General features: G+C 56.4%; 219 protein-coding genes, 6 tRNA genes and 2 pseudogenes (2 of these 227 cut by a window edge). 90 read left to right on the forward strand and 137 right to left on the reverse strand.

Annotated features, from left to right (window positions below):
- The 6 genes in view from ABVF61_RS01065 to ABVF61_RS01090 are tightly spaced (at most 51 nt apart) and all read left to right on the forward strand, a layout consistent with a single transcriptional unit that may run on beyond the window.
- On the forward strand, window positions 1–271 hold the 3' portion of the coding sequence (locus tag ABVF61_RS01065) for a DUF3540 domain-containing protein (RefSeq protein ID WP_353991696.1). It extends 434 nt beyond the left edge of the window; the window shows 271 of its 705 coding nt (coding positions 435–705); its start codon lies beyond the left edge, outside the window; the stop codon is at window positions 269–271.
- Window positions 272–322: 51 nt separating this feature from the next.
- Window positions 323–3,295 (forward strand): DUF2169 family type VI secretion system accessory protein, encoded by a 2,973-nt coding sequence (locus tag ABVF61_RS01070; protein WP_353991697.1) that lies wholly within the window; start codon window positions 323–325, stop codon window positions 3,293–3,295.
- Window positions 3,292–4,353: a pentapeptide repeat-containing protein gene (locus tag ABVF61_RS01075; protein ID WP_353991698.1), complete on the forward strand. Its 1,062-nt coding sequence runs from the start codon at window positions 3,292–3,294 to the stop codon at window positions 4,351–4,353. Before ABVF61_RS01070 ends, ABVF61_RS01075 begins: the two co-directional genes overlap by 4 nt.
- A gap of 16 nt (window positions 4,354–4,369) precedes the next feature.
- Window positions 4,370–4,762, forward strand: coding sequence for a DUF4150 domain-containing protein (locus ABVF61_RS01080; protein WP_353991699.1), 393 nt, complete (start codon window positions 4,370–4,372; stop codon window positions 4,760–4,762).
- Between the two features lie 39 nt (window positions 4,763–4,801).
- Window positions 4,802–5,758 carry a hypothetical protein gene (locus ABVF61_RS01085; protein WP_353991700.1) on the forward strand — a complete coding sequence of 319 codons (957 nt, stop codon included), beginning with the start codon at window positions 4,802–4,804 and terminating at the stop codon, window positions 5,756–5,758.
- 21 nt (window positions 5,759–5,779) lie between these two features.
- Entirely contained in the window at window positions 5,780–7,573 is a 1,794-nt protein-coding gene (locus ABVF61_RS01090) for a tetratricopeptide repeat protein (RefSeq protein ID WP_353991701.1), read from the forward strand.
- Between the two features lie 100 nt (window positions 7,574–7,673).
- Here ABVF61_RS01090 and ABVF61_RS01095 read toward each other — a convergent pair whose 3' ends face one another.
- The 3 genes from ABVF61_RS01095 to ABVF61_RS01105 form a co-directional block, all read right to left on the reverse strand.
- A complete protein-coding gene (locus ABVF61_RS01095; RefSeq protein WP_353991702.1) occupies window positions 7,674–10,409 on the reverse strand; it encodes a DEAD/DEAH box helicase family protein in 2,736 nt (911 codons plus the stop codon).
- A 702-nt stretch (window positions 10,410–11,111) separates the two neighbouring features.
- Window positions 11,112–11,198 (reverse strand) — tRNA-Leu (locus tag ABVF61_RS01100).
- Between the two features lie 121 nt (window positions 11,199–11,319).
- Entirely contained in the window at window positions 11,320–11,586 is a 267-nt protein-coding gene (locus ABVF61_RS01105; RefSeq protein WP_353991703.1) for a FliM/FliN family flagellar motor switch protein, read from the reverse strand.
- Window positions 11,587–11,682: 96 nt separating this feature from the next.
- Between ABVF61_RS01105 and lipB the strand changes: the two genes are divergently transcribed.
- Entirely contained in the window at window positions 11,683–12,396 is a 714-nt protein-coding gene (gene lipB / locus ABVF61_RS01110; RefSeq protein WP_353991704.1) for a lipoyl(octanoyl) transferase LipB, read from the forward strand.
- A 12-nt stretch (window positions 12,397–12,408) separates the two neighbouring features.
- Here the strand turns inward: lipB and ABVF61_RS01115 are convergent, their stop codons facing one another.
- From ABVF61_RS01115 to ABVF61_RS01150, 8 genes are all read right to left on the reverse strand, one after another.
- Window positions 12,409–13,296, reverse strand: coding sequence for an NAD-dependent epimerase/dehydratase family protein (locus tag ABVF61_RS01115; RefSeq protein WP_353991705.1), 888 nt, complete (start codon window positions 13,294–13,296; stop codon window positions 12,409–12,411).
- Entirely contained in the window at window positions 13,272–14,138 is an 867-nt protein-coding gene (locus ABVF61_RS01120; RefSeq protein WP_353991706.1) for a glycosyltransferase, read from the reverse strand. The genes ABVF61_RS01115 and ABVF61_RS01120 overlap by 25 nt, the downstream gene beginning before the upstream one ends.
- An 8-nt stretch (window positions 14,139–14,146) precedes the next feature.
- Window positions 14,147–15,367, reverse strand: a complete 1,221-nt coding sequence (locus ABVF61_RS01125) for an NAD-dependent epimerase/dehydratase family protein (RefSeq protein ID WP_353991707.1) — start codon at window positions 15,365–15,367, stop codon at window positions 14,147–14,149.
- A gap of 138 nt (window positions 15,368–15,505) precedes the next feature.
- Complete coding sequence (locus ABVF61_RS01130; protein WP_353991708.1) at window positions 15,506–15,790, reverse strand: acylphosphatase; 285 nt, start codon at window positions 15,788–15,790, stop codon at window positions 15,506–15,508.
- A 99-nt stretch (window positions 15,791–15,889) separates the two neighbouring features.
- Window positions 15,890–17,044 carry an AAA family ATPase gene (locus ABVF61_RS01135; RefSeq protein ID WP_353991709.1) on the reverse strand — a complete coding sequence of 385 codons (1,155 nt, stop codon included), beginning with the start codon at window positions 17,042–17,044 and terminating at the stop codon, window positions 15,890–15,892.
- Entirely contained in the window at window positions 17,034–17,849 is an 816-nt protein-coding gene (locus ABVF61_RS01140; protein WP_353991710.1) for an RNA ligase family protein, read from the reverse strand. The genes ABVF61_RS01135 and ABVF61_RS01140 overlap by 11 nt, the downstream gene beginning before the upstream one ends.
- A gap of 331 nt (window positions 17,850–18,180) precedes the next feature.
- The gene (locus ABVF61_RS01145) at window positions 18,181–18,831 is read right to left on the reverse strand and encodes an HAD family hydrolase (RefSeq protein WP_353991711.1); all 651 of its coding nucleotides are present in this window, start codon (window positions 18,829–18,831) and stop codon (window positions 18,181–18,183) included.
- Between the two features lie 89 nt (window positions 18,832–18,920).
- Window positions 18,921–20,933: an acetyl-CoA carboxylase biotin carboxylase subunit gene (locus ABVF61_RS01150; RefSeq protein WP_353991712.1), complete on the reverse strand. Its 2,013-nt coding sequence runs from the start codon at window positions 20,931–20,933 to the stop codon at window positions 18,921–18,923.
- A gap of 211 nt (window positions 20,934–21,144) precedes the next feature.
- Between ABVF61_RS01150 and ABVF61_RS01155 the strand changes: the two genes are divergently transcribed.
- Window positions 21,145–21,618: a YfjT/YkfB family phage-associated protein gene (locus tag ABVF61_RS01155; protein WP_353991713.1), complete on the forward strand. Its 474-nt coding sequence runs from the start codon at window positions 21,145–21,147 to the stop codon at window positions 21,616–21,618.
- A gap of 224 nt (window positions 21,619–21,842) precedes the next feature.
- Window positions 21,843–22,157, forward strand: coding sequence for a hypothetical protein (locus ABVF61_RS01160; RefSeq protein WP_353991714.1), 315 nt, complete (start codon window positions 21,843–21,845; stop codon window positions 22,155–22,157).
- 56 nt (window positions 22,158–22,213) lie between these two features.
- On the opposite strand, the gene ABVF61_RS01165 is transcribed toward ABVF61_RS01160, so the two are convergent.
- On the reverse strand, window positions 22,214–23,746 hold the full coding sequence (locus tag ABVF61_RS01165) for an acyl-CoA carboxylase subunit beta (protein ID WP_353991715.1): 1,533 nt from the start codon (window positions 23,744–23,746) through the stop codon (window positions 22,214–22,216).
- Between the two features lie 260 nt (window positions 23,747–24,006).
- On the opposite strand from ABVF61_RS01165, the gene ABVF61_RS01170 reads away from it, so the two are divergent.
- The 5 genes from ABVF61_RS01170 (at window position 24,007) to mgtE (ending at window position 29,538) form a co-directional block, all read left to right on the forward strand.
- A complete protein-coding gene (locus tag ABVF61_RS01170; RefSeq protein ID WP_353991716.1) occupies window positions 24,007–25,431 on the forward strand; it encodes a circularly permuted type 2 ATP-grasp protein in 1,425 nt (474 codons plus the stop codon).
- Window positions 25,432–25,437: 6 nt separating this feature from the next.
- On the forward strand, window positions 25,438–26,388 hold the full coding sequence (locus tag ABVF61_RS01175) for an alpha-E domain-containing protein (protein WP_353991717.1): 951 nt from the start codon (window positions 25,438–25,440) through the stop codon (window positions 26,386–26,388).
- Between the two features lie 27 nt (window positions 26,389–26,415).
- Window positions 26,416–27,234, forward strand: coding sequence for a transglutaminase family protein (locus ABVF61_RS01180; protein WP_353991718.1), 819 nt, complete (start codon window positions 26,416–26,418; stop codon window positions 27,232–27,234).
- A gap of 74 nt (window positions 27,235–27,308) precedes the next feature.
- Entirely contained in the window at window positions 27,309–28,040 is a 732-nt protein-coding gene (locus ABVF61_RS01185) for a proteasome-type protease (RefSeq protein ID WP_353991719.1), read from the forward strand.
- Window positions 28,041–28,116: 76 nt separating this feature from the next.
- Window positions 28,117–29,538 (forward strand): magnesium transporter, encoded by a 1,422-nt coding sequence (gene mgtE / locus ABVF61_RS01190; RefSeq protein WP_353991720.1) that lies wholly within the window; start codon window positions 28,117–28,119, stop codon window positions 29,536–29,538.
- 42 nt (window positions 29,539–29,580) lie between these two features.
- Here mgtE and ABVF61_RS01195 read toward each other — a convergent pair whose 3' ends face one another.
- Both ABVF61_RS01195 and ABVF61_RS01200 read right to left on the reverse strand, forming a co-directional pair.
- Window positions 29,581–30,354 (reverse strand): ATP12 family chaperone protein, encoded by a 774-nt coding sequence (locus tag ABVF61_RS01195; protein ID WP_353991721.1) that lies wholly within the window; start codon window positions 30,352–30,354, stop codon window positions 29,581–29,583.
- Window positions 30,354–31,034, reverse strand: coding sequence for an HAD-IA family hydrolase (locus ABVF61_RS01200; protein ID WP_353991722.1), 681 nt, complete (start codon window positions 31,032–31,034; stop codon window positions 30,354–30,356). The genes ABVF61_RS01195 and ABVF61_RS01200 overlap by 1 nt, the downstream gene beginning before the upstream one ends.
- 399 nt (window positions 31,035–31,433) lie before the next feature.
- Between ABVF61_RS01200 and ABVF61_RS01205 the strand changes: the two genes are divergently transcribed.
- The 3 genes from ABVF61_RS01205 to ABVF61_RS01215 all read left to right on the forward strand — a co-directional run bounded on the left by ABVF61_RS01205 (window position 31,434) and on the right by ABVF61_RS01215 (window position 33,546).
- Window positions 31,434–32,735 carry a DUF2778 domain-containing protein gene (locus tag ABVF61_RS01205; RefSeq protein WP_353991723.1) on the forward strand — a complete coding sequence of 434 codons (1,302 nt, stop codon included), beginning with the start codon at window positions 31,434–31,436 and terminating at the stop codon, window positions 32,733–32,735.
- A 66-nt stretch (window positions 32,736–32,801) separates the two neighbouring features.
- The gene (locus ABVF61_RS01210; RefSeq protein ID WP_353991724.1) at window positions 32,802–32,972 is read left to right on the forward strand and encodes a hypothetical protein; all 171 of its coding nucleotides are present in this window, start codon (window positions 32,802–32,804) and stop codon (window positions 32,970–32,972) included.
- Window positions 32,973–33,033: 61 nt separating this feature from the next.
- Window positions 33,034–33,546 (forward strand): P-loop nucleotide/nucleoside kinase family protein, encoded by a 513-nt coding sequence (locus ABVF61_RS01215; RefSeq protein ID WP_353991725.1) that lies wholly within the window; start codon window positions 33,034–33,036, stop codon window positions 33,544–33,546.
- 2 nt (window positions 33,547–33,548) lie between these two features.
- Here ABVF61_RS01215 and ABVF61_RS01220 read toward each other — a convergent pair whose 3' ends face one another.
- Window positions 33,549–34,568 carry an RluA family pseudouridine synthase gene (locus ABVF61_RS01220; RefSeq protein WP_353991726.1) on the reverse strand — a complete coding sequence of 340 codons (1,020 nt, stop codon included), beginning with the start codon at window positions 34,566–34,568 and terminating at the stop codon, window positions 33,549–33,551.
- Between the two features lie 124 nt (window positions 34,569–34,692).
- On the reverse strand, window positions 34,693–35,076 hold the full coding sequence (gene crcB / locus ABVF61_RS01225; RefSeq protein ID WP_353991727.1) for a fluoride efflux transporter CrcB: 384 nt from the start codon (window positions 35,074–35,076) through the stop codon (window positions 34,693–34,695).
- 495 nt (window positions 35,077–35,571) lie between these two features.
- Here crcB and ABVF61_RS01230 point away from each other — a divergent pair, with 495 nt between their 5' ends.
- Window positions 35,572–36,348 (forward strand): hypothetical protein, encoded by a 777-nt coding sequence (locus ABVF61_RS01230; protein ID WP_353991728.1) that lies wholly within the window; start codon window positions 35,572–35,574, stop codon window positions 36,346–36,348.
- Window positions 36,349–36,420: 72 nt separating this feature from the next.
- Here the strand turns inward: ABVF61_RS01230 and ABVF61_RS01235 are convergent, their stop codons facing one another.
- Entirely contained in the window at window positions 36,421–36,903 is a 483-nt protein-coding gene (locus ABVF61_RS01235) for a hypothetical protein (protein ID WP_353991729.1), read from the reverse strand.
- A 344-nt stretch (window positions 36,904–37,247) separates the two neighbouring features.
- Between ABVF61_RS01235 and ABVF61_RS01240 the strand changes: the two genes are divergently transcribed.
- Window positions 37,248–38,003, forward strand: coding sequence for a PEP-CTERM sorting domain-containing protein (locus ABVF61_RS01240; RefSeq protein WP_353991730.1), 756 nt, complete (start codon window positions 37,248–37,250; stop codon window positions 38,001–38,003).
- Window positions 38,004–38,054: 51 nt separating this feature from the next.
- On the opposite strand, the gene ABVF61_RS01245 is transcribed toward ABVF61_RS01240, so the two are convergent.
- The 4 genes from ABVF61_RS01245 to ABVF61_RS01260 all read right to left on the reverse strand — a co-directional run bounded on the left by ABVF61_RS01245 (window position 38,055) and on the right by ABVF61_RS01260 (window position 43,195).
- Window positions 38,055–38,330, reverse strand: coding sequence for a hypothetical protein (locus ABVF61_RS01245; RefSeq protein WP_353991731.1), 276 nt, complete (start codon window positions 38,328–38,330; stop codon window positions 38,055–38,057).
- 595 nt (window positions 38,331–38,925) lie between these two features.
- Complete coding sequence (locus tag ABVF61_RS01250; RefSeq protein WP_353991732.1) at window positions 38,926–39,642, reverse strand: hypothetical protein; 717 nt, start codon at window positions 39,640–39,642, stop codon at window positions 38,926–38,928.
- Window positions 39,643–40,062: 420 nt separating this feature from the next.
- Window positions 40,063–40,623 (reverse strand): hypothetical protein, encoded by a 561-nt coding sequence (locus ABVF61_RS01255; protein ID WP_353991733.1) that lies wholly within the window; start codon window positions 40,621–40,623, stop codon window positions 40,063–40,065.
- A 181-nt stretch (window positions 40,624–40,804) separates the two neighbouring features.
- Window positions 40,805–43,195 carry a patatin-like protein gene (locus ABVF61_RS01260; RefSeq protein WP_353991734.1) on the reverse strand — a complete coding sequence of 797 codons (2,391 nt, stop codon included), beginning with the start codon at window positions 43,193–43,195 and terminating at the stop codon, window positions 40,805–40,807.
- A gap of 467 nt (window positions 43,196–43,662) precedes the next feature.
- On the opposite strand from ABVF61_RS01260, the pseudogene ABVF61_RS01265 reads away from it, so the two are divergent.
- Window positions 43,663–44,344, forward strand: a pseudogene (locus ABVF61_RS01265) (adenylate/guanylate cyclase domain-containing protein); the annotation flags it as partial.
- Window positions 44,345–44,541: 197 nt separating this feature from the next.
- Here the strand turns inward: ABVF61_RS01265 and ABVF61_RS01270 are convergent.
- The 47 genes from ABVF61_RS01270 to ABVF61_RS01500 form a co-directional block, all read right to left on the reverse strand.
- Window positions 44,542–45,846, reverse strand: a complete 1,305-nt coding sequence (locus ABVF61_RS01270; protein WP_353991735.1) for a replication-associated recombination protein A — start codon at window positions 45,844–45,846, stop codon at window positions 44,542–44,544.
- An 8-nt stretch (window positions 45,847–45,854) separates the two neighbouring features.
- Window positions 45,855–47,312: a DegQ family serine endoprotease gene (locus ABVF61_RS01275; RefSeq protein WP_353991736.1), complete on the reverse strand. Its 1,458-nt coding sequence runs from the start codon at window positions 47,310–47,312 to the stop codon at window positions 45,855–45,857.
- Between the two features lie 131 nt (window positions 47,313–47,443).
- On the reverse strand, window positions 47,444–49,546 hold the full coding sequence (locus tag ABVF61_RS01280) for a methyl-accepting chemotaxis protein (RefSeq protein ID WP_353991737.1): 2,103 nt from the start codon (window positions 49,544–49,546) through the stop codon (window positions 47,444–47,446).
- A 261-nt stretch (window positions 49,547–49,807) separates the two neighbouring features.
- On the reverse strand, window positions 49,808–50,233 hold the full coding sequence (gene rplQ, locus ABVF61_RS01285; RefSeq protein WP_353991738.1) for a 50S ribosomal protein L17: 426 nt from the start codon (window positions 50,231–50,233) through the stop codon (window positions 49,808–49,810).
- Window positions 50,234–50,316: 83 nt separating this feature from the next.
- Window positions 50,317–51,339, reverse strand: coding sequence for a DNA-directed RNA polymerase subunit alpha (locus ABVF61_RS01290; RefSeq protein ID WP_353991739.1), 1,023 nt, complete (start codon window positions 51,337–51,339; stop codon window positions 50,317–50,319).
- A gap of 90 nt (window positions 51,340–51,429) precedes the next feature.
- Window positions 51,430–51,819 carry a 30S ribosomal protein S11 gene (gene rpsK / locus ABVF61_RS01295; RefSeq protein WP_006936427.1) on the reverse strand — a complete coding sequence of 130 codons (390 nt, stop codon included), beginning with the start codon at window positions 51,817–51,819 and terminating at the stop codon, window positions 51,430–51,432.
- Window positions 51,820–51,890: 71 nt separating this feature from the next.
- Window positions 51,891–52,259: a 30S ribosomal protein S13 gene (rpsM, locus tag ABVF61_RS01300; RefSeq protein WP_353991740.1), complete on the reverse strand. Its 369-nt coding sequence runs from the start codon at window positions 52,257–52,259 to the stop codon at window positions 51,891–51,893.
- Window positions 52,260–52,439: 180 nt separating this feature from the next.
- A complete protein-coding gene (locus tag ABVF61_RS01305; RefSeq protein WP_353991741.1) occupies window positions 52,440–53,036 on the reverse strand; it encodes an adenylate kinase in 597 nt (198 codons plus the stop codon).
- Complete coding sequence (gene secY, locus ABVF61_RS01310; RefSeq protein ID WP_353991742.1) at window positions 53,033–54,361, reverse strand: preprotein translocase subunit SecY; 1,329 nt, start codon at window positions 54,359–54,361, stop codon at window positions 53,033–53,035. Before secY ends, ABVF61_RS01305 begins: the two co-directional genes overlap by 4 nt.
- A gap of 49 nt (window positions 54,362–54,410) precedes the next feature.
- Window positions 54,411–54,878, reverse strand: a complete 468-nt coding sequence (gene rplO, locus ABVF61_RS01315; RefSeq protein ID WP_353991743.1) for a 50S ribosomal protein L15 — start codon at window positions 54,876–54,878, stop codon at window positions 54,411–54,413.
- Window positions 54,879–54,900: 22 nt separating this feature from the next.
- A complete protein-coding gene (gene rpmD, locus ABVF61_RS01320; RefSeq protein WP_299481581.1) occupies window positions 54,901–55,098 on the reverse strand; it encodes a 50S ribosomal protein L30 in 198 nt (65 codons plus the stop codon).
- A 41-nt stretch (window positions 55,099–55,139) separates the two neighbouring features.
- Window positions 55,140–55,706, reverse strand: a complete 567-nt coding sequence (rpsE, locus tag ABVF61_RS01325; RefSeq protein WP_353991744.1) for a 30S ribosomal protein S5 — start codon at window positions 55,704–55,706, stop codon at window positions 55,140–55,142.
- A gap of 41 nt (window positions 55,707–55,747) precedes the next feature.
- A complete protein-coding gene (gene rplR / locus ABVF61_RS01330) occupies window positions 55,748–56,110 on the reverse strand; it encodes a 50S ribosomal protein L18 (protein WP_353991745.1) in 363 nt (120 codons plus the stop codon).
- Between the two features lie 12 nt (window positions 56,111–56,122).
- A complete protein-coding gene (gene rplF / locus ABVF61_RS01335; RefSeq protein WP_353991746.1) occupies window positions 56,123–56,656 on the reverse strand; it encodes a 50S ribosomal protein L6 in 534 nt (177 codons plus the stop codon).
- A gap of 40 nt (window positions 56,657–56,696) precedes the next feature.
- The gene (gene rpsH, locus ABVF61_RS01340) at window positions 56,697–57,095 is read right to left on the reverse strand and encodes a 30S ribosomal protein S8 (RefSeq protein ID WP_297586241.1); all 399 of its coding nucleotides are present in this window, start codon (window positions 57,093–57,095) and stop codon (window positions 56,697–56,699) included.
- A 12-nt stretch (window positions 57,096–57,107) separates the two neighbouring features.
- Entirely contained in the window at window positions 57,108–57,413 is a 306-nt protein-coding gene (gene rpsN / locus ABVF61_RS01345) for a 30S ribosomal protein S14 (protein WP_055115929.1), read from the reverse strand.
- A gap of 21 nt (window positions 57,414–57,434) precedes the next feature.
- Window positions 57,435–57,992 carry a 50S ribosomal protein L5 gene (gene rplE / locus ABVF61_RS01350; protein WP_353991747.1) on the reverse strand — a complete coding sequence of 186 codons (558 nt, stop codon included), beginning with the start codon at window positions 57,990–57,992 and terminating at the stop codon, window positions 57,435–57,437.
- Window positions 57,985–58,302, reverse strand: a complete 318-nt coding sequence (gene rplX, locus ABVF61_RS01355) for a 50S ribosomal protein L24 (protein WP_299481565.1) — start codon at window positions 58,300–58,302, stop codon at window positions 57,985–57,987. Before rplX ends, rplE begins: the two co-directional genes overlap by 8 nt.
- Window positions 58,302–58,670 (reverse strand): 50S ribosomal protein L14, encoded by a 369-nt coding sequence (gene rplN, locus ABVF61_RS01360; RefSeq protein ID WP_008191626.1) that lies wholly within the window; start codon window positions 58,668–58,670, stop codon window positions 58,302–58,304. Before rplN ends, rplX begins: the two co-directional genes overlap by 1 nt.
- A gap of 69 nt (window positions 58,671–58,739) precedes the next feature.
- Entirely contained in the window at window positions 58,740–58,970 is a 231-nt protein-coding gene (rpsQ, locus tag ABVF61_RS01365; RefSeq protein WP_353991748.1) for a 30S ribosomal protein S17, read from the reverse strand.
- A 10-nt stretch (window positions 58,971–58,980) separates the two neighbouring features.
- Window positions 58,981–59,181 (reverse strand): 50S ribosomal protein L29, encoded by a 201-nt coding sequence (rpmC, locus tag ABVF61_RS01370; protein ID WP_353991749.1) that lies wholly within the window; start codon window positions 59,179–59,181, stop codon window positions 58,981–58,983.
- Window positions 59,182–59,201: 20 nt separating this feature from the next.
- Window positions 59,202–59,615 carry a 50S ribosomal protein L16 gene (gene rplP, locus ABVF61_RS01375; protein ID WP_299481556.1) on the reverse strand — a complete coding sequence of 138 codons (414 nt, stop codon included), beginning with the start codon at window positions 59,613–59,615 and terminating at the stop codon, window positions 59,202–59,204.
- A gap of 47 nt (window positions 59,616–59,662) precedes the next feature.
- Window positions 59,663–60,391: a 30S ribosomal protein S3 gene (gene rpsC / locus ABVF61_RS01380; RefSeq protein ID WP_299481553.1), complete on the reverse strand. Its 729-nt coding sequence runs from the start codon at window positions 60,389–60,391 to the stop codon at window positions 59,663–59,665.
- On the reverse strand, window positions 60,391–60,771 hold the full coding sequence (rplV, locus tag ABVF61_RS01385; protein ID WP_155189790.1) for a 50S ribosomal protein L22: 381 nt from the start codon (window positions 60,769–60,771) through the stop codon (window positions 60,391–60,393). Before rplV ends, rpsC begins: the two co-directional genes overlap by 1 nt.
- A 2-nt stretch (window positions 60,772–60,773) precedes the next feature.
- Window positions 60,774–61,052, reverse strand: coding sequence for a 30S ribosomal protein S19 (rpsS, locus tag ABVF61_RS01390; RefSeq protein ID WP_022998243.1), 279 nt, complete (start codon window positions 61,050–61,052; stop codon window positions 60,774–60,776).
- A gap of 12 nt (window positions 61,053–61,064) precedes the next feature.
- Complete coding sequence (gene rplB / locus ABVF61_RS01395) at window positions 61,065–61,898, reverse strand: 50S ribosomal protein L2 (RefSeq protein WP_299481546.1); 834 nt, start codon at window positions 61,896–61,898, stop codon at window positions 61,065–61,067.
- Between the two features lie 16 nt (window positions 61,899–61,914).
- Window positions 61,915–62,208, reverse strand: coding sequence for a 50S ribosomal protein L23 (locus tag ABVF61_RS01400; protein ID WP_152501370.1), 294 nt, complete (start codon window positions 62,206–62,208; stop codon window positions 61,915–61,917).
- On the reverse strand, window positions 62,205–62,825 hold the full coding sequence (rplD, locus tag ABVF61_RS01405; RefSeq protein WP_353991750.1) for a 50S ribosomal protein L4: 621 nt from the start codon (window positions 62,823–62,825) through the stop codon (window positions 62,205–62,207). The genes ABVF61_RS01400 and rplD overlap by 4 nt, the downstream gene beginning before the upstream one ends.
- The gene (gene rplC, locus ABVF61_RS01410; RefSeq protein WP_353991751.1) at window positions 62,825–63,535 is read right to left on the reverse strand and encodes a 50S ribosomal protein L3; all 711 of its coding nucleotides are present in this window, start codon (window positions 63,533–63,535) and stop codon (window positions 62,825–62,827) included. Before rplC ends, rplD begins: the two co-directional genes overlap by 1 nt.
- Window positions 63,536–63,557: 22 nt before the next feature.
- Window positions 63,558–63,866 (reverse strand): 30S ribosomal protein S10, encoded by a 309-nt coding sequence (rpsJ, locus tag ABVF61_RS01415; protein ID WP_006936455.1) that lies wholly within the window; start codon window positions 63,864–63,866, stop codon window positions 63,558–63,560.
- A 72-nt stretch (window positions 63,867–63,938) separates the two neighbouring features.
- Window positions 63,939–65,129 (reverse strand): elongation factor Tu, encoded by a 1,191-nt coding sequence (gene tuf / locus ABVF61_RS01420; protein WP_353991752.1) that lies wholly within the window; start codon window positions 65,127–65,129, stop codon window positions 63,939–63,941.
- Between the two features lie 47 nt (window positions 65,130–65,176).
- Entirely contained in the window at window positions 65,177–67,252 is a 2,076-nt protein-coding gene (gene fusA, locus ABVF61_RS01425; RefSeq protein WP_353991753.1) for an elongation factor G, read from the reverse strand.
- Window positions 67,253–67,276: 24 nt separating this feature from the next.
- Window positions 67,277–67,747, reverse strand: coding sequence for a 30S ribosomal protein S7 (rpsG, locus tag ABVF61_RS01430; protein ID WP_319382507.1), 471 nt, complete (start codon window positions 67,745–67,747; stop codon window positions 67,277–67,279).
- 12 nt (window positions 67,748–67,759) lie between these two features.
- The gene (gene rpsL / locus ABVF61_RS01435) at window positions 67,760–68,131 is read right to left on the reverse strand and encodes a 30S ribosomal protein S12 (protein WP_006936459.1); all 372 of its coding nucleotides are present in this window, start codon (window positions 68,129–68,131) and stop codon (window positions 67,760–67,762) included.
- A gap of 670 nt (window positions 68,132–68,801) precedes the next feature.
- Window positions 68,802–69,095, reverse strand: a complete 294-nt coding sequence (locus ABVF61_RS01440; protein WP_353991754.1) for a regulator — start codon at window positions 69,093–69,095, stop codon at window positions 68,802–68,804.
- Window positions 69,096–69,170: 75 nt separating this feature from the next.
- On the reverse strand, window positions 69,171–73,370 hold the full coding sequence (gene rpoC / locus ABVF61_RS01445; protein WP_353991755.1) for a DNA-directed RNA polymerase subunit beta': 4,200 nt from the start codon (window positions 73,368–73,370) through the stop codon (window positions 69,171–69,173).
- A 91-nt stretch (window positions 73,371–73,461) separates the two neighbouring features.
- On the reverse strand, window positions 73,462–77,598 hold the full coding sequence (rpoB, locus tag ABVF61_RS01450; RefSeq protein ID WP_353991756.1) for a DNA-directed RNA polymerase subunit beta: 4,137 nt from the start codon (window positions 77,596–77,598) through the stop codon (window positions 73,462–73,464).
- 265 nt (window positions 77,599–77,863) lie between these two features.
- The gene (rplL, locus tag ABVF61_RS01455) at window positions 77,864–78,244 is read right to left on the reverse strand and encodes a 50S ribosomal protein L7/L12 (protein ID WP_353991757.1); all 381 of its coding nucleotides are present in this window, start codon (window positions 78,242–78,244) and stop codon (window positions 77,864–77,866) included.
- Between the two features lie 59 nt (window positions 78,245–78,303).
- On the reverse strand, window positions 78,304–78,822 hold the full coding sequence (gene rplJ, locus ABVF61_RS01460) for a 50S ribosomal protein L10 (RefSeq protein WP_353991758.1): 519 nt from the start codon (window positions 78,820–78,822) through the stop codon (window positions 78,304–78,306).
- A 314-nt stretch (window positions 78,823–79,136) separates the two neighbouring features.
- On the reverse strand, window positions 79,137–79,835 hold the full coding sequence (gene rplA, locus ABVF61_RS01465) for a 50S ribosomal protein L1 (RefSeq protein ID WP_353991759.1): 699 nt from the start codon (window positions 79,833–79,835) through the stop codon (window positions 79,137–79,139).
- Between the two features lie 4 nt (window positions 79,836–79,839).
- Entirely contained in the window at window positions 79,840–80,268 is a 429-nt protein-coding gene (rplK, locus tag ABVF61_RS01470; RefSeq protein ID WP_299481516.1) for a 50S ribosomal protein L11, read from the reverse strand.
- A 175-nt stretch (window positions 80,269–80,443) separates the two neighbouring features.
- A complete protein-coding gene (gene nusG / locus ABVF61_RS01475) occupies window positions 80,444–80,974 on the reverse strand; it encodes a transcription termination/antitermination protein NusG (RefSeq protein ID WP_029060809.1) in 531 nt (176 codons plus the stop codon).
- Window positions 80,975–81,027: 53 nt separating this feature from the next.
- The gene (gene secE / locus ABVF61_RS01480; protein WP_299481507.1) at window positions 81,028–81,225 is read right to left on the reverse strand and encodes a preprotein translocase subunit SecE; all 198 of its coding nucleotides are present in this window, start codon (window positions 81,223–81,225) and stop codon (window positions 81,028–81,030) included.
- A 104-nt stretch (window positions 81,226–81,329) separates the two neighbouring features.
- A tRNA-Trp gene (locus ABVF61_RS01485) sits at window positions 81,330–81,405 on the reverse strand.
- A gap of 108 nt (window positions 81,406–81,513) precedes the next feature.
- A complete protein-coding gene (tuf, locus tag ABVF61_RS01490; RefSeq protein ID WP_353991752.1) occupies window positions 81,514–82,704 on the reverse strand; it encodes an elongation factor Tu in 1,191 nt (396 codons plus the stop codon).
- A gap of 169 nt (window positions 82,705–82,873) precedes the next feature.
- Window positions 82,874–82,947: transfer RNA gene (locus tag ABVF61_RS01495), tRNA-Gly, on the reverse strand.
- 22 nt (window positions 82,948–82,969) lie between these two features.
- Window positions 82,970–83,054 (reverse strand) — tRNA-Tyr (locus ABVF61_RS01500).
- 389 nt (window positions 83,055–83,443) lie between these two features.
- On the opposite strand from ABVF61_RS01500, the gene ABVF61_RS01505 reads away from it, so the two are divergent.
- From ABVF61_RS01505 to ABVF61_RS01525, 5 genes are all read left to right on the forward strand, one after another.
- The gene (locus ABVF61_RS01505) at window positions 83,444–83,950 is read left to right on the forward strand and encodes a MarR family winged helix-turn-helix transcriptional regulator (RefSeq protein WP_353991760.1); all 507 of its coding nucleotides are present in this window, start codon (window positions 83,444–83,446) and stop codon (window positions 83,948–83,950) included.
- Between the two features lie 24 nt (window positions 83,951–83,974).
- A complete protein-coding gene (locus ABVF61_RS01510) occupies window positions 83,975–84,478 on the forward strand; it encodes a PaaI family thioesterase (protein WP_353991761.1) in 504 nt (167 codons plus the stop codon).
- Between the two features lie 247 nt (window positions 84,479–84,725).
- Complete coding sequence (locus tag ABVF61_RS01515; RefSeq protein ID WP_353991762.1) at window positions 84,726–85,547, forward strand: TrmH family RNA methyltransferase; 822 nt, start codon at window positions 84,726–84,728, stop codon at window positions 85,545–85,547.
- A 200-nt stretch (window positions 85,548–85,747) separates the two neighbouring features.
- Window positions 85,748–86,578, forward strand: a complete 831-nt coding sequence (locus ABVF61_RS01520; protein ID WP_353991763.1) for a hypothetical protein — start codon at window positions 85,748–85,750, stop codon at window positions 86,576–86,578.
- Between the two features lie 376 nt (window positions 86,579–86,954).
- A tRNA-Thr gene (locus ABVF61_RS01525) sits at window positions 86,955–87,030 on the forward strand.
- Between the two features lie 161 nt (window positions 87,031–87,191).
- On the opposite strand, the gene ABVF61_RS01530 is transcribed toward ABVF61_RS01525, so the two are convergent.
- From ABVF61_RS01530 to ABVF61_RS01555, 6 genes are read right to left on the reverse strand one after another with little or no spacing between them, the layout of a single operon-like run.
- A complete protein-coding gene (locus ABVF61_RS01530; RefSeq protein ID WP_353991764.1) occupies window positions 87,192–87,878 on the reverse strand; it encodes a hypothetical protein in 687 nt (228 codons plus the stop codon).
- On the reverse strand, window positions 87,875–88,786 hold the full coding sequence (locus tag ABVF61_RS01535) for a hypothetical protein (protein ID WP_353991765.1): 912 nt from the start codon (window positions 88,784–88,786) through the stop codon (window positions 87,875–87,877). The genes ABVF61_RS01530 and ABVF61_RS01535 overlap by 4 nt, the downstream gene beginning before the upstream one ends.
- Window positions 88,783–89,934, reverse strand: a complete 1,152-nt coding sequence (locus ABVF61_RS01540; protein WP_353991766.1) for a glycosyltransferase — start codon at window positions 89,932–89,934, stop codon at window positions 88,783–88,785. Before ABVF61_RS01540 ends, ABVF61_RS01535 begins: the two co-directional genes overlap by 4 nt.
- 14 nt (window positions 89,935–89,948) lie before the next feature.
- Window positions 89,949–90,929: a phosphotransferase gene (locus tag ABVF61_RS01545; RefSeq protein WP_353991767.1), complete on the reverse strand. Its 981-nt coding sequence runs from the start codon at window positions 90,927–90,929 to the stop codon at window positions 89,949–89,951.
- Between the two features lie 3 nt (window positions 90,930–90,932).
- Entirely contained in the window at window positions 90,933–91,838 is a 906-nt protein-coding gene (locus ABVF61_RS01550) for a hypothetical protein (protein WP_353991768.1), read from the reverse strand.
- Window positions 91,835–92,851 carry a radical SAM/SPASM domain-containing protein gene (locus ABVF61_RS01555; protein WP_353991769.1) on the reverse strand — a complete coding sequence of 339 codons (1,017 nt, stop codon included), beginning with the start codon at window positions 92,849–92,851 and terminating at the stop codon, window positions 91,835–91,837. The genes ABVF61_RS01550 and ABVF61_RS01555 overlap by 4 nt, the downstream gene beginning before the upstream one ends.
- Window positions 92,852–93,354: 503 nt before the next feature.
- On the opposite strand from ABVF61_RS01555, the gene ABVF61_RS01560 reads away from it, so the two are divergent.
- From ABVF61_RS01560 to ABVF61_RS01590, 7 genes are all read left to right on the forward strand, one after another.
- On the forward strand, window positions 93,355–93,696 hold the full coding sequence (locus ABVF61_RS01560; protein WP_353991770.1) for a hypothetical protein: 342 nt from the start codon (window positions 93,355–93,357) through the stop codon (window positions 93,694–93,696).
- Window positions 93,697–93,755: 59 nt separating this feature from the next.
- The gene (locus tag ABVF61_RS01565; RefSeq protein WP_353991771.1) at window positions 93,756–94,649 is read left to right on the forward strand and encodes a hypothetical protein; all 894 of its coding nucleotides are present in this window, start codon (window positions 93,756–93,758) and stop codon (window positions 94,647–94,649) included.
- On the forward strand, window positions 94,636–95,556 hold the full coding sequence (locus ABVF61_RS01570) for a hypothetical protein (RefSeq protein ID WP_353991772.1): 921 nt from the start codon (window positions 94,636–94,638) through the stop codon (window positions 95,554–95,556). Before ABVF61_RS01565 ends, ABVF61_RS01570 begins: the two co-directional genes overlap by 14 nt.
- A gap of 8 nt (window positions 95,557–95,564) precedes the next feature.
- Window positions 95,565–97,667, forward strand: a complete 2,103-nt coding sequence (locus tag ABVF61_RS01575) for a peptidase domain-containing ABC transporter (RefSeq protein WP_353991773.1) — start codon at window positions 95,565–95,567, stop codon at window positions 97,665–97,667.
- A 62-nt stretch (window positions 97,668–97,729) separates the two neighbouring features.
- On the forward strand, window positions 97,730–99,007 hold the full coding sequence (locus ABVF61_RS01580; protein ID WP_353991774.1) for an HlyD family type I secretion periplasmic adaptor subunit: 1,278 nt from the start codon (window positions 97,730–97,732) through the stop codon (window positions 99,005–99,007).
- Between the two features lie 2 nt (window positions 99,008–99,009).
- On the forward strand, window positions 99,010–99,936 hold the full coding sequence (locus ABVF61_RS01585) for a M23 family metallopeptidase (RefSeq protein WP_353991775.1): 927 nt from the start codon (window positions 99,010–99,012) through the stop codon (window positions 99,934–99,936).
- A complete protein-coding gene (locus tag ABVF61_RS01590) occupies window positions 99,933–100,589 on the forward strand; it encodes a hypothetical protein (RefSeq protein ID WP_353991776.1) in 657 nt (218 codons plus the stop codon). The genes ABVF61_RS01585 and ABVF61_RS01590 overlap by 4 nt, the downstream gene beginning before the upstream one ends.
- Window positions 100,590–100,667: 78 nt before the next feature.
- On the opposite strand, the gene ABVF61_RS01595 is transcribed toward ABVF61_RS01590, so the two are convergent.
- The 4 genes from ABVF61_RS01595 to ABVF61_RS01610 form a co-directional block, all read right to left on the reverse strand.
- Window positions 100,668–101,309: an aspartyl/asparaginyl beta-hydroxylase domain-containing protein gene (locus tag ABVF61_RS01595; RefSeq protein ID WP_353991777.1), complete on the reverse strand. Its 642-nt coding sequence runs from the start codon at window positions 101,307–101,309 to the stop codon at window positions 100,668–100,670.
- A gap of 372 nt (window positions 101,310–101,681) precedes the next feature.
- Window positions 101,682–102,206: a ricin-type beta-trefoil lectin domain protein gene (locus ABVF61_RS01600; protein ID WP_353991778.1), complete on the reverse strand. Its 525-nt coding sequence runs from the start codon at window positions 102,204–102,206 to the stop codon at window positions 101,682–101,684.
- A 38-nt stretch (window positions 102,207–102,244) separates the two neighbouring features.
- Window positions 102,245–102,499 (reverse strand): hypothetical protein, encoded by a 255-nt coding sequence (locus tag ABVF61_RS01605; protein WP_353991779.1) that lies wholly within the window; start codon window positions 102,497–102,499, stop codon window positions 102,245–102,247.
- A gap of 170 nt (window positions 102,500–102,669) precedes the next feature.
- Window positions 102,670–103,050, reverse strand: a complete 381-nt coding sequence (locus ABVF61_RS01610; RefSeq protein ID WP_353991780.1) for a tautomerase family protein — start codon at window positions 103,048–103,050, stop codon at window positions 102,670–102,672.
- Between the two features lie 95 nt (window positions 103,051–103,145).
- On the opposite strand from ABVF61_RS01610, the gene ABVF61_RS01615 reads away from it, so the two are divergent.
- Together ABVF61_RS01615 and mscL are read left to right on the forward strand one after the other, a co-directional pair.
- A complete protein-coding gene (locus tag ABVF61_RS01615) occupies window positions 103,146–104,003 on the forward strand; it encodes a LysR family transcriptional regulator (protein ID WP_353991781.1) in 858 nt (285 codons plus the stop codon).
- 188 nt (window positions 104,004–104,191) lie between these two features.
- The gene (gene mscL, locus ABVF61_RS01620) at window positions 104,192–104,626 is read left to right on the forward strand and encodes a large conductance mechanosensitive channel protein MscL (RefSeq protein WP_353991782.1); all 435 of its coding nucleotides are present in this window, start codon (window positions 104,192–104,194) and stop codon (window positions 104,624–104,626) included.
- 67 nt (window positions 104,627–104,693) lie between these two features.
- Here mscL and ABVF61_RS01625 read toward each other — a convergent pair.
- The 5 genes and pseudogenes from ABVF61_RS01625 to cyoA all read right to left on the reverse strand — a co-directional run.
- Window positions 104,694–104,888 (reverse strand): annotated as a pseudogene (locus tag ABVF61_RS01625) (zinc-dependent alcohol dehydrogenase); the annotation flags it as partial.
- A 147-nt stretch (window positions 104,889–105,035) separates the two neighbouring features.
- Entirely contained in the window at window positions 105,036–105,341 is a 306-nt protein-coding gene (gene cyoD / locus ABVF61_RS01630; RefSeq protein WP_353991783.1) for a cytochrome o ubiquinol oxidase subunit IV, read from the reverse strand.
- Between the two features lie 10 nt (window positions 105,342–105,351).
- Window positions 105,352–105,957 (reverse strand): cytochrome o ubiquinol oxidase subunit III, encoded by a 606-nt coding sequence (gene cyoC / locus ABVF61_RS01635; protein WP_353991784.1) that lies wholly within the window; start codon window positions 105,955–105,957, stop codon window positions 105,352–105,354.
- A complete protein-coding gene (locus tag ABVF61_RS01640) occupies window positions 105,957–107,996 on the reverse strand; it encodes a cbb3-type cytochrome c oxidase subunit I (protein ID WP_353993651.1) in 2,040 nt (679 codons plus the stop codon). The genes cyoC and ABVF61_RS01640 overlap by 1 nt, the downstream gene beginning before the upstream one ends.
- Window positions 107,996–108,916, reverse strand: a complete 921-nt coding sequence (gene cyoA, locus ABVF61_RS01645) for a ubiquinol oxidase subunit II (RefSeq protein ID WP_353991785.1) — start codon at window positions 108,914–108,916, stop codon at window positions 107,996–107,998. The genes ABVF61_RS01640 and cyoA overlap by 1 nt, the downstream gene beginning before the upstream one ends.
- Before the next feature lie 469 nt (window positions 108,917–109,385).
- Here cyoA and phnX point away from each other — a divergent pair, with 469 nt between their 5' ends.
- From phnX to ABVF61_RS01665, 4 genes are all read left to right on the forward strand, one after another.
- Complete coding sequence (phnX, locus tag ABVF61_RS01650) at window positions 109,386–110,168, forward strand: phosphonoacetaldehyde hydrolase (protein WP_353991786.1); 783 nt, start codon at window positions 109,386–109,388, stop codon at window positions 110,166–110,168.
- Window positions 110,169–110,355: 187 nt separating this feature from the next.
- Complete coding sequence (locus ABVF61_RS01655; protein ID WP_353991787.1) at window positions 110,356–111,189, forward strand: trypsin-like serine peptidase; 834 nt, start codon at window positions 110,356–110,358, stop codon at window positions 111,187–111,189.
- 135 nt (window positions 111,190–111,324) lie between these two features.
- The gene (locus ABVF61_RS01660; protein ID WP_353991788.1) at window positions 111,325–112,137 is read left to right on the forward strand and encodes an NAD kinase; all 813 of its coding nucleotides are present in this window, start codon (window positions 111,325–111,327) and stop codon (window positions 112,135–112,137) included.
- 105 nt (window positions 112,138–112,242) lie between these two features.
- The gene (locus ABVF61_RS01665; RefSeq protein WP_353991789.1) at window positions 112,243–112,773 is read left to right on the forward strand and encodes an Hpt domain-containing protein; all 531 of its coding nucleotides are present in this window, start codon (window positions 112,243–112,245) and stop codon (window positions 112,771–112,773) included.
- 2 nt (window positions 112,774–112,775) lie between these two features.
- Here the strand turns inward: ABVF61_RS01665 and ABVF61_RS01670 are convergent, their stop codons facing one another.
- From ABVF61_RS01670 to ABVF61_RS01695, 6 genes are all read right to left on the reverse strand, one after another.
- Window positions 112,776–113,669 carry a DMT family transporter gene (locus ABVF61_RS01670; protein ID WP_353991790.1) on the reverse strand — a complete coding sequence of 298 codons (894 nt, stop codon included), beginning with the start codon at window positions 113,667–113,669 and terminating at the stop codon, window positions 112,776–112,778.
- Window positions 113,670–113,807: 138 nt separating this feature from the next.
- Window positions 113,808–114,962, reverse strand: coding sequence for a DUF2336 domain-containing protein (locus ABVF61_RS01675; RefSeq protein WP_353991791.1), 1,155 nt, complete (start codon window positions 114,960–114,962; stop codon window positions 113,808–113,810).
- 102 nt (window positions 114,963–115,064) lie between these two features.
- Window positions 115,065–116,366, reverse strand: a complete 1,302-nt coding sequence (locus tag ABVF61_RS01680) for a transglycosylase SLT domain-containing protein (protein ID WP_353991792.1) — start codon at window positions 116,364–116,366, stop codon at window positions 115,065–115,067.
- Between the two features lie 94 nt (window positions 116,367–116,460).
- Window positions 116,461–116,586, reverse strand: a complete 126-nt coding sequence (locus ABVF61_RS01685; protein WP_353991793.1) for a hypothetical protein — start codon at window positions 116,584–116,586, stop codon at window positions 116,461–116,463.
- Between the two features lie 79 nt (window positions 116,587–116,665).
- Window positions 116,666–117,268 (reverse strand): flavin reductase family protein, encoded by a 603-nt coding sequence (locus tag ABVF61_RS01690; protein ID WP_353991794.1) that lies wholly within the window; start codon window positions 117,266–117,268, stop codon window positions 116,666–116,668.
- 1 nt (window position 117,269) lies between these two features.
- Window positions 117,270–117,866 (reverse strand): nitroreductase family protein, encoded by a 597-nt coding sequence (locus ABVF61_RS01695; RefSeq protein WP_353991795.1) that lies wholly within the window; start codon window positions 117,864–117,866, stop codon window positions 117,270–117,272.
- 316 nt (window positions 117,867–118,182) lie between these two features.
- Here ABVF61_RS01695 and ABVF61_RS01700 point away from each other — a divergent pair, with 316 nt between their 5' ends.
- Window positions 118,183–119,283 (forward strand): RgsD C-terminal domain-containing protein, encoded by a 1,101-nt coding sequence (locus ABVF61_RS01700; protein WP_353991796.1) that lies wholly within the window; start codon window positions 118,183–118,185, stop codon window positions 119,281–119,283.
- A 56-nt stretch (window positions 119,284–119,339) separates the two neighbouring features.
- Here the strand turns inward: ABVF61_RS01700 and ABVF61_RS01705 are convergent, their stop codons facing one another.
- The 3 genes from ABVF61_RS01705 to ABVF61_RS01715 form a co-directional block, all read right to left on the reverse strand.
- Complete coding sequence (locus tag ABVF61_RS01705) at window positions 119,340–120,188, reverse strand: lysophospholipid acyltransferase family protein (RefSeq protein ID WP_502949923.1); 849 nt, start codon at window positions 120,186–120,188, stop codon at window positions 119,340–119,342.
- Window positions 120,189–120,336: 148 nt separating this feature from the next.
- Window positions 120,337–122,307, reverse strand: coding sequence for a threonine--tRNA ligase (gene thrS / locus ABVF61_RS01710; RefSeq protein ID WP_353991798.1), 1,971 nt, complete (start codon window positions 122,305–122,307; stop codon window positions 120,337–120,339).
- 152 nt (window positions 122,308–122,459) lie between these two features.
- Window positions 122,460–122,912, reverse strand: coding sequence for an Lrp/AsnC family transcriptional regulator (locus ABVF61_RS01715; protein WP_353991799.1), 453 nt, complete (start codon window positions 122,910–122,912; stop codon window positions 122,460–122,462).
- Window positions 122,913–123,042: 130 nt separating this feature from the next.
- Here ABVF61_RS01715 and ABVF61_RS01720 point away from each other — a divergent pair, with 130 nt between their 5' ends.
- The gene (locus ABVF61_RS01720) at window positions 123,043–123,942 is read left to right on the forward strand and encodes a DMT family transporter (RefSeq protein WP_353991800.1); all 900 of its coding nucleotides are present in this window, start codon (window positions 123,043–123,045) and stop codon (window positions 123,940–123,942) included.
- Here ABVF61_RS01720 and ABVF61_RS01725 read toward each other — a convergent pair.
- From ABVF61_RS01725 to ABVF61_RS01735, 3 genes are all read right to left on the reverse strand, one after another.
- Window positions 123,937–125,718 carry a B12-binding domain-containing radical SAM protein gene (locus ABVF61_RS01725; RefSeq protein WP_353991801.1) on the reverse strand — a complete coding sequence of 594 codons (1,782 nt, stop codon included), beginning with the start codon at window positions 125,716–125,718 and terminating at the stop codon, window positions 123,937–123,939. The two genes, ABVF61_RS01720 and ABVF61_RS01725, sit on opposite strands and share 6 nt — an antisense overlap.
- Window positions 125,719–125,817: 99 nt before the next feature.
- Window positions 125,818–126,129 carry a membrane protein insertion efficiency factor YidD gene (gene yidD, locus ABVF61_RS01730; protein ID WP_353991802.1) on the reverse strand — a complete coding sequence of 104 codons (312 nt, stop codon included), beginning with the start codon at window positions 126,127–126,129 and terminating at the stop codon, window positions 125,818–125,820.
- Between the two features lie 69 nt (window positions 126,130–126,198).
- Window positions 126,199–126,651 (reverse strand): iron-sulfur cluster assembly scaffold protein, encoded by a 453-nt coding sequence (locus ABVF61_RS01735; protein WP_353991803.1) that lies wholly within the window; start codon window positions 126,649–126,651, stop codon window positions 126,199–126,201.
- A gap of 287 nt (window positions 126,652–126,938) precedes the next feature.
- Between ABVF61_RS01735 and folE the strand changes: the two genes are divergently transcribed.
- From folE to ABVF61_RS01785, 10 genes are all read left to right on the forward strand, one after another.
- A complete protein-coding gene (gene folE, locus ABVF61_RS01740) occupies window positions 126,939–127,574 on the forward strand; it encodes a GTP cyclohydrolase I FolE (RefSeq protein ID WP_353991804.1) in 636 nt (211 codons plus the stop codon).
- A gap of 45 nt (window positions 127,575–127,619) precedes the next feature.
- Window positions 127,620–128,075 carry a phosphoribosyl-AMP cyclohydrolase gene (gene hisI, locus ABVF61_RS01745; RefSeq protein ID WP_353991805.1) on the forward strand — a complete coding sequence of 152 codons (456 nt, stop codon included), beginning with the start codon at window positions 127,620–127,622 and terminating at the stop codon, window positions 128,073–128,075.
- A 374-nt stretch (window positions 128,076–128,449) separates the two neighbouring features.
- On the forward strand, window positions 128,450–128,971 hold the full coding sequence (gene napF / locus ABVF61_RS01750) for a ferredoxin-type protein NapF (protein ID WP_353991806.1): 522 nt from the start codon (window positions 128,450–128,452) through the stop codon (window positions 128,969–128,971).
- Window positions 128,968–129,252, forward strand: a complete 285-nt coding sequence (locus tag ABVF61_RS01755) for a chaperone NapD (protein WP_353991807.1) — start codon at window positions 128,968–128,970, stop codon at window positions 129,250–129,252. The genes napF and ABVF61_RS01755 overlap by 4 nt, the downstream gene beginning before the upstream one ends.
- A 3-nt stretch (window positions 129,253–129,255) precedes the next feature.
- A complete protein-coding gene (gene napA, locus ABVF61_RS01760) occupies window positions 129,256–131,748 on the forward strand; it encodes a nitrate reductase catalytic subunit NapA (RefSeq protein WP_353991808.1) in 2,493 nt (830 codons plus the stop codon).
- A gap of 24 nt (window positions 131,749–131,772) precedes the next feature.
- A complete protein-coding gene (gene napG / locus ABVF61_RS01765) occupies window positions 131,773–132,585 on the forward strand; it encodes a ferredoxin-type protein NapG (protein WP_353991809.1) in 813 nt (270 codons plus the stop codon).
- Window positions 132,582–133,505, forward strand: a complete 924-nt coding sequence (napH, locus tag ABVF61_RS01770) for a quinol dehydrogenase ferredoxin subunit NapH (protein WP_353991810.1) — start codon at window positions 132,582–132,584, stop codon at window positions 133,503–133,505. The genes napG and napH overlap by 4 nt, the downstream gene beginning before the upstream one ends.
- Before the next feature lie 5 nt (window positions 133,506–133,510).
- Window positions 133,511–133,963, forward strand: a complete 453-nt coding sequence (locus ABVF61_RS01775; protein WP_353991811.1) for a nitrate reductase cytochrome c-type subunit — start codon at window positions 133,511–133,513, stop codon at window positions 133,961–133,963.
- A gap of 31 nt (window positions 133,964–133,994) precedes the next feature.
- Complete coding sequence (locus ABVF61_RS01780) at window positions 133,995–134,702, forward strand: NapC/NirT family cytochrome c (protein WP_353991812.1); 708 nt, start codon at window positions 133,995–133,997, stop codon at window positions 134,700–134,702.
- Between the two features lie 68 nt (window positions 134,703–134,770).
- Window positions 134,771–135,037 (forward strand): hypothetical protein, encoded by a 267-nt coding sequence (locus ABVF61_RS01785; protein WP_353991813.1) that lies wholly within the window; start codon window positions 134,771–134,773, stop codon window positions 135,035–135,037.
- Between the two features lie 188 nt (window positions 135,038–135,225).
- On the opposite strand, the gene ABVF61_RS01790 is transcribed toward ABVF61_RS01785, so the two are convergent.
- Together ABVF61_RS01790 and ABVF61_RS01795 are read right to left on the reverse strand one after the other, a co-directional pair.
- Window positions 135,226–135,657 carry a CBS domain-containing protein gene (locus tag ABVF61_RS01790; protein ID WP_353991814.1) on the reverse strand — a complete coding sequence of 144 codons (432 nt, stop codon included), beginning with the start codon at window positions 135,655–135,657 and terminating at the stop codon, window positions 135,226–135,228.
- Between the two features lie 111 nt (window positions 135,658–135,768).
- Window positions 135,769–136,554, reverse strand: coding sequence for a rhomboid family intramembrane serine protease (locus tag ABVF61_RS01795; protein WP_353991815.1), 786 nt, complete (start codon window positions 136,552–136,554; stop codon window positions 135,769–135,771).
- 539 nt (window positions 136,555–137,093) lie between these two features.
- On the opposite strand from ABVF61_RS01795, the gene ABVF61_RS01800 reads away from it, so the two are divergent.
- The 4 genes from ABVF61_RS01800 (at window position 137,094) to ABVF61_RS01815 (ending at window position 142,183) form a co-directional block, all read left to right on the forward strand.
- On the forward strand, window positions 137,094–137,738 hold the full coding sequence (locus tag ABVF61_RS01800) for a PAS domain-containing protein (protein ID WP_353991816.1): 645 nt from the start codon (window positions 137,094–137,096) through the stop codon (window positions 137,736–137,738).
- Window positions 137,739–138,089: 351 nt separating this feature from the next.
- A complete protein-coding gene (locus tag ABVF61_RS01805; protein ID WP_353991817.1) occupies window positions 138,090–138,719 on the forward strand; it encodes a PilZ domain-containing protein in 630 nt (209 codons plus the stop codon).
- A gap of 584 nt (window positions 138,720–139,303) precedes the next feature.
- Window positions 139,304–140,365: a hypothetical protein gene (locus tag ABVF61_RS01810; protein ID WP_353991818.1), complete on the forward strand. Its 1,062-nt coding sequence runs from the start codon at window positions 139,304–139,306 to the stop codon at window positions 140,363–140,365.
- 1,203 nt (window positions 140,366–141,568) lie between these two features.
- Window positions 141,569–142,183: a transglutaminase-like cysteine peptidase gene (locus ABVF61_RS01815; protein WP_353991819.1), complete on the forward strand. Its 615-nt coding sequence runs from the start codon at window positions 141,569–141,571 to the stop codon at window positions 142,181–142,183.
- 149 nt (window positions 142,184–142,332) lie between these two features.
- Here the strand turns inward: ABVF61_RS01815 and ABVF61_RS01820 are convergent, their stop codons facing one another.
- Together ABVF61_RS01820 and ABVF61_RS01825 are read right to left on the reverse strand one after the other, a co-directional pair.
- Window positions 142,333–142,860, reverse strand: coding sequence for a gamma carbonic anhydrase family protein (locus ABVF61_RS01820; protein ID WP_353991820.1), 528 nt, complete (start codon window positions 142,858–142,860; stop codon window positions 142,333–142,335).
- Between the two features lie 6 nt (window positions 142,861–142,866).
- Complete coding sequence (locus ABVF61_RS01825; protein ID WP_353991821.1) at window positions 142,867–143,193, reverse strand: DUF6949 family protein; 327 nt, start codon at window positions 143,191–143,193, stop codon at window positions 142,867–142,869.
- A 212-nt stretch (window positions 143,194–143,405) separates the two neighbouring features.
- Here ABVF61_RS01825 and ABVF61_RS01830 point away from each other — a divergent pair, with 212 nt between their 5' ends.
- Entirely contained in the window at window positions 143,406–144,116 is a 711-nt protein-coding gene (locus ABVF61_RS01830) for a hypothetical protein (RefSeq protein ID WP_353991822.1), read from the forward strand.
- A gap of 67 nt (window positions 144,117–144,183) precedes the next feature.
- On the opposite strand, the gene ABVF61_RS01835 is transcribed toward ABVF61_RS01830, so the two are convergent.
- Both ABVF61_RS01835 and cysE read right to left on the reverse strand, forming a co-directional pair.
- On the reverse strand, window positions 144,184–144,399 hold the full coding sequence (locus ABVF61_RS01835) for a DUF3126 family protein (RefSeq protein WP_306145349.1): 216 nt from the start codon (window positions 144,397–144,399) through the stop codon (window positions 144,184–144,186).
- 117 nt (window positions 144,400–144,516) lie between these two features.
- Complete coding sequence (gene cysE / locus ABVF61_RS01840) at window positions 144,517–145,338, reverse strand: serine O-acetyltransferase (protein WP_353991823.1); 822 nt, start codon at window positions 145,336–145,338, stop codon at window positions 144,517–144,519.
- A 165-nt stretch (window positions 145,339–145,503) separates the two neighbouring features.
- Here cysE and ABVF61_RS01845 point away from each other — a divergent pair, with 165 nt between their 5' ends.
- A complete protein-coding gene (locus ABVF61_RS01845) occupies window positions 145,504–146,316 on the forward strand; it encodes an enoyl-CoA hydratase (RefSeq protein ID WP_353991824.1) in 813 nt (270 codons plus the stop codon).
- A 98-nt stretch (window positions 146,317–146,414) separates the two neighbouring features.
- Here ABVF61_RS01845 and ABVF61_RS01850 read toward each other — a convergent pair whose 3' ends face one another.
- Both ABVF61_RS01850 and ABVF61_RS01855 read right to left on the reverse strand, forming a co-directional pair.
- The gene (locus tag ABVF61_RS01850) at window positions 146,415–147,299 is read right to left on the reverse strand and encodes an alpha/beta fold hydrolase (RefSeq protein ID WP_353991825.1); all 885 of its coding nucleotides are present in this window, start codon (window positions 147,297–147,299) and stop codon (window positions 146,415–146,417) included.
- A gap of 53 nt (window positions 147,300–147,352) precedes the next feature.
- Complete coding sequence (locus ABVF61_RS01855; RefSeq protein ID WP_353991826.1) at window positions 147,353–148,108, reverse strand: alpha/beta fold hydrolase; 756 nt, start codon at window positions 148,106–148,108, stop codon at window positions 147,353–147,355.
- Window positions 148,109–148,309: 201 nt separating this feature from the next.
- On the opposite strand from ABVF61_RS01855, the gene ABVF61_RS01860 reads away from it, so the two are divergent.
- The 5 genes from ABVF61_RS01860 (at window position 148,310) to ABVF61_RS01880 (ending at window position 151,961) form a co-directional block, all read left to right on the forward strand.
- Entirely contained in the window at window positions 148,310–148,555 is a 246-nt protein-coding gene (locus tag ABVF61_RS01860) for a zinc-finger domain-containing protein (protein ID WP_353991827.1), read from the forward strand.
- Between the two features lie 14 nt (window positions 148,556–148,569).
- Window positions 148,570–149,769, forward strand: coding sequence for an FAD-dependent monooxygenase (locus tag ABVF61_RS01865; protein WP_353991828.1), 1,200 nt, complete (start codon window positions 148,570–148,572; stop codon window positions 149,767–149,769).
- Between the two features lie 73 nt (window positions 149,770–149,842).
- A complete protein-coding gene (locus ABVF61_RS01870; RefSeq protein WP_353991829.1) occupies window positions 149,843–150,589 on the forward strand; it encodes a competence/damage-inducible protein A in 747 nt (248 codons plus the stop codon).
- Between the two features lie 14 nt (window positions 150,590–150,603).
- Window positions 150,604–151,113, forward strand: a complete 510-nt coding sequence (gpt, locus tag ABVF61_RS01875) for a xanthine phosphoribosyltransferase (protein ID WP_299481278.1) — start codon at window positions 150,604–150,606, stop codon at window positions 151,111–151,113.
- A gap of 158 nt (window positions 151,114–151,271) precedes the next feature.
- A complete protein-coding gene (locus ABVF61_RS01880) occupies window positions 151,272–151,961 on the forward strand; it encodes a L,D-transpeptidase (RefSeq protein WP_353991830.1) in 690 nt (229 codons plus the stop codon).
- Between the two features lie 98 nt (window positions 151,962–152,059).
- Here the strand turns inward: ABVF61_RS01880 and ABVF61_RS01885 are convergent, their stop codons facing one another.
- The 7 genes from ABVF61_RS01885 to ABVF61_RS01915 all read right to left on the reverse strand — a co-directional run bounded on the left by ABVF61_RS01885 (window position 152,060) and on the right by ABVF61_RS01915 (window position 158,110).
- On the reverse strand, window positions 152,060–152,326 hold the full coding sequence (locus ABVF61_RS01885) for a hypothetical protein (protein ID WP_353991831.1): 267 nt from the start codon (window positions 152,324–152,326) through the stop codon (window positions 152,060–152,062).
- 186 nt (window positions 152,327–152,512) lie between these two features.
- Window positions 152,513–153,217, reverse strand: coding sequence for a DNA/RNA nuclease SfsA (gene sfsA / locus ABVF61_RS01890; RefSeq protein ID WP_353991832.1), 705 nt, complete (start codon window positions 153,215–153,217; stop codon window positions 152,513–152,515).
- 38 nt (window positions 153,218–153,255) lie between these two features.
- Complete coding sequence (locus ABVF61_RS01895; protein WP_353993652.1) at window positions 153,256–154,680, reverse strand: TrkH family potassium uptake protein; 1,425 nt, start codon at window positions 154,678–154,680, stop codon at window positions 153,256–153,258.
- Between the two features lie 242 nt (window positions 154,681–154,922).
- A complete protein-coding gene (locus ABVF61_RS01900; protein WP_353991833.1) occupies window positions 154,923–155,600 on the reverse strand; it encodes a class I SAM-dependent methyltransferase in 678 nt (225 codons plus the stop codon).
- Window positions 155,597–156,430 (reverse strand): phosphonate ABC transporter, permease protein PhnE, encoded by an 834-nt coding sequence (gene phnE / locus ABVF61_RS01905; RefSeq protein ID WP_353991834.1) that lies wholly within the window; start codon window positions 156,428–156,430, stop codon window positions 155,597–155,599. Before phnE (ABVF61_RS01905) ends, ABVF61_RS01900 begins: the two co-directional genes overlap by 4 nt.
- A complete protein-coding gene (gene phnC / locus ABVF61_RS01910) occupies window positions 156,423–157,238 on the reverse strand; it encodes a phosphonate ABC transporter ATP-binding protein (RefSeq protein WP_353991835.1) in 816 nt (271 codons plus the stop codon). Before phnC (ABVF61_RS01910) ends, phnE (ABVF61_RS01905) begins: the two co-directional genes overlap by 8 nt.
- A complete protein-coding gene (locus ABVF61_RS01915) occupies window positions 157,238–158,110 on the reverse strand; it encodes a phosphate/phosphite/phosphonate ABC transporter substrate-binding protein (RefSeq protein ID WP_353991836.1) in 873 nt (290 codons plus the stop codon). The genes phnC (ABVF61_RS01910) and ABVF61_RS01915 overlap by 1 nt, the downstream gene beginning before the upstream one ends.
- Before the next feature lie 299 nt (window positions 158,111–158,409).
- On the opposite strand from ABVF61_RS01915, the gene phnC (ABVF61_RS01920) reads away from it, so the two are divergent.
- From phnC (ABVF61_RS01920) to phnE (ABVF61_RS01935), 4 genes are all read left to right on the forward strand, one after another.
- Window positions 158,410–159,231, forward strand: coding sequence for a phosphonate ABC transporter ATP-binding protein (phnC, locus tag ABVF61_RS01920; RefSeq protein ID WP_353991837.1), 822 nt, complete (start codon window positions 158,410–158,412; stop codon window positions 159,229–159,231).
- A gap of 88 nt (window positions 159,232–159,319) precedes the next feature.
- Window positions 159,320–160,228 (forward strand): phosphonate ABC transporter substrate-binding protein, encoded by a 909-nt coding sequence (phnD, locus tag ABVF61_RS01925; protein WP_353991838.1) that lies wholly within the window; start codon window positions 159,320–159,322, stop codon window positions 160,226–160,228.
- Window positions 160,229–160,292: 64 nt separating this feature from the next.
- Window positions 160,293–161,207 carry a phosphonate ABC transporter, permease protein PhnE gene (gene phnE, locus ABVF61_RS01930; RefSeq protein ID WP_353991839.1) on the forward strand — a complete coding sequence of 305 codons (915 nt, stop codon included), beginning with the start codon at window positions 160,293–160,295 and terminating at the stop codon, window positions 161,205–161,207.
- A 2-nt stretch (window positions 161,208–161,209) separates the two neighbouring features.
- Window positions 161,210–162,067 carry a phosphonate ABC transporter, permease protein PhnE gene (phnE, locus tag ABVF61_RS01935; RefSeq protein WP_353991840.1) on the forward strand — a complete coding sequence of 286 codons (858 nt, stop codon included), beginning with the start codon at window positions 161,210–161,212 and terminating at the stop codon, window positions 162,065–162,067.
- Between the two features lie 17 nt (window positions 162,068–162,084).
- Here the strand turns inward: phnE (ABVF61_RS01935) and ABVF61_RS01940 are convergent, their stop codons facing one another.
- The 7 genes from ABVF61_RS01940 to ABVF61_RS01970 all read right to left on the reverse strand — a co-directional run bounded on the left by ABVF61_RS01940 (window position 162,085) and on the right by ABVF61_RS01970 (window position 169,522).
- Window positions 162,085–162,681: an NAD(P)H-dependent oxidoreductase gene (locus ABVF61_RS01940; RefSeq protein ID WP_353991841.1), complete on the reverse strand. Its 597-nt coding sequence runs from the start codon at window positions 162,679–162,681 to the stop codon at window positions 162,085–162,087.
- Window positions 162,682–162,873: 192 nt separating this feature from the next.
- Complete coding sequence (locus ABVF61_RS01945; RefSeq protein ID WP_353991842.1) at window positions 162,874–164,064, reverse strand: alpha-D-ribose 1-methylphosphonate 5-triphosphate diphosphatase; 1,191 nt, start codon at window positions 164,062–164,064, stop codon at window positions 162,874–162,876.
- Window positions 164,065–164,226: 162 nt separating this feature from the next.
- Window positions 164,227–165,051: a phosphodiesterase gene (locus ABVF61_RS01950; protein WP_353991843.1), complete on the reverse strand. Its 825-nt coding sequence runs from the start codon at window positions 165,049–165,051 to the stop codon at window positions 164,227–164,229.
- Window positions 165,052–165,131: 80 nt separating this feature from the next.
- The gene (locus ABVF61_RS01955) at window positions 165,132–166,391 is read right to left on the reverse strand and encodes an extracellular solute-binding protein (RefSeq protein ID WP_353991844.1); all 1,260 of its coding nucleotides are present in this window, start codon (window positions 166,389–166,391) and stop codon (window positions 165,132–165,134) included.
- 121 nt (window positions 166,392–166,512) lie between these two features.
- Window positions 166,513–167,448, reverse strand: a complete 936-nt coding sequence (locus ABVF61_RS01960; RefSeq protein WP_353991845.1) for a carbohydrate ABC transporter permease — start codon at window positions 167,446–167,448, stop codon at window positions 166,513–166,515.
- Window positions 167,445–168,365 carry a carbohydrate ABC transporter permease gene (locus ABVF61_RS01965; RefSeq protein WP_353991846.1) on the reverse strand — a complete coding sequence of 307 codons (921 nt, stop codon included), beginning with the start codon at window positions 168,363–168,365 and terminating at the stop codon, window positions 167,445–167,447. Before ABVF61_RS01965 ends, ABVF61_RS01960 begins: the two co-directional genes overlap by 4 nt.
- Entirely contained in the window at window positions 168,365–169,522 is a 1,158-nt protein-coding gene (locus tag ABVF61_RS01970; protein WP_353991847.1) for an ABC transporter ATP-binding protein, read from the reverse strand. Before ABVF61_RS01970 ends, ABVF61_RS01965 begins: the two co-directional genes overlap by 1 nt.
- Before the next feature lie 115 nt (window positions 169,523–169,637).
- Between ABVF61_RS01970 and ABVF61_RS01975 the strand changes: the two genes are divergently transcribed.
- The 6 genes from ABVF61_RS01975 (at window position 169,638) to ABVF61_RS02000 (ending at window position 177,757) form a co-directional block, all read left to right on the forward strand.
- On the forward strand, window positions 169,638–170,528 hold the full coding sequence (locus tag ABVF61_RS01975) for a LysR family transcriptional regulator (RefSeq protein WP_353991848.1): 891 nt from the start codon (window positions 169,638–169,640) through the stop codon (window positions 170,526–170,528).
- 330 nt (window positions 170,529–170,858) lie between these two features.
- A complete protein-coding gene (locus ABVF61_RS01980; RefSeq protein ID WP_353991849.1) occupies window positions 170,859–172,223 on the forward strand; it encodes a TolC family outer membrane protein in 1,365 nt (454 codons plus the stop codon).
- Window positions 172,224–172,415: 192 nt separating this feature from the next.
- Window positions 172,416–174,620 carry a type I secretion system permease/ATPase gene (locus tag ABVF61_RS01985; protein WP_353991850.1) on the forward strand — a complete coding sequence of 735 codons (2,205 nt, stop codon included), beginning with the start codon at window positions 172,416–172,418 and terminating at the stop codon, window positions 174,618–174,620.
- Window positions 174,617–175,930 (forward strand): HlyD family type I secretion periplasmic adaptor subunit, encoded by a 1,314-nt coding sequence (locus tag ABVF61_RS01990; protein ID WP_353991851.1) that lies wholly within the window; start codon window positions 174,617–174,619, stop codon window positions 175,928–175,930. The genes ABVF61_RS01985 and ABVF61_RS01990 overlap by 4 nt, the downstream gene beginning before the upstream one ends.
- A 30-nt stretch (window positions 175,931–175,960) precedes the next feature.
- On the forward strand, window positions 175,961–176,917 hold the full coding sequence (locus tag ABVF61_RS01995; protein ID WP_353991852.1) for a transglutaminase-like cysteine peptidase: 957 nt from the start codon (window positions 175,961–175,963) through the stop codon (window positions 176,915–176,917).
- 138 nt (window positions 176,918–177,055) lie between these two features.
- Window positions 177,056–177,757 (forward strand): hypothetical protein, encoded by a 702-nt coding sequence (locus tag ABVF61_RS02000; RefSeq protein WP_353991853.1) that lies wholly within the window; start codon window positions 177,056–177,058, stop codon window positions 177,755–177,757.
- A 102-nt stretch (window positions 177,758–177,859) separates the two neighbouring features.
- On the opposite strand, the gene ABVF61_RS02005 is transcribed toward ABVF61_RS02000, so the two are convergent.
- From ABVF61_RS02005 to ABVF61_RS02020, 4 genes are all read right to left on the reverse strand, one after another.
- Window positions 177,860–187,219, reverse strand: a complete 9,360-nt coding sequence (locus tag ABVF61_RS02005) for a T1SS-143 repeat domain-containing protein (protein WP_353991854.1) — start codon at window positions 187,217–187,219, stop codon at window positions 177,860–177,862.
- Window positions 187,220–188,082: 863 nt separating this feature from the next.
- Window positions 188,083–188,886, reverse strand: coding sequence for an ABC transporter ATP-binding protein (locus ABVF61_RS02010; protein ID WP_353991855.1), 804 nt, complete (start codon window positions 188,884–188,886; stop codon window positions 188,083–188,085).
- Window positions 188,887–189,153: 267 nt separating this feature from the next.
- Complete coding sequence (locus ABVF61_RS02015) at window positions 189,154–189,759, reverse strand: VPLPA-CTERM sorting domain-containing protein (RefSeq protein ID WP_353991856.1); 606 nt, start codon at window positions 189,757–189,759, stop codon at window positions 189,154–189,156.
- Window positions 189,760–190,111: 352 nt separating this feature from the next.
- Window positions 190,112–190,197 (reverse strand) — tRNA-Leu (locus tag ABVF61_RS02020).
- Between the two features lie 223 nt (window positions 190,198–190,420).
- Between ABVF61_RS02020 and map the strand changes: the two genes are divergently transcribed.
- From map to ABVF61_RS02035, 3 genes are all read left to right on the forward strand, one after another.
- Window positions 190,421–191,251 (forward strand): type I methionyl aminopeptidase, encoded by an 831-nt coding sequence (map, locus tag ABVF61_RS02025; RefSeq protein ID WP_353991857.1) that lies wholly within the window; start codon window positions 190,421–190,423, stop codon window positions 191,249–191,251.
- A 20-nt stretch (window positions 191,252–191,271) separates the two neighbouring features.
- On the forward strand, window positions 191,272–191,973 hold the full coding sequence (gene radC / locus ABVF61_RS02030) for a RadC family protein (RefSeq protein ID WP_353991858.1): 702 nt from the start codon (window positions 191,272–191,274) through the stop codon (window positions 191,971–191,973).
- A 173-nt stretch (window positions 191,974–192,146) separates the two neighbouring features.
- On the forward strand, window positions 192,147–194,426 hold the full coding sequence (locus tag ABVF61_RS02035) for a bifunctional diguanylate cyclase/phosphodiesterase (RefSeq protein WP_353991859.1): 2,280 nt from the start codon (window positions 192,147–192,149) through the stop codon (window positions 194,424–194,426).
- 4 nt (window positions 194,427–194,430) lie between these two features.
- Here the strand turns inward: ABVF61_RS02035 and meaB are convergent, their stop codons facing one another.
- Together meaB and ppdK are read right to left on the reverse strand one after the other, a co-directional pair.
- Entirely contained in the window at window positions 194,431–195,375 is a 945-nt protein-coding gene (meaB, locus tag ABVF61_RS02040; RefSeq protein ID WP_353991860.1) for a methylmalonyl Co-A mutase-associated GTPase MeaB, read from the reverse strand.
- A gap of 36 nt (window positions 195,376–195,411) precedes the next feature.
- Window positions 195,412–198,084: a pyruvate, phosphate dikinase gene (gene ppdK / locus ABVF61_RS02045; protein ID WP_353991861.1), complete on the reverse strand. Its 2,673-nt coding sequence runs from the start codon at window positions 198,082–198,084 to the stop codon at window positions 195,412–195,414.
- 276 nt (window positions 198,085–198,360) lie between these two features.
- On the opposite strand from ppdK, the gene ABVF61_RS02050 reads away from it, so the two are divergent.
- Both ABVF61_RS02050 and ABVF61_RS02055 read left to right on the forward strand, forming a co-directional pair.
- Entirely contained in the window at window positions 198,361–200,145 is a 1,785-nt protein-coding gene (locus tag ABVF61_RS02050; RefSeq protein WP_353991862.1) for a tetratricopeptide repeat protein, read from the forward strand.
- A gap of 11 nt (window positions 200,146–200,156) precedes the next feature.
- Window positions 200,157–201,038, forward strand: a complete 882-nt coding sequence (locus tag ABVF61_RS02055; protein ID WP_353991863.1) for a 4-(cytidine 5'-diphospho)-2-C-methyl-D-erythritol kinase — start codon at window positions 200,157–200,159, stop codon at window positions 201,036–201,038.
- 83 nt (window positions 201,039–201,121) lie between these two features.
- Here ABVF61_RS02055 and ABVF61_RS02060 read toward each other — a convergent pair whose 3' ends face one another.
- Entirely contained in the window at window positions 201,122–202,138 is a 1,017-nt protein-coding gene (locus ABVF61_RS02060; RefSeq protein ID WP_502949924.1) for a polyprenyl synthetase family protein, read from the reverse strand.
- Window positions 202,139–202,313: 175 nt separating this feature from the next.
- On the opposite strand from ABVF61_RS02060, the gene ABVF61_RS02065 reads away from it, so the two are divergent.
- Entirely contained in the window at window positions 202,314–202,550 is a 237-nt protein-coding gene (locus ABVF61_RS02065) for a putative signal transducing protein (protein ID WP_353991864.1), read from the forward strand.
- A gap of 1 nt (window position 202,551) precedes the next feature.
- Window positions 202,552–203,352 (forward strand): tRNA1(Val) (adenine(37)-N6)-methyltransferase, encoded by an 801-nt coding sequence (locus ABVF61_RS02070; RefSeq protein ID WP_353991865.1) that lies wholly within the window; start codon window positions 202,552–202,554, stop codon window positions 203,350–203,352.
- 12 nt (window positions 203,353–203,364) lie between these two features.
- Here ABVF61_RS02070 and ABVF61_RS02075 read toward each other — a convergent pair whose 3' ends face one another.
- Window positions 203,365–203,637 carry an usg protein gene (locus tag ABVF61_RS02075; protein WP_353991866.1) on the reverse strand — a complete coding sequence of 91 codons (273 nt, stop codon included), beginning with the start codon at window positions 203,635–203,637 and terminating at the stop codon, window positions 203,365–203,367.
- Between the two features lie 147 nt (window positions 203,638–203,784).
- Window positions 203,785–204,132, reverse strand: a complete 348-nt coding sequence (locus ABVF61_RS02080) for a c-type cytochrome (RefSeq protein ID WP_353991867.1) — start codon at window positions 204,130–204,132, stop codon at window positions 203,785–203,787.
- Between the two features lie 166 nt (window positions 204,133–204,298).
- Between ABVF61_RS02080 and ABVF61_RS02085 the strand changes: the two genes are divergently transcribed.
- Window positions 204,299–205,237 carry an AAA family ATPase gene (locus ABVF61_RS02085; RefSeq protein WP_353991868.1) on the forward strand — a complete coding sequence of 313 codons (939 nt, stop codon included), beginning with the start codon at window positions 204,299–204,301 and terminating at the stop codon, window positions 205,235–205,237.
- Between the two features lie 158 nt (window positions 205,238–205,395).
- The gene (locus tag ABVF61_RS02090; protein WP_353991869.1) at window positions 205,396–206,604 is read left to right on the forward strand and encodes a vWA domain-containing protein; all 1,209 of its coding nucleotides are present in this window, start codon (window positions 205,396–205,398) and stop codon (window positions 206,602–206,604) included.
- A 7-nt stretch (window positions 206,605–206,611) separates the two neighbouring features.
- On the opposite strand, the gene ABVF61_RS02095 is transcribed toward ABVF61_RS02090, so the two are convergent.
- The 3 genes from ABVF61_RS02095 to ABVF61_RS02105 form a co-directional block, all read right to left on the reverse strand.
- The gene (locus tag ABVF61_RS02095; RefSeq protein ID WP_353991870.1) at window positions 206,612–206,917 is read right to left on the reverse strand and encodes a PepSY domain-containing protein; all 306 of its coding nucleotides are present in this window, start codon (window positions 206,915–206,917) and stop codon (window positions 206,612–206,614) included.
- A gap of 32 nt (window positions 206,918–206,949) precedes the next feature.
- Window positions 206,950–207,564 (reverse strand): protein-methionine-sulfoxide reductase heme-binding subunit MsrQ, encoded by a 615-nt coding sequence (locus ABVF61_RS02100; protein WP_353991871.1) that lies wholly within the window; start codon window positions 207,562–207,564, stop codon window positions 206,950–206,952.
- 267 nt (window positions 207,565–207,831) lie between these two features.
- A complete protein-coding gene (locus tag ABVF61_RS02105) occupies window positions 207,832–208,353 on the reverse strand; it encodes a L,D-transpeptidase (RefSeq protein ID WP_353991872.1) in 522 nt (173 codons plus the stop codon).
- 321 nt (window positions 208,354–208,674) lie between these two features.
- Here ABVF61_RS02105 and ABVF61_RS02110 point away from each other — a divergent pair, with 321 nt between their 5' ends.
- Complete coding sequence (locus ABVF61_RS02110) at window positions 208,675–209,268, forward strand: YceI family protein (protein ID WP_353991873.1); 594 nt, start codon at window positions 208,675–208,677, stop codon at window positions 209,266–209,268.
- An 86-nt stretch (window positions 209,269–209,354) separates the two neighbouring features.
- Here ABVF61_RS02110 and ABVF61_RS02115 read toward each other — a convergent pair whose 3' ends face one another.
- Window positions 209,355–210,458 (reverse strand): branched-chain amino acid ABC transporter substrate-binding protein, encoded by a 1,104-nt coding sequence (locus tag ABVF61_RS02115; protein WP_353991874.1) that lies wholly within the window; start codon window positions 210,456–210,458, stop codon window positions 209,355–209,357.
- A 211-nt stretch (window positions 210,459–210,669) separates the two neighbouring features.
- Between ABVF61_RS02115 and ABVF61_RS02120 the strand changes: the two genes are divergently transcribed.
- From ABVF61_RS02120 to ABVF61_RS02135, 4 genes are all read left to right on the forward strand, one after another.
- The gene (locus ABVF61_RS02120; protein ID WP_353991875.1) at window positions 210,670–211,188 is read left to right on the forward strand and encodes a flavin reductase; all 519 of its coding nucleotides are present in this window, start codon (window positions 210,670–210,672) and stop codon (window positions 211,186–211,188) included.
- Between the two features lie 50 nt (window positions 211,189–211,238).
- The gene (locus tag ABVF61_RS02125; protein WP_353991876.1) at window positions 211,239–212,243 is read left to right on the forward strand and encodes a P1 family peptidase; all 1,005 of its coding nucleotides are present in this window, start codon (window positions 211,239–211,241) and stop codon (window positions 212,241–212,243) included.
- A gap of 64 nt (window positions 212,244–212,307) precedes the next feature.
- Window positions 212,308–212,823, forward strand: a complete 516-nt coding sequence (locus tag ABVF61_RS02130) for a DUF3833 family protein (RefSeq protein WP_353991877.1) — start codon at window positions 212,308–212,310, stop codon at window positions 212,821–212,823.
- Window positions 212,824–212,914: 91 nt separating this feature from the next.
- Complete coding sequence (locus ABVF61_RS02135; protein WP_353991878.1) at window positions 212,915–214,402, forward strand: MltF family protein; 1,488 nt, start codon at window positions 212,915–212,917, stop codon at window positions 214,400–214,402.
- A gap of 9 nt (window positions 214,403–214,411) precedes the next feature.
- Here the strand turns inward: ABVF61_RS02135 and ABVF61_RS02140 are convergent, their stop codons facing one another.
- The gene (locus ABVF61_RS02140) at window positions 214,412–214,993 is read right to left on the reverse strand and encodes an NAD(P)H-dependent oxidoreductase (protein WP_353991879.1); all 582 of its coding nucleotides are present in this window, start codon (window positions 214,991–214,993) and stop codon (window positions 214,412–214,414) included.
- 118 nt (window positions 214,994–215,111) lie between these two features.
- On the opposite strand from ABVF61_RS02140, the gene ABVF61_RS02145 reads away from it, so the two are divergent.
- Complete coding sequence (locus ABVF61_RS02145; RefSeq protein WP_353991880.1) at window positions 215,112–215,744, forward strand: TetR/AcrR family transcriptional regulator; 633 nt, start codon at window positions 215,112–215,114, stop codon at window positions 215,742–215,744.
- Here ABVF61_RS02145 and ABVF61_RS02150 read toward each other — a convergent pair.
- Complete coding sequence (locus ABVF61_RS02150) at window positions 215,741–216,202, reverse strand: YcgN family cysteine cluster protein (RefSeq protein ID WP_353991881.1); 462 nt, start codon at window positions 216,200–216,202, stop codon at window positions 215,741–215,743. The two genes, ABVF61_RS02145 and ABVF61_RS02150, sit on opposite strands and share 4 nt — an antisense overlap.
- A gap of 233 nt (window positions 216,203–216,435) precedes the next feature.
- On the opposite strand from ABVF61_RS02150, the gene ABVF61_RS02155 reads away from it, so the two are divergent.
- The 3 genes from ABVF61_RS02155 to ABVF61_RS02165 are packed head-to-tail and all read left to right on the forward strand — an operon-like array spanning window position 216,436 to window position 219,880.
- Window positions 216,436–218,637 (forward strand): transglycosylase domain-containing protein, encoded by a 2,202-nt coding sequence (locus ABVF61_RS02155; protein ID WP_353991882.1) that lies wholly within the window; start codon window positions 216,436–216,438, stop codon window positions 218,635–218,637.
- The gene (locus ABVF61_RS02160; RefSeq protein WP_353991883.1) at window positions 218,634–219,323 is read left to right on the forward strand and encodes a DUF1214 domain-containing protein; all 690 of its coding nucleotides are present in this window, start codon (window positions 218,634–218,636) and stop codon (window positions 219,321–219,323) included. The genes ABVF61_RS02155 and ABVF61_RS02160 overlap by 4 nt, the downstream gene beginning before the upstream one ends.
- Window positions 219,320–219,880 carry a DUF1254 domain-containing protein gene (locus tag ABVF61_RS02165; protein WP_353991884.1) on the forward strand — a complete coding sequence of 187 codons (561 nt, stop codon included), beginning with the start codon at window positions 219,320–219,322 and terminating at the stop codon, window positions 219,878–219,880. Before ABVF61_RS02160 ends, ABVF61_RS02165 begins: the two co-directional genes overlap by 4 nt.
- 31 nt (window positions 219,881–219,911) lie before the next feature.
- Here the strand turns inward: ABVF61_RS02165 and ABVF61_RS02170 are convergent, their stop codons facing one another.
- Both ABVF61_RS02170 and ABVF61_RS02175 read right to left on the reverse strand, forming a co-directional pair.
- Entirely contained in the window at window positions 219,912–221,483 is a 1,572-nt protein-coding gene (locus ABVF61_RS02170) for a tetratricopeptide repeat-containing sulfotransferase family protein (protein ID WP_353991885.1), read from the reverse strand.
- A 171-nt stretch (window positions 221,484–221,654) separates the two neighbouring features.
- Window positions 221,655–222,518: a hypothetical protein gene (locus ABVF61_RS02175; RefSeq protein WP_353991886.1), complete on the reverse strand. Its 864-nt coding sequence runs from the start codon at window positions 222,516–222,518 to the stop codon at window positions 221,655–221,657.
- 569 nt (window positions 222,519–223,087) lie between these two features.
- Between ABVF61_RS02175 and ABVF61_RS02180 the strand changes: the two genes are divergently transcribed.
- Window positions 223,088–224,149, forward strand: coding sequence for a DUF2336 domain-containing protein (locus ABVF61_RS02180; RefSeq protein ID WP_353991887.1), 1,062 nt, complete (start codon window positions 223,088–223,090; stop codon window positions 224,147–224,149).
- 19 nt (window positions 224,150–224,168) lie between these two features.
- Here the strand turns inward: ABVF61_RS02180 and ABVF61_RS02185 are convergent, their stop codons facing one another.
- The 3 genes from ABVF61_RS02185 to ABVF61_RS02195 form a co-directional block, all read right to left on the reverse strand.
- A complete protein-coding gene (locus ABVF61_RS02185) occupies window positions 224,169–224,546 on the reverse strand; it encodes a DUF1491 family protein (protein ID WP_353991888.1) in 378 nt (125 codons plus the stop codon).
- Window positions 224,547–224,631: 85 nt separating this feature from the next.
- Window positions 224,632–225,381, reverse strand: a complete 750-nt coding sequence (locus tag ABVF61_RS02190) for a peptidoglycan-binding domain-containing protein (protein ID WP_353991889.1) — start codon at window positions 225,379–225,381, stop codon at window positions 224,632–224,634.
- Between the two features lie 8 nt (window positions 225,382–225,389).
- On the reverse strand, window positions 225,390–227,020 hold the 3' portion of the coding sequence (locus tag ABVF61_RS02195; RefSeq protein ID WP_353991890.1) for an ATP-binding protein. It continues 40 nt past the right edge of the window; only the last 1,631 of its 1,671 coding nucleotides appear in the window; its start codon lies beyond the right edge, outside the window; its stop codon occupies window positions 225,390–225,392.

Genomic DNA, 227,020 nt, shown 5'->3' on the forward strand with positions numbered 1-227,020 from the left:
TATGACGGCGAACCAGGTCGCGATGGTCGGCAGGAAGCTCATGACCTCCATGCAAGACATCGTCACCAGCGCCAGGAAGCAAATGGCAAGCTTCGATACAAGCTCGTTCCGTGCCCGAAACCGGATCGACCGGATCGAAGAAACGGACCAGTTGCGAGCGGGCAACATTCAAACGCAGGCGGAGAAGGTTGTGCTCACCAAGGCAGGATCCGCGTTGACTGTCGCTAAAGAAGACGTGCGGTTGGATGGCAAACGCATTTCCATGGGCTAACGCCATCACGTAATTCCCACCGGTTTTTTGCCGGATTTCGAGGTTTCGAGCATGCGCGTTTTCAAGCCTTTGCGACTTGGCCTACTGACCAAAACCGTTCCGCACAACGGCGCCGGGCTTTTTGTCATCTCGACCCTGACAACGTTTGATCTTCTCGACCCGGGCGACATCCTCGCTGAAGCCGCACTCTGGCCCATCGTGGCCAAGGAACTGCCCAAAGGCGCGATCTTCGACGCAGCCTATCCCAAGCCGGCCGGAGAATTCTTCATTGCGGGCAAAGCGATGTCGGCGGAGCCGGTGCAGGCAATGAACGTGGCTGTATCCGTGGGAAACCTGCAAAGGAAGTTGTCGGTGTTCGGCGACCGGACCTGGCAAGCAGGTCCGGACAGCCCGGTGTTTTCCCAACCTGTCCCTTTCAATGAGATGCCTCTAACACCTGAGCGCGCATTCGGCGGCGAAAGCTTCGCTGGCAATCCGGTGGGGCGCGGATCTGTTTCCGCCGATATCGTCGCGCATATCGGTGGTGCGCCGCTGCCGAATGTCGAACTGTCAGGTTTGGAAATCAAAGCCATTACCGATCGGCCAGAGCCCGCTCTGGTTGGACCGATCGCGATGGACGATCCTGCCCGCATGAAATTGACAGGCACGTTCGACAAGACCTGGACATCGCTCAAGATGCCAGAATGGCCGGACGACTTTGATCCGCGTTATTACATGTCCGCGCCGCAGTCGCAGCGGTTCGGTCATTTCCTCAACGGAGATGAGCCGGTGCGGGTTGTGGGCATGTCCGCACAAGCACCGGATGTTCAAAGCCGGCTTCCGGGCGTTCGGGCCCGTGCCTTTGTTGCAAAGGCGGGTTCCCAGGGACGCCTCATCGAGGTGCCGCTGCGAACGGATACGGTATGGATCTTTGGCTCGGAGCTCAAAGGGTCGGTCGTAAACCGGGGATTTCTGGAAGTATCAGACCGGGACGGAACTGAAATCAGCGATGTGATGATCGCGTATGAATGGCTGGGCGACAGCCCGCGTTCGGCTGATCACTACCAACACGTCTACGATCTCCGAAGCGACCCGGACGAAGGCTACAAATACCTGCTGGCGGACAGCCAGTTGTCGCCTGAAGAGGACCCGGAAGAAACCGCCCGCCGCGAACAGGTTCGGCTTGCCGAGACAAAGGCGCGGCAAGAGAAATGGCTCGAAGGCAGGCAATGGTGGCTGGAGCGCCAGTTTGCCGAAAACGGCGTGCCGGTATCTCTGGTACCGGCAGTCGGCGACCCGGACGTTCAACCCTTGCTCCTGCCTAGCAGAGAAGACATCGAACGCGGCGACATCGATTTCGCACGGATCGTGTCTGATGCGCAGGAGATACAGCGGGAAGCGGAACTCAAAACCAATGCGGTCCTCGCTGAATTGGACGGATTGACAACGCGGCTCGGACTTCCGGCAAACAACATTCCCAAAGCAAATCACAAAATACTGGAACAACTCGGGGGTTCGATGCAGACAGCGAAAGGCTTCCTTCCCGGCGTTGACGAAATTCTGGCTCAAAGCGAACTCAATGAACTCCTTGAGGGTTTTGAGCAAATTGCACCTTCTGATCGGCCGATACCCGAAGAACCAGATCCTGAAAGCGCCTTCAAGACAGCAAGAGACCGGTTCCTTGAATCTCTCTCGTCTGAACTCTTGGGGCCTGCCAGAACACTCGTTGAGGACATTCCGCAGACGATCGGTGCTGAGAGGATCGAGGTGGGGACCGACGCCGCAGAGGAAATGGAACTCGACGCAGACGGTGCTCTCGATGCATTTCTCACCAAGAGCTTCCCGGCAACAGTTGGCAAAGACGGTCCCTCACCTCTTGCAACGATCAGATCCGCTCTTTCTCCTTCATCTGGAGATCCGGCCGCTGCCGGATCAGGCGCTGATCAGGCAAAGGCAAAACTTGCTGAAGCAGAAGAGAACCTGGATGACGCCCTGCTTTTCGCACGGCGAAATGCAGCGGAGCAGATCGCGCCCCTGACGCCCTTGGGAGAACAGGCAGCAGCGCGGTTTGGCGAATATGTCCGCGACCACCTGGCCAATGGCGGCACGCTGACAGGACGAGACATGGCCGGTGCATCCTTGGCTGCGCTTGAACACGACGGGGCGGATCTGACGGGAAGTTTTCTGGAAGCATGCAATCTTTCAGGCGCGCGTCTGCGCCGGGCCAGGGCCGTGGACGCCGTTTTAACCGGCGCCAATCTATCGCAGGCTGATTTCTCCGGCGCTGACATGACTCGGGTGAACCTTTCGAAAACCGGCGCAGCGCAGTGTAGTTTTCGCGAGGCCCAATTCAGTGGATCGACAATAGTCGGCGCAGATTTCTCCGGCAGTGATTTTTCCGGCACCGTGTTCGAAGACTGCACTTTTGTGGAGTGCGTGCTACCCGACACAAGCCTGAGCGGCGCCACCCTGAAAGACTGTTCCTTTGTGAACTGTGATCTGACAGGGCTCAAAGCCGACCGGCTACGTCTTGAAAAGACCGTGTTCCTGTCCTGCGCCCTGGATACGTCGGACTGGTCGGACGCGACACTCCAAAAGGCAAGTTTTGCGGACACGAGCTTTCGCGCCGCTGTCTTTTCCCGGGCCGCGTTAGACGAGTGCGGCTGGTTCGGCCCGACCGACATGACTTCTGTGAAGTTCACCGATGTTCGGGCAGAGAAATGTGGCTTTCAGGACGCCCGGATGCCCGAATCCGATTTCTTGCGCGCTGTCTTTCACGGCTGTAATCTGTCCTCGGTCAATCTGGAAGCGGCGGATATGCGCCTCGCCTCCTTCAAGGAGAGCCTGTTCGCGTTCGCACGAGTTCGTGGCGCTGACATGTTCGGTGCCAATCTCCTCGGCGCAAGCTTCCACGGCGCCGACCTGCGGCAAAGCAGTTTCCGGTCAGCGAATTTCTTCCGCACCGATTTGTCCGATGCCAAACTCGCCTATGCCGACTTCACCCGTTCCAACCTGGAGCTGACCAACATGGAGGCACGGGTATGATCACGCCTGAAGATCTTGCCGACTTCATCCGCTATGATGAGCCTGTGCTGGAAGCCGATTTGTCCGGCTGCGACCTGAGCGGGATGAAGATCGCAAAAGGGAACTTCGTGGAGTGCAACTTCACGGGGGCCAATCTCACCGGCGCTGACCTCAGCGGCAGCGTTTTCAGCGAGTGTATTCTGGGATCGGTCATCCTTGACAACACGAACCTGGACGACGCGGTTTTTGTCAAATCCGCCCTCAGCCGGACAAAACTTGCGGGAGCACATCTGGACAGTGTTTCGTTTCTCGAAACAGACCTTGCCGCCGGCGATCTTAGCGGTGCCAGCCTCATCGGCTGCCAGTTCCTGAAGACAGATCTCAGTGATCTCGATTTCAATGGTGCAGCGTTCCAAAAATGCGCTTTTGTCGACTGCCCCAGCGCACAGGTCAATCTGAATGATGCGCTGCTCGATACGGTTTCCTTTGTTGACATCGACCTGTCGAAAGCAGCCTTCGAGAAAGTGATCTGCCAATCCGTAATGTTCCTGAGGTGCAACCTGACCGGGATCGACTTTTCGGACACGCCGGTCATGCAGTGCACATTCATGGAAAGCGACATGAACGGATGCCGTTTCGAACGCGCCGACTTGAGCGGCAGTCTGCTGGTTGGGAGCGAACTGGCGGGCAGCTCCTTTGCCGGCGCAATTGCCGAAATGACTTTGTTTTGCAACGCGAACCTGAAAGAAGCAGTCTTTTCAGGCGCACGCCTTGAGATGGCAAACTTTAGCGGCAGCGATTTGCGTATGGCGAACCTTTCCGCCAGTTCCTGCGAAAAGGCGCAATTCGACAAGGCCGATTGCCGGGGCACCGAGTTTGCGGGCAGCGATCTTCGATTGGCAAACCTGGCGAATTGCAATCTGGAGGGCGCGAACCTGTCGCGTGCAGCGCTGAACCTCGCTGATTTTCATAATGCGAGCCTGACTTCGGCGTTGACCGACGGTGCACACGGTTCAGTCCGTCAAACCGATCAGCAGCGGCTGATCTGCGAGATTTACGATCCACGGGCCATCGGCTAGCGGGAGGAGAAAGAACGTGTTTTGCAACAACCAGAACGGCACGACCAGCTTGGGAATACCGGACGTGTGCAACGTCACGACCCCGGCAGGACCGGTTCCGACGCCTTTCGTGAATATCGCGCTATCCTCAACGGCGGTTCCCAACGTTTTCAATGTGCTCTTGAGCGGCGGTCTGGCGCATAACATGCTGACATCGACGACGATCACAAGCGGCGATGAAGCGGGCGTTGCAATGGGTGTGGCTTCGGGCACAATCGTCGGACCGTCCCGGTATCTGATCGGTTCTGTAGCGGTTTTCTACGGAACCGCCCCGGCAACCAGGCTGACTGGAACAACGCTTCAGAACTCAACGAATGCACCCGGTACAACGCTGGTTCCGAGCCAGTTTTCCGTTATGGCCCTGAGCTGAATCCGGAAACTGCACCCGAAAGTCTGACAGGAGAACGGCATGACAGATCCAACAACCGTCGACGACGCCGACTATCGCGCCGGACAGACCAATCCGAACGAACTCCTCAACACCACGCTTCTTCTGCCCGATACCGGTAGCAAGGACGCAGCGACGAGCGCGCTGACAATCGACAACAGCAGTTTCCTGAGGCTGGGTGAATATGACGCGGCCGAGGAAGGCGCACGCTCGCCAAGCCACCTGGAAAATCCGGCCAGCGGTGTGCTGGTACAAACCACCGGCGGTCTCTTTTTCACGATCAACCAGGATGCGTATCAGCAGTACAAAGCGAACCTCGACCTCCACGTTGGTGGGAATGTCACGGAAAAGATTGAAGGCAACAACTCAACCACGATTTCGGGTACCAACGATGTCCACACGTCCGGGTTGAGTCGGCATTCCGGGCAGAGCTTTGTAATCTCAACCGGCAGCTACACCGATATACAGCCCGCTACGGCACAGGACATTCGTCTTAAGTCGGACAACCAGATCAACCTGAACAGCGATACAGGTGTCGAGTTGACCGTTGGCAGCGCTTATCACGCCAAGCTCAACTCTTCCGGACAATGGAAAACGCAGTTGAAGGACGAAATCGCGGTCACGACCGGAACGACCCACAGCCGCTTCGGTGGGGCGACGATGTCCGAACACTATGGTGGGACGTTCTCATTCCTGATAGGGGGAACCCTTACAATCACGTTCTCCATCAGCATCACGATAAACGTAGTGCTCGGGATAACCGTGTCGGGCCTGACCGTTTCAGCAACAGGACTGTCCGTATCGGCGACAGGTATGTCCATTGGTGCGACCAATATCGGTGTAAGCATCACAAACCTTGCGGTGCAGAGAACGGTAACCCAGGTGAAAACAAAGGATGCGGAGGTCAAGCAGGCCAGCGCCATTCTTAATAAGTCCGGCATCAAGCTCGCTTCGGGAATGAACATTCTGACCTCCTAAAATTCCGATCAGCAGCGGATCATGCCGGAAATGAACCTGACGTCGTCTGAAAAATGCGCTGCGGCTGAAACGCTGATGGGCAAGGGCCAGTTCGAGGATGCCGAATACCTGTTGGACCAGGTATTGGACAGCCACCCCCAGGACGTTACTGCCCTCAACGCCAAAAGCGGACTGCTCGCGCGGACCGGCAAGATAGCGGATGCGAAACATCTGCTGAAGGTCGCCTATGAAATCGATCCAGAGAGCCCGGCTGTCCTGACCAACTTGGCCAATCTGGCCTTGCTTGAAAACCGGACGTCCGACGCATTGGATTTTCTGAAGCAGGCCAACGACGCGGACCCTGACTATCTGGCCGCAGTCCTCTTGCGTGGCCAGGTTCACAACTTTATCGGTGAACGCGGCCCGGCAGCGGAGTGGCTGACAAAAGCCTCGGAACTGGCACCGGGTGATGCCGAAGTGCTTGCTGCTTGCGGGAAATTCGAACTGGAGCAGCAGAAGTTCGCAGAGGCGCTCGCAATGTTCGAAAAGGCGCTCGAACTGCGGCCTGACAACGTGGCGGCGCTCACCGGAATGGCTCGCCTACGCTGTATGACAGGTGAATTCAGCCTGGCGGGAGAACTCGCGAAGAAGGCCCACTTGCAGGCTCCCCAGAATGTGGATGTTACCGCCGGCCTGGCGCAGATCTATCTACTGAGCGGCGCGCTTTCCGAAGCGCAGAAACTGACCGACAGGATCAAAAAGCGATACGCCGACTATGCGCCGGTGGTTATGCTGGATGCGGAAATCGCTATTGCGCGCGGCGAGACCGCGCGCGCGCTCGCCGATTGCGCCGCCTGGCTGCGCAAGGCACCTCAGGACCAATCCCGCCTGCTTGCCTTCCTCAAACTCCTGAAAAGCGCCGGCAACTGGGAACAATTGCTCGCCATGTGCGAAAAACTCCCCGGTGATCTGCAAGCGTCCGATCCCGTCACCAGCTTGCGCGAAGAAGCGCTGCTGGCGCTCGGCCGCGTCGAAGAGAGCTGGCGGTCCTGGTCAACGCGGCGAGCGTTGCCGGTTGAGCGACCCGACTCGCCGGTGAAAGCCGCACTGCCGCCCTATGCATCGCTCCCGGACGAACTGGTCCTGATGCGGTTCGCCAACGCCTGGGCACGCTCCGGCCCGGTGGAGCTGGGCGGAAAGACGCCACTTGCAAGCGTCTGGGAACGGCTTGAATGCGCTGAAAAAGTTCAGTGGCAGACGGAGGTGCCGAAAGATCAGCGGGACCTTCTGGCGGATCTTTGCGCCCGCACCATTCTCCACGTGCCTGAAAAAGCAGCTTTCAACCCTTATCTCGCCCCGGCCCCGGTCCGGCGGGCCGCATGGGATGGCGCGCTGCCGAAAGACAGAGGACCGCGCATCGGCGTCTTTTGGCAGGGACGCCCGCCCGGCCTTTTGATCGACCATATGCAAGACTTTCTTTCGGACCTGAATATTGTTCCGGTGAGCCTGCAATTCGATGACAGCCGCCACCAGCTGCGCACCTGGCCAGGAGTCCTTGACGCCGGCAAGGCCCTGGAAAGCCTGGGCGACCTTGTAAATCTTATCGATTGTCTCGATATGGTCGTTGGCCCGGATGGGCTGCCGCTGCATATCGCGGGAGCGCTTGGCCGCCCGGGTATCGCCCTGCTTCAGGAAAATCACGAATGGTACTGGGCTGGAGACGGGACCAGCAGCCTTTGGTACCCATCCGTAAAACGTATTGTCACACCGGTCGGACCTGACTGGGCAGCAGCCAAACCAGCCTTGCGCGCGGCACTCGAATTCCAGGATGCCTGACCCCTTAGGCCGGTCCAACAATCGCTGAGGAGTTTCGCCCAAGGCGCCTTTTTCAAGATCACGGCCCGTCTGGAGTGGATGGCCCATTTTCCTGTTCAATTCACTCCCACCGGCCCAACAGCTCTGCCTGGGGCACAAAGTGCGAGGCGAATGCATCAGCCCGCGCCTGAAGAAGAACTCTGCGCCCTTCTCTCGACCTGACGGAGACGAGATCGGCATCCGAGACAAGAGCCGTCCAGCGCTTCAGGAACACCTCGGCATCTGCCTTCTTTCGCGCGATCCTGTCGGGAACCGGATGATAATCGACCATTTTCTTGCCGAAGAGGCCGACGCGGCGGACGATCATGTATTTCGGGTTCTCAATCGGCCCCAGCAATTGCTTCATCGCATCGAGAAACAGGGCGCATTCCTTTGCTTCAGCGCCTTCCAGCGTGCAGAAACTGTCGCCAGCATAGGTATTGACAGTGAGTGTCAGTTTTTCCAGAGGCGTCTTGATGTCGCCGGTGTGGATCATCGTTTGCAACACCGCCTGCCCCAGTTGCGACAGGTTCCCGCGCAGCGTTCTGTTTTGAATGGCAAGACGGATCGTGCGCAGCGGATTTCCGCCCTCCTTGAGCGCAAGGAGAAACACCACCACGACGGCCAGGCCCATGAACGCGAGAAGTGCGGGCGGAAGATCCTTCTGAGACAGGATCACGAGAATTGCCGTTATCAGAACAGAGCCCAGACCAAGCGAACTCATCTGGTTCCGGTAGACCCAGGTCTGCGACGGTCTGCGGGTGGTCACCATACGCCGCAACAGGGCTTTCTCGCCAAAAGTCTCCAAGGCCCCACGCCAACGCGTGAACAGTAAATCCCTGTTCGCACATCTGGTAAATGCCTTCGCATTCTCACCGTCCAGGGTTTCATGGGTCCAGCTGGTCGCGGGAAACCCCATACGGCCAATACCCGTCTCGATATAGGGCGGGTCGGCAACACTCAGTCCTTCAAATGCCCGAAACCGGCGACTGAGATCGTCCCAGTCATCGCCAAGCAGACCGTTCAGGCGAACAGGGTTGGTCTTCACCGGAGAGATCGGGTTCAGCGACTGGACTTTGTTGCGGACACTTTCGAGGGAAACCTGCTTTTCCAGGCTGTTCACGCAGGCTAAATGCCAGATATTTGCAGTCTTGTTCGGCTTGTCCGCATCAATCCGAATTGCCCGTCCGCGCATCTGGTTGGACAGCATGAAAGATCCGACAGTGCTGGCCAACAAGAGCGTGTTGATGCAGGGCGCGTCCCATCCCTCCCCTAAAAGCGCTTGCGTTCCAACGAGGATCGTGACGCCGCCCTGCTCGAACACGGAGGTCACAAGGTGAACGGTTTCGTGCCGGAAACGCGATTTCAGTTCAATCTCGGCGTAATCAGCGTCATGCGGCAAAAGACGCATGTTGAAATCCTGCTTGCCAATTCCCTTTTGTGCAGCAGCGCTCTCAAACAAGGCAATGGCGTCGACCGGCAGGATGACCAGGGAGCCCGTCAGCAGGCCGACTTTATAAAGATACTCGCCCTTGTGCCGAAGCGTTTCGAAAAGCGGAACAGCTCCAATCTTGACCGGCTCATAGTGTTGCTGGCCCGACGACGGTGCCAGGTCGCGGTAAATGTAGTCCGTCAGCACCACCATGCGCAGGGCTGGTCCGAGGCTGGAGCTTTCTGCCGCGACAATGGTTTTGATGCTCTGGACCTTGCCGAGACTGTTTCTGAGGCGCCGGTCGATCTCATCTACCTCAGCCAGCATGGGCTTGCCGCGCCGCAGCGCGCCAAAGGATCTTAGTTCTTTCAGGATTTCCTGCCTTAACCCGTTGTCCTCAAACCACTTTGATGCATCTCCAGTGGTCACGCCGGTGACCAGTGTTTCCAGAAACGTACGATCTAGCGCTGGCAGGTGCTCCAGCTCCACGGCGAAGAGCGCGAGCGCATCTTTGGGCACCGGTCTTCCGGCCGCCTTCAAAAACACCAGCGCTGCGACAACAAATGCGGAGTTTGAAAAGATCTCCTCTTCGTATTTGAAAGGCGCTGTAAACCAGGAAATGGTCTCAAGGCAGGAAAGAAACGCATTATCATTCAAAAGCCCATGCGCGAAGACGTTCACGCTTTGCCAGAACGCGTCGATGAATTCAGTTTCCGAGGCGGTCGGCGACGACAGGCAGATGAGATCCTGGTGCGGACACAGATCACCGGCCCTGACCAGTTCGGGAACCGAAATCTCGCAATCGATCGGCCCACACAGATCCTCGTAATTTGCCCATTCCGACGCGCTGACGTCGTAGGGAGGCGTGGCCGTCAACGCAACCGTCGTCACATCGCTCGGCAGCGCGTTCTTCAAGTCGACAAGCGATCTTTGCCAGTCCTTGCGCAGGTGATGCGCTTCATCGAAGATCAGGGTGCCAACGCCAATCTCTTTGAACCGTCGCACCAGATCCAACCCCGCCGCATCTGCGAGCTCCCCGGTTTCTTCGTCTGCCGCCCCTTTAAGCGCCGCATGAAAGCCCTGATAGGTCGTGATGGTCAGCAGCGCCGGCCGCCGGATATCCATCGAAATCCAGTCCTCATCCGCACCTTCTGCAAGGAACAGATCAACAAGCCGGTGCTTCCACTGGTTCCGGATCGCAAGCGAAGGCGCAAAGACAATCGCGGGTCTAGCCAGCCCGCGCATTACCTCCAACCCGAGCACGGTTTTGCCGGACCCGGGCGCGGCAACAACATGAAGCTGCGCATCATCAAGATGGGACGTCAGCTCATCCAGAACACGTTGCTGATAGGCCCGCCAGGGATACTTGAACTGAAGGTTTTCCAATACTTATCCGGCAACTTTCAAATTTGAAATCTCTGAAATTCTGAATACCTCGCAAGGGACCGATCTGGGAAGACCGATAAATGCATGGCTATGCGGCACAGGTGCACATATGTCTTTCGTTGGCGCAAATTGCGGGTGATCAAAAGCGCACGTACTGCAAAACCGCTCACGCTCACGCACCGGCGAATATCATCAAGATTGAGGCAAGTACAACCAATATAGCTATTGCTACAGGCGCGAGAATGACAATCAGCAATATCTTGATCAGGGAATTCATTTCACAATCCAAGTTACGGAACTGGAAAATACGGTATTACCAGAGCACCTCTAGGCAGAAGCAAAAGCGCTAGATTGAACACCGTTCTCGACTGTCTCCCCCGTTCAATCTCTGCTACTCCAACATTGAGCTCAAAAAAAGGATGAGTATTCCCGTTTTGATGCGAGACATGGAACACGGCGAACCAGCTTTGAAACTTCCTGCTGCGGCCTGGAAATCGATCGTAATCTGCTACAGCAAGAGAAGGCGATTACCTTTTAAACCGTTCAAGGCGCCGCGATTTATCTTCGGCGGTCTCGACTGCAAAACTCACCCGAGCTCTCGATCCGGTCGTCCGGCAGCTCAATTCAGGAACAACAATCGGCACGGGAAAACCAAAAAGGCCGCTCGAAAGCGGCCATTTGAAATAAATTCCAACCATCGAATGGTGCGGTCGAGAAGACTCGAACTTCCACGGGTTTTACCCCACAGCGACCTCAACGCTGCGCGTCTACCAATTCCGCCACGACCGCATATTCGATTGTTTTCGGCGCTGTTCAGCGTCGAGGCGCCCCGTGTAGCAAAAGGGCTTTGGGGGCGCAAGGGCCGAAAATACAATAATTCACAAGGACGCTGTTTTTCTTTTCCGGAACTTCAGAGCGGCCCGTCGGTGCGCATCGGGCGCACTTCCGGCGGACGCATCAGTATTTCGGTGATCGAGATCCCGATCCGCTCGCCCAGCAGAACCACCTGCCCGCGCGCGACCAGCGTATTGTTCGCGTAGATTTTGACGTCATCGTCTTCGGAAACATCCAGATCGATCACCGCGCCACGGCCCATGCGCAGAAGCTGATGAACCGGCATTTCGCTCTCGCCAAGCACGACGGAAATATCGACTTTGATTTCGTCAAAGGTGGTCATCGGACGTCAAGATCCTTAAATAGGGCGATACCCGCCAGCGCCTCACCATATCACGGCCCGGCCAGCCAGCTCAAAAAACAAAGAAGTGTCATCCACATGTCACCTGTCGAAAGAGACACGATTTCCTTCAGTTTTCTGCCGATTTCAGGGACTGAGCCTGTTGAGTGGCGGATTTCGGACGACCTCGTCGATTATGAGACGGCGCTTCTTGAAATGGATGAACGGGTGAAGAGAATCATTTCAGGCGAGGCAAGCGAACTCGTCTGGCTGCTTGAGCATCCGCCTCTTTACACCGCCGGCACAAGCTCGAACGACACCGATCTCGTCGCGCCGGACCGTTTCCCAGTCTACCGGACTGGCCGTGGTGGACAGCATACCTATCACGGGCCGGGTCAGCGCGTTGCCTATGTCCTGCTGGACCTGAAGAAGCGCCAGCAGGACGTCAGGGCCTTTGTCTCCGCGCTCGAAGCCTGGCTCATCAACACGCTCTGGCACTATCACATCCGGGGTGAACGCCGCGAGGACCGCGTCGGCGTCTGGGTCCGGCGCCCGGATCGCGGCCACGACGTTGAGGACAAGATCGCCGCAATCGGCATCCGGCTGCGCAAATGGGTCTCGTTTCACGGGATCAGCTTCAACGTGGAACCGGAGCTGGAGCACTTTTCCGGCATCGTGCCCTGCGGTGTGACGGAGCACGGCGTCACCAGTCTGGTCGATCTCGGCATCCCCGTGACCATGGCCGAAAATGACAGTGTTCTGCGCGCCGAATTTGAGAAAATTTTCGGGCCGGTCACGCAAGCGCAAGACTGACAAGTCTCAGGATTACGCGCAGCAATCTTCCAGAAACGAGTTCAGTTTTGCCATCCCGCCGGGGGCCCATCCGAGCCGCCGGAGTTTGTCCGTATCCATGACACCTGGCAGGGAGGCTGACTTGGCCGGAAGGCTACCATCCGTTCCGCTGGCGTCAACGAAAAGCTGCAGGAGTTCGGCCCGGTCAAGAACAAGATCGGAGACGTTGAAGGCTTCAAACCCCCGCGCTGCTTCAAGGTGCTTCAGGACGAGCAACAGCGCGGATGCCAGATCCTCGCCGTGCACTTCCGTTGCGCAACGAGGCGCAATTTCCGCGCCGGACAAAAAGCTTGCAAAGAGATCGGTCCACTTGTGCCGCCCCATCCCTGGCGGGATGCCGTAGACGCCGGTTGCTCTCATTGCAGCCCCGGAGAAGCCAGCGTCACAGAGGCCTTCGAGGTGCTTTTCTCCGGCAAGCTTCACCTTGCCATAGAGCGTATCCGGCGCTGGTGGGTCGGTTTCCAGGAGGGTCTCGCCCCGCCGCTGATCGCCATAGACCGCTCGGCTGGAGAGAAAAACGGCCGACCGGCAGCCGGACCGCTTTGCAGCCTGGAAAAGGGCGGCCGTTCCCTCCACATTCAAGCGCCAGAACCGCTCCGGATCATGCCCCTCGCCGCCGCGAAACTTTCCGGGTTCATGATAAAGCGCGCAATGGATGAGCGCATCAGCCGTCGGCAGCTGGGGTTCGCGATCAGTGAGATCAAAAGGGGCGAATCCAACCGGCAAATCTTCAATCGGCTTACGGCCGAGAGACGTTACGCGGTGGTCGTCAAACAGCATCCGCTCCGTCAAAAACCGCCCGACCGTGCCGCCTGCCCCCGTGATCAGAACATGCATCAGGATGCCTTCTGATCCGCCCATTCCGAGGGCCCCGGCAACAGGGTCGTGTCCACCGGGATCCCCTCACCGGTCGCAAAGGCCTGCCAGAGATCAATCAAAGGCTTGAGCCGGTCGGTCTTTTCGTGGCCCACCTGCCAGGGTTTCTCGTACTGATAATGCAGGATATGGATCTGCTGCCAGCTCCAAAGGTTAGGCAGGTTGAACCAGACATATTGAAGCATGTTGTAAAAGACCGGCAGTCCATGCCAGCCGGGAAAATAGTGCTCCAGAAAGGTCTGGTCCGTTCGGCGCCAGAAGCTGTCCGGCTGGTCGAGCGCTTCCAGCATCTTGCCATACGTTACCTTGTTCGGCCGCGCCGTGAAGACACCGCTGTTCATCCGATGAAAGTCGCCGAGGCTCTCGTAGACATTCGGAGCCGCGCAGAATTCGGGGAAGTCAAACAGCTTGTCGCAGTTTTGGAGCGCCAGGGCATCCGCATCAATGAAGATGACGCGTTCATACTCTTCAAGCTGCCACAAACGAAGCTTGGCGAAATTGTCGAGCGGCGTATGGAAGGATGGTTTTCCGCCCTTGGTGAAGGGTGCCGCCTTATGAAGCCTGCCCCTTTCGTGCCTTTCGTTGAACGCTTGCGATGTCGGCAGGCGCTCACAACGGCCCAGACGCGGGGAAAATGGCGAAAGGGCTGCGAGATCGTCGTCGTCGACGCCGGGCGTGCACAGCACCACAAGATCGGCTTCGGTCTCCGTCCGCTGCAAGGACCGCAACAGAGCCGTCGCGCCGAGCACATAGTCTCTGTTGGTGACCAGGGTCACGTAGGCAGCGCGCGACACTGGGGCGCGGTAAAAGCTGGCACCGTCAGTCATCGCGGACCTCAGGAGACCGACTTCAGTCTGGGATGCTCCGGATCGTGTTCGATTTCCGTTGCGATCTCTCTGGTCCAGGCAGAAACGGCAGGCACCCGGCTTCGGTCCACCCGATAGGCAAAAGCCTTCGCAACATCGACGACTTCAGATAGCAGCCCGTCCTCCAGCTTGATCGGGTCGAGACCCAGCTCCAGGAACTGCTTGTTTTCAACGACGAGATCGTTTTCAGGCGCTTCCTTGCGCGGATTGGGCAGATAGGCGACGCGTGCGCCGGTCAGCCCGGAGATCATTTCGGCAAGATCCCTTACACGGTGGGTTTCCGTCATCTGGTTGAAGACCTTTACGCGATCGCCGCTCTGAGGAGAGTTCTTCAGGGCAAGCTCGATACAGCGAACCGAATCCTGGATATGGATGAAGGCGCGTGTCTGCCCGCCCGTTCCATGCACGGTCAGCGGATAGCCGATGGCCGCCTGGATCAAAAACCGGTTCAAAACGGTTCCATAGTCCCCGTCATAGTCGAAGCGGTTGATCAGCTGCTTGTGGCGCCGGGTCTGGTCCGTATGCGTGCCCCAGACGATCCCCTGGTGCAGGTCCGTGATCCTGAGGCCGTCGTTCTTGGCGTAGAACTGGAACAGAAGCTGATCGAGGCACTTTGTCATGTGATAGATCGAGCCCGGATTGGCCGGATAGAGAATCTCCTGCCGCGCCGCGCCGCCTGCAAGCGTTTCAACGTCGACGTTCAGATAGCCTTCGGGAATGGCCGCGCCGACATTCGAATAGCCATAAACGCCCATCGTGCCGAGATGAATGAGGTGCGCATCGAGCTCCAGCTCCACCATGGCGTTCAGGAGATGATGGGTTGCATTCACGTTGTTATTGACCGTGTAGTTCTTGTGCTGGTCGGACTTCATGGAATAAGGCGCAGCCCGCTGCTCGGCGAAATGAATGATCGCGTCCGGACGATTGTCCGCCAGCCAGCTTTTGAAGACTTCGTAGGTCTCTGCGATATCAATCAGGTGAAACTGGATGGTGTTGCCAGTTTCCTGCTTCCAAATGCGCGTGCGTTCCTGGATGGAATCCATCGGTGTCAGCGACTGAACACCCAGTTCCGCATCGATCCAGCGCCGGCTCAGATTGTCGATGACATCAACGTCGTGCCCAAGAGCGGACAGATGCAATGACGTGGGCCAGCCGACAAAGCCATCTCCACCGAGTATCGCAATTTTCACGTGATTTCTCCCTGGCTGCGCAGCTCGGAATCTGGTTCCGATTGATACATACGAGAAATCAGATGATTGCGATATTTACGTGACAGATCAATCTTGATCTTCAGGATTGATATACATTTTTCAATTTCCGCCGGATTGCTACGCAGTTTCCCTGATCTCAAAACGACCACCTGGGGCCTCGACCGGTTCAAGATCCGTGACCGCATTCACCCGGGAAAATCTCGGTCCCTTCCGGACCACGTCCAGCATATCGGCAACAAGGGCTGGCGCGCCTGAAAAAACCGCTTCAACAGCGCCGGATTTGCGATTACGAACCCATCCGGCAAGGCCTCTGCGGAGTGCCTCATCCGCGCACCAGGCCCGAAACCCGACTCCTTGCACCCGGCCTTCGATGAGTATGTGAACGGTCTGAAGCTCTGACATGACGAATGACCCTGACATAAAACACGACAAGGCTAGTGCAAGCCGACTGGCGGTGAAAGACAAGCGGGATAGCCCCTCACCGCCAAAAGCGGAATTGCATCACGTACCAACGATCCGCGTAACCCTGTGCGCCTCCCAATCGCCCGGAGGCTCAAGTTTCTTCACAAGATTGTCCAACACCGCCTCAGGAACCGCGTCGGGCCTGTTCCTGTTCTGGCTCACGAGCCCCTGTGCGGTGGGCTCCAGATAAACGATTTCGATAAAGGCTCCGTAGTCCCGGAACAAACGCAGAGGCTTGGCTCTCAGCTGTTCGGAGATGTTCGTAGCGTTCCAGACGAAATCCTCTCCCTTGCGCAAATAGCCTCGCGCCATTTCGTAAGCCGCCTGAACCACGCGGCCCTGGTTCCCAGTTGCCGGTTCTCCAAGGTTCTCGCGGACCGTGTCGAGACTTACGACCGGAAGTTCGCTGCGATTCGCGGCTATCCAGGTGTCCTTGCCAGCGCCTGGCAATCCGGACATCAGCGTCACGTTGGACCTGAACGCCTCATGTGCCGCGAAGTGCGGATCCCGGTCGGCCTTTTCGAAGTAGCTGACCCGGCTTTCATCATTTGCAAAATGAAAGGGCTCAAGAAGGCAGGAATTGTCCTCAAAAAGCTGACGGGCCAAGGCAACATTGTCCAGTACGGACTGTTGATCGGCACACTCCCGGCCCAGCGCATCGGCTTCCGCATGTGTGCACAGGCGATAAGGCTGACACTTCAGCGATGTCTTGATCACCTGCCGTTGGTTGTCGTCCCGTTCGATCAGCCAGAAGGGCAACTGGTGGCAATTGATCAAGCCACAGACTTCTTCCCGCCAGTCAAAGGGGGCACCCGCGTCCCACAAGATCCGCCGCGCCAGAAACGCACCAAGGCGGGAGTGGCCTCGAGATGTTATGCGGCCATCTTCCTCGTGTTTGGTCGTGCCCGGCTTCCCGATATCATGCAGAACCGCCGCCCAGAAAAGGCATGAACGATGCCAATCGCTGCCCGTGCGCCATGCGTTCAGTCCCACAAGTGCTTCGACAACCATGCGGGTATGGGTTCCGACATCACCTTCACGATGGTGAACCGGGTCCTGAGGGCACGTGTCCAAAGCGCCTAGTTGCGGCCAGAGGGGCCAGATCCGGGACCAGTCCACCTGCCAGTCAGGAGCCGAAGGAACCAGATCCGAAAGCAAAGCAAACGAAGGCTTTGATGTGGTCTCAGCACGCATCGTAGGCTCCTTTCACACCCAGGACCGGCGCAAAAATGTCCACGCCGTCCGCCAGTTGATTGGGCAGGATGGGGCGCGAATGCCAATGACTGTCTGAATCCGTCAGGGTTTGGATGAAACCATCACGCACGAACTTGAAACGCTCCTGAACGCACTCGGCGTCCTCCAGCTTCACATAAAGCCCTTCCGCAAGATCCGTCGCCTCGGTTTGCCGTTCGACAAACTCCATCCGGTTGCCCGAAGCCTTGGCGGTTTCCTCCATATGTTCACGCCACTGGGCCGACTTGTACAAAGACGGCTTTATGAGCGCATTCATCTCGTCGACAGACCCCACTTCGCCTTTATGAAGAACAGGCACCGGCATGATCGGAAGCCCGGACAGCAATTTCTTGCGCCGGTCCGTGCTCAGGAACTGACTTGTCTGCCGATCGAAAAGATCAAACTCGAGGAAGAAATGCGGAAGCGCATCATAGTAGCTCGTATGTTTGGCATATAACCACTCACCGAACATGACGTACCGTGCCCCGAAAACGCTGCGAAACGTGTTCGAGTGAACAGATGCCCAGGTTTTCAGCAGGTCGAAATGCCTCTCGCGATAGCCGCCTGTCAGATAGTGACCGCGGCTTTGCAACTGCAGTTCGCCTTGTTTATTGAAGGAAACAGCACAATTGGCACCGTCAAGTTTTTCCTCGACGATGAGTGTCTTTCCAAAGAGCTCTGCGAGCGGCTTGTCGTCCCCCAGATCCCCCTTCTGAAGGCGGGAACCTTCCAGGTGCCGCGTGCGCGGGTATTTTGTAAGTTTCATGATGTTGCTCGAAAGTCATCGGACAAGCATATGCCGCTGCCATAGCACAAGGCATCAGCCACCCAAGGATGACTGCTATGGATCGGGATACAGCTATGTGTCCGCAATTACAGAATGCGCCATTTCCACTTCATGGGATGCGGCGTTTTTTCAGTAATCAATTCGAGCGTGTTACATCGTGATGCTCTGGACATTCGGGGTGTGCGGAGATGCGTTCTTACACCAAACGCCACTTTACTTGAAGCGCTCAGGACGCCGGCACCGCAGTTTCGCAAAGACTGATGAAGATAGGCAACAGCCCGGATACCGCTTTGGGACGGAACTCTTCCTGTCACCGGGACAAAGCAGTCAGAATATCCTGCGGTTTTTCGGCAACGAGGATCGGGTCTTCAGCTTCCAGCTCTTCCCGGCTGCCGTATCCCCATAGCACACCAATGGCCGCCACGTGGTTTGCGTTTGCACCTATGAGGTCGTGCTTCCGGTCGCCGATCATTACCGTTTCCGACGTCTTGAGACCTTCCTCTTCCAGAATATGAGCGATGAGCTCGGCTTTTGCCGAGCGTTCACCGCTCAGTTCGGAGCCGTAGACTTTTCCGAAGTGATGCGTGAGCTCGAAATGCTCAACGATTTTTCCAGCATAGGCGTGAGGCTTGGACGTACAGACGTGCAAATCAAGCCCCGCGTCGCGAAGCGACACCAACGTCTGCGGGATGCCGTTTATGAGTGTGTTCTCAAACAGCCCCGTAACGGTATAGCGTTCCCGGTAGTGCGCGACGGCACGATCAAGCTCGGGTCTGTGGGACGTGTTTAAGAGAACCTCGAAACTGTCCCAAAGCGGCGGTCCGATGCACCAGTGAAGTTCTTTTGCATCCGGAACCGGTGCTGCCATCTTGTCGAGCGCATACTGGATGGAGCGGGTGATGCCATCGAACGGGTCAGTGAGAGTCCCGTCGAGATCGAACAAAACAGTTGTGTAAGTCATGACATCCCGCGAATCCGTTCAAAGCCGCCCGAAAGGTTTCATTCGAACGGCTTCAATAGATTTGGAGCGCGCGCGAAGTCAATCGGGGATCAGGAAAACTCCATGATGACGGCGTCGACTGCCAGACTGTCACCCGGCGCTGCCTTGATCGCAGAGACGACACAATCGCGTTCCGCCCGCAACACATTTTCCATCTTCATGGCTTCCACAACGGCAAGCTGCTCACCCGCCTTGACTTCCTGACCTTCGTCAACAGCAATGGAAACCACGAGCCCGGGCATTGGGCACAGGAGCATCTTGGAGGTGTCCGGCGGGACTTTCTCGGGCATGAGCTGGTCGAGTTCGGCAATACGCGGCGTCATGACGCTTGCAACAACCGAGTACCCCTGCCAGTCGAGACGATAGCCACCCGTGGTCGACCGGATCTGAACCGTAGCCTCCACACTGCCGACCTTGCCCGACCACAGGACATCGCCCGGGCTCCAATCCGATTCCACATTCAGGATCGGTCCGTCGCCAATGGCAATATCCAGTTCCACCGGCGTTCCGGGATAGCCTGCCGCTATTCTGATCGGAACATAGGTCTTGTCGAGTTTGACAACCCAGTCCTCCCGCATCGCGCCCGAATGCGGTCTAAGTCGCCCAGGCAGATGATCGAGGCGTTCGCGTTCCAGAGCGCCCATCGACAGCGCGACCGCAGCAAGTACGGAATAGGCATTGTCATCGGGCACTGCAGGCGAGAAACCCTCAGGATATTCGTCCTGAATGAAACTTGTCGCCAGTTCGCCAGACCGCCAGCGCGGGTGGTTCATCAAGGCCGTGAGAAACGGAACGTTGTGCTGGATCCCATCGACGTAAAAGGCATCGAGTGCTGTGCTCATGGCATCAATTGCCTGGTCCCGCGTTGGGGCGTGCGTAATCAACTTGGCGATCATCGGGTCATAGAACATCGAGATCTCGGACCCTTCCACGACCCCGGTGTCGTTGCGTACGGTCACTTCATCGCCAGAAATCTCCTCCGGCGGCTGATAGCGCACCAGGCGGCCGATCGACGGCAGGAAATTGCGGTAAGGATCTTCGGCGTAAATCCGGCTTTCAACTGACCAGCCGTTCAGTTTGACTTCGTCTTGTCCAATCGAAAGCTCTTCGCCGGCTGCAACGCGGATCATCTGTTCGACCAGATCGACACCGGTGATCAGTTCGGTCACAGGATGTTCCACCTGCAAGCGCGTGTTCATCTCCAGAAAGAAGAAGCTTTTGTCCTGTCCGGCAACAAACTCGACGGTTCCGGCGCTGTCATAGTCGACCGCCTTTGCCAGCGCGACGGCCTGTTCACCCATCTTGCGCCGTGTTTCCTCATCGAGAAGCGGTGAAGGCGCCTCCTCGATAACCTTCTGGTTCCGGCGCTGGATCGAGCACTCGCGTTCGCCGAGATAAATGGCATTGCCGTGTTTGTCGCCAAGAACCTGGATCTCGATATGGCGCGGGTTTTCGATGAATTTTTCGACGAATACCCGATCGTCGCCAAAGGATGAGGCCGCTTCGGATTTTGAGCGGTCATAGCCGTCCCGCACCTCTTCGGCGTTCCAGGCAATGCGCATGCCCTTTCCGCCGCCGCCCGCCGACGCCTTGATCATGACCGGATACCCGATGTCTTCGGCGATCTCCACGGCCTGGTCCGGCGTTTCTATCACGCCGAGATAGCCGGGTACGGTGCTGACCTTGGCATCATTGGCAAACTTCTTGGATTCGATCTTGTCGCCCATCGCCTCGATCGCCCGAGGATTTGGCCCGATCCAGACAATGCCTTCCTTCTTCAGCGCTTCGGGAAAACTGGCGCGCTCCGACAAAAACCCGTAGCCGGGATGAACCGCTTCTGCACCGGTCTGTTTACACGCGTCGATGATTTTCTCTGCGATCAGATAACTCTCGGCGGCAGCAGCAGGCCCGATATGAACGGCCTCGTCTGCCATTTCCACGTGCAGCGCATCCCGATCCGCGTCCGAATAGACCGCAACGGTTTTGATCCCCATGCGGCGCGCGGTTTTCATGACCCTGCACGCGATCTCGCCCCTGTTGGCGACAAGAATTTTTGAGAACATCTAATCCCACCCGACTGGCTTGTTTTCACGTTTGTAGGCCGCAGTCCTCAGCCGTGCAACTTAGCCAAAGGGCGAGAGGCGTTTCGGCGGGGTCGCACATCAGTCAACCGCATCGTGTGCAGGGTTAAAGCTATATCCTCGAAACGGAGCGCAAACCTTACGTTAAATTAACGCGTCTACCTGATAATTTGACGGATATCCGGGAGATAACATGAAAAACCTTTTCGCCGTTGCCGTCTTGTTGTGCTCGTTTGGCGGCACAGCCTTTGGTGAAACCGTTGGCAAATGGAGCCGCGGGGAAGCGGAAGGATTCACGAGATACTGGACAACCAACAATGTCGGCTCGAATTTCGTTATCTGGTGTCATCCAAAACGCCCCGTGAACGGCACCATGTTGCATGTCGAAATCGAAGGTAAATTGCCTCCGGCCGGCAGCAGAATAAAGCTCATCCTGGATGCGGACATTCTGGAACTGCCGGTCAATGAGCATGGACTTATCGGCAGCGGCTGTGCGACGTGCTCTGACAGTTTCGGCTATGTGTGGCACAAACTGCGTTCCGCCAACACTATGGCGGTCAAGTTTCATGACAACAGTTATGCAGGGTTCTCCCTGAAGGGCGCTCAGAAGGTTTTGCCCGGCGCCGTTTGTCCGACAGACTGGCAAAAAAGCAACGCCCGCTCCTGACATGCCGTCTTCCACAGGCCGCGCCATTAGCCGTTGAAAGAAGAGGCTACAGTTTTCCGCAGGCTAACTCTGGTGCACTCTTTCTTTAAATGGCATTTTATGTGGCGTCGATCACACTGCGTATCCAGTCCTTGAAGCACACTCGAAGGTGTGTAGCGCTCTCTATGGGCGCATAAAGGTTTAACTCTGGGTCAATTTGCAGTTAGACACCGACGGAGGCAGATATGAAAAATTGCCGGCTCGCATTTGCCGCACTCACGCTCAGCGGCGTCTTGATGACAACCGCGGCAGAGGCAAGACCAGACTTGCGACAGATGTCCTGCAGTCAGGCGCAGAACATGGTCAGGCAGCATGGCGCTGTCGTCTTTACGACGGGTCAGTATACATACTCGATGTTTGTCTCAAACCGCAGCTATTGCGACTGGAACCAGGAACTCTTTGTTCAGTACGGCCCGACACGTGACAACCGCAAATGTCCGGTCGCATATGAGTGCAAGGAACCTTTGTTCCCACGCGGTGGTTTCAACCGCTGGAATTAATGCAATCGGGCCGGTTTCTCGGTCCATATTCCGCAATTTACATCAAATTAGCCGCCTTAAAGCGGAATGTTGTCGTGCTTTTTCCACGGCAACTCGACCTGTTTTGACCGAAGCAACGCAAGCGCCCTTGCCACACGCCTGCGCGTGGAGTGCGGTCGGATTACGTCGTCGATGTAACCGCGCTCGGCAGCTACGAAGGGATTGGCAAACCGGTCCTCGTAGTCCTTGGTGCGCTTGGCGATTTTGTCCGGATCGCTCAACTCGGAGCGATAGAGAATTTCAACGGCCCCTTTTGCACCCATCACTGCGATCTCAGCGCTCGGCCAGGCATAATTGATGTCGCCGCGAATGTGTTTCGAACTCATCACATCGTATGCGCCGCCATAGGCCTTTCGCGTGATAACGGTGATTTTCGGAACCGTGGCCTCTGTGAAGGCAAACAGCAGTTTTGCGCCGTGCTTGATAAGCCCGCCATATTCCTGCGAGGTTCCCGGCAGAAAGCCCGGAACATCAACAAATGTGACAATCGGGATATTGAAGCAATCGCAGAAACGCACAAACCTGGCGGCTTTTCTGCTGGCGTCAGAGTCCAGAACACCGGCCAGAACCATGGGCTGGTTTGCGACGATACCGACTGAGCGGCCTTCAATACGCCCGAAGCCCGTGATGATATTGCCTGCAAAGCTTTTCTGAATTTCGAAGAAGTCACCCTCGTCAACAGTCTTCAGAACAAGCTCTCTCATGTCGTATGGCTTGTTCGGGTTGTCTGGCACAAGCGTATCAAGGCTCGTGTCGATCCTGTCCGGGTCGTCGTAATTGGTCAGTTCCGGCAATTCCGCCCGGTTGTTCATGGGAAGAAAGTCGATCAGCCGCCGCATTTCCAGCAAGGCTTCAACATCATTGTCGAATGCCCCGTCGGCGATTGAAGACTTGGTGGTATGGATAGACGCACCGCCCAGTTCTTCAGCCGTGACGGTTTCGTTCGTGACCGTTTTGACGACGTCGGGCCCCGTCACAAACATGTAGGATGTGTCACGAACCATGAAGATAAAATCGGTCATCGCGGGCGAGTAGACGTCTCCACCCGCGCAAGGTCCCATAATGAGCGAAATCTGCGGAATGACACCGGATGCCAGCACATTTCTCTGGAATACCTCGCCATAGCCTCCGAGCGCAGCAACACCTTCCTGAATACGCGCACCGCCGGCATCAAACAGACCGATAACCGGCGCCCGGTTCTGAAGTGCGATATCCTGCAACTTGGTTATTTTTTCAGCGTGCGCCTCGGAAAGCGAACCGCCGAAGACCGTGAAGTCCTTGGAAAACACATACACCGTGCGGCCGTTGACTGTGCCCCAACCGGTCACAACACCATCGCCGGGAATGTGCTGCTGTTCCATACCGAAATCCGTGCAGCGATGTTGCTTGAACATGTCGAACTCTTCGAAAGAGCCCTCATCGAGCAGCACTTCAATACGTTCACGGGCGGTCAACTTGCCCTTGGCATGCTGGGAATCGATCCGACGTTGGCCGCCACCGAGCCGTGCCGTTTCCCGGCGCTTTTCCAATTCGGCCAGAACTTCTTTCATCGGATCCTCCCAATACGCAGTTCATGAGGCCGTAACACGTTCCTGGATCAAGGCAAAGTCAGCACATGGGCTTAAGCGCTTCGAAACGCGTGCGCATGCGTCCCTTCATGCCTGGCTGTCTCATGGAGGGCTCGATGCTCGGGTGAACGGGCAATCGTTCCTGCTCAAATACTAGGCAATCGCGCCGCGATATTGTTCTTTGACACACTTCAGAATTTTGTCATGATTGCGCAACAAGCAAAATAGCCGAAGGGGAGGCAATGGCGGACGATCGGACTTTCTTCAACGAAATGCTCGACGATGCCGGTGGCGCGAGATCACCCTATTCGAGGCTCGCAGCCTGGCTCGAAGACAAACCCGCTAATTTCCTGACCAAAAAGAGCCGCGACGCTGAGACAATCTTCCGCAGGCTCGGCATCACTTTCGCTGTTTACGGCGCCGAGGAGGCGACAGAACGGCTGATACCCTTCGATCCCATTCCCCGCATTATCTCAGCTGCCGAATGGCGCAGACTGTCCGCCGGTATCGACCAGAGAGTGCGGGCGCTGAACGCGTTTATGCATGATATTTATCATCGCCAGGAGATTCTTCGCGCCGGCATCATCCCGGCTGACCTTATCCTGCAGAACGAGGCCTTCCTTCCCGAAATGGCGGGCTTCACCCCGGCCCGCAAGGTTTATGCTCATATCATCGGGACGGATCTCGTCAGGGTGTCGGAGAATGAATTCTACGTTCTGGAGGACAATACCCGTACGCCGAGCGGTGTTTCCTACATGATGGAAAACCGCGAGACTATGATGCGGTTGTTTCCCGAACTCTTTCAAACGCACGCCGTAGCACCCGTCGAACAATATCCCGAACTTTTGCGCAGGACGCTTGAAAGCGTTGCTCCGGATCCGGCGAAATCCACGCAGACCATCGTTGTTCTGACGCCCGGGATCTACAATTCCGCCTATTTCGAACACGCGTTCCTGGCGGACTCAATGGGTGTGGAACTGGTTGAAGGCCGGGACCTCTTTGTTGATGCCGGTAAGGTGTTCATGCGCACAACGCGTCAGCCCGAACAAGTCGATGTTATCTACCGGCGGATTGATGATGCGTTTCTGGATCCCCTCACCTTCAACGCTGACAGCATGCTCGGCGTTCCCGGGCTGTTTGATGCCTACAGAGCCGGCAATGTCACAATCTGCAACGCGCCGGGAACCGGGATTGCGGATGACAAGGCAATCTATGCTTATGTTCCTGACATCATTGAGTTTTACACAGGTCAAAAGCCCATCTTGAACAATGTGCCGACCTGGAACTGCTCGCGCCCCGACGACCTTGCCTATGTGCTCGATAACCTGGCAGACATCGTGGTGAAGGAGGTTCACGGATCTGGCGGATACGGCATGCTGATCGGCCCGACGGCTTCCAAACGTGAGATTGCGGAGTTCAGGAAAGTCCTCGAGGCGACACCTACCAACTACATCGCTCAACCCACGCTCGCCCTGTCTGCTTGCCCCACGCACGTCGCGTCCGGTGTTGCGCCCAGGCATGTCGACTTGCGGCCCTTCGTCCTGATTGGCGATCAGGTCAGGATCACGCCGGGTGGTCTAACACGTGTTGCGTTGAAAAAAGGATCTCTGGTCGTGAATTCGAGCCAGGGCGGCGGCACCAAGGATACCTGGGTACTTGAGGACTGACGTTTAATGCTCGGAAGAACCGCTTCTTCGCTGTTTTGGATGTCCCGCTATCATGAGCGGGCCCAAAACGTAGCTCGCCTTCTGGAGGTTGCCTATCGCGGGGCTATCATGTCCCACCGCGGACAGGAACATGGTACTCATTGGGCATTTGCGCTTGCGTGCTCAGGCTGCGAGCCCGAATTCAAGGAAAAATACGACGAGTTGCATATCCGCAGCGTCGCCGTTTTCCTTCTTTTTTCAAAAGAAAACCCGGTCAGCGTTCGCAACAGCCTGGAACTGGCGCGCAATAATGCACGCGCGGTTCGAACCGGTATCACCGCTGAACTCTGGGAAGCCATCAACACGACCTGGATCGAATTCACCGAGGTCAATCCGCAAACAATTACCCAGGAGAGGTTGCCCGACTTTTTGGCCTGGGTGAACCAGCGGGCTCATCTGTTCCGTGGCGCATTGCTCAACACTGTGCTGCGAAATGACGGCTATTTCTTCTCGCAGATGGGCAATTTCGTCGAACGCGCTGACAACACTGCACGGATCCTGAACACACAATACTGGTCTTTGCTGCCGGACAGCGACATTGTCGATGACGGGTCCATGGAAAAGTACCAGTGGTCGGCAATTCTCAGGGCACTGTCAGGACGTAGAAGCTACAGGTTCGCTTACCCGAACGCGCGGCTCCGGGCGTTCAACATTGCCGAATTTCTGATCTTGCGAAAGGAGATGCCGCGTTCCCTGGCGCATTGCTACAATTGGATCGCGGACACGGCGGAAGACCTTGCCCAATTCTATAGTGCGCGCGAGCCCAGCCTTGATCTGGCAAAGGACATCGCACTCAGCTTGTCGGAAAAACAGATGCGGGAAATCTATCAGGACGGCCTGCACGACTATCTCACCGAATTCATCGGCAGGAACAATCAATTCGCGTTTGAGCTATCCAAAGACTACAATTTTTCCTGACCGACACAACCTTCTCCCAGGTGCCGCATGCAACTGACAGTCCGACATTCCACCCGTTATCGCTATGACGCGCCACTGGCAAATGCGATGCAGCAACTGCGCCTGACACCGGAAAACGGTCCGGCGCAAAGGGTACTGGAATGGTCGATCGACGCGCCCGGCATTTCGAGGGCAACGACTTACAAGGATGCTTTCGGCAACCGTGTCCATATGGTTTCACGCGGTGAACCTGTGGAAGACGTTGAAATTGTCGCAACAGGCATCGTTGAAACCCGGGATACGAACGGCGTTTTGGGGCAAGAGGCAGATGCGCTGGTGCCGCCGCGTATCTATACGCGCGTGACGCCGCTGACCCAATCCAATCAGGCGATTCGCAGGCTCGCGGCCCACGCGGAAACCGATGATCGCATCTCGGGCTTTCACGCGCTAATGCATGCCATCAGAGACAAGGTTGACTACAAGATCGGTGTTACCGAAACGCACGCCCCGGCCTCGGCTGCTTTGGCGGCTGGTGAAGGCGTCTGTCAGGATCACGCACACATCTTCATTGCGGCCGCCAGGTCCCTGGGCGTGCCGGCGCGCTACGTTTCCGGTTATCTGCTGCTGGAAGAAGAGCAGGCATCCGAAGCGCACCACGCCTGGGCCGAGGTTCTCATAGAAGGTCTGGGCTGGACCGGTTTCGACGTGTCCAACGCTGTGTGTCCGACCGATCGATACATTCGCCTGACGGCCGGGCTGGATTCGCGGTCCGCAGCCCCTATCCGCGGCATCAGGTTCGGTGGTCTGGAAGAAAATCTGCTGGTTGAAGTCGACGTTACGCAGGCAGTTTTTCAACAGCAGCAATGAAAGTCGTTTTTCAGGCCCCCAATCCCTCCACGCTGTGTTAACAGTTCAAGGGGAAACGTCTGAGGGGCTCAGGGATGACGTATTGTGTCGGCTTGAAACTGGATCGCGGCCTGGTGTTTGCTGCGGACACGCGCACCAACGCCGGTGTCGACAACATAGCCACATACAAGAAGCTTCATGTCTGGGAAGAGCCCGGCGAGCGCGTCATCACACTCCTGTCCGCCGGCAATCTCGCAGTCACGCAGGCCGTGGTGTCACTCCTGAGCGAACACATAACCTCTGCGGACAATGACCGCGCAACTTTAATGACTGCAAAGACCATGTTTCAGGTCGCCAGGCTTGTTGGCAGTGCGGTCAGGGAAGTGAAATCCATCGATGGCGAAGCGCTTGCAACAAGCGCAGAGAACTTTTTCGTTACGTTCATTCTCGGTGGCCAGATCGAAGGCGAAGAGCCGCGAATGTTCCAGATCTATGCCGCGGGAAACTTCATTGAAGTTGGCGAGGACACACCGTTCCTGCAGATCGGCGAGCATAAATACGGAAAGCCCATTCTCGACCGCGTCACACGGGCGGACATGCGACTTGGCGAAGCTGCGAAGCTGGTTCTTCTGTCCTTTGATTCCACAATACGCTCGAACCTTTCGGTCGGCATGCCCATCGATATGTTGCTCTACAACAAGGATACGTTTTCAACAGACCGGCAGGTCCGCATCGAACAGGACGATCCCTATTTTCAAAAACTGTCCCATGGATGGTCTGAAAAATTGCGCGCGGCCTTTGGCGACATAGACGAATTTGACGTCTGATCAGACTTATCGGCCTGTCAGGAAGCCGTCATAAAGCGTCTTTAGAAGCGGATGGGCCGACCCGGAGTGTGTCCATATGAACAGCAGCGCAATGAGCGAGATTGAACCTGTCGGATGGACGCGGGAGATATCGCAGAAGCCGCTGGAAGCAAACGACGCAACGCTCAAAGCCATCAGGGACATGATCAAGGCGGGTAAGCGTACACAGCTCGTCGAATTGCTGAAACGCTGGGACCCCATCGATGTCATGCAGTTGCTGACAAGGTTGCGGCTCAAGCATGCACGTAAGCTGTTCCAGTGGCTGCCTGCAAATCCGTCGATCAAGGTGGTCGCCGAACTGCGGCCGGAGTTCCGCTCGATCCTGATGGAAGAATCTACGCTTGAGCAGTTTCGCGACATTCTGGCAGGCATCGATCCTGAAGATGCGATCGAGATCCTCAACGAGTTTCCGGACGACGTTGCCGACGAGCTGATTGCGCGCCTTCCCGATGTGGAAGACATCGCGACCCGAGGCTCTTACGCGGACGATACGGCCGGGCGGGTCATGGCGAGTAAGTTCGTCGCGTTGCGTGAGGATTGCACGGCTGATGAGGCCGTGGAGCAGATGCGCGAAGAGGCAGGACGCATCCGGAAGGTTTTTACGGTTTACGTCACAGATGCGAACGGAAAGCTGACCGGAACTGTTGAAGTCGGCAAGCTTCTGCTGGCCCAGGGTGACGTTCCCCTCAGAAAGATCATGAACCGGGACGTGATCGCTGTTTCGGCGGATACCGATCAGGAAGAAGTTCTCAGACTAGCCCGCAAAAGAGACATGCGCACGGTTCCCGTCGTCAGCGGCAACGGACATCTGGTGGGCAGGATAACGCCGAAGCAGCTGACGCGCATCGCCGCCGATGAGGCGAATGAGGACATGCTGCTCATGAGTGGCGTCTCCGGTGAAGCGCGTTCCGATGACACGATCTTCAGGATCGTGCGCGGCCGCCTCCCCTGGCTGTTGGCCGGCCTTGTTGGAGCCAGTGTTGCGGCAACCGTGGTCGGCTCTTATGAGGATCAGCTTGCCGAGGCGGCGATTCTGGCCGCCTTCATTCCGGTGACCATGTCGATGGCCGGAAACGCCGGGCTTCAGGCGTCCGCCGTTGCGGTCCAGGGTATTGCCACCGGCGCTCTCTGGTCCGGTGACATTGTCTTTCGGCTCATGAAGGAATTTGTCGCCGCTCTTTTCAACGGAGCGATTGCGGGCATTATCCTGGGCGCACTGGTTCTGAGCGCGTCGCTGATCGTACCGCTTGAAGCCCCTGGGAACCTGGCACTCGCCACTTCGTTGTCCCTGCTATGCGTTACGACGCTTGCCGCCATGGTCGGCGCAACCGTTCCGATCATACTCGATAAGATCGGCATCGACCCCGCCATGGCGATCGGCGTCTTCATAACCTCGTCAAACGACGTGCTCGGCGTGCTCATCTTCTTTTTGATGGCAACGACGTTCTACATGGCTTGAAGGAGAAGAGACGAACGCGGCTCTATTGCGCATGACACGTCGTCAGGCCTGCATAAGAATCAGGACAGCCGCGTCGAACTCAGTTCGCTTGTACGCACGGATGTGAGCTGCTTCCGCGTCTTCTCCCCAGCGCTCAATGTTGAAGTCCTCTTCCACATGCGCCGCAGTCCAGGCCGCGTCCGCATCCAGATGGCCTTCGCGCATGGCGAGCGCCAGAAGGGCCGAACCTGTCAAGCTCGTCGCCGTGTGAAGTGCTGCCAGGCGCAACGGTGTTTCACCCGAAATGCGCTTCTTGTAAGCGGCAAGTACAGCTGCGGGCTGCGCTGCATGAATAACGCCTTCAATCAACGTAAACCGTCCACCCAGAAGATCTCCGGCCCAGGCAACAACCGGATCCCAGAGTCGGCGCTGGGTGTCGACGAGGCTTTCCGGATCATCAGCACGATAGCAAAGCGCATCATTGCCGGCGAACCCGACAACATCGTCGGCCACTTCATCGAAGCGATTTGACACCGCATCCTGTGCGGAATTGGCAATCCGGGTCAAAGGCATCGTCGCCGGGTTGATGACCGTTTCCTGCGCAGCCCATTCAGCCGCTACCGCAGCTGCAACAATTTCATTGGGTAAGGTGAGCGTGGTTTTGCCCGGCGTCTTCACCATTCGGCCGTCCAGCGCAATTGCGAAGCCGTCGTCAGCAGCAACATGGGATGCTTCCTTGTAGAAGCGTTTCGGCAATTCACGCCTGGAAAGCTCGCGCGCGCGCCGCTCCGGATCTTTGGCGGCATCCTCATGCAACGTTTCAAGAAAATCGCGCATCAGACTGTTTCCTCGTCATATTTTAAAACATCCTGCAGAGCTTCATCCAGATGTTCGAATCCGCCAATGATGCGGTTCGCTCCTTCTTCGGCGAGCCTCGTGTGATCATGGTATCCCCAGGTGACGCCGATCGCGTGAATGCCAGCAGCCTTTGCCATTTTAATGTCGAAACTCGTATCGCCGATCATCACAGCTCTGTCACGCTCCACTCCCGTTTCGGAAAGCGCGCGCTCGACCATGTCCGGATGCGGCTTCGAAGGCGACGTATCTGCTGTCTGGATTGTGACAAACTTGCCGTGCAAGTCGTGTGTTTCCTGCATGTGCCGGACACCGCGCAACGCTTTTCCCGTTGCAATCCCGAGCAGAAAATCCTCTCGTGCATGAAGTCTTTCGATCGCGTTTTTCGCTCCGGGATAAAGTGGATCGATCTCAAAACCCAGCTTGCGTCTTGATATCTTTGATTGCCGATAAGCTTCCGCCATGGCTGGAACTTTCTCCAGATGCTGTGCGCCGACAAGATCTGCGAAAGCTTCTTCAAGCGACCTTCCCACGATGGACAAGGCAGTCTTACGGTCGGGCATGGGAAGATCCACTGCTTCAAATCCGACTTGAAGGCCATGGAAAATCGTGTCCTGACTGTCGACCAGCGTGCCGTCGACGTCAAAAATGATCAAATACATCGGCACCCTTTTGCCCAATCAGCTGATGGCTCGCATGTGACTTGTTTTAGACCCCGGGTCAAGAGCTCACGCTTATTCATGCCTCTTTCCCAGCCTCAAAGGCCGTGAGATACAAGTTGCCTTGCATGTCCGCGCATCTTCCACAGGCCGCCTTCGCATGCGGCTCATTCTTTGGATAACCGGCGTTCGGCGCGAACGCCCGAAAATTGCCTCTTTATGGTGTTTTGGACCATTTCACGCGCAAGGTTTTGTTAACCATGTTCGTAAACCGGCCAGTTACCATAACGCCGGATACTTGTGTGCGGGTGGGCGCGGACAATTGGGACTGTTTGTCGCCAAGCTGAAAGAAACTGGGACCGGAGCTATGCCTGCTGCGGTCAGTAGGGTGGTTGTGCCTTGATGCAATTGAATAGACAGGCAAACAGCCTGAAGAAACGCGCCAGGACGTTCAAAGACGAGCGTGCGTTTGCCATTGTTATCGCTGTCCTTGCCATCGGGCTTGCCGCAGCAGCGACTTCCGTGACCCTGTTTGGTCAGAATTTGGTCTCCGCCCATCTATCTGCGCCCCTTAGCGATCAGCAAGACATTGGGCTGGTGCACAGTGTGAACGAAGGGCTGGCCCTGCCTGCATCGAGGTCAGACCCGCACAGTACGGCATCAACACCCACTGGACTGGAAACTGATGCAATTTCAACTTCTCCTGCGTCCTTACCTTCGAGAACGGCGTCCAATGCAGGAGATGTCTTCCAGCAGGCCGCGCGCGCGCATTCGCACGCTCAGGCAAAGAGCGTTGCCCGGATCAAGCTCACCGCAAAACTCACGCATTTGAATTTTGCGCGATACATTGACGCCGCGCGCAAGGAAAACGCGGCAGCAAAACTGCTTGCGGCCAATCCCGCCGGGACGCACGATGCGTCTTCGCCGCAAAGCGAAGAAACGATAGAGGTTGCCGCTCTGGGTGAAACGATGGTGCCGGAAGCCGATAGCGTCCCGGAAACCGCTGTTGCTGCATCACTACCAGGTGCAATAGCGCTTGAAAGCGTAGCCGAGGACTTTACTCCGCAGGACGCGGTCGTAGCGCCAGTGCCGGGCACGAAGCCTGCCGCGCCGGTCCGGACAGCCTCTCTGACGCAGGACGGGAACGAAGCTCCGGTTAGAACAGCCCAGCCCGTGCTTGCCTACGCAACGCCAGGGAATCCCGACGAAGACAAAGACGGCGCGTTCAAGGGCATTGGCAAACTCTTCAGCGGCCTGAAAGGCGGGTTGCCCGGTCGTGGCAGCGGCATCGCCGTCTATGACATCAGCGCCGCAACTGTGCACATGCCTGACGGAACCAAGCTAGAGGCTCATTCAGGCATCGGCCACCGGAAGGACAATCCAAAGTACTCGCACGTGCGGAACCTCGGACCGACTCCGCCGAATATCTACGACCTGAGAATGCGTGAACGACGCTTCCACGGTGTCGAAGCCATCAGAATGCTGCCGCGCGATCTGGCAGCCATGAAGGGCAGAGACGGCATGCTCGCCCACTCGCCTCTCCTGCGCCGTACGAACGGTTCACATGGGTGCGTCGCTTTCAAGAACTACAACAAGTTTCTGAAGGCGTTCAAAGCTGGCAAGGTCAAGAAAATCATCGTTGTCCCTTCCATGGACAAACTTCCGAAATACATGGCAGCGCTCAATCGCAGCACCGGAACCTAGACTGCTTGCGGTCAGGCGGCAGATTGTTTAGAGCGGATACAGAACCGTTCTGTCCGGAGCCCTTCCTTGACCAAGATTCTGGCTTTTTTTCTGATCCTGATTGCCGCGATCCAGGTGATCAAACCGCTTGGTTGGCCAGGTCTCAAAAAGCGTTCAGATGCCTGGAAGCTTGTTGCCGGTGTGGTGGTTATCACGTTTTTGTCCGTGATCCTGAGCGCGCTCTTTCAAGGGTTTTGACAGCCGCTCGTCTGCACACCCGTATTTCCCTGTTTCACCGGTCTGACAAACAGGTAGACTTATGAGCAAAGAAGCAACGCTGTATCTGGTCTGCGGCAAGGTGGCGTCAGGAAAGTCAACACTGGCCCGATCGCTAGCAGCCGGTCCGGGTACTGTTCTCCTGTCGGAAGATGTCTGGCTGAAAGGCCTTTACGCGGATCGCCTCGAAACGCTTTCCGACTATGTAAAATACTCTGAAAGACTAAAGGTCACGCTGGAACCCCATATCGTCTGCCTTTTGCGCGCCGGGCTGTCGGTGGTGCTCGACTTTGCGGCCAACACGGTCGAAATGAGAAAGTGGATGCGCCGCCTCTTCGAAGCGGCCGGCTGTCCACACGAACTGCATCTGATCGATGTGCCGGACGAAGTCTGCAAACAGAGGCTTCGGGCACGCAATGCCGCAGGCACGCACGAGTTCCGTGTCTCCGATGAGCAGTTCGACAGGATCACAAGCCACTTTCAGCCGCCGACCGACACTGAAGGCTTCAATGTTCACCGGCATAGAGCTGAACAGAGGGACCCGACGTACGGCTGAACTCAGCGTTTGATCAGCGTCTCGTCCGGATCGTCAGCTTCCGGGTCGTAGTCGCTTGCATCAAAGCCGAGGAGATTCCAGGTCTGCTGCATATGTGGCGGCAACGGCGCTGAAACATCGATCATCCCGTGTCCGGACGGGTGCGGAATGACGATTCGGCGCGCAAGCAGATGCAGCCGGTTCTGGATACCGCCCGGCAGCTCCCAGTTCTCGATATTGAAATACTTGTCATCCCCGATGATCGGATGACCGATATGGGCGGCATGGGCCCTCAGCTGGTGCGTTCTGCCGGTCACCGGCTTCATCGTGACCCACGAGAGTTTCTGCGCCGATTGCTCAAAGACTGAGTAAAGCGAGACCGCGTGTTGGGCGTCATCTTCACCCTGCCGGGTGACACGCATCCGCTCTTCACCCTCGCTTCGTGCCAGGAATGTCGAGATGCGGCCCTGCCTCGGTTTGGGAACGCCAGCCAGCATGGTCCAATATATTTTCCGGGTGTTGCGGTGCCGGAACGCCTTCGTCAATTCCTGGGCGGCCTGCCGCGTGCGCGCCACCAGGATGATGCCCGATGTCTCGCGGTCGAGGCGGTGGACAAGGCGTGGCTTGTTGCCCTTCCGGTCTGTAAAGGCTTCCAGCATACCATCAAGATGGCGCTTGAGCCCCGACCCGCCCTGGACGGCGAGCCCGGCAGGCTTGTTCAAAACCATGACCTGATTGTCCTCGAAGAGTAACATCTCTTCGATCGCCTTGCGGTCATCGGCAATCAGTTTGGTGGATTTGGGCCGGGCGTTTTTCTTGTCATCCGCAGGCAGTTCAACACCAAGTGGCGGGATCCGGATCATCTGTCCTTTGGCAATGCGTGTGTTGGCCTCAGCACGCTTGCCGTCGACCCGCACCTGCCCGGTACGCAGCAGCTTCTGCAGCCGTCCAAATCCGAGGCCCGGGTAATGCGTCTTGAACCAACGGTCCAGGCGCATGCCCGCTTCATCGGCGCTGACATGTTTTTGTTCAATCGCGGACATAGTGTTCTCAAATCGGGCTGCGGACCGGAAAGGACCGCTGACAACCGGACGCCCGGGCGTAAACACCGGACGGATATTCGTTCCGGAGCGTATAGGCTCAATCAGTTCGAATTGGAAGGGAAACTTAAGTGACCACCTGCCGTGCAATCATCAACCCGGCAAAGACCGCCCCAATCGACAGAAGAACGGACGCGATAACATAAATCAGCGCAAGATGGGTATCGCCGCGCTCCCACAGCACAGATGTGTCCAACGAGAAGGCGGAAAACGTCGTGAACCCGCCAAGTATGCCGGTCGCGATGAAATAGCGCACGGTCTGGACATGTTGAAAATCGGATTTGACCAGCCATCCGATCAAGAGACCCATCGCCAGCGACCCGACCACATTAACTGTCAGCGTCCCGACCGGGAAACCGGTCCCGAAGAGCCTCAGGGTCAACAGCGCCACAAGATGACGTGCCCCTGCCCCAATACCACCACCCAGCATGACCAGAAGAAGATGTTTCAAGCTGTCTCCGTTTTTTTCAAACGCCGGATTTTAAATCTGAGTTGCATGGATGAGATGTCGTAACTCTTTTAACGCCAACTATAGGAAGCGACGCCAAAAAAAATCCATCGCAGCATTCAAATTTGGGAATCAATGGAAGATCGGCGATGAATTCGGCTTATTGTGCCGCACAACAAGCGTTGCATTTATTCAGCTCGAAAGCCCTAAACCTTAAACAAAAATACCCACCTGCTTTAGACTGCCCGACCGCGTCAACGCATTCAAACGCTGTACCGGATTTTTTTGGCCTCTAAATCGTGATGCGTCAGCGCGTCTTTATTCTAAAAAAGCAATTGAATTCCCTCAACGGTTAATATACTGTTAATTTGAGGTTTTGCCTCGCATCATCTGCGTTAGCTGTTTGCTGTTTTGGAATAGAGACTAAGTTTATTTATTTAACTATTTGAATTTCTGAGATAGCAAAGAGCGGACCCAACAAGGTTTTTTGGGGGTATTATGCTTAGACTTAACAAAATCTTGCTAACTGGCGTGGTTGCAGCTTCGCTGTACGCAACCGCTGCAACTGCCTCGGTAACGCGCGTTACCGAAGCGAATTTTGAAGCCAGTGCCGGTTTGATCACCTTCAGCGAATTCTCGCTGAATACAATTAATCCCACGTATGCTCCGGCAAACTACGGTGGTGGAGCTGGAAGTCCAACGGTAACTTTCGGCGGTTTCTTTCAGGGGCAGTCCCTGAGTGCCACTCCAGGAGTTGACTGTCCTGGCGCAGCAGCGTCTGCCTGTGTGGTCGGGACCCCAACGGGTGCATTGTCTTTGGACGCAAGTTCTCCGGACACATTCATCACAACGGACGGCTCCAACCCAACGTCTCCGGTGCTAAGTGGTAACCCAAGGTTCAATGGCCCGATTGCCGTTCTGTTCTCGGAAGATCAGTTTGGCGTGGGCTTCGACGGCGGCTTCTTCAATGCAGCCAACTCAACTGCAATTACCGCATTTGCGCGCGATGGCAGCTTGATCGGTAGCGTCGAGAATATCGGGCTTGGTATTGAATTCTTGGGTTTGGTATCTGCGACTGAAAATATTGCTGGTGTGTTCTTGGACCTTGTTGGAGCAGAGCCTTTCGGCTTCGCAATCGACAACATCCGCTTCGGGCGCCGTGGCGACATTAATCCACCAACAAGCATTATTCCGCTACCTGCTGCCTTGCCGATGTTTGTCGCAGGGCTTGGTGTACTGGGAATTGCCGGGTATCGCCGTCGCAAAAAAAGCTGATTTGAACCACAGTCAGCTCAGAGAACTGGAAAGCGGCTTTCGAGCCGCTTTTTTTGTTCTTTCCGTTAAGCGTCACATTTTCCCAACAGACGCCGCTCGACGCGCCAACCATCCTTCGATGCGCTTTGCAACATTGGGCATTGTCTGGCCATTGGATTCGTAAACTGTCAGAGGGACAGGGTCTGCAATATCATCGAAATACATCATTATGCGTTGAGTCCCACCGGTACTGTCTGGCATCCCGTCGAGACCTATTTTTGACAGTTTATCCAGTTCGTATTGTTTGCTTTCGCGACGGAACAGGCGTCGTCGATTGATATTTATGCGACCAGTTCGTGTGTCGAAAACAACTTTGATACTCTCAAAGTAAAATATGGTCGCGCCCAGAACTAAGGGCGGCAAGAGCAAAAACAGCCACGGAAACCTGCCGTCCGGAAGCATACCGGTCCAAACTGCGTAGCCAAATAGCGCACAGAGACAAAACGCGACAAACACCGGCAACCAAGGAGTGTCCGTTAGTACAAGTAACTCGTTGTTTTCTTGTCTTATTTTCATGCAGTTTTCTCAGTCTGTACGTTGACTCTCGCGCTCTGAAATCAATTGGTCCGGTTCAATTGATAGGACCCTTAGGATGGCCCAAATCCAAGCGGCCCTGGCGGCTCAATGAGCGCTCCAATCCGCATGAACTGGTCAAATTTGGGCCATCGGCACCTACAAGGACATGTCCGAACCAGTATCGTCTCCAGTTCTCGATTCTTGTTTTCCATGCTCCCTGATTGGTGTCTCCATAAGAGTATTGAAGCGTTTCCTTCTCATTAATTGGTCAACAGTCTCGCTAAACCTATCAGTCCCGGATGAGAGGCATCTCAGACACACGCTATGAACACTATGTGTGGATTATGCTCTTTATGCGTGTTAACGATAATCAGAGGCTTCAAATCGGGGTGGGCATTATGAACTTCTCGAAATCTGTTTTCTGGATGACGTCACTCGTCGGGCTGGCACTCATCAGCTCGCAATCTCTTCAAGCCGCAACCATCTTCACAAAAGGGGCCGGATCGGCGGTTTCAAGCGTTGATCTGATGGCAGATTTTGAGAGCAAGCTGGCGCTGACTGACAACCCGTATCTCGAAGGCGGGATGGCTTTTTCCCGTTCCAATCTCAGCTTCAATAATAACGGATGCGGATTTGCAGGATGTAGCAGTCACCCGGGCATTTCCGCCGGACCGACGCCATTTACCGGGAACTATATGTATGGCACGGGTGTACAAGGTAAATTCACCATCCGCACGTCGTCAGCGGACTTGTTTTACGGCCTCGAATTGATCTTGGGAACCGGCAACGTCGTCGGCGGAAATCCATACACGGTTGCCTGGAGCACGCGGCTTGGAGGCTCCCTGGTCTCAAGCGGTTCGGAAAACATTGGTTTGATGCTGCCTGCAATTTATGGGTGGCGCGATGCTGATGGCTTTGACGAACTTGTGTTCCGCGTTTTCAGAGAAGCAAGTAACGCACCTGCCTTTGACTCTGTGCGCGCGCAAACCACAAAAATTGCAACTCCTATCCCCTTGCCGACGACACTCTCGGTGCTTTTGGCAGGGATTGGTGTTTTGGGCTTGGCCGCATGGCGAAGACAAAGATCAAACCGGGTTTGAAGCCACGTGTTTTAAACTGCGGTCTTTTTGTCTAAGAGGCGTTCGGCTTGATCAGAAATTGAAGACGGTAAAGCGCGAACATTGGAACGACGCCCAGTTTGACCAAATACGCGTTTCCACCCACCTGAGACATAACGCATTGATCAGTGAATTGGTCAGTCGTTGGCGAGGTCGAAGGTGTGCCGCACCCGTCAGCAGAAACACCTTACGACCGATCACTTCGAGGCGCCGAATGTCCCGCATCCATGCAAGAACACCTCGTTCTGCTTTTTCGCGGCTCCGGTAGTCGCGGCTTAACGACAATTCTTTGGTTGGTGCAGCGAACACGAAACGCTCCAAGATCTTGCGGAACGCTGCCTAAAGGCAATCATACCAATCAATCCCGTAAGCAAAAGCTTGAACCCTTCGGGCAACAGGACCACCGTCATTGGTGGGAACCGATGCTTTTTGTTGTCTATGCCTGTCGTATCGCCACGGTTGAAGGCATGCGTGGGGAACTCGAAAAGCGTGACCTTCGATAGATTGGTTGTCCAATCAGAAGACGAAACCTCGCTTGAGGCGCATTCTAACAAGGTGGAATAGCTCCGCCAGGAATGCCGCCGATTTGTCCGGTTCTTCTTCCAGAATGGCCTGAAAGATGAGCGCACGTGCCAGATGCTCTGCTGCTGCGACGAGGTTCCACCTCCGGTAACTGACAGGACAATGCTGACCACCTTGTCGGCCATCCGACGCGTGTTTGATCAATATATCAAGGACTTTCGGTTTGGCTTTGATAATTGCCGCTATACGAAAGCAAAACCGAAAAATTTGAAACGATGACTTTCAACCACTCACACTAGGCCCGAGGTAATACACTACGGAAGCTGTATCGATGGTCATATGAACCAATGCTGAGCTAAATTTGAAGCCGCTAACGATCGCTTTACAATGCAGCGCGCTTTCCGCGGCGCCAGCCTGCTAAACCCAGCAACCCCAGGGCACAGCCGAGAAGCGGTAGTGCTGCCGGTAATGGTACAGGCGTGGGGCTTTTCAGTGTCGCATTTATCTCGACTTGATAGTCATAGAAAATAACGCTCGAAAACTTGAAATCGCCGCTGCCGTCACCTCTCAAGAACAAATTGAAATCCAATGGCAAACCGAGGTTTTGGGCGTTTGAAAGCGCTGCACCGACAGGAAGCTCGAACGTCGCAGGAAGATCTATGGGAATGCCGGAGTTGTAGTAGTACCCCGGCGCCGGTGTCAAAAGATCGAACCGCATCTGCTCTTCATCACCGCTCTCGACTGATTGAACGTGAGCCCGTCCCCAGCCTTCCTTGACAAAGCCGGCTTGCCGTATCGCCGAGACCGTTATGAAAGCCGAATTGATTACCGTGTCCGGCGCAGCAGAGAAATTGATCGTGTCATGGTCGATATCAACTTCACCGCTCAGATAGCGCCACATGCCGGCTGTTCCACTGATGGTGTTCAAGCCATCGGAAAGCGGCAAGGAAAGTGAATAAAGTGCATCCAGATCCCCCTGAAGCTTTTCAGAATAAGTAATCGCGTGCGCTGTCGCTGATGACAAAAGGCAAACGAGCGCAGCAATAGCACCAACCCAAAGTTTCCTAAGTGAAAGATTTCCAGAAATGGTCCGTCTCATCTGCCTGACCTTCGCTAGTCGATTCACAAACATGCTCGAACTTGAGCGCTTGGAAACACTCATCCGCTACGGAAACCGCGAAATTCCCGCTACCTGACATTTGGATTTGAGATCTGATGAAATCGCAGCACAAATTCCTCAAAACGCTCGAATCTTGAATGCGACGGAATGTCGAAATCAAAACTACGAAGATGTGGAATAAGTCGATTTCAGGTTACTCTTTTGTATTTCCTTCATACTTGCAGGAGCATTCAAATGCAATTAAAAAGTTAACATGTGAATTTTACAACTATTTTTGATTGAAATTAGAAGTGACAGCGCTTTTCATCTTGGAAAAAGCCTATGCTTCCATTCCTGTCGCTTGGATGCGCGGCAAGTAAGCTGTCCAAGCCCAAGCATCGTTCCATCTGCACAACATTCTCAAAAATAGCCTCTGAGCGCCGGATTAGCCTGATATAGCGGCGCAACAAGACGGTCTTCTGAATCCAGTACGGCCACATCGTGCATATGTTTCAGATCGCTATGCGGTGAGACAAAATCAGGCATTGACCACTTTTGACCGGCAACGTTTGACAGGACTTTGAAAAGATCAGGTGAAACAAGAAGCTTGAACTCTTCGTCTGACCTGCCCTCCAGCTTGCTGTTCAAGTGCGGAAATTCCGGGCTCACAAGTTGATATCCGGATCCGAAATACGGGATTAGAAAATGCTCCGATACGTGAGCAGGTTCTTTGTAATAGTCCCAAAACACTTTTGGCACGACGACAAAAACAGCGTTGCTCCAGTATGAAAAGGTGGATCGGTTCGACAGGTATTCGACATAGAACCGGCTGCTTTGACAATAAAGCGGCAGAAACTCCCGTCGCTCAGCTTCGCGGAAAACATTGCCGTAGCCCCTGTCCTTCCACGTCCACTCCACTTCATCAAGAAGTTGGTCACCGAGATAGACCGGAAACATCACGTGGTCGATTGTCAGCAACATTTCAAACATCCCTCAGCTTCGTCTCGCGCTGTTCATGCAGCGCATCCCAATGGCACCATTCTCAAGGAAGCAAACCCGACTTGTTCGGGCAAGGGCCAAGCCATCGGAAAGGCTCTTGTCGAGATCTCCTGAGCCAGCTGCAAATACGCCTGTTGGCAACACAATGCCCCCGGCAAAAACGTTAGACTTCCTCCGCCACATGGGCAAAATCCGGATAAATCGTCCGTATCAGAGTGTCGACGCGCTCAAGTTCTTCCGGGATTTCCTCGAGCTTGTCCCGTTCCTCTTCCAGAATTGCCAGGAAGATACGGGCCCGGGCCTGGTTGATTTGTTGCTGCGGCAACGTTCCCTCCCCGGCAGATGACAGGACGATACTGACCAGCCTGTCGGCTGCGTTGAGGCGTCCCCAAAGGTAGTCGTGTTCGCGCCAGCTTCTGTTGAAAAACGCACCGAAAGAGTTGAGCGCTTTCCCTTTCAGCTCGAAGCCCTCGGTGTAAAGGCTGGCAGCATCCCTGGGGCTGATCCGGTCGACAAGAATTTCCGTGACTTCTGAAAAGTCGTTTCTCTGCAGGACAGGAAACGTGATCAGGTCATAAAACCCGAAACCGACATAAGACCGTAACAAGGAGAGATGGCGTTCCCGGTCAAGAAGATCACGGGCCGTTTCGGCGAAGAGCTCATCATGCAAGCGGTCAAGATCAACCAGACCCATCATTTTGGAAAGGCCCGCCAGGAATGGTTCGACGTGTTCTTCTCTCCCGCAGCTGCCTGAGGCAGTGACTGCAAGTAGACCTTCCGACAGCTCACGGCTCTTGCCGCCGAAAAATCTTTCTGTCCAGCGCCAGCCGAGATGGTCGATCTGCTCGTAGAGTAGCCCCTTGAGGTGATCAAGGGCATTCGCATCCGGCGCGGGGAGCGATGTCCCCTTCCCCTGCTGATAAAATCCGTTGAGCTTACGGATCGCAAACCTCAGGCGCCGAATGCGGTAATCGACATCGAGACCACGCAGCAGCGAAATAATGTGCGGATCCGTTCGCCCAAGGCCGTCCTTGCTTTCAGCAGCAAGTGTATTGAAATGACCGGAAAACAGCGACAGGACTGCCTCTTCGCGCACGGGCAGATCGGCAGTATGGCCAAGTTTATGGGTCAATCCGGCCAGCCGCTCCGCAAGCGCGTGCAGCTTAAGCGACTGATAGTTCAAAAACGCAAAACCGGCCTGCTCGAATGCGGTATTGGTGGCATCTCGCCGGCATTTGGAAAGAACCTCCGCGGTGATCGACTTGCGCCTTGGCAACAAGGGCATGACGGCCTGTTCAACAACCGGGCCGGTCGCATCGATGAGTTGTGCGAGCCAGCGGCTACGCCGGTTGTTCTGCTCCAGCTCCTTCAGATCATCGCCAATTGGCTCGTTTCGGGGAATATGTGCAAGAGATGCCAGGATAACCCTGAAGAAGCCTGGAAGTTCCAGTGGCCCGCTTTTGTTTTCGCTCATATCAACCGGTGCCGGGTCAACGTAGATCAGGCGTCTCGCGACTTCGCGCGCAGCCGGCCTTTCCTCAATGACTTCGATCACGGGCGCAAACGGCTTGTTCATGACAACACTGCCATCGACAAAACAGTGCTGGGCGGTCGTTTCGGGAGTGAGGCAGAGTTCGCGACCAAGAAACGCCTCACGCCCGGGCCATGCATGTCCTGCCTTTGAAAGCGCGCGCTCCATTTCGGCAACGGTCGCCGGCGGGAACGCGCCGGGGAAAGACGATGTCGCCCGTGCAGTGAAGACCAGTTCGGGAATGTTGGCAGCGTCAAACTGGCTCTCCACAAACCCCGGCGTGCGATGAACGGCATGAAATTTCAGGATACGCCGATGATCCCATTCTTCTACGAAGGCCGGATCATCCAGAAGTATGCGTCGCTTGACCCCGTTATAGTCGGTGATTGTGACGAACAGGTCCAGCGTCTGCCCGCGCGGTATAAGCGTTCGCTCAGAACCGTTTCCGGTCTCCATCTTCAGGCATGCATCCAACATCCACCCGATGAAGCGTTCTCCGGAAAACGGCGGGGAAAACCATCTCGCCTGCATGAATTGGCGAAGCTTTTCTCGGGTTTCCACACTTTTGATCTGCTTGTCGAGGCGGCTGGAAATAAGCTGATCGAGGACGGGCGAAATCGACAGCTTCAGATAGCGGGAGAGACCCGATTGAGGCCGCGACAACCGCGTAACGTCAGCGTTTTCAAGCCACATCTCGCTGTGGCTTTCCAGCGGCAGATCGTGCGCGATCGCACGCGCGAGCATGATACCATTGACGCCGCCCGCTGAGGCACCTGCAATTGCGTCAACCACAACACGGATATCGGCGACGCCGGACAAGAGATCAAGCAAGTCCTGGTAAGCTCTTTGAACGGGCTGTAGCGCTGGCGTTTCAGTGCTTTGAGAACTGCCAGCGTTTCTGTCCAGCCGGTAGCTGGAAGCCCGGACAAGGTTCAGGATCTCGCGGCTGACGCCATGCATGTATATGGCGAGTGAAACACCGCCATAAAGCACAAGCGCAAGTCTGAGTTCGATTTCCTTCATGAAACTGCCAGCCGGACTGATGAGAATGGTCTATCAGAAAAGAATTGTCATATTCCTTAAATGGCGATGAACGTGCGGATACAAAGAAACAGGCACACGCGCACGCAATCATATCTGATCACGCTTTCGAAGGGAAAATGTGTGGCGCAAACGTGCGTGCGAGACTGAAGCGACACGTGGCGTTACACTTTTTCACGCAGTGGCCGGTGTCTTTCCGCTAAAGTGTTTCACGCTGTTCTTTCTGATTCCGTACGGAACCGGCAGCCAGGCAATTGGCAATGCACATACTCAAGACCAGATAACGCGAGATGACAAAGACCCAGAAAAAAGGCGCTACGAAAAATACGTCGGAATCATCGAGGCCCACGCCGGCCCGCGTTCTAAGGGAAGAAAACAAGTCCCTTCGCGCTGAACTGGAAGACCTGCGTCTTCTTTATGAAGCGACCATCGAACACGGTGAAGCGGTGGAAGACCAGCTCGCCGAGCAGTCCGCGCGCATGGAAGCGCTGTCAAAACAATTGGCGAAGTATCTCTCCCCTCAGGTCTACAAGTCGATCTTTGAAGGTCGGCAGGAAGTCAAAATCGCCTCGACGCGCAAGAAACTCACCGTCTTCTTTTCAGACGTGGCCGACTTTACCGAAATTGCCGACCGGCTTGAATCGGAAGACCTCACAAACATTCTCAATCAGTATCTGACGGAAATGTCTGACATCGCGCTGAAGCACGGCGCGACGATCGACAAATATGTCGGTGATGCGATCGTCATTTTCTTCGGAGACCCGGAGACAAGAGGTGTTACCGAAGACGCGCTCGCCTGTGTCCGGATGGCCATTGAGATGCAGAACCGGATGCGCGAACTCGAGGATGTGTGGCGCGCTGCGGGCATCGCCAAGCCGCTGAAGTGCCGCATGGGCATCCATACGGATTACTGCACAGTTGGTAACTTCGGCAGCAACGACAGGCTGGATTACACGATCATCGGCGGAGGCGTGAATACGGCATCCCGGCTGGAGACCCTGGCAAAGCCAGGATCAATCCTGATCTCCTTCGAGACATTTTCCCAAGTGAAAGACCAGATTACCTGTGCGTCGAATGGCGAAGTCAACGTCAAGGGCATCGCTTATCCGGTTTCGACATATGAGGTCATCGGCCTGAAATCGGAAGAGCCGAAATCGCCTCCACCAGTGAATGTCACGTTGATTGCCCGGGACCTCATTGCCATCTCGGATGGACTTCACGAGACATTCAGTATCGAGGAAAAGACGCTGTTGGTGTCATCCTTGAGAAACGCACTGGATCGGCTGCACACGGGCGATTAATGCGCCTTGTTAGGCCCAGGAACGGTCTCAGCCTCTTTCCTTGCGCAGCTTGCTCCAGTACTCGAGCCGTTTTCGCAGGTCCCGTTCATAACCTCGTTCCGGCGGATCATAGTAGGACTTCCTCTCCACGCCATCCGGAAAGTAGTTCTGGCCGGAAAAGCCGTCCGGCGCATCATGATCATACTGATAGCCGGCACCGTATCCCTCCTGCTTCATAAGCTTGGTCGGCGCATTGAGGATGTGTTTGGGCGGCAGCAACGAGCCACTGGACTTGGCATCACGCATAGCCGCCTTGTAGGCGACATAAGCACCGTTGGACTTGGGCGCGGTGGCCAGATAGATGACCGCCTGGGCAAGCGCAAGCTCGCCTTCCGGAGAACCGAGCATCTGGTAGGCATCTCGTGCAGCATTCGCCTGGACAAGGGCATTGGGATCCGCGAGACCGATATCCTCAACGGCCATCCTTATCAAACGCCTTGCCAGATACATCGGGTCCTCGCCGCCATCCAGCATGCGGCAGAACCAGTAAAGCGACGCATCCGCATCAGACCCGCGCACCGACTTGTGCAAGGCAGAGATGAGATTGTAGTGCCCATCCGCGCTCTTGTCGTAGATCGGTGCGCGGCGTTGCACGATTTCCTGCAGACGGTTTGCGTCGAAGACTTCGTCTTTTTCAGAGGCACGCCAGACGTCCTCTGCCAGCGTCAGTGCGGAGCGGCCGTCACCGTCAGCCATCCGGACCAGGACCTGCCGCGCTTCGGGGTCGAGCGGCAACGGCCTCTCTTCAACTTCCTCCGCGCGGTCGAGCAACTGGTTGATGGCTTCGATCGAGAGCGCGTGAAACGTCATGACATGAGAACGGGACAGCAGAGCAGCGTTGAGTTCAAAAGACGGGTTCTCGGTTGTCGCTCCGACAAGTGTTATCGTGCCGTCTTCCATAACGGGGAGAAAACTGTCCTGTTGAGCGCGATTGAAGCGATGGATTTCGTCTACGAACAATAGCGTTGCCGTGCCCCCCATGCGTCTCGCTCTTGCGGTCTCAAACACTTTCTTCAGATCCGCAACGCCGGAAAAGATCGCCGATATCTGTTCAAAGGCGAGGTCGGTTTCATTCGCAAGCAGCCGCGCGATCGTCGTTTTTCCGGTTCCCGGAGGGCCCCAGAAAATCAGGGAGCCGAGTGTTCGCGTTTTCAGCATGCGTGACAGCGTGCCCTCAGGCCCCAGAAGGTGATCCTGACCGACGACGTCATCAAGCCTGGCAGGACGCATACGGTCCGCAAGCGGGCGTGGCCCGCTCTGCGCAAGTCCCGAGGCTTCGAACAGATCGCTCACGGCAGTCCTTATCTCACCTCGAGCTTCGAAACCTTGCCGTCCCGTTCGATCTCGAGCCGCCAGACACGTGGCGGCGTCTTGGTGATTGCCTCCAGCATTCGTGTCGATTCCACCTTCTTGCTGTTGACCACACGAATGATGTCACCCGGACGCATGCCAACCTGATTTGCGGCACCGCCACGGCTTACCGCCGCAATCACAACGCCCTCAAACACACCTTCCAGGCCGATTTCCTCCGCGACAGCCGGCGACAGGTTCATAATCGTTGTTCCTTCGAACGGCGAGTACTCGCGCAACTGCCGCGTATCGCGCGGGACCGTCTCCGGCGCGGGCACCAGCGGAACCGAAAGGGAGACTTCCTGCCCTTCCCGAACGATCCGAAACTCGGATGTCTCGCCGATCATCTTCGTGGCAAAGCGGTACCCGAAGGAGTTGGGATCGACGACCTCCTTGCCCTCGATCGCAATGACCAGATCGCTAACCTCCAGTCCGGCCTCATGTGCAGGCGAACCATCGAACACGGCCGTTACCAGAACACCCTGCGGCCGGTCCAAGGACAAAGCTTCGGCGATTTCGGCGTTGACCATCTGGACCGTCGCGCCCAGCCATGGGCGGCGCACCTTGCCACCCTGATCAGCAGCCTGCGCGACGAAACGCGCCATATGCGCCGGAATGGCGAAGCCAATGCCGTTTGAACCACCGGAGCGGGAAAAAATTGCGGTGTTGATGCCGACCAGATTACCGGTCATGTCGACCAGCGCACCGCCGGAATTGCCGGGATTGATGGCAGCATCCGTCTGAATGAAAAACTGGAAATCCGTGACGCCGACCTGGGTTCTGGCAAGCGCCGACACGATTCCTTGCGTAACCGTTTGCCCCACACCGAACGGATTGCCGATCGCGAGCACGATATCGCCAACCTCAAGACTGTCGGAACTTGCAAAACTCACATGTTCAAAAGGACCTTCCTCACGGATCTTGAGCACCGCCAGGTCCGTCCGTTCATCCATGAGCACGATATCAGCATCGAACTCCCTGCGGTCGCTGAGCGCCACTCTGACCTCGTCAGCGCCTTTGATGACGTGGTGGTTGGTTATGACGGTACCGTCTGCGGAAATGATTACGCCTGAGCCAAGAGAGGATTCCACGCGTTCACGCGGCTGGCTTGGGCGCCCGCCAGGTTGCCCAAAAAACCTGCGAAAGAAGGGATCTTCCATAAAGGGCGAGACACGCTGGCGCCTGACAACCTTTCGGCTCGCATAGACATTCACCACTGCAGGCGCGACCTGCTTCACGACCGGTGCAAAGGACAGCTTGATTTGAGCTTCATTTTGCGGAACCAGTCTCAGATCTGCGGGCGACGGTTCAACCGACTGCGCGAAGGTCGCGGTTGCCAGGAGCCCGGTCAGAGCTGTGAGCAGAATACGGCACAAAGGGCGAAATCTGTTTGAATTGGTAAGGCGCATTGCCGGGCCCCTCTCTCGAATCTTCTTCCGTAACGGCGATACATGGCAGATAGGGTGTAAGAGAGGCAAACACAAAAACAAAAGAGCCGCCAGAACACCGGCGGCTCTTCACTTTATCGTTCAGCAAGCGGTCAGGCGGAGCGAACCTGATCCAGGAAACTGCGAACTTCCTGATCCAGTTGCTCTGCATCCGAAGCCATGTCTGCAGCTTCCTGAGAGAAACTCTGCGCCGCAACATTCGTGTCGTTTGACAAGGTTGAGACGTTACGGATGTCTTCTGTCACCTTGGAAGTTCCGCCAGCAGCCCTCTGCGTGTTTTCCGCAATCCCCTGGGTCGCATAGCTCTGCTCGGTGACGGCGGCCGCAACTTCGCTCACCGATTGCGTAATGTCGTCGATGGTCTTCTGAATATCCCCGATCGCGCCGACGGCAGCATCGGTCGCATTTCGGATGGCATCAATCTGCTGCTGGATCTCACCGGTTGCCTTGCCGGTCTGGGACGCAAGATCCTTGACCTCTGAAGCCACGACCGCAAAGCCTTTGCCCGCCTCGCCGGCACGTGCCGCTTCGATCGTCGCGTTCAGCGCAAGCAGATTTGTCTGATCCGCGATGTCGCTGATCAAGGTGACAACTTCACCGATCCGGTTGGCGGCTTCCGCAAGCGACTTGACGGTATCGTTTGTTGTTTCCGCCCGCTTGGTCGCCGCTGCAGCAACATTTGAGGACCTTTCAATCAGGCTGGAAATTTCCTGGATGGAACCGGAGAGCTGATCCGATGCGGCTGCAATCGACTCGACCTCGCGGAGGGCCTCTTCGGACATCGTCGCCGCATTGGCCGAGGTTTCACCCGCCGTATCCGTCATATCGCGCATCTTGTCGGCAGACTGCCGCAGTGATGCGGCTGACTGCGCGACCTTGTCGACAACCGTTCCGACGGTCGACTCGAATTCGCCTGCAAGGTTGGAGAGCATCTCCTGTCTCTGTTCGGCCTGCAGTCTGGCAGCGTCCGCTTCCTCCGCGGCACGACGTTCGTTTTCATCTGTCGCATTCTGACGGATCTGCAGCACAGCACGGCCGATATCCCCGATTTCGTCTTTCCGGCTCGCCGCCTTGATCTCCGCGCCAAGATCGCCGGAGGCAATGGCGTTAAGCGCGCCGACAAGGTTCGACAATGGCCCGGTGATCGAGCGGGAAAAGAACAAGGCGATGACGGTTGCGATCGCGATCGTCGCCAGCGACCAGATGAACATCTGGTTTTTCATGTTTGTGACGGCTGCAAGCGTTTCGTCCACGCTCTTTTCGGCGGCAATTGCCCAGGTCTGATCCTGGAAGTTCAATGCGCGAGCCACGACAAGGTCTGCAACACCATCTTCGCCTGTAACGATTTCGGCAGAATCAATGCCGCCCGTCGCGGCGAGAACCGGCGCTGCGGTCGAAGCGGCTTTGAGGGAGGTCGGTTCACTTGCCAGCGGCATGTCGCTCAGGATCGTTCCGTCCTGTCCGACGACATAAACCTGACCGGTTTCACCAAGGTCTTCCCGGTTGGCAACAATGTTGTTCAGGAAAGACGTGTTGAGCCGTACAATTGCCACACCATTGAGGCTGACAGTGCCAAAGGTGTTGAGATAGACGGGAGACGCGAGAAACAGCGAGCCTTCACCACCGGCTGGCTGGTATTGCGCGAAGGACGTAACGGCGACCTCCCCTTCCTGCAATTCGATCGCAGATTTGAAGACCTCATCAAGCCCGGTTCCATCAATTGCGCTGCCATCACCCAGCTTCAGCAGAAACTCATCTCCCTTGGTGACGGAATACAGCACGACACCAGCCGGATCGATCAGGTAAATATCGGCGTAACCGCCGTTCTTCCAGACATTGTAGATTGCCGGATGCGCCTCGGAATGGCGCCATGCATACATGGTTTTCTGTTCCGCGCCGAGCAGGGCTGCGCGTTCTTCGGGTGTCGCAGGCGACTGGAACAGGCCGACAATCTCCTCACGCTCCTTTTCCAGGTTCATCGACGCCTGGCCGAGCGTATTGAGGGCATCCGCAACGCTTGAGGCGAGAGTGACAACTTCACCTTGGGCAGAGTCCAGCTTGCTCTCAAGAAGTGCGGACCGGGCTTTGATGACCATGGCGAGTTCGGCTTCCGCGGCTTTTTGCAAGCCATCCTTGCCCGTGACGTATCCGATGACCCCAACCGCTGCACAGGCCGCAACGGTTATCACGATCATCAACGCGGGAATCACAAAGGAAAGACGAACTGAAGACGACTTCTTCCCATGAGAAGACGATTTGGTGAACACAATTTTTCTCCCAACCCAACCTCAATCACCCGAAGGTGCAGAAGCGAATCTAGGATTTGTTCCTTAATTGATCGATAATCAAAGTCTCATTGTTTGGAATAGAGTGCTTGATACACACAAGCAAAACGCCTGAAAAACAAAAAGGCGGACTGATGCCCGCCTTTAAGAATGCTTCAACTGAAGGGTATTTTACGCTGCGTTTTCTGCAGCTTCTTCCACTTCAGCACGTGCACGGTCGTCTGCACCGCGTGCATCCGGGTCACGGTCAACAAGCTCGATGACTGCCATCGGAGCATTGTCGCCATAGCGGAAGCCAGCCTTCAGAACGCGTGAATAACCGCCACTGCGATCCTTGTAGCGCTCACCAAGCGTGTCGAAAAGCTTGGCAACCATGGCTGTGTCGCGAATCTGCGAAATTGCCTGGCGGCGTGCATGGAGATCACCGCGCTTGCCCAGGGTAATGAGCTTGTCGATGATCGGTTTCATTTCCTTAGCCTTCGGCAACGTCGTCACGATCTGTTCGTGCTTGATCAGCGACGCTGCCATATTCGCGAACATAGCCTTGCGGTGGCTAGAGGTCCGGTTGAGCTTGCGGCCGGATTTACCGTGGCGCATGGCCCTCTCCTTTTTCTTTCAGGCAGTCTGCTCGATTTTCTGAAGCACTTGCCCGGTTGAACCCTTAGGGACGCGTACGCCCCTTAATACTGATGATCTTCGTAACGCTTGGCGAGATCGTCGATGTTCTCAGGCGGCCAGTTGGCGACTTCCATGCCGAGATGGAGACCCATCTGGGCGAGAACTTCCTTGATCTCGTTGAGCGACTTGCGGCCGAAATTCGGTGTCCGCAGCATTTCCGCTTCGGTCTTTTGAATGAGATCGCCAATATACACGATATTGTCGTTCTTCAGACAGTTTGCAGACCGGACAGACAGTTCCAGTTCGTCGACTTTCTTGAGAAGCGCCGGATTGAACGCAAGTTCCGGAACAGTGTCCTCGGCGACTTCGCGCTGTGGCTCTTCGAAATTGACGAAGATGGAGAGCTGATCCTGCAGAATGCGTGCGGCAAACGCCACGGCATCATCCGGCTTGACGGAACCATCGGTTTCGACAGTCAGGGTCAGCTTGTCATAGTCAAGAACCTGGCCTTCACGGGTGTTTTCCACCTTGTAGGAGACCTTCTTGACCGGAGAGTAAAGGCTGTCGACCGGGATCAGGCCGATCGGCGCATCTTCCGGACGGTTGCGGTCCGAGGAATGGTAGCCTTTGCCCGTATTGACGGTGAATTCCATGCGGATTTCAGCGCCTTCGTCGAGTGTACACAGAACAAGGTCAGGGTTGAGAACTTCAACATCGCCGACGGTCTGAATGTCGCCGGCTGTCACAACACCTGGACCCTGCTTGCGCACGACCATGCGCTTGGGGCCTTCGCCTTCCATACGGATGGCGATTTCCTTGATGTTCAGGACAATGTCGGTAACGTCTTCGCGGACGCCCGGAATTGACGAGAACTCGTGCAGAACACCATCGATCTGCACAGCCGTTACAGCTGCACCCTGCAGGGAAGACAGCAGAATACGGCGCAATGCATTGCCCAAAGTAAGGCCATAACCGCGCTCAAGAGGCTCAGCAACAACCGTTGCCAGAAAACGCGGATCGTGACCCGGTTTAATCTCGAGCTTCGTCGGCTTGATCAGTTCTTGCCAGTTTTTCTGAATGGTCACGTTTTCGTCCCTTCGGCTATCCCGCCCGGTTCTTCAAGACCGGGCCATTCTTTGCCATTTGGAGAAACAGGTACCTAAAGCCTCAAAGCCTTAGACGCGGCGGCGCTTGCGCGGACGGCAGCCATTGTGCGGAATCGGCGTCACGTCGCGAATGGACGTGATGAGGAAACCGGCAGCCTGCAGAGCACGCAATGCGGATTCACGACCTGAACCCGGACCACGGACTTCAACTTCCAGCGTACGCATGCCGTGCTCGGCAGCTTTCTTGGCCGCGTCTTCAGCAGCAACCTGAGCTGCATAAGGCGTGGACTTACGGGAGCCCTTGAAGCCGAGTGCTCCAGCAGACGACCAGGAGATCGCGTTGCCCTGAGCATCGGTAATCGTAATCATGGTGTTGTTGAACGTTGAGTTCACATGCGCAACGCCAGAAGAGATGTTCTTGCGTTCGCGGCGACGCACGCGCGTCGTGTCTTTAGCCATTCTGTAATCCTTGTTTCGATCTCGTCACTGCCGTAATTCCGGCAGCTCCACCACCGATCGCCGTGTGATGATTATTTCTTCTTACCTGCGATCGGCTTTGCCGGACCCTTGCGGGTGCGGGCATTCGTGTGCGTCCGCTGTCCGCGCACCGGAAGGCCACGGCGGTGACGCAGGCCGCGGTAGCAGCCAAGGTCCATAAGGCGCTTGATGTTCATAGCAGTGTCGCGCCGCAAATCGCCTTCAACCATGTAGTCCCGGTCGATGGTTTCGCGGATGGACAGAACTTCAGCGTCTGAGAGTTCATTCACACGGCGGGCGGAATCGATATTGTTCTTCTCTACGATTTCCTGAGCGAACTTCGCGCCGATACCGTGAATGTACTGAAGCGCGATAACCACGCGCTTGTTCGTTGGAATGTTAACGCCAGCAATACGTGCCACGTCGATCTCCATGTTAGCGCGGCAGCCTTGGAGGCTTACCGCAGTGGGTAAAGCCCGCGTCCGGTGGAGTCCGGCCCTTGCGGGGTACGAAAATGCCGGGTTGGCCCCGGCACAGAGAAGGCCGGTCTCACGAAAGTGAAACCGGCTAAACTGTCTGGTAGAGCGCGCTCATTACCGCCCTTAAACCTTCTCGTCAAGACCGTGTAGAATGGATTCTACAGAAGCGGTCACTTCGTCGATTGACTGCATGCCATCAACCACCGAAAGCAGCCCTGTCTTCTCGTAATACGGCACCACGATCGCAGTGTCGCGATTGTACGCTTCGAGCCGTTGCTTGAAGACTTCCGGGTCATCATCCTTGCGGACCGGTTCGCCCGATGCCTTCGCGTCTTCGGCGCGTTTGATGATGCGGTCAACAAGCTTCGTCTGGTCGACACGCAACTCCAAAACAGCATTCAGCTTCAAACCGCTGTCCTGCAGCATCTGATCAAGCGCCTCAGCCTGCGCAAGCGTGCGCGGGAAGCCGTCGAGGATAAACCCGTTCTTAGCGTCGTCCTCGGCTATCCGGTCACGAATGATGCCGACAACAATCTCGTCGGACACAAGTCCACCGGCATCCATCACTTCCTTGGCCTTGATGCCGATCGGTGTTTGTGCTGCCACAGCAGCACGAAGCATATCTCCGGTGGACAGCTGCGGGATGCTGTATTTCTCAACAAGGCGTGTCGCTTGCGTCCCCTTCCCCGCTCCCGGCGGTCCAACCAGAATCAACCTCATCGACGTTTCCCCCTGAGTTTCGCTTTTTTCACTAGACCCTCATACTGATGTGCAAGCAAGTGGCCCTGGATCTGAGATACTGTATCCATTGTCACGCTCACGACAATCAGCAAAGAGGTTCCTCCGAAATAAAACGGAACGCCAGTCGCCGAAATGAGGAATTCGGGTAATAGACAAACGATGGTGATATATATCGCACCCACAACGGTGATGCGCGTGAGGACGAAATCGATGTATTGAGCTGTCCGCTCACCGGGACGGATACCCGGAATAAAACCACCGTGTTTCTTCAGGTTGTCAGCCGTATCGCTCGGATTGAAGACAATGGCCGTATAGAAGAAACAGAAGAAGATGATCATGGCGGCGTAGAAGATCATGAACAAGGGCTGTCCGTGACCAAGCGCCGCAGTGATGTAGGTCAGCCATTCATTGCCGCCACCCTGGTTGAAGCCGGCAAAGGTAGCCGGAACAAGCAGCAGAGATGATGCAAAGATCGGCGGAATAACGCCAGCCGTGTTCAGCTTCAGAGGCAGGAACGAGGTATTGCCCTCAAACATCCGGTTGCCCATCTGGCGCTTCGGATACTGAATCAGCAGCCTGCGCTGCGCACGCTCCATGAACACGATGAAGCCGATAACGACGACGGCCAGGACAATCACCGCCAGGATAATCCAGGTAGCGAGCGATCCCTGTCTTCCAAGTTCAAGTGTCTGAACCACGGCAGACGGCAAGCCGGCAACGATACCCGCAAAAATGATCAGCGAAATGCCGTTACCAATGCCGCGCGAGGTGATCTGCTCACCGAGCCACATCAAGAACATCGTGCCGCCGACAAGCGTAATCACGGTGGAGGCACGGAAGAACCAGCCCGGATCCGTGACCACATTCTGGGCTTCCAGGCCGACAGAAATCCCGTAGGCCTGGAATGCGGCCAGAACGACCGTTCCGTATCGAGTGTACTGGTTGATGACCTTGCGGCCCTGCTCGCCTTCCTTCTTCAGCTGCTCAAGCGACGGCACGACCGTCGTCATCAGCTGCATGATAATGGAGGCGGAGATATAAGGCATAATGCCGAGCGCAAAGATCGCCATACGCTCGATCGCACCACCGGTGAACATGTTGACCATGCCGATGATGCCTTGTTGCGCCTGACTGAAGATCTGCGCAAAAGCGATCGGATCAATGCCGGGCATTGGAATATAAGTGCCCAGTCGATAAACCAAAAGCGCTCCCAGCGTGAACCAGATGCGCTTTTTGAGTTCTTCAGCTTTGGCAAACGCTGAGAAATTTAGATTTGAAGCCAGTTGCTCGGCGGCCGATGCCATGCCCTACTCCGGTCGTATGCTTGCCCACAAATGGGAAAAGCCCAGGCTGTTAAGCCTGAGCTCCCAGAACGGCAACCTTGCCGCCCGCTTTTTCGATTGCTGCGACAGCGCCCTTGGAGGCGCCGGCAACTTCAAAGGTCACCGCAGCGGTGAGTTCACCGTTGGCGACGATACGGACACCGTCGCGGACCCTTTTGACAACACCAGCGGCCTTGAGCGCTTCGACGGTGACCGTCTCGGAAGCGTTCAGCTTGCCTGCGTCAATGGCTTTTTGAACACGGCCAACGGACACGGTATTGAAGTCCTTGGCAAAAATGTTCGTGAAGCCGCGCTTCGGAAGGCGGCGGTGCAGCGGCATCTGGCCGCCTTCAAAGCCTTTGATCGCAACGCCGGAACGGGATTTCTGACCCTTCACGCCGCGTCCGCCGGTCTTGCCCTTGCCGGACCCGATCCCGCGGCCAACGCGTGTACGCTCCTTTGCAGCGCCTTCGTTGTCACGAAGTTCGTTGAGCTTCATTGTTTCTCTCCTCACCCCGATCTTATGCGTTGTCGTCGACAACGCGAACGAGATGCTGAACCTTGTTGATCATTCCGCGCACTTCAGGTGTATCCTTCAGTGTGGAACGGCGGTGCATCTTGTTCAGGCCGAGACCGACAAGCGTCGCGCGCTGGTCCTTAGGACGGCGCAGCGGGCTGCCGATCTGTTCGACCGTAACAGTCTTTTCGGTGTTCGCCATGGAACCTACCCTCTCTCAGCTGGGGTCTGGAGCCGCTAAGGTCAAGCCTCAGCGGCAGCCGGAGCCGCCTCTTCGTTGTTGTCACGACGCCGAGACTGCAGCACTGAGACCTTCAGGCCACGGCGGGCAGCGACGGAACGCGGGCTGTCTTCCTTTTTCAAGGCAGCAAACGTTGCGCGAACCATGTTGTAGGGGTTCGAGGTCCCCAGCGACTTGGCAACAACGTCCTGAACGCCGAGCGTTTCGAAAACGGCACGCATCGGACCGCCTGCAATGATACCGGTACCGGCCGGTGCTGCACGCAGCAGAACCTTGCCCGCACCGTGACGGCCTTCCACATCGTGGTGAAGCGTACGGCCTTCGCGCAGCGGCACGCGGATCATCGTGCGCTTCGCAGCTTCTGTTGCTTTCCGGATGGCTTCCGGCACTTCGCGTGCCTTGCCATGACCGAAGCCGACGCGACCCTTCTGGTCACCAACCACAACAAGTGCTGCAAAACCGAAACGGCGGCCACCCTTGACCACTTTCGCAACGCGGTTGATGTGAACGAGCTTGTCGACGAATTCGCTGTCTCGCTCTTCGCGATCGCGATTATCCTGTCTCGCCATTTTATTTGTCTTCCGTTCTTAAGAGCGCCAACGGGCGCTGGTCAGAATTCAAGTCCACCTTCGCGGGCAGCATCGGCAAGCGCTTTGACGCGCCCGTGATACATGTAACCGCCACGGTCGAACACGACCTGCTTGACGCCCGCAGCAACTGCGCGTTCTGCGACAAGCTTGCCAACGGCAGCAGCTGCTGCGACGTCGGCGCCCGTTTTCAGGCTGCCCTTGAGATCTTTTTCGATCGTTGAAGCAGAGGCAATCGTATGCCCCTTCGCATCGTCAATGATCTGGGCGTAGATCTGCTTAGACGAGCGGAAGATGGAAAGACGCGGACGCTCGCCGGCGGCTTTCCTGATCGAACGACGCACGCGATCGCGGCGGCGCTCGAAAGCTTGTTTGCTGTTCGCCATGATCCAGGTCCGTTACTTCTTCTTGCCTTCTTTGCGGACGATGAACTCGTCTGCATAACGTACGCCTTTGCCCTTGTAGGGCTCCGGCGGGCGGAATTCGCGGATCTCAGCGGCGACCTGTCCGACACGCTGTTTGTCGGTACCGGTGATGCTGATTTCCGTCGGCTTCGGGCACTTGATGTCGATGCCTTCCGGGATCGGATAGACGACATCGTGCGAGAAACCGAGCGCCAGTTGAAGGTTTTGACCTTGGACCTGGGCGCGATAACCGACACCAGTGATTGCGAGGTCTTTCTTGAAGCCGTCGGTTACACCGGTAATCAGGTTCGACACCATCGTCCGGCTCATTCCCCACATGGAACGTGCCGGTTTTGAGTTGTTGAGAGGATCGATTTTGATCCCGTCATCAGTCATTTCGGCCAGAACGAGATCATTAAGCACAAAAGACTTTTCGCCTTTCGGACCTTTGATCGTAACCATCTGACCGTCGATCGATGCCGTTACCCCGCTTGGCACGGGGACTGGCTTTTTGCCAATACGAGACATATGACCAACCTTGTCGTTGCTTAAAGGCGAGGAAGCCGCATCAGAAGACGCGGCAGAGAACCTCACCACCTACATTTTCATCACGCGCCTGATGGTCGCTCATGACGCCGCGCGGAGTCGAAATGATCGACACGCCCAGGCCATTCGAGACATGCGGGATGTTTTTCACCGAAGAGTACACCCGGCGACCCGGCTTGGACACCCGCTCAATCGTGCGGATAACCGGCTCACCATCGAAGTACTTCAGTTCGATTTCCAACTCGGACTTACCGCCCTCGTAGTCAACCGTGGTGTAGCCACGGATGTAACCCTCTTTTGCAAGCACATCAAGTACGTGTGCACGCAATTTGGAATTTGGTGAACTGACCTTGTTCTTGCGACGCATCTGGGCGTTGCGAATCCGGGTCAGCATATCCCCCAACGGATCAGAAATTGCCATCGGAGTTTCTCCTTACCAGCTCGACTTCACCAGGCCCGGGATCTTACCCAGGGAGCCCAGTTCACGAAGCGCGATACGTGACATCTTCAGTTTGCGGTAGAAACCGCGCGGACGGCCGGACACTTCGCAACGGTTGCGAACACGGTTCGGCGCGGAGTTCCGCGGCAGTTTCGCCAACTTCAGACGCGCGTTGTAACGCTCTTCAAGCGACAGGCTTTCGTCTTTCGCCATGGCTTTCAGAGCGGAGCGCTTCTCAGCGTATTTCTTGACAAGCTTCTCGCGGCGCTTGTTTTTCTCGATTGCGCTTTTCTTCGCCATCGTCGTTCCCTTCCTTGCCCGTTACTTCGTGAACGGGAAGTTGAACGCGCGCAGAAGCTCGCGCGCTTCGTCATCCGTCGGCGCCGTGGTGCAAACGATCACGTCCATGCCCCAGATCTGGTCGACCTTGTCGTACTCGATTTCCGGGAACACGATGTGCTCTTTGATACCCATGGCGTAATTGCCACGACCGTCGAAGCTCTTCGGGTTCAGGCCACGGAAGTCACGTACGCGCGGCAACGCGATTGTGATCAGACGGTCCATGAATTCGTACATCTGCTGGCGGCGCAGGGTCACTTTGGCACCGAGCGGCATGCCTTCGCGGACCTTGAAGGTCGCGATGGATTTCTTCGCCTTGGTGATCACCGGCTTCTGGCCCGCGATCGCAGCGAGATCTTCTGCAGCGGTACGGGCTTTCTTGGAATCGCCCACAGCCTCGCCGACACCGATGTTCAGCACGATCTTCTCGACCTGCGGAACCTGCATGACGTTCTTGTACTGGAACTTCTCAAGCAGCTGGTCGCGCACGACCTCGTTATAATGCGTCTTCAGACGCGGCACATAAGCTGTCTCAACCATCGATCAGGTCTCCCGAACGCTTGGCCACACGGACTTTGGTGCCATCGTCCTGTATCTTGAAACCGACGCGAGTCGGCTTGCCGTCTTTCGGGTCGGCCAGCGCGACGTTGGACAGATGAACAGGTGCCTCTTTGGACACGATGCCAGCTTCCTGCGTCTGGGTCTGCTTCTGGTGACGGCGAACCATGTTGATCCCGCGTACCAGCGCCTTGTTGTCAGTCGGCAGAACCTGAATCACTTCGCCAGACTTGCCTTTGTCACGGCCCGTCAATACGACAACCGTGTCGCCTTTTTTGATTTTCGCAGCCATCAGAGCACCTCCGGCGCGAGCGAAATAATCTTCATGTGGTTCTTTGCCCGGAGTTCACGCGGCACCGGACCAAAGATACGGGTGCCGACCGGCTCCTTGTTGTTGTTGACCAGCACGGCCGCATTGCGGTCGAACCGGATCACGCTGCCATCGGGACGGCGGATATCCTTAGCCGTGCGCACGACGACAGCCTTCATCACGTCGCCCTTCTTAACGCGGCCCCGCGGAATAGCCTCTTTGACGGAAACAACGATGATGTCTCCGACCTGGGCGTATTTGCGCTTGGAGCCGCCGAGCACTTTGATGCACATGACACGACGGGCGCCGGAATTGTCGGCGACGTCGAGGTTTGTTTGCATCTGAATCATGACTGGCTGCCTTGTTCTTCTATTGGCGCTCGGGTCACGGGCGCCTGATGCTCACTGAATGGAGCGTGGTTATTGTGTAACCACGGTCCAACGTTTGTTTTTCGAGACCGGCGCGCACTCTTCGATCTGAACAGTATCGCCAACCTTGTATTGATTGCTTTCGTCATGCGCGCGGTACTTCTTCGTGCGGCGCACAGTCTTTTTCAGCAGCGGGTGCGTGAAGCGGCGCTCCACGTTTACCGTCACCGTCTTGTCATTCGCGTCGCTGACAACGGTGCCCTGCAGGATACGCTTTGGCATTGCCGTCTCCTTACGCGTTTACCGACACGCGCTTCTCGCGCATGATCGTCTGGATACGCGCGATATCACGGCGGATCTGCCGTACACGCGCAGTGTTTTCAAGCTGACCCGTGGCTTTCTGGAAGCGCAGGTTGAACTGCTCCTTCTTCAGGCCTTCAAGCTCACCGCGGAGCTCGTCGAGGGTCTTGGCCCGTACATCGGTCGCCTTCATGGCTTAACTCCTCGCCTGCCTTAGTCGCCGATACGCTGAACGAAACGACACTTGATCGGCAGCTTGGCGGCAGCAAGACGCATGGCTTCACGCGCAATGTCTTCCGGCACACCATCGATTTCAAACATGATCCGGCCCGGCTTGACACGGCAAGCCCAGTAATCCGGAGAACCCTTACCCTTACCCATGCGGACTTCAGCAGGCTTCGAAGAAACCGGAACGTCCGGGAAGATGCGGATCCATACACGACCCGCACGCTTCATGTGACGGGTCATAGCACGACGGGCCGCTTCGATCTGACGTGCAGTAACACGCTCCGGCTCCAAAGCCTTCAGACCGAATGCGCCGAAGTTGAGGTCAGTACCTCCCTTCGACAAGCCGTGGATGCGGCCCTTGTGCTGCTTGCGGAACTTTGTGCGCTTCGGTTGCAGCATCGTTCTTCTCTCGTCTTTCTTATCTTACGAGCGGCAGGCAGCTTGATTTAAGCTGCGCGCTCGCGGCCCCGATCCCGGCGTCCGCCGCGATCACCCTGGTTACCTTCGGAAGCAGCCGTTGCGCGACGCTCGGACGCCATCGGGTCATGTTCCAGAATTTCACCCTTGAAGATCCAGACCTTCACACCGCACACGCCGTAAGCCGTGTGAGCGCTGGCGACACCATAATCGATGTCGGCACGCAGAGTGTGAAGCGGCACACGGCCTTCACGGTACCATTCGATACGCGCAATTTCCGCGCCGCCGAGACGGCCGCCGCAGTTGATCCGGATGCCCTGGGCACCGAGACGCATGGCGGACTGAACGGCCCGTTTCATGGCACGGCGGAAAGCAACACGGCGTTCCAGCTGCTGAGCGATCGACGCAGCGACCAGGGTCGCATCGATCTCCGGCTTGCGCACTTCAACAATGTTGAGATGCACTTCCGAGTTGGTGATATCGGCGATCTTCTTGCGAAGACGCTCGATGTCCGCACCCTTCTTGCCGATGACCACACCCGGACGACCGGAGTGGATGGACACGCGGCATTTCTTGTGCGGGCGCTCGATCACGACCTTGGAAACAGCAGCCTGCTTCAATTCCTTCAAGAGGAATTCACGAATGCGGAAATCTTCATGGAGAAGATCGCCATATTCGTTCTTGTTCGCATACCAGCGGGAGTCCCATGTACGGTTGATCCCGAGGCGCATGCCGATCGGGTTTACTTTATGTCCCATCAGGCAGTCTCCTCAACTTCGCGCACGACGATGGTCAGGTTCGAGAAAGGCTTCTCGATCCGTCCGACGCGGCCGCGTGCACGGGCCTGGAACCGCTTGATGACAAAAGCCTTGCCAACATGGGCTTCGGCAACCACCAGGTTGTCGATGTCCAGGTCATGATTGTTTTCCGCATTTGCAACGGCGGACATCAGCGTTTTCTTGACATCCTGTGCAATACGCTTGCGGGAGAATGTCAGGTCCGCGATGGCGGAACCGACTTTTTTGCCGCGGATTGCAGCCGCAACGAGGTTCAGCTTACGCGGGGAAACGCGTATCATACGGGTCATTGCCCGCGCCTCATTGTCAGCGAGCGTCCGCTCACGCTTCGGCTTGCCCATCGTTACTTCCTCTTCGCCTTCTTGTCGGCGCCGTGTCCGTAATAAGTCCGGCTCGGCGAAAATTCACCGAACTTGTGACCGATCATTTCTTCAGACACCAGCACCGGAACGTGCTTTTGACCGTTATAGACGCCGAAAGTCAAACCGACGAACTGCGGCAGGATCGTTGAGCGGCGGCTCCAGGTCTTGATGACCTCGTTCCGGCCGGACTCACGGACCTTGTCCGCTTTCTTCAGCAGATACCCGTCGACAAACGGACCTTTCCAGATCGAACGTGCCACGATCCTTGTCCTTTACTTCTTACGCGCGTGGCGGCTGCGGACGATATACTTATCGGTCTGCTTGTTGCGCCGCGTGCGCTTACCTTTGGTCGGTTTACCCCAAGGAGTAACCGGATGACGACCGCCGGAGGTCCGGCCTTCACCACCACCATGCGGGTGGTCGATCGGGTTCATGGCAACACCGCGTGTATGCGGACGAATGCCAAGCCAGCGGGAACGGCCTGCTTTGCCGAGATTGATGTTGGCGTGGTCCGGGTTGGACACAGCACCAATGGAAGCCATGCAGGTTCCAAGCACACGGCGCTGCTCGCCAGACATCAGGCGAAGCGTCGTGTAACCCTGGTCGCGGCCGACGATCTGAACGAAGGCACCGGCAGAGCGAGCGATCTGGGCGCCTTTGCCCGGCTTCAGCTCGATGTTGTGCACAATCGTTCCGACCGGAATGCTTGCCAGCGGCGCTGCATTACCCGGCTTCACGTCAACGTTGTTTCCGGCGACAACGGTGTCGCCAACAGCCAGGCGCTGTGGCGCCAGGATGTAGCTCAGCTCGCCGTCTTCGTAACGGATCAGAGCGATGAATGCGGTCCGGTTCGGATCGTATTCAAGGCGTTCGACCGTCGCCGGTACATCCCACTTGCGACGCTTGAAGTCGACAAGACGGTAGGACCGCTTGTGACCACCGCCGCGGTTCGGAGACGTCAGACGGCCCGTGTTGTTGCGGCCACCCTTCTTGGACAGGCCTTCGGTCAGCGTCTTGACCGGCTTGCCCTTGTACAGGCCGGAGCGGTCAACCTGAACGAGCTGACGGCGACCTGGGGACGTCGGATTGAATGTCTTAAGTGCCATTTTCTAAGTCCCCGTCTCAGAGCCCGGTGGTCACGTCAATTGCGTGACCTTCCTGCAGCGTAACGACGGCCTTCTTGAAGTCGGACTGGCGGCCAAGACGTCCGCGGAAGCGCTTTACCTTGCCCTTGCGGACCAGGGTATTCACTGCCGTGACTTTGACGCCGAACAGTGCTTCGACCGCGGCCTTGATTTCCGGCTTCGTTGCATCGTTGGCAACCTTGAAGACAACCTTGTTCTCTTCAGAAGCCATCGTCGACTTTTCGGTGATCACCGGGCCGACGATTTTGTCGTAGTGAGGAAGTTTGCTCATTTGAAGCGCTCCTCAAGTGCGGACACCGCAGCCTTGGTCAACACCAGAGTGTTGGCGCGCAGGATGTCGTAAACGTTGATGCCCTGAACCGGCAGCACATCCACATGTGGAATGTTGCGTGAGGCCAGTGCGAAGTTGTTGTCGACGTCTGCGCCGTCGATGACCAGGGCGCTGGTCAGCCCGAGTTTGCCGAGCTGTGCTTTGAGAGCCTTGGTCTTTGCTTCCGCTGCCTTGGCGTCTTCGACAACAACAATGCTGTCGGCTTTCGCCTTGGCGGACAGAGCATGCTTCAGGCCGAGGGCGCGAACCTTCTTGGGCAGATCATGGCCATGATCGCGAACGACTGGACCGAATGCCTTGCCACCACCACGAAATTGCGGGGCCTTCTTGTTGCCGTGACGTGCACCGCCGGAGCCCTTCTGGCGGACGAATTTCTTCGTCGTACCGGAAATCTCGGCGCGTTGCAGCGTTTTGTGGGTGCCTGCCTGACGCTTGGCCAGCTGCCAGCGCACCACACGGTGGATCAAATCGGTGCGCGGCTCGAGACCGAAGATCTCGTCAGACACCGTGATCGAACCGGCCGCCCCACCTTCGAGGGTCTTGACCTGGAGTTCCATCACTCACTCTCCTTCCCGGCAGCCTCAGTCGCTTCGGAAGCTTTGAAAGCACCCGGAACCGGAACATTTTCCGGCAGCGCCTTTTTGATCGCGTCGCGGACTAGGATCCAGCCGCCCTTGGCGCCCGGAACTGAGCCCTCGACCATGATCAGGCCACGCTCAACATCAGTGCGCACAACCTTCAGGTTCTGCGTGGTCACGCGGGCATCACCCATGTGACCGGCCATTTTCTTGCCCTTGAACACGCGGCCCGGATCCTGACACTGACCCGTGGAACCATGTGAACGGTGCGAGATCGAGTTACCGTGGGATGCGCGGCCACCACCGAAGTTGTGACGCTTCATCGCACCGGCAAAACCCTTACCGATGGAAGTGCCGGTCACGTCCACGAACTGGCCTTCGACGTAGTGATCAGCGGTCATTTCCGCGCCAACGTCGATCATGTTGTCCGCTGAAACGCGGAATTCGGCGACAGTCCGCTTCGGCTCAACCTTTGCGACAGCAAAGTGACCGCGCAGTGCCTTCGGCGTATTCTTTACTTTGCGGGTACCCGCGCCGAGCTGCAGCGCAGTGTAACCATTTTTTTCGTCAGTCCGGTGGGCAACCACCTGGCAGTTTTCCAGCCGCAAAACAGTGACCGGAACATGCTCGCCTGCATCGTTATAGATGCGGGTCATGCCCACTTTCTGAGCGATCACTCCAGAACGCATGATGTGTCCCCTTGACCCCGCCTTAGAGCTTGATCTCGACGTCGACACCAGCGGCCAGGTCGAGCTTCATGAGCGCGTCCACCGTCTGGGGCGTCGGATCAACGATGTCGAGAAGACGCTTGTGCGTACGCATCTCGAACTGATCGCGGCTTTTCTTATCGATATGCGGTCCGCGAAGCACCGTGTACTTCTCAATCCGCGTCGGCAGCGGCACGGGACCCCGTACCTGAGCACCGGTCCGCTTGGCCGTATTGACGATCTCCTTGGTGGAGGCGTCGAGAATACGGTGGTCAAACGCCTTGAGGCGGATCCGGATATTCTGACCGTTCATTGTTATTGTTCCCAATAAGACTGCGGGCCTGCCCGCGTTACTGTTAGTTACCCCGGCAGGCCCGGCTGTCGATTATTCGATGATGGATGCGACGACGCCGGCGCCGACGGTACGGCCACCTTCGCGGATCGCGAAGCGCAGGCCTTCTTCCATGGCGATCGGCACGATCAGCTCAACGTCAACCGACACGTTGTCGCCCGGCATCACCATTTCCGTGCCTTCCGGCAGAGAAACAACACCCGTAACGTCCGTCGTGCGGAAGTAGAACTGCGGACGGTAGTTGGTGAAGAACGGCGTATGACGGCCACCTTCTTCCTTCGTCAGGATGTAGGCTTCTGCCTTGAACTTCGTGTGCGGGGTCACAGAACCCGGCTTGCAAAGAACCTGGCCACGCTCAACGTCCTCACGGCCAATACCGCGGATCAGCGCACCGATGTTGTCGCCCGCTTCACCGCTGTCCAGCAGCTTGCGGAACATTTCAACGCCGGTAACCGTCGTCTTCTGGGTGTCCTTGATGCCGACGATCTCGACTTCCTCACCCACATTGATCACACCGCGCTCAACACGGCCGGTCACAACAGTACCGCGGCCGGAGATCGAGAACACGTCTTCGATCGGCATCAGGAACGGCTGATCCTTCGGACGCTCCGGCGTCGGGATGTAGTCGTCAACCTGCGCCATCAGCTCACGGATCGCATCACGGCCGATTTCAGGATCGCGGTTCTCAACAGCTGCAAGAGCCGAACCCTTGACGATCGGAATGTCGTCGCCCGGGAACTCGTAGGAAGACAGCAGCTCACGGATTTCCATTTCGACGAGCTCAAGAAGCTCTTCGTCGTCGACCTGGTCAACCTTGTTCATGAAAACAACAAGAGCCGGAACGCCAACCTGGCGCGCAAGCAGGATGTGCTCGCGGGTCTGTGGCATCGGGCCGTCTGCAGAAGAGCAGACCAGGATCGCGCCGTCCATCTGCGCCGCACCCGTGATCATGTTCTTCACGTAGTCGGCGTGGCCAGGGCAGTCAACGTGAGCGTAGTGACGGTTCTCCGTCTCATACTCAACGTGCGCCGTGGAGATGGTGATGCCGCGGGCCTTTTCTTCAGGCGCGCCGTCGATCTCGTCGTAGGCTTTCGCTTCTGCGCCGCCAGCTTCTGCCAGCGTCATCGTGATTGCAGCGGTCAGCGTCGTCTTGCCATGGTCAACGTGGCCAATCGTGCCAATGTTAACGTGCGGCTTGTTGCGCTCGAATTTTTCCTTCGCCATCGGATTACTCCGTTTCTCTATTTCTTCTTGACGTTAAGAGGTTGGGATCAGGCGTATTTCGCCTGAACCTCTTCGGCGACAGCCTGCGGCACCTGTTCGTAGTGATCGAACACCATCGAGTACTGGGCGCGGCCTTGAGACATGGAACGCAGATTGTTCACGTAGCCAAACATGTTGGCGAGCGGAACCATCGCGGTGATGACTGTCACAATGCCCCGGTTCTCCGTGCCGGCGATCTGGCCGCGGCGGGAGTTCAGGTCACCGATAACGTCACCCATGTAGTCTTCAGGTGTGACAACCTCGACCTTCATGATCGGCTCGAGCAGTTTCGGGCCGGCCTTCTGGATTGCTTCGCGGAAACCGGCACGGCCGGCGATTTCGAAGGCCAGAACGGAGGAGTCGACGTCATGGTAGGCGCCGTCGGTCAGGGTTGCCTTGATGTCGAGCATCGGGAAGCCTGCCAGAGGACCGGAAGACATGACACTCTCGATACCCTTCGTAACACCCGGGATATATTCCTTCGGGACGTTACCGCCGACAACCTTGCTCTCAAAGACATAACCTTCGTTCGGCTCTGCAGGCTCAATGGTGAGCTTGATGCGAGCGAACTGACCGGAACCACCGGACTGCTTCTTGTGGGTGTAATCCACATCCGCAACCTTGGTGATGGTTTCACGGTAGGCAACCTGAGGTGCACCAATGTTCGCCTCGACCTTGAATTCGCGCTTCATGCGGTCGACGATGATGTCCAGGTGCAGCTCGCCCATGCCGGCGATGATGGTCTGACCGGACTCTTCATCCGTTTTAACGCGGAAGGACGGATCTTCTGCAGCCAGGCGGTTCAGGGCAAGGCCCATCTTTTCCTGGTCGCCTTTGGTCTTCGGCTCGACGGCGATCTCGATCACCGGCTCGGGGAATTCCATACGCTCCAGGATCACCGGCTTCAGCGGGTCACACAGGGTGTCGCCGGTCGTGGTGTCTTTCAGACCTGCAATCGCCACGATGTCGCCTGCATAGGCCACGTCGATGTCGTCGCGGGAGTTGGAGTGCATCTGCATCATCCGGCCGACGCGCTCGCGCTTGTCCTTCACGGTGTTGAGAAGGGACGAGCCCTTGTTCAGCACTCCGGAATAGATGCGGCAGAAGGTCAGCGAGCCGACGAATGGGTCGTTGGCGATCTTGAATGCCAACAGACCAAGCGGCTCTTCGTCGGACGACTTGCGCTCGACTTCAGCTTCGGTCTTCGGATCGATGCCCTTGATGGCCGGAACTTCGACCGGGCTCGGCAGAAAATCGACAACAGCGTCAAGCAGCGGCTGAACGCCCTTGTTCTTGAACGCGGACCCGCAGAAGATCGGCACAAAGTCACCATTGATGGTGCCCTTGCGGATCAGCTCTTTCAGCTTTTCCATGGTCGGCTCTTCACCTTCCAGGTAAGCTTCCATTGCTTCTTCGTCGACTTCGACAGCGGTTTCGATCAGAGCGTCGTGCATTTCCTGTGCGCGATCAGCAAGATCGGCCGGAATGTCGACTTCGTCCCAGGCAGCGCCCAGGTTTTCTGCTTGCCAGATGAGCGCCTTCATTTTCAGAAGGTCGACACAGCCGGCGAATTCGCTCTCAGCGCCAACCGGCAGCTGCATGACCAGAGGCGTTGCGCCGAGGCGCTCCTTGATCATGGTGACACAGCGATCGAAATCAGCGCCCAGCTTGTCCATCTTGTTGACGAAGATCATCCGCGGAACGTTGTACTTGTCGGCCTGACGCCAGACAGTCTCGGTCTGCGGCTCAACACCGGCGTTTGCATCTAGAAGAGCAACCGCGCCATCGAGAACACGCAGAGAACGCTCAACCTCAATGGTGAAGTCAACGTGGCCCGGGGTGTCGATGATGTTCAGGCGCTTGTCGTTCCAGAACGCGGTCGTAGCAGCAGAAGTGATCGTGATTCCACGCTCCTGCTCCTGCTCCATCCAGTCCATGGTGGCAGCGCCATCATGAACTTCGCCGATCTTGTGGCTTTTGCCTGTGTAGTAGAGGATCCGCTCGGTCGTAGTGGTCTTGCCGGCATCGATGTGAGCCATGATGCCGAAGTTACGGTAGTCCTCGATTTTATGCGTGCGCGACATAGCGTCAGCCCTTCGAAGTAACTTTTACCAGCGATAGTGCGAGAACGCGCGGTTGGCATCAGCCATCCGGTGCGTATCTTCGCGCTTCTTAACTGCGGTACCACGGTTGTTTGCCGCATCGAGCAATTCACCGGAGAGGCGATCAACCATCGTGGTTTCGTTGCGGTTGCGCGCAGCGGTGATCAACCAGCGGATCGCGAGAGCCTGACGGCGGTCTGTGCGAACCTCAACCGGGACCTGGTAGGTCGCACCACCAACACGGCGGGAGCGAACTTCCACTTGCGGCATGACATTTTCAAGAGCCGCATGGAAAACCTCGATCGGGTTCTCGCGGGTCTTGTTCTCGACAACGTCGAATGCACCGTAAACGATGCGCTCGGCGGTGGACTTCTTGCCGTCGTACATGATGGAGTTCATGAACTTCGTGACGACGACATCCCCGAATTTCGGATCCGGGTTGATTTCGCGTTTTTCAGCGCGGTGACGACGGGACATCTAATGTGCTCCTTACTTCGGCCGCTTGGCGCCGTATTTCGAACGGCGCTGCTTACGATCCTTGACGCCCTGGGTATCGAGCACACCACGGATGATGTGGTAGCGCACACCCGGCAAGTCCTTCACGCGGCCGCCGCGGATCATCACCACCGAGTGTTCCTGAAGGTTGTGACCTTCACCCGGGATGTAGCCAATGACTTCGAAGCCGTTGGTCAGGCGGATCTTGGCCACCTTACGCAGAGCCGAGTTCGGCTTCTTCGGCGTCGTCGTGTAAACGCGGGTGCAGACACCACGCTTCTGGGGGCAGGCCTCCATGGCCGGCACCTTGTTCCGCTTCGGCGGATCTTTCCGCGGCTTGCGGATCAACTGGTTGATGGTCGGCATTCTTTGCCCTTTACCTTGTCCATCCAAAAATCTGTATGCAACTGCAGTCCTCCGCTGACCTTGCATGCCAATAAACATACAAAATCGCGCCCGCACGCTCCTGGGAGCGGCCGGCGCTGCGAAAAACCAGAGGACCACGAGTTGCCCCGCGGTCATGCAATCGACGCGTATTCGCCTATCTATACCCGGCAGCGTTTAAGAGGATTGGGTCCTGCGCCTTGGATCAGCGCTGGACGGTTCACTCTTACCGCCTGCCCTTGGGATGCGCGGAACCTACTCATATGCACCCTTTGCGTCAAGTGCTTTGTAGAAAAAACCGCAAGTGCGTGTTCGGCATTGTCTGGAAGTCAATTTTAGACATGAAATCAGTAAGCTGGCATAATTTAGTACGCATTCGGAACGCCTTTTGAGCAATTTTCTTTCGTGTCCGTCAAAACCTCAGTTTCGAATGCGGGAATCAGTGGTGGTTTTCAGCTAGATCCTGGCGGACCCGAAACACACTTCAACATGCCCCAACGCTGCCGACTCGTTGATTTTGTGCTGTTTTCGCCGACAGTCGGTGCAAACCAAAAAACCAAACCGGCGCTCTGCATTTCCAGGCACCCAGTTATGCAAAATCGGAAGGAGTGCCGGCGGTCCCGGTTAATGATCGGCATATCGCGAAACGGTGTCAGCCGGTGAAAGTCACAATCGCAACATTTCCGGCAAGCGCGTCCTGATATGCCCCCTCATGGAGCGGATCGTCAGGTTCGCCATCCATCACGCCGATCTGATCAAGCTCGGCTTCCGCAAAGCCCTGTCCCTGCAGGGCTTCAAGTGTTCTGCGCACCGCGTCATCGTCGTCAGGTGCCGTCAGCAGCGCATGGATCGTAATGGCGTCCTCAGGAAGTGCGTCTTCACTTTCCCAGACACGGCCGATGACGATATAGACGACAGGATCAAGGTCGACTTCGTTGTCGTTCATTGTTCAACCCTCACAAAGAGCACATACAGAAAAGCCGCCCGGAGGCGGCCTTTCGTTCGTTATAGATAAGGCCGGTTATTCGGCCGCGCCGGTCATGTCTTCCAGAAGACCTTCGGCTGCGCTTTCCGAAGACTGCTGCCGCTGCGCTTCCTGGATCAGGTCATCACGATGCGAGGCAATCTTGCGAATGCGCTTCATGACGCCGCCGGTACCGGCCGGGATCAAGCGGCCGACAATGACGTTTTCCTTCAGGCCGACAAGCGGATCGGTCTTGCCGTTGACCGCTGCATCGGTAAGGACGCGGGTCGTTTCCTGGAAGGAAGCTGCCGAGAAGAAGGACCGCGTCTGCAGCGACGCCTTGGTGATGCCAAGGAGAACAGGAACGCCTTTCGCGGGATCCCGTGCATTGTCGATTGCTTTTTCGTTCGCTTCCTCGAAGTCGATCTTGTCGATCTGTTCGCCCGAAAAGAACTCGGTATCGCCCGGATCGGTGATTTCGACTTTCTGCAGCATCTGACGGACAATCACTTCAATGTGCTTGTCGTTGATGGTCACACCCTGCAGACGGTAGACTTCCTGGATCTCGTTGACGAGGTAAGCAGCAAGTGCCTCCACGCCCTTGACGGCCAGAATGTCATGCGGCGCCGGGTTACCGTCGAGAATGTACTCACCCTTTTCAATCGCATCGCCTTCCTGAAGGTGGAAGTGCTTGCCTTTCGGGATGAGGTACTCGACGGGCTCTGCGCCATCCTCTGCCGGATCGATGATGATGCGGCGCTTGTTCTTGTAGTCGCGGCCGAAACGGATCGTGCCATCGATTTCCGCGATGATTGCATGATCCTTCGGACGGCGAGCCTCGAACAGTTCCGCAACGCGTGGCAGACCACCGGTGATGTCCTTGGTCTTGGCGCTTTCCAGCGGGATACGTGCCAGAACGTCACCAGCTTTGACCGTAGAGCCAGGCTGAACGGACAGGATCGCGTCAACCGAAAGTATCAAGCGGGCATCGGATCCGCGTGAGTTTTTCGAAATCGTACCCTTGTCGTCCTTGATGACGATCGCCGGCTTGAGATCGGCGCCACGTTGCGAGGACCGCCAGTCGATGACGATACGCTTCGTGATGCCGGTCGCCTCGTCGGCGGTTTCCTGAACGGACGCACCATCAACCAGGTCCTCAAAGTCCACGACACCGTCGACTTCTGCGAGCATCGGACGGGTGTAAGGATCCCATTCGGCAATCCTCTGACCGCGCTTGACGGAGTCACCTTCGTCGACATGCAGTTTCGAACCATAGGCAACGCGATGGACGGCGCGCTCGTTGCCATCGCTGTCGATGACGACGATGGACATGTTGCGCACCATCGCAATGAGATTGCCATCTGAATCGCGCTGGACGGACCGGTTGCGGATCTTGATCGTGCCGTCGACATTGGACTCGATGAACGAGCTGTCGACAACCTGTGCCGTGCCACCAATGTGGAACGTGCGCATGGTCAGCTGCGTACCGGGTTCACCAATGGACTGCGCGGCAATGACGCCAACAGCCTCACCAAGGTTCACCGGGGTACCGCGTGCAAGGTCGCGGCCGTAGCAGGTCGCACACACACCGGTTTCGGTTTCACAAGTCAGAACCGAACGGATTTTGACCTGCTGCACTTTTGCAGCCTCGATCGCCTCAACATCCTTCTCGTCGATGAGCTTGCCTTTGGGGACAAGAACTTCACCGGTCTGGTTGTTGACGACGTCTTCTGCGGTCGTGCGGCCAAGAACGCGCATTCCGAGCGAAGCGATGACGTTACCCGCATCAACGATCGGAGCGACGGTAATGCCGCGCTCAGAACCACAATCATTCTCAAGAATGATGGAATCCTGGGCAACATCCACCAGGCGGCGTGTCAGGTAACCAGAGTTCGCCGTCTTCAAGGCGGTGTCGGCAAGACCCTTACGGGCACCGTGCGTGGAGTTGAAGTACTCCAGAACGGACAGGCCTTCCTTAAAGTTAGAGATGATCGGGTTCTCGATGATGGAGCCGTCCGGCTTGGCCATCAGGCCGCGCATACCGGCAAGCTGTTTCATCTGCTGGGGCGAACCACGGGCACCGGAGTGCGACATCATATAAACCGAGTTCATCGGCTTCTGACGCCCTGTTTCCTCGTCGACCTGGACCGCCTTGATGCGGGCCATCATCTCGTCAGCAATCTTGTCGGTACATTTCGCCCAGGCGTCGACAACCTTGTTGTACTTTTCGCCCTGGGTGATCAGACCGTCATTGTATTGCTGTTCGTATTCGGTCGCGAGCGACGCGGTTTCGGCAACCAGGTTCTGCTTGGTATCCGGAATAACCATGTCGTCCATGCCGAAGGAAATTCCTGCGTTACAGGCATTCTTGAAGCCGAGTTCCATGATCCGGTCACAGAAGATGACCGTCTCCTTCTGACCACAAGCACGGTAAACCGTGTCGATCATCTTGGAGATGTCCTTCTTGGTCATCAGCTTGTTGCAGACCTCGTAAGGAACTTCATGGTGCTTCGGCAGAAGCTCGGCAATCAGCATGCGGCCCGGGGTCGTGTCAATGATTTCGGACGTTGGATTGCCGTCCGCATCAATAGACTTGTAACGGCCCTTGATCTTGGTGTGCAGCGTGATGACGTTGTTGGCCAGCGCGTGGTGAATCTCGCCGATATCGCCAAAGGCCATACCTTCGCCCGGCTCACCTTCCGCAATGATCGAAAGGTAGTATAGGCCGAGAACAATATCCTGCGAGGGAACGATGATCGGGCCACCGTTTGCCGGGTGCAGAATGTTGTTCGTGGACATCATCAGTGTCCGCGCTTCCAGCTGGGCTTCCAGCGACAGCGGCACGTGAACCGCCATCTGGTCACCGTCGAAGTCGGCGTTGAACGCCGAACAGACGAGCGGGTGCAGCTGGATCGCCTTGCCTTCGATCAGGGTCGGCTCAAACGCCTGGATACCGAGACGGTGCAGTGTCGGCGCGCGGTTCAAAAGAACCGGGTGCTCACGGATCACTTCGTCGAGGATATCCCAGACCTCCGGACGCTCCTTTTCCACCAGCTTCTTCGCCTGCTTGACGGTCGAGGAGAAGCCCTTGGCGTCGAGGCGCGAATAGATGAAGGGCTTGAACAGCTCAAGCGCCATCTTCTTCGGCAATCCGCACTGATGCAGTTTCAATTCCGGTCCGACGGTGATCACGGAACGGCCGGAATAGTCAACCCGCTTGCCGAGTAGGTTCTGGCGGAACCGGCCCTGCTTGCCTTTCAGCATGTCGGACAGAGACTTCAGCGGACGCTTGTTGGCACCCGTGATGACGCGGCCGCGGCGGCCATTGTCGAACAACGCATCGACGGACTCCTGCAGCATGCGCTTTTCGTTCCGGATGATGATATCCGGTGCGCGCAGTTCCATCAGACGACGCAGACGGTTGTTCCGGTTGATCACCCGGCGATAAAGATCGTTCAGATCCGACGTTGCAAACCGGCCACCGTCGAGCGGAACCAGCGGACGCAGATCCGGCGGGATCACCGGTACAACGGTCATGATCATCCATTCCGGGCGGTTACCCGATTCCATGAATGCTTCGATGACCTTCAGACGCTTGGCCAGCTTTTTCGGCTTCAGCTCTGTCGTTGCTTCGGCAATCTCCTGGCGCAGCTTTTCGCTTTCCCGCTCCAGATCCATGCTCATCAGGATCTCACGGATTGCTTCCGCGCCAATCATCGCTGTGAAGGCATCTTCGCCATACTCGTCCTGAGCAGCAACAAAATCTTCCTCGGAGAGAAGCTGGTGCTGTTTGAGCGGGGTCAGGCCCGGCTCCAGAACAACGTAGTTCTCGAAGTAAAGTACGCGTTCCAGATCCTTCAGCGTCATGTCGAGCAGGAGGCCGATCCGGCTCGGGAGTGACTTCAGAAACCAGATATGGGCAACCGGAGCGGCGAGCTCGATGTGGCCCATACGCTCGCGACGAACGCGCGAAAGGGTGACTTCCACACCGCACTTTTCGCAGATAACACCCTTGTACTTCATGCGCTTGTATTTGCCGCAAAGACACTCATAGTCCTTGATCGGCCCAAAAATACGCGCACAGAACAAACCGTCACGCTCAGGCTTGAACGTACGGTAGTTGATGGTCTCCGGCTTTTTGATTTCGCCGAAAGACCAGGACAGGATCTTTTCCGGGCTCGCAAGCGAAATCCGGATATTGTCGAAGGTCTGTGTGGGAGCCTGCTGGTTAAACAGGTTCATGACCTCATGATTCATGGTCCGTCTCCTTCGATGCTCGGCCGGGGAGCGGGTCTTATCACCCTTCCCCGTAACCGGCACGCCAAGTCATTTGGGTCCGTTGCCAGGGTTACTCTGCAGCGTCCGCAGTTTCTTCCTCGGCAATCATGGGTGCGTCAGTACGTTGAAGTTCAACGTTGAGACCCAGCGACCGCATTTCCTTCACAAGCACGTTGAAGCTTTCCGGGATGCCCGCCTCGAACGTGTCGTCGCCGCGGACAATGGCCTCGTAGACCTTCGTACGGCCGGCAACGTCGTCCGACTTGACTGTAAGCATTTCCTGCAGCGTGTAGGCTGCACCGTAGGCTTCAAGCGCCCAGACCTCCATTTCCCCGAAGCGCTGGCCACCGAACTGCGCCTTACCACCCAGCGGCTGCTGCGTGACAAGCGAGTACGGACCGATCGAACGGGCATGGATCTTGTCGTCGACAAGGTGGTGCAGCTTCAACATATAGATGTAGCCGACAGTCACCTTACGATCGAACTCTTCACCGGTACGACCGTCATAGAGAACGGACTGGCCGCTCGGGTCATAGCCGGCAATGTTCAGCGCTTCGACAACATCGGGTTCACGGGCTCCATCGAAGACGGGGGTCGCGATGGACACGCCTTTCTTCAACTGGTCCGCCAGGCGAACGACACTTTCGTCATCGTATTCCTGGACGTTGTCACCCTTCATGTTGTCGCCGTAGATCTCGACGATCTTGCCGCGAAGTTCATCCAGCTGACCGGAGCGCTTGTACTCTTCGTACATTTCGCCGATCCGGTTGCCCATGCCGCGGCAGGCCCATCCGAGGTGCGTTTCAAGGATCTGGCCGACATTCATGCGGGACGGCACGCCAAGCGGGTTCAACACGATGTCGACATGGGTTCCGTCTTCCAGGAACGGCATGTCTTCACACGGGTTGATCTTGGAGACCACGCCTTTGTTGCCGTGACGGCCCGCCATCTTGTCGCCCGGCTGTAGCTTGCGCTTCACGGCAACGAAGACCTTGACCATCTTCATGACGCCGGGAGGCAGCTCGTCGCCGCGCTGCAGTTTCTCGACCTTGTCGATGAACCGCTGCTCAAGGCGCTTGCGGCTGTCGTCATACTGTCCGCGCAGGGCTTCAATCTCGGACATGAACTTCTCGTCGTCAGTGGCAAACTGCCACCATTGCGACCGCGGGAAGTCATTGAGAATGTCGCCTGTCAGGACACCGCTGCGGAAACCTTTCGGACCTGCAACAGCGTTCTTGTCCATCAGCATCTCGGCCAGGCGGCCGTAGACGTTACGGTCCAGGATCGCCTGTTCGTCGTCACGGTCCTTCGCTAGACGCTCGATCTCTTCACGCTCGATCGCCATCGCACGTTCGTCTTTTTCAACGCCGTGACGGTTGAAGACGCGCACTTCGACGACGGTTCCCGAAACACCTGGTGGCAGGCGCAGGGATGTGTCGCGAACGTCGGAAGCCTTCTCACCGAAGATGGCGCGCAGAAGCTTTTCTTCCGGCGTCATCGGGCTTTCGCCCTTCGGCGTGATCTTGCCGACGAGAATATCACCCGGGTTCAGCTCGGCACCGATATAGACGATGCCAGCCTCATCGAGATTCTTGAGCGCTTCTTCGGAAACGTTCGGAATATCGCGGGTGATTTCTTCCGGACCAAGCTTGGTATCACGCGCCATGACTTCAAACTCCTCCAGGTGAATGGAGGTGAAGACATCGTCGGATACGATCCGCTCTGACAAGAGGATGGAATCTTCGAAGTTGTAGCCGTTCCAGGGCATGAACGCGACAAGCACGTTCCGGCCGAGTGCCAGATCACCAAGGTCGGTGGACGGGCCGTCGGCGATGATATCGCTCTTGTGGACCCGGTCCCCTACCCGCACCAGCGGACGCTGGTTGATACAGGTGTTCTGGTTGGAACGCTGGAACTTCTGCAGGCGGTAGATGTCGACACCGGACTTGCCCGGATCGAGATCTTCCGTCGCCCGGATAACGATACGGGTCGCATCCACCTGGTCGACCACGCCGGCACGGCGCGCACCGATGGCGGCACCGGAATCGCGCGCAACGATCGGCTCCATTCCGGTTCCGACAAACGGTGCTTCAGCGCGTACCAGCGGTACGGCCTGACGCTGCATGTTCGAACCCATGAGAGCGCGGTTGGCGTCGTCGTTCTCCAGGAACGGGATGAGCGCGGCCGCAACAGACACAAGCTGTTTCGGCGACACGTCCATCAGGTCGACCCTGTCAGACGGAACCATCATGTTCTCACCGGCGTGACGGCAGGTGATCAGCTCGGTGGTGAACCGGCCATCGGCATCATATTCGGCGTTGGACTGAGCCACGTAGTGTTTGGCTTCTTCCATCGCGGACAGATAGACGACCTCGTTGGTCACAACACCGTCGGTCACCTTGCGGTACGGGCTTTCGATGAAGCCATACTTGTTCACGCGGGCAAAAGTTGCGAGCGAGTTGATCAGACCGATGTTCGGACCTTCAGGGGTCTCGATCGGACAGATGCGGCCATAATGGGTCGGGTGCACGTCGCGCACTTCGAAACCGGCACGCTCACGTGTCAGACCACCTGGCCCAAGCGCCGAAAGACGCCTTTTATGAGTGACTTCCGACAGCGGGTTCGTCTGATCCATGAACTGTGACAGCTGCGAGGAACCGAAGAACTCGCGAACGGCCGCAGCAGCCGGCTTGGCGTTGATCAGGTCCTGCGGCATAACAGTGTCGATCTCAACGGAGCTCATACGCTCCTTGATCGCACGTTCCATGCGCAGCAATCCGACGCGATACTGATTTTCCATCAGCTCGCCCACGGACCGGACGCGGCGGTTGCCGAGATTGTCGATGTCGTCGATATCGCCTTTACCGTCACGCAGTTCCAGAAGAACGCGGATGACTTCCAGGATGTCTTCCTTGCGCAGCGTGCGGACGGTGTCTTCGCACTGCAGATCAAGGCGCATGTTCATCTTGACGCGACCAACCGCAGAAAGGTCGTAGCGCTCGTCGTCGAAGAACAGCGACTGGAACATGGCTTCCGCCGTGTCGATCGTGGGCGGCTCACCCGGGCGCATCACACGGTAGATGTCGAAAAGCGCATCCTCGCGGGATTCGTTCTTGTCGACCGACAGCGTGTTGCGGATGTAAGGACCGGTGTTCACGTGGTCGATATCGAGCATCGGCAGCTCGTGATAATCGCGCTCGACCAGTTCTTCCAGCAGCTTGCCGGTGATCTCGTCACCAGCTTCAGCAAAGATTTCGCCTGACTGCATATCGACGATATCTTCGGCAAGATACTGGCCGTGCAGGTCTTCGTCCGTCACTTTCAGAGCAGTGATGCCCTTCTCGCCAAGCTGGCGGATCGTGCGGGCCGTAATCTTGCGACCGCCTTCGACAACGACTTCACCGCTGTCCGCATCGATCAGATCGTAGGATGCCTTCGTGCCTTTCAGCCGCGCACCGTCAAACGGCATGCGCCAGGACCCGTCGGCCTGACGGGTGTAGTCGATGCGATTGTAGAAGGTGTTGAGGACTTCCTCACCGTCAAGACCAAGCGCCATCAGCAGCGACGTCACGGGGATCTTGCGCCGCCGGTCGATACGCGCATGCACGATGTCCTTGGCGTCGAATTCGATGTCAAGCCAGGAACCGCGGTAAGGAATGACGCGCGCGGCAAACAGCAGTTTGCCCGAAGAATGAGTCTTGCCCTTGTCGTGGTCGAAGAACACACCGGGAGAGCGGTGCATTTGGGAGACGATCACGCGCTCGGTTCCGTTGACGATAAACGTGCCGTTGTCCGTCATGAACGGCATGTCGCCCATGTAAACGTCTTGTTCCTTGATGTCCTTGACCGACTTGGCACCGGTATCTTCGTCGACATCAAAAACGATCAGGCGCAGGGTGACCTTCAGCGGCGCTGCGAACGTCATGTCACGCTGGCGGCACTCATCCACATCGTATTTGGGAGCTTCAAATTCGTACGAAACAAATTCCAGCAGGGACGTGCCTGCAAAATCGGAAATCGGGAAAACGGATTGGAAGACCGCTTCAAGGCCTTCATTCTTGCGGCCACCGCCCGGCATCTCGTCGACCTGCAGGAATTGGTCGTAGGATGCTTTTTGTACCTCGATGAGATTAGGCATTGCCGCGACATCGCGGATCGATCCGAAATATTTACGGACCTTTTTGCGACCGTTGAACGTTTGGGTCATTGTCGCTCCTTTTATCGGCCGGGTAACGGCTTCCCGAAACGCCCCTTGTCCAATCGGGCTGCCCTGCCCGGGCGCTTCGGAAAACCGTCCCCCAAGATCAACCTGCTGCGGAAAGGTTGACCGGGTTATGGGGCACAGGGCACCTGATTTGCATCTTTGCGAACCAGCTTGCCCTAGTGGTGCGTTTGCCCCGGAAACGGGTCAGACCCGCCGGGGCAACAAACGGTCCCGGAAACCGGGACCGTTCAAAAGGCAAAAGCCTTTATTACTTCAGCTCGACAGAAGCGCCTGCTTCTTCCAGCTTCTTCTTCAGCTCTTCAGCTTCGTCCTTAGCGACGCCTTCCTTGACAGCCTTCGGAGCGGACTCAACGAGTTCCTTGGCTTCCTTCAGGCCGAGACCGGTGATCGCACGGACTTCCTTGATGACGTTGATTTTCTTGTCGCCGGCAGAAGCCAGAACAACGTCAAATTCAGTTTTCTCTTCAGCAGCAGCAGCTTCGCCGCCGGCAGCACCGCCAGCAGCAGCAACTGCAACAGGAGCAGCAGCAGAAACGCCCCACTTTTCTTCCAGAAGCTTGCTCAGTTCAGCAGCTTCCATCACGGTCAGTGCGGACAGTTCTTCTACGAGCTTTTCAAGATCAGCCATTTTCTTAGTACCTTAAGTTCGAACCAGTGTTGGTTTCTCTAGACAGTGTTCTGGACGCCTTACGCGGCCTCGTCCTTCGTGGCATACGCATTGAAGACGCGGGCGAGCTGCCCGGCCGGTGCGTTGACAACCTGGGCAATCCGGGATGCTGGGGTCTGAATCATGCCAACCAGTTTCGCGCGCAGCTCATCGAGCGACGGCATGGTTGCCAGAGACTTGACGCCTTCCGGGTTCAGGTTGGTCGTTCCAAGAGCACCACCAAGGATTTCCAACTTTTCGTTGGCCTTGGCGAAGTCGACGGCTGCTTTCGGTGCGGCTACCGGATCCTCGGAATAAACGAGAACGGTAGGGCCCTGAAACAGGTCGGAGATGTGCTCAAGGTCGGTGCCTTTAAGGGCGAGTTTCACGAGGCGGTTTTTTGCGACTTTCACAGATCCGCCGGCTTCGCGTACAGACGCCCGCAACGCGGTCATCTGTGCAACCGAAAGACCTGCATAGTGCGCGACGACAACGACGCCGGTACCTGCCAGCTCTTCGTTAAGAGACGTCACGAACTCGTGCTTTTCCGCTCTTTCCACTTGCCTTCTCCATTTGGTGGCGTTGCCGCCACCGGTTTACCTTTGCCGCCTCGCAGTGGTCCCGAACCCGGAACCGCTTTCAAAGCGGCGCTCAGGGTCCTGTCCCCTCACCTGCGCGGCGCGCGCGCGGCAAGGTCTGGTTCGAACGTCAGTCGCCGCTCACGCGGAAAATTCGGTTCTCACCCATCTATGCAGGCCTCATTGGCTTAAGCCGGTCTCCCGGCACCTGCAGTCTCGGACAGGGCAACCCGGCAGAAAACCGCCGGGTCTATTCGGCCAGAAGGCCGAAATCTTTTTCAATCCGGCGAACCGGATTACTCGCCGGCAACGCTGGCGAGATCGATCTTTACACCCGGGCCCATCGTGGAAGACACCGCGATACGCTTCAGGTAGGAGCCTTTGGCGCCTGACGGTTTTGCCTTCTGAACCGCGTCCACCAGAGCTTTTACATTCTGCGTGATCGCTTCTTCGGAGAAGGACACCTTGCCAACGCCTGCATGCACGATGCCGGCTTTCTCGACACGGAACTGAACCGCCCCGCCCTTGGCGTCATTGACAGCTGCCGTAACATCCGGGGTCACGGTGCCAACCTTCGGGTTCGGCATCAGGCCGCGCGGGCCGAGCACTTTACCCAGACGGCCGACCAGCGGCATCATGTCCGGAGTGGCAATGCAGCGGTCAAAGTCGATCTTGCCGCCCTGCACTTCCTGAACCAGTTCTTCCGCGCCGACAATATCGGCACCGGCCGCTTTTGCTTCGTCAGCCTTGTCGCCACGGGCAAACACAGCCACGCGAACGTTTTTACCCGTACCGTTCGGCAGAACGCAGACGCCGCGGACCATCTGATCAGCGTGACGCGGGTCGACGCCAAGATTGATCGCAACCTCGACTGTCTCGTCGAACTTGGTCTTGGAGCGCTCTTTCACAAGGCCGACAGCCTCGTCGAGAGAGTAGAGCTTGTTGCGATCGATGCCTTCGCGCGCAGTACTGATACGCTTTCCAACCTTCGCCATGATCTTACCCCTTAACCTCAAGGCCCATGGAGCGGGCGGAACCTTCGACCATCAGCATCGCTGCTTCGACGTCGTTGGCGTTCAGGTCTTTCATTTTCGCTTCGGCAATTTCCTTCACCTGGTCCTTGGTGACGGAGCCGACGGTGCCGCGACCCGGGGTCTGGGACCCTTTCTGCAACTTGGCAGCCTTCTTGAGGAAGAAGCTGACCGGCGCCGTCTTCACTTCGAACGTGAACGACTTGTCGGAGTAATATGTAATAACCGTCGGGCACGGAGCGCCCTTTTCAACATCCTGGGTCTGGGCGTTGAACGCTTTACAGAATTCCATGATGTTCAGACCACGCTGACCAAGCGCCGGCCCGATGGGCGGGGACGGAGTCGCGGAGCCTGCCGGCACCTGAAGCTTCAGGAGACCTTCAACTTTTTTCGCCATAACTCTCTCCAATCATTCGCAGCTGGACGGCGATCCAGCTGACTGGGAGCTGGTGGTCCGGTCCCTGTTGCGGCATCCGGCGAAGAATGCCTGAACCTTCCACCCGTAATCCCGGCCGTTGACCAGATCGGTCGCCTGCCGGGCACTTGAAACCGTCCTTCAGGACGGCAGCCAGTCAGAGTTTGTCAACCTGACCGAATTCCAATTCCACCGGTGTTGCACGCCCGAAAATGGACACAGCCACCTTGAGACGCGCGCGCTCGTCGTCGACTTCTTCGACCAGGCCGGAGAAGGACGCAAACGGGCCATCGGACACACGCACCTGCTCGCCGACTTCGAAGCTGACGGACGGCTTCGGCCTGTCGACGCCTTCCTGCACCTGGTTGATAATGCGCAGTGCTTCTTTTTCCGGGATCGGCATCGGCTTCTGATCCGCGCCCAGGAACCCGGTTACCTTCGGCGTGTCCTTGATCAGGTGGAAAGCCTCGTTGGTCATATCCATTTTCACCAGGACGTAGCCCGGGAAAAACTTGCGCTCTGCGTCAACCTTACGGCCGCGGCGCACCTCAACGACCTTTTCCATCGGAACGAGGATTTCCTCAAACAGATCGGTCAAACCCTTCTGTTCAGCCTTCTCGCGGATAGAATCGGCGACCTTCTTCTCAAAATTGGAATAGGCGTGCACAATGTACCAGCGCTTGGCCATGGTTCTCAGTTCCGTTTCTTGTTCTTGTCTACAAACCGGACGGTCGGTCTTACTCAGCCGCCGACACCCAGAAGATATCCGATCCCAAGGCTCATCAGCTGATCGGCCACGAGGAAGAAAATCGAAGCAATCAGGACCATGACAAACACCATCGCGGTGGTCACGGCCGTTTCCTTGCGCGTCGGCCACGTCACCTTCGACGTTTCAGCGCGCACTTCCTGGATGAATTTAAAGGGATTGGTCTTTGCCATTCCGATTCCGGTCTGTTAAATACGAGTGGGCGCGCGGAAAAACTCCGCGCGCCTCACTCGAGGAAACTGTTTAAGCCCTCGAGGCGAATTAATCAAGAGCAATTTGGCAGGGGCAGCAGGGTTCGAACCCGCGACCTACGGTTTTGGAGACCGTCGCTCTACCAACTGAGCTATACCCCTTCACAGAGCCGTCAAGACGACTTTGCTCCTGATACCCTCTGAAGCCACGCATCGCAAGACTTAAGAGGAGCTGTTGCCGGGTACAAGACCCGGCAACCTGAATTCATCTTATTCGATGATGGATGCGACGACGCCGGCGCCGACGGTACGGCCACCTTCGCGGATCGCGAAGCGCAGGCCTTCTTCCATGGCGATCGGCACGATCAGCTCAACGTCAACCGACACGTTGTCGCCCGGCATCACCATTTCCGTGCCTTCCGGCAGAGAAACAACACCCGTAACGTCCGTCGTGCGGAAGTAGAACTGCGGACGGTAGTTGGTGAAGAACGGCGTATGACGGCCACCTTCTTCCTTCGTCAGGATGTAGGCTTCTGCCTTGAACTTCGTGTGCGGGGTCACAGAACCCGGCTTGCAAAGAACCTGGCCACGCTCAACGTCCTCACGGCCAATACCGCGGATCAGCGCACCGATGTTGTCGCCCGCTTCACCGCTGTCCAGCAGCTTGCGGAACATTTCAACGCCGGTAACCGTCGTCTTCTGGGTGTCCTTGATGCCGACGATCTCGACTTCCTCACCCACATTGATCACACCGCGCTCAACACGGCCGGTCACAACAGTACCGCGGCCGGAGATCGAGAACACGTCTTCGATCGGCATCAGGAACGGCTGATCCTTCGGACGCTCCGGCGTCGGGATGTAGTCGTCAACCTGCGCCATCAGCTCACGGATCGCATCACGGCCGATTTCAGGATCGCGGTTCTCAACAGCTGCAAGAGCCGAACCCTTGACGATCGGAATGTCGTCGCCCGGGAACTCGTAGGAAGACAGCAGCTCACGGATTTCCATTTCGACGAGCTCAAGAAGCTCTTCGTCGTCGACCTGGTCAACCTTGTTCATGAAAACAACAAGAGCCGGAACGCCAACCTGGCGCGCAAGCAGGATGTGCTCGCGGGTCTGTGGCATCGGGCCGTCTGCAGAAGAGCAGACCAGGATCGCGCCGTCCATCTGCGCCGCACCCGTGATCATGTTCTTCACGTAGTCGGCGTGGCCAGGGCAGTCAACGTGAGCGTAGTGACGGTTCTCCGTCTCATACTCAACGTGCGCCGTGGAGATGGTGATGCCGCGGGCCTTTTCTTCAGGCGCGCCGTCGATCTCGTCGTAGGCTTTCGCTTCTGCGCCGCCAGCTTCTGCCAGCGTCATCGTGATTGCAGCGGTCAGCGTCGTCTTGCCATGGTCAACGTGGCCAATCGTGCCAATGTTAACGTGCGGCTTGTTGCGCTCAAATTTTTCCTTCGCCATCGGCGTCGCTCTCTGTCCAATACTCGGTTCGGTCTAATAAGGCTCGAGGCGGGATACGCTCCGGCGCCTTGGACAGATCCGCGAGCGACGAATTGCTTCCCGTAGAACTTCTTTCAGGATTTCCGGGCGAAAGAGCCTTCCGTTCCGAACACTCCGGTCAGCCCCTCGATGGAGCGGGTGAAGGGAATCGAACCCTCGTCGTCAGCTTGGAAGGCTGCTGCTCTACCATTGAGCTACACCCGCACAACGAGCAAACCAGAAACGATGGTGGAGGAGGTTGGATTCGAACCAACGTAGGCATAGCCAACGGATTTACAGTCCGTCCCCTTTAGCCACTCGGGCACTCCTCCATCTCGTCCTGCTTCACGCCGAAGCGATCAGGATGGCTTACCGGAGAACCCGCCCGAAAGGGGCGAGCAATCCCGTGGCGCGTGTTATGCAGATGCGAACCTGCCGTGTCAACGCCGATTTTGCAAAGAAATGAACAAAATCAACATGACGCTCGAAACGGCAGCTTCGAACGTTGGGGATCACTCCGGTCACCTCTTCCGCCAGAGTGCATGCGCTCGTTTCAAATGTCACCCGTTCTCCTTGTTTTTCCACCTATCCAGGCAAGATTTGTGCGTACCTGTGGACAGTTTATGCACCGTCGTTTTACCGCAGATCAACACTCTTCCCTCCCTCCGAAACACAGTTGTGGTGGTGAACAGGACAGATACTGGTTGAAGGTGAATCGACATTGTTGTATCTACAACATATGACCCGTTCGCTGGACGACATAGATTTCACCGTCATGGGCCGGACGTGCTTCGGGCACACCGCGCGCCGCACGGCGAATCTCCTGACGCGCCACTATAATCGGCACATGGCACCGGTCGGACTGGAACTGACGCAGGCGCAGCTTCTTGCCGTTATCGCCGACGGCTCGGCTCCCTCAGCCTCTGCGATTGCCCGTTATCTCGGCATCGACCGCTCGACCCTTGCCCGCAATCTCAAGCCTCTGGAGGCCGCCGGCCTGATCCGGCGCTGCGAAACCGGCGGGCGCACTGTGCTGCCGGTTCTGACACCTGTGGGCGAAGCGAAGGTGATCGAGATCCATGAGGCCTGGACGAGAGCGCAGACAGAGCTGAGCACGCTACTGGGTCCCGAGGGGGCGGAAGCCGTTCGTGGCCACATGTCCGCCCTTCGAAAGGCTGTGCACATTCTGGAAGACGAGGACAAGGAAGCCGCGTCCGGCGGCGATTGAAATGCAGGTTCACAAGGACATGTTATGAGTGACACGGACACGATCACCGAAAACGGCAAAACCCACCAACTCGGCGCTCTCCCCATGTCGGCTTTTGCGACGATGACAGGGCTCGACATTTTCAAGCACATGATGGCGGGTGAGCTGCCCGCCCCGCCGATCATGATTCATTCTAATATTAGAATGAAAGAATTCGAGGAGGGCCGTGCAGTCTTCTCCGGCCTTCCTGCCAAGGAGTTCCTCAACCCGCTCGGCACCGTTCACGGCGGCTGGATTTCTACGCTGATCGATACAGCACTTAGCTGCGCCGTCCATACGACGCTGAAACCCGGTGAGTTCTATACGACCACATCGCTCAACGTGAATATGGTCCGCCCGCTTCATCCCGGGAGTGGTGAAGTTGTCTGTGAGGGACGAATCGTCCACCGCGGCGCGAGATTGGCCACATCTGAAGGCGAGTTGCGGGACGCCAAAGGCAAGCTGATCGCCCATGGCACCGTGAGTTGCATGATTCTCAAGCCGTCTTGAGGGTCAATTTTATACGCTGAATGCCGACGAATTATTGCCTGCAAGGCTAAAAGCTCGGACAGCGCATGGGCTACGGTTCAAACACCTCTCCTCCTCACCGCCCCGGACCCGATCCGGGGTCATGTGCCGCAACCGCGAAGGGTCCCGGCTCAAGGCCGGGACGGCAGGTTCCTAACTGAAGCCATACGAGTCAATTACAGGACATGCGCCCTTCCCCTCCGCTGTATTTATCGCTACAGCACTCGCCATGACGGACAACTCTAAATCAGGGCGCCCCGGACAGCGGTCGGGTCAAAAGCCTTTCTATAAGAAGAAGACTGGTGGAAAACCCGCGCCCCGCAGGCCCGGTCTGCCGCCGGAGGGACCAGTCCTTCTCTATGGCCTCCATACAGTCGAAGCGGCCTTTGCCAACAAGGACCGCAAGCGTCTGAAGCTCTATGCCACCGAGAATGCGCAGAACCGCTTAGGTGAACGTGGCGTCCGGATCGACGTGCCCGTTGAGACCACGATGCCGCGTGCGCTGGATCGCATGGTCACCAAGGATGCAGTCCACCAGGGCATGATTCTGGAGGCCGATCCCCTGCCCGCCTATGGCGCGGAACATCTCAAAGGTGCGCGGCTTGTGCTGGCTCTGGACCAGGTCACCGACCCGCACAATGTCGGCGCCATCCTCAGATCCGCTGTCGCGCTTGACGCCGATGCCGTTGTCACCACGGAACGCCATGCGCCGGAAGAAGGCCCTGTCCTTGCCAAATCGGCTTCCGGCGCCCTCGACATGATCAAGCATGTCCGCGTGAAGAACATGGCCAGGTTCGTGGGCGAAATGAAGGACAAGGGGTTCGGCTGCATTGCACTCGACAGTGACGGTCCTGCGAGCCTCGAGGACACCGCCTTCACGAACAAAACCGTCCTCGTTCTCGGCTCGGAGGGCAAAGGCGTCCGTCAGGGCGTGCGCGAGGCCTGCGGCCTTCTGGCCCGCCTCGACATGCCCGGAGAAATACGATCACTCAATGTCTCCAATGCGGCGGTTCTTTCACTCTACGTGGCGCGCATGAAAATGGGGCTCTGAGCTGAGGACGCGCATTCAGACCTGAACGAAATTCCACTGAAAATTTCCCGTAATAGTTTTAAATTTTATTCTCGCAATTTTTCTGAGTTTTAGCCTATCCTGTTCTCTGGAGCATCGCCCGAGCCGTCTTTTGCTGAAAGCCCGGAGAAGGAATGACCTTCCCGCAAGAAGCAAGCAGACGCTGTATTTTGGCAAGGGGTATGCGGTGGGATACACTTCGCGGACTGCCTGGCGAAACGGCAGATGGCCGGGCAGTTGCGCAAACAACTGGAATGGGCGTGATGACTATCACCGGATTGAAGACAGCTTTTGCTGTCCTATGGGGCATGACAGTGGCGATGCCCGCTTATGCCGATCCGTTTTCTGAGATCGACTTCAGCCAGATTAAAAATGTCATCTTCGAAGGCGAAAGCAGCAAGATCAACGTCACCACGTCAAATGACGGGCCGGCCATGCTGCATGTGGTCAAATCGGGCCTGCGCGCGCAAAGCTGCCGGCCGATCGTGGAAACGCGCGTCATTCAGGCAAGTCTTTACGTCAACCTCCAGTTCAAGCAAAGCGACACGGGCGTCACCCGTCGTTGCAGCGTCCTGCTGGAAACCCAGTTGCCGACGGATGTTTCAGTCTCCATTCACCAGCAGGCGACGATTGCGAGTTTCAAGGGACACTTTCAGGGCATATCGGTCGCGGGGACGAACTCCCAGGTCTCGCTGATCGGCCAGACCGAAACCTTCAACCTGGAAAGCAGCAACTCCGTCGTCACAATCGACGGCAAGGTGAATGCCCTTGAGATCGATGCCAACCGGACCATCGCCGCGCTGCGCCTGACGGATTTGAGCGAAACCAGGACACTGCGCATCCACGCCGACAATCTCGTCGCCGAAATCGGATTGCCTGAGAGCGCGCAGATCAAGCACAACATCAGGGCGACCATCTCCGCTTTTGCCAGTTCGATCCCGCTCCAGCAGGAAGCCGATCTTGCCCTCGATATCCGCAGCGAGCTGATGTCCGGCAAATTGTTCGCGTTTTAGATACAAGACCTCTCGAAAGTATCTCTCTATGCGGCACCCGCTGCCCCGGCCCCAAACCCAGGTGCTGAAGAAGTACGCCACCTTGGATCTTGTCTCTGAAACGAGAAACTGTTCTGCGCTGCTGAGAGGTCCCGGCTCAAGGCCGGGACGGCGAGTTGAGATTGGTTTTTCAAACTGACATCGACCACGGCCAATGCGCTTGTGCCTGTGCGCCGATGGCCTTCTTTCCGCGCTACCAAGTCAATCCATTATCCACAGCGGCTTTCCGATTTCGCGCGCGTTTTGAGGCACTTGACGGATTTTCTTTTGGCTTGAGAGAATTTTTTCGTTTCAAGCATGGACAAGCGCGCCCAATCTGGTAGAAGCCATCCCCGGCGCCGGTATAGCTCAGCTGGTAGAGCACGTGATTTGTAATCTCGGGGTCGCGGGTTCGAATCCTGCTGCCGGCACCAGTTTCCCAACAATCCAGATTGTGAACTAGACACCCACCCAGTCGCTATGGTTCGGGTAGCGCCTTGGCGTTCCCAACGCGGTGCGACCTCGTTGGATGAAGAACGCTGGCACCCCGCCCTCGCCTGTCAGGCACAGGCAAAAAAAAGCCAAAGCATTCCGGTTACTTTGCCAGGATCGGATTGGAGCTGTAGCGATGAATGTATTCGTCGTGCGTGATCCTGGGTATACGGTGGATGTGCTGCCGGGCCCCTGGAACCAGTTCACTGAATATGGCGCGTTGCCAGCAGCTGCGCGTTTGTCCCGGATATGTCGAATAGTAGCCCGTAAAGTCCGTTTGCCAGACGAGCTGCTTGTCCAGAACGGTTATAAGCCTGCCGATCTGGTTTCGATGCGCTGCCTGTGCTTCGCGCGTTATCAGCATGAGTTCAATGCCGTGTTCTTTGCAGGTGCCCACGTTTGCGCGCGTCATGATCGACACAAAATCCCGGATACCATAGGCATAGCCGGAAGAGTTTCGGCCCGATTGCTCCCACCTGCTGGACCGGAAGTTTTTGTCGATCCAGCTTCGGTTGCCCACCCTGCCGACCTCATGTGGCCAGTGTGAGGGCCTGAAAAGGCTTGAAAAACCGCAGATGCGGTCCTCTTCGCAATCCATGATCACGTAGAGCGCGATCTGGTCATCGACCGCAAACTTTTCAGCCGTGTAATTTCCGACCAATGCATCGTTCTGAGACGTCAGCACAGTGTCGTGACGATAGGTCTCGAAACGATCGCGCGTCCGGCTGTTTGCCGGGTCGACGATATCAACGACCTTGTAGCGCGACTTCTGTTGAATGGAGCTGCTCACGTTGCCCTGACTTCGTTGTTCGGAAAGTGGCGCGCCTGCCAAGCTTCATGATCAGGCGTGCGGTGAAGAAGATGCAGAAGACCGTCGTCTGACGGCGCAAGATCGCGGTCCGGATCATAGCCAATTCGCAGGAGATCAAAGTTCCGCCGCAGGTAGCTGTGCCCGCCGCCGGTCGGATGTGGCAAGTGCCGTATGGTGCCCTCGATCGCCGAAATCCTGGCCCCGGTAAGATCGGCAACCGCGTGGCACCACCTTCGATACGCCTTTTCGTAACCGGGAGCCCCGACGAGAAGGCGGGAGACGCAGTGGGACGTCATATCTCCCACAAATCCATGCGCCATGAGGTGGTCCCCCGTACCGGAGAGACATATGTCCAGCAATCCCGGCCCCTCGAAGAGCGATCGCCGGGCCGCCCAGGCAAATCCGGTGTGTCCATGTGCGGACATGCCGCCGTTCAGATCCGAACGGCCACTTACGAAACTCGCGGCGAAAGACATTTCCGGATCCGTTTGAACCTGCCCTTCTTCCGCGACCCTCACAGCCATGTCGAAAGGCTGCATCACCGCAACCTCGTCAAGCAGTCTCGAAGTCTCGACCAGCCAGTCAGGCCGTTCAAAAATGATATCGCAATCAGCCCAGACGATTTTTTCGTAGGCCCGGTCGAGCGATTGAACAGCCAGATTGAGAAGCCGTTCCTTGTGCCAGGAGTGATACTCCGTGCGGAGCTGAAGCACGCAGGCGCTTTTGGGCAGGAGGAAAGGCATGTCGTCATAGGCAAGCTCTGCCACGAAAACGGGCACGGCCTGCCGGTCGAGGGCATCAAGAAAGGCTTCAAGGTTTTTTGCCCGTGCACTGCCCGGAGCCGCCGAAAAGACGCACGTGACCACGGCTGTATCGTGGCTGTTCAAGCTTTTACCTCCGCAATCATCTGCCCCAGAAAGGATTCAAAGACCCGGTCGAAGCACCTGTTGTTGCGGAGCGCGACCTCTTGCGCGCGGCGGATCGCAGCTTCCCGATAAGCAGGCAGATCTTCTGCAATTTGGAGGATGGCCCCAGACATGCCGACAATATCAACAGGGTTGGCCGTTATTGTGCCAGGCACTTCGATATCGTTGGAGGTCAGGGTCGGAACACCAGCCGCCATCATTTCCCAGTTCAGGTAACCGAACGATTCGTCGAAAGACCCTTGAAGGAAGATATCGATTTCGGCGCGTGCATGACTTGAAAGCAGATGCGGCGGGACAAAGTCGTAGATCCGCACCGGTTGATGAAGCGCGTCAAAGACGCCGTGGGCATAACGGCGCAGGCCCTCGCGGATACCGGGGGCGCATTCGTGTCCCAGGAAAAGAACAAGTTCGACCGGACGTGTGCGCGCCACCAAGGCAACAGCGTCCAACTGGTTCTTGAGGTTTTTCTGGTGGTTACTGCGCCCGCCCAATCCGATGGACAGCCGCGTTCTGTCCTCACGATCCCGAATTGGCTGCTGGATCAGCTTCGTATCGCAAGGGTTGGCGATCCAAAGTATTTTTCCAGGCCCCGCCAGATGAGAGGTTCCGGCAATATCTCTCTCACCGACGCTGGAAAGATAGACCGACGGGGATCTTCTGGCAGCCTCCACCGCTTCCAGCCACCCCTCGGGAGACGCGGAGCCCGGCTCCAGCAAGAAGCTGTTCGGCGTATGGTTTGATTGAAGAAACAAGACGTCGGGCTGCTCCAGCGCCAATCGTTCCAGATCCCGGCCGCGCAGTGCGAATGCTCTCGACACCACCATTCTGGGCCGAAGGCGAAGAATGATCTCGATTAGATCGTCGCGGCTGCATCCCGGCAAGACGGCTTGCGGTACCAAGGCGCGCGCATTGTAGCCCAGCGAGGAAAGCCTTGCGCACCAGCGGGAGGATTTTTCCGCAAACCAACCCGGCAAAGGCCACGGCCAATCCAGCGCGGCTGTCACATGAAGCACGTCAAGCCGATTGCCCGGCCTGGTACAGATGTCGAGGTCACGCGGCAAAAGGAAGAAGTCATCCCATGCATCGGAGAAACTGTTCTGTGGCTGCACTTTTTGGCTCCTCCTCAGTGCTTTCCGCTCAACTCTGAGGCAAAACGTTGCTGATCCATCCGTATCGCGAGCGCGGCCTCCAGTTGTTCTTCGATGAATGTCCTGCTCGGAATAGTGCCGTCACGGCTGCGGCTGGCCCTCAGTCCAAGCCACCAGACCTTCCGCATGATCATGAGCGCGGTCAGTTTGCTCGCCACTTCCGGTGATTGAAATCCGGCATCGCGCATGAGACGGCAAAAGAAAAGTGCGTCGTCTTTCCCGCGCCGCATGTAGATGTCCCAGATAAGGGTCGCAATGTCGTATCCGGCGGGCGCAAGGCACGCGAATTCGGTATCGACGAAAAAAGCCTCGCCAGCCGAGGCAACAAGCGCATTATCTTCGTGGGCATCACCGTGGTTGATCTCCCACTGAAGCGTCGAACACTCCGTGTCCACATGATCGAGCAGCGATGCAATCGTCGGTTCGACCCATCCGGGATAAGCGCTCACCGCAATGATTTTCGGGCACGCGACTGACCGAAGGAAATGCGTGTCGAGACGCGGCGCAGCCTCATCGTCATATTCGATCTGAGGCTTGAACTTTGAAAAACGCGCCATGTGTTCGGCGAGTGCCTTGAAGTCGTCCACGCTTTTGACACGGTGAGACTGATGCAGATACTGCTCGCCGCTGAGAAGCAGGTCCCGCCCCTCGACGACGACTGCGCTCGACCATTCATCCAGATTGGTCCGCAGGCATGCGGGCCAGCCAAGCGACCGGCTGCACTGCGCGGCAAAGGATCGTTCGAACGCCACCCTGCGCCGATGGGCCTCCCCTGACGGATCCAGACGCATCAGATAGGGCGTGTCGCGGCTGACGGCGACAAACCCGTCGCGCAACGCCGGGTTCGTCACGATCGTGACATCCCGCAGCCCGAAGGCCTTGCCAAGGATCGAGACCATTTGAGGCGTATCAAGCGCGGCGGGTACGACCGACTGCTTCTGCAGATATGTGTGCACCCGTCAACTCCCGGCTTTACCAGTCCTGGCTATTATCTGACGGCGGTGCGCATAGCAGTCGATCGGAACACCATCAGGTAATTTTTCCTCGAGCACTTCGGGGAGATCCGGTCCGCGCTCGATCAGCGTGCCAAGGTCGAACGCCTGGTGCTCGCGTTCGTCGACGAGTTCCGCCAGATCATCATCAATGGTGCCCAGGGCACATGAAGGAATGTGTACAAGGCCCATGCACGGGTAAATGAAACCGTGTGCGTCCACCACGAAGTGCAGCCGCGTCTTGCAAGGCCTTGTCCGCCCGATACGCGGCAGCTCCTCGACATTGCCCCCCAGCCGCCGCTGGATCAGGGTGACGGAAGCCTTGCTCATGGGGTCTCCGGCAAACACGCCGATCTCGTGAAGCGCATCGGTTCGACCGATAATGGACAATCCGATACCGGCGTCGCAAAGGTCTTCGATGCACTTGGCGCACTGGGCATTCACAAGACCGCGCTCCTCCTCTGCGATTGACAGGCAGATTGAGCCAAGGCCCAGGTCCTTGATGGTTTCTTCAGCCGGCTGCGGCAGTTGCATCAGTTCGGTTAGGGAGACAAGCCATGTCATGACCATGGACAGGTCAGTTATGCGCTGGTTCAGGCGCTTGAGTTCATCGGGCAGGCGATAAAGATCTTCTCCCTTCACCGTAACTTCCCGATGATACAGCCAATGAAGATTATGCCCTTCGCTGATGCCCGCGGAAGTGAGAAAAAAAAGGTTGTAGTGATTCAACCAGTCTCCCAGCCGATCGGCAGGCGTCACCCAGCAGTTGCCGTCTGGCCCTATTTCGGCGAAGAGAGAAACCGACCCCATCCGTTCGGTGACCAGCGAGGGTTTCTCCCCCGCCAGCGACCTGAGATTATCCGGCGCGCTCATGCCGCGCGCGGGCGACGCAGCGCCCTCTCGACGATTTCGCGCCCAATCTTGCGCCCGTGTGCCTTGACGATTTCCGTTGCCCCCTGGTCACGAAAGACAGACCAGCATCGCGTGCACATGCCCGTATTCTCTTCAGGCTCAAATGCATAGCCGCTTTCTTTGACAACCTCTTCGATAGCAACGACCCCTTCGAAGACGAGCTTGCGGAGCCAAAGGTTATTGGACATTCGTTCTGCAATCCTTGAGATCGGCTCCTCGTGGACCTGCCCGAGGCCGACATGGTCTGTCTGGTCCAGACCCGCACAGCACGGAAAAACGTCTCCTTTGGCGTTCACGGTCAGGTTCAGGAAATTGTGGCATGTCTCGCCCGGCGCCAGTGTTTCCGGATGAAGTTCGGCAGGACCAAGCTTGGTCGCGGCCCGTCCTGTGCCGAACACTTTGCCCCACATAACCGAGTCTGCTTCTTTCCAGCCTTCACCCAAAAGGGAAAGCGCTTCGCCCGCACTGTGTGACTTGCTCGTCAACACGCGGAGGGTCGTCTTGACGCTGTGTTTGCGCGCGGCACGCAAAACATTCACGACGCGCTCAGCCTTGATGTAGTCGGTGTGCCAATAGTCCCAACTGATTTCCATGTCGGTCACACCGCAGTCCAGAAGCTGTCGGCAGATTTTGTCGGCAGCTTCAGGCGACTTACCCCAATAGGCGTTCGTCGTGAGGGTAATTTCGTCATACCCAACGTCCCGCCCTCTGCTCAGCAGAGCAATGACGAGCTTTGTATCGAGAAAGGCTTCTCCACCTGAAATGTGCAGCCGTTTGTGAAGGTTGGGAATATGGATTGCATCATCGATGACCCTCATCAGGGTATCGCGTTTCAACTCATGAATTCCCCAGTTGTCAGATCCCTTCGGACCAACAGACTGATAACACATGGCACATTTCGCATTGCACCTGGTTGTTGTCTCAATAACGAGCGAGTTGAACCGCATCGGAAAGACTTTGCTTGGCGATGTCATTATCTCTCCACCTAACGTAGCTACAGTCGATCTTTCGACCCCAAAGAATTCGAAGGATCTTCTCCTTCACTTTTGTACAAAAAAATAGAATTTTCAACTTTAAATAGATTTTTTTATTTGTTTCTATTTTTACTACATCATCCGATGAAATCTCACACGCATCTCAAGAGAGAGTCCGAAAAATATATATTTTTCAGACAATTATTGCACTTACAAAATGCGCAAGACTTTCGCCAGCGCAAAACTCAGCATTAAGCGTGTCGGAGAATTGTGTTCAAACTTTGAGTAAAAAAATCAATTTTCTTCTTTAGTAAAATCAATAATCAAGCAATTTTTTCGATAAATCATCATAAGCTATAGCAAAATTAGATTGAAATTCATTTTTTCCAAACTTTTACTGAAATACAGAAATAAATATTGGTAATTATTATTTTGAAGCGATAGAGTACACTCATTGGTAGTAGCCAATGTATCTCTTACCGAGCAAATGAAAGGAGCAGGTTATGCAACTGGAAATTCCTACGGTGGAGGAGGCCGTGATGGCCGCAGCCATGAAATCAGATCGTGACCTTTATGATTTCCTGGCAGATCCCCTGAGGTTCGTGGAAGAACACGGCCTGGAACTGGACTCGGACGTCGCCGAGAAGGTCACCGCTTCGTGCCCCACACATGACGGAAACCTGGAACATCCAGGAACCGTGGCAGCGTGGCCAGCGGCTGTTTCCGCGGTCTCTTCGGCTGTATCGGCTGTCGCCGCAAGCGTCGCCGCCGCGGTTGCTGTCTCCGCAGCAATGTCGGTGGATGCCGATCACATGTCGATGAGCCAGATGGCTCAGACACGTTGACAAGTTGAAGGTTGCTGCCGAGTGACCGGGGGGCAACCTTCACGAGGGGATGAGTGGGAATGCGTGTTGCGATCGTAAGCGCCTACTTCAATCCGCTGCGAAGTGTCGTGATGTTGCAGAACCATCGCGCTTTTGTAGCTGCGATGGAGAGGCACTCGGATTGCCTGACGATCGTCGAAGGCGTTTTTGCCGGTGTCACACAGGTAAAGGCCTCAATCAGCGTTCCGTGCCGTTTTGTCATGTGGCAAAAGGAGCGGCTTTTGAACCTTGCGATCTCGCGCCTGATCGAGAAATTCGATGCCATCGCCTGGATCGACGGCGACATAATTTTTGAAAATCCGGATTGGCTCGAGGCAACGGCTGACACACTTCAACGCTGTGATGTCGCCCAGATCTTTCAACAAGTGCGCCAGAGCGCACTTCCGCAGCAAACTCCCGTAACCAGTTACGCGTCGAATGTGACGCGCGCACCCGAACTGGCCGGTGCCGATTTCAACAGCCACGGTCATACAGGATACGCCTGGGCGGCGCGGCGCGAGGTGCTTGCAAACGGCCTGTTCGACGAGTGTATTATTGGTGGCGCAGATCATGTCATGGCGCATGCTTTCACAGGAACTGGCAAGTGCCGATGTGTATCGCGCTTGCTGGGCAAGGGCGCGCTGCGACGGCGGTTCAGCGAGTGGTGCAATAACCTGCCTGGCGCCGGACAGTCGCTGCGTTTGGGGGTAGTTCCCGGCACGATTACCCATCTGAGCCACGGCTCGTTTCAACGACGCCAGTATGTGACCCGCAATGTCCTGCTCGATCGGATGGGGTTCGATCCCGGACACCACTTAAAGCGCGTCAATGGTGGTGCCTGGGAGTGGACCGAGACCGCGGACAAGCAGCGGCGTCTTTTGGAATCCTATTTTGAGCAGCGCTGCGAGGACGAGATCGAACATGCCTCACGATGATCTGTGCGTTATAGCCTGTTACTATGATCCCCTCGGCAATGACTGGCAGTTAAAGAACTTCCTGATTTTTCAGGAAGAGCTAAGGCGCAGCCAGATCCCCCTCTTCGTTGCCGAATTGATCTTCGGTGACGGTTCAAGCCGACTGGATGGAAAAGTCGAGAACCTTTATGCAGTCCACACAGCCTCCCTGCTCTGGCAAAAAGAGAGGCTGCTGAACCGCATCGCTTCGCTTCTCCCTGAAAAATATACGAAAGTCGCCTGGTGCGACGTCGATTTGCTGTTCGGAGAGTCCGCCAGAACATGGGCCGAAGCGACGTCCAGAGCTTTGGAGGATACACCCGTCGTGCAGTGTTTTTCGCACTGTCGTCGTCTCGCCAAACCCGGCTCAGAGCCGGCTATCGAAGACATAGTTTCAGGGTTTGCCGCGCGGCTCGGCATCACGGGCGGGCCGAGCCCGGCCGTCTACGCAGAGCACGGCCATACCGGATATGCCTGGGCAGCCCGCAGGGACCTGCTGCGCGAGTGCGGCCTTTATGACGCCTGTCTTTCCGGCAGCGGAGATCACCTGATGGCGCACGCATTCGCAGGTGAACTCGACTCCGGCTGCTTCAACAAGGTTTTCCGGGACAACAAGGACTACAGGGATCACTTTCTGTTTTGGGCAGAGCGTGCTGCGCTTGCAACGGCTGGCCGGATTGGTTGGGTGGATTGTGAAATCTCCCATTTGTGGCATGGCGATCCGGAAAAACGCCAATATCGGCGCAGGGACATTCAGCTGACGGAACAAGCCTTCAATCCCGGCAGAGACCTTCGCCTTGGCTCGATGGGCACCTGGGAATGGACCGCGAGAGGTGCCCGCCTGGCAGGCTGGGCCTACAAGTCGTTTGAGGCACGACGAGAAGCATAGGTGCTGAAATGAGGCGGTTTGGCAATGGTTTGATAGCCGCGTTTTTCGAAGCACACGGATTTAACGCAGGCGCGTTGGAGAATGTGCTGGATGATTTTGGCGAAACGGCCGTTGCAGATGTCCTGAAAGAACTCGCACCGGCACACGTCCACGTATGGCCCTATGATCCGGCAAGACTTCGTGCCGCGCCTTTGCCAGCGCTTGTTCTTGGCAAAAACGGTCCTGCACTCGTTAGGCAGACTTCGGGAAAAAAAGTGATCTTTTCAAGGTCCGATGAAGCTGTCGTCGACAAGACGGGACTTGATAGTTTTGAAGCACAGATTGCTCCCACGCATCTTGTCGTCATCTCTCCTGCCGACAATCAGGGCGGCCAGTCACCGTCAATACTCAAGCTGATACAGGGATTTGCAATGGAGAACCGCGCCCGTCTCGGCACGGTTATGTTCACTGGACTGCTTGCTCAGCTCGGAACTCTGCTGTTGCCGGTCGGCGCACTGCTCATCTTCGACAAGGTGCTGGTCCAGAACGGCGTAGGTACCTTGGATACGATTGTTCTGGGGCTGATTTTCGCAGAAATATTCCGTTTGGTTCTGGTCACCGCGCGCGATTCACTCACGGATGAGGCGTCGGCTGATCTTGACCGCGAAATCTCTTCTCACATATTTGACCACCTCTTGGGAGCGCAGCCGGGCGAATTACATCAGCAGATCAGTCCCCGCAGTCTTCCGCGTCTCTTCCGCAGTATCGACCGTCTTCGGTCTGCTTTGGAACTGGTTGGGATCAGGCTGGTCATCGACCTGCTCTTTGCGATCATCCTGCTTCTGATCCTCTTCGCACTCCATGCGACGCTCGCATCTCTTGCGCTTGCGGGTCTGCTCATCGGTGCACCGCTTTCAATCCTTGTCGCACGGCGTGCCGTTTCAAGAGATGAAGAACGTCACAAGGCACGTGTCCTGCATGAACGCATTCTGACCGAAACCTTCGACAATCTCTCAACGATCAAGTCGATGGGCCTGGAAAATCGCCTTTGGCGCACCTGGCAAGCCCAACTTGCAACAACAAATGCAACGGCCATTGCCGGAGCCGGCGACAATCGCGCGATTGTGGAGCGCACGTTCGAAACCGTTCGCAACGGCACGCGCATCTGTATCCTTTGGTTCGGCGCGCAAGCCGTTCTTGCGGGCACACTCACCCTGGGCCAGTTCATCGCCTTCAATCTCTTTGTCGTCTTGTTGCTCAGCCCCTTGAGGACCTTGGGGCGGAGCTTGAGCGCATTTGGAACCATCCGCCAAGCGGCGGCCGAACTGAACCAGGCGCTGGCACTGCCGCTTGAGGCGCAGGAAAGACGCCTCAGCAAATTGCCGTCCAAAGAGCCCGGGTACTTCGTTCTTCAATCTGTCTCTTACGAGGCAGTGGCCGGACAGCCGCCCATCCTTGAAAACATCGATTTGGAGATCCAGCCTGGAGAACATGTGGCTTTCATGGGGCCGTCCGGTGCAGGCAAGACAACTTTGCTAAAACTCATTCTTGGATTGATCGCACCGAGCGAAGGTGAGATTCGGTACGGCGGCACTGCGCTCACCCAGCTCAGCCCGACGGCGTACAGACGCTGTTTTGGTGTTGTCTGGCAACAGCCTTCCATGTTCCTCGGCACGATCTATGACAATGTCGCGGTCGGCAATGCCGCGATTTCCGAGCAGCAGGTTTTGGCCGCATTGCAACAGGTTTGCCTTGAGGAGCTCGTCAAGGATCTGCCCGAAGGCCTTGAGTCGATTGTGCCCGCGAAAGCCGAAACACTTTCATTGGGCGAACGTCAGCGACTCAATCTGGCGCGTGCGATCGTTACCGGCCCGGCCAACCTTGTGTTCGACGAACCGACTAGCGCATTGGACCCTCAAACACAGGCAAAGGTGGTCGACAGACTGCTCTCCTTTGGGCGCAACACCACGATTATCGCAACGACACATGATCCTGCAGTCGCTCGGAAATTCGACAGGGTGTTTGTGGTGTCCGAAAAAAGGGTAGCCGAAGCGGATCCTCTCTCCTTGGTTCCGCGTCAGCTCAAAGATGGCAGGCACGGCAACTCACTAACCGAGGTCGAACGGCAATGACACTCCAATCAGCATACCGTGTTGCGCCGCGTCCTGGATCGCTCAACAGGCTAGCACTGATAATGATAGCGTTTTTTGCCGTATTGGCGGCAGGCACCGTTTTCGGCCGCGTCGATATCGTCGCAACGGCGCCCGGCCGCGTGGTCTCCGCCTATGCAACACGCCCGATTGCGGCACAAACAGACGCGATCCTGCTCGAACTCCTGGTGAAGGATGGGGACCAGGTTTCAGAAGGTGCCCCGTTGTTGCGGCTCGACGACGCTCAGTTGCGGTTGGAACGAGACTGGAAGGAACAGTGGTTATCGGAATTGCAATTGCAACGCCTTGCGGTTCACACGCTATTGAGCGGTGCGGAAGACGATCCGTTTGAGGAAGCGTCCGGCGACGATGTTTTGCTCCGCAAGTGGCGAAGTTACATCGAGACAATGCGGCTTGAAACAAAAGCCAAACTCTCAATTTTTGACCGTGAGGCAGCGGAAGTGTCCGCCGAGCTGCGGCGCGTCGAGACTGAAGCGCGCCGTGCAGAAGAACGGGTTGATCTGCTTGGCGATCGGCGCTCGGCAATTGCAGCATTGGTAAAGCGCGGTGTCACACCGCGTTTTGAAGAGATCGAAATGGAACTTGAGTTCGTTCAGGCTCTGTCGGAAGCCGAACGGCTGGATGCTCGAAAGAGCGAACTGGACGCAAGCTCTGAACATATTGCGGCGGAGCGCAAAGGCTACCTCACCGCAAGGCACGCGGCCTTTTATCAGGAACTGCACCAGGCCGATGAAGCGATCGCAAAAACAAAGGGTGAGATAGGTGTCCTTGAGGCGCGCATAAAGCGCCATCTCGTGCGCGCCCCGATTTCGGGAATTGTCCAGGAAACACGCCGCAGTGCACTTTCTCAATGGGTTGAAACGGACGAGCCGCTAATGAAAATCGTTCCAGATGGCGCCGGCGTTGAGATCGTTGCCCGGATCCGCAACCGCGATATCAGCTTCGTGGAGCCGGGCCAGTCCGCTATCGTTCGCCTCGAAGCCTTTTCGGTCTCCAGGTACAGTGGTCTCCAAGCCATCGTTGAACGTATCAGTTTGGACACCGCAGCCGATCGCGAGCAGAGGATCTCAACGTCGTCGCTCCTGACAGACGCCCGAAGACTGAACCGGGACCGGACGGAGAGTTCTGCCGACACGAGCTATATTGCGCATCTGCGGATCATTGATCCGGAAAAAAGCAGCGTGCGGCTTCATCCGGGCCTCTCTGCTCTCGTCAACATCAGCACCGGTGAGCGCCGCATCGTGGACTTTCTGCTCGAACCAATATTGCGCGGTTGGAACACCGCACTGCGGGAACGTTGAATATGGGTCTTATCGTGACGCTTTATTTGATTGTTCCGGCGGTATTTGTCGTCCTGCTCCTTCTTTTGAGGAAAAGCAATCTTGCCGCTTTCCTGACCGTATTTGCGCTTGGCATTTTCGTACTTGGCTTCTTTTATCAGATCCTGCCGGGCTCGATCCTTGGCATGAGCTACAGACCTGCTGCCTTGATCACCCTCCTGCTCGCCGCCACCATCATTTTGGCAACGACCCAGCGGGCCTCCTTTTTGGCGCGCGTTCGCAAGCCATCCTTGTTGGATGTATGCGCTGCACTGCTTGTTGTCGGCGCCCTGCCCGCGGCGATCCTGACCACGTCCGACAAAAGCGCCGGCTCTCAGCAGCCGGTCAGACTCGCCAATCCTGTTCCGAACGGAAGAATATTTGTCACGCAAGGCGGAAATAATGCGCTCTTGAATGCCCACCATCACGTCAGGGCTCAGCGCTACGCACTGGACCTGACAGCTTTGAACCCCAAGGGTCGCAGGGCAGTCGGGCTTATGCCGACAAGGCTCGATGACTACACCATTTATGGAATGCAGGTTGTCGCACCATGCGCGGGTGAAGTTGTCATCGTCGGCACCGGAGCGCCGGAACAAGCGATCGGGACGACGGATACCAACGCGCCTGCCGGAAACTTTGTGGCCCTCACCTGCGACGAAGCAACAATCGTCCTGGCACATCTCAAAGGCGCACCTCTTGTAAACCAGGGACAGTCCGTCTCGACCGGAGACGCTTTGGGTTATGTCGGAAACTCGGGGAATACGTCCGAACCTCATCTGCATATTCACGCGGTAAGAGGTTCGGTGCGCGACCTTGAAGTCCTGCTATTCGACGGTGATCCAGTCCCTATCGAATTTGAAGGCCACCAGTTAAAGCGGAATGATTTGGTCCCAACGGAGGCAAGCTCATGAACGTAGGTGAGCTCGGTCCTGTGATGAAATCGCTCGTAAGGGCAATTGAAACACATCCTGATGCCGGTTGGATTGATGCGACCAGTGACGGACAACTCAACAGCAAGCGTTGGCTGATCGAACGATTGGGCGAGAATGGCCGTTTCCTTGGCAGTATTCTGGTTGTCGGTGGCTGGGTCGGTGTCCTGCCTCTTTTCCTTCTGACGCAATTGCCGAACTTGTGCCGGCGCGTGGCAACGATTGATATTGACGTGGACAGCGCCAGAGCGGCCGACGTCTTGCTGCGAAAATTTGTCATGGACGACTTGCGCGCGTTCTCCGGCCTGGCGAATGCCTTTGAACTTAACTACACAGAAGCTCGCTTCGACCGTATTCGTGAAGATGGTACGCGCCGTCCGGTCCGGTTTCGCCCCGATACGATCATCACGACGTCCTGGGAGCATCTGGATGACCCTTCAGCCTGGTTCGCGCTGATCCCGGAAGGCAAACTTGTGTGCATTCAGGCAAATACCGACCCCGAACTCAACGGGCATATCTCGTGCCCAAGCGGCCTGACGGACCTTGAAAACGCAACACCGTTTTCGGAGCGTCTGTGTCTTGAAGAGCAAACGTTTGGTTCTTACCGCCGTCTTATGACGATAGGTGTCAAATAGGATCGTTTGGTTTTCAAACGAAGACAATAGGCGGTCCGACCACGAACAGGTTTCACATAGATGAGGAGCCGGATCGTGTCAGATGACGTCCTTGTAAAATTCCAGATACAGAATTGTACGGTCGCTGTTCGACGCATTGAGTGCGAAATGCTCCTTCGATCCGTCAAAAACAAACAGGTCGCCTGGTACATGTTGCCGGAACTGCCCGCACACATTCAGATAGGAATAGTTTCCTTCCTCGCACGCGCTGAGCGTCAGATGCATTTGAAGTGCGCCGCATTCCGTGAGTTCAGGATGTTGGTGCGTGGGTAAAAACGTTGACGGTCGCATGGTGACGAATGCACCCACTCTGATGCCGGGAATCGCTTTCAAAAGACTGCAGGTTCGCGACAATCGGTCGGGAACGAATGGAACCACGTCGTCTTCGAAAATCAATCCGTACTGGATCCAGGATTCATTGGCGCCATCTGGGCCCCATCCCTTCAGCCACCCGTACTCCCCGCCCGACGCAATCCACGCTTTGACTTCGGCATAAACCTGAGCATGCGTCTTGTTGACCCGATCAATCGAGGTCAAAGGCGCATTCAAATGACGCAACTCATTTGCAATAACTTTCCAATTTTCCTGAAGCGCCTTAAATCTCGGAAAGCTTTTCGTCGAATAAAAAACAGCGCTATCTCCGCAATCTCTTTCAACAAAGCTTAATTCATCGACTGACATTATTGATCCTCCGCGATTCTTGTTGGAAAATGACCTCAAACCGTTCAATATTTTTGGTCAGACTGAAAACTGTTGGATCGAATGAAAAGTACTTTGACTTTAAACGTATTTATGAGTTTATTTCTTTGATTTACAACTTTAAGGATAACACGCCTGCTGACGTTTTGACAGCAACATACGCAGGAATAACAAGACCAACGTGATGTCGGGCTGCAACCAACCGTTTCGATCTTCAGAAAATATACCGTGTGACAACGGCGCTCCGGCAGCTCGGACCTGACGATTCAATGCGCAACAGATGATGAAAGATACCCGCCGCAAGGCGACAACCGGCGTTAGGTGCAGAGACAGGTTTAGGCTGGTAAAGCGGGCCTATTTCTTCTCCCGCCACGTGATCAACGCTGCGTCCGCTGACGCGCACGGTGCCAGGATGAGATCCCGGGACATGAACGGCCCCGCACTGCGGCTTGCCTCACCCGCTGCGACGCAATTATCTGGCTGGTCTGCTGGCGTAATACGCCCACTGGCTTCATCGTACGCAAATTGCTGGGTCTTGTTCCCGTCGGAGCAATCCCTGAGGCCGAAGGCAATTTTGGGGTCATCGGGGGCAATCAGGTCCATGCATTTGCCGGTGAATTCGACCGAGCGGATCTGGCCCGAGGCAGCGTCGAACGAAAACTGCACATCACCGCCTTGGGGCTTGCAGGAGTGGGCCTGCAGGTTTTCAGCATAGCCGCGGCCCAACGTGTCGATGCACCAGCCGAGATTGTCCTTCTCGTCCAGGTTATCAGCAAGATAGATCACAGGGCTTGGAGTCTTGAGGTCCGGAGCTTCTGCCCATGCTGGCGTTGCAATGGCAAAGGCGAGGCAAACAGGTATGACGATTGTCGAGCGCATCTGAATATCTTTCCACCATGCATCAGTCACTTCGCGACCTACTCGACATTGCCCATGTTTTTCGCCTCATTGATGAGCTCCTGGCATTTCTGCTCATTGCCTGCCTTGCGCTCCTTGTTGGCATCCTGCAGCAGCGCCCGCATTCTTTCGGCGGTCGTGACTTCTATGCCGACCCGCTTTGCGTGATCGATTGCGTATTCCACCTTGCTGATATCCGCCTTGCAGTCTGCGCTTGCGGTAGCAGGCCAGAAGACAATCGTGATCGCACAGCACATGACGAGGCTTTGTAGCATGGATCGATTTCGCACAGCACTTTCTCCCCCTTATTCGACGTACCCGATGCTGACAATCGATTGTGAAGATCTGGTGGCGGTGGCGGACTTTGTCTCAATGCCCGTCGCTTTTCGCTTGTTTGACCGACCGGAAAACGCCGATCGGTCGCTGGCGTCACAAGGCGCAGAAATCAGGCGTATTGCGCAATGCCGTTGCCGAGAGACCAATTCTCCTTTTCAACTTCGACAAGACTGACAAAGACGTCTTCCGGCCTGATTTCCGGCTCCTTCCCGAGCAGCTCTGCAATGCGTCGAAAAAGCGCTTTCTTCTGATCGATCGTCCTGGTGTTGTTCGCGGTGATCTGAATGAAGACAAGGTCGTCGCTGCGGGCAATCCCGAGATAAGAGGCCCCATAGCGAAAATTCGCCGCAGTGTGTTCGGTGACGGTCATGAACTGATCGTCTTCGGGCACGTTGAACTCTTCATTCATCGCAAGGTAGACGCCGTCAAAGATGGCTTGCCTGTAAGCGTCTGATTTTCCGGTCCTGAGTGAAACATGAACAAGTGGCATTTTCGGCTCCTTTACGATCTGTCCGGTTTGACCCTAGAGCCATCCATGCTATTTAGAAAAACGATGAATAAAGATATCAAAAATTGAGAAAATAAATGTCTGATCGTTTGCTCGATCTTGACGCCGTCAGGACCTTCGTTCGAATTGCGGAGTTGGGCAGCTTCACGCGTGCGGCCGAGGCAACAAACGCGACCCAGTCTACCGTCAGCCTGAAGCTAAAGCGGCTGGAGGAGCGCCTGGGTTGTCGGCTCGTGGAACGAACGCCGCGATATGTCCAGTTGTCCGCACACGGAGTGACATTCCTGGAGCACGCTCGCGAGTTGCTGAAAAAACACGACAGCGCTCTTGCGGCTCTGGCCGGGACGCGGCAACGGCTAACGATCGGGATCAGCGATCATGTTGCAGGCCCGGAACTTCCGTTACTGATCTCGCGCATGAACGAACAGGATCGTCATCTTCTGATCGAGATCCGGATTGGATCTTCAGGCGAGTTGCTGAAATGTTTCGATCGGAACGAGCTCGACACCGTCATCGTCCGGCTTCACGATGGACGCAGTGACGGGACCTTTCTAGTCGATGAAAAATTCGGCTGGTTTGCCGCGCAGGGATGGCAACATCGTGCCAACGAGCCATTGCCGGTAGCCACGATGCCGGAACCCTGTGGGGTGCGCATTATGGCCGGCAGACTTCTCGATGACGCGGGAATTCTGTGGACGGAAGTTTTTTCCGGAGGTGGTGTCACAGCAGTGTCAGCTGCCGTCATGGCAGGCATGGGCGTCGCTGCGCTCGCCCGCCGCATGCTGCCTTTCGGGGCCTTAGATGTTGGTCCAAAACTCGGTCTGCCGCAGCTCCCTTCCCTGCCTATTGTACTGCATACGCGCGCTCGATCCGGCAGGCCGAAAGATGCCGTCGACGCGCTGTCTGCAGCTCTCAAGGGAGCGGTGCAGGCTTAGGCCCGCCGCGACACGTTCGTCTCGGCCGAGTTCCGGATTGTTCTGGTCCCAATACTCTAGGTTAACTGGAGAAATTTCGTTTTCGTTTATTGCAATTGCAAATGACACGGGTCCGTATTTTTATGTAGGGTCTTTGTACACAGGTTGGTTGGGCACCTGTTGTGTGGCTTTAAGTCTGGGAGGGAATTGTGATTAATGAATTCAAGGATTTCATTGCCAAAGGCAATGTCATGGATATGGCCGTCGGTATCATCATCGGTGCGGCTTTCACAGCGATCGTGACGTCTCTGGTCGGCGATCTGATCAACCCGATCATCGGCCTTGTATCGGGCGGTGTCGATTTTACGAATAACTACGCCGTTCTTTCAGGCGACGTCCCGGCCGGTGCCTCGCTTGAGGTTGCGCGGGAGGCGGGTGCATCTGTCTTTGCCTACGGTGCCTTCATCATGGCTGTCATCAATTTCCTGATTATTGCCTGGGTGGTGTTTATGCTCGTCAAGGCAGTGAACAGGATCAAGGATGCAGCAATGCCTGCGGAAGAGCCTGCGCCTGAAGAGCCCAAGGGTCCGACCACGGAAGAACTTCTTGCCGAAATTCGCGATGTGTTGAAAGCGAAGGCCTGACCGCGGTTTTCCAGTTTTCGGCGGCCGGCAGCGATGGACAAGCTGCCGGCGTAACCGGTCGCATCATTCAGATCGCCATGACGATCCTACCCTCAATTTTACCGGCTTTCATCCTGTCGAAAATGCTGTTCACGTCAGAGAGCGTTTCCTCCGAATAGTGGGATTTGACCTTTCCCTCAGCAGCGAACTGCAATGACTCTGCAAGATCCAAACGCGTCCCGACAATTGACCCTCTTATGATCTTGCGGTTGAGCACCGAATCCGGGAACGACAGCACCCTTCATCATCGATTCGAACTGCTCCTATGCCTGTTTCAATTCAGGAGGATTGCGCACAAGAAGAATCGATTTCTGTCATTCACCGAACGCAATCTATTCGGGAAATCTCATGCGTAATGTTGCGGAACAGATCACATCATCCGGTGATGGAGATCCATCATGATCCAGAGGCTGCCGCCAACCATGATGAAGATCAGGACGGCTGCAAAGCCAAGGAAGAAGAGGTTTTCTCCGGGTGTCGACTTAAGGTTCAGGTGGAGGAAGAAAACCAGGTGGACCAGCACCTGCATGACGGCTGCCACGGCAATCACGACATAAACGGCCGGCCCGGTCAGAAGTTCACCCCAGACAAGCGCAAAAGGAATGGCGGTCAGGACGACGGCAAGCGCGAAGCCGGTGAGATAAGTTGAAAGACTGCGTTCTGTCGAATGATCCACGATCCGTCTCCTACATCACACCGGGCAGATAAACGACCGAGAAGATCCCGATCCAGACGATATCGAGAAAATGCCAGAAGAGACCAAGCCTCAGCAGCCTGGAGCGTACCGGCATTGTCAGTCCCTTGATCATGACTTGAGCAATCATCACGCAGATCCCGATTGACCCGAATGCCACGTGAAGTCCATGCGTCCCGACAAGCGTGAAGAAAGCTGACAGGAAACCGCTCGTACCGGGACCGGCACCTTTCGCAATCATTCCGTAGAATTCGACCATTTCCATTGCCAGAAATGCGAGGCCGAGCACCAGCGTGACGAACAGCCACTGAGCAACCCGTCCGGTCTGCCCTGCGGCCATTGCGATCGTTGCCAAGCCGAATGTCAGGCTGGAAAAGAGCAGCAACGCCGTTTCACCAGCAGTATGCCTGAGATCAAACAGGTCTTTTGAGGTCGGCCCCGCCGCAGAGTTCTTTGCCAGAACCACGTAAGACGCGAACAAAAGTGCAAAAATGACCGCATCGGTCATCAGGTAGATCCAGAAACCGAATTCGCGCGATTCCAGCGACTTCTTTTCTTCGTGCTCCAGAAGCTCGGCGACCTGCGTGCTGTCAGTCATCATGCTCTCCCCGCCAGAGGGGCACCGGACGCCGGACCGATCGGCTGAAAGTCGCGCATGTCGTGCATATCAGCCTCGGTGATTTGTCCCAGTCGCGCTGCCTCGATCTTCGCGACCTCGGCGGCGGAAAGCACAAAGTCGGTATTGTCGTCGCTGGCTCTGATGCCGACGCAGACAAGCGCGAGCGCAAAAGCAAGAGCTGCAAGCCACCAGATATACCAGACCATGCCAAAGCCGAGGACAAAGGACAGAGCTCCAAGAATGGGTCCCAGCCCGGTGCTTTTCGGCATGACAATGTCCTCATACCGGCTCGGCGGCAGATAAGCGACGCCGCGAAGTTTCATGTCGTGAAAGGCATCGATATCGCGCGCCTCAGGCAGGACAGCAAAATTGTAAGGCGCTGGCGGAGACGCGGTTGCCCATTCCAGCGTGCGCCCATTCCATGGATCACCGGTAACATCGCGGGCCGATCCCCAGTTTTTGGCCGATACATAAATCTGGATCGCGATGCAGACAATGCCGCACAGAACGCAGACCGCGCCCAGCGCTGCAACGATCAGATAGGGCTGCCAGTTCGGGTCGGCATAGTGCTCCATACGCCGGCTCATGCCCATGAAACCGAGCACATAGAGCGGCATGAAGGCGAGATAGAACCCGATGATCCAGAACCAGAAGGACCGGATACCCCACTTGGCATCGAGCTTGAAACCGAAGGCCTTCGGGAACCAGTAATTCAATCCTGCGAAATAGCCGAACAATGCGCCGGGGATCAGCATGTTGTGAAAATGCGCCACCAGAAACGTGGAATTATGCATCAGATAGTCGGCAGGCGGCAGCGCGAGCAGCACACCGGTAACGCCACCGATCACAAAAGTCACCATGAAGCCGATCGTGAACACCATCGAGGGGTGAAACTCGATCCGGCCACGGTACATCGTGAACATCCAGTCGAAGATCTTCACGCCGGTGGGAACAGCGATGATCATGGTCGCGATCCCGAACACCGCATTCACGTTTGCCGAAGACCCCATCGTGAAAAAATGGTGCAGCCAGACGGTAAACGAGAGAATGGCGATACAGGCTGTTGCGTAGACCAGCGACGTATAGCCGAAGAGGCGCTTGCGCGAGAACGTTGCCACGACCTCGGAGAAAATGCCGAAAGCCGGCAGGATGAGGATATAGACCTCCGGATGCCCCCAGATCCACAAGAGGTTCGCGAACAGCATCATGTTGCCGCCGTCTCCATTTGTGAAGAAGTGGAAGCCGAGCGTCCGGTCCAGCGCAAGCTGTCCGGCGACAACCGTCAGTGCCGGAAACGCGAATGCGATCAGGATCGAGATGCACAACGTTGTCCAGGTGAACATCGGCATGCGCATGTAGGTCATGCCGGGGCAACGGTTCTTGACGATCGTGACGATAAAATTGATTCCCGACGCGGTACTCCCAACCCCGGAGACGATCAGCGCCCAGAGCCAGTAGTCGACGCCGACACCCGGATTGTAGTCAATTCCGGAGTAAGGGGGATAGCCAGTCCACCCGGCAGTCGAAAACTTGCCGACTGCCAAGGAGATCAGAACCAGCCCCGCTCCCGCTGCTGTCATCCAGAGACTGACCGAGTTGAGGAATGGAAACGCAACGTCCCGCGCACCTATCTGCTGCGGCACGATAATGTTGATCAGGCCCGTCAGGAAAGGCATCGCCACGAAGAAAATCATGATCGTGCCATGCGAGGAAAAGATCTGCTCAAAATGTTCGGGCGGCAGGTAGCCCTCATTGTTGAGTGCGATGGCCTGCTGCGCGCGCATCATCAGGGCATCGACAAAACCGCGGACCAGCATCACCAGCGCCAGGACCACATACATGATGCCGATTTTCTTGTGATCGACGCTCGTCAGCCAATCGGTCCAGAGAACCTTCCAGGCACGCAGATACGTTATGAGAAGAAAAACTGCGATGCCGCCGCCAACGGTAACCGCGGCGCCTCCCATCGCGACCCAGGAATAAAGCGGTATCGCGTCTAGTGTCAGCCGCCCCAGCATCACGCAGCCCCCCTGCAGATGAGTTCAGCCGCTTTGCTCTCGTAAGGGCCGACAATCGGCGCATATTTGCGCAGGATCAGTTTGAAAAGATCATTTTCGAAGGATGAATAGTAGGTGACGGGATTGGCGACGCTTTGTTTGTGCAATTCAAGATACGTCTCCGCATCGAGCTTTGCCGTTTCAGCCAGCACCTTGTCTTTCCAACTGGTGAAGTCGTCTTCGCTCAGTGCGCGCGCCTTGAAGTGCTGGTCGGCAAATCCGTCGCCTGAAAACATGGTATTGCGCCCCATGAAGACACCCGGTTCGTCCGCGAGCAGATTGAGTTCGGAACGCATACCCGCCATTGCGTAGATCTGACCGCCCAGCGCGGGGATCATGAGCGAGTTCATGACCGTGTCTGACGTGATTTCGATTGAGAGCGGTCGGTCCGCCGGGAACGCCAATTCGTTGACGCTTGCAACACCGATCTCCGGATAAAGGAACAGCCACTTCCAGTCGAGCGCGATGGCCTGCACCTTGAATGCCGGCTTGTCTGAGGCAATCTCCTTGTAGGGGTCCAGCTTGTGGGTTGTCTGCCAGACAAGGGTGCCAAGGACAACGATGATTGCTGCCGGAACCAGCCAGACGACCGTTTCCACTTTCCAGGATCCATCCCAGTCGGGAGTGTATGCAGCTTTGTCGGAACCGCTCCGGTACCTCCAGACGAAAAAGAGCGTTAGGACGATCGCGGGAATTGCCACGATCATCATCAAAAGGAAGGCGGTGAACAGAAGATCTCTTTCCGCCAGCGCAATTGGTCCTTTCGGAAAAAGCACGGGCGCATCCGAAAGCCCGCAACCCTGCAACAGAAGGGGCAAGGTCAGAACGCCAACGATCGAGAGCGGTTTGAGAAACAGGTGAAAGGAACGCGCAGTATTCACTTTGGTATATGCTCCCCCCGCCGGAGCGAACCCGCTCCGTATTCGCCGTAAATACATGAGGTTAGCCAAAGCGACATCCCCCAAGCCCACAGGTTGCGACTGCAACGAAAAACCATAAACCTGATTGATTTGGAGCGTAGCCGAGCGTGCTGCTCTTTAAAAGGGCGTCAGTGCGTATTTCGACAAAGCATGCCCAGACAAAGCACTTTGGTTGAAATTCACGACGTCGCCCGAGTTCCAAATGACGACAGTCGAACGAACAACCCTAGGAGCAAGGTAACCGGTATGTACGTGACATCGGTGACCGCCACTTCTTCAGACCTGTTATCTCCGCGGTGTCGAAAAGCGGCGGACCAGACCTCTAATCGCACTTGCAGCGTTGCTGCGCAGACTGCACACCGCAGCACCTTGACTGCCCTGGCAATCAGCGGGAAAACAATCGCCAGCATCTCCTTACAAGGACAACAAAGTGAGCAAATTCAAAGCCGTCGTCTTTGACTGGGCGGGAACAATGATCGACTTCGGGTCATTCGCGCCCATGGGTGTCTTCATCAAGGCCTACGAGACCTTCGGGATCACTGCGACAATCGACCAGGCACGCGGTCCCATGGGGAAGCCTAAGTGGGATCACATCCGGGATATGATGGCTGATCCTGATATATCGGCACAGTGGCAGGCAAAATTCGGCAACCTTCCAACGGATGCGGATGTCGACAGGGTCTATGAGGTGTTCGTTCCAATGAACGAAGAAGTTGTCGCGGACTACGCTGACCTTGTTCCGGGCGCGGCGGACATGATCAGATCACTGCGCTCAAGAGGTCTGAAAATCGGATCCACCACCGGCTACACCCGCTCGATCATGGAACGCGTCCTCCCGAAAGCCGCAGGGCAAGGTTATGTACCTGACAATCTGGTTTGCTCCGACGATCTGCCGGAAGGACGCCCCGGCCCGCTTGGAATGTACAAGTGTTTCATCGATCTTGTTGTTTATCCGCCGTCGGCGGTTATCAAGGTCGATGACACGGAGCCTGGCATTGCCGAGGGCGTTGCGGCCGGGTGTCTGACCGTCGGTCTTGCCCTTTCGGGAAACTACGCGGGTAAGACACCAGCTGAACTCGCAGGTCTCTCAGAAGCCGAGGTCGACGCACTACGCCAGCTTGCAACGGAAAAACTGAAAAGCGCGGGCGCAGACTACGTCATCGATACGGTCGCCGACCTGCCGGCCTTGATCGAAAGACTGGACGCCGCATAACACCGAGAACGGCTTTTTCTGAGCCTGCACGACAATCCTGCGAGCGTTCCGTTGCCGAAGCCGCAAAGACGAAGCGTTGGCAAGAACGAATGTCTGAGACTACTATGTCGTCGCAAGCTTCGCGTTGGAAAAGGGACTGTTGATGCGCGCGGGCGAAAACGTGTTGTATGAGGCAGGATCGGACACTATGCACCAAACCCAGCGAAGCAAACTGTCAGCCAAATTTCGGGTGAAAAACCTGGTCAGGCTGGCAACCGTCCTCCTTGTTGTTTCGCTGACAGCACCCTTACCGCCGGCCGATGCTGCTGCAGAACTGAAGGTCATCGACAGCACCGACTATCCCTGGCATTCCATTGGACGCGTGAACCGTGGTGGGTACCGTTCCGTGTCCAGCTGCACGGGGACCCTGGTGACACCGAACGTGGTCCTGACAGCCGCGCATTGCATCGTTTCGCCAAAGACGCAAAAGGTCATCCCCGCCGACGAAGTGTTCTTCATTGCCGGCGTCCGGCGCGATGAATACGCAGCCCGTCTGGAGGCCGAATGTCTGCTGACGGTCGAAGGTTATGTCTCACGCTCACGTCCCAAGATCAGTGAGATTCACAAGGACGTCGGCCTGATCGTGCTTAAGGAACCCAGTGACCTGTTTCCATTGCCACCGCTGACGCGCGAAGAATCGAAACGTCTTCGTGCATCTACCCGTTTTTTGTCTGTCGGGTACAGACGCAGCAGGCCGTTCTTGCCCACAGTCGTGTCGTCGTGCTCCGTGATTGGCTCGAATTCGAATGTCTGGATCACCGATTGCAACACGGAGACGGGTGCATCAGGTGGACCACTCATGGTCAACACCATTTTTGGCCCACGGGTCGCAGCGGTCATGTCAGCCAAGATAAACGACGAGCGCTCAATCGTCGTACCCTTTTTGGAATGGCAGGAACTCGTTGAGACGGCAACATGCGAAAAGGCTGCCGAAGGCCCAATTCCCGCGACAAATCAAGAGCTTCAAGCGCAGCCGAATTGAGGTGGATGCAAAAAGTCACTACCGGTCCGTACAATTGCGGGCTATGGTGCTGACGGTCACCTTAATGGTGGCAGGCTCGCGCCGGTCACCAGACCAGCCGCCGGGATCGCCGTCTGCAAAGAAGACCGCTAGACTATGAACCAAGCATCACCCCCTTTGGCATCAACCGACTTCACCCCTGTCTCGACGGAAAAACTTGCGTTTGTTGCAAGCGAAACCGACGACGCCAAACGCGCAATCGAGGCGCTGTCCGCACGTTACGGCAACGTGGCGGCTGAAGATGCCGACATCATTGTCGCTCTTGGCGGCGACGGGCTGATGCTTCAGACGCTCCACGCGCATATGAGCAGCGGAAAGCCGATCTACGGAATGAACAGGGGGTCGGTCGGTTTTCTCATGAACGAGTATCGTGAGGACGAACTTGCCGAGAGACTGTCCAAAGCCGACGTCACGACGATCCGCCCGCTGGAATTGACCGCGCGAGATGAAACCGGAAAAACCCACGATGCGCTTGCGATCAATGAGGTCTCCCTGCTGCGCCAGACATCACAGGCTGCGCGGCTCAAGGTTTCTGTCGATGACAAGTTGCGATTGGAAGAACTTGTCTGCGACGGCATTATCGTTGCAACACCGGCCGGAAGCACGGCCTATAACCTCTCGGCGCACGGCCCCATATTGCCGATTTCGGCGCAATTGCTCGCCCTCACCCCGATCAGCGCCTTTCGTCCTCGTCGCTGGCGTGGTGCGCTTTTACCCAACAGAGCACAAGTCGATATCGAAATCCTGGAAGCACACAAGCGTCCGGTCAGTGCGTCCGCTGATCACACCGAAATCCGACGCGTGACGCACGTGACCGTCCGCGAGTCTTCAAAGGTGCAGGGGTTGATCATGTTTGATTCCGATCACGGCTGGGACGAACGGATTCTCACCGAGATGTTCCGGTATTAATGATAATTTCTTCAAACATTGCACTGGCAACACCCTGTTAAGTCTGTATCGGGATAATGGGTGCGGAATGCCGCTTGAAGGCGATTTTTGGAGAATGATGCAGCCATGTCCGATACCGCACTGGACCAGGATTATGAGATCTTGACGCCACCGGACAACTTGCGCAGCAAGGTACGCGAGTTGACACCCCGGGAGGCCAAGAAATTCGATCCGGTCAAGGCTGCAGAAGCCGCGATCGCAAGGCTCTCAACCCATTTCGGGAGCTGGATGGTCAATGAGACGGCAACCCTGATGCAGGCCTGGGAAGGTGTTCAGTCTGAAGGAATGTCGGATGAAACCGTCGCGCCCCTCTACCAGGCAGCGCATAACATCAAGGGACAGGCACTTACGCTGGGGTTCCCGCTTGTCGGACAGGTTGCCGCCAGCTTCTGTCATCTGATTGAGACCGTACCCTCGGTGGACAAGCTTCCGGCCGAATTGGCTGAACGCTATGTCGCAGCCATCCGGGCCATGGTCATGGAAGGCGCCAAAGACGACGGCAACAGTATGGGCGTCAAGCTTCTGGACACACTCGCCGTTGTAACAGATGACTTCCTGAAACAGTTTCCGCAAAAGAGCGACGCTGACGCTGAATAAGGTCAGTTCGGCGTGTCTTCGCCGATCTGCTGTTCACGGAACACAATGTAGCATCCGCTCAAGATGATCACCCCTGCGCCGATGTAAGTCAGCATGTCAGGTATTTCATTCCAGAAAAACCATCCCAAAAACGTCGCCCAGATAAGCGCGCTGTATTCAAACGGAGCAACGGCAGCGGCCGGAGCAAACCGGAAAGCCTGCGTAATCAGTGTGATCCCTGCCGTACCAAAAAGCGCGATGCCAACAAACATCCAGATATCTTCCGCCTGAACGCTTACCCAGAGGAACGGGACGAATATTGCGCTAAGCATAGCACCGGCCCCAACGAGGTAAAGCATGAGCGTCCAGACACTTTCGCGCGGGTCCACCCAGCGGGCACTGATCATCAAAACCGCATAAAAGACTGCTGTGATGACCGGAAGAACTGAAGCTGACTGAAATGTCCCGGCGCCAGGCCTCACGACGATCAGGACACCGACGAAACCCGTCAGAACAGCAAGCCAGCGCCGCCAACCGACTGTTTCTTTCAAAAAGAGTGCAGAGATCGCAGTGATGAAGACAGGCGCTACAAAAACCAGTGCCGTTGCCTCGGCGATATCCAGGTGCTTCAGGCTGGTGAAAAAGATCATCGCAGCAAGCAACCAAAGGACACCGCGCAGCAGATGGGCGGTCGGCCTGTAGGAACGCAACGCACCCACTCCACCCATTTTCAATGCAATCAATACTGCGAACGGTAGCGCAATGAGATTGCGAATGAAAAGGATCTGAAGGACCGGATAGCCGTCCGTGAGTGCCTTTGCGATTGCATCACTGATACTGAGGCTGGCGATTCCCACGCACATGAGCAGGATGCCGACAGTGGCTTGTGAGCGCGCGCTTGCAGCTGAAAAGAGCATGGTGCCGCCTTGGTGAAAACAAGGGCACACCTAAACACCGGCAAAAAAACCCGGCAAGCCGGATTTTCGTGGTTGCAGACCTGTTTACAAGAATTGATTGCGAAGGCTGGATTGGCCCGGACGCAGCGTCGGGACCAATCAGGCTGCGGCGGTAATCTGGAGAGAACCGTTCTTCACAAGGAGCCGCGCCTCAAGACGCGCGACTTCAATTGCAAACCGGCGCAGGAATGCGGCGACATCTTCGTCGGCGCCGAGAGATCCGTCCTGCATTTCTTCTAAGAGCGTCTCTGTCAGCATCCGTGCTTCGTCGAGCGCAAGGTCATACGTGAAGTCGGCATCCGCCTGGCGCGCAATGTCTATCGCCAGCAGAAATGCCTGATGAGAGCGAAGCGGCAATCCGGCTTTTCTCAAAACAGCCTGAAGAGCAGACCGCCTGACCGTCACGAGCAACCTGGCGAGACGCGGAAGCGGTACCTGACCAAGATTCGCCAGCGCCGCCGCAAAGAAACGCAAACGTCCGCAGCAGACCGAGCGCAACAGAAGACGGGTATTGAGCTTCCCGCGAAGGCGCAGGTGCTCTACGAAATCCGGAAGCTCGTCTTCGCTGGCTTCCAAGGCCAGTCTCAGAACCACCTTGTCTTCCGCATCGCTCAGGAATGTGTGCCGCTGGTTTTCAGGAACACGCTCCAAGACGATCGGATGATCATCGAGACTCTCGGCAAGACGCATGAGCAACTCATAACGGTTCGCCAGCGGAAGGTCGGCCGTTTTCAGAAGTTGGTCGCAAATATCCGGACGGTCTTCAAACCGCTGTGCCAGCCGCAACATTGAGGATTGCAGCACTTGCGCGCTCGAATTGTTCAAAAGGGTTTGGCAAGCCTTCTCACTTCCAACTTCGCAGACAGCAGCACTGATTGCGGCGGGCAGTCCTGCCCTTTCCGCAATCGCGCATTGAACAGCTTCACTGCCCTCGGCAAGCAGATCGACCAATTCCGCATTCGAAAGAATCGGCGAAGATTTCAAGATGGGTACGGCGACCTCGTCGACGTCACTTGCAAGAGACCGAACGACGTGAGCTGGAGCGTAGGCGCTTGACGCAAGAACATTGGCGATGGCCTTTCGGATGCCTCTGCTCGGATCATCAAGGAGCACTGTCAGCGCGGTAGCCATGCTGGCCTGCTCCTGGCTGCCCGGCTCGGCTGCCAAATATCGTTCTGCAAATTCTCTTGCAGCAACAATGTCATTTTCGAGATTTTCATCTTCGTTCAAATGCAAAAGGTTTTGTGCGGTCATGGCGGCAATCAGTCTTTGTGCGAGTCAGTCGGTATTCTGGCACTAAAGACGTTAACGATCGGTTCACCATAATTTTGCCAATATCTGCGAGCCAAAGCTTCGTCAGGCTGGTGGCAGCAGGTCCTTCTGCTCCTCTTCTGCTTTCAATCTCAAAAACCGCGTCAAATCGAGCGGACCACCCTGATCCGCAAGTGCGAGTTCTTGCGCGGCAACTTGATTCGACGCACCCGTCAAAGCACTGAACATTGCAGCTTCCTCGACAGCGGCGAACGCTGCCGCGAATCTCGGGTTTACACCTGCTTCAGAGGACCCTTCATCATTTCGGAACAATGCTTCAAAAGGGCTCGAGGTTTCCGCTGCAGCAAAGGCGGAAACAACCCGGCTGGTTGCCACGCTCTCTGCTGATCCGTTGATCGCAGCTTCCCTTGGATCCTGAGGTTCCGTTGGCCTTGCGGCCGCCACAACAGAATTTTCCGCTCCCGTTTCCCGAGACGCGCCGGCATCAGCCGGTGTTGGGTTTTCCCGTTGGTGAACCGGAACCGACGTTTGCGCAAAAGCAAGCGGATTTGATGCCGGCAGATCCGCAGCCGCTGCAGCCTGTTGCGCCGGAGACAGCGGCTTGGAACGCATTGCGAACGCCGTCGCTGCTTCAAGCGAATGCGGGTCAAACTGCTCCTGGCCAGGGGCTGGCGCTCCGAATGCTGGTTTCGACTCAGGCAGCGCGGCAACGCTTGTCAAAACGCCCGGCGCTCTCAGGTTGGTTTTGGTGTTCGCCTCAGCAATCATCGTCACCGCGTCGTGCTTGGATACGATTACTTCGTAAACCTCCTGCATCGACCGGGCTTTGCCGTTGCTGTGGAAGAAGATCGGTTTGTTGGCGCGCGCCTGCGACGAGAACATTTTGTCGGCGCGCATATCCGGATTGGCATTTGTGGCATCAATCAGCCTGCTCGCGCCGTGCGCTCCGAGAAAATGCGCCATGTAAAGTTCACCGTCGGTCGGTGTACGCCCAATCTTTCGCTCCAGATAGGCAGAATTCTTCTGAGTGAGCGCGCCAGCCATCATTGAGGAGATCTCCGGATCTTTTCTCAGATCGAGAATCTCCTGACGCACTTCAGCGTCTTTCACGTAGTATTTTCCGCTTTTCGAGCGCTGGATCTGATCGGAAAACTTCTCCAAACCATGCTTGGGGCCGGCCTCCTTCATCGTCTCAAGCCAGGTCGACTCAATGAACTGGAACAAGCCCGTTGCACTGGACGTCTTGGCCTTGGCCGATGGATTGAATGAGGATTCGCGCGCAGCCGTTTTGACGAGGTAGTCGAAAGACGTACCCGTTGAGCTACTAGCAGACTGAAACGCAAGCTCGATCCGAGACGCGACCGAGGGTGTGTCAGCGACATGCATGACCCTGTCTCCTCGACGGAATTGATTATTACTTCGTTAACCTTCGCGCCGGAATGGTTAACAAATCCTTAACGGCGCTTAACGCAGTTGAAATTCAAGCAATTGGAACTGTTTTTTCATTCGGCTTTAGGCAGATCTCACCATGCTGATTGCCGGAAAAGTGGAAATAGGCCGCAAAACGCTCTTTTTCTTGGGAAAAGAACGTTTTGCCTGCCAACATCTTTTTCTCGAGGCGCATGGACTTTTGAGTCGAATTCAACTCGTCTCGTTGCGCTGAATGAATTTCGTGACACGAAACGTCAGACTTTCGGGCGCGCCATTTCAAAGACTTCCGAAACAGCCGCATATTCCATGTAACCAAGCCGCGAGAGCGGCTTGAAGCGGGTCACATCCACTTTGCCGTCAACAATGATGTTGTCATCGATGTGAATACCGGCGACCTGACCAAACACGATCCAATTGTCCGTTTCGCTTCCGCCGAGGTCTTCAAGCCGCAGAGTCTTGAGATGCTTGCACTCGAGGGCCGTCACCGCTTTGGCGACCCTGGGCGCTTTTACAAGACGCGACGAGGCCATCTCAAGTCCGGAGAGTTCGAATTCGCTCGTTTCGCTGCCAACTGCAGCGGAAGTGACATTCATCTCGTCTTTCAGGTCCCAGCTCGCCATGTTGCATACGAACTCTCCGGTCTCCCCAACGTTGGCCGCACTGTCCTTGTATCCAGAGGATGAAAACATGACGATCGGCGGACGGTCACTGACCGCATTGAAAAAACTGTATGGAGCAAGATTGGTGCGTCCCTTGGCATCGAGCGAAGAGATCCAGCCAATGGGGCGTGGGGACACGATGGCCTTGAAAGGATTATGCGGCAAACCGTGGTCGTTAAGCTCAGTATCGTAAAACATCTTAGGGGGTATTGCTCCATTCATGGACCAGAGCGGAAAGTTCAGGACGCGGTCGTTCAACGGGTGCCTGGGTCGGTGTACCGATTTGAATGAACCCGGCAAACTGTTCGTTTTCCGCAGCACCCAGCCACGATGCCGCTTCCTCGTCAAAGCTGTACCATTCGGTAAGCCACTGGGACGCAAAACCACCGGCAGCGGCTGCACTCACAAGGTTCATGCACACGGCGCCAGCTGAAAGCTGCTGTTCCCAAACTGGAATTTTCGGATGTTCGCGCGCAGTACTGACAACGCCAATGATGAGCGGCGCACGCAAAAAGCGGGTGAGTTCCTTTTCCCTCTGGTCCTTGTCCAGCGGCCCGTTTTTCCGTTCATAGATTTCGGCAAGTCTTTTACCGATGGCCTCACCGTGCTCGCGCCTGAAGAGGATAAAGCGCCAGGGTGCCAGCTTTCCGTGATCCGGGACGCGGGCCGCGATGGTCAGAAAGTCGTTTATCTGGTCTTCGTTCGGACTGGGTTCCGACATCGTCACCGCTGGGTGTGAACGCCGTTTTCGAAGGAAGTCCAGGACCTCAGGTGAGCCGTGGTTGGAGGCAGGCATGAGACAACACCCATCAAGCAGTTGCGATCGTGACAATCCACCTAATTCATTGACGGAAATTGTCAACTTTCGTTTCTATGTCTTGAATTTGCCTGATTTTCAGGACCATTAGCTGCTGCGCGAACGTTTTACGTTACAGCGCAACGCGGAACATGCGCTCAAATTCCTACAACGATGCAAGGACAAGCCGCGCATTGACCTGTTTCATTGTGCTGGCGCATGATCGGCCTTAAACCGGTGTACCGCACCAAACTGAATTGGTATAAAAGACGGATGGCCGTAACGGTGGTCGGTCGAAAAAGAATACGAAGTGGGCATGTTGGAAGCAGGAACCAATCCAAAGAGCACGACGGTGAAGCGTTGCGTGACCAATGCGTTGCGTGCTTTTTTGGTAGCTGTTCCGGTATTTATGTTTCAGGGCATGACCTCCACGGCGCAAACCGTGGAAGCACCCTTGCCACCGGCTGCAAAGCCGGATCCCAATGCGCCATCGGTTCCCCGCGAAGACCAGATCATCAACCTGCTCGACAGGGAACCCGAGCCGCTGTTCTCGGATGTAGAGACATCATACGCTCCGACGCTCAGGTCTCTTGCCGCACCCGACGGTGAAGGCCTGGACCAGGGCGCTCTTTATCTTATGGCAAAGCTGACGCAGGACAGTCAGCCACTGGACGATGGACTGGTCTGGCGCATCTACTCCGACACGACAAACGCGAACGGACGGCTGGAACTGGTCGCGACATCGATGGGCGGTGACGCCGAATTCCGGCTCGATCCCGGCTCCTACCTTGTGCACACAGCGTTTGGATATGCTCAGTCAACCAACCGCGTCGTTCTGGGCAAGGAAGTCCAGTCGAAGATGCTTACGCTCAATGCCGGCGGAATAAAGTTCGGTGCGGCGATGAAAGACGGCGAAGCCATCGATCAGGAGCAAGTGACCTTCGACGTTTATGGCATGTCGTTCGACGAACGCGGTGAACGCAACAAAATCGTCGGGAACATAACGCCTGGTTCGATCATTCGTCTCAGCGCCGACACCTACCACGTCGTCAGTCGTTACGGCAGCGTCAATGCCGTGATCCGGGCTGACATCCAGGTGCTTCCTGGCAAACTGACTGAAGCGACCATTCTACACAAAGCCGCAGACATCACCTTGAAGCTCGTCAACGAGCGTGGTGGCGAGGCGATCGCCAACACCACTTGGTCTGTTCTGAGCGCCGGTGGACACGTTGTTGTCGAAGCAACAGGCGCCTTCCCGGATTTTGTGCTTGCGGAAGGCGAATACGAAGCCCTCGCCCGAAACAACGGTCGAACCTATCTTCACACGTTTGAGGTTGCGCCAGGACAGGATCGCGAGGTCGAGGTTGTCACATCAATCAGCGAGCTTGTGACACAGGGCGCTGCGAGCGCCAACTGACATCGCGTATCGAAGACGCGACCTGCACTACCCATTTCAGATTTTATGCTTGGGTTTTACCCACGTCTGCCGAGCAGGCGTTTCGCGGGTTCTGCGGGAGCCATTTCCAAGACTTTCGTCTGCAGGAAATCCATGACTTCCTTTTGATCCTTAAAGCCGCTCAGGGTGTCAAAGGGAATTGGGCGCCCTGCCCGAGCTTTCATGACCGATCCGACAATTCGCCGGAACTCTCGGACCAGCAAAGCCAGACGCAAGGTCAAAGAATATTTGCTGACGAGATGGAAAAGCCACGAGTTCTGCCCGTCGAAGTAAAGAGGCAAAACCGTCGCCTTGGACGATCTGATCATTTTCGCGGTGAAGGTTTTCCAGGGAAGCTCTTCGGCGCGTCCGAAGGGCTTTGCTGCCGTTGCAACACCGCCTCCCGGAAAGACGATGATCGTGGTACCTTCCTGCAAGAGCCGCAAAGCCTCTTTCCGGGTCTCCATGTTGGTCTTGAGGGCTTCTTTCGTCTCCTCAAAATCGACCGGCAAAGAGAACGGGCGTACCTCCGGAACTTTCAACAGCTCGTTGTTGATAAGGATCTTGAAAGGGCGGTTCAATTGCTCTGCGAGAGAGAGGATCGCAAGCCCGTCCCCTATTCCATATGGATGGTTTGCAATAAGAACCAGTGGGCCTTCCGGCAGATCCTTCGGAGGCCACTCGCCATCTTCAACAGACACATTCAGATTGATCAGGCCCAGAAGATCGCTCCAGATATAATCTGAAGTGCCAACCATGGTGTGTTTCCACACTTCATACACGTCAATGAGCTTCCGGCGCCCGGAAAGGCCTTCAATGGTTCTGATCGTCCACCTTTTCAGCGGTGGATGTTCCGGGTTGGCATAGCTGAATTCTGCGTAATTCACGGCAGCCATCGTCTTCTGGTTAGGGTCGCACTGGTAAATTTGGAACCCAATACCAGATGCTGTATTTCACCAATGTGACAGCACATTGCCCTAAGGGAAGGACAATGTGCAAGATGTAAGATTTCCCCGTATTTCGGGTCTTCTTCATTTATTTCAAGTCCGGAGGTGTCGCCTCGCTGACGAATGCCGTCATGGCCTCCTCCAGGCCCAAGGACCTTTGGTCTTTCGAGCCAAGCCGGCGGACATTGACAGTTCGCTCTTCTGCTTCGCGCATTCCACACACAATGATCACAGGAACCTTGGCAAGGGAATGTTCGCGAACCTTGTAGTTGATCTTCTCGTTCCGGAAATCCGTTTCAACTTTCAGACCGTTCGCTTTCAGCAGGTCAGCAACTTCCTGACCGTATTCGTCAGCTTCGGAAGTGATCGTTGCCACGACGATCTGCAGCGGTGCGAACCACAGGGGAAAATGACCGGCAAAGTTTTCGATCAGGATCCCGAGGAACCGCTCCATGGAGCCGCAGATTGCCCGGTGAACCATGACGGGCGTTTTCTTCTCGCCGTTGTTGTCGACGTAGAACGCCCCAAAGCGTTCCGGCAAGGCGAAATCGACCTGGGTCGTTCCACACTGCCATTCCCGCCCGATGGCATCGCGAAGCGTGTATTCGAATTTTGGCCCGTAAAACGCCCCTTCACCCGGAAGAATATCGGTTTTGACACGACCTTCAGACTGGGCTTCGATCTGTTTCAGAACCTTATCCATCACCGCTTCCGCATGGTCCCACATCTCGTCGGTACCAACGCGTTTTTCCGGGCGGGTCGAGAGCTTGACCACCACCTCGTCAAAGCCGAAATCCTTGTAGACCGACAGAATGAGGTCATTGATTTTCAGGCACTCTTCGGCGAGCTGCTCTTCCGTACAGAAGACGTGTGCATCGTCCTGCGTGAAGCCGCGGACGCGCATGAGGCCGTGCAACGCTCCGGAAGGTTCATAGCGATGGACGACCCCAAATTCCGCAAGACGCATCGGCAGGTCGCGATAGCTTTTCAAGCCGTGTTTGAAAATCTGAACGTGACCGGGACAATTCATCGGCTTCAGGGCATAAACGCGATCATCTTCAGCTTCGGGATCGGCACATTGCACGGAGAACATGTTCTCCTTGTACCAGGTCCAGTGACCGGAGGTCTCCCAGAGCGAGGTATGCAGAACCTGAGGCGCATTCACTTCCTTGTAGTCGTCCTTCAAAACGCGGCGTTTGTAGGCAATGAGGTTCTGGAACATGTCCCAGCCCTTTGGATGCCAGAATACGACGCCCGGGCCTTCTTCCTGAAAGTGGAAAAGATCCATCTCGCGTCCGAGTTTGCGGTGGTCGCGCTTTTCTGCTTCCTCCAGCATATGAAGGTAGCCCTTGAGCTCTTTTTCATTGTGCCAGGCGGTCGCATAAATGCGGCTCAACATTTCGTTGTTGGCGTCACCGCGCCAATAGGCGCCAGCCACCTTCATAAGCTTGAAGGCGTCGCCAATCTGGCGCGTGGAGACCATGTGAGGACCTCGGCAAAGATCCAGCCACTGGCCCTGTTTGTATATCTTGAGCTCCTGATCTTCCGGTATCGCATCGACGAGTTCGACCTTGTAGTCCTCGCCTTTCGCCGCGAAATAGGTTTTTGCTTCCTCGCGAGACCAGATCTCCTTTGTGAACTGGGCACCGCGCGAAATGATTTCGCGCATCTTTTTCTCGATGACCGGAAGGTCGTCGGGATGAAAAGGCCAATCCGCACCGGTATCCGGATGCACGCGCTTGAAATCGTAGTAAAACCCGTTCTCGATCACCGGGCCGATCGTCACCTGGGTGCCGGGCCACAATTCCTGCACAGCTTCGGCCATCACGTGAGCGGCGTCATGGCGGATCAGCTCAAGCGCCCGCGGGTCGTCACGAGTCACGATCTCAATGGCATGATTGTCGGAAATAGCGTCGGAAAGATCCCGCAGTTCGCCGTCGAGAGCCATCGCAACGGCTTTTTTGGCAAGCGACTTGGAAATGCCTTCGGCAACGGCCAGACCAGTGGTGCCGGCCTCATACTCGCGCACGGAATTGTCGGGAAAAGTCAGTTGGATCATCTTATGTCTCCTGCTCACTCCTGCAGACAAGGCAGGTAAGCTGTTCGATGGAAAATGGACCGCATGCTGATAGGGTATTCAGCGCCAAACGGCAACCCTTTGTGGACCGGCGGCCGTGTCGCCGAACACATAAGTCCGAGCATCTGCAGGCTTTAACTCACCTGCGAAACAAGTGGTGGCAGACGGCGCCGGATCGGCTGTGATTTGACAATCGATGTACTCGTTTCCGCCTTGTCGGCAATCTTGTCGAGAATATCGTCCAGCTGCTCGATCGACGGCACGGCGAGACGCGCTATAAAGCAGTCATCGCCGGTGACCTTGTCGCACTCGCAGAATTCCGGAATGTCCTGGATGAGTTGCCGCACGATATGGAGTTTGCCGGGCAAGGGGCGTATCCGGACAATCGCCTGCAGGCTATAGCCAAGCGCCTTGGGATCAACCTCGGCGGAAAACCCCAAAATCACGCCCCGTTCCTGCAACCGCCGGATCCGTTCCGATACACCTGGTGAGGATAATCCGACCGTTGCGGCAAGATCCTTCAGGGACATGCGCCCGTCCATGATCAACGCTTGAATTATTTTAGCGTCTGCTTCGTCCAGCTTCATTTTCTCAACTCAATAAAGGTGTTTCACTTAAAATAATGAAACATTTTGCAATTGCCTCCTAATTTACCGCATGGAATGCGCTCCTCCAGTTTGTCACGATTGCCGAACCAACAAAAAGAGCGAGACAGACATGGACAACACACTTCGCGGTGCGGCGGAAATGAGCGCCGCCATGACCATTCTCGGCACTATCGGTTTTTTTGTCGTGCTGTCTGGAGAAACAGCAATAGATGTCGTGTTCTGGCGCTGCGCCTTTGGCGCGTTCGCGCTTTTGTTGATTTGCGCGGTCAAGGGTGTGTTATCCTGCCAGTTAACGTTGCACCAACTTGCTCTTGCCGCGCTTGGTGGCGTCGCCATCGTTGTGAACTGGGCGATGCTGTTCAGTGCCTACAAAGAAGCGTCGATAGGCGTTGCAACAGCAGTCTACAACACGCAGCCCTTTATTCTCGTCGGGTTTGGCGCCCTGTTTCTCGGTGAACGCATTTCGGCCTCCAAAATATCGTGGCTCGCGATCGCGTTTTTGGGCGTTGTCATGATTGTGCAGGCGAAGCCGGATGGCCAAGAAGCCGGTGGAATGAACTACGCCTTCGGTATTCTGCTCGCCCTGAGCGCCGCCTTTTTTTGGGCGATTGCCGCGCTTCTGACGAAAAAGCTCTCGGGAACCCCGCCGGAACTGATCGCGCTCATACAGGTTTGTGTCGGCATCCTCATGCTCGCGCCCTTCGTCAGCTGGTCAGCACTCCCGGACAACAGCACCGCATGGGGTGCACTGATCACCCTGGGGGCGGTTCACACGGGCTTGATGTATATCCTGATGTATGGCGCGGTTCAGAAGCTGCCGACCTATCTTCAGGGAGCCTTTTCATTCATCTATCCGGTCGTTGCCATTTTCGTGGACTACATCGCCTTCGGTCATGCACTGCAAGTGATTCAGCTTTTGGGCGCAGCCGCAATCATCACGGCCGCCATGGGTATGACGTTCGGCTGGCGGTTACCGGGAAGAAAACAAACGACTGGCGGCGCTCTATGAGGCAACCGCTCTCTTCTTGGCCGCCTTTACGATCGACGCATCGCGGGCCGTCTTCGCCACGGCCTCGACGCCTCCACGGGTTTCCTGGATCATGGCGAGCGCTTCCTCGCTATCCTTTTCAATCTCCTTGATGGCAATATCCGAATAGCTGTGACGGTCGGGCGACGCCTTGACCTTCCGGTAGATCCGGTAAACACGCCAGGTCGACGACACATAAGCCCAGTGCTTTGCGACGACTTCCCAGATGTAGCGCGGATAGAAGGAGAGCGCGCTCTCAATCGGCAGCCCGCTGCGGCGGTCCTTGCGGAATTTCAGCCGGAAGTATCCGCCCTCCAGCGGATGAACGCCTTCACACTGAACCATGAGCTTGAACCACATCATCAGGAACAGCTTGTTGCCCGGGCGTCCTTTCTTGTGTGCGGCTGCACGCCTGAGAACCGTTTCGATATGCGCATCCGAATAATAGCTTTCCCAGGCCTCCTGATAGGCTTCTTCCCATTCGCTGTCAGTCATTTTGGGATGATGCGAAACCCGGTGGTTGAGATCATATTTGTTGAGATCCGGATCCATCCAGATACCTTTGGACAGAAGCACCTTATGGTCTTCCGAGCCCGGCAGCGGTGTCAGATAGAAAAACTCCAGGAGATCGAGCGGCAGTTCGTTCTTGATGATCTCCACATCACGCAGGACCGCTTCTTTTGTATCACCAGGAAATCCGATGATGTAGCCGGCATAGGTCGTTGCACCATGGGCACGCCATTTCTGCAGCATCTCCCGGTATTCGGTGATCTTGTTTTGCCGCTTTTTGGCTGCCAGCAGGTTGTCCGGATTGATGTTCTCAAGACCGATGAAGACCCGATTGACGCCGGCCCTGGTCGCCTTTTCAATGAAATTTTCGATCCGGTGGCAGAGCGTGTCCACCTGGATGATGAACTTGATGTCGAACTTTTCCTCTTCGCGCAGCTTAATCAGCCGGTCGAACAGCGGTTCCCATTCCCTGTTGCGTGCGAAATTGTCGTCGGTAATGAAGAACCTGTTGATGCCCTGCTCATAGTTGTCTCGAATGATCTGTTCGAGATCGTCGGCTGATCGGAACCGGCTCTTGCGGCCCTGAACATTGATGATGGTGCAGAAGGAGCACTGAAACGGACAACCACGCCCAAGATCGAAGCTGGAATGCGAACCGGCGGTAAACTGAATATGCTTCGAGGGCAAAATGGGTGTGGGCTCGCCTTCCAGCGACGGCAGGTCTGACATGAAGTTGTAGAGCGGCTTCAGATCCTCCGCCCATGCATCCCGAAACACCTGGTCGAGGCGGCGGTCCTCAGCTTCGCCTGCGAAGTAACTGACACCCTCGCCCTGTAGTTCGACCATCTCGGCCGGCATTTCATCCAGCATCGAGATGCAGCCGGAGACGTGGAACCCGCCAATCGCCGTCTGCAGGCCTTGTGCCATAAACTTGCGGGCAAGGTCTGTGGCGCGCGGAAACTGGTTGGACTGAACGCCGACCAGGGCGATCATTGCCTTGCCGCCACGCCTGCGGATCTCTCTGGCTATTTTTTCCGGATGAACGCGCTTGTTGGTTTCGTCATATGTGTGAAGATGGATCCGGACATTATCCCCCAGCGCATTGCGGTTCCGCGCAGCCTCGGCAAGGCCGTTGAGGCTGGCCAGCGTGTTGGAAGGAATGGCGGAACGCAGCCACTGGATCGGATAACCGTCATCATCATAGTGAGTCGGCTTGATCATTACGAAGTGGAAGTCACGCGCGTCCATATCCGTCCCCTGCCCTTAAGCCAGGGAAAGAGCGTTGCATCCAGCTTACTTAAGGTCAACGACTTATTGGTACGCACTGGGATTTACGCGGCGACGCTCTTATTCATCCAACCTGTGCTCCTTGGGAATATGGTGTCCGGTCCAGCGACCATAGCGCCAGGGCATGAACCATACTGATTGTTCCGGCAATGCGTCCGGCACCGGATCATAGCCGGATGCCCCCCATGGATTGCATCTCAAGATGCGTGCCAGACCGATCCAGCCACCGGCCCAGAAACCGAACCGTCGGATCGCTTGTTCAGTGTAATCGGAACAGGTCGGCGCGTAGCGGCAGCCGCGTCCCATGAAAAGAGACAGCGAATGCCTGTAAAGCCAGATGAGACCGATTGCCGCATGCCCCGCAACGGACAAGCGGGCCTTTTGGCGAGAAGCGGTATCCTGACACTGACACATGGAATGGGCTTGATTGCTCGGTTCGGCTCAGGCCGCGGCACCGTCTTCTTTTGCCTTGGCGTCGATTTGGTCCAGCGCATCGACAACAGCATCAAACGTCAGCAGCGTGGAGGCATGACGGGCCTTGTACTCGCGCACCGGCTCCAGAAACTTCAGATCCTCGAAGCGCCCGGACGGCGGATCACCGCCCTCTTTCAGCATCGCCCGCATGGTTTGCTGGACGCCACGTAGCTCTTCGGCACTCGCACCGACCACATTTTTCGCCATAATTGACGATGAAGCTTGCCCCAGAGCGCAGGCTTTTACGTCATGGGCGAAGTCAGTCACCACACCATCCTTCACGCGGATGTCAACAAGCACAGTCGAACCGCAGAGCTTGGAATGCGCCTTCGCCGTTGCGTCAGGTTGCTCAAGACGGCCGATTCGCGGAATGTTTCCTGCAAACTCGAGGATCTTTGCATTGTAGATGTCGTCAAGCATTCTCGCCTCTTCGTGAAAGCCTGTGATGCGCGACACATTGATGGCGCTTTGCTTTCATATATATAGATCAGACGCCACGGCAATTTCGCAAGGGGCAGAGTGGTCGCAGCCGGTATTCGTAGGCAACACAAGTGTGCCTGCAGCTGGCTCAACCCGCTCAGAAACTGTGCGTTCGCATTTTGTGTGGAGTATGATAAAGGTCCCCGGCCTTCAAGCGAGGACTTCATGATCTGTGCAACAACGGGCGCCGTATGACGAGTGACAAGGGTAAATTTGCGAGGATCCCGATGGACGCTGTCCTCAAGCCGATTGAAAAAAGATTTGAAAGAAAAACCCCTGACCAGTTGCATCGGCCGAGTCGCGAGGAAGCCGAAGCAGCTGTGCGCACCATCCTTGCATGGACCGGTGACGATCCCGACCGGGAAGGTCTGCTGGACACTCCGAAACGAGTCGTCAAAGCAATAAGCCAGCTTTACGGCGGCTACTTCGAAGATCCCGCCGAACATCTGGAAAGAACTTTCGAGGATGTTGGCGGTTACCAGGACATCGTGCTGGTGCGCGGTATTCCGTTCCATTCCCATTGTGAACACCACATGCTGCCCTTTATCGGCGAAGCACATATCGCTTACTATCCTGCAGAAGGCGTCGTTGGTCTGTCGAAGCTCGCCCGTGTTGTCGATATTTACGCAAAGCGGCTGCAGACACAGGAAAACTTGACGGCGCAAGTCGCATCGGTCATTGACGATGCGCTCGCTCCGCGAGGCTTGGCAGTGATGATCGAGGCAGAGCATCAGTGCATGACCATGCGTGGCGTGCAAAAACCGGGTGTTTCAACGATCACCACACAATTCACGGGCGTATTCCAGGACGATCCGGCCGAACAGGCCAAGTTCATGTCCATGGTACGCGGCAAGGGCCTCTAACCCCTCGGGTCCTTGCTTACCAAAGTAAAGCTAGGACCACCCTACATGTGCAACTCTCCGTTCAAGGAACGCGGTGACAAGGATGCCGTTGAAAACGGTTCATTCCTGATGCCGAAATTCGATCGCGACGGTCTGATTGTCGCGGTCGTGACCGATATCAAATCAGGCGAAGTGCTGATGGTCGGTTACATGAACGAAGAAGCTCTGAAACGAACGATTGAGACGGGCGAAGCCTGGTACTGGAGTCGCTCCCGCCAGAGTTTCTGGAAGAAAGGCGAAACATCCGGTCAGGTGCAGAGCGTTCATGAGATTCTCACCGACTGTGATCAGGACGCCATTGTGCTCAAAGTCAGCGTTGCCGGCAACGGCGCAACGTGTCATGTCGGCTATCGTTCCTGTTTTTTCCGCAAGGTCGTCAGTTCCAAGGACGGGTCGGCGTCTCTTGAACGCGTCGAGGCCGAAAAGGTCTATGATCCCGCAGAGGTTTACGGCAAGAGCTGAGGCTCACAGCGTTTATCGGAATCCGGCCTTTGCCGAATTTCCAAAACTTTGAGAAAAGTAGATTAATCAATGCCTTAATGGCGAACCGAGACCAATCGGAGCGCACTTTACGTAGTATTCCTTATACCCTGCCGGGTATGTGACGGCCTAAGCTCGCATTGAGAGCACAAAAACATAACAGCTCTCTGTTTCTGTCCATACTGAGGGAGAGGTTATGGCAGAAGACAGCGACCATATTTGCCGGAACAAACGGACCGCACTTGCATGGCAGCGTGCGGCATCTGCATTTGAAGGTCGACCGGCTCGGTTTGCAAATCTGACAGCCGTTCACGGTTCACTTCAGCGCTCAAACGGCCGTCGGCCGTTCTGATGCCATGCCGGACAAAACCGAAATCTCGGTAAGCCGGCGCGCTTTCTTAAAACTGTCCACTGAACCAAAGGTAGACGGGATACGTCCGCCTTGGGCGGCTGAGAATAGTTTTTCAGAGCTTTGCACCGGCTGTAACGACTGCGTTAGGGCGTGTCCGGAAAAGATCATTGTCTCCGCCGGTGATCAGGGTCCCGTTTTGGACTTTTCCCACGGGGCCTGCACATTTTGCGGCGCCTGTGCAGATATATGCCCAACGGGCGCGCTCGATCCGTCCATCGACCTCGTTTGGCCCTGGAAAGCAGTCATTTCAAACGCTTGCCTGTCCCGCCAGGGGATAACCTGCCGGGCGTGTGAAGACGTTTGCGAACCACGCACGATCCGGTTTCGTTTGACGGTCGGCGGCAGGTCGGAACCCGTTCTTGACTTTGGTCAATGTACCGGCTGCGGCGCATGCTCATATGCCTGTCCAGCAGACGCGGTGAGTTTCGAAAAGATTCAACTGGATCAGGAAGGAGGCCCGACATGAACATTTGCGGCTGCCTCGTCCATGCATCCAATCACTCGGTCGACACCGTCCGGGACCAGATCAATTCGCTGAACGGGGTGGAAATTCACGCAGACGGAGAGGATGGCCGTCTTGTCGTTGTCGTCGAGGACACGCCTGAAAAAGTCGCGTCGGAATTGATCATGGAGCTGCACCAGATCCCCGGCGTCATCTCGGTCACCCTCACCTACCATCATTTCGAAGATCTTACGGTCAGCGACACCGCTGCAAATCATGCCAAATCGAGCCAAGTCGGAGACTAAGCCATGACAATCTCTGAATCCCGCAGGACCTTCCTGAAGGCCACAGCAGCCGCTGCAACGGCATCCGCAGCAGGTCTTACCGTCGGCAGCGGGCCTGCCCAAGGGCAGGTGCTGCCGACCGGCATCAGATGGGACAAGGCAGCCTGCCGGTTCTGTGGAACGGGTTGCTCGGTGCTCGTTGGAACCAAGGAGGGACGCGTCGTTGCCACACAAGGTGACCCCGATGCTCCGGTCAATCGCGGCCTGAATTGCATCAAGGGCTACTTTCTTTCCAAGATCATGTATGGCGCTGACCGCCTGACGCAGCCTCTTTTACGCAAATCAAACGGTGTCTACGACAAGAACGGCGAGTTTGAACCGGTCAGCTGGGATGAAGCCTTCGACGTGATGGCCGAGAAATGGAAGGCGGCGCTTAAGGCAAAGGGCCCGACAAGCGTTGGTATGTTCGGCTCGGGCCAGTGGACGATTTGGGAAGGTTACGCGGCCGCAAAACTGATGAAGGCCGGCTTCCGTTCCAACAACATCGACCCGAATGCTCGCCACTGCATGGCCTCGGCAGTCGTCGGTTTCATGCGCACCTTCGGTATCGACGAGCCGATGGGGTGTTATGATGATTTCGAACATGCCGACACGTTCGTGCTTTGGGGCTCGAACATGGCGGAGATGCACCCGATCCTCTGGTCAAGGCTTACCGATACACGTCTGACGAAGCCCGGTGCGCAGGTACATGTCCTGTCCACTTTCGAGCACCGCTCCTTCGAGCTTGCCGACAATGCGATCGTCTTCAAACCGCAGACAGATCTGGCAATTCTGAACTACATCGCCAACCACATCATCACGACTGGCCGCGTGAACGAAGACTTCATGGCCAAGCACGTGAACATCACGAAAACCGCCACTGATATAGGCTACGGGCTGCGCCCGGAGAACCCGCTCCAGGAAGCCGCTGCCAATCCGGACTCCGGCAAACTGGAGCCGATCAGTTTCGACGAATACGCGGCCTCGGTTGCCGAATATAGCGTCGACAAGGCGTCGGAACTCTCAGGAGTTCCCGCTGAGCAACTGGAACGGCTTGCAGAACAGTACGCAGACCCAGATCGCAAGGTCATGAGCCTATGGACGATGGGCTTTAACCAGCACACCCGTGGCTCCTGGGTCAATTCGCTTTGCTACAATGTGCATCTTCTGACCGGCAAGATTTCCGAACCGGGAAATTCACCCTTCTCACTGACGGGCCAGCCTTCAGCTTGCGGCACCGCCCGCGAGGTCGGCACCTTTGCCCACCGGCTCCCGGCCGACATGGTTGTTGCCAATGATGAACACCGCAGGATTTGCGAGGAAGCCTGGAAGATCCCCGCGGGTACAATCCCGCCGAAACCCGGTTTTCACGCGGTGCTGCAGCACCGGAAGCTGAAAGACGGAGAGCTGAACGCCTATTGGGTGCAGTGTAACAACAACATGCAAGCTGCCCCCAACATGAACGAAGAAGGCTATCCCGGGTATCGCAATCCTGAGAATTTCATCACCGTCTCAGATCCCTACCCCACCGTGACGGCAGTTTCAGCCGACCTGATCCTTCCAACAGCCATGTGGGTTGAAAAGGAAGGCGCATATGGAAATGCAGAGCGCCGCACCCAGTTCTGGCGCCAGCAGGTTCAGGCTCCCGGAGAAGCTAAGTCCGACCTCTGGCAGGTGATGGAATTCTCCAAACGCTTCAAGGTGGAAGAAGTCTGGGGTGAAGAGCTGCTCGCCAAGATGCCGGAGCATCGCGGCAAGACGATGTACGACGTGCTGTTTGCCAATGGGCAGGTCGACAAGTTCCCGCTGAGCGAGACGGCCGAAGGCTTCCACAACGACGATGCCGAGCATTTTGGCTACTACGTGCAAAAAGGACTCTTTGAGGAATATGCGGAGTTCGGGCGCGGCCACGCGCACGACCTTGCGCCGTTCGACATCTATCACCAGGCCCGCGGCCTACGCTGGCCGGTCGTTGATGGCAAAGAAACGCTCTATCGGTTCCGCGAGGGCTACGACCCTTATGTCCCTGAGGGAGAAGAAGTCCGCTTCTATGGCCACAAAGATGGCAAGGCCAAGATAATCTTCGCCCCGTATGAAGAGGCCGCAGAGTCGCCGGACGAGGAATATGATCTCTGGTTCTGCACGGGTCGTGTTCTCGAACACTGGCATTCCGGATCCATGACGCGGCGTGTTCCTGAATTGCATCGCTCCTTCCCGCTTGCGGTCGTTTACATGCATCCGGTAGACGCCGAAGCACGCGGCTTGCGAAACGGACAGGAAATCATGGTGTCCACGCGCCGCGGCCAGGTGCGCAGCAAGCTGGCAACCCGGGGCCGCAACAAGGTCCCGGAAGGACTGGTGTTCATGCCGTGGTTCGACGAGGGCCAGCTGACAAACAAGCTGACACTGGACGCAACATGTCCGCTGTCCAAGGAAACCGACTTCAAGAAATGCGCCTGCAAGGTGGAGCGCGCTTAAGCGCTCTTTCCGGGGAAACGTGCCATGGCAATGCCACAGCTCACACAATCAAGACGCCGGTTCCTGACCGACACGGCCCGCATGGCAGGCGGGTGTGCGGTCGCGGGGCTCGGGCTTGCTTATGTGGCACGCGATGCGCGGGCGTTGCCGGCGGACGCCTTGCGCCCGCCCGGTGCGCTTGCGGAAGACGATTTCCTGAGCGCCTGCATCCGCTGCGGATTGTGCGTCCGCGATTGCCCATTCGACACGCTGAAGCTCGCTGATCTGGGAGCCGACGGACCGGCAACCGGAACACCCTATTTCACGGCGCGCGATGTCCCCTGTGAAATGTGCGATGACATCCCTTGTGTTGCAGCTTGCCCCACTGGGGCGCTCGATCCTTCATTGGACGACATTGACGATGCTCGTATGGGCACCGCTGTCCTGGTGGACCAGGAAAACTGCCTGAACTTCGACGGACTGCGCTGCGACGTCTGCTACCGCGTCTGCCCGTCGATCGACAAGGCGATAACGCTGGAGGCCTCGCACGACAAGAGGTCCGGCCATCACGCCATTTTCGCACCGACGGTCCATGCTGATCACTGCACCGGATGCGGACTGTGCGAAAAGAGCTGTGTCCTGCCGGAATCCGCCATCAAGGTATTGCCTGTCCGTCTTGCCCGTGGAGCGTCCGCCGATCATTACCGCCGCGGCTGGGAAGAAAAGGAAAAGCACGGAGCACCCCTTGTTGACGGCTTGATCGACCTGCCCGACCGCCTGCCTGGCCCGGGAACGGACAATCTTGCAGCGCCGGGTGGCTTCGAACCGTCCTTCAAAATACCGGGGAGCGGGCAATGAGTGCCAACACACATGCCCCCGTCGGCTTCGAAGCCCTGGAAACAAAGGGCTGGCTCGGATCGAGACGCTATCTGTTGCTCAGAAGAGCGAGCCAGCTGTTCTTCCTTATGCTTTTTCTGACAGGCCCTCTGTTTGGCTTGTGGATCGTGAAGGGCACACTTGCCGGTTCCCTGACACTCGATGTTCTGCCTTTGACCGATCCGTTCGTGGCACTTCAAAGCGTTTTTGCAGGTCATTGGCCGTCCGCCGTTGCGCTGACAGGAGCCTTGATCGTGCTCGCCGTGTACCTGCTTGTCGGTGGCCGGGTCTATTGCTCCTGGGTTTGCCCTATTAATCCGGTTACGGATGCCGCCCACTGGCTTCATCGCCGCTTCGACCTTCCCAAAGGCTGGCAACCCAAACGCTCCGCAAGACTATGGGTGCTCGCAACTGTACTGGCGGTCTCGTTTGGCACGGGAACGATCGCCTGGGAAACCGTCAACCCCATAACCATGGTGCATCGCGCTCTTGTTTTCGGACTGGGAACTGCATGGATCATCGTGGCCGCCGTCTTTCTCTTTGACCTCTTCGTTTCCCGGCGGGGATGGTGCGGCCACCTCTGTCCCGTTGGAGCATTCTACGGGTTCATAGGAAAGACCGCATTCCTGAGGGTGAGCGCTGCGAAGCGCTCGGCATGCGACAATTGCATGGACTGTTATGCAGTCTGCCCGGAAATGCAGGTAATTTCGCCCGCGCTGAAAGGCGCACCGGGCAGCTCGCCGATCATTCTTGCGGGCGACTGTACCAACTGCGGTGCCTGCATCGATGTCTGCGCCCAGAACGTTTTCACCTTCACACACCGGTTCGACCAAAGCGTCGTTGAACCGCCACTGAAATCTGCGCCTGAACAGAGCGCTGCAAATATGATGCACAAGGAGTGACCTCGATGAAGAAGCCGGTTCTCGCGGGTATCGCCGCTCTCGCCATTGTCATGGGCATCGGTGGGCTCGGCATTGCCCAGCAGCAGGAAGTCAAGGCCATGCGCTCCGATCCGGTCGACGAGCTGAACAGGCTCGGGCCCGATTTTAAATGGGAAGGCAAAGAAGGACGTATGCAGCGGAACTATCGGCAGCAACCACCGCTTATTCCGCACTCGATTTCTCAGTACCAGATCGATATCCGCACCAATCAGTGTTTGACCTGCCACGACTGGACAAATGCTGGTGAACGCGGCGCGCCAACGCTGTCTATGACCCACTATCTGGACCGCGAGGGTAACGAGCTCGATCGCATCGCCGGGACACGATATTTCTGTACACAGTGCCACGTCTCGCAGGCTGACGTTCCCGCTCTGGTCGACAACCAGTTTAAACCCTCCTCCCCCATCAATTCCCGCTGACGCGAAAGACCGCTAGAAGGAGCCTTCAAACATGTCTGAAAACTCCGAAAACGGGAAGCGGGGCAATCCGATTCGCCGTGCCTGGAACTGGTTCTGGACCCCAACCGCCGTGCTGAGCGCCGGCTTCGTTTTGATCGCCGGATTCCTCGGAGGAATCCTGTTTTGGGGTGGTTTCCACTGGACTTTGGAACTTACCAACACGGAAGAATTTTGCACCAGCTGCCACACCATGGAGACAAATCTGGCGGAATATCGAACAACCATTCACTATTCGAACCATTCCGGTGTGCGCGCGATCTGCTCCGATTGCCACGTCCCGCATGAGTGGCAGCATAAGCTCAAAGCCAAGATCATGGCGGTGAAGGACGTTTATCACGAGATTGCCGGCACGATCAGTACGCCTGAGAAATATGAAGCTCACCGGTCCGAAATGGCGGCCGTGGTCTGGCGCAAGATGAAACTCTCCGACAGCCGTGAATGCCGTAATTGCCACAACTTCAAATACATGGATTTCACGATCCAGGAAACACGCGCGGCTTCAGAACACCAGCGTGCGATCGACAACAACATGACGTGCATCGACTGCCACCAGGGCATCGCGCACGATCTGGCTCCCGGTTATCAGGAGCGCTATCGCCAGGTCATAGAAGAACTGCAGGCAAGCAATGCGATACCGGCTGAGCCGCCAAACGAAGTCGCTGCGATTCGGTCCTATGTCGCTGACATTGCCGAAAAGTGACCTTCACTCCTTCCGGGGCATCTCGCCCTGGTACCCAAACGCTGCCCCGTCAAAGAAAAGGCGATCATATGCTCGGGATTCTTGATCTACTTGGAACCATCGGTGGAAACGTTCTGAGCCTTCCGGGGATTCTCGGTCTGGCGCTTGGTATGATGACCCGGAATTGGATATTGGCGGGCATCTTGGGGGCCCTGGTAGGCATCGCAGAAACCTTCATCTTCGCTGGCTTCAACATGGCGGAGGTCCGCATGTTCGACCTTTCCATAGCCATCATCGTCGGTGTACTGGCTGCAAGCCTCGGGTGCGTCATCCGCCACAAGGGAGCGACTGTCTAGGCAAATCCGCTGCCGGAAAAACAACGGGCATCCGGTCCGAAACCGACCGGGTGGCTCAAGCGTCCGTTTGCGGCAATGTGGGACAAATAAAAACGCCCAGACGACGCTTGTCGCCCGGGCCGAAAACACCGCCTCCAGGTGAACGGGGCTGGTTATCTGCAGTCCAACCCGGCCTTCCAGGTCGCGCGTCAGGTCATGGAGATGTAATTGCGCATCTGCTCTGCTTCGAGCTCAACTTGCGCAATCTTGTGCTTCACGACATCTCCGATTGAAATCACACCGGTCAGTTTCCCGTCTTTGACAACAGGCATGTGACGAAAACGCCCCTGGGTCATGCGTGCCATGACCTCGTTTACGCTGTGGTGTTCTTCACAGGTCATGACCTCTTTCGTCATGACACTCGAAACCGGCAAATTGAGAGAGGATGTTCCCTGGGTTCCAATGGCCCTGACCACATCACGCTCAGACACGATCCCTTCGATGGACTTGTCACCTGCACATACGACAACGGCACCGATCTTGTTCTTTGCCAAGGTTTCGCAGATATCACTCAGTGGCGTTTCACTGCTTGCTGTGATCGTTTCGTGGCCCTTCCCACTCAGGATTGCGGCAACGGTCATCTGATAATACCTCCCTAAGCGCCAGAAATACCCGCAGGTATTAGACTTAGGCATCTTGGCAAAAAAATGCGACCCCGCAAACCATTAACGGTGCGTCCGATCGACTGGTTTTTAAAATCTGCGTTGAGGAACCGGGTCAAGGAACGGAAACAGCGCCAGTCCTGCAACAAATCCACCAATGTGCGCCTGCCATGCGACGCTTGCCGGCTGTCCGGCAGCCGGCCCGCTCATGATGCCGAAAAACAGGTTTAGCCCGAACCATACGGCGACGAAGACAAGCACCTGCTGGTTCCGGAAACAATCGGCAAGTGGCTGCGCCGGGACGAAATAGGCTGCCCGATCGGTGCGACGGAAAGCTCCCAGCGGGCCGCCCAACTCAAACACAAAACGAATGGCAGCCGCCATCTGTCCGGAAATAGCCGCAGATGCACCCACCATCGGAACCGTTTCTCCCCAATGTGTCGCCAGATGCGCAAGCGCGCCGCCAACTGAACAAAGGGCGGAAAAAATCAGAAATCGCCCTGCTCCAAAGCGGCGTGCGACAGCGCTGCCGAAGATCGCCATCCAGAGAAGATTGAAAATGATATGCGTCGCACCGCCATGGAGCAGTGAATAAGTGACAAACGCCCAAAGGCTTGAGGCCAGATCAATCGCGGACATGTTGGCCAAGACGGAGTATTTGACGGGCCAGAACGCAAACAGCACGACGACCAGATTGTCCCAGGCAACAGGAAGAACGAACATGCGCACGAGATGGATGGCAATCAGTATCCCGGCGAGCCACACAATGATGTCCGGAAGGTTCAGGGCTGGAGGGCCGCTGGGTTTTCGCGGCTGTTGTTCCCTTTCGGCCTGCTCGCGCCGGCTTCGCTCTTCGTCGAATTTATAAACGTTCATGGAATCTCGGCCTTTCTCTTCCTTCTTCTAAGCAAGATCACCGACAAAACAAGGGTGGCCGCGTGTGCAAGGCATCGTTTCTGTCAATTAAGTGAACGAAAAGAGCACAGAGGACCTTCGCACCCGCTTACGAAAAAAGCGCCGGCAGTTTCCGCGCCAGCGCTCCTTTCTTCCCTTACCGGTCGCGTCCCCACACGTCCGCCTCGAGCAAATGATCTGGTGTCCTTGCAGGCTGAAGAGTTCTCCCCTGGCCGCCCTCCCGTTTCAATCTGACGCGTGTCGCTTCAGCTGGCCGGGGACAGCCACTTCGCCCTGAACAGATCGTTAAACTGCCAGCAACCGCGCAGCCAGACAAGCGTCAGCCACCATTAACCCTAACACTCCGGCGCAATTGGTTGTCTCAAGACCTTCAATCACTTGGCACGCCATCTGCTTAGTAGTGCTCAAACAAAAACAGAATTGGATGAACGCCCCATTTTGAAACAACACCTGTCTTGAGACGGCACACGGGGCGCATTTTGGCGATGAGGCGAAGCAAGATGAAACATGGCGTAACGCAAACTCTGTATTCTTATTGGGACAACCTGCGCGGCGCCCGTCCTGCCCCCAACCGTAGCGAAGTGGATCCCAGCGAGATCCGCGGTTTGCTGGGGGACACTTTCATATTGGAAACCAAAGGTCCTCAGGACGTTCGATACCGGCTTGCCGGGACGCGACTGTGCTCAGCCCATTGCAGAGAACTGAAGGGCAGGAACTTCCTGCGCGGCTGGAGCACCAAGGATCGTGAAGCATTGGAAAGCCTTGTTGCAGCCATCACGGAAGACGCAGCCGCCGCAGTTATCGGCGTGAGCGGCCACACGGAACGCGACCAGGTCTTGCATATGGAAATGCTGCTCGTGCCTCTGAATGTTCCTGGCGAAGGACGCATTCGAATTCTGGGCAGCTGCACCCCGATGGAAAAACCGTACTGGATCGGTCTGCATCCGATTCTGAATCAGTCCATTACCAGCCTGCGTCTCGTTTGGCCTGACGAGCGCCCTTTCTTTACCGAAACGCAGAATGCCGTTAATCCTATTTTACCGCGGTTTACGGCAGAGGGTATGAACATGCCGGCTCCGCCGTTGCCTCAGGGCGCGGAACGCAAAGTGGGTCATTTGACGGTGTATAGCGGTGGTAAGTCCTGACACCGCACCTTGGTGGCTCTCGCCACGCTTGACCCGTTAAATCCATGAAAATCCGGAACTTTCCGGATTTTCTCTTTGTTCGACACCTCTCCTTGGCCGGATTGAGAAAAGTCTTTTGTTCAAAGCCGGAAACAACCCCTTTAAGTAGCGGAAAAGACTAAAGCAATTTAAGCGCGTCCAGGCAGTTGCTCTGTCATGCTGGAGGACAAACAAAGTTTTTAAGCTCGAAACGCACGCTTATCTCCATATTCTTACACATCGTTAACCCCAGCTGCCTAAAGTGTGTATGAGACGTTTGGGGATTCGGTTTCGGCCAGAATGGTGCGAGACACACTGTTTGGAAGAGCAGGTATGGACGCCGGATTGGCAACAGCACCAGAAGGAAGCAAAACGCTTCAAGTTACGGACCGCCGGCGGCACCAGCGTGTTCAGGTCGATATACTTGGCCGTTTCATGCTGGAAGACAGACGGGAATACCCCTGCCAGATCATAGACATGTCACCTGGCGGAATGGCCATGATTACGCCTGTTGAAGGGCGCGTCGGTGAACGTGTGATTGCCTATCTTGATCATCTCAGCCGCGTTGAAGGCCGCATCTCTCGTGTCATCGACGGTGGCTTTGCGGTAGAGCTTCGTAATACGGCCCGCAAGCGCGACAAGATCGCAAATGTCCTGACCTGGCTTGCCAACAGGGACGAACTCAACTTGCCGGAAGACCGGCGTCATGACCGTTTCGTTCCGAAAAATCCAATGACCAAGATGATCCTGCCTGATGGCTCGGAGCATGTCTGCCGCATTATCGACGTGTCACTGTCCGGTGCCGCAATCGCAACCGACAGCACACCTGAAATGGGCGACCCGATCACGCTCGGAAAAATGCAAGCGCGCGTCATTCGCCGCATCGAAGGTGGTATTGCGGTTGAGTTCGCTGCCGTGCAGAACCGCGAGCTTCTGGAACACCACATTTCAGCTCCGGACTAAACCTTTCACGAATTGAAATTCTCACACGCCCGCTCTTTTCGCAGAGTGTGCTTTCGACTGCTCGAAACAATAGTCTTTGCGAACAAAACATGTGGGCAGCGTTTCCTGAGACATCGGCATCAGGTCGCCGGTCGTCTGACCAAATCTTTGGTCCAGAGACGACCGTAAGCAACAGCTCTGTGCCACTTCTTAAGCCGAAATTGGCAACAGTCGAGCGTGCCGCGCTATCGCCTTGGAGCTGGAACCACAAGGTCTGACAAGCTCGGGTCTCCTGATTTGCGTGCGCGCACAGTTACTGAAATGCCGGTCAAGAAACCCGGAGATCGGATTGCTGGGCTGGTCACCTTGATCGGAGTCAGAAAGACGCGAATCCGAAAATGAACTTGAAGCTTTACTGCGCGACTTATCAGCCACCTCTCGGTCGCGGAAAACGTGCCACTATGAAACCCTGCAACACCGCGAATGAATGTGATCACAAATGACGAATTGCGAGTGACACGCGACACGGGTGCGTTCTGGCAATCTGACTACTTTCTGCCTCCCAATAAGAGATAAACAATGCTCGGATAAGAGGTAGTCATCTGATGCGCGTGCAAATTAAAAGGCCTGAAAACCCCATCCCCAAAGAATTCTTTCCCCACAACCGTGAGCATCAGAAGCGCAACGGTGTCTGGGTAAAGTGCGGAACCGTCATCAAAGTCGATACCGGTGACAGCTGGGAGACGATCGGCAAACTCTGCGACGGTATCCCCGCAGAAGAGGTGGCCTATGCCAACTTCGAGACTTACGATCCTGCGGAGATCAACTGGTATCTGAAAGAATATGTCGGCTGCCACAAACCTGGTCCCCACGGCTTCAACTTCATGTTTGATGGCGCTACGCCTGGGCTCATTCTGGCCCCGTTTAGAGACGCCTTGATCAACCACGTGGTGGAACGCGCCCACAAGGACGAGGAGCGCCGTCGCAGGCGTACGATCCTCGATAAGCGGTGGGACAAGCGCAACATCGACATTCCGGAAGGGGAGAAACTCGTCGTGGAAGCACGAGAGTTCATTTACCGCCGCGTTCAGGATCATGTCCCGAACTCACAGGACTTCAATTTCCAGAAGGAATTGACCGACTTTATCGTGGGCGAAGCATTCGGTGGTGGCAAAGATCTCCTTTCGCCGCACGAAATTCTGGCAAAAAGTTTGCTCAAGCCACTCAAGGAACTGCATCCGGAAAACGATCGGGTTCGTCAACTGCGCATGAAATATTATGAAGCATTCGCGAATGGCGTGGCGGCGGAACTCTTCGACGGGCACACCTACCCCCTTCACGACAAGCTGCCGGGTGCAAAGGAGTTTTATGACGCCGGTCTGTTACGCGCTCGCCAGATGAGCGGGCTGCAGCGATATCAGTTCGTGATGGGCCTGATGGAACGTGCACGTCGTTATGGCCTCCAGGGCGTAAACCCGGTCTATCAACAGAAGGCCAATTTCTCGAAGGGATTCGGCGGACAGGCGGTTGCGTACTATCTCTCACGCGAGCTGTCCTCGTCCCGCTTGCTGGAGCGCAACATTCACGAGACACCGCTCAAAGATGACGTAAAGGACGCGATCGTGGAAAACATTGAAGAAAAATTGAAGGAAGCGATCGGTTTCTGAGACCTCTGAAAAAGCGATTGAGCGGGAGCAAAGCGCCCGCTCAGCGCTAAGAAATGCGACTTCATTCCTGCAAAGTGCCCCCAATGCCTCAATCAACTTACGCTAGCTGGTAGCAGAATTCAGCCTGGTATAAGTCGTCATTTGTCCTACGGTTTGTTGGAAGGTAATTTGCTTTCCCTTCAAAATATCGAACACGCCGTTTTCTTTGCCGGAAGCCGCATTTGCCTAGTACTCATGGCCCAACAGGCGTCTGAAAGTCGCAATACGGGCAAGAAGGAAGGTCATGCTGGTTCCAAAGTGGAGGCGAGAAACCAGCCAGATAACCGGAGGGCCTAAGCCTTAGAGGTCACCACCACCACCTCCTCCGCCATCAATGTGTATTTCGGATGCGTTGTCCTCGACTGAGCTCTTTGAATTATAAGAAAAGTCCAAAAGGAACGCAGACACGAAGACACCGCCAATAGAAGAGTGGCTTCTGGCCCCCGCGGTTCTCGATCTTGACACCGATGCATCCGACCAGATTACGCCTAGAATGAGCAAGGCGCCGATCACCGGCAGACACCAGATGGCCAAAAGCTGATACCTCTTTTGCTCTTTTGTATAGGCCGCTGACCGCTTAAGCCTGTGGCTCGCAATGAGATTGAGCCAGACAAGAAATACGGCGGGTATGAGATAAAAAACAAAATCCAACTGATCCCTCTCCGTCTCAATTTTCTCGCAAAGTAAAAACTGTAATGCGTTCCGTATCGGTTCGAGGTATGCAAGCGCTCGCTCTTTTCTACCATCGGCCAAACGCAGCTTGTTGTTTCTTATGAACGACATCCGCTTTTGCAGTGCGTTCCTCGCTCCTGGTACAAACCGAAACCGTTCTTTCCGCAAAAAATCACGTTCACGGAAACATTTTTGTCAGCGCAAAATACCAGCAAATGTGTCTGGCTTGGCATTGGTAGAAAGCGTCTTGGCGCCAGGAAAACACTCGGTCGTTTTGATACAAAAAGCCCAATTCTCTAATAGTACCAATCACTTCCAGAAGATCGATACAATTTTAGTAAACTTAGATTCAAACACGCTTAAAAAGCATATTTTATTTTATTCAAATTAAAATCAAAGTTGATTAAAGTATAAATTAGCTTTTACTTCGATCATTTTCGCGAAATAAAAAGCAATAGGTCATCGTACGTCAGCCTTGGGGAGGGCGTTACGATGAAATTACTTGGAAAAGCACTGTTTGCATTCACGATAGCTTTCACCGGGATCGTTGCGGGAACACCGGCGCTCGCGGACCCTGGACGGTTCATGGATATGAAAGCCGCTGTGAAGGCGCCGATCGGTCACAAACAGTTTTGCCGCGACAACCGTTCGGCTTGCCCGCAGGAACAGTATGAGCCCGTTGTCGTCAAACTGGATGAAGCACGCTGGAACCAGTTGATTGCGATCAACGCAGAGGTCAACCGCCGCATCCGGCCGATGACGGACGACGATCTTTTCGGCACGGTTGAGCACTGGTCCTATCCGGTAAACGGGTATGGCGATTGCGAGGAATACGTCCTGGAAAAGCAACGTGTGCTGATCGAAGCCGGTTGGCCGAAAAGCGCGCTGCTGATCACTGTTGCCAAGGATGTGTCCAATTCCGGCCATGCGGTGCTGACAGTCCGGACGGACCACGGCGATATGATCCTGGACAACCAGATCGAGGCCGTTCTGCCCTGGTATTCGACGCCTTATCGCTACATCAAGCGTCAGTCAGCAAGTTCGCCCGTCAAGTGGACAGGCATTTCCGATACACGCGTGACCACAGTCAGCAGCGTATCTCGATAAGGATAGGGATCGGCCCCTCATAAGGCCGTCAGGACGATCCGGTCGCGTCCCCACCCTCCCCATCCCTACCACGACCGGATCCAGGGAACCGGCCCGCCCCCGCAGGCCGGTTCCCGTCTTTTCCAGTCGCGCAGATTGGTGCCGTAGATTTATCTTTCCGACAAACCCGCCTTGTAACGCTTCCAGTTCCGCACGTATCCGGCAGCTGACAAGCGAATGTTTTCCGCTGCATCCTCCGCCAAGGTCTTCACCACTTTGCCTGGTACGCCGACAACAAGCGAATTGTCCGGAATGACCTTGCCCTCGCTGACAAGTGCGTTCGCGCCAATGATGCAGTTAGAGCCGATAACAGCGCCGTTCAGGATCGTCGCTCCCATACCGACCAACGCGTTGTCGTGGATTGTGCAGCCGTGAAGAATCGCATTGTGGCCAATGGTGCAGTCGGCACCGATTGTGAGCGGAAAACCCATGTCGGTATGGAACACGCATCCGTCCTGCACGTTAGAACGCGCTCCGATCGTCACCGGTTCATTGTCTCCCCGCAACACAGCACCGAACCAGACACTGGCTTCTTCGCTCAGTCTGATGTCGCCGATGAGCGTCGCGGTCGGAGCGACCCAACAAGCGTCGCTTGCAGGAAAGGAAGGTGACCGGTCGTCCAGTGTATAGATCGGCATTGGACCTCAGGTGTATCCGGCAACGATAAGCGCGACATTCATGACCATGATGCCCGAGCACATGCTCCACATTCCGGCGATTGTGGACGAGGCAACCAGCCAGCCAAGCGGCCGTTTCTCAATTCTACGCCCGCGAATAGCGTTGCGCATGATGATGAAGGGACCCGCAAAGACGCACAGGAACACCTCAACCAGAAAGGCGAATACGTTTTCACCGGAGAACGAAAATTTCGGAGGTTGCTTGGTGACGAGTTGATAAAGAGTCCCGAGAACTCCCGCCGCGACAAAGCCCGCGCTCGCTATATATCCAACGAGAAGTAGATCGAAGAACACGCCCGTTAACCTCTTATTAACTCAGCACTTGGAAAGTGATTAACAATCTCTAAACGGTCAACAGCAAAGACTGTGCCGGACGGGCAAATGGGCAAAAATCCGCATTTCGGACCACATGGGGCGACCTCAAGGATATCCTTAATCGGGACAGATGTTCCGTTTCGGTACAGTGTGTGCCATCGATGGGCACTCGGTGATCAGGAGATTTTCCGGTGATCCCGATGTCTCTCCCGGTCGCAAGCGGCATCAAGCCCCGCCGGTTCACGGCATTGGTTCTTGCAATTGTTCTCCTGAGCGCCGCCTACATTGCAGACCGGGTTGCTTACTGGACCCGGAACTGGAATGCACAGGATGCTTTTTCAACGGCGACAGGTCCGGTTTCCATCCAGGTCGGGCAGGCAGGTTTCAATCTGCCCGCGGAGTACATTGCGATGCGCAGGCAGCGCGTCGCGGCACAAGCTGGCGGCAGTAGTGTGTCCGCTTTGAAACTCTCCATGACATGGCCAGACCTTGAACCGGCACATTCGGGCAGCCTCGCGCATTACGGTCTGCACGATCAGGTATTGGTCGTTGAGCTTGAATTCAATCCGGGTCGCGAAAGCATGCGGGCCCGGTTGGACCCGTTCTACCGCCGGCTGGCACGCGGGGGTGAACTAAACGGGCCGAACGGTCTCAAGATCCTGCGCTTGTCTGCAAGGGGTGCAGCCGGAAGAGACCTCATTGCATATGACCCTGAAAAGCCCGGCGGGTTTATCGCCCGCTGTCAGAAAACCGGATCGGGCCGGGACGCAACGTGCCACCGCGCGATCGTGCTATCGTCCGGTCTGGAACTGAGATATCGCTTTGATCAGTACTTACTTCGGGAATGGCGGCACATTGACAGCGCCATCATTGAAAAAGTGACGGCGTTTCGATCAGGCTAGGCAGGACAAACAAAAAAGGCGCCTTTTCTTCGGAAAAGCCGCCTTTTTTGTAATCGCACTTGGCAGATCAGACTTCGTCCAGATCAATTTCCAGAATAGCCATCTGGAAATTCCAGCTGAGGTCTTCGTCTTCGTCGTCGCGGAAAATGACGCCGATGAACTCTTCGCCGATATAGACTTCTGCAGAATCGTCCTTGCGCGGACGAGCCCGCACCTGAATGCTCGGCAGCTCGAACTTCATACGCAGGTAAGCTTCGATCTTGCGGATTTCATCGGGTTTCACGGCGCTCTCCTTGTCAATGCCGTCTGCTATTTAGTCGCGTGGACCGTATAAGACCAGCCCTAAATGCCAAACCCTTTCCGCAATTTTTCCCCCGCTTCCTTTTTGCCTGACCGTGACCTAATTGTCGCCGAGCAGCTGGTTCATGCTGCGCGCGGGTTCAGGACAACCCGCCTTGCCGACAATCCTGGCCGGAACTCCTGCAACAGTCGTGTTTTCCGGAACATCCGACAAGACAACAGAGCCGGCAGCGATCCGGGAGCAATGGCCAATCTCCAGATTTCCCAGCACCTTAGCGCCAGCGCCGATCAAAACACCGTGACGGATTTTCGGATGGCGGTCACCACCCTCCTTGCCGGTTCCACCGAGCGTCACACCCTGCAAGATCGAGACGTCATCACCGATCGCGGCAGTGCCACCCACAACGATGCCTGTTCCGTGGTCGATAAAGATACCGCGGCCGACGGGAACTGCCGGATGGATGTCGATTTGAAACACTTCGGACGCCCGGCTCTGAAGATAAAGCGCAAAATCCCTGCGGCCCTTGCGCCACAGCCAGTTTGCAAGGCGATGTGTCTGAAGCCCGTGAAAGCCCTTGAAATAGAGAACCGGCTCAAGGTAGCGGAAGCATGCCGGGTCGCGGTCGAACACGGCAACAATGTCGACACGGAAGATCTTCGCAAGCTCGGGCTCGTCGGCCAGTGCCTCCAGATAAGTCTGGCGGATGAGCGAAGCCGAAACGACATCCCGCCCCAGGCGATCTCCAAGCCGGTGGAGCACCGCTTCTTCGAGACTGTCATGATTGAGTACGGTTTCGTACACGAACGAAGAAAGGGCAGGCTCCGAAGCAACCATCTGCTGCGCTTCTTCGCGCAATTGCTGCCAGACCGGGTCATGTGTCGGAACGCGCTTCACGTCGGACTTAGGTATCGGTGCCGACATTGGCTGTCTCCTTTTCAAGCCGTCACAACGGTCCACTAAGATAGGACTGTCGACTGATATTCCAAAATGAAACTTGGTGATATCAGATATGAAGCCTTTTTATGAAACCCGAAACGTTAAGTTTCCGGATACCGGCTCTCCTGAGAAATGGCATAGAGGAAAAGAATGGCCGAAAGTGAACGAAATCAGGGAAAGGGCGAGAACCCCTTCGTGAAATTCAATGGCCGGATCGCCGAAATCATACTGAATGCACCGGAGCGCAAAAACGCGCTGTCACTTGCTGCCTGGGCACGCATTCCAGATCTGATAGACCAGATAAGGGAAGCTGAAGACATCCGGGTGTGTGTGTTGAAAGGCGCAGGCAACAAAAGCTTCTGTGCAGGAGCGGACATCTCGGAGTTTGAAGAAACTCGCTCAACGCCCGCTGCTGCCATGCGCTACGACGAAATCAATGTCGCCGCCTTCAAGGCGCTCAAGTCGTTTCCCGTCCCGACCGTCGCCGAAATAGAGGGACCTTGCCTGGGAGGCGGTCTCGGACTGGCGCTTTCCTGCGACCTGCGGATTGCGTCCAAAACCGCATTCTTCGGGATCCCCGCCGCCAAACTCGGTTTGGCCTATCCTCCAGATGCATTGGGCGCTCTCTTGAGTGCAGTGTCCGCCTCTGACGCAAAGTGGATCCTTTACACAGGTGACCGCTTTACTGCTGACGCGGCACTCGGCATGGGATTGATCAACGAGGTAACGGAACCGGAAGACCTAAGAGATCGTGTCGACACGCTCTGCGCCACCATTTGCGCAAATGCACCATTGTCCATCGCTGCTGCGAAACGCGCTATCGACCAGATTTCCGGGCAATCAGTCCATATGGAACTTGAACAACACAGACTGATTGCAGAGCGCTGCATCGAAAGCGCGGATTACCGCGAAGGGTGTCGCGCCTTTTTGGAAAAACGAAAGCCGCATTTCAAAGGCTTCTGAGAGCCGGACCCTCAAAACTGCTCAAGCGCCTTTCGGTGTCACACTTATTTAAATCAAAACCAAAAGACATTGAGGTAAAACATTGCAAGTGAACAATTTTAGGCAACCTGAGAATTTGTCTTGAGATCAATCAGAAAGTCCTCGACAGCTGCGGCAAAGACGTCGTTTTTGTCGCCGGCAACCATGTGCCCTGCATCTTGGATATCCGTGAATTTCGCATGCGGGACATGGTCGAGAAACTCCTGGACGTGGTCCATGGAAACAAGCTCCGAATTCCGTCCGCGGATCAGCAAAACCGGCAGCGACAGATTGCCGGCGGCCGCCAGCATGTTGGCCTGGATCTTTTCGGCCAGCGCAGGGTCACGGTGCTGCCGGGACTTCAGGAACGCCGGATCCCAGTGCCAGCGGTAGCGGCCGTCTTCGTGGAGACGCAAGTTCTTGGAAAGCCCGGAAAGATCTTTCGGTTTCGCGCGATCCGGCAGATAGCGGGCAATCGCATCAGCCGCTTCCGCGACGTCGGCAAAACCTTCATCGACCCGGTCTCCCATGAAGCCGATGATCTTGCTGACCCCACCCATGTCGATGCGAGGTGTAATGTCAACAAGGACGAGCGCCGACAGTCCACCGGGATTTTCCTGCCCTTCTGCAAGCATACCGGCAAATCCGCCGAGCGAAGCGCCGACAACAACCGGTTTTGCCCGATGCATGGCAAAAACCTGGCGGGTGACTGCCACAAGATCCCTGGCGAAATCTATGAAGCCATATTGTTCTGAGGAAACCCACTCACTCTCGCCGTGACCACGCTGATCCAGCGAGTAGACCGGGTGCCCGAGCGTTGCAATCCGTGTTGCCGCGGCATTCCAGGAATGGCGCGTTTGCCCACCGCCGTGCAACAGAACAACAGGCTGCTCGCCCTCGCCGTAGCGGTCCGCGATCAGGCTGTTCTTTTCCGCTCCCTGAAACTCGACACGTTTCGGTCCCATAGATCCTCCAGGTAAACCACTGCAGCTTTCGCCCACCCGTGTGTCGCGAGCCGTCAGGCCTCCACGTTGTTCAGGAAGGCCAGAACGCCCTGCTTGTGCACCTTGTCGCCCACCGCGACCATGTGATCACGTCCGGGAATTTCCAGTACTTCGGCATGCGGGATCAGGTCGGCGAGTTTGTGTGGCGACCCGGCGATTTCGTCTTTTGTCCCGACAGCGACCAGAACCGGTCTGTCGATGTTTGCAACGTCTTCTTCGCTGATTTTCTGCCGCGATGAACGCATGCAGGCCGCAAGCGCCAGCCGGTCGGACCCGGTTTGATCGGCAAATGCACGAAAGGCCCGGCCGGTGCGGTCGTTGATGTCCTGGATGCGGTCCGTTTCAAGAGCGGATGCGATCGGTTCCGGATCCCCGACACCTGCGACCATTCCATAGCCAAGGCCGCTGAAAATTGCTCTGCGGACGCGGTCAGGGTGATTGAGCGTCAAAAAGGCCGATATCCGGGCGCCCATGGAATAGCCCATGACATCGGCTGTCTCGATTTCCAGGTGATCCAGGACACCCTTTGCGTCTTCCGCCATCAGAGGGGCACCGTAGTCCGCCGGATCATAGAGTTTTTCACTCTCTCCGTGCCCGCGATTGTCGATTGCGATCACGCGACGGTCATTCTGGACCAGGATGTCGACCCAGCCCGGATACTGCCAGTTCACCTGTTTGTTCGAAGCAAATCCGTGAATGAGCAGGATCGGATCCCCCTCACCTTCGTCAAGATAGGCAATCTTGACTCCCCCAACCTCAACATGCGCCATCGTGCATGACCTTTACGTAAACGGAAAACATACTTGATCCAATCGTAGGTGGATATTCCCCGTTTGCAAAGAAGAAATGCAGTGTGCTTAACAAATGTCGGAATGCGGCAGTTAAGCCTCTACCCTTTCCATATTCGAATGGGTATGGTCACCGAAATTCCGTGTCGGGGCACAGCCCCGCGAATGAAGAGGTTTGTGGCAATGGCGGATCAGGTTGTCCCGCACTTTCAAAACACCAGCGGACACGATTCAATTGCGATCGGCGCGCGTCAATTCATGTGCATCGGCGCAAGACCGCCGTTTGATCACCCTCATATCTTTCTCGATATGGGCACAGAAAACGAAATCGTCTGCCCCTATTGCTCCACGCTCTACAAGTTTGATCCGACGCTTGGGGCCGATGAATCGTCCCCGAACGACTGCAACTGGACGCCGGAAGCCGCCTGAGACGAGAGCGTCCGATGACCGACACAGACGACGCGCATCCGATTGTCATTGCAGGCGGCGGCATAGGAGGCCTGACGGCGGCCTTGGCGTTGCAGCGCCAGGGACATGAAATTGTGATTCTGGAACGCGCCAGGGAAATATCCGAAGTGGGCGCAGGTCTTCAGCTCTCGCCGAATGCATGTTCCGTGCTGTCTGGGCTTGGTATCCTCGAGGATCTTGAGCCCTTTGCCTATGCGCCCGACGGGCTCCGGATCTGGTCGGCGAATTCGGGACACCAACTTGCCCGTGTTGAGCTCGGAAAATTCATACACGAACGCCATGGCAACCCGTTCTGGGTGATCCATCGCGCAGATCTGCAGCGGGTCCTGCTCGAGCGGGTAAAGGAGACACACGGGATTTCGTTGCGTCTTTCGTGTGAAGTCCGGGATTTGACAGCATCGCCCTACGACCACCTGGTCTGCATTTACCGCGAGAACGACGAAACCGGTAATCTGAGCTGCAAGGCGCTGATTGGGGCCGATGGTGTCTGGTCCAAGACGAGGCGTCATGTTCCCGGTCACAGGAACGCCCGTTTCAGCGGCCAGGTCGCCTATCGTGCGACCGTTCCAATGGATCAGGTCGACCCGAAATTCGCCCGCGACACCGGACTTTGGCTGCACAAGGATTCGCATCTCGTGCACTATCCGATACGCGGTGGACGTGAGCTCAATATCGTTGCCCTGGCCAAAGAAGACTGGAGTGATGAAACCTGGTCGGCAGAAGCGGACAAGGACGCGGTCTTGCGGGTCTTCAAGGATTGGCCTGCAGAAACGCGAAACCTGCTCAATACCCCGAACCAGTGGCTTAAATGGGCCTTGTGCAGCGTAGATGCGTCCGGGCCCTGGACACACGGCCATATTGCACTGATGGGCGATGCCGCCCACGCCATGTTGCCATTCATGGCTCAAGGAGCGGCGATGGCAATCGAAGACGCTGCAATTCTTGCCAAACACTTGCCGCAGGATGTTGCAAATATCTCGTCTGCACTCAGATCTTTCGAACGGGATCGCAAACCACGTGCCGCCCATGTACAGGGCATTTCGCACGGCAACGCCAAAACGTTCCACTTCTCCGGACCCATGGCGCTCGCTCGCGACACCGTGCTGCGCCTCACGAAGCCGAAACGCCTCGCGGAGCGTTTCGACCGGATTTATGGCTGGACCCCTGATCAATAGATCTTGTTTCGCTTGAGCCGCGTTAAAAGCTGAGATAAAGCCAAACCCAATCCAGGTTTCAGGGAGAGCGACAATGACCGGACAGAAGGCAGATGACGTTGTAACGGCTGCGTTTCTGGTTATTGGAGACGAGATCCTGAGCGGCCGCACCAAAGACAAGAACATCGGTTTCGTCGCAGATTACATGACTTCTCTTGGGATCGACCTGAAAGAAGTCCGGGTTGTTCCGGACGAGCGTGACGAGATCGTTCTGGCTGTAAACGCTTTGCGCTCGAAATACACTTATGTCTTTACCTCCGGTGGCATCGGCCCTACCCACGACGACATCACCGCCGAAAGTGTCGCAGCCGCCTTTGATGTTCCGCTCAACCTCGACCCGCGCGCCGTGACGCTTCTTGAGACGCATTATGCGCCCGGTCAGTTTACGCCGGCGCGTCAGCGGATGGCACGGATCCCGGAGGGCGCGGACCTTATCGAGAACAAGGTGTCGAAAGCACCCGGTTTCAGGATTGAAAACGTGCATGTCATGGCGGGCGTTCCTTCAATCATGCAGGCGATGATGGATGCCATTTCGCCTACCTTGAAAACCGGCAAGAAGATGCTCTCCGAGACAGTTGCCGCCGATATGCCGGAAAGCCGGATAGCCGACCGGCTGGCCGCGATCCAGGAAGCGCATCCCGATACGCTGATCGGCTCCTATCCGAACGCTTCCGACGGCAAGTTCACGACCCAGATCGTCATCCGGTCTCGCGACGAAGACATTTTGCATGCCGCCAAAAGAGATGTTGCTCAAGCAGTTGCGGAAATCCTGGGATCATAAAAAGCGAGTTGAAAATGGAAAATTCCACCCAAAACAAGGCCTTCCCCGTTTCCTGGGATATGTTTCACCGCGACTCCCGCGCTCTCGCATGGCGGCTGTCGAGCGAAGGCGAATGGAAAGCGATTGTTTGCATCACACGTGGTGGCCTGGTTCCTGCCGGCATCGTGGCGCGAGAACTTGGCATCAGGACAATTGAAACGGTTTGCATCGCCTCCTATCACGACTACGACAATCAGGGACAATTGAAGGTCATCAAGCCGATTGACCCGAAAGTCATCGACCTCGAAGACGGGGAAGGCAGCGGGGTTCTCGTCATTGACGATCTCGTGGACACCGGAAAGACCCTCAAGGTGGTGCGCGGAATGCTGCCGAAGGCCCACTATGCGACGGTCTATGCAAAACCGGTCGGCGTTCCCATGGTCGACACGTTCATCACAGAGGTCTCGCAGGACACCTGGATCTATTTCCCCTGGGACATGGGCTGGCAGTTCCAGCCGCCGCTGTCAAAAGACACAGCTGGATAAATCGCACGCAGGAATTTTACCGGTTGTGGTGACTGCCCACAGCTATCACGACCCGCGGAGTTGACTGTCACGCGTCTGCCTGAACAATCCTGCTATTGAGTGATTTGCTTTCCGCCCATGCGGATCGGTGAAACTGAAATTCTTTGGCAGGATCGTGAATGCTGAACAGACGTCTGTTCCTTGCGTGCTTTGCAGCGGGCCTTGCCGCCGGTTGCCAGTCCGGAAGCAGCGCGGGGCGTTTGCCGCCGCGCCCAGGCTCACGTGCCGTTGCCAGGGCACCTGCGGCCAAAGATTCCATTTCTCCGGACTTTGTTCAAATGTACCGGGCAATGCCCGAAGAGCCCTTCCCTGTTCCGGCGGTCGACATCAGCAAGATCGACCCGGTCTACTATCGCCGCCAGGTCGATTATTCATCTTCAGAACCCGCCGGTACAATCGTCGTCGATACGCCGAACCGGTTTCTCTATCTGACGATGGAGAATGGCAAAGCTATGCGCTATGGCGTTGGCATCGGCCGCGCCGGATTTGCCTGGGGCGGCCGCGCGCGCATTGCTGCCAAAAGGCCCTGGCCGAAATGGTTTCCACCTGCGGAAATGATAGAGCGGGAACCGAAGCTGGAAAAATATCGCGGCGGCATGGAACCGGGTCTGGAAAACCCCCTTGGTGCGCGCGCCCTTTACATCTACGAGGGCAACAAGGACACGCTCTACCGTCTGCACGGCACCTCGGCGACCTGGTCGATCGGCAAGGCTGTCTCCTCGGGGTGCGTACGTATGCTGCACCAGGACGTCATAGACCTTTACAATCGGGTTCCGAACGGCACACCGATTGTCGTGCGCCAAGTGTAATCGGACAATAAACTTCAGCAATACAGGTGCGAGCTTGCGGCCTTGACCATTGAGGGCCAAGGCGCAAGTTTTTCAGAGAGTAGATCCGTGAATGGATATCAGCGCGTGCTGGTACGCTTCACTTTGAGACCCTTTGAACCGGAACCGTTCGGCTTGACTTTCGATGCCTTGAAAGGTGTCTGCTTGATGCCACCGTGGTTGGCACAGGCAACTTCGGCGCTGATCGCGTCATCCGGACCAAAATCGTAAACAGTTCCGTCCGCACAGTGGACAACGTGGTTTGCAGCATTTGCCGCGGTCGGCAGGCTCGAGAACGCAAGCGTTGCGATAGCGAAGGCGGACAAGATTTTGACAGTCAGTTTCATTTCAATCTCCTTGGTTTAGGTCAGCTTCGTTGCTGACAACCGGAAGATGGAAATCTGAGGTTTCAATCGTGCTTCGCGTCCGGATTCAATTGTATCAGCGTCAGGGCTGTCTGATACTTTGAATACAAAGGATGGGCGCCGGCGCGCCAACTAACACATTGGCCCGGGAAGATGACGTCGTTTGACCTAGACGTTGATGGCGACCGGCTTCACTGCGTCGATTCCGTCCTGCCGGACATCGCAGCCGATGGCATAGGCAGCAACACCAACATCTTTTGCCTGCTGAAACGCGGATGCATAGTTCGGGTCGATGTCCGCTGCCAGGCTGAGCGTGGAACAGTCAGGCCGCTGAACGAGAAACACCATCACGGCGCTGTGTCCTTCGGCAACCATGTCGGCAAGTTCCTGCAGGTGTTTTGCGCCCCGCGCGGTCACGCTGTCCGGGAACTCGGCAAGACCGGCCTGCCGCATCAGATGCACATTCTTGACCTCTACATAGGTTTTGTGTCCATCCGCACTTTCAAGCAGGATATCGATGCGGGAGTTCTTGCCGTATTTGACCTCCCGCCGCAGCGACGCGTAGCCGCTCAGCGCCTCAATACGTCCTGCTTCGATCGCCTCTTCTACAAGCTTGTTGGGGTGCGCCGTGTTGATGCCGACAAGTGCGCCATCCGCCTCGATGATTTCCCAGGAGTATTTGAGCTTCCGTTTCGGATTGTCCGAGTGGGAAAGCCAAACGCGCGATCCCGGCTCTTTCAAACCCAGCATCGAACCGGGATTGGCACAATGAGCCGTTACTTCCCGACCGTCGGCATCCAGGATGACGTCCGCCAGGAAACGCTTGTAGCGCTTGACGAGGCGGCCGCTTACCAGCGGTGCTGCGAATTTCATATCGTTCCCCTAAACGTCAGAAGATGGAGGCTATGGGCTTATTTGGACCAGAAATCAGGATCCAGTAGGACAAGAACCGTAAAAAGTTCCAGGCGCCCTACCAGCATGGCAAAAGACAGCAGCCACTTGGCGCCATCCGGGAGTGGCGCGAAGTGACCGGCAGGACCAATGACCGGCCCGAGGCCCGGCCCGACGTTGCCGACAGACGTCGCCGCGGCGGATATCGCGGTCACCAGATCCAGATCAAAAAAGGAAAGCGCCACGGTAATGATACCGACGGACCCCAAATAGACGACAAGGAAGGCCAGGACCGAGAATGACAATTCAGGCGTCAGCCGCGTTCCGGCATACTCTTCCGACATGATCCGGTGCGGACGCACCATCCTGCGAAGATGCGCGCGAACGGTTCCAAAGAAGACCAGGAAACGGAAAATCTTGATGCCGCCGGTCGTCGACCCGGTGCATCCACCCACGAACATGAGCAACAGCGTGATCCCGACCACCGGTGCGCCCCATTGCGAGAAATCGCCGAGGGCATATCCCGTACCCGTTACGATGGACACCACGTTGAACGTGGCACGCAACAGGGCTTCTTCAAATGGAAAGCGCATGTTGATGCCGAGATAGACCGTGAGCGTGAGCGAGACGAGAGCGAGAAATCCGAGCAAGGCCCGCACCTGAGGATCGCGCCAGAGCTGCAGTGGATGGCCGCGAAGGGCCTGGATAATTAGGACGAACGGCAGGGCACCGATAATCATGAAGACAATCGCAACCCAGCCGGACGCCGGGTTCTTGAAGTAACCGAAAGATTCATCGTGCGTTGAATAGCCCCCGGTCGCGATCGTCGTCAGCGCATGGTTGAACGCGTCGAAGAGCTCCATGCCCGTTGCCAGATAGGCCGCGATGCAGAGCACGGTCAGAAACAGATAGGCCAGTCCGATCAGACGGATCAGCTCCACGGATCGGCTCACTATTTTTTCAGACCGGTCCGAACTCTCACTCTGGAAAAGCTGCATACCGCCGATCCTCAGAAACGGCAGCAGGACGATGGCCATGACGATGATCCCGACCCCACCCATCCATTGCAGCATGGACCGCCAGACAAGAAGGCCCGGAGGCAGACCGTCAAGGCCTGTCAGCACAGTCGACCCTGTGGTCGTGAAGCCCGAAACAGCCTCAAAAACCGCGTCCGCATAACCGATCCCAAGCCACAGGAACGGCAAGGCACCAAAGGCAGGCAGTGTTGCCCAGGACAATGTGGTCAGGATAAAGGTCTGGCGGGTATCCAGACCTTCGCGCAAGGAGCCGCCAACAGCAATCGACAGCAGCATTCCGATCATGCCCGTCAAAAGGGCTGAAAAGACAAAGGCCTGCCAGTCGGCATTTTTCTGGGCGACATCGACGATTGCCGGAATAAGCATGGCGGTTGCAAGGCCGACATACAAGAACCCGAGAACGTTCAAAACTGGTCTGATTGAAATCAAGCAGAACTCATCCCGAAAACCGTTGCATCCCCTCGCACGGATCCCCGTTTTGAGGGTCCAGTTCACCGTCCTAACGCTTTTCCGCAAGAATTCCAATGCTATCCGTAAGCCTTCCCCCGGAAGATCGATGTCGACGGACCGGCAGCGCCGACAGAGCGCCGCCTTTACCGCACACAGTCTCCCGAGGAGAAAAGCAGTGTGGATGCTGGTGGGGGTTTAACTCAGGAACCGGTCCGCTCTGCAATCATGTGCCAATGCCACGAACCTGGCTTGCTGTGTTCCTTGTCGTCAAGGCTCATAAGTTCGAACGCATTGAAAAGTTGAACCAATTCACTGGCGTTGCAGTAGAAATGCGGGTGATCCTTGTCGTCGTCACCCTCCCTCACCCAGGTATCGGGCGCGATCTCCGTACCGACGCCGAAATTGACGTTGCGCTTGGAAAGCATTGTGCCCTGGTAATGCCCACCCGGTTTCAACACGCGCGCAATTTCTGAGATTGCCTTTTTCACGATCGCCGGGTCGCCGTGATAAATAACATTGAAGGAGAGTACATAGTCGAAGGACTGGTCCGCAAACGGCAGCTCGGTCATGGGAGCAAGGTGCGTTGAAACCTCCAGGCCGTTTGCCTCCGCGCTCGCGTTGAGCTGGTCGAGGCCTGACTGAGACAAATCCATCGCATGTGTGTCGAAACCGGCCCGGGCAAAGGCCAGCGCGTGCCGGCCGACACCACATCCCAAATCCAGTGCCTTCAATGGGGCTTTCCGCTGTAGTTTGGAAATCAGCACCGAAACATCTTCACTCGGCTGCAGCCAGTCCGCCCGGCCTTCTTCGGTTCGCCAACGCTTGTCCCAGGCGAAATGTGCCGTGTCGGTCCTGTCGGCAGGGTAGCTTGTGCTCATCGTGGCGATCCTTCCAATATCGTTTTGCGGGCAAAATTGCCCAATCTCTCCACACACAGCACCAGGACGAAGATCATCAGAATGATTGTCATGGCGAGCTGGTAGTCAAAAAAGTCCATGGCGACTTTCAGTTCGATGCCGATCCCCCCTGCTCCGACCAGGCCGAGCACGACCGAGGAGCGCGTCGCCTTTTCAAGTGCAAACAAGGAAGTGGTGATGAAAGACGGCATCGCGGCTGGAACGACCGCGCAGAAGACCGTATCAAGCTTGCTGGCGCCCGCCGCCGTAAGTGCCTCGCTCGGACCCTTTTCGGCATCTTCCATGGATTCAGCAAAGAACCTGCCGCAAAAGCCGACCGTATCGACGGCGATCGCAAGCGTTCCGGCAAATGGACCCAACCCGACCGTGATTACGAAAACCAGGGCCCACACCAGATCAGGAACCGTTCGGAAGAGCGCAATCAACAAACGTGAACCGGAGTAGAGGCAACGGCTGATGATGCCCGGACCCGTCAGGCCCTTGGCCGCGACAATGGCAAGCGGCAGGCTGACGACGATACCGATGATGGTGCCCGCGAGCGCCATCTGAAACGTCTCAAGCAGTGCTTCGCCGAGCTGAGGAAGCCTTTCCGCCGAAGGTGGCCAGGCTCTTGAAAGAAAGTCGACAAGCGCCGGTCCGCCGGAAACAAGTGCCGAGAACGACCAGCCCGCCCCCTGAAACGACCACAGCACGAAAGCTGCCAGGGCGACATAAAAGGTGAACCGCAATGCTCCGGGGCGCTCGAAGCGCTGAGGCAGACCGCGCTCTGGTCTGTAGCCGATGTCAGCCATAGTGTTTCCCCAGATCTGCGGAAGACAGTGTGTTGCTGGCGGCGTCAAGAACGATTTCACCCTGCTTGATGGCCAATACGCGATCGGAATAGCTGAGGGCCTGCTCGACATTGTGGGAAGTGAAAAGCAGCGTGATGCCTTCGTCCCGTGTCAGCTTGTGGAACAGTTCCATCACCTCATGCCCGGCGACCGGATCGAGACTGGCAACAGGTTCGTCGGCGACGATCATCCTGGGGTCCTGCATCAGGGCCCTGGCAATGGCGACGCGCTGCGACTGGCCGCCGGAAAGCTGATCGGCGCGCTGGAGCGCCTTGTCCGCAAGTCCGACGCGCTCAAGGCAGTGCATGGCGCGTTCGCGGAGCGATACGGGCGCAAAGAACTGCGACCAGCCTCTGATGCCGCCGGACCGGCCGAGATTTCCATGAATGACGTTGGTCAGCGCTGAGACTCGCGGAACGAGGTTGTGTTTCTGAAAGACAAATCCGACGTCCGCGCGCAATTTGCGCAGCCGATGCTGGCGCGCGCTGGTAACGTCCTCGTTGAACAGCCGAGTGGCACCTTGATCTGGCTCGATCAGACGTAAAGCACATCGGAGGGCGGTCGATTTTCCCGCCCCGTTGGACCCAATCAGAGCAACGGCCTCCTGACCGCGTACCGAGAAAGAAACACCGCGCAGCACCATATGGTCAGCGCCGAAAGACTTCGACAGTCCCTCAACGATAAGATCACAGGTCCCCGCCTCGCTCACCGGTGCCGGAAACCTTGCCGGCGCTTGCGCGCCGACGAAGTCTGCTTGGGCCTGGGCCATTATTCGCCGATGAACTTGTCATACTGCGGAAAACCCGCAGTCGAGTACATCGAGCGAACCAGATCGTAGGCGCCATCTTCGATCGCGACCAGATCCATGCCGTTATACTTGTCGTTTTCCTCGTGCTGCAGGATCGCTGTGACAATGGCATCCTTGTTATCGAGGATTGCCTTGCGAACGCCCTCGGCAGCCGTCGCGTCGATATGCGATCCGACCATGAGCATGTCATTCGGCAAGTCGCCTGACCGCGCGATGACGCGGAAGAAGCCGTTCGGGACACTTTCGTCCTTGTTCCGCACGCGGACCCAGGAGTTATGGTTTGTTCCCATGCCTTCGATTTCGCCCTTTTTCAGGGCTTCATGGGCAATGTTGCGGGAGGTGTGCAGCTTGTCGACATCCTTGACCGGATCGATGCCGTAATCGGCCATAAGCTGCATCGGGCAAAGCATGTTGGATGTGGATCCGATATCGCCGAAGGCGACTTTCTTACCCTTCAGATCCGCCGGGCGGGTGATCCCGCTGTCGGCGCGCACGACGATGGCGCAGTAGTAATCCGGACGTCCGAGGCCAATCAAAGGCGTCGCGTCCGTTAGCTTGTTGATGACGATATACTCGGCCGGACCGGTGACCACGAAGTCGACCCGCTTTGCACGCAGCGCTTCGGCAGCGGCGGTGCGGCTGGTGACAGGAAAGAACTCGAACGTATGGTCGGTCGCATTTTCCAGGGCTTCCTTGAACGGGCCCCACTCGAGCTGCAAACGCTCAAGACCTTCGACATCCGTAACGGCCAATTTGTAGGTGTCTGCAAGGGAAGATGTGACGGAAAGCGCAAGCGCTGCAACCGCATATGCGGCGGATTTCAGAAATCGCATGATAGGAACTCCAAACGAGCCAAGAGCAAGCCAGTAAAGCGGAGCGACCCTAGCGACTACCGGAGCGCCGAATGTGAAGCAAATATGTAGTTTTTACGAATTTTGACACCGGAGAACATCTCTTTTTTCTTCCTTTTCGTTACTCAGTACGGCTTTTTCTATATTTTTCTTTCAGTTATTCATTAAACGGCAAATAAAAATCACCGACATGTCATAAAAAATCATAAAAGTATAATCGTATAGACATCTCCCCACCGCAGATTTTTGGTAGTTGCCTCTCCGGCTTCACGGAGGGTGCGATGCTGGTCGTCGAACAATTGTCGAAAGTTTTTGGAGACTTGACCGCGGTGGACAGTGTTTCGCTGGCCATTCCGGAAGGGCAGATGGTGGGCATTATCGGCCGCTCGGGTGCCGGTAAATCCACCTTGCTCAGAATGATCAACCGGCTCTCCGATCCATCGCATGGCTCGATTGTCAACGAGGGCCGGGACATAACCGCACTGAAGGGTCGGGACCTGCGCCTGTGGCGTGCCTCCTGCGCGATGATTTTCCAACAATTCAATCTGGTCGAGCGCATGGACGTTCTCACCAACGTCATGGTCGGACGCATTGCGCACACGGGATTTGCACGATCGATGCTCAAGTCCTTCACCGACGAAGACAGAGCACTTGCGATCCACGCGCTGGACCGTCTCGATCTGGTTCCGCAGGCACTGCAACGAGCCGGAACGCTGTCCGGCGGACAGCAGCAAAGGGTTGCGATTGCCAAGGCGCTTGTACAGAACCCGCGCATCATGCTTGCAGACGAGCCGATCGCTTCGCTCGATCCTGCCAACGCAACGCGGGTTATGGAAGCCCTCAGGCAGATTAACAAAGCCGACGGTCTGACTGTGTTGGTCAACCTGCACACGCTTGATACGGCACGCACATATTGCGACCGGATTGTCGCGATGCGTGCCGGCAAGGTGCATTTCGACGGAACACCGGAGGCTCTCACGACCGACAAGGTCCGGGCGATCTATGGGACCGACACCCTGGGCGACGACATAGATGAAGCCGTCACCTCCACATCCCTGTCACCAGTCTCGTCACGGCAGCCAAAGCAGGCTGTCGGAGCGTAACGCGCAGCGGTGCACAGCCACACCTGCGTTTATTGCGGCTGCGGCCGCATGAACCAGCCGTTCAACACGGCGAATATGGAGCACTACGATGAAGGCTATTTTCGCAGCAGCAGTTTCGGCTGTCGTTCTCGCAGCCTCTCCGGCCATGGCGGAAGGCTGGAAGGACAATTACAAAACCCTGAAGTTCGGCATCCTTTCCGGCGAAAACGAAAAAGACCGGATCGCGCGCTACACGCCGTTCGAAGAATATCTGGAGAAAGAACTGGGCGTCGAAGTCGAAATCTTCACCGCCGGTTCTTATGACGGGGTGATCCAGGCCATCGCAGCCGATCAGATCGAATTCGCCTTCTTCGGCTCTTCCTCTTACGCCGCGGCCTACACAGAGACAAACGGCGGTGTCGTTCCGCTTCTGACCCGTCTCAACAAGGATGGCTCGAGCGGCTACTATTCGGTGGTGATGGTCCGTTGCGACAGCGGCTACAAGTCTCTCGACGACCTGAAGGGCAAGGTGCACGCCTTTGCCGACCCCGATTCCACGTCCGGCTTCGCGGTACCTTATTTCAATATGGTGCAGCAGGGCTACAATCCTAAGGAGCACTTTTCGGCAATTCCGTTCTCTGGTGGACATGAGACGGGCGTGCTTGGCGTCGTCAACAAGCAATACGACGCTGCTGCAACCTGGCAGAACAACGAAACCGACGGCCGTTGGCAACGCATGATCACCAAGGGGATGATCGAAGAAGGTGTTGTCTGCCCGATCTGGGAAAGCCCTGAAATCACCAGCGGACCGTTCTCTGCCCGCGTCAATCTGCCGGCGGACCTGATCGCCGACATGACCGCCGCCGTTGAGGCCATCCCGGAAAAAGACTTTGACGCTTTCAACGCAATGCGCGGCGGCGATGACAGCCCGCAAGCCGGATGGAAACGCGTCGATCATGAGCGCTACCAGTGGATTGTCGACATGCGCGACTGGCTGAAGAAAGAGCGCCGCGGCTGACACTTGACCTGAAAGGGAGGTGCCCGGGCACCTCCCTTTTTCATTCGGATCGACGGTGCCCTAAATGACGGCTTATTCCCCCGCAGTCGACCAGTTCGAACTGGACTACGCGGCAGCACGCAAATCAGCGCTGCGCGTCAACACGATCACGACGTTTCTCTTTGCGGTTTGTTTCTTTTCGGCGGCTTGGATCGGCGGATTCTTCGACATGACCGACGTGACGCTTGCCAATGGCGAACGGGTGTCGATGTGGAAGATCTGGGCCGGCCTGCCGAGACTGGGTGAGTATCTTTTTAAGACCCTGCCCGTTCTGCACTGGGACACGCTCGGCGCGGATATCGCGAACTGGTTCTGGCGATGGCAAGTCTGGCTCGAACTCCTGGTCGAGACGATCCTGATCGCCTACCTTGCGACGCTGCTTGGTGTGGTCGGAGCCTTTCTGCTGAGCTTTCCCGCATCGCGCAATCTGGCTCCCAATGCCTTCATCCTCAACCTGACGCGCCGCTATCTGGAAATCGTGCGCACCGTTCCCGAACTGGTCTGGGCGCTGATTTTCGTATTCTGTTTCGGTGTAGGTCCTCTCGCCGGCGTTCTCGCGATCGGTCTTCACGCAACCGGAGCGCTCGGCAAGCTTTATTCAGAAGCCAACGAAAATGCCGACATGCGTCCGGTGGAGGGCATCAAGGCCTCCGGCGGCTCCTGGTTCGACCAGATCCGCTATGGCATCGTTCCGCAGGTTGTCCCGAACATCATCAGCTACACCCTGCTGCGCTTTGAAATCAATGTGCGTGCGTCTTCAATCATCGGCTTCGTCGGTGCCGGCGGCCTCGGTCAGGAAATTCGCGTCGCCATGTCGCTGCAGGAATATACGGATTTGTCCGCACTATTCGTGATCATTTTCGTCACCGTCATTCTCATCGACATGATCAGCGAGAAGGTCCGACACAAGATCATCGGCCTGACCGGCAAAGGAGTGTGACAATGGACAGCACATCAGAAGAAAACGCGGCAAGACAACTGGTCCCGGGCGCTTTCCAAACGCCCTTGAAGACCAGACTGCAGCGCCTTGCCGGCTGGTCTGCCTTTGTCCTTTTGACCGGTTGGTGCTTGTGGGATTTCGGCTTTTCACCAGGCCGTATTCTGGAAGGATTGACGCGCTTCGGCAGCGTGCTCTCCTTCATGTTTCCGCCCTACATCTGGCAAACCTGGAAGGAATGGAGCGAGATCCTGAAAGGACTTGGCGAAACAGTCGCCATGGCTTTCATGGGCACGCTTCTGGGCGCAATCGTTGCTTTTCCGCTTGCCTTTCTCGGCGCCAAAAACATCATGCCGTTCAGTTGGTTGCGCTTAAGCGCCCGGCGCGGGTTCGACGCGCTGCGCGCCGTTGAACAGATCATCCTTGCACTGATCTTTATTCGTGCCTTTGGGCTTGGTCCGCTCGCCGGGATCCTCGCTATTGCCGTGTCGGAAGTCGGAACCCTGTCAAAACTCTTTTCCGAGGCGATCGAGAATACGTCGAAGAAACCTGTTGACGGCCTGAAGGCGTCCGGCAGTGGAAACCTGCAGACCATTCGCTTTGCGATCCTGCCGCAGGCCCTGCCGGTTATCCTGTCTGTCATTCTCTACAATTTCGAATCCAACACCCGCTCCGGCACGATCCTGGGCATCGTCGGCGCTGGCGGCATCGGCTTTCTGCTGGCCGACCGGATCAGTGCCTACAAATGGCCGGAAGCCTGGTCGATCATCTTCCTGATCATCCTGACGGTCTACCTGATCGACGGGCTTTCCGGCTTTCTGCGCAAGCGGATCATCGGTCAGGACGACCGAAAACAGAACTAACTGCTGGAACAAAAAGTCTATCCGTCGTTTCTGGCCGAGAAGACTTCTCGGCCAGCCTGAAAACTTTGGTCAAGCAATTGCGCCCGGCGCTCGGGCGAGCCCTCGGAACCACACAGCAGTTCAAGCCTTCGCGGCGAAAACCCAAAGTAGCCGAACGTGCCTTGTATCCACGCCGTCTCAAGTGCGGCGAGATACCCTCTTTCTTCCATTTCATCAGAACGGGCTCCGGCCGGTATCAAGAGAACCCCGGGCCGCTTTCGTTGCAGGGAAAGCTCCGGATCGTCAAGCTGATCATATGCCCAGCCCCAGCTCCAGACACGGTCCACCCAGCCTTTGGTCATCGCAGGCATCCCCCACCAGAAGAGTGGAAACACAAGGCAAATCGCATCCGACCGGCCAATTCTGGCGTGCTCGCGCCCGACATCGGCCAGCGCGCTTGCGTTTCCATCTGCTTTTACATCCGCCATCGTCCAGCGCGGGTCGAACCCCTCCGCGTGCAGATCCACAAGTTCTGCTGAATGACCCGCTGATGCAACGCCATCCATGAACTTCCGGGCAGCAGCCGCAGAAAAGGACGTTGGGTCAGGATGGTCCAGAACGGTCAAAACATGCATGCGAATGCTCCAGTCTAAATCACACTCAATGAGTGTCAGGATCACGAAACGACAACACCGGGATCCTGCTCACGACCGAAGCTTCTAGGGCCTCAAGTTAACTGGAGATCAAGCGAAAAATTTGCACACGGGAAGACGTCCCGCACGATTTTCATGCGGCATCTCTCTTTTACACGCTTGTCAGATTTCTGACTACAGAACGCGCGTTCCAGCGACCCAGGCCCGCTTCACGAACGGATGACCGCCATGCAGGCCAATATGAAGCAGATCGGCCCGGCGTCCCGTGGCAATCTCACCGCGATCACTGAGGCCCGCGACTTCTGCCGGCGTTTTGGTCACCAGGCGCATCGCTGCGGCAAGGTCCTCCTGGAAGGATGTTTCGCTCGCAATCATGAACGCACTGTCGAGCATGGAACGCGGTACGTAGTCCGATGCCAGGATGTCGACGAGTTGCTCCTGCATCAGGTCGCTGACCGCCACATTTCCGGATTGCGAACCGCCTCTCAAGACGTTCGGCGCGCCGCCGACCACATGCATCCCGTGCTGCTTCGCCTTGCGCGCTGCTTCAAGCGTACAGGGAAACTCGGAAATCGTGATGTCTTCAGCAACTGCCTCGTCAATGTGATGAAGTTCCGTATCGTCATGGCTGAGCAGCGGCAGAGCATGCGCGTGCGCCAGAGCCACCACGGCAGGGCGGACTTTTTCGCTGATCGCGTCGGAATGGTTCTGGAGTTCCAGAACATCCCTTTCAACGGCTGCACGGGATTCGCCGCTGTCGGCCATCCGCCGCTGGATGTAACCTTCGACATCCCTGCTTTGGCGGCGCCCTGGAAGATGCTCCATGACCGACACCATCCGCACGATTTCCTTGCCGATGTTTTCTTCCGTCAACCGCGTCGTTTCCGCGTCGGTGATCTCGCAGCGCAGGTGCACCAGATGCTCGGCACGCAACATGCCGGCAGATTGCGCGGTTTCCAGGGCGTCGACCATGGGTGACAGGATTTCACGGCGCTCGGGGTTCTTGATCGTCGCGCCGACACAAAGACTGTCGAAGACGGTTGTAATGCCGCTGCCGATGATCTGCGCGTCATGTGCCAGTGCAGCCCGCAGCGGGTCCCACCTGACATGCGCGCGCGGGAAAACATGCTTTTCGAAATGATCGGTGTGAATGTCGACAAGGCCGGGGATCAGGTAGTCATTTTCCAGATCCACGCCGGTCTGCGGCGCGATACCGGCATCGACGGACACGATGCGGCCTTCTGAAAAAGCCAGATGACCAAGGACGACTTCGTTTGCCAGCACCAGTCTGGCGTTTTTGAGAACGGTCACTTCACTTCCCGTCGGCAATTTCTTGTCGGCAAACGTCATATCACGCTCCAGCATGGCAACGCTCCGCATCGAATCGGAACGGACGCACTGAGTGTCAGGAAAGTGGCCTTCTACCCCCAAACGCCGTGCAATTTGTGACAGTTTCAGGAACAGACCATGACAAAGCGGCCTTGGCGACGGACGGACCCCTTACCGGTAAGGAATTTGAGGTGATCTTCACCTGACCATGGTCAACCGATTCCAGTCAGCATAGTCAGGGGATCCTTCGCGCCGTATCTCGCCCTGATAGCCGAATTCGACCATGTGAACCATCACGGACGCTTCGTCGGCCAGGATGACTGCGTAGCTTTCGTAGAGGTCCGACGCGCTCAGGTTTCCCCCGTTTCCGAAATCCGGCCATCCGGCGTGGTTGGTTCCGCGCGGTGCACTGAAGGGCACCCCGTGGAGCGACCCGCACAGCGGCAGATGACAATGTCCGTGGAAGATATGCCGGATCCTCGACTTATGCTTCCTCACCACGGCACCGAATGCGTTGGCATCTTGCAGCATGATCTTGTCCATCGGCGCAATGCCAATCGGGACAGGGTTATGGTGCATGAAAAGGAAGACCTGGTCCGGCGAAGCGCTCAGTTCCGCGTCAAGCCAGCGCAGACGTTTGTCGCAGTAGTATCCTGCATGCGAATTCGGGCCCCAGGTGTCGAGAAGGAGTGCGCGGCCTCCCGGAAGATCCAGCGCCGACTGGACAAAGCCGTTTTCATCAACGCGGTCCGGAAAAACCGAAACGAACACGTCGCGTTCGTCGTGATTGCCGATACAAAGCTGCACCGGGACCGGTGAAGTGGCGATGAGTTCCTTGAGCCTCAAGTAATCGTCACGGTCACCCCAGTCGGACAGGTCGCCGGTGATGACAAGCGCATCCGCATCCGGATGATGGGTGATGGCATGATGGAGTGCTTTTTTGAAATTGTCGTTCGGCTCACGTCCGCCAATGGTTTCGCCGGGCGTCGTCAGATGAATATCGGTGAGCTGCAGAAGCTTCACGTCTTCCTCCGGAAGTAGTTGGGATTGATCCACCGCCCGGCATACCGGGCGGCGACAAGTCTTTTCATGTAGAGGTACGATCAGTTGGACGGCAGCAGGTCCTGAACTTCTTCGGTCAGCTCTTCCTGCAGTTCGCCCATGTCCTCGAATTCACCTGTGACGATGCCCTCGATGCCGTCATAGATCACCTGCGTGATCGCAAGGCCGTTGTCGCCAGGGTAAGCCTGCCAGTCGCGCAGCAGCGGCAGCTGACGCACAGCCGTTTCCTTGTTCGGGTTCTGTTTGTAGAAGTCGGCAAGGATCACTTCGTTGGCAGCCTTGTTCGGCGGCATGTAACCGGTGGTGCGAGCAACATCGGCAGCACCTTCACCCGAGGTAATGAATTTCAGCCATTTCCAGGACGCGTCCAGAACCTTCGGATCGTCGCTTGAGGAAACCAGCATGGCAGCATTGCCACCGGCCGGCAGACCCATCGGGCCACTGGCAACAAGACCGGGGTATTCGTTGGTTTTCAGTTCAAAGTCGCCCTTGGCGCGCTCGACTGCACCAAGCGCAGAGGTCGACCAGAACATCATGCCGATCTCGCCGGCAGAGAAAGAAGCAAGGGCTGCCTTCCATTCAATGTTCTGCATGTCGCAGCCACGAAACAGGCCCTTCATGGTCTCAAGGGCCTTCAGGCCTTCCGCGGAGGAGAGCTGAAGCTCATTGCCTTCCATTGTTGCCTTGTCCTGCGACCACATCAGCGCCTGCAGGAACCAGTTACCGGTAATGTTCCAACCCCAGAACATCGGGTTCTTCACACCGGCTTCGCGTAGCGTTCCGCACACCTCAACAACTTCGTCCCAGGTCTTCGGCAGCTGATCGGCGGAGGTGATGCCCGCTTTCGCCATGACATCCATGTTGTAGTAGCCGACCGGTAGCGAGACGGAGAACGGCAGGCCGTAAATGTCATCATTGAACGTGCCGAGTGTCAGCATCGCATCGTGATAGCCATCCTTGGCGAAGTCTTCCTCTTTGAGGATGAACGGCTCGAGCGACTTGGCGATGCCTTTTTCAACCAGGATCGCCTGGCGGTTGAGGCCCTGCATGGTGACATCGGGGAGCGTCCCGGCGACAGCCTCGCGCAGGATGGTATTGGTGCCGTCCTCGTAGGATTCGTAGGTCGCCCGGATCTTCACGTCGATATTCGGATGCTGCTCCTTGAACTTGGGCAGGATCTTTTCATAGGTAACATCGAACAAGTGGCTGTAAGGATAAGCAAATTCGATGGTAATCGTGTCTTCTGCATGAGCAGCGGAAGCAGCCAGCAGCATTGCTATTGCGGTGAGGGTCTTTTTCATGGAACTCTCCGTCTGTTGCCGTGGGAACGGCAGGTCGCCAAACTCGCCCGTTCCCTAGTGATCCCCAAAACGGGATTTCGGTGATGGGACCGCCTCTGGGCGGTCCCGCAAATCGGCCGGATCATTTCATCCCCGACAAAGTGATTCCTTCGATGAAGCGCCGCTGCGCAATCATGAAGGCTATGATCAGTGGTGCGACAATGATGGTTGCAGTGGCCATCATCGGCCCGAAATTGTCGCCATCCGCATCGCCCTTGAATTCGCGAAGACCCAGCGGTGGCGTGAACAGGGACCGGTCGCCGGTCACCACGATGCGTGGCCAGAAATAGTCATTCCAGTGCGCAACGACCGAGAAGATTGCAAAGGCCAGAAGCGCCGGGATCGCCGTCGGCAGCATTACGTTCCAGATGATCGAAAACTCGCTCATGCCATCCATGCGCGCCGCGTCGATCAGATCGTCGGGTACCGTCATGAAGAACTGCCGCATAAGGAAGATGCCGAAGACCGAAATCGTCCACGGAATGACCAGTGCTGCGTAAGTATTGGTGAGCCCAAGCTTTGCCAGCATGATGTAGAGCGGAAGTGCGATGGCATGCACCGGGATGAGCAGGCAGAAGAGAACAAGACCGAAGACGGCTTCCCGGCCCCAAAAGCGCAGCTTTGCAAGCGCGTAAGCGCAAGGCAGCGCGACGAGCACCTGAATGAAGAAGATCGATGCGGTGACCACCACGCCGTTGAAGAGGTAGCGAACGAGCGGGGCTTTCTCAAAAGCCGTGGTGTAGTTGTAGATGAACGGCGTCACCATACAGTCAGCGGCATCCCGCCCGAGCTTGATGCAATAGTCGTCCCGGAAAAGTTCCTGTGTTCCGAAGAACCCGCCGGTGTTCTGCATGATCTCTGCCGGGCTTTTGAAGCTGTAGCTCAGCATCACGTAAAACGGCAGCAGCACGATAAGGCTTCCAAGGATCAGGACGACATGCTTGATCGTCTCGGATGCCGAAAACCGGAACGTTGGGAGGGATACGGCGCTTGAGGCCGGAAGGCTCGCCTCGCTCATGTGTAATGCACCCTTCTTTCAACGAGCCAGCGCTGCATCAGCGTGAGGAACATGACAAAGCCGAGGAAAACCACCGTAATAGCGGCTCCGATGCCCATGAGGTTCTGCTGGATCGCCTTTTCATAGATTGCGAACATCATCACGTAGACCGATTTCGACGGCCCTCCGCCCTGCGGGTAGAACGCCTCGACCGTGTCGAAGACCTGGAACGATCGGATGAAGGAGATCGTGACAACAAAAACGGTTGTCGGGCCGAGCATGGGCCACGTGACCAGCCGGAAGCGGTCCCAGGCGGTTTCGGCCCCATCCATCTCTGCGGCGTGATAAAGCTCGCGCGGCACAGACGTCAGCCCGGCAAGGTAGAGCACCATGTTGAAGCCGAAGCCCTGCCAGACACCAATGAACGCCACCGTCCAGATCGCGTAGTCGCGGTCGGTCAGCCAGAGCGGGAAGCCTCGCTCGCAACCGGTCGCGTACCACGACCAGGCCTCGAGGAAGGATCCGCAGCCCCGTTCAAGCGTTGAATTGACAATCCCGATTGTCGGATGGAAGGCGAATTCCCAAACGATCGCCATTGCAATAAGCGCCGCCATGACGGGCAAAAAATAAATCGTCTTGTAAAGATCACCGAAGCGCCGGGTGGAGTTGATCAGAAGCGCCGCCCCAAGGCCAAGTCCGACGGACAACGGCACCACAACGAAGACGTACCGGAAAGTCGCCCCGAACATCTTCTCATAAGTGGATCGTGTGAAGATCTTCTCGTAATTCTCCAGCCCGACAAATTCTGCGCCCGGATTTCCGAGGCTGTAGCTTGTAAAGCTAAGCGCACCGGCGATAGCGATCGGCATCAGCAGGATCACGACCATCAAAAACAGGGCGGGGCCGACAAACCACCAGTGCGCATTGGTGGTCTGCATCACGCCACCTCGGCGACGTTGCCGCTGTCGATGGTTTTAAGATCAAGTCTTTTGCCATCCTTGCCAAAGACAAGCGCTTGGCCGTGTTCGCGGACAACCTGGACCGACTGACCGAAGGAAACACTTTGCCCTTCATGTGGCGACACCCTCACGACAAGCCTTTGTGACCCGTTCAGAACCGACACATGCAAATAAATGTCTGCACCCAGATTCTCCTTGTGCACGACCTGGCCCGTTAGCGCCTCCGGCGTTCCCTTGTCGCACAAAGACAGATGCTCGGGCCTCAAACCGATAGAAACAGATCCGACAACACCCTTTGCGGCTGCGCGCGACAGAACGATCTCGCCGCAGCGCGCATAGCCGTTATTGTCGAGGGAACCTGGCAGCAGATTGATCTTGGGTGCGCCGACAAATTCTGCGACGCGCAGATCCTGCGGATCGTTGTAGACGTCGTGCGGTGCGCCGAGCTGCAGAATTTCGCCATCCATCATGACGGCCATCCGGTCCGACATGGTCAGTGCTTCCGCCTGATCATGGGTCACGTAGACGAAGGTTGTCTTCAACGACCGGTGCAATTCGGCAAGCTCGGAGCGCATGTGGATGCGCAGGGCGGCATCAAGGTTGGAAAGAGGCTCGTCCATCAAGAACGCAACGGGTTTGCGAACCATTGCACGGCCAAGCGCCGCTCTTTGCCGCTGCCCGCCTGACAACTGTCCCGGCTTACGTTCCAGCAGATGGTCAATCTTCAGGATCTGCGCCGTTTCGCGGACCTGCTCGATGATCGCCCTGTATTGACCGCGGGCAAGGACAGGCCCCAAGAGCGGCAATCGGCCCGCGAGCGAAAGATCGCGCAGCTTCAACGGGGTCATCATGTTCTGAAGCACGGTCAGATGCGGATAAAGCGCATAGGACTGAAAAACCATAGCCAGGTTCCGTCTGGCCGGGCGGACGGCATTCACCGTCTGACCACCGATCACAACCTTGCCGGAAGACGGCGCCTCCAACCCGGCAAGAATGCGCAGAAGAGTGGACTTGCCGCATCCCGAGGGTCCAACCAACGTAAGAAACTCGCCATCGGCGATGTTCAGGTTGATTCCATTCAGAACAGAGGTCGTCCCAAAGCTTTTTTCAATCGCCGATAACGAAATCGAGGTCATTGAAGGCTCCCGTTTGCGACGTGAACCTAGGCAGGCAGATTGAAACGGATGTGACGTAATATTAGTGTTTCTAATACGAGTTAAGGTTTGGCAGCGCTGTTAACACGGAACTGTCATGAACACCCCTCCCAGCCCCTATCAAATCAAGGCTTTCACCTATGTTGCCCGGGAGGGCAGCTTTTCTCTGGCTGCCAAGGCCCTTGGTGTCACGCAATCCTCGATCACACAGCACATTGGCAAACTGGAAGCATTGATGGGCACGCAATTGTTTGTCCGCCGCCGCAGCGGACTTGAATTGACGCGCGCAGGTTCTGAGCTGTTTGCCATTTCCGACCGACTTGCGACGATGGAACAACTCGTCAATGAAAAAGTGAGCGACTTCAGCGCCCTCACCGACGGTCACATTAGACTGATCGCCAATGCTCCTCGCCCCGCCATGCCGATCATTGCGCAATACGGCAAACTCTATCCCCAGGTGCAAATCGATTTCACGCTGTACAACTGGACCACGGCAATGACCATGCTCGCTGAGCGTAGGATCGATATCGCGATCATCACTGAACCTGAGGAAAACACTGCCCTGTTTACCCATGAACTCCGCAGGTCCCGATACAAGGCGCATATGCGCAAGGATCATCCGCTCGCCTCCCGCACAAGCATTTCACTGCGTGACTTGCAGTCTGAAACGCTTGTCCTGCCGGAAGACGGTTCCCTGACACAGAAGATCGCGCGCGCCAAGATGCATGAATACAAGCTGGACTTTTTCCGGATTCTTCGAACCACGACGTTTCCAATGGTCAAGGAAGCGGTGCTTCACAATCTCGGAATTGGTCTTCTGCTTGAACGGAGTCTCTTTCCGTCTGACAAACTCGCCGCGGTCGATGTGGTGGAGATGCCGGAAGAGTACCGCGACTGCATCGCAATACCGGCGGACAAGCGCGAACTTCGCCTGATACAGAGTTTTCTCGATGTCGCCGTTGAAGTTCGTGCGGGTGGCGGCTTCTAGGTCTTACGCTCGTTGCGGAATTTTGATCCACAAATATATTCGGAAAAGTTACTAGCCGAATTTGCTCAAAAGCACTTGTGAACGACGGTTTCCTGACCGGCCTTGGCAGTTTCAACTTGCGATGCACTTTTTAGTTGTTTCTAAAACTTCTGACTATAGTTAACAAATGGTTAGAAAACTGACTTAAATCCGGACTTTACATTGAATTCGTTGCGCGATAGCAACACCGGAAACGATTACACGCCCTGCAGAACAAACTAGGCATGGGCATGCGGGCGAAGGTATAATAGTGTGCTCCCGAACAAAAACAAAAAAGTGGCACTGTGGTCTATGCGTACAATAGCGGCCCTCCTTTTGAGCGTTTGCCTGGTTGAAGGATCCTATGCGGCGGATCTCCGGCAAATCGTTCAGGAAGCTGTTTCAACGAACCCGGACGTCTTGGAGTCTGCGGCCAACAGGCGCGCACGCGACTATGAATATCGCCGTTCCCAGGGTGCTTTCCTTCCTACGCTGGACCTTTCAGCCGAGCTGGGTCCCGAACGTCTGGATCGGCCCAACTCATTCAGTGCCGAAGAAAACGACAAGTGGCGGTTTTCAAAAGAATTCACAGTGACCGTGCAGCAGCTGCTCTTTGACGGCTTCACTTCCGTGAACGAGATTTATCGTCAAAGCGCACGGGTCGATGGCGCTGCCTTACGAGTAATGGAGCGATCTGAGGCAATCGCGCTCGATGCAGTGGAATCCTATATCGACGTCCTCAGAAGCACAGCCATCCTCGCCAAGGCAAGGATGAACGTTCAAAAACACCGCCGCATCTTCTCCGATGTCCGGCTTCGTTTCGAGGGTGGCGAGACCGGTGCTGCGGACTTGGCGCAAGCACGCGAGCGCGTCGCAGCCGCCGAGGTCATCGTTTCGGAAGTGCAGCAGTCTCTCCTGGATACTATCGCGAAGTTTGAGCGCGTTGTTGGGAAGAAGCCGGCTTCACTTGCACCGGCAAAGCCTGCAAGTCTTCCCGGCGGATCCGTCAACCAGCTTGTTGATTCCGCTGTTCAGACGCATCCGACCGTTCGCGCCGCATTGGCTGACGCAGACGCCGCGAAGTTCGAGTTTGAAGCCAGCAAAGGCAACTTCTTGCCGGAGGTCGCGCTGCAGGGACAGGCGACCGTTGGGGATGACGTTGGCGGTATCGAAGGCCGGAACAACGAATATTCAGGTAAGCTTGTGTTCTCCTGGAACCTTTATAATGGCGGCCGTGATACGGCGCTGTCACAGGAATACAGCGAGCGCTTGACCGAAGCCCAAATTCGCGTCGACCGGGTACGGCGGGAGTTGAAGGAAGGCATCCAGCGCTCCTTTGCAGCTGTCAGCACAACGACCAACCGGATCCAGTCACTGCGCGAACAGCTTGCTGCAAACAGACAAGTGGTAGAGGGCTATCGGCAGGAATACGACATCGGACAACGCACCCTGCTTGATGTCCTGAACGCCGAGAATGCGCTTTTCAACAGCGAGATCGAGTTGATTTCGGTTCGTGCCGTTTATGCGTTTTCCACGTATCAGCTCAGAGCGACATCTGGTGACCTTCTGGCCTATCTGAGCGTTTCGCCTCCACCTGAGGCGGCAGACGGCCAGCGCGAGGCGGCGACAATCCTGCCAAGGAATCCGCTCAACCTCGAGCCGTTACGTAAATTCTAACGTTTCAACCGCATATTTGGTTTGCCGGAGCACCGGCAAGGCAATAATTTACGTTGAAGACCGCAGGAAGGAACTTTCCGGAAAGCGTCTGCCTTATTCGGGCACCACGTTGTGTTGCATAGACCGGATGTCTCAGGCCGACCCGCTCATGGAAAACCTGGACGGTGACAAAGCCCGTGGCCCGCATCCAATATGCTGCAAAAAAGCACCGAAGAAACTTCAGAAAAAAACACCGCACCGCAGGAGTCTGCTGACAAGGACTCGCTTGCGGGCGCGTTGAAATATATTGCGCGCGTGCACGGGTTCCATGTAACCGATTCTGTCATTTGGAACGGTTTGCCGAAGACAGGGAGCCGGCTCTCCGTCGGCATACTCGGCCGGGCAGCCGCCAATTGCGGCCTGAATGTCCTTCCGGACAAGAAGGACCTTGACTCAATACCCTTAGCGGCACTCCCCTGCATCATCGCGATGAAAAACTCCGACATGCTTGTGCTCACTGGCATGAACAAGGATGCCGGAACTGTCGAACTCGTCGACACATCGCGTTCACCGGACAAGCGTCAACATGCGTTGGATGAAATCCGCGACAGCTACAGCGGCTACGCAATTTTCTTTCAGCTTGTGAACGATACATCCGGTTTGAGCGAGCGCGCACTCGGACCAAGTGGACACTGGTTCTGGAGCACAATCTCTGCCTTTTGGCGAGACTACATCCATGTCGCCGTCGCAGCCCTCCTGATCAACCTTCTGGCCCTCGCCTCGCCCTTGTTCACGATGAATGTCTATGACCGCGTGGTGCCGAATTTTGCGATCCCGACACTCTGGGCCCTGGCGATCGGTGTCATCCTCACGCTGATTTTCGATTTTATTTTGAAGATCGCTCGCGGACAGATCATCAACGTTGCAGGCAAGCAGGCGGACAATGCACTTGCCAGCAAGATATTCGCCCACGCACTTGCAATCGACTTCGAAAAGCGCCCTGTCAGCTCAGGCCAGTTCGCCAACCACATCCGCGAGTTTGAAAACGTTCGCGAATTCATCACATCCTCATCTCTGGTTTCGATCATCGATGTCTTTTTCATCGGTATCTTCGTTGCGGTTCTGTTTTTGCTGGTCGGACCGATTGCGATCGTTCCGCTGATCGCGGTGCCGGTCGTGCTCGCCATCAGCCTGTTTGTGCAGGCCCCGCTTTCGGGTGCCATTGAGCAATCGCACAGGGAAAGTGCGATCAGGCATTCCATTCTGGTTGAGAGCGTTGCCAACCTCGATACGGTTCGCGCTTTGAATGCCGAAGGCCGGATGCAGACCAAGTGGGAACGCTCTGTTGCGGCGAGCAGCGCAGCCATCATGAAGGGGCGGTTCTGGGCGCTGATCGCGCAATCCGGCACAGGGCTGGTTCAGGCTTCGGTCTCAATTGCCATCATTGTCTGGGGTGTCTACCTCATCCAGAGCGGCGACATAACAATGGGCGCATTGATTGCCGCGATGATGCTCTCTGGTCGGGTCCTCGCGCCGCTTGCCAATGTTGCCAACACGCTCACACGCCTGCGCCAGACGCTGCACTCTTACAAGATCCTCGACGAGGTGATGTCGACGGATACCGAGCGCAAGCCGGGACGTACTTATGTCAACAAACGCATTGCGTCCGGTTCGGTTGAGTTCAAGGGTGTGAATTTCCGGTATCCGGGCGCCGAGGATGACAGTCTGAAAAACATCTCCTTCAAGATCACACCAGGAGAAACTGTTGGATTGATCGGGCGCGTCGGCTCCGGCAAAAGCACGATTGGCCGCTTGGTATCCGGACTTTACTACCCCTCAAACGGTACTGTTCTGATCGATGGGACCGACACCCGTCAATTCGACCCCGCGGATTTGCGGTCAAATGTCGGATTTCTGTCACAGGACAATGTGCTCTTCAGCGGCACAGTTCGCGAAAATATCAGCGCCGGAGACCCGTTCGCCGACGATGATGCGCTCGTTGAAGCAGCCCGGATTGCCGGTGTTGAGGAATTTGTGGCGCAAAGCCCGCTTGGTTACGACCTGCAGGTCGGCGAAGGTGGCCGTTTCCTGTCCGGTGGTCAAAAACAAGCAGTTGCGCTGGCGCGTATTTTGTTGAGAAAACCGCGCGTTCTCTTTCTGGACGAGCCTTCCAGTCATCTCGACCTGGCATCCGAACGCCGTTTGATCACACGACTGATGGACTTCAACTCACCTGATACAACCGTCATTATCAGCACGCACCGCATGAGCCTCGTTGAACTGACGGATCGCCTCATCACGCTCGATTTCGGCAAGCTTGCCCTTGATGGGCCACGCCAGGAGGTCTTGAAAAAGCTTCAGGAACTCGGTGCGGTCAACGCCGCCAATCAGCAAGGCACACAAGGCGGTGCGTCATGAAATCGGGCGACTGGAACTACGCACACGATATACGCGACATCATCCAGACACGGCCGCCACGCTACACCACAAACGTCATCCGGATTGGTTTGGTGTTGTTTGTCGTGATGCTTGCGTGGGCGTATTTTGCGACGCTTGAGGAAGTCACGCGAGGAGACGGACGCGTTGTACCCTCGCGCCAGATCCAGGTTGTCCAGGCGCCGGAACGGGGCATTGTCGAGAAGATATTCGTCCAAGAAGGTGACATCGTCGACGAAGGTCAGCCGTTGATCGAAATCGACGATACGACTTTCTCCTCTCAACTCGGCGAAATCCGCCAGCGCCGTTGGGCGTTGATGGCGCGCGTTGCGCGGCTCGATTCCGAAGCCGACCAGCAGCCGTTGGTGTTTGCAGAAGAACTGGCGCAGGAAGCCCCGGGCATCATTCGGGAAGAGGAAAACGTGTATCAGGACAAGAAGGCCAGCCTCGACAACGAACTTCGCGTTCTTCAGAACCAGTCCTCGCAGCGCGAGCAGGAGTACCAGGAACTTCTTGCCAAGCAGGCGAAACTCGAGACCGTTACGGAGATCATGGAACGGGAAGTTGAAATCAAGCAGAGCCTTTATGAGCGAAAGGTGCTGCCTGAGATTGAGTTTCTGCAGCTGCAACGCCAGCTGAAAGAAAGCGAAGGCGAGCTGGCCATCACCAGGGCATCCGTGAAGAGAGCTCTGGCGGCACGCGAGGAAGCAAATGAACGCTCCAGCAGCGCCGTTGCCACGTTCGTTTCCGAAGCAAGCCAAGAGCTCGCCGAAGCCCGAGGTGAGCTCGCAGTCATCAACGAGACGTTGAAGGGGGCAGCGGACAGGGTGCGAAGGACCGAGCTTGTTTCACCGGTCAAGGGCATTATTAACAAGCTGAACATCACGACAATTGGTGCGGTGGTTCAGCCCGCGGCGGATCTGGTTGAGATCGTACCGCTTGAAGACACGCTTCTGATCGAAGCACGGATCCGCCCAAAGGACGTTGCGTTTCTTCACCCGGGCCAAAAAGCACAAGTAAAAATAACAGCTTATGACTCTTCAATATATGGCGGACTTGAGGGCAATCTGGAGAGGATCAGTGCAGACACCACCGAAGACGAGGAAGGCAACCGCTTCTTCCGCGTCATGATAAGAACAGATAAAAACTACCTCGGCCCGGACACTGAACCTTTACCAATAATACCAGGAATGGTTGCTTCGATAGATATATTAACCGGGGAGAAAACGGTCCTGGACTACATCTTGAAGCCGATCAAGAAAGTTCGGGACGAAGCACTCAGGGAGCGCTGACGTCTCGGCAATAAACGAGGCGATCGGCAGATGGAACACGGAGCGACCGCGCCGGCACTACCGGCTGCGAAAAGGACGGTATTGCGTCCGTTTTGGCAGGTATGCATTTTGGGCCTGTCTTTGAACCTGTTGTCTGCCACTTCATCTGCTGAAGATACCCCTCGCCTTTCATCTGACAGAACAGACACAACGGTCTTCAGTGAAAATTCCATCGAGACCGCCTCTTCCACAGCGCCTCACGCTGTGCCAGGCCAGGTCAAAACTGCGACCCGGATTGCGCTGTCGGAAACGCGCAGCGATCTGATTGGCAAGCCACGGTCCAAGCCGGAACGCACAAACCCAAAGCTCGCACGAAGCGCCTCCGCTGACCAACGTTCTGCCCTTAGCCCAACAAGGCTGTTCGGGTCGCGCGGCAAACCTGTCTCGATTTCACCCGTTTCGCAACGCTGGCAACGCGCGCTTTCGGAACTGGAAAGTGCGGCACAAGGCACCGATCAAACAAGGCACGGATTTCGTGCCTATTCGGCGATCCTGGAACAGGTTCGCCCGTTGCGGCGCGGTCTGCAGATCCCGAAAGTCAACTACATGGTCAACCGCCTGCTGGCCTATCGGGAAGACAGTTTTCTCTACAAGAAAGGTGAGTACTGGGCGAGCCCGGTAGAGACGCTCAGCCGGCGTGCAGGCGACTGTGAAGACTATGCCATCTTAAAATACACATTGCTTCGCGACCTGGGCATCAAGGATGAGGACATGCGCATCGTCGTTTTGCGCGACACTGCGGCTCGCCAATATCACGCGGTTCTGTCTGTTCGCCACAATGGCAAGTGGCTTATCCTGGATAATCGTTTCTCGCGCGTCCGTTTCGAGCGTGATCTTCCGCATTACCAGGCGCTCTATTCGGTGAATGCTGCCGGCGAATGGAGCCATACGCCCAACAAGGGCAAGCCGGTCAATCTGGCCGCACGGCTCAAGTCCGCAACACGCTGAGTGGAAAGCCGTCACATTCTGGCGCTTCTGCGGCACATCACGATGAAATAGACTTCGGCACCTGCCCTATGCAGACAGGCGTGTTATACGCTGCTTATGAAAAAGCAAAATCAATCCGGATTGATTCGCAGCTCCCTCATGCTCACGCCAGCGCTTTGCCTGGCATTAGTAAGCTGTGTGTTGTCGGCTTGTGTCGTTGCCGGCGGATATCTGTTGGCGGATCGGCAAAGGTCCACCCTCGTGTCAGAGGAAAAGGCCGCGTTAGAGCAGCGCGAGAAACTCGTCAGCGCGCTTGAGGACGCGAGTCTGATCCGTCCGCGTCTTCGTTTGGAAGAATTGGCGACTTTGCCGCTCGTCCCAGAATTTGTCGCGCTCGCAATCGCGCAGCCGGAAAGCCTGGAAACCCGCGAGTTGGAAACGTATCTGCTGACCGTGCTTGAAGCCGCAGGCCGGGAAACCGGTCTCGCACGCATCGCGCTTGTGGATGCCCAGGGAGCGGAAATCCTGAGCACAGGAGGGGCCGCTTCCAAACCTGAAGCAGGTCCGGAAAAAATGGTCGAAGCGGTGGTTGAAGATTTTGAGAATCCGGGAACGCCGGCTGGAAAAATCAAAGGCTACATTTCGCGCGAAACCGAAACCATTTTGCTGGCCCAGGATGGGAATGCGCCGTCGACAACATCGAGCATTCCGGGCGGCGCGTCCCTGCTTTCGGGGGGCAAGGCTTTGGTTGAAATTCCGAACACGACCCGCTCACTCGCGATCATTGCAGGCTTGTCAGTCTTGGGTACCGGATTTGCAGGCGCATTTCTCCTGCGCCGCCGCAGACACCGCGAAGCTTGAAATCACCTTTTGGCTGACTTCGCACTACCAGCGTAACCGCTTTAATCATTACGTCAGAAAAAAGCGGGCTAAAGCCCGCTTTTCAGTCTTAAATTCAGTTCCTTAGGCAACGTTTACCGGAATCTGCGCTTCGCTTCCTTCAACATCGAGCACGACACGAATTGTTTCGCCCATCGAGCTATGATTTTGAAGCGTCGCTGCATCTTGCCAGTCGTGCGCTGTGCCTTGACCGTCAAGGTCAACTTCCAGCCTGACTGCGCCGTCCGCCTGTTTTTCAGCGCGGACAAATTCACCGGCATTCGCAGCCGTTGCAAACGCTCCGTCGAGAAGTTCTCCAAGATCGATTTTGTCGCCGTCTGCGAATGCATAATCCGTAATGATATCGGCCTCGGCAAGCGAGTTGAGGACAAACGTGTCTGCGCCGCCGCCACCGGTCAAAGTGTCGGTACCGAGACCACCTATCAGAACGTCATCCCCATCAGTCCCGACAAGGATGTTGTCGCCGTCGTCGCCTTTGATGACAGATCCCGTAACCAGAGTACCCAACTCGGCAACATCAGCTGAAGCCGCAAGACTTTCCGTCTGTGTCTCATTGTCAACGGTGGTGTTCGTCTGTTCTGCCGCTGCAACCGGTTCGGACGACGAGGTGGTTTCGTCTGCTCGAACTTCAATCTCGACGGCTCGGGTCACAACAGAACCGTCGGCATGGACGAGTTCAAGCTCGACTGAGTCTCCACCCTCATACCCTGCAGCGGGAGTGAACGTCACCGTGAAGTCATCAGAGACGGAAACTTCACCGTGTTCTGGAGCGCCGGTAACCGCGATCTGAGACAATCCCGCCTCGACTTCTTGTGACGATGCGGAATAAAGCACCAGCGCAATTCCGGCTGCGATTGCCGTTGATTGACGCACGGTTTCTTCAACGTCCTGTCCATCTTCGGATGCGACAGAGAAAGAAACACCGGCATAGCTGCCTGTGCTGCCGTCGGCTTTCGAAAAAGAGCCTTCAGCGTAGATGGAATTGCCTTCCTCATCCCGATAGACACTCTCAGCCTCAAGGCTGATTGCCTCTATTCCAAGCGCTTCCAAAGACTGCAATTCACCTTCTTGCGTCACGCCGTCGGAATTCGCATCCTGCCAGACTTTGATGGTGTCAAATGCAGCATCATTCTTATCGATCACACCGTCGGAGTTGGCGTCAAGTGAGGCAAGCGCTTCGAGTGAATCCGCATAAGAACCACCATTGAAGATCTCCGAGAACACTTCCGTGCCATTTTCGATTGCACCGGAACCGTCGAGATCAGCGACCAGCAGGCCATCGTCTTTTCCAACCCATCCGGACTGCTCGACCTCACCGTCATTGTTATGATCAAAACCGACACCCGCCGCTGCCGACACCAGCTCGATCCCGTCACCGTCCAGATCAAGCACAATCGGGTCTGATCCAAAACTGAAATCTGAGGCATCAAGGTCTGTCGAAGAGACACCTTCGATCACCGCCACAAACTGATTGTTGACGTTGTCGAAAATGGTTGCATTGCCCGAACCGTCGTCTCCGACCGAAATATCGGCGTAGGTCAGCCCCCCAGTGATTACAATCGTGTCGATACCGTCCTGGAAGTCGGTAACGCGATCAGCGCCGGAAAGCAAAGCACTGCCCTCTCCGGCTGCAAACACGAACCCATCTGCACCAGCACCACCGGTCAGCGTGTCTTGATCCGCACCGCCTGCAAGCTTGTCGGCACCGGAACCACCAATCAGCCTATCGTTACCCGCCTCACCAAACAGAGCATTTTCACCACCCGCTCCTGCGATCAAATCATCGCCGCCACGGCCCCAGATCGTATTGTCGCCCGCATCGCCAACGATGATGTCCAGTGAATTTGAACCAATCAGGTTTTCAATGCTCACCAGATCATCGTGTTCGATTGTATTGTTGGCGATGCCTTGCGTCAGTGCAGTCCAGCCCAGGCTTCTGTTGGCGATCGACGTGACCCAGGATTGATCCATTCGCGCAAAAATCCCAGCAGAATCGCCAGAATAGTCTGCGACATCAACACCTTCACCACCATCAAGAAGGTCAAAGCCGGAACCGCCGGCGAGGCGGTCGTTGCCGTCTTCACCGAACAGCTGGTCATTGCCGGCAAGGCCGCCGATAAAGTCTCGGCCATCCCCACCCTCTATGACATTGGCTTCATCGCTTCCGATGATGAGATCGTTGAAGTCGGTCCCAATGATACTCTCAACATCAACGAGATCATCGTGCGCAATGGTACCATCGGCAATTCCCTGGGTCAGAGCGGTCCATCCAAGCGACCGGTTGGCCGCAACTGTCGCCCAAGGCTGATCAAGACGCACATAGACCGCTTCGGAAGTAGCAGAATAGTCAGCCGTATCGATTCCGGCACCACCGTTAAACGTATTGATGCCGATCCCGGCAAGGAGCAGATCTTCGCCGCCATTGCCGTTGAAGACAACGCGGTGATCGCTGCTTACACCGGTCGTATCGACGGTATCGGTTTCGTCTCCACCGGTAAACGTAATTGCCGTTGCATCGAGATCCGTACCGCTGAAGTCGCCAGAGACGATGAGATTGTCGGCCCCGCCCATACCATTGATGTCGATATGATCGATATTGTCGAGTTGCGCCACAATCGTGGAGGCACCATTTCCGACGGCGCGTGACACGACCACTTCGGTATTCGGGTCAAGCGTTTGTGCGGCCCCACCAAGTCGCGCGTTGTAGTCGGCAACCGTTTCGACATAGAAAGTTTCGTCAGTGGTATCGCCGTTTACGACAAACGTATCCGTTTCCGTATCACCGGTCCCGCCGAGCGTACTTCCCTGAACCTGATCCTGGCCGTCTCCAACGTTCCAGACGAGCGTATCGTCCCCGCCGCCGCCAATGGCCACATCGTCCCCGGCGCCGCCGACGATTAGATCGTCGCCGTCATTTCCAGAGAGTGTATTTGCCTGATCATTTCCGACAAGAATGTCATTGCCTGTGCCGCCGGTAGCGTCATCAAGACCAGCGACACTGTCCAGGCCGATGACTGCCGGATCAACACCATCGCGATCAGTCGCCGTCTCTGCGGAAACCGTCTGACCAAGATAGGTTTGTTCCTGATCACTCAGGTTGACGAAGACACCAGACGACAGGTTCGAATAATCGATAGGCGTCAATGTGCCTGCCGCATCGATACGCACGGTGAAAGTTCCGTCGTCTGTCGTATCGTCGTCGGAATCCGTCGCGTTATACGTGATGCTCAAATCAATGAACTGTTCCGATCCGTCCGGCGCCGTGTGATCGAGCGGCTGCACGAGCAAGAAATCGTAGCTACCGGTTCCTTCTGCAGAAAGCACAGCGATCAGGACGACGTTGCTGTCCGTTGTGTTTCCAGGAGCTGCGCCGGTATATCCGACGAGAACACCGTTTATATAGGTGAAATTGACAAGCTCACCACCGGAATACAACGCGTCCAGACTTCCGTTGTGGTCTGAGAAAGAAATAGTGTCGGCGGCAATGGGTTCTGCGAAATCAACCGAGCGTTCAACCGGCGATCCGTTCTCACCATTTGCGTCGTCTTCCCCCCAGTCGATCGCAAGATCCGCGTCGGCGATGGCGCGAATGCCGTCTTCTTCAACAAGACCATCTTCGGCAACGCCGATCTCCGGTCCGGAATCTCTCACCCGGAAGACGGCGGTCGCCGTATCCGTGTCACCATCTCCATCCGTTACGGTAAACCGCATCCGGAACGTCAGCTGATCGGCCCGGCCGTCTTCATTCGCATCCGGGTGATCAAAGCCGACGAATTGCTGGTAGGTATAGCTGCCGTCAGGATTGACAATGATTTCAAAGGCCTCGGTCGTCGTGCCTTCAAGGACACCCGTAACGGTGATGACGCCGTTAACGTCTGTCGTATCCGACCAGACGATGGGAAGGCCTTCCGCCGACAGAATGCCCTGCCGTGCGGGGCCGCTCGCGTCCGTGTCGATTGCACGAATGTAGTCTCCGTCGGAAACAAAGGTGATCCCGGTGACCGTGGCGCCGTCTGCACCGCCGTCAAACTGAAGTTGGCCTTCTAGTGTGGTATCAGAGCTGCCCTCGTTCCGCGTGATACCGGATCCGCGCCTGAAGGCTTCGGGACCGTCATCGTCGAAGGTGACGTCTGCGCCGATCGAAACTTCATTTGTGGCAGTGTCGCCATCGGCGTCTGTCACTGTCAGCACCGCTGACAACTTGCCATCCAGCGAAATAAATTCGTCGGAGGTCGTTGTATCTGGATGCGACAAGGACTGGAACTGAACGATGCTAACGTCGCCGTTTTCAGCCAGATGAACAGCAAAAACAGCGTCTCCGTTCCCATCGATGCGTCCCACGACAAGACCGTCTTCCAGGGAAAGCGTGATCGCTTTGCCTTCGGTGGTCGTCAGACCTGAATTGGGATCGTCAATACGCAGGGAAAGATCAATGTCCGGATCATCATCTGCGCCACCGACAATGTCGAACCCGACAACGCCAAAACTGGCATAGATCGGTCCGGGCAAATCATTGTCCGAACCCGGGCGTTCAACATCTTCGAAGAGTTCAACGACGTCCGGATCAAATTCTCCGGTTGACGGATCGAAGACATTGTCGCTGTGCAGACCATATGTTTCATCAATGCGAACATAGTCTTCAACCCAGATATCCACTCCCGGAATATCGTCGGTCACCCGAACGAGCAGCTGTCCGGACAGGTTGACAGTATCGCCGTCTCCATCAGACACCTCGATCACGGCGCCGAAATTGATCTGCTCGAGCGTGCCGGACACGGTGCTCAGCGTCGTGTTTTCTCCGTTGCCGGCGACATGATCGAGCTGGTCGTGCAGACGGAGTATGTAATCACCGGTTTCTTCCAGCTCCAGGCTGATCACCGGCCGGTCATCGAAGGAATCGAAGCTGCCGCTGCCATCATCGACAAACCCGATAAGGAAGGACGCGCCGGCGGCATCCACAACATCGAACGTGAGAGCCGCGCCCTGGGACTGCAGACCCAAGGCTTCCATTTGCGATATGGCATCGGAGGAAAATCCGAATCCACCCGTCGCGCCCGGCCCGTCCGCGCCGAAGTCGGCAATTGATGCAAATGAGCCCTGCGCCAAAGCCGGTCCGATGAAATCGAACAAACCGGTCGTCGAACCATCCGCATTGCCGTCGCCCGGCTCCGATCCAAACGAAAACGGATTGACAATATCGTCTTCGTCGAGCGTGACAGTTTCGACAGTGTCTCCAACGACGAGCATGTCGTCATCAACGGCAACGGAGAATGTGGACGTACCCGTGTCACCGTCACTATCCGTGGCAACAAAAAGGAAATTCAGGATAACGTCGTTTTCGGCTTCTCCGGCAGGATGATCCAGAGCGTCTTGAAGATCGAACTTGAATGAGCCGGTGTCTGTATCAAAGAGTTCGACTGTGAAAACAACGCGTCCACCCGCCGTTGCGGTCAATATGTCGGCTGTCGCGTTGAGGCTATAGGTGAGAGCGTCCCCGCTTGAGGTCAAACCAAGTGCCTCAAGGCTCTCGATCGTGCCTCCGGTACCTTCAACGAACGTGACGGCACGGTCGCCTATACCCGCGCTTGTGCCACCATTTTCGACGCTGTTCTCGTTGTCAGCCCCCCAAAGGACGCCGAGATTTCCGAAAACAGTCGTCGGATCGCTGTCACTGTCCAGCAGAGCGTTGGTGATCGTAGCGTTGTCGCCGGTTGCCTGATCGTTATTGCCGTCGACATTGTCGTCGATACCGCCCCCGCGCTGCGTCGACAAATCGTCTTCGTCAACCACAGCCGAGACCCCGGTCTGAATGTCGAGCGTCCACGAGACGAGTTGACCGGTGTCGCCGTTCAAGGTGTCGGTTACCTGTAGCGTCCAAACTCCAAGTTGATCGCGGCCCTCAAAAAAATCAAGGTTGAGCGTGCTGTCAGGTCGCCACGTGCCCACGATGTTCGTATTATCGGTTCCAATGGTGTTCGCAGCATCGTCGTCAAACGAAACGACACCGTCTACCGGTTGTATTCGCGCAGTGGAATCCTGTATGAGCCTGATTTCCGTGCCGTCCGGATGCACCAGGAAAACGAGCAAATCGCCGCTGAAACTGTGTTGAAGTTCCAACGACACGTTAACGTCGAAAATGGTACCCGGTGTCGTTACCTCGATCTCGGAAAAAATCGTGCCGCTTGTGTCGACTTCCGGAATGCGCAGCTCCGCCGTTTCGGTAAAGGAAGTTAGCGCTAAACCATCGACTATATGAATGTCGTCGGTCCGGAACAGCGGACCGTCGTCGATTGCCAGAACTTCGAAACTGCCGAGCGCGCGATCGCCATCGCTGTCTTCCGCCAGATAGTTGAAGCTCAAGGAAAGCGCATCCTCGTCGAACGGCGTCGTGTCCTGAATGGGATGATCCAGAACGTCGTCGAGAATGAATGTATAGGATCCACTGTCATCGTCAGAAAGAGCCACGCGGAACACACTGCGTTCCCCAGCTTGGCCATACTCCGCGTAAGCAGTTAGTTGGGTTCCGTCGCCGGACAAAACATAACTCAGCGCATCTCCGCGGGATGTCAGCGAAGTAAGATCGATGCTGTCGCCGTTTCCGTCGAGGACAGAAACGATGCTGGCAGGATCTGCGATCAGACCGTCCGCGGCATCCGAGAAAATGACGGACCGCTGGTCTGCACCTGCTGCATCATCCTGTACTGGTAATCCGTTCAAATCGCTATCAGCAATGTCGTTGTCGTCAGCACCCCAGACAATGTTGAGCGATCCGGAAAATCTATCGGTAAGCGGCGCACCCGCCTGACTGGCAGCACCGTCAAGTGGAAACGGATAAGGATCGTCGAGCCCTCCCTCCAGCTCCTCCTCTTCCACAACGCCAAGCTCAGCTTCACCTGTTATCGGCGCGTCGTCTGCAACCGTTACCCGGAAATCACCTTCCACTATGTCGCCGTCGCTATCGCTGGCAACGAAGGTAAAGTCCAGATCCCAGGCCTCGGTCTGCCCGCTCGTGTGGTCGATATTGCCAAATAGTTCGAATGTGTAGGACCCGGTCCCGTCATCGGACAGCGAAACTTCGAACACCTTGTCTGCGTCCAGTCGGCCTGCCCCTTTGTAGGCTGTCAGAACCGTATCGTTTTCCGAAAGGACGTATTCAAGCGCAACAGTGTCCGATGTGGTTGCCTGTGTTGGCTGGTCCGCGATCGGCGCGAAGGTAATAGATCGGTTGCCGGCAATGCCGGGCGTGTCCTGTACACCGCCGGCATCATCGGTATCGGCATCATCGGCGCCCCAAATGACATTTAGCTCGCCCGATTGCACAAGCGCGTCGGCATCGGGATCCGTACCTGATGGCAGATCACTTTCCTCAACCGTGCCCTGCTCAGCCGTACCGGCGAGTGGTTCATCGTCGACGACAGTCACACGGAAGTCGCCCAAGACCGCGTCGCCGTCACCGTCCACGGCGAGAAAAGCAAAGTCCAGGTTCCACGCCACTATCTGGCCAATGGAGTTTGGTGGATTGTGATCGATGTTGCCGAGAAGCTCGAAGGTATAAGAGCCGGTACCATCGTCGGAAAGCGAGACCTCGAACACTCTGTCCGCTTCCAAGCGGCCTGCGCCACTATAGGCGGTCAGAACAGTGCCGCCCTGCGAAAGAACATATTCCAGGGCTTCACCACCTGAGGTGGTCGGCTGGGTCGGCTGATCTGTGATTGCCGCAAACACGACCGAGCGGTTTCCGGTACCGCCTGGGGAGTCCTGGAATTCGCCATCGTCGGCGGCATCCGCATCATCCGCTCCCCAAACGATATTCAGGTCGCCTGTTTTTGTAAGCGCGCCCGGGTCAGGATCCGTTCCGTTCGCAAGATCATGCTCCTGCACCGTACGTTGAACGGCATCCCCTGCTTCCGGCTGGTCGTCAATGATCGCTACGGAAAAACTGCCGACGACTGAATCACCATCTCCGTCACTCGCAATATAGTTGGCCGTCAGGTTCAAAGATGACGAGTCCACACCCACTGCAGGAGCTGGATGATCAAGATTACCGAAGAGTTCGAAAGTGTAAGAACCGGTGTCGTCGTCGAAAAGCGTCACTTCGAACACTTTGTCTGCATCCAGACGGCCGTCGCCTTTGTACGCCGTCAAAACCGTATCGTTTTCCGACAACTCATATGTCAGCGCTACGCCATCGGAGGTCAGGCCCGGGTCTTGTGTAAACGGTGAAAAGACGACGGACCGGTTGCCGGTACCGCCAGGGGCATCCTGGGTGGCGCCGTCTGCCGCGCCGTCCGCGTCGTCAGCACCCCACTGGATATTCAGCGCGCCGCTCGCCACCAGCGCCGATGATCCCGGGTCGGTCCCATTGCTCAAAGCCTGTTCGTCAAACGATGCCAGCTCGGAGTCGCCCGCTTCAGGCTGGTCATCGATGATGTTGACCGTGAAGGTGTCGCCGTCGGCGTCTCCGTCGGTATCGATCGCGTTGAAACCAAATACCAGCGGAATGCTGTCGCCCTGCCCCGCAGCAACGTGATCCAAATTGCCGAAGAGGTCGAACGTGTACTGACCGCCCAAGGATGCGCCGGCACCGACAACGTTTAACGCAACTGTGAAAACGAGTTCGCCTGATACCGATTTGGTTGCAGAAAGTGTCTCTCCGCCGTCAGCGTTGGTCACCACATTGAAGATCAATGTCTCGCCATCAGATGTCAGGCCGCTTGGCAGTCCATCGAATTCAAGCCTGACGTCGCTGCCTGCATTGTCTCCGAAAAAGACATCCAGACTCGCAGTGGCAGAGACCGGATTGTTCGGATCGGTGCCTTCGGGGAGGTTTTGTTCGTCCAGCGTGCTGTCGACTGGCGTGCCGATTTCCGGAGATGTGTTCTCTTCACCGTCTGAAAAATCGTCGACAATGAAATTACGTTCCGTGGGGCCTTCCCCAACGAGCAGGTCGGCCACGTTGAGACCGTCACCCAGGGCACCGATATCGGTCGGCTCAAACGTCTGTCCGGAACTTTGCACACCGCCAAGAGCCGTCGCCAGATTGCTGGTGTCTCCCGCCGCGGTCTGGATTTCATCTGCCAGTTGAACGCTTGCAAGAGAGACGAAGTCATCGAGCGACAGAAACTCCTCATCACCGACAATGAGGAAGTCGGCAACACTGTCTCCGACAAAAAAGTCCTGGATGATGACCATGCCGCCGTCGGCGAAAATCATCTGCAAATCACCGTCGATGCGGAAGAACGAAATCGTCTCATCTAGGATTTGCCGCAGGTCGACAAACTGGTCTGTTCCCTTGAGCATCACGATGCTCTGTTGGGCAAGCGGACGTTCAACCACCAAAGGACCGGTACTTTCAGCAATAGCCGAAGCGCTCTCTGTTGTTGCCGGAGGGGTCGCTTGCGCTATGCGGACAAACTCGTTCATCGCCAAACACTCTGCACTTTGTGATCAGTTTTTCTAAAATCAGGCTTCAAACATTTACAATTTTTTCACCAAACAGGAAAGACACGCACACATTAACTTTAGAAAAGGTAAACACTCATGATGGGATTTGATCAAAATCGTAGCCCCGTATAGAATAAATTCAAAAAATTATTCAAAATAAAAAGTATTTATTGTATAATATACAAGATTTTTTGTTAACTAATACAAACAAATGAACATGTTGTGAGAAATAATATTTCTGTACGCAGCAAAAATGCCAAAAAAATGAAACTTTTTATCGAAATACCTTCAACCACCTAACTTCTTCATCGCGAGGCTCACGTAAGTTGGCAAGGTGGAGTATTCAATTGGCATTAAACCGATTTCGCGAGATTGAAATTCATTTGGCAAACATTGCAATACCACCAAACTAAATCCCACTCTGAATTAAAGAGCTAGGGAATCACTTAGCGCCGCATTTCTACTTTTCTTTGTGAAATTATGGCCAAACAAAATTAAAAATCCCAGAATTCAGAAGCAAAAAAACGGAAATAAGATTTAAAATCAGACACATCTGATTTCGAATTCACCTAAAACGCGGCGATAATAATTACTTTTAGCTCAACGAATACACGGATTTCTGGAATTGAACACCATCAATTGTTCAATCCTGTTGCCTTACAGTGCAATCATGAGCGCAATGCCTGTGGAAATCGACTTTCAACAGGATGGGTTTCGCGCCCGATTTAGGGCGAAAATGCGGCATATCTCCGGGTAAGCGGGTTTCAAATCACAAAATGCCAAGACTGCATTCACGAACGCAAGACATTCAACTTTAAGGAGAAGCCCGTAGTCCTCAGCTCTCAGATATGTTCGAACGCGTCCGCATCCTCGCCCATCGCTTTATGCAGAGCGGCGGAAACCTGGCCACAAAGACCGGCATATTCCACAGAGGTTCGAAACGCCTCATTGCGCTGAAGGTGTGTATCGATCGCAATGTCTGCTGCAATGCGCCCCGGTCGAGCCCGCATGACGGCAATCCGCTCGGAAAGGTAGACGGACTCGAAAACGGAATGTGTGACAAAAACGATCGTCAGATCAAATCGCTGCCAAAGCCGCAGCAGATCGTTGTTCAACTTGAAACGGGTGATCTCATCCAAAGCGGCAAAGGGTTCGTCCATCAGCAAAACCCTTGGCTGCGTCACGAGGGCACGCGCTATCGACACCCTCATCTTCATACCGCCTGACAATTCGCGCGGATAACTTTGTGCGAACTGGCTCAACCCGACCATTTCAAGGGCTTCGAGGATCCGTGGACGTGCGGTTCTTTCCACGACGCCTTTCAGTCGCAAGGGCAACCGGACATTTTCATAAACCGTTGCCCAGGGCATCAGCGTCGGCTCCTGAAAAACGAAGCTTAGATCGTGCTCAAGTCGGTTTGCCGGTTCTTGTGGCCAGGTCACTTGACCACCTGATGGATCTGCAAGACCGGCAACGATGCGCAGCACCGTCGACTTACCGCATCCGGAAGGTCCGAGCAGCGAAAGGAATTCTCTCGGCCGGATAGTGAGGGTGAAATCTTCAAGAGCGACAGTGCCATTCTGAAAGCTCTTTGAAACGCCCTTCAGGGAGACGATGGCGGGATTTTCGGCAGGCTGACGCTTCATTTTCCGGTCACAAGTCACAATCAGACCCGGCAATGCTTAAAGTGCCCGAAGCGCTGCATCAATGGCGAAAATGCTTGCTCACGTCAAAGCTGCTCATGGGTAATGGATATTCTGTACAGGGAAGTCCTGATATGCCCGTGTTGCCGAAACGGAGGCCCACAGCGCACAAAGGTTTTTGTCTCGACAAAGGCAGGCGTTTCGCGCCAGCGCGCGGGCCTCTGACAGAAGAAAAGACGGCCCCGAAAGACCGCCTCGTTTTTTGCTGTATCAGGCTTCGGAACGATTCCGGCGCCATCCCATGAAGCCAAGGGCGCCAAGGCCGGCCATCAGGAAAGGAAGGGCCGCAGGGACCGGTACAGCCTGTATTTCGGCCACCAAAAACTCAGCGGTGTTCCCGCCCCTTAGCGGCGATTGCACGGAAAAGTCCAGCTGCGCGTAAAACGAATTGGCAGGCAGCACTCCAAGCGCTATCGAAATTGCCTGAATGTCATTGTCGCCCGAAACACCCGGGTCGTTGACATCGGTGAAAGCTCCAAGCAAGTCCCCGCCACCATTGAAAACGGAGACCTGTTCCAGAAGCCGCGAGGGATCGTTCACTCCCACAAGGTCCAGATCCTGGAAAGTAAGGTTCAAGACCGACGCGGACGTCGTGCTCACGGCATCAAACCCCAAGAACAGCGACTTCGTGTCTCCGTTCAGGGGGATGAGAAAGCCGACACAGTCCGGTCCAAGTGTACAGGCATCGGTATCCACGGCGGTTCCTGAAAACGGCGTACCGAAAACATCATTCACCTGGAAACCGACCGAACCGGCATTTGCTGATGTTATGAGACCAAGACTGAGCAGTCCGGCCGCAAGTATTTTTTTGTACATGATTGCACCTTCTAAAATAGGCGTTAGTTTTAGTATGCCGCTACCCAGAAGATGCTCACGACGGTGACTTGTCTCAATTGAACACTGATAGAATTATTTTCAAAAACGCGTGAAAATTTCCAGTTATCAGGTGAAGCACAAAGGTATCACGCAATATTTACTCACACTCTGCTTCTTTACTGGCTGAATTTATTCAATTTCTCGTGTGCAGCGACGCGTCTGTTACCCCGCTCAAAAAAGCGAACTAGCAAGCAGGCAGTTCAGCATGCCCAAGGCGGTTCGAACAGTCGCAAGACGTCCAAGCGGAATGTGCATGAAAAGACGCACGCCTGCGAGGCAGCTGTTTCGAAGATGGTGCGGGCGACGGGACTCGAACCCGTACAGCCTAGGGCCGAGGGATTTTAAGTCCCTTGTGTCTACCAGTTCCACCACGCCCGCGTATCCCTCACCTATCCGGCCTTGCGGAAATTCGCAAGCGACGGCGTGTGGTTTTGGTGAATTCGGCAGGAAGTATCCACGGCGGCCTCGATTTGGCGAAACCGCATCTGGAAATTGTCGCCGCCGGACGGTATGTGAACACACAGGCAAAAGAAAAGCGTGCCCGAGGCAATACCTATTCTTATATTGCTCTGATGGCACCAATTGTGAGACATGAAACCCCATGGTGAGCTACATTGACGCTGCGGAAGCTCCGCTGAAAAACACCGGTCAGGTAAGGCTGTACGGGCCGGATGATTTCAAAGGCATGATGCGCGCCGGACAGTTGACGGCGGCGTGTCTCGATGAGCTCGCGGCAATCGTCAAGCCTGGTACTACCACGCAGGAAATAGATGATTTCGTCTACCAGTACGGTGCCGATCACAACGCCCTGCCGGCTACACTCAACTACCGGGGTTACACAAAGTCCTGCTGTACCTCCATCAATCACGTCGTCTGCCACGGCATCCCGAACAACAAGGCCTTGCGCGAGGGCGACATCGTCAACATCGACGTCACATTCATTCTCGACGGGTGGCATGGTGACTCCAGCCGGATGTATCCGGTCGGACAGCTCAAGCGCGCCTCAGAGCGCCTGATCGACGTGACTTATGAATCCCTGATGCGCGGGATCGCGGCCGCCAAGCCGGGAAACACGACCGGCGACATCGGCGCCGCCATCCAGACCTATGTCGAGGCGCAGCGTTGCTCGGTCGTTCGCGATTTCTGCGGTCACGGGCTTGGGCTCCTGTTTCATGATACGCCCAACATCCTGCATTACGGTCGTCCGGGAGAAGGTGTGGAACTGAAGCCCGGCATGATTTTCACGATCGAACCGATGGTCAATCTCGGCCGCCCTCACGTAAAGGTCTTGAGCGACGGGTGGACCGCTGTCACCAGAGACAGGTCCCTGTCTGCGCAGTTCGAACACTCCATCGGCATCACACCTGAAGGCTGTGAGATTTTCACCACGTCGCCTGGTGGCATTCATAAGCCCGGACGGCCGAACGACTAAACGCAGCAAGAGGCCAACAGGTGGCGGATAATCCGGATGCTTCCACGCCGGCGCAGCATCATAAAGGGCATCGCCAAAGACTGCGGGAGCGATTCCGGAAGTCGGGTGAGGACAGCCTCGCTGATTATGAGTTGCTGGAGTTTCTGTTGTTCGCAGCGCTGCCACGCCGTGACACCAAACCGATAGCCAAAGCGATGCTTCAGCGGTTTGGATCTTTCTCCGCCGTTCTTGCAGCACCGCGCGAAAGGCTGCGCGAGATATCGGGCCTATCCGACGTCAGCATCGACACCATTAAGGCCGTTCATGCCGCAATCGCCAGATACCATCGCGCCGAACTGAGCGATCGCCAGCTGCTCGATTCCTGGTCCAAAGTCATTGCCTATCTCCAGGCTTCAATGGAACTCAGCCCCGTTGAACAGTTTCGTATTCTGTTCCTTGACAGGAAAAACGGATTGATCGCGGACGAGGTTCAGCAAACCGGAACCGTAGATCACACACCCGTCTACCCGCGCGAAGTTATCCGCCGCGCGCTCGAACACTCCGCGACGGCGCTCATACTCGTCCACAATCATCCTTCGGGCGATCCGACGCCGTCACGCGCGGATATCCAGATGACCAAGAAGATCGTCGAAATTGCAAAGCCATTGGGAATTGAAGTGCACGACCACATCATTATCGGCTTGAGGGACAACGTAAGTCTTCGCGCTCTTCAACTGATTTGAAACCAAAACTACAATTTTACTTTTCGCTATTTTCAAAGAAAAGTCTGCGCTTTAGCTGCCAATATTCACCCGCCTCCACGTTTGTTACAATTTTACCGGTTTTTTACTAATATCTTGGGAGCATTCTTTAACCTGCCTGTCTGATACTCAGCCCACATCAACTGGGCCTTTGCATGAACAGATCAATCAAAAACTCCGGTGGGCACATCGCAAGCGCGATCATTTTCCCAATGCTGATCGTAGTGATGACGTCCGTGGCAACCATCTTCGGACTGATGAGCTGGTCGGCACGACTGTCTGACGAAGCAGCCGAGGAGTCGCAGCACAAGCTTCTCGCCGGCGCCGTGCAACTCACGCAAAACTACATCTCCAAAAAGCAAACCGGTGTGGTCATCTGGGATGAAGCTTTTCACGCCGTGAATGATCCGGTTCCCAACAGGAACTGGATCCGCAACAACATGATGAACTGGTTGTCCAGAAATCATGGCTTTACGAGATCGGTCCTTGTCGACTCCGATTTTGAAGTCGCTTCCGTTTACGCACATGACGAAAACAGCGACTGGATGTCCCCAAAGGTGCTCGACGAATTGCGGCCGGCAATCGCCAAGGTCCGCGCGCGCTACATCACTTCATTCAAAAAGACACCATCAGGCCTCTTCCGATTCATGCCGCAAAACGGCGACACGCACCTGTCGATTGCCGAGACCGGTGTGGTGCCACTGACCGGCGAGCCCTTCATGTTCACAGCCGCAGCTGTGGTTCCTCAGATCCAGTCTGTCTTCGCCGAGCGGCAGCCACCGGCGGTGCTGGTGAGCATGATCCCGCTGCGCGGCCAGAAGCTCGCCAAGATCTCTGACATGTCCCGCCTCGACGGTTTTGTCCTGGCGAATGAGCAGACGGACCGAAGCGGCGTCGGTACCTACCAACTGGAGTCTCCCAGAGGCGAGAATATCGGTGTAATCGCCTGGCAGGCGAGCCGCCCGGGCACACAGATGCTCGAGCGCATCAACCCGTTTCTTGCAGTCGCAGCTTTTCTGATTGCCGCTGTCGTGATTGCAGTGACCCTGTTCACGCGTCAGATGACCAAGCGACTTGCACGAAGTGAAGCCAAGGCCGTTCATGCCGCGAGCCACGATGCGCTTTCAGGTCTGCCCAACAGGTCCAGCTTCCAGGCCCTTTTGACGAGCGCGCTTGAAACTGGCGAGCAGAACGGCACAAACACGGCCGTCGTTTATATTGACCTGGACCACTTCAAGGATATCAACGACACGCTTGGCCACTCCGCAGGCGATCGGGTCATCGTTGCCGTTGCCAACCGACTGAAACAGGTTCTTCCGAGAAACGGCATCGTTTCGCGTATCAGTGGCGATGAGTTCGCCATGGTCATCAGCAAGTGCGAAAACGACGAGTGGCTGGAGTACATCCTGGATCAGGTGCAGGATGAGATTGCGAGGCCGGTCAAGGTCGGCAGCCGTGAAATCTTCGCCAGTCTTTCCATGGGCGCGGCCATTGCACCCAAGGATGGCAAGAACCCGGACGAATTGCTGCGCAAGGCGGATATTGCGCTCTATGACGCAAAGGCGAACGGCAGAAACCGCCGGTCTTTCTTCGAACCGACCATGGAACATCACGTTCAATCCAAGGACGAGATGTCCCGCGAACTCCGGCTTGCGCTTCGAAATGACCAATTGGATCTGGCCTACCAGCCACAGTCGGATACGGATGCAAAGAAGATCGTTTCCGTAGAGGCACTGGCTCGCTGGACTAAGGAAGACGGCACTGTCGTGCCACCGTCCCAGTTCATTCCTGTCGCGGAGGAAACGGGGCTGATCAATGATCTTGGCATCTGGGTTTTGAACAAGGCTTGCGCACGTGCGCATGACTGGCCCGGTGTCGTTGTTTCGGTCAATGTGTCTCCGAACCAGTTCAAGCATCCCCGCTTCGTTGAAAAGGTCATGGCCATCCTGGCGGCAAATGATCTGCCGCCGCAAAGGCTCGAAATCGAGGTCACTGAAAGCGTGTTCGCCGGGCGCGACGATTCCGTTCTGAACGCCCTGAGACGGCTGAAAGGCCTGGGGGTCAAGGTTGCTCTGGACGACTTCGGCTCGGGTTACTCAAGTCTGAGCTATCTTCGCCGCTTCCCCTTCGACACGCTGAAGATCGATCGTGACTTTGTGTCCGATATGAACGGCAATCCGGAAGCGGAGGCGATTCTCGTCTCGATCATCCAGCTCGGTAAAGCACTTGGAATGACGATCGTTGCCGAAGGCATCGAGACGATCGATCAGATCCGCTTCCTCCAGGTGCATGATTGCCACCGGATGCAGGGTTACTTCATTTCAAGGCCGCTCACCAGCGTCGCGCTGAGCAAGTTCCTGAAGGACTTCCACAATGAAAACTCGGAAGACCTTGCGGGGAGCTTCGATGCGAGGCCGCGCGCTGCAAAAGGCTGACGGCTTAGTTTGTTGACCGCCTGAAGCCTGCGGCAAAACCGGCAAAACTCTGAAAAGGCTTGTCCCGTGCCTGGACCAGCCAGCCCGAAGCGTCAGCAGATGCCGACCTTAGCCCTTCCCTGCCGTAGTCGGTTCGCACCATGTCCTTGAACCACGCAACGTGCTGAAGCTGACGCCGTTCAGACAAATCACCCTTTGAAAGATGTGCATGATGGGAACGCGCATGCGCGACCAATTCCGGAATTCCGGCCCCCGTTTGCGCCGAAACCTGCACAACCGGCACAGTCCAATCGGTGTCGGATTGCCGGCTGAGCGACAGAGCGCCCGAGACATCTGAAGCTGCCCGCCTCGCCATGGCTCCAAGATCGGATTTCGTGACAGCGACCAGATCCGGCAGCTCCATGATCCCCGCCTTCATGAATTGAAGACTGTCTCCGGAGCCCGGCTGAATACACAACAATACGGTGTCTGCGACCTGTTTCAGATCGCCTTCCGATTGACCGATACCGACGGTCTCAACGATGACCAGGTCGCAAACCGCCCTCAGGACGGAAATTGCGGCAACCGATTGATCCGAAAGACCGCCCAGGCGACTACGCGCAGCCATTGAGCGAACAAATACGGCGTCGTCGGACGGATCCGTCTTGAGCCGCGTGCGATCGCCCAGCAATGCACCGCCCGTAATCGCGGATGACGGGTCAACCGCGAGCACCGCAACACGTTTTCCCTCAGATCTGAAGGCCTTGATCAACGCGTCGGTCAGGCTCGACTTGCCGACGCCAGGTGGTCCGGTCAGTCCCAGAACGTGTCCCACTGCGCCTGTGCAGGCATTATCCAGGAACAACGCCGTATCGCTCTCTTGCGCGTGGGTTTCCAGCCGGGTCAGCACACGAGCGAGCAGCCTTTTGTTGCCTGCGCGCAATTCCGCCAGTGATGGAAACCCGCTCAAGAGATTACCTCGCAAGTTGCCGGGAATAGCGACTGATCAGGCCGGTTTGCCATGTTTCAGGGCTGATTGTGCCGCGGCCAGCTTGGCGATCGGAACCCGGAACGGCGAACAGGACACATAATGAAGGCCAACACTTTCGCAGAACGAAATGGACGCCGGATCACCGCCATGCTCTCCGCAGATGCCGAGTTTGATGTCGGCGCGGGTTGATCGACCCCTCTCAACACCCAGTTTGATCAATTCTCCGACGCCGTCCGGATCGAGCGAGACGAACGGGTCCTGTTCCATAATCCCCCGGCTTTGATACGTGCCCAGGAACGAGGCTGCATCATCGCGCGAAATTCCAAAGGTCGTTTGGGTGAGGTCATTGGTCCCGAAGGAGAAAAACTCGGCAGATTCAGCTATTTCAGCAGCCTTCAGCGCCGCACGGGGAAGCTCCACCATCGTGCCGACCTGATAGGTCAGTTCCGTACCCGTTTCTTTGGCGACAGCCTTGGCCATGGCTTCAATGCTCTGCCGGACATGGTCCAGTTCGCCCTTGAGACCGACCAGCGGAACCATGATTTCCGGCACCACCGATGCACCTGTCGTTTTGGCAGCCTCAACGGCCGCTTCAAAGATCGCCCTTGCCTGCATTTCGGCAATCTCGGGATAGGAAACAAGCAGGCGGCATCCGCGATGGCCTAGCATCGGGTTGAATTCCTCAAGTGCAAGTGCACGGTCCCTCAAACGTTCCGGATCGGCTCCCATTGCTCTTGCAACCTCGCTGAGCTCCTCCTCTGACTTTGGCAGGAATTCATGTAAGGGCGGATCGAGCAGCCGGATCGTGACCGGCAGCCCGTGCATGATTTCAAACAGATCCTTGAAATCCTGACGCTGCATCGGCAACAGTTTTGCGAGCGCGCCGCGCCGGCCCTCTTCCGTCTCGGCGAGGATCATTTCGCGTACAGACACGATCCGTTCGCCCTCAAAAAACATGTGCTCCGTCCGGCAAAGCCCGATGCCTTCCGCGCCGAATTCACGCGCCACTTTCGCGTCCTGCGGCGTTTCGGCATTGGTGCGCACGTTCATGCGGCGAAAGGTGTCCGCCCAGCCCATCAGGGTGCCGAAGTCGCCCGAAAGCGTGGGTTGCAGCATTTTGACTTCACCGGAAAGCACCTGTCCGGTCGCACCGTCAATCGTAATGATATCGCCTTCCTTCAACTGGCGCCCGCCCGCATTAATGACGCCGTTGCGATAGTCGATCCGCAACATTCCGGCGCCGGAAACGCAAGGTTTACCCATGCCGCGAGCGACAACGGCCGCATGGCTTGTCATACCGCCGCGGCTGGTCAGAATGCCTTCAGCAGCATGCATGCCGTGAATGTCCTCAGGGCTGGTTTCAACACGGACCAGGATCGTCTTCCGTCCTTCAGCCTTTGCCTTTTCCGCTTCATCGGACGTGAACACGATGGCTCCGGACGCAGCCCCTGGCGACGCCGGCAGACCGGTCGACACGATGTCGCGTTCAGCCGACGGATCGATCGTGGGATGAAGCAACTGGTCGAGAGCACCAGGCTCGACGCGGCCGACGGCCTCCGTTTCGCTCAGCACACCTTCTTCGACAAGATCGACCGCAATCTTGAGCGCTGCCTTCGCCGTTCGCTTGCCGGCGCGCGTTTGCAGCATCCACAACTTGCCTTTTTCGATCGTGAACTCAAGGTCCTGCATGTCCTTGTAATGCGCTTCGAGCTTCGAACAGATCGTCTGGAATTCTCCGAAGGCTTCCGGCATCAGGGCTTCCAGCGACGGGCTGGAAGAGCCCGCCTCGATCCGGGCTTTCTCCGTGATATCCTGAGGGGTACGAATGCCGGCAACGACGTCCTCGCCCTGCGCATTGACCAGGAACTCGCCGTAAAGCGCATTCTCGCCGGTCGACGGGTTCCGCGTGAACGCAACGCCTGTCGCCGAGCTGTCACCCATGTTCCCAAATACCATCGCCTGCACATTCACGGCTGTGCCCCAGCTGCTTGGAATGTCATGGAGACGCCGATAGGTCACAGCACGCGGCACCATCCAGGAACTGAAGACGGCGCCGATCGCACCCCAAAGCTGTTCTTGCGGATCCTGCGGAAATGGCTTGCCCAGTTCTTCTTCAACCAGAGCCTTGAACCTCTCGATGATGCCCAGCCAAGCGTCGGCATCTATTTCCGTATCGAGCGAGAGCTCATTCCGCTCCTTGTAATCCTCCAGAATTTCCTCGAACTCGTGATGGTCGAGGCCAAGCACGACATCGGAGTACATCTGAATGAAGCGGCGGTAGCTGTCGTAAGCAAACCTGCGGTCGTCGGCTTCCCTGGCGATCGCCTCGACGGTTTCATCATTCAGCCCAAGGTTAAGCACAGTGTCCATCATGCCGGGCATCGAAACCCGCGCGCCCGAGCGCACCGAAACAAGCAACGGGCGGTCAAGGTCGCCAAACTTGCGGCTTGTGGCGGAACCGATCTGATCGAGCGCTGACGTGACCTGCGCCTTGAGCTCCTCCGGATAGGTTTTATCGTGCTCATAGTACCAGGTGCAGACTTCCGTGGTGATGGTGAAACCGGGCGGAACCGGCAGGCCAAGGCTGCTCATTTCAGCAAGGTTGGCGCCTTTTCCTCCAAGCAGATTGCGCATCTCCGCTGCACCTTCTGCTGCACCATTGCCGAAACTGAAGACCCACTTGGCCATTTGATATACTCCTCGCGTGGCTCCGGAGACGACACGTCCCCGTCATTTTTTGCGCCGCACATTCCTGCTACGGCAAAGAATTGTCTTCAAGTCCTTTTTGGTCCAAAGCCGCATTGTTTCCGCCCGTTACGAAAGATTTCCAACGGCGGGCAAAATCAAAAGGATTTAAACCCTCAGAAAGTTTCGTGGATGCCTTGCCGCACAGCCTTAAAGACGCCATTCTCAAGGGCAATAAGCGAATTACTTCTGCCCATCGATCGAATTGTGCGAGGAATAATGACAAACTTGGCCAGCGCCGTTTCCCGGATGGACTCCAAGAATTCCAGGTTGAAGGCTCTAGCCCTGGTAAGCGCCATCGCGCTGATGCCCGTTTCCGCGTTCGCCGAGACAGATGCAAAATCACAGGTCTTCGGCACCCCGTCCAATCTGCCGCTGACACTCTCCGGCAGCTATCTGTCGGGACGATTGGCAGGTTTCCAGAAAGACTACGGACACGCGGCCGCTTTTTACGAAGAGACCCTCGCCGCCGACCCGACCAACACGATGCTTCTCGAGCGAACATTTCTCTTGAAACTCGCCAATGGGGATGTCGAGGACGCGGTCCATTATGCGGGCGAACTGGAAAAAGCCGGTCTGAAGAACTTCCTTGCGCAGCTGGCGCTTGGCGGACAGCGCATTGTCGAAGGCAGCTATACGGAAGCGGATGAAACCCTCGCAGCTGGCCGGAATGGCCCGCTAGCTCAGTTGTCGGTGGGCATTTCCCGAGCGTGGTCGCTCTATGGCAGCGGCAAGATCGATGAAGCGCTCGTCATCATCGACAATCTTCAGGGACCGGACTGGTTCGGGGTCTTCAAGGCAACACATAAGGCTCACCTTCAATTTGCAGCAGGGCGAAACGAAGACGCCTTGAGAACCATCGAGGGCGCTTACGCGCTCGATCAGGCAGCAATCCGTGTTGTGGACGCTTACGCTCGGATCCTCGCGGCGAATGACAGGAAACAAGACGCGATCGCTGTCCTTGACCAATACGACGAACAGTTTCGCGGCCACCCAAAGATCGAGCAAACAAGGGCGTTTCTGGAAAGCGGAGAAGTCATTCCGCCGATGGTGAGCGACCCAGCGGAGGGCATGTCGGAAATTCTCTACGGTCTGGGCGCCGTCATCGGGCGCGACGGTGGAGAGGAACTGTCGACATCCTACCTGCAACTTGCGCTTCACATGGATCCAAATGCCGAGTTCGCCGCAATCGCGCTTGGAAGTGTGTTTGAGCGGATGGAGCAGCCTGCCAGGGCGATTGACGCGTTCATGCGCGTGCCCGACGACAGCGTCCTGAAACGCGAAGCCGAAATCCAGGTCGGCCTGAACTACAACGCATTGGAAAAGGTCGAAGAGGCACGCGAGCATCTGGAAGCCTTGATCACCGCGGATCCGTCGGATCTTGAAGCTGTCATCGCCCTCGGCAACATCCTCCGGTCCCACGAAATCTACGAAGAAGCGGAAGTCGTTTATACGCAAGGCATTGACACGATCGCCGAATTGGAACCGCAGCATTGGCTCCTCATGTATTTCCGCGGTATCACTCGGGAACGGCTTGGAAAGTGGGATATCGCAGAAGCCGATTTCCGCAAAGCGCTTGAGCTAAATGAAAATCAGCCGCTTGTGCTCAACTATCTCGGATATTCGCTCGTCGACCAGGGCCTGAAGCTCGACGAAGCCCTTGAGATGATAAAAACAGCCGTCGAGCTGCGCCCGACGGACGGGTACATCGTCGACAGTCTGGGATGGGTTTATTACAGGCTCGGCCGCTTTGAAGAAGCGGTGAAGGAGCTCGAACGAGCCATTGAGCTTCGCCCTGCCGACCCCGTCATCAATGATCACCTCGGAGATGCTTACTGGATGGTTGGCCGCCGAAACGAGGCACGGTTCCAGTGGAACCACGCACGTGATCTCGGTCCAACGGAAAAGGATCTTCCGAAAATTCTCGACAAGATCGCGAACGGACTGCAGGAGACGCCGGCTACAGACGCTGCGAAGGCGGATAGCGACCAGAACGGCGGGTGATCCCGGACACCATGACCACTCGAAAGGGAATGCAAACCCGGGCAGAACTTGCCCGGGCCAAGGTGAACTTGGCGCTGCATGTCACGGGTGTGCGCAAAGACGGATATCACCTTCTGGAGTCGCTGGTGGTTTTCCCCCAGATCGGCGACAGACTCGCAGCAGAGCCATCTGACAAGCTCGAATGCGTGGTAGAAGGCCCGTTTGCGAACGATCTTGAAGGTCCGCCTGCAAGCAACCTGGTGCTGAAGGCAGCGAAACTCTTTGCTGAAATTACCGGACAGTCCGACCTCGCCGTCAAGCTGACACTCAGCAAACGCCTGCCAGTCGCCTCTGGCATTGGCGGAGGGTCAAGCGATGCCGCGACCACGTTGCGTTTGCTGGAGGACTTTACGGGAGCTTATCTTGCGGATGACCAACTCCATCACCTCGCCCTGTCGCTTGGAGCAGATGTGCCTGTCTGCCTGAACGCAGAACCCCGCATCATGCGCGGTATAGGGGGCGATTTGTCGCCGGCGCCACGATTGCCGAAAGGCGGGATCGTTCTCGTCAATCCCAAGGTAGGTGTCTCAACACCTGAAGTTTTCAAGGCATTGACAAAAAAAGACAATCCACCGATGAGCAGACTGCCGGACAGCTTCGAATCCCTTGAGACGATGGTTGCGTTCCTCAAAGAGTGCAGGAACGACCTTCAGAAGCCGGCAACCGATCTTTGCTCTGTCATCGGCGAAACAATATCCGCTTTGCAATCCGATGAGCGTGTCCTGTTGACGAGAATGTCCGGATCAGGTGCCACGGTGTTTGGATTGTGCGACGCGGAAGTGTCCATGAACATTGAGCGCACCTTGCGCGCTGCACATCCGCAGTGGTGGATCGCATCCGGTGCATTGTCCTGAAAAGCCAGAAAACACTCCCGAATAGCACTCAAGCGTTACACTGAGATCCAGGCGATCCGGTTTGGCACAGGCACGCGGTGCCTTTAGCTTACACGCGAAATGCAGAACGCAACGGCATCCGCAAGGGCATCATTGTGTCGGCCCGGCGGGAGCGTGTCCAGCGCCCTCAAAGCCTTGTCGCCATAGGCGCGTGCACGGCTCACTGTGTCGCTGAGCGCGTCATATTTCTTCAGCAGTTCAATGGCCTGCTCAAGATCGCCCTCGCCGACTTCCTCGCCTTCCATGCATCGTTTCCAGAACGCCCGGTCCGCGTCGGAACCGCGTTCGACAGCGAAAACGACAGGCAAGGTAATCTTTCCTTCGCGGAAATCGTCACCGACATCCTTGCCAAGCTCGGCGGATGACCCGCCGTAGTCCAGTGCATCATCGACCAACTGGAAGGCATAGCCAAGCTCCAGGCCGTAGGTACGGGCAGCCTGTTTCATTGCCGCGTTTTGCGCAGCGATCACGGGACCGACCTCGGCAGCAGCTGCAAAAAGCGCGGCTGTCTTGGCTTCGATGACCCGAAGATAGTCGGCTTCGGACGTCGTGATATTCTTCGCAGCGCCCAGTTGGAGCACTTCGCCCTCGGCAATGACAGCAGATGCAGACGAAAGAATATGGAGAGCCTCAAGCGAGCCCACATCGACCATCATCTTGAATGCTTGTCCGAGAAGATAGTCGCCAACAAGAACGCTCGCCTGATTACCCCAGAGCTTGCGTGCGGCAAGTTTCCCGCGGCGCATGTCGCTTTCATCAACGACATCGTCGTGCAGTAAGGTCGCCGTGTGCATGAATTCGACGCTTGCGGCCAGGGTGACATGTCCGCTGCCCTGATATCCGAAGATATCCGCAAACGCGAGCGTAAGCATGGGGCGTAGCCGTTTGCCACCGGACGAAATGAGGTGCTTGGCGATTTCCGGAATCAACTCCACGTTGGAGCCGGCCTTTGAAAGAATCAGCTCGTTCACTTCGGCCATGCCCGGGGACACAAGGTCCACAAGCGCCTGGATGCTTGGACGGCGAGACTGGCTGTCAGAATATGTTGCGACAACGGCCACTTATGGCACTCCCTGAATATTTGTGCGGACAATATGGTGCGAACGCGTCCGGGGCAAGACGCCAGTCAGTTGACAAACTGTTGAAATGCCACAATCAGCTGATTTTGCTGTAAACCAGCTTGACGGGGCGTTTATGGCAAGCGCCCGCCTTTAAGCCGCTAAGCCCGGAAAACAAATGGAAGAACTACTCCGAACCAACGATCCAGTCCTCATTTCCTTTCTGGAATCCATCCTCGACGAAGCTGGCATCAAGCATTTTGTCGCAGACGGAAATATGAGCATCATGGAGGGCTCACTTGCGATGATTCCGAGACGCATTCTGGTCGATGCGGATCAGATCCAAAAGGCGCGCAATCTTGTCCGGGATGCAGGACTGGAACATGAATTGCGGCCCGCGAGAGATAGTTGCTGACATGAGCGGGACGCAATCCGGCGGACAGGATGAAATAACGCGCGACGCGTTTCTGGGTGGACAGGTTCATGTCTATCAACCGAAGAAAGGAAGACATCGCGCAGGTCTTGATGCAGTCTATCTGGCTGCCGCTCTACCCGATGGCACGTCCGGACACATCGTCGATCTCGGCGCGGGTGTCGGAACAGCGGGGTTTTGTGCTGCCACCCGCCTGCCCGGCGCGACCGTAACGCTGGTTGAAATCGATGAAATGGTCCTGGCACTGGCGCAAAAAGCACTCGACGATCCCGAGAATATCAACTTCAGAGACCGTGTCAGTCTGTTGCATGCCGATGTCACGGCAAAGGGTCGCGTTCGTCATGCAAACGGCCTGATGCCGTCGATGGCGGATCATGCGATCATGAACCCGCCCTACTATGAAGCCGAAAGATTTCGCGCGTCGCCAAACACGGCGCGGGCCGGCGCGCATATGCTCGATGAGCGTGGCCTTGAACCCTGGGTGAAAACCGCCACAGATATCGTCAAGGAAGGCGGCAGCCTCACGATCATTTTCCGGGCTGATGGCCTGCAGGAACTCCTGAGCGTTCTTCGGGGCCGTTTCGGGTCGATCGACGTTATCCCATTGCGTCCGCGCCCCGATGCTGCGGCGACGCGCGTCCTTGTCCGCGGCATTCGGGCAAGCAAGGCCCCCATGAGGCTGATGCCCGGGTTTGTCCTTCACGAAGGTGCGGGTTCAAACTTTACCGACCAGTCGAGAAGTGTCATGCGCGACGGCAAAGGCCTGGATCTTTTGACGCGCTGAAACCGGCTCTTGTCAGTGAACCAGGATTTCCCCGTCGACATATCTGAAATCGACCGGGTCGATCAGATTCTGATGTGCCACCCGCACTGAGTGAATCCGCCCCTCGATTTCCCGTTCCCAGAATTCAAGAAACTTGGTCAGTTCGGGAAATTGTGGTGCCAGGTCTTCCGTCTGCCAGAGAAAGCTCTGCAGAAACTTTGGATGATCGGGCAGTCTGTAGAGAATCTCCGCCGTCAACAAACCATACCCAAAGAAGCGTTTTTCAAAGCCTGAGCTGGTGTTCATGCCAATCCTTTCTTTGCCGCAAGAAAAGAGTGTCACGGATCACCGGTTAACCAAATCCGACTTTTTGATAATTCCTGTTTACAAACAGAACTTTAGCAGCACTCTCAGGTGGCTGCTAATACCACGTCCGCATTCGAAATAGAAGACTTACTGCGTCTGGATAGTGGTCAGGTATCCCAAAAAGGCGTCGATGTCATCTGGTTCGAAGGCAAATTCCGGCATGTTTTCATGCGCGGTTACGATCCCTTCCGCCAATGGCTCCTCGAGACTTTCCAAAGGATATAATTTCGAAAGTTCGCGAAACGCGGGCGCTCCCTCCTGTGCGCTGGAATCCGAGGCCCCGACCGCGTGACACATTGCGCAATGAATCTGCGCCAGTTCAAGACCTGTCGCCACGCTCGCCGGATCGGTTGGATAAGCGCCGTCAGATGCGTTGGCCGAACCTGTCCAAACGGCGAGTAGTGCGATCGCGAGTCCTTTTTTGAGATTCGCCAAGGCTTTATGTCTCCCTTGAATCATGATCCCGCTTTATAGATGGTTGACGCGCTCATTCCCATTAGGGCTATCACGTGGGTCCAGCCCCCGGTCTACTTTGGTCCGGGCTGACCTGACCGCCGAGCTGCCTATATTATATGCGGACTGCTGAACGCCTGGAGGATATATGACATCGCCCCCCCTTCCCGCATCGATCGACGATACGCTTCATCTCATGGATCAGGCGGGATATGTCGCGGACAGGTCGCTGGCGACTGTCCTCCACCTGGCACTCAAAATGAAACGGCCGCTGTTTCTCGAGGGCGAGGCCGGTGTCGGAAAGACCGAGATTGCCAAGGTATTGTCCGAAACACTCGGACGCGACTTGATCCGCCTGCAATGCTACGAAGGACTGGACATCGCCTCAGCGGTCTACGAGTGGAATTACCAGGCACAAATGGTTGAAATCCGGGTTGCAGAAGCAGCTGGCGAAACAGAACATGCCGATTTGTCGAAGTCGATCTTCGATGAGCGGTTCCTGATCAAGCGCCCTGTTCTTCAAGCTCTGGAACCATCCCTGAACGGCGCACCAGTGTTCCTCATTGATGAACTTGACCGGGCCGACGAAGCGTTTGAAGCCTTTCTCCTTGAGGTTCTTGCGGACAGCCAGGTGTCCATCCCCGAACTCGGCACCGTCAAGGCGCAAGAGCCCCCGATCGTTATCATCACCACGAACCGCACGCGAGAGATACACGACGCCCTGAAGCGGCGCTGCCTTTACCATTGGGTTGATTATCCGGACGCAGCACGCGAATTGGAAATCGTCAGACGAAAAGTTCCTGGCGCTTCGGAACGGCTGGCACACGAGGTCGTTGCTTTCGTGCAGAAGCTCCGGGCCGATGAGGACTTGTTCAAGCAGCCCGGCGTTGCCGAAACACTTGATTGGGCAACCGCTCTTTCCGAGCTGAACGAAATAGCGCTCGACCCCGATCTCGCGTCGGACACGCTTGGAGTTCTCTTGAAATATCAGGATGACATCGAACGTGTGCGCGGCTCGAAAGTGAGGCACATGATCGACGAAATCCGAAAAGACGTTCCCCAGGCCCAGCCCATGCCGGCGGTCTGAGGACGTGATCGTCTCGATGCGGATGTTCTGCACCAGCTCCCTGACATGGACAGACGGAGGAAGCCCCCGGCATTTGCCCCGGTCTCCCGTCAGTCGGGTAACGTTGGCGTTACGGGTAGGCCATTGGCCGTCGTCCGAACCGCACCCGGGAGGTACCTTTGCAGCCTCCTGCTGAAGTTCGCTCCAGGATAACCGACAACATTGTCTATTTCGCTCGGACGCTGCGCAAGGCCGGTGTGCCTGTCGGACCCGCGTCCGTGGTCGACGCGGTGAATGCGGTCGAGGTGTCAGGAATAGAGAACCGCGACGACCTTTACTGGACGCTCCATGCGGTTTTTGTCCGCAAGCGCGAGCACAAGATCCTGTTCGACGAGGCGTTCCGGGTTTACTGGCAAAGCCGGGGTTTGATCGAAAAGATGCTCTCCATACTCTCGCCGGTTGCCCCGCCCAGAGGCGCACCGGAGAAGCCGAAAGCCGGACAGACCCGAGTTTCCCAGGCGTTTCAGGCAGCCAAGGAACGGGTTGCGGAAGAGACCGTTCCGGAAATTGAAATCGACGCAAAGTTCACGGTCTCCGGCAAGGAGCTGTTGCAAAGCAAGGACTTTGCGCAGATGACAGCAGAAGAAATCACAGAAGCAAAGCTGGCGCTGCGGACAATGGCCCTGCCCATGGACAAGATTCGGCTCCGGCGTCTTACCCATGCACCGCGTGGCCGGATTGACCCGCGCAGAACCTTACGCGCTTCGATGCGCGCTGGTGGTGACATAATCGACCTCAAATTCCGCAAACCGGCTGAAAAGCGCCCGCCTCTGGTTGCCCTCTGCGACATTTCAGGCTCCATGAGCCAGTACTCGCGCCTGCTTTTGCATTTCCTTCACGGCCTTATCGCCGAGCGCCGCGACGTGCACACTTTCCTGTTCGGAACACGACTTACAAATGTTACACGGCAATTGCGCATGAAGGATCCGGACGAAGCGCTCGAAGCCTGTTCTTCAGGCGTCGAAGACTGGTCCGGAGGGACACGGATTGCGACGGCACTTCACGAATTCAACAAACGCTGGTCGCGGCGCGTTCTTTCCGGGAAGCCGACGGTTCTCCTGATCACCGACGGGCTGGAACGCGACACCGACGAGGATCTGGAGCGGGAGATCGACCGTCTCCACAGATCCTGCCGGCACCTGATCTGGCTCAATCCCCTACTCCGTTTCGAAGGTTTTGAGGCAAAGGCCAAGGGCATTCGGGCAATGCTGCCGCATGTTGACGAATTTCGCGCCGCGCATTCTCTGGACGCGGTCGCTGATCTGGCTGCCGCTCTTGCCGGCCAGCGCTCGAAATCGCCGGCCAATGATCCGCGAAAGTGGATCTGAAGTCGCTTCAGCCTTCTTTCCTGAAGAGAATTGTGCCGCGCTGATTGATCAGCATCACCTCACCCGACACGGGGTCAAGATAGACTTCAACGCGCTGGCCTTCCGGCGTTGTGCCGTAAACTTCCCAACAGCCGCCATCTTCTTTCATTCGGCGCACCTGCCAGCCTTCTCCAACCAGTTTTTCAGTCACCTCCCGCTGGGTGAGCCAGGACGATCTTTCCGTTGGCGCACACTCATAAAGCCCGGTGGCGCAGGCCGGTAGCGTGAAGACGCACATCAGCAAAGACATTGCAGTATGAAGTGTGAGGTTCATGACGTCGTCCTTTCGTGGTGATGGCGTATCTCTTAGGCAGCAGCCGATGGAGATTCGGTCAGGTAAACCCGTTGGATCCGATAAGCTTCCAGAAGCAACAATGGGACGAAATGCACGAGGGCCGGCCCAAACTCGTTATGTACGAACATCCAGTGAAGCAGCGTCGCGACAGCGGCCAGATAGACAAGACGCTGCAAGGGCTTCCAGCGACGGCCGAGCAGCCTCATGGACGCATCGTTTGACGTAAGCGCCATCGGAACGAAGATGAAAAAGGCGAGCCATCCCGTCCAGATGCCCAGCGCCCAGAATTCTCCGAGTATCGCCTGCAGCGAGCCCATGTCGAAAAGATAAAGAACGGTATGGGCGGCGGCGTAGGCAAAGGCGGCAACGCCAAAATAACGCCGGCGTCGAAGCATCCAGAACCAGAATTTGTTCTTCGGAAACATCAGCCGGAACGGTGAGATGATCATGGATATGATCATGAACCTTGCGGCGAACTCGCCGGTCGGATGGAGCAGGAATTCGGTTGCCGGGCGTCCGTCTTCCGAAGCTGTTCCACTGGTTAGCGCCAACATCATCGGTATCGACGGCAACGCCAGAAGCGCCCAGATGAAAGCCCTGGAATTCACTAAATTCAAGATACCCATTGCCCAATCCCGCCGTCCGTTGACTCTACCCTAAGTCAACTGAACGATACCGGGCATCTGTCGCAAACCTATCCCTGGGAGGGGCCTGATTTGTCGCAAGATGTAACAGGGTGCGCACGGAAGAAGCAAAAATCCCACCGGCGCCGCGTTGGGGCACGCGAAACCGGCGGGATCTTTCGCTGGGCCGGAGAGGACCCGTCATTCATACTAGTTTCAAACTTTCGAAACTAAATGCGGCATGCTGTCTCTGGACCTGATTGGCAGCATCTATGGCAGCGCCACGACCTGCGTCCTGATGCCGACCCTTTGAAACAGGTCCTTGATGTCGTTATTGGCCATGCGGATGCAGCCGTAGGAAACGGCGCGCCCGATGGACCCCGGCCTGTTGGTGCCGTGGATGGCAAAATTGCCGTTGGAGAGCGTCATCGCGGCCGCTCCCATCGGATTGTTGGGGGCTCCACCCGCGATAACATCCGGCAGATGCGGAAAATCCCGTCGCACTTCAGGTGACGGCGACCAGGCGGGACTGATATATTTCGCGGTGATCTGCGCGTGCCCCGTCCAGGCCTTGCGTGACTTGCCCACCGCAACCTTGTAGCGAATTGCGCGATTTCCACGCAGAACCAGATAGAGCCGTTTTTCCGAATTTCTGATGACAATTGTGCCCGGGCGAAACCTGTGGTCGGAGAAGCCGACAAGTTCAGCCGCCGAAGCCGGGGTTTGAACGCTGAGAGCAAAGCCAAGCGCGAGCAGCAAAGAGACAATTGTGAAACGGGATCCTGAACGCATGAAACTTCCCCGGTTTTGCGGGGAAAATACCGCGTGAGCTCCCTTGAAAGAAGGCTGCGGCCACTATTTTCTTACCGAAAGGTTAACACGCGAAACAGCTCATCACACTGGATCACATTCACTGCAGGTGGAGAGCTAAGGGACCTCGCGCGCCGTAGAGCAAATGCATCTGGCACTTTTCCTGTGACGGTCGTCACTGTGGTTCAGAGCCTCAAGCACCGATACTTCGGAAGGTCCACGGCCATCGGAACAACGCCGACCAGTTAAATCGAGCGTTTCCATCAGCCGGGTGTCCCTGAGATCTTTAAGAGGAATTTTGAAATGCTATCCATTCGATCCAAACTCTCCGGCCTGTTGGCAGCGTGTGCTGGCCTCGGCATGTTGTTCTCGTTGACGGTTCCTGCGGCCGCCGGCTCCATTTCCGGCACCTATACGCTTTCGCCGTCCAACATCGACACCGGTTTTTCCGTTCGCGTCCTTGGTGGCCGCCCGGTCACGGGCGCTTTCAACAAGGTTTCCGGAAAGATGATCCTTGACCAGAACCGGCCGGACAAAAGCCGTGTCAACGTTACGATCGATCTTGGCAGCGTGAGCACCAACAACGACAAGGTCACCGGCTTTCTGAAAAGCTCCGCCATGTTCAATGTCGCCAAATACCCGACTGCGAAGTTCCAGAGCACCCGGATCCGCATTACCGGCAAGTATTCGGCCGAAGTCGAGGGCGTTCTGTCCCTGCGCGGTAAAAAACAACGCACCAAACTGGCCGTAACCATTACCGGCAATCAGGGCAATGGCCGCGTCGGTTTCGAGGTTTCAGGTGGCTTCTTCCGCTCCCTTTACGGCATGGATGCCGGACTGCCGATCTATGCCGACAAGGTGAACATCAAAATCAGCGGATCAGGCCGTCGCGGCTGATCGTCCCCAACTGATTGCAAAGAGTGCACGCACACCGCTGGGTGGCGTGCTCTTTGTTTTTTGGCCTTTGAGAAAGCGGACGCTGTTCACTTCAATCTCGGAGCCCCATCGCGCCATTCGTAAATCACAAAACCCGGCAGATTGCTGTCACCGTTTTCGTTGAATTCAAGAGCTCCCAGAACTGTCTCGAATGTCCCCGTCGAAAGAGCATCTGCAACCGCCTCAGGCGAGGTACTTCCGGCAACGCGCGCAGCCTGGGCCCAGGCTTGAACGGCAGCATAGGTCGCAAGCGCGTATCGGTCAGCAGGTTTCTCTGCCTCTTCAAGCTGCTTGATCACCGCTGCGCTCTGAGCGATATCGCGCGGGTCGATCGGATAAGTCAACAAAGTGCCGTTGCCGGCGGGACCAGCGACGGAAATATATTCGTCGGTCATGAGCGCATCGCCCGATACAAGCACCGCATCGAGCCTCTGGCGATCCATCTCAAGCTTGATCAAACCTGCCTCCGGGTGATAGCCGCCGAGATAGACAACACCGACATTCTCCAAACCCAGTTGCGAAACCAGGTAACGGTAGTCGCCCTCACCGGCGTCGAAGCCCAGCGATATGCTCTCGGTTTTGCCGAGACCGTTCAGGACCGTTTTGACGGCGTCGGTCAGTCCTTTTCCATAAGCTGTCTTGTCGTGCAGGATTGCAATCCTGTCTCCTGCATGGTTTTCGGCCAGAAACTCACCGGCCACCCGGGCTTGCTGGTCATCCCGCGGCGCAAGCCGGAAGACGCCCGGTCCCGGGCGCTCGTCGGTGTATTTCGGCAATGTGGTTGCCGGCGAAATCTGGACGATCCCTGCATCTGCGTAGACTTCGCTTGCAGGGATAGATGCGTTGAAGCAGAAATGCCCGGCGACGAAAACAACATTCTTGCCTATGAGCTGGTTCGCGACCGCGACGGCTCTGTCGGCATCGCAACCGTCATCTGCGACCTCGAGTTTGAGCATTTCGCCGTTGACACCGCCCGCGGCATTGACATCCGCAACCGCCAGTTCCGCACCGGCGAGCATTTGCGCACCCAGATCCCGAAACTGCCCCTCCATCGGCCCCGCGATGGCGATCGGAATGTCCGCCTGTGCCGGGCACGCAAAAAGACCGCCGGCGCATAGCGCAACGCCGACTGTAAAATGGCGAAAGGTCATAGGGCACTCCACGGCATCCAAAAACACATGCCCATCCCTATCGTTCAACGGCGGAAATCTCAATCCGGGCAAACAAATTGAGCGCCGGCAGACGCCTGTCCGTCGGATATTCATGGCCTATTTTCTGTAGGCAAGGCATAGGCAGGTGTCTAAACTCCCGCCACATACAGGATGTCATTTGATTCCGCCGCCCGCGCAAGGAGCAGAAGCCATGTCACAACCCGTTTCTGAGCAGGGCCGGCTGCCGCTCGAACCGCAGAGTTTCCGTGAGGCGATGAGCCGCATCGCGGCGGCGGTGCATGTGGTCACGACCGACGGTAAGGCAGGCAAGCTGGGGGCAACGGTTTCCGCTGCATGTTCCGTAAGCGACGACCCCGCAAGCATCCTGATCTGTCTCAACCGGCAAACGCGCATGCATGACGCGGTTCTGCAAAACAGGTGTTTTTGTCTGAACACGTTGAGCGATGATCACCAGGAGATCTCGGACACCTTTGCCGGGCGGGACAAGCTGGAAATGGCGGAGCGCTTTAACAAAAGCGCGTGGACCAATCTCGCGACCGGCTGTCCGGCACTCGACAGTGCCCGGCTGAGTGTCGATTGTGAAATCTTCTCCGTGACGGAAATGGGCACACACTCGATCATCGTTGGAACGGTTGTCGACCTGCGCATGACGGACCCTGGCAAATCGCTTCTTTATGTCCGGCGCGGCTACAAAAGCCTCGACACCTGAGAAGCTAAAGCCCAAACTGGCAATGCGCGTCTTTCCCGGAATCTTACCATATGTCCAGTGCCCGCAATCTCATCACGGATGTCCCAGGTCTCAAGATCGGCAATGCATCTGACAAAGACCTGAAATCGGGCGCAACCGTTCTTCTTCCGGAAGAGCCCGCGGTCGCATCGGTGGCCATACATGGCGGCGCGCCGGGAACGCGGGAAATTGCGCTTCTGGAACCCGAACAAACCGTCGAAAAGATTGACGCCATCGTGCTGGCCGGCGGTTCGGCGTTTGGCCTGGATGCAGGCGCAGGTGTTCAAGGACGCCTCGCCGATCTGGGATACGGCTTCGCAGTTGGTCCCGTGCGCGTCCCGATCGTTCCGACCGCGATCCTGTTCGATCTTCTGAATGGTGGCGACAAGAGCTGGGGCCAGGCTGCCCCTTACCGGGATCTCGGCCGTTCTGCCCTGGATGCGGTCGCGTACGATTTCGCGCTTGGGTCTGTTGGTGCCGGCACAGGCGCAACAACGGCAAATCTGAAAGGCGGCCTTGGCTCCGCCTCACAAAAACTCGACAACGGCATAACCGTCGGCGCGATTGTCGCGGTAAACGCACTCGGCCGTGCCACTATTGGGGACAGTGCCCACTTTTGGGCAGCCCCCTTTGAGGTCGGGGACGAATTCGGCGGGCGCGGAATGGCCGTCCCCTTCCCCCAGGATGCTGTTGATGTGCGCACCAAACTCGACGCGTTGAAGGCCGGGGCAAATACGACGATTGCCGCCGTAGCAACCGATGCAGTTTTGACCAAAGGCGAAGCCAAAAGGCTGGCCGTCATGGCGCATGACGGGTTGGCCCGGGCCCTGTGGCCCGCCCACACCCCGCTGGATGGCGATCTGGTTTTTGCACTCTCCACGGGACAACGCAATCTGGAAAACGGCCTGGAGGACATGGTGCGCCTGGGCGCTGCCTCTGCGTCCTGCCTGGCCCGCGCAATCGCGCGGGGAATCTACAATGCCACGCCCGCCGAGGAGGATCCCGTTCCGACCTGGCAACAGAAATTCGGGCCTTAGGCAGATCTGAAGCCGACGTGAAACCGTATTCGGGTCAGATCAACCGGCTGAAGGTTTCTCGCAAATGCAGCGCTTCCGAATAGCTTTCATCATAACCCTCCTCGTGCTTGGCCTGTCCCCTGCAACCGCTGCTGCCAAGCAGCTGGTGCTTGAGGAATTCTTCCGTGGCAAAACGGTTGGAAAGGGCGTTTTTGAAAGCAAGATCGCGGGTGTCTATCGCCCGTTTACAGTCTATCTGACCGGCACATGGAACGCGCGCACATTCACGTTGCGCCTGCGCGAAGACTTCGTCTATGAGGACGGCGAAAAGGACACCAAAACCTGGTTCTTCCAAAAGGTTGCTGACGGCCGCTATATCGGCCAGAGAGCCGACGTGATCGCGCCGACCAATGTGAAAACCGACAGCAACGGCGCTCTCAGATTTTCCTACGTCGCCGAGCTGGAGACGGAAAACGGTCCTTTGTTGCTCAAATTCGACGACACGTTGACCCAGGTTGACAAAAGAACGGTCCGCAACACGGCCAGGGTCATGAAAGCCGGATTCACCATCGGGACCGTGGATCTGACTTTCACGAAATAACTCTACGGAATGAATTAAACATCCGAGTGCTTGAACAAGAAAGTCACTTCCGCCTAAATTGAAGCTGATATTTTCATCTTCAGAGGCGAACATGAAGGTAGATATTTCTGACTACAAAAACCTTTTTCTTTGTTTTTTTATCGGGATTTGCTGCATCTTTCAGCTGGACAGCGGCAGCCTTCGGGCAGATGAAACGCAAGATAAACTGGCAAACACTCTCGAAGATACATTAACCCGCCCATTCCAAGGTGACTTCGATGCGATCCTGGAGCGCGGGTTTTTGCGGGTACTGATCCCATTTTCGAAGACAGGCTATTTCATAGACAAAGGTGTTCAACGAGGTGTTTCAGTCGACCTTGCAATGGAACTGGAGAAGCATCTCGCAAAAACCCAAAAAAAGACGATAGACTTCGAAGTCGTGCTGATCCCGACCCCGCGCGAGAAACTCTTCACCCGTCTTGCTGAGTCCCGCGGAGACATAGCGCTCGGCAACCTTACGATCACGGATGAGCGCAAAAAACTGGTTGGTTTCTCCGCACCACTCCTGAAGGACGTGCACGAAGTTCCTGTTACCACGAACGATGTGCCTCAAATGAAGTCGCCATTGGACCTTTCCGGGCACAAGGTCTACGTCCGCAAATCGGCCTCCTACTATCAGAGCCTGGAAAACCTGAACCGAAAACTGGCACGCGCGGGCAAGAAAACCATCGAAATTGAGCTCGCCGATGCCTGGATGGAAGATGAAGATATTCTGGAGCTGGTATCCGCGGGCAAAGTGCCGATGACAATCGTGGATCAGCACAAGGCAGAACTCTGGCAGGATGTCTTGAGCGGTCTGATGTTGCACCCGGCTGCAGCCGTGCGCACAGACGGGCAAATGGCAGTCGCCGTGCGCCCCAACGCACCCGACCTTCTCAAGGAAATCGACGCTTTTGCCAAGACCGTCAAGAAGGGCACGCTGATCGGCAATCTGGTGTTCAAGAAATATCTCCAGGAAGCCGACTATCTGCGGAACATGCGCGACGACGACTACGAGGCGGAACTTCAGAAATTCACCAGTTTGTTTCGCAAATACGCCGATGAATATGATTTCGACTGGCTGCTGATCGCCGCACAAAGCTTTCAGGAATCGAAATTTGACCCAACGGCGCGCAGCGGGGCCGGCGCGGTCGGTCTCATGCAGATCAAACCTTCGACCGCGGAGGGAAATCCGATCAACATCACGGGCATCGCCGCAGACCCGGATAAGAACGTGCATGCAGGCGTCAAATATCTTCGTTTCATTGCCAATCAGTATTTCGCTGACCTCGACAAAGACCAGGCCGATCAGACCTTCTTTGCGCTGGCTGCTTACAACGCAGGCCCAAGCCGTTTCGAGAGGCTGCGCGACCAAGCCAAAAAGCAGGGGTACGATCCGGACAAGTGGTTTGGAAATGTGGAATGGATCGTCGCAGCGCAGATCGGGCGCCAGCCGATCGAATATGTCGGCAACATCTACCAGTATTATGTGGTGTTTCATAACGACCGGAAACACCAGAAAGCCGGGGCCGCCGCCAAAGAAGCAGCGGGAACCGATTGATCTGCAACGTCAGGCGGCCTTAAGAGCGAGCTGCCCTGCCCTCGTCAGCATTTGCTCACGATCGGTATCGTTGGAACCGTGAATGGGCGAGAACACATGATACCCCTTCGGCTTGAAGCCGCAAAAGGCAAGGATCTGTTTTTCCGTCTGCTTTCTGATGCCTGATCCGTAGATCCAGCGAAAAATCCAGCCTGGAGTATCCGCGGTCACAAGAACCTGTGCACTACGGCCCTTGAGCAGTTTTTCCGGAATGGTCTTTCCAGGCACGTACTTGAAGGCCTTTCCGGAAAGCAGCACCCGATCAAACAGCCCCTTCAGCTTGGCAGGGTGTCCGCCCCACCAGAGCGGATGCACGATCACGATATGCTCGCACCAGACAATATCGTGCCAGATATTTTCAAGGTCCGGCTCAAGCTGCGGACCGCCGTCGAAATCAGACGTGCCGTAGTCCGGATTAAAGTCCATTTCGGAAAGGTGCCGGCTGCGCACCTCATGCCCCGCTCGCTCTGCCTCACGCAAATACCGCTCCGCCAGCGCACTGCAAAAGGAACCCTTCGCGGGATGTCCATCAAGTATGAGTATTCGTGTCATGGGTCTGTTCGCCTGTGAAATAGAAAACTGCCAAATAAAATTGACCACGGTCACTTTTTTGCTCAAGTATGCTCGGAAGTCAAGAATTATTGACCATGGTCAATTTTTATGAGGGTACATGTCGCGAAAACCCCAGCAACGCAGCATCGAGACACGCGCAAGGGTCCTGAAAGCAGCGCGGGACCTAAGCAAGAAACACGGATTGGAGCTGGTCACGGCCGAAGCGGTGGCGGCAGAAGCCGGCGTCGCGAAGGGAACCGTTTTCTCGCACTATGGAGACATGGACGGCCTGCTGTCCCACGTGCTTCTGGATCGACTGAACGCACTGCGCACGATCGCGGCAGAAGATGCCCCACCAGTCGCAGGTCTTGAGGATCCGGTCGGACAGCTGCTCCGGAACATGATGGCGCTGATTGACGTGATTACAGACAGCCCGACAATTTTACGGCTGTTTCTCGACAATATCGGCGTCACCAAGCCGAATTGTGCAACTGAATTCGTCGAAACGCTGGACGCGCTCGATGCAGATCTCGCGGGCTTTCTTGATCTCTGGCAGAGTTCAGACGTGATAACACCGGCACTGCGCCGCGACCGCACGCCGGTGGAGATGGTCGACGGATTAATCGCTTTCATGATCCACGGCGCAATTCTGTTGAAGAGCCACCAACTGACCGATCGCAATGCGCTTGAAACCAGGCTTCGCCGTCACGTTGAGGCGTTTGTACTCGCCCCGGGGGCGCTAACTGCCTAGCTCTCTTCAGGCGCTTCGCCCGGCCACATCACCACGTGCTGTTCATAGTCTTCCAGCGGCATGCCGTCTTCAGGAACCGTCCGTCCCCGAACCGAAATCCCGGCCTGATGCACGGTTTCGCTGTCACCTGACACCAGTGGATGCCACCAGTAAAGATCCTGCCCTTCCCGCACCAGGCGATAGGCGCAGGTTGGCGGTAGCCAGGTGAGTGTCCGGACTTCTGCAGGTGTGAGCTGAATACAGTCGGGCACAGTCGCCGCCCTGTTGTCATAGTCCTTGCAGCGGCAACTTTGATCGTCCAGCAATGTGCAGGCGACCCTGGTCCAGACGATTTCGCCCGTATCCCAGTCTTCCAGCTTGTTCAAACAACAGCGTGCGCAGCCGTCACAGAGCGATTCCCACTCTGACGGCGACATCTCTTCCAGCGACTTTGTCTTCCAGAACGGACGCTCGTCCATTTGCATACCTGTTGCCGGTTTTGTGCCTCTTGGCACCCGTTTCTGTCCGGAATGAGCGCGTACCACGGAGACGTCTGCGCGGCAACCAGCGTCGTGTGATCGCTCGGTTTCAGCTTTCCCGCGGCATATCAATAAATTGGGAGGAACCAGCAAAGCCGGCAACGGCCTGTTTTCAGTTGATGCAAATCGGGTTAATTTGAATGAAATAGACCGCATCCGGAGACGCTGTAAGCGTGACAAAAGGGCCAAAATCGAACCGAAACGCTGGTGACGAAGCGCCACGCAAAACCCATCGTATCCGGCGCTTCTTTCTGTCGGCGGACGCCTTTGTCGACACGGCTCTTTGGAAGACCGGATCGGCACTGCGCCGGACGATCGAAGGCTACGACGCTTTTTTGCGCCGATTTCGGGCAAAAGGCATTTGGCGCGGACTGAGCGAATTGTCCTCAGATGGACTGACATTCGGTCTTTTGGGCTTCATTGTCGTGCTCGCCTTTGCACAGCCGGCGTTCGAGGCGACCCGATATGCGGACTGGAAAACCACTGATGACTTCGCCGTCACCTTCCAGGACAGGTTTGGCAAGGAAATTGGTCGAAGAGGGATCGTGCTCAACGACAGCGTTCCTTTGGAGGAAATTCCCGACTCGCTCATAAAAGCAACGCTGGCAACAGAAGACCGCCGTTTCTTCTTTCACTTCGGCATCGATGCCGTCGGGACTTTCCGTGCCATGGTTGAAAACGCCCGTGCCGGAGGCGTCGTCCAGGGCGGCTCGTCCATAACGCAGCAGCTTGCCAAGAACCTGTTCCTCACCAACGAGCGCAGCCTCAGCCGCAAGATCAAGGAGGCGTACCTGGCGCTCTGGCTTGAAGCCAATCTCACCAAGCAGGAAATCCTGAAACTCTATCTCGACCGTGCCTATATGGGCGGCGGCGTGTTCGGGGTGACGGCAGCGTCGGAGTTTTATTTCAACAAGAACGTGCGTGAGTTGACGCTTGCAGAAAGCGCCATGCTCGCCGGCCTCTACAAGGCACCTGGAAAATATGCCCCGCACATCAACCTGCCGGCGGCCCGCGCAAGAGCGAACGAAGTGCTCACGAACATGGTTCAGGCGGAACTCCTGACCGAGGGCCAGGTAATTGGTGCGCGGCGCAATCCGGCACTTGCCGTGGACAGGTCCCAGGAGCAGTTACCCGAGTATTTTCTTGATTGGGCTCTTGATGAGGTCAAGAAGCTTGCGAGACGCAATCCTGCCCTTGCACGCGACCGTATCGTGACGGTGCGCACGACGCTCGACCCTGCTCTGCAGCGTCAGGCTGATCTCGCTGTTGAAACCATTCTGCGCGACAACGGCAAGCTGCGCGACGCCAGTGAGGCTGCGCTTGTCTCGATGATCCCGGACGGTGGTGTGGTGGCCATGGTGGGCGGGCGCTCTTACGGCGCAAGCCAATTCAACAGAGCCGTCAACGCACTCCGCCAACCCGGTTCGTCGTTCAAGCCGTTCGTCTACATGACGGCGTTTCTCAACGGCTACACGCCTGAGAGCATTGTTCCCGATCGTCCGGTCTGGATCGGTGACTGGTCCCCGAAAAACTATACCCGCAGCTACCGTGGACCGGTGACGCTCAGGACGGCATTGACCAAATCCATCAACACCATCCCGGTCCGCCTTTCGCTCGATTTCGGGCGCCAGAAAATCATTGATACCGCGTACGCGATGGGCCTGACCCACGAACTTGAAAACTCGATCTCTCTGCCGATCGGATCGTCGGAAGTCACGGCGATAGACATGGCGTCTTCCTATGCAACCTTCGCAAACGGCGGGTTTTCTGCACCCGCCTATGCGATACTGGAAGTGCGCAACAGCGATGGCAAACTGCTCTACAGGCGTGAGCGGGACGAAGCTTCCACACCAAAGCGGGTACTGCCTGAAGAGCAGGTCCACATGATGAACGGGATCCTCGTCAATGTAGTGGAGGCCGGGACCGCCAGGCGCGCCAGAATTGACGGTGTCGTTGCTGCCGGAAAGACAGGAACGACCAACGCCTATCGCGACGCCTGGTTCGTTGGCTATACCGGAAACTTTTCGACGGCCGTCTGGGTTGGCAACGACGATTTCACCTCGACACGCCGCGTCACGGGCGGAAGTCTGCCTGCAATGACATGGCAGCTCTATATGAATTATGCCCATAACGGCATTGAGCTCGCCGGCATGCCAGGGGTCGATCCCGAGACGCTGCCGCGTCTGTCAAAGCCATCGACAACAAAGGTTGCCGAAAAAACAACCGTTTTCTCCCAGCCACGGGTTTTGAAACGCCGGACCCAAGGGTTGCTGCTGCGGATCGGCAGAGACCTGCGGCAGTTGATCGAGAAGGAAAACGCAAAGCTGGACACGTCTGACGATCCCGCGCAGACCGACTTTGCGGCCGCCCAATGACCGGATCACCCGGACAGCCGGCCGAGATACGATATGGCGAGGCAGATTGGCACGTTCAGGACTTGCCCCTGGCCATTCGCCCGCACAAAACCCGACCTTTCAGAACCCTGGTTTTCCTGTCAATCATAGTCGGTCTCGCATCGCTTCTCGGCATTAGTTCCGCATATGTAATGATCGAACGCGAACAACCGCTCAATGCGGTCACGATCGGCCCGTGGCAAGCCTACCCGAAAGCAGGAACCGCCGAAGCAGATCCCTATTCAGTGGCGATTTACACCCGTGGAGCGGTCGTGCCGCTGGCTTCCGGAGAAGGACTGGCGCTCGTCGCGCGAGAGGACAGCGCCGGGCACCTTCTGGACCCGACATGTGTCTACAGGATTTCAGGGCAGACCCCTGCTGCACGGCTGTGGACGCTGACCGTGACGGACGGTGATGGCCGCCTTGTCCAAACAATGCCAGGCCGCGTTCATCTTGACAGCCAGAGCCTGCTTCGAAATCCGGATGGAAGCTTTGCAATCAGCGCTGCCAGCAAACCACATTCTGGAAACTGGCTCCCCCTGGCGTCAGCAGCGAATGCAAGCGATGGGCTGCGTTTCGTATTGCGTCTTTACGATGCGCCCGTGACCACAGGCGCCGCGCTTGACGGTATCCAGCTGCCCGGCATTGAAAGACAGGGATGCCCATGACGCTGTCTCCGCGTTTCTCGATGACACTTGGCGCCTGTGCAACCGTCTTTCTCGCGGTCATTATCCATGTGCTTGTGGTCTTCGGTGTCCCGCTGAACGTGCAGCACAGCGCCTACGACAACATCTCCGAATATGGGCCAGACAGGCAATTCAACCTGTTACCGGATGTAAGGCCGCAGCAGGAGGCCCTGCCGGATCTCGATCCGTCAATGAAACACGCGGCCTGCAGGTTTCAGCTTGTCGACGGCCCCGTCCTGTTTGACGCGGGCATTCCGACGTCCTTCTGGTCCATCGGCCTGTTCAATTCAGCCGGCGAAACCCTCTACAGCCTGAACAACCGCACGGCGGGTGCCGATCGCTTGTCCATGCTGGTCCTGACGCCATCGCAACTGTCGATCCTTAGAGAGAATCCGCCGGAAAACCTGGAAGATCTCATTGTCATCGAAACCGAAGAGATAAGTGGCTTTGCCCTTTTGAGGGCACATGTTCCCCACCCTTCAAAGGCAAATGCCATCGATCTCGCACTCAAGTCGGCGACCTGCGGAACCATCGGCTGACATTCACGAGTTCTGAGCTCTGGCCCCTTTGTCAGGCCTGAGGCGCGAAGGGGCCGAGCGCGTCAAACAGATCCTGATAATGCGCTTCCTTGCCCTGCCAGCGTCCGAGCGAAGAACGGAATATCGGGCGGCGGACCTGCGTATTGGAGAACGTCGTGACGGGGCTTTCGCTTTTGTAAAACTCAAGACAGGCGTCTTCCCACGCAAGGCCCGCATGTGACAGCAGCGTTTCGCTTTCAGCACGCTGATTGTCGACTAAAGCTTCATAGGTCAGCGTGTGAATATCGACCGGAGCCACCTTTTGCCAATGCTCCATCAACGAAGCATATGTCCGGTAGTACCTGCCGACCGTGTCTTGCGTCAGGGCGTAGTTATGCGCCGGGGAAAGAGGATGCGACAGCAAAGATATGCACGTGTCGGCAGCTGATCTGGAACAGTGAATGAATGTCGCCTTCGGAAAAAGAAGGCTCATCAGCCAGACCATCTCGTAATTGTGCGGCATCTTGTCCGTTACACGGTCGGCGCGTCGGTCAACGTTGTCCAGAACCGACAGGTATTTACGGGCAATCCGTTTGAACTCCTTCGGTTCTATGTTCTTGAGACGGCTTTCAAGCGCCGCGCTCGGTTGCCCTTTCAGGCCCATTTCTTCCTGCAGATGCCTGAAAAACTGAACCTCGCCGCCGCTTGCCGCCCGTGAATGGCAGCTCACAATCTGTTCGATCAGGGTTGTGCCGGATCTCGGCAGGCCGAAGATGAAAACCGGCTTTTCGGACGTGTCCGCGACGTCCTTGTGACTTGCGAAGAAGTCTTCGTTGAAAACTTCCTTCGTAAAGGCAATGCGCTCCTCATAGGCACTCGGATCAAACGGCGGATAGTGCAGCTTTCGCGCTGCCTGGTAATGGTCGAGCCCGCGCGGCGTATCGCCAATATCGTTATAAATCTTTCCGGCTGCCCAATGCAGATTGGCCTGATCCGGCCCCGGACGCGGCGTGCCGTCGCTTATGAGAGCTTCGATCTGGTCAAGTTCAGCAGGCTTTTCCTTGAAAGAACGGGCAAGGCTCAGGCATTGAAATGCTGTCGGCATCTCTTTCTTGCATTCAATGGCCTTTTCGAACCAGCCAATCGCCTCGTCGATATTACCGACCGTAATCTCGAGCTGGCCCATTCCAACAAGTCCGTACCCGTTTTCCGGATCGAGTTTCAGCGCCCTTTGGTAGCTTTGACGCGACATAACGGCTTGCCGCTTTATGCGATACAAATCACCGAGCTGCGCATGAAAATCGGCCTCTTTCGGCGCAAGTGACACCGCTTTTTTCAAAGAGGCCTGCGCACCATCAACATCGCCGGCATTCATGAGCGCTATGCCGAGAAGCTGATGGACCTGCGGATGCTTGCCTGCCTTGCGAGCGGCTATCTGCAGCCGTTCAATAGCAAGTCCGATGTTGCCTTCCTGATATGCCGCGATGCCGAGCGAAAAGTTGGCCTGTGGGTTGCGCGGATCAAGCCGCAGCACTTGTTCGAACAAATCCAGTGCGATTGGAATGCGCCCTGCGTGCTGATGACTGAGCGCTTCCTGTACAAGCTGCGTCACACCCGGGTTCATGTAGGCTCCTGACAAATTGGCATAGGCTCGGACCAGATTGCTGTTCTCAAACTGTTGATGGTCTTCGAAACCGTCCGTGTCCGTTTTCCCTGCAATAATGCCGTGCCGGCAAAAGTGCAATGGAATTGCTCGCCAGACGCTAAGCCAGTGAGACCACGTTTTCTACGATGGCTATTTCTTCACCGGAGGCCGTTCAATGCTCCAGCCCGTGTAGATCCTGGACCTTTTGGCGGGCTTTTCCTGACCGTAGCGACTGTTGGCCTCACAGCTGGCCTCCGCTAGCCGCACCTGTCCCTCAAGTTCGCGGATGGCGTTGTTGACCTTCCACACTCTGTCCTGGCTCGGGGTCTCGATCTCCAGTCCCTTCAGCGCCTTCTTGTAGGCGATGATCCGGTACCGCAGCGCCTGTCCAACCCATTTGACCATGACTCGGTTTTCCCAAACACGCGCTTTCGCCCCATCGTAGGTTTCCTGCGTCGTCACGGGTTGATTGCGAAGAACCCTCAGCCGCTCATCATCAGCCTTCTGGACTCGCAGAGCGACCTCACAGAAAGGCATGACCAGTTCCGCATCACCGGTTGCGTCCGCGGCAATCTTGTCATAGCGCGCATCGGAAGAGCGAAATCTGTCGGACCGCAGGTAAATGAGATAAAGGTCGGGCGGAACCCGCCCTTCCGTTTCCGGCAGGACGCGCGTGCGCGAAAGCTCGACGATCGTCCCGCCGATCCAATCCTTGGCCCAGGGCGGACGGATAAGTGTCCAGCCACGATCGCGAAGCAGCTTTTCATCGTTCGTGTAGTTGAATTTGGAAACCGGATCACCGCGCAGGCGCGCGGCATTCTCTCCAACCGCGGGCATAAGGTCGTCGTGAATGACAGATGGCCTGGCCCGATCGAAATCGCCTGTCGGACGAACGCAGGCCGAAAGAGCGAGACAAGCGGCCATCAAAACGGCAAGCGAAAGACTTCGCTTCGTCTGTGCGCCCCACCTCCTGTGCGAGGATGCCCGCCCCTTTACCGCATTGTCATTGCCCATCGGGCGTGTCTCCAGACCGCATACTCTGGTTCAAAACCGGAGGATCGGACCCGTCCGGTGCGGCTGGAGGGCTTGGACCGTCAGTCCTTGTCGGAACCAGCGGGTCCAGCAGCTCTTCCGATGGTGTTGATTCGCGCGGCAAGATCAAGGTCATGCCGCTCATAACGGACACCTGGGAAGAGGATAACTTCCCCAAAACTGTCTGTGCTTGACTGTTCGTGCGATTTTGAGCGCTGGCTCACACGTGCACTGGGCCGTGGTGCGGACGAAAAATCCAACAAAGTGCCCATCGTCTCCTCCTTCGGTTCCAGTTTCCTGAACGGCGTATTACCAAGCGGAAACGGTCAAACGGGCGACGCATTACTTCCTACAGGTTCATTAAGAAGCCGTCAGGGTTAACAGCATGCTAACGCTTTTGCTGCAATTTGAAGGAAACAACTTTCGACGGTCGATCTGTGTTTCGTGTCTTGTAGTCGGGTGTCATGCAACAGAGCCAAAAATTTAAACTAAAAAAGCCTCAAACGACGAACGCTTCTCGTACGCGCCCAAGTTCTGCTTCGGCGCGGCATGTGTTGTTGTCCGCGTCCGAGATTTTCGTCGGGCGTCAGAAGCATGACATTGAAGAAACAGGCATTTTTTTGGAACTCGCGCGCAATCTGCTCCAAAGCACCCCAGCGGAGGATCGCCGCCAGATATCCAGGTTGCTCGCCGGACATCCCAAAATACCGGATGATCTGCACGAACAGCTGGCGCGCGATGAAGACCCTCTGACAGCGGCTCCGGCCCTTCGTAACAGTCCCCGCCTTTCTGTGGATCTCCAGCTTGAGATTGCCGAGCGTGGTCCGGAGATTTCCAGAAAGGCGGTTGCAAGCCGTCCTTCCCTTCGCGAATCGGTCATCAGTGCCTTGTGCGACCACGGTGAAGCAAGTGCAGTCAAAATACTGCTCGAACGCGAGGACATCAGCCTCAACAAGACCCATCAGGCCAAACTCAGCCGGAGAAGCGACATCATCGCCTCTCTCGGCCTGGAACTTGCCGGCCGGGATGCCCTTAATCCCGACGGCCTGATGGGACAGTTTCTGCATTTGCCGGCGCCTTTGAAAAAGCAGGCAATCGCTGCCGCGGAAATGACCAGCCTCGTCAAACAGGCGCAGACACCAGGTGGAAACATGTCTCAAAGACCCGAAGCAAACCGTCTCCGTATCCAGGAAGCCCTGGTCGAAGAGGCAATGAGCCAGAACGAACACCGCTTTGCGACATTGCTCAGCCAGGGGCTCGGCCTTTCAAGATCGACCTGCAACCTTTTGCTACGGAAAGATCAGGGGGAAGGCCTCACAATTGCCCTCAAAGCACTGGGGATGCCGGAATTTCAAACCACGACGATCCTGATCCGTCTCCTGGGCGAGGATACGCCTTTGACCGACCTGCGCGGTCTCTTGCGAATGCACCGCACGCTCAGCAACGGCGCAGCCGAAGCACTGGTCGGGCAATGGCTCCTGCACGATCAGGGCGCACAGAAATCCGCGCCGCGGTATTCCTCGCAGTATCAGGAAGCAGCCGGCAGAAAGACACAAGCCAAGAAGACCTTCGCAAAACGTGGAGTGGATCAGCGGCAAAAAGCCCGTTCATAAAACGGGTGATCGAAACGCATCAAGTTCGAAACAGATCGCTTCCGGGCACTTCCTTGGGGCCGTCTTGCGCGAGCGGCAAACCCGCATCCCCTTCCCGTGCCTCGATCTCGACCAGCCAATAGTCGGGATCCATCCGGGCTTCGTTTTGCAGTCGTTGGCTTATGTCAGTGGTATCCACAGAAGACAGTATTTTCTCGAACAAGCGTCCAAGGGGCTGATCGCTGAACATCGCCTGCGGAGCCGGGCCATAGAGGTCGAACGATCCGTCCAAACGGTCGATCGACACAAAAACAGCGCCAGCTTCTTCAGCTCCGCGTCTTGAAATGGCAGCGAAGCCTCCTTCAGTGAAAATCCGGCGCACAAGCGCCGAGACAAAAAACTCGGAAGTGACTCTCATTTCAGCTTTCCAATAGTGCCGCTTCCGGCCCTAACGCCGGATTGCCATTGTCCGCCGGAATAAGGCAGACCGAAAGCCTCATCAATCAACCGGACAACCGTCTCCCGCTGATCATTTCAAGACGCTCAACAGTTTTTGCTCCTGGCTCACCTGTCAGCGGCAGTCCCCTGTCGAGCTCGAAGCGCCTGATTGCCGCCGTCGTATTGGCTCCCATCACGCCATCGGCTTTCAAGGGTCCGTAGCCGAGTTCGGACAGAGCTTTTTGAATTTTCATGAGCCGTGGATCGGCATCAACACTATTGACGAGCTGCGGCGGCGGCGCCACAGAAAGTGAGCTGCGCGCTCCCGGTTTTGCCCGCGGCACAGGGACGAAAGAACTCTGCGGTTCATCGCCATGCAAAAGGATCAATGCCAGAAGGGCTTCATTCGCCTTTCCGGTCTCCACCTGTCCGGCACGCCGTTCAAAAGCCCGGATGGCACGTTCCGTCGCCGGTCCACTCAGCCCGTCTAGCGGACCTTCATAAAATCCGATTTTCCGAAGGGATATCTGAAGATCCAGCACAAGTGTCGAGATCTCCTGAACCTGCAATCCGCTTCGCCGACCGTCCGGTTCGGGTATCTGCAATGCTTCCGGGCGATCCCGCGTGGCAAACAACGGTGCCGGATGCCGTCCTGGCTGTAAACCGATTGCGTTGGCAATAATCAGACAAGCGGTCAGACCCATGACAACCGTACCACCGGCTGCAACCGGATTATCAAGCGCAAGGTGACCGGCCCTCGCCATCAGGGTCTCTTGTGTTTTCGGCGGACTGCTTTTTTCTTTTGCTCGTGCCATGCCTTTGCCTACGCCGTTTTCGCAAAAGACCGGGGTGACGCTTCGACATCGGACACCGTTTTTGATGGGTACCTGTCAAAGCGCGCCGGAACGAGCACGGCGATTGTCTCACCGTGACCAAGCGCCGACTGGACAGTCAAACTGGATCCGGTTTCCGTTAGCAACCCGGCCGCGTGATCGAATACGGCCCTGGAGGCCTCAGAACTCCATGACACGCTGGCCTGGCGATTTATAGCTGTCAGTTCCAGGGTCACCCCCGACGTCGCGGGTCGAATAAATACCCGGACTTCTGCGCCTGCTCCCGCGGTTTCCACCATCTCTGACAGGATGATATGGAGCGATTGGCGAAACTTTTTCTTGTTGACCATAACGTCAACAAGATCTGCAGCAACCTCCAACTCAAGCAAAACATTCAAGCGATCCGCAAGCGGGCGAATGAGATTGCAGCTGTGCTTGAGGCAATCCGCAACATCCAAACGGCAGAAGTTGTCATCCGCACCATCCGGTTTCTCCGGAACCAGATCCAACAATGCGTTTAAGGATTGCGCACTTTGATCGCCTGCAGACCTTATGCGCCTTGCCGTTTGGCTGAGACTGCCCGCCGACAGCGATTTCCCCTGGTTTTCAACCAGCTTGGCCAGATCGACAATCTCCGTAACCTGCGCCTTGACTGACGCCCCCGCTTCCTCGATCACGTTCCAATGAACATTGCCGCCTCGCAATTGTTCAGCCCTTTGCGCCACGTGACCTTCAAGTTCATTCGCATCTTGTGACGGTCGAATTGCAAGGATCACCGGTTTGGCGGAGGCATTGGTTTGCCCGGCCTGCCCCGGCTTGAAGTCAATATCAAACACCTGATAGGCCGCTTCTCCGCGCTCGCCCGGCTGGTTCGCACCCGTCCTCAGGCGCACGCTGATGCCGGCTGGTTTTTCGCTTGCTCTGACATCCGCAAGACTTGTCAGATATTGCGGGCGATCTGCCACATGCAGCCTTTGAAACAACCAGTCGTCTTCAGATCCGGAAGGCGCAAAACCCAGGACTTCCCGCAAAGGTCCTGCCAGAATGCTCAGCCGCCCAGTCGCACCAATTTCCAAAAGCACCTCGGAAACACTAGTGCGAATGCGATCTCGGCTCTCTAGCGCCGCAGACACCGCATCTCGTGCCCGGCTGCGATCAAGAGCAATCCTGGCAGCCAGCATTCCGGTATAGATCAGCGCAGCAACGGAGGCGGCGATGCGCGCGGCTGGCGGCAGATTGACGATCTGGGAAACATGTCCGGCAAAGAGTTGGACGAGCGCAAACAGCCCGCAGCAGTAAAGCGTTATGCCGACAGTGATCTTTCGCCGAGTCGCAAAGGCAGCTTCAACCGGCGGAATGAGTAGCCAAAGCAAAGCAAAGGACGCATCGCCGCCGGTCATCACGCAGATAACGGCAACAAAGCTTGCAAAGAGCCCGGACGAAAACGCGATCGCCGTGTTCAGGTTTCCCGCACGTGACAAGAAACTGGCAATGGGCCACTGGCTGAGCATCCATGCCAGCACCACGATCGTCGCTGCATGTGGCGCGCCGACCAAAGCCAAGTGTAACGGCAGGATTATCAGCGCGACAGACCCGCTCAGGAAACAGCTGGTCAGCAGTG

It is taken from the genome of Roseibium sp. HPY-6, from assembly GCF_040530035.1.
GTDB lineage: Bacteria > Pseudomonadota > Alphaproteobacteria > Rhizobiales > Stappiaceae > Roseibium.

Bases quoted from the DNA above. Each gene is read 5' to 3' on its own strand.
- ABVF61_RS01985 (WP_353991850.1), top strand. From the start codon at position 172,416: ATGCTGCAAAAAAGCACCGAAGAAACTTCAGAAAAAAACACCGCACCG.
- ABVF61_RS01690 (WP_353991794.1), bottom strand. From the start codon at position 117,268: ATGTTTTACGATACTGAGCTTAACGACCACGGTTTGCCGCATAATCCT.
- ABVF61_RS02070 (WP_353991865.1), top strand. From the start codon at position 202,552: ATGAGCGGGACGCAATCCGGCGGACAGGATGAAATAACGCGCGACGCG.
- phnC (WP_353991835.1), bottom strand. From the start codon at position 157,238: ATGGCCCAGGCCCAAGCAGACTTCGTCGGCGCGCAAGCGCCGGCAAGG.
- rpoB (WP_353991756.1), bottom strand. From the start codon at position 77,598: ATGACCCAAACGTTCAACGGTCGCAAAAAGGTCCGTAAATATTTCGGA.
- ABVF61_RS01550 (WP_353991768.1), bottom strand. From the start codon at position 91,838: ATGAGCGCGCCGGATAATCTCAGGTCGCTGGCGGGGGAGAAACCCTCG.
- ABVF61_RS02005 (WP_353991854.1), bottom strand. From the start codon at position 187,219: ATGAACGAGTTTGTCCGCATAGCGCAAGCGACCCCTCCGGCAACAACA.
- ABVF61_RS01070 (WP_353991697.1), top strand. From the start codon at position 323: ATGCGCGTTTTCAAGCCTTTGCGACTTGGCCTACTGACCAAAACCGTT.
- ABVF61_RS02110 (WP_353991873.1), top strand. From the start codon at position 208,675: ATGCTATCCATTCGATCCAAACTCTCCGGCCTGTTGGCAGCGTGTGCT.
- mgtE (WP_353991720.1), top strand. From the start codon at position 28,117: ATGAACAGCAGCGCAATGAGCGAGATTGAACCTGTCGGATGGACGCGG.
- rpsL (WP_006936459.1), bottom strand. From the start codon at position 68,131: ATGCCGACCATCAACCAGTTGATCCGCAAGCCGCGGAAAGATCCGCCG.
- ABVF61_RS01560 (WP_353991770.1), top strand. From the start codon at position 93,355: ATGCAACTGGAAATTCCTACGGTGGAGGAGGCCGTGATGGCCGCAGCC.
- rpsC (WP_299481553.1), bottom strand. From the start codon at position 60,391: ATGGGACATAAAGTAAACCCGATCGGCATGCGCCTCGGGATCAACCGT.
- ABVF61_RS02085 (WP_353991868.1), top strand. From the start codon at position 204,299: ATGACATCGCCCCCCCTTCCCGCATCGATCGACGATACGCTTCATCTC.
- ABVF61_RS01515 (WP_353991762.1), top strand. From the start codon at position 84,726: ATGACGGACAACTCTAAATCAGGGCGCCCCGGACAGCGGTCGGGTCAA.
- ABVF61_RS01575 (WP_353991773.1), top strand. From the start codon at position 95,565: ATGAGGCGGTTTGGCAATGGTTTGATAGCCGCGTTTTTCGAAGCACAC.
- ABVF61_RS01665 (WP_353991789.1), top strand. From the start codon at position 112,243: ATGTCCGATACCGCACTGGACCAGGATTATGAGATCTTGACGCCACCG.
- rplN (WP_008191626.1), bottom strand. From the start codon at position 58,670: ATGATTCAGATGCAAACAAACCTCGACGTCGCCGACAATTCCGGCGCC.
- folE (WP_353991804.1), top strand. From the start codon at position 126,939: ATGGACGCTGTCCTCAAGCCGATTGAAAAAAGATTTGAAAGAAAAACC.
- ABVF61_RS01780 (WP_353991812.1), top strand. From the start codon at position 133,995: ATGTCTGAAAACTCCGAAAACGGGAAGCGGGGCAATCCGATTCGCCGT.
- ABVF61_RS01805 (WP_353991817.1), top strand. From the start codon at position 138,090: ATGGACGCCGGATTGGCAACAGCACCAGAAGGAAGCAAAACGCTTCAA.
- ABVF61_RS01945 (WP_353991842.1), bottom strand. From the start codon at position 164,064: ATGCTGGAGCGTGATATGACGTTTGCCGACAAGAAATTGCCGACGGGA.
- ABVF61_RS02130 (WP_353991877.1), top strand. From the start codon at position 212,308: ATGCAGCGCTTCCGAATAGCTTTCATCATAACCCTCCTCGTGCTTGGC.
- rpoC (WP_353991755.1), bottom strand. From the start codon at position 73,370: ATGAATCATGAGGTCATGAACCTGTTTAACCAGCAGGCTCCCACACAG.
- ABVF61_RS01820 (WP_353991820.1), bottom strand. From the start codon at position 142,860: ATGCCGATCTATACACTGGACGACCGGTCACCTTCCTTTCCTGCAAGC.
- rplL (WP_353991757.1), bottom strand. From the start codon at position 78,244: ATGGCTGATCTTGAAAAGCTCGTAGAAGAACTGTCCGCACTGACCGTG.
- ABVF61_RS01555 (WP_353991769.1), bottom strand. From the start codon at position 92,851: ATGACATCGCCAAGCAAAGTCTTTCCGATGCGGTTCAACTCGCTCGTT.
- ABVF61_RS02015 (WP_353991856.1), bottom strand. From the start codon at position 189,759: ATGTACAAAAAAATACTTGCGGCCGGACTGCTCAGTCTTGGTCTCATA.
- ABVF61_RS01140 (WP_353991710.1), bottom strand. From the start codon at position 17,849: ATGAAACTTACAAAATACCCGCGCACGCGGCACCTGGAAGGTTCCCGC.
- ABVF61_RS01090 (WP_353991701.1), top strand. From the start codon at position 5,780: ATGCCGGAAATGAACCTGACGTCGTCTGAAAAATGCGCTGCGGCTGAA.
- napH (WP_353991810.1), top strand. From the start codon at position 132,582: ATGAGTGCCAACACACATGCCCCCGTCGGCTTCGAAGCCCTGGAAACA.
- ABVF61_RS01150 (WP_353991712.1), bottom strand. From the start codon at position 20,933: ATGTTCTCAAAAATTCTTGTCGCCAACAGGGGCGAGATCGCGTGCAGG.
- ppdK (WP_353991861.1), bottom strand. From the start codon at position 198,084: ATGGCCAAGTGGGTCTTCAGTTTCGGCAATGGTGCAGCAGAAGGTGCA.
- rplX (WP_299481565.1), bottom strand. From the start codon at position 58,302: ATGGCTGCGAAAATCAAAAAAGGCGACACGGTTGTCGTATTGACGGGC.
- ABVF61_RS01195 (WP_353991721.1), bottom strand. From the start codon at position 30,354: ATGCGCGATTTTCTTGAAACGTTGCATGAGGATGCCGCCAAAGATCCG.
- ABVF61_RS01185 (WP_353991719.1), top strand. From the start codon at position 27,309: ATGACGTATTGTGTCGGCTTGAAACTGGATCGCGGCCTGGTGTTTGCT.
- ABVF61_RS02185 (WP_353991888.1), bottom strand. From the start codon at position 224,546: ATGAGAGTCACTTCCGAGTTTTTTGTCTCGGCGCTTGTGCGCCGGATT.
- ABVF61_RS01165 (WP_353991715.1), bottom strand. From the start codon at position 23,746: ATGAAAGAAGTTCTGGCCGAATTGGAAAAGCGCCGGGAAACGGCACGG.
- ABVF61_RS01280 (WP_353991737.1), bottom strand. From the start codon at position 49,546: ATGATCGTGATAACCGTTGCGGCCTGTGCAGCGGTTGGGGTCATCGGA.
- fusA (WP_353991753.1), bottom strand. From the start codon at position 67,252: ATGTCGCGCACGCATAAAATCGAGGACTACCGTAACTTCGGCATCATG.
- ABVF61_RS01885 (WP_353991831.1), bottom strand. From the start codon at position 152,326: ATGAAACTGACTGTCAAAATCTTGTCCGCCTTCGCTATCGCAACGCTT.
- ABVF61_RS01610 (WP_353991780.1), bottom strand. From the start codon at position 103,050: ATGCCACTTGTTCATGTTTCACTCAGGACCGGAAAATCAGACGCTTAC.
- phnC (WP_353991837.1), top strand. From the start codon at position 158,410: ATGCTGGTCGTCGAACAATTGTCGAAAGTTTTTGGAGACTTGACCGCG.
- rplE (WP_353991747.1), bottom strand. From the start codon at position 57,992: ATGGTTGAGACAGCTTATGTGCCGCGTCTGAAGACGCATTATAACGAG.
- ABVF61_RS01850 (WP_353991825.1), bottom strand. From the start codon at position 147,299: ATGGGACCGAAACGTGTCGAGTTTCAGGGAGCGGAAAAGAACAGCCTG.
- cysE (WP_353991823.1), bottom strand. From the start codon at position 145,338: ATGTCGGCACCGATACCTAAGTCCGACGTGAAGCGCGTTCCGACACAT.
- lipB (WP_353991704.1), top strand. From the start codon at position 11,683: ATGTCACCTGTCGAAAGAGACACGATTTCCTTCAGTTTTCTGCCGATT.
- ABVF61_RS01565 (WP_353991771.1), top strand. From the start codon at position 93,756: ATGCGTGTTGCGATCGTAAGCGCCTACTTCAATCCGCTGCGAAGTGTC.
- ABVF61_RS01790 (WP_353991814.1), bottom strand. From the start codon at position 135,657: ATGACCGTTGCCGCAATCCTGAGTGGGAAGGGCCACGAAACGATCACA.
- rpsK (WP_006936427.1), bottom strand. From the start codon at position 51,819: ATGGCTAAAGACACGACGCGCGTGCGTCGCCGCGAACGCAAGAACATC.
- rpsE (WP_353991744.1), bottom strand. From the start codon at position 55,706: ATGGCGAGACAGGATAATCGCGATCGCGAAGAGCGAGACAGCGAATTC.
- phnD (WP_353991838.1), top strand. From the start codon at position 159,320: ATGAAGGCTATTTTCGCAGCAGCAGTTTCGGCTGTCGTTCTCGCAGCC.
- ABVF61_RS01800 (WP_353991816.1), top strand. From the start codon at position 137,094: ATGAAACATGGCGTAACGCAAACTCTGTATTCTTATTGGGACAACCTG.
- hisI (WP_353991805.1), top strand. From the start codon at position 127,620: ATGTGCAACTCTCCGTTCAAGGAACGCGGTGACAAGGATGCCGTTGAA.
- ABVF61_RS01200 (WP_353991722.1), bottom strand. From the start codon at position 31,034: ATGTATTTGATCATTTTTGACGTCGACGGCACGCTGGTCGACAGTCAG.
- napA (WP_353991808.1), top strand. From the start codon at position 129,256: ATGACAATCTCTGAATCCCGCAGGACCTTCCTGAAGGCCACAGCAGCC.
- ABVF61_RS01955 (WP_353991844.1), bottom strand. From the start codon at position 166,391: ATGAAAAAGACCCTCACCGCAATAGCAATGCTGCTGGCTGCTTCCGCT.
- ABVF61_RS01585 (WP_353991775.1), top strand. From the start codon at position 99,010: ATGGGTCTTATCGTGACGCTTTATTTGATTGTTCCGGCGGTATTTGTC.
- phnE (WP_353991839.1), top strand. From the start codon at position 160,293: ATGACGGCTTATTCCCCCGCAGTCGACCAGTTCGAACTGGACTACGCG.
- rplC (WP_353991751.1), bottom strand. From the start codon at position 63,535: ATGCGTTCTGGAGTGATCGCTCAGAAAGTGGGCATGACCCGCATCTAT.
- ABVF61_RS02055 (WP_353991863.1), top strand. From the start codon at position 200,157: ATGACCACTCGAAAGGGAATGCAAACCCGGGCAGAACTTGCCCGGGCC.
- ABVF61_RS02095 (WP_353991870.1), bottom strand. From the start codon at position 206,917: ATGAACCTCACACTTCATACTGCAATGTCTTTGCTGATGTGCGTCTTC.
- ABVF61_RS01235 (WP_353991729.1), bottom strand. From the start codon at position 36,903: ATGAAAATAAGACAAGAAAACAACGAGTTACTTGTACTAACGGACACT.
- ABVF61_RS02145 (WP_353991880.1), top strand. From the start codon at position 215,112: ATGTCGCGAAAACCCCAGCAACGCAGCATCGAGACACGCGCAAGGGTC.
- ABVF61_RS02160 (WP_353991883.1), top strand. From the start codon at position 218,634: ATGACCGGATCACCCGGACAGCCGGCCGAGATACGATATGGCGAGGCA.
- ABVF61_RS01440 (WP_353991754.1), bottom strand. From the start codon at position 69,095: ATGAACGACAACGAAGTCGACCTTGATCCTGTCGTCTATATCGTCATC.
- ABVF61_RS01605 (WP_353991779.1), bottom strand. From the start codon at position 102,499: ATGCTACAAAGCCTCGTCATGTGCTGTGCGATCACGATTGTCTTCTGG.
- ABVF61_RS02170 (WP_353991885.1), bottom strand. From the start codon at position 221,483: ATGAACCCGGGTGTGACGCAGCTTGTACAGGAAGCGCTCAGTCATCAG.
- rpmC (WP_353991749.1), bottom strand. From the start codon at position 59,181: ATGAAGGCGACCGATGTACGGGCCAAGACCCTCGACGAGCTCCGCGGT.
- ABVF61_RS02100 (WP_353991871.1), bottom strand. From the start codon at position 207,564: ATGGGTATCTTGAATTTAGTGAATTCCAGGGCTTTCATCTGGGCGCTT.
- tuf (WP_353991752.1), bottom strand. From the start codon at position 82,704: ATGGCGAAGGAAAAATTTGAGCGCAACAAGCCGCACGTTAACATTGGC.
- ABVF61_RS01785 (WP_353991813.1), top strand. From the start codon at position 134,771: ATGCTCGGGATTCTTGATCTACTTGGAACCATCGGTGGAAACGTTCTG.
- ABVF61_RS01400 (WP_152501370.1), bottom strand. From the start codon at position 62,208: ATGAGCAAACTTCCTCACTACGACAAAATCGTCGGCCCGGTGATCACC.
- ABVF61_RS01220 (WP_353991726.1), bottom strand. From the start codon at position 34,568: ATGTCCGCGATTGAACAAAAACATGTCAGCGCCGATGAAGCGGGCATG.
- ABVF61_RS01870 (WP_353991829.1), top strand. From the start codon at position 149,843: ATGACCGGACAGAAGGCAGATGACGTTGTAACGGCTGCGTTTCTGGTT.
- ABVF61_RS01695 (WP_353991795.1), bottom strand. From the start codon at position 117,866: ATGCCTGCCTCCAACCACGGCTCACCTGAGGTCCTGGACTTCCTTCGA.
- rpsJ (WP_006936455.1), bottom strand. From the start codon at position 63,866: ATGAACGGTCAGAATATCCGGATCCGCCTCAAGGCGTTTGACCACCGT.
- ABVF61_RS01975 (WP_353991848.1), top strand. From the start codon at position 169,638: ATGAACACCCCTCCCAGCCCCTATCAAATCAAGGCTTTCACCTATGTT.
- ABVF61_RS02140 (WP_353991879.1), bottom strand. From the start codon at position 214,993: ATGACACGAATACTCATACTTGATGGACATCCCGCGAAGGGTTCCTTT.
- ABVF61_RS02120 (WP_353991875.1), top strand. From the start codon at position 210,670: ATGTCACAACCCGTTTCTGAGCAGGGCCGGCTGCCGCTCGAACCGCAG.
- ABVF61_RS01160 (WP_353991714.1), top strand. From the start codon at position 21,843: ATGAAAAATTGCCGGCTCGCATTTGCCGCACTCACGCTCAGCGGCGTC.
- napF (WP_353991806.1), top strand. From the start codon at position 128,450: ATGCCGGACAAAACCGAAATCTCGGTAAGCCGGCGCGCTTTCTTAAAA.
- rpsN (WP_055115929.1), bottom strand. From the start codon at position 57,413: ATGGCGAAGAAAAGCGCAATCGAGAAAAACAAGCGCCGCGAGAAGCTT.
- ABVF61_RS01570 (WP_353991772.1), top strand. From the start codon at position 94,636: ATGCCTCACGATGATCTGTGCGTTATAGCCTGTTACTATGATCCCCTC.
- rpsH (WP_297586241.1), bottom strand. From the start codon at position 57,095: ATGGCAATTTCTGATCCGTTGGGGGATATGCTGACCCGGATTCGCAAC.
- ABVF61_RS01995 (WP_353991852.1), top strand. From the start codon at position 175,961: ATGGAACACGGAGCGACCGCGCCGGCACTACCGGCTGCGAAAAGGACG.
- ABVF61_RS01510 (WP_353991761.1), top strand. From the start codon at position 83,975: ATGAGTGACACGGACACGATCACCGAAAACGGCAAAACCCACCAACTC.
- rpsG (WP_319382507.1), bottom strand. From the start codon at position 67,747: ATGTCCCGTCGTCACCGCGCTGAAAAACGCGAAATCAACCCGGATCCG.
- ABVF61_RS01845 (WP_353991824.1), top strand. From the start codon at position 145,504: ATGGCCGAAAGTGAACGAAATCAGGGAAAGGGCGAGAACCCCTTCGTG.
- ABVF61_RS02115 (WP_353991874.1), bottom strand. From the start codon at position 210,458: ATGACCTTTCGCCATTTTACAGTCGGCGTTGCGCTATGCGCCGGCGGT.
- ABVF61_RS02050 (WP_353991862.1), top strand. From the start codon at position 198,361: ATGACAAACTTGGCCAGCGCCGTTTCCCGGATGGACTCCAAGAATTCC.
- ABVF61_RS02035 (WP_353991859.1), top strand. From the start codon at position 192,147: ATGAACAGATCAATCAAAAACTCCGGTGGGCACATCGCAAGCGCGATC.
- ABVF61_RS01965 (WP_353991846.1), bottom strand. From the start codon at position 168,365: ATGCAGACCACCAATGCGCACTGGTGGTTTGTCGGCCCCGCCCTGTTT.
- secE (WP_299481507.1), bottom strand. From the start codon at position 81,225: ATGGCAAAGACCAATCCCTTTAAATTCATCCAGGAAGTGCGCGCTGAA.
- ABVF61_RS01860 (WP_353991827.1), top strand. From the start codon at position 148,310: ATGGCGGATCAGGTTGTCCCGCACTTTCAAAACACCAGCGGACACGAT.
- ABVF61_RS01670 (WP_353991790.1), bottom strand. From the start codon at position 113,669: ATGCTCTTTTCAGCTGCAAGCGCGCGCTCACAAGCCACTGTCGGCATC.
- rplV (WP_155189790.1), bottom strand. From the start codon at position 60,771: ATGGGCAAGCCGAAGCGTGAGCGGACGCTCGCTGACAATGAGGCGCGG.
- ABVF61_RS01755 (WP_353991807.1), top strand. From the start codon at position 128,968: ATGAACATTTGCGGCTGCCTCGTCCATGCATCCAATCACTCGGTCGAC.
- gpt (WP_299481278.1), top strand. From the start codon at position 150,604: ATGGAAAATTCCACCCAAAACAAGGCCTTCCCCGTTTCCTGGGATATG.
- rplK (WP_299481516.1), bottom strand. From the start codon at position 80,268: ATGGCGAAAAAAGTTGAAGGTCTCCTGAAGCTTCAGGTGCCGGCAGGC.
- ABVF61_RS01260 (WP_353991734.1), bottom strand. From the start codon at position 43,195: ATGAAGGAAATCGAACTCAGACTTGCGCTTGTGCTTTATGGCGGTGTT.
- ABVF61_RS01990 (WP_353991851.1), top strand. From the start codon at position 174,617: ATGAAATCGGGCGACTGGAACTACGCACACGATATACGCGACATCATC.
- rplA (WP_353991759.1), bottom strand. From the start codon at position 79,835: ATGGCGAAGGTTGGAAAGCGTATCAGTACTGCGCGCGAAGGCATCGAT.
- ABVF61_RS01275 (WP_353991736.1), bottom strand. From the start codon at position 47,312: ATGCGCCTTACCAATTCAAACAGATTTCGCCCTTTGTGCCGTATTCTG.
- ABVF61_RS01735 (WP_353991803.1), bottom strand. From the start codon at position 126,651: ATGCTTGACGACATCTACAATGCAAAGATCCTCGAGTTTGCAGGAAAC.
- ABVF61_RS02175 (WP_353991886.1), bottom strand. From the start codon at position 222,518: ATGGGCAATGACAATGCGGTAAAGGGGCGGGCATCCTCGCACAGGAGG.
- ABVF61_RS01940 (WP_353991841.1), bottom strand. From the start codon at position 162,681: ATGCATGTTTTGACCGTTCTGGACCATCCTGACCCAACGTCCTTTTCT.
- ABVF61_RS01145 (WP_353991711.1), bottom strand. From the start codon at position 18,831: ATGACTTACACAACTGTTTTGTTCGATCTCGACGGGACTCTCACTGAC.
- ABVF61_RS01175 (WP_353991717.1), top strand. From the start codon at position 25,438: ATGCTCGGAAGAACCGCTTCTTCGCTGTTTTGGATGTCCCGCTATCAT.
- ABVF61_RS01155 (WP_353991713.1), top strand. From the start codon at position 21,145: ATGAAAAACCTTTTCGCCGTTGCCGTCTTGTTGTGCTCGTTTGGCGGC.
- ABVF61_RS01725 (WP_353991801.1), bottom strand. From the start codon at position 125,718: ATGGACGCGCGTGACTTCCACTTCGTAATGATCAAGCCGACTCACTAT.
- ABVF61_RS01590 (WP_353991776.1), top strand. From the start codon at position 99,933: ATGAACGTAGGTGAGCTCGGTCCTGTGATGAAATCGCTCGTAAGGGCA.
- ABVF61_RS02150 (WP_353991881.1), bottom strand. From the start codon at position 216,202: ATGGACGAGCGTCCGTTCTGGAAGACAAAGTCGCTGGAAGAGATGTCG.
- ABVF61_RS01720 (WP_353991800.1), top strand. From the start codon at position 123,043: ATGGACAACACACTTCGCGGTGCGGCGGAAATGAGCGCCGCCATGACC.
- ABVF61_RS01675 (WP_353991791.1), bottom strand. From the start codon at position 114,962: ATGACCGCACAAAACCTTTTGCATTTGAACGAAGATGAAAATCTCGAA.
- ABVF61_RS01640 (WP_353993651.1), bottom strand. From the start codon at position 107,996: ATGCTGGGGCGGCTGACACTAGACGCGATACCGCTTTATTCCTGGGTC.
- ABVF61_RS01595 (WP_353991777.1), bottom strand. From the start codon at position 101,309: ATGTCAGTCGATGAATTAAGCTTTGTTGAAAGAGATTGCGGAGATAGC.
- ABVF61_RS02125 (WP_353991876.1), top strand. From the start codon at position 211,239: ATGTCCAGTGCCCGCAATCTCATCACGGATGTCCCAGGTCTCAAGATC.
- ABVF61_RS02065 (WP_353991864.1), top strand. From the start codon at position 202,314: ATGGAAGAACTACTCCGAACCAACGATCCAGTCCTCATTTCCTTTCTG.
- map (WP_353991857.1), top strand. From the start codon at position 190,421: ATGGTGAGCTACATTGACGCTGCGGAAGCTCCGCTGAAAAACACCGGT.
- rpsQ (WP_353991748.1), bottom strand. From the start codon at position 58,970: ATGCCAAAGCGTATCCTGCAGGGCACCGTTGTCAGCGACGCGAATGAC.
- ABVF61_RS01685 (WP_353991793.1), bottom strand. From the start codon at position 116,586: ATGTTGGCAGGCAAAACGTTCTTTTCCCAAGAAAAAGAGCGTTTTGCG.
- ABVF61_RS02075 (WP_353991866.1), bottom strand. From the start codon at position 203,637: ATGAACACCAGCTCAGGCTTTGAAAAACGCTTCTTTGGGTATGGTTTG.
- ABVF61_RS02135 (WP_353991878.1), top strand. From the start codon at position 212,915: ATGAAGGTAGATATTTCTGACTACAAAAACCTTTTTCTTTGTTTTTTT.
- ABVF61_RS01815 (WP_353991819.1), top strand. From the start codon at position 141,569: ATGAAATTACTTGGAAAAGCACTGTTTGCATTCACGATAGCTTTCACC.
- ABVF61_RS01305 (WP_353991741.1), bottom strand. From the start codon at position 53,036: ATGAGGTTGATTCTGGTTGGACCGCCGGGAGCGGGGAAGGGGACGCAA.
- ABVF61_RS01900 (WP_353991833.1), bottom strand. From the start codon at position 155,600: ATGAGCACAAGCTACCCTGCCGACAGGACCGACACGGCACATTTCGCC.
- ABVF61_RS01075 (WP_353991698.1), top strand. From the start codon at position 3,292: ATGATCACGCCTGAAGATCTTGCCGACTTCATCCGCTATGATGAGCCT.
- ABVF61_RS01855 (WP_353991826.1), bottom strand. From the start codon at position 148,108: ATGGCGCATGTTGAGGTTGGGGGAGTCAAGATTGCCTATCTTGACGAA.
- ABVF61_RS01170 (WP_353991716.1), top strand. From the start codon at position 24,007: ATGGCGGACGATCGGACTTTCTTCAACGAAATGCTCGACGATGCCGGT.
- ABVF61_RS01680 (WP_353991792.1), bottom strand. From the start codon at position 116,366: ATGCATGTCGCTGACACACCCTCGGTCGCGTCTCGGATCGAGCTTGCG.
- ABVF61_RS01180 (WP_353991718.1), top strand. From the start codon at position 26,416: ATGCAACTGACAGTCCGACATTCCACCCGTTATCGCTATGACGCGCCA.
- ABVF61_RS01580 (WP_353991774.1), top strand. From the start codon at position 97,730: ATGATAGCGTTTTTTGCCGTATTGGCGGCAGGCACCGTTTTCGGCCGC.
- ABVF61_RS01960 (WP_353991845.1), bottom strand. From the start codon at position 167,448: ATGAGCGAGGCGAGCCTTCCGGCCTCAAGCGCCGTATCCCTCCCAACG.
- ABVF61_RS01105 (WP_353991703.1), bottom strand. From the start codon at position 11,586: ATGACCACCTTTGACGAAATCAAAGTCGATATTTCCGTCGTGCTTGGC.
- ABVF61_RS01135 (WP_353991709.1), bottom strand. From the start codon at position 17,044: ATGCGTGCTGAGACCACATCAAAGCCTTCGTTTGCTTTGCTTTCGGAT.
- cyoC (WP_353991784.1), bottom strand. From the start codon at position 105,957: ATGACTGACAGCACGCAGGTCGCCGAGCTTCTGGAGCACGAAGAAAAG.
- ABVF61_RS01880 (WP_353991830.1), top strand. From the start codon at position 151,272: ATGCTGAACAGACGTCTGTTCCTTGCGTGCTTTGCAGCGGGCCTTGCC.
- ABVF61_RS01600 (WP_353991778.1), bottom strand. From the start codon at position 102,206: ATGCGCTCGACAATCGTCATACCTGTTTGCCTCGCCTTTGCCATTGCA.
- ABVF61_RS01215 (WP_353991725.1), top strand. From the start codon at position 33,034: ATGAGCAAAGAAGCAACGCTGTATCTGGTCTGCGGCAAGGTGGCGTCA.
- ABVF61_RS01520 (WP_353991763.1), top strand. From the start codon at position 85,748: ATGCGGTGGGATACACTTCGCGGACTGCCTGGCGAAACGGCAGATGGC.
- tuf (WP_353991752.1), bottom strand. From the start codon at position 65,129: ATGGCGAAGGAAAAATTCGAGCGCAACAAGCCGCACGTTAACATTGGC.
- secY (WP_353991742.1), bottom strand. From the start codon at position 54,361: ATGGCATCGGCCGCCGAGCAACTGGCTTCAAATCTAAATTTCTCAGCG.
- ABVF61_RS02190 (WP_353991889.1), bottom strand. From the start codon at position 225,381: ATGGCACGAGCAAAAGAAAAAAGCAGTCCGCCGAAAACACAAGAGACC.
- ABVF61_RS01085 (WP_353991700.1), top strand. From the start codon at position 4,802: ATGACAGATCCAACAACCGTCGACGACGCCGACTATCGCGCCGGACAG.
- ABVF61_RS01970 (WP_353991847.1), bottom strand. From the start codon at position 169,522: ATGACCTCGATTTCGTTATCGGCGATTGAAAAAAGCTTTGGGACGACC.
- ABVF61_RS02010 (WP_353991855.1), bottom strand. From the start codon at position 188,886: ATGAAGCGTCAGCCTGCCGAAAATCCCGCCATCGTCTCCCTGAAGGGC.
- ABVF61_RS02000 (WP_353991853.1), top strand. From the start codon at position 177,056: ATGCTCACGCCAGCGCTTTGCCTGGCATTAGTAAGCTGTGTGTTGTCG.
- ABVF61_RS01980 (WP_353991849.1), top strand. From the start codon at position 170,859: ATGCGTACAATAGCGGCCCTCCTTTTGAGCGTTTGCCTGGTTGAAGGA.
- ABVF61_RS01915 (WP_353991836.1), bottom strand. From the start codon at position 158,110: ATGCGATTTCTGAAATCCGCCGCATATGCGGTTGCAGCGCTTGCGCTT.
- ABVF61_RS01795 (WP_353991815.1), bottom strand. From the start codon at position 136,554: ATGAACGTTTATAAATTCGACGAAGAGCGAAGCCGGCGCGAGCAGGCC.
- rplO (WP_353991743.1), bottom strand. From the start codon at position 54,878: ATGAAGCTCAACGAACTTCGTGACAACGAAGGCGCTGCAAAGGAGCGT.
- thrS (WP_353991798.1), bottom strand. From the start codon at position 122,307: ATGATCCAACTGACTTTTCCCGACAATTCCGTGCGCGAGTATGAGGCC.
- ABVF61_RS01810 (WP_353991818.1), top strand. From the start codon at position 139,304: ATGCGCGTGCAAATTAAAAGGCCTGAAAACCCCATCCCCAAAGAATTC.
- ABVF61_RS01230 (WP_353991728.1), top strand. From the start codon at position 35,572: ATGCTTAGACTTAACAAAATCTTGCTAACTGGCGTGGTTGCAGCTTCG.
- rplP (WP_299481556.1), bottom strand. From the start codon at position 59,615: ATGCTGCAACCGAAGCGCACAAAGTTCCGCAAGCAGCACAAGGGCCGC.
- rplD (WP_353991750.1), bottom strand. From the start codon at position 62,825: ATGGAACTCCAGGTCAAGACCCTCGAAGGTGGGGCGGCCGGTTCGATC.
- ABVF61_RS01130 (WP_353991708.1), bottom strand. From the start codon at position 15,790: ATGTCAGAGCTTCAGACCGTTCACATACTCATCGAAGGCCGGGTGCAA.
- rplB (WP_299481546.1), bottom strand. From the start codon at position 61,898: ATGGCACTTAAGACATTCAATCCGACGTCCCCAGGTCGCCGTCAGCTC.
- ABVF61_RS02165 (WP_353991884.1), top strand. From the start codon at position 219,320: ATGACGCTGTCTCCGCGTTTCTCGATGACACTTGGCGCCTGTGCAACC.
- ABVF61_RS01120 (WP_353991706.1), bottom strand. From the start codon at position 14,138: ATGACTGACGGTGCCAGCTTTTACCGCGCCCCAGTGTCGCGCGCTGCC.
- ABVF61_RS01115 (WP_353991705.1), bottom strand. From the start codon at position 13,296: ATGGGCGGATCAGAAGGCATCCTGATGCATGTTCTGATCACGGGGGCA.
- ABVF61_RS01655 (WP_353991787.1), top strand. From the start codon at position 110,356: ATGCACCAAACCCAGCGAAGCAAACTGTCAGCCAAATTTCGGGTGAAA.
- ABVF61_RS01775 (WP_353991811.1), top strand. From the start codon at position 133,511: ATGAAGAAGCCGGTTCTCGCGGGTATCGCCGCTCTCGCCATTGTCATG.
- ABVF61_RS01865 (WP_353991828.1), top strand. From the start codon at position 148,570: ATGACCGACACAGACGACGCGCATCCGATTGTCATTGCAGGCGGCGGC.
- ABVF61_RS01255 (WP_353991733.1), bottom strand. From the start codon at position 40,623: ATGTTGCTGACAATCGACCACGTGATGTTTCCGGTCTATCTCGGTGAC.
- phnE (WP_353991834.1), bottom strand. From the start codon at position 156,430: ATGGCTGACATCGGCTACAGACCAGAGCGCGGTCTGCCTCAGCGCTTC.
- ABVF61_RS01240 (WP_353991730.1), top strand. From the start codon at position 37,248: ATGCTCTTTATGCGTGTTAACGATAATCAGAGGCTTCAAATCGGGGTG.
- rpmD (WP_299481581.1), bottom strand. From the start codon at position 55,098: ATGGCGAACACCGAAAAGACTGTTACGGTCGAACAGATCGGCAGCCCG.
- rplR (WP_353991745.1), bottom strand. From the start codon at position 56,110: ATGGCGAACAGCAAACAAGCTTTCGAGCGCCGCCGCGATCGCGTGCGT.
- ABVF61_RS01660 (WP_353991788.1), top strand. From the start codon at position 111,325: ATGAACCAAGCATCACCCCCTTTGGCATCAACCGACTTCACCCCTGTC.
- napG (WP_353991809.1), top strand. From the start codon at position 131,773: ATGGCAATGCCACAGCTCACACAATCAAGACGCCGGTTCCTGACCGAC.
- ABVF61_RS01250 (WP_353991732.1), bottom strand. From the start codon at position 39,642: ATGAGACGGACCATTTCTGGAAATCTTTCACTTAGGAAACTTTGGGTT.
- nusG (WP_029060809.1), bottom strand. From the start codon at position 80,974: ATGGCCAAGCGCTGGTACATTGTGCACGCCTATTCCAATTTTGAGAAG.
- ABVF61_RS01205 (WP_353991723.1), top strand. From the start codon at position 31,434: ATGCAATTGAATAGACAGGCAAACAGCCTGAAGAAACGCGCCAGGACG.
- rplQ (WP_353991738.1), bottom strand. From the start codon at position 50,233: ATGCGCCACGGTAAATCCGGCCGCAAGCTCAACCGGACCTCTAGCCAC.
- ABVF61_RS01700 (WP_353991796.1), top strand. From the start codon at position 118,183: ATGTTGGAAGCAGGAACCAATCCAAAGAGCACGACGGTGAAGCGTTGC.
- phnE (WP_353991840.1), top strand. From the start codon at position 161,210: ATGGACAGCACATCAGAAGAAAACGCGGCAAGACAACTGGTCCCGGGC.
- sfsA (WP_353991832.1), bottom strand. From the start codon at position 153,217: ATGAAATTCGCAGCACCGCTGGTAAGCGGCCGCCTCGTCAAGCGCTAC.
- ABVF61_RS01615 (WP_353991781.1), top strand. From the start codon at position 103,146: ATGTCTGATCGTTTGCTCGATCTTGACGCCGTCAGGACCTTCGTTCGA.
- rplF (WP_353991746.1), bottom strand. From the start codon at position 56,656: ATGTCTCGTATTGGCAAAAAGCCAGTCCCCGTGCCAAGCGGGGTAACG.
- ABVF61_RS02105 (WP_353991872.1), bottom strand. From the start codon at position 208,353: ATGCGTTCAGGATCCCGTTTCACAATTGTCTCTTTGCTGCTCGCGCTT.
- ABVF61_RS01715 (WP_353991799.1), bottom strand. From the start codon at position 122,912: ATGAAGCTGGACGAAGCAGACGCTAAAATAATTCAAGCGTTGATCATG.